Origin of the sequence: Duganella zoogloeoides, from assembly GCF_034479515.1 — a bacterium.
Taxonomy (GTDB): domain Bacteria; phylum Pseudomonadota; class Gammaproteobacteria; order Burkholderiales; family Burkholderiaceae_D; genus Rugamonas; species Rugamonas zoogloeoides.
On the sequence record NZ_CP140152.1, the window covers coordinates 3,495,362 to 3,726,047 of the forward strand.

182 protein-coding genes and 4 tRNA genes (2 of these 186 cut by a window edge) are annotated in these 230,686 nt (G+C 65.7%); 94 read left to right on the plus strand and 92 right to left on the minus strand.

What is annotated here, in order from left to right; translation table 11 throughout:
• The 8 genes from SR858_RS15415 to SR858_RS15450 all read left to right on the plus strand — a co-directional run.
• A protein-coding gene (locus tag SR858_RS15415; protein ID WP_019919891.1) for a TonB-dependent receptor crosses the window boundary here: on the plus strand, positions 1 to 1,923 show its 3' portion. 489 nt of this gene lie to the left of the window's left edge; the window shows 1,923 of its 2,412 coding nt (coding positions 490-2,412); its start codon lies beyond the left edge, outside the window; its stop codon occupies positions 1,921 to 1,923.
• Positions 1,924 to 1,951: 28 nt separating this feature from the next.
• Positions 1,952 to 2,989, plus strand: coding sequence for a LacI family DNA-binding transcriptional regulator (locus SR858_RS15420; protein ID WP_019919892.1), 1,038 nt, complete (start codon positions 1,952 to 1,954; stop codon positions 2,987 to 2,989).
• Positions 2,990 to 3,014: 25 nt separating this feature from the next.
• The gene (locus SR858_RS15425) at positions 3,015 to 3,788 is read left to right on the plus strand and encodes an SDR family NAD(P)-dependent oxidoreductase (protein ID WP_019919893.1); all 774 of its coding nucleotides are present in this window, start codon (positions 3,015 to 3,017) and stop codon (positions 3,786 to 3,788) included.
• Between the two features lie 13 nt (positions 3,789 to 3,801).
• Positions 3,802 to 5,805: a DUF4962 domain-containing protein gene (locus SR858_RS15430; RefSeq protein WP_019919894.1), complete on the plus strand. Its 2,004-nt coding sequence runs from the start codon at positions 3,802 to 3,804 to the stop codon at positions 5,803 to 5,805.
• A complete protein-coding gene (locus tag SR858_RS15435; protein ID WP_026636927.1) occupies positions 5,798 to 6,760 on the plus strand; it encodes a sugar kinase in 963 nt (320 codons plus the stop codon). The genes SR858_RS15430 and SR858_RS15435 overlap by 8 nt, the downstream gene beginning before the upstream one ends.
• 40 nt (positions 6,761 to 6,800) lie before the next feature.
• Positions 6,801 to 8,090 (plus strand): MFS transporter, encoded by a 1,290-nt coding sequence (locus SR858_RS15440; RefSeq protein WP_019919896.1) that lies wholly within the window; start codon positions 6,801 to 6,803, stop codon positions 8,088 to 8,090.
• Positions 8,087 to 8,848, plus strand: coding sequence for a GDSL-type esterase/lipase family protein (locus SR858_RS15445; protein ID WP_019919897.1), 762 nt, complete (start codon positions 8,087 to 8,089; stop codon positions 8,846 to 8,848). The genes SR858_RS15440 and SR858_RS15445 overlap by 4 nt, the downstream gene beginning before the upstream one ends.
• 102 nt (positions 8,849 to 8,950) lie before the next feature.
• Positions 8,951 to 9,844, plus strand: a complete 894-nt coding sequence (locus SR858_RS15450; protein ID WP_019919898.1) for an NAD-dependent epimerase/dehydratase family protein — start codon at positions 8,951 to 8,953, stop codon at positions 9,842 to 9,844.
• A 16-nt stretch (positions 9,845 to 9,860) separates the two neighbouring features.
• Here SR858_RS15450 and SR858_RS15455 read toward each other — a convergent pair whose 3' ends face one another.
• The 8 genes from SR858_RS15455 to SR858_RS15490 form a co-directional block, all read right to left on the minus strand.
• Positions 9,861 to 10,535, minus strand: a complete 675-nt coding sequence (locus tag SR858_RS15455) for a hypothetical protein (RefSeq protein ID WP_019919899.1) — start codon at positions 10,533 to 10,535, stop codon at positions 9,861 to 9,863.
• Between the two features lie 86 nt (positions 10,536 to 10,621).
• The gene (locus SR858_RS15460; RefSeq protein ID WP_026636929.1) at positions 10,622 to 11,161 is read right to left on the minus strand and encodes a GNAT family N-acetyltransferase; all 540 of its coding nucleotides are present in this window, start codon (positions 11,159 to 11,161) and stop codon (positions 10,622 to 10,624) included.
• A gap of 22 nt (positions 11,162 to 11,183) precedes the next feature.
• Complete coding sequence (locus SR858_RS15465) at positions 11,184 to 12,482, minus strand: DUF945 family protein (protein ID WP_019919901.1); 1,299 nt, start codon at positions 12,480 to 12,482, stop codon at positions 11,184 to 11,186.
• A 97-nt stretch (positions 12,483 to 12,579) separates the two neighbouring features.
• Complete coding sequence (locus SR858_RS15470; RefSeq protein WP_019919902.1) at positions 12,580 to 14,364, minus strand: DUF885 domain-containing protein; 1,785 nt, start codon at positions 14,362 to 14,364, stop codon at positions 12,580 to 12,582.
• Positions 14,365 to 14,371: 7 nt separating this feature from the next.
• Positions 14,372 to 16,555: an EAL domain-containing response regulator gene (locus SR858_RS15475; protein WP_019919903.1), complete on the minus strand. Its 2,184-nt coding sequence runs from the start codon at positions 16,553 to 16,555 to the stop codon at positions 14,372 to 14,374.
• 50 nt (positions 16,556 to 16,605) lie between these two features.
• Positions 16,606 to 18,816, minus strand: coding sequence for a sensor histidine kinase (locus SR858_RS15480; RefSeq protein ID WP_026636930.1), 2,211 nt, complete (start codon positions 18,814 to 18,816; stop codon positions 16,606 to 16,608).
• A gap of 86 nt (positions 18,817 to 18,902) precedes the next feature.
• Positions 18,903 to 20,558, minus strand: a complete 1,656-nt coding sequence (locus SR858_RS15485; protein WP_019919904.1) for a SulP family inorganic anion transporter — start codon at positions 20,556 to 20,558, stop codon at positions 18,903 to 18,905.
• Positions 20,559 to 20,667: 109 nt separating this feature from the next.
• On the minus strand, positions 20,668 to 21,252 hold the full coding sequence (locus SR858_RS15490; RefSeq protein WP_019919905.1) for a TetR/AcrR family transcriptional regulator: 585 nt from the start codon (positions 21,250 to 21,252) through the stop codon (positions 20,668 to 20,670).
• Positions 21,253 to 21,413: 161 nt separating this feature from the next.
• Here SR858_RS15490 and SR858_RS15495 point away from each other — a divergent pair, with 161 nt between their 5' ends.
• Both SR858_RS15495 and ku read left to right on the plus strand, forming a co-directional pair.
• Entirely contained in the window at positions 21,414 to 22,433 is a 1,020-nt protein-coding gene (locus SR858_RS15495) for an SDR family oxidoreductase (RefSeq protein ID WP_019919906.1), read from the plus strand.
• Between the two features lie 2 nt (positions 22,434 to 22,435).
• Entirely contained in the window at positions 22,436 to 23,407 is a 972-nt protein-coding gene (ku, locus tag SR858_RS15500; RefSeq protein WP_019919907.1) for a non-homologous end joining protein Ku, read from the plus strand.
• A 44-nt stretch (positions 23,408 to 23,451) separates the two neighbouring features.
• Here ku and ligD read toward each other — a convergent pair whose 3' ends face one another.
• Positions 23,452 to 26,115, minus strand: a complete 2,664-nt coding sequence (gene ligD, locus SR858_RS15505) for a DNA ligase D (RefSeq protein WP_019919908.1) — start codon at positions 26,113 to 26,115, stop codon at positions 23,452 to 23,454.
• A gap of 156 nt (positions 26,116 to 26,271) precedes the next feature.
• On the opposite strand from ligD, the gene SR858_RS15510 reads away from it, so the two are divergent.
• Positions 26,272 to 26,622 (plus strand): hypothetical protein, encoded by a 351-nt coding sequence (locus tag SR858_RS15510; RefSeq protein ID WP_019919910.1) that lies wholly within the window; start codon positions 26,272 to 26,274, stop codon positions 26,620 to 26,622.
• Positions 26,623 to 26,722: 100 nt separating this feature from the next.
• On the opposite strand, the gene SR858_RS15515 is transcribed toward SR858_RS15510, so the two are convergent.
• From SR858_RS15515 to SR858_RS15535, 5 genes are all read right to left on the minus strand, one after another.
• On the minus strand, positions 26,723 to 28,231 hold the full coding sequence (locus SR858_RS15515; RefSeq protein ID WP_019919911.1) for an efflux transporter outer membrane subunit: 1,509 nt from the start codon (positions 28,229 to 28,231) through the stop codon (positions 26,723 to 26,725).
• Position 28,232: 1 nt separating this feature from the next.
• Positions 28,233 to 31,427 carry an efflux RND transporter permease subunit gene (locus tag SR858_RS15520; protein WP_019919912.1) on the minus strand — a complete coding sequence of 1,065 codons (3,195 nt, stop codon included), beginning with the start codon at positions 31,425 to 31,427 and terminating at the stop codon, positions 28,233 to 28,235.
• A 5-nt stretch (positions 31,428 to 31,432) separates the two neighbouring features.
• On the minus strand, positions 31,433 to 32,683 hold the full coding sequence (locus SR858_RS15525) for an efflux RND transporter periplasmic adaptor subunit (protein WP_019919913.1): 1,251 nt from the start codon (positions 32,681 to 32,683) through the stop codon (positions 31,433 to 31,435).
• A 157-nt stretch (positions 32,684 to 32,840) separates the two neighbouring features.
• Positions 32,841 to 33,740 carry an alpha/beta hydrolase gene (locus SR858_RS15530; RefSeq protein ID WP_019919914.1) on the minus strand — a complete coding sequence of 300 codons (900 nt, stop codon included), beginning with the start codon at positions 33,738 to 33,740 and terminating at the stop codon, positions 32,841 to 32,843.
• Positions 33,737 to 33,946 (minus strand): hypothetical protein, encoded by a 210-nt coding sequence (locus tag SR858_RS15535; RefSeq protein ID WP_019919915.1) that lies wholly within the window; start codon positions 33,944 to 33,946, stop codon positions 33,737 to 33,739. Before SR858_RS15535 ends, SR858_RS15530 begins: the two co-directional genes overlap by 4 nt.
• Positions 33,947 to 34,093: 147 nt before the next feature.
• Here SR858_RS15535 and SR858_RS15540 point away from each other — a divergent pair, with 147 nt between their 5' ends.
• Positions 34,094 to 35,059 (plus strand): LysR family transcriptional regulator, encoded by a 966-nt coding sequence (locus SR858_RS15540; RefSeq protein WP_026636931.1) that lies wholly within the window; start codon positions 34,094 to 34,096, stop codon positions 35,057 to 35,059.
• On the plus strand, positions 35,056 to 36,030 hold the full coding sequence (locus SR858_RS15545) for a D-2-hydroxyacid dehydrogenase (protein ID WP_019919917.1): 975 nt from the start codon (positions 35,056 to 35,058) through the stop codon (positions 36,028 to 36,030). Before SR858_RS15540 ends, SR858_RS15545 begins: the two co-directional genes overlap by 4 nt.
• A gap of 70 nt (positions 36,031 to 36,100) precedes the next feature.
• On the opposite strand, the gene SR858_RS15550 is transcribed toward SR858_RS15545, so the two are convergent.
• Positions 36,101 to 36,328 carry a hypothetical protein gene (locus SR858_RS15550; protein WP_322533658.1) on the minus strand — a complete coding sequence of 76 codons (228 nt, stop codon included), beginning with the start codon at positions 36,326 to 36,328 and terminating at the stop codon, positions 36,101 to 36,103.
• A gap of 189 nt (positions 36,329 to 36,517) precedes the next feature.
• Between SR858_RS15550 and trbK the strand changes: the two genes are divergently transcribed.
• Positions 36,518 to 36,733, plus strand: coding sequence for an entry exclusion lipoprotein TrbK (gene trbK, locus SR858_RS15555; RefSeq protein ID WP_154819704.1), 216 nt, complete (start codon positions 36,518 to 36,520; stop codon positions 36,731 to 36,733).
• A 56-nt stretch (positions 36,734 to 36,789) separates the two neighbouring features.
• On the opposite strand, the gene SR858_RS15560 is transcribed toward trbK, so the two are convergent.
• The 5 genes from SR858_RS15560 to SR858_RS15580 form a co-directional block, all read right to left on the minus strand.
• Positions 36,790 to 36,866: transfer RNA gene (locus tag SR858_RS15560), tRNA-Arg, on the minus strand.
• Positions 36,867 to 36,994: 128 nt separating this feature from the next.
• Positions 36,995 to 37,071, minus strand: a tRNA-Arg gene (locus SR858_RS15565).
• A gap of 136 nt (positions 37,072 to 37,207) precedes the next feature.
• Positions 37,208 to 37,284, minus strand: a tRNA-Arg gene (locus tag SR858_RS15570).
• Positions 37,285 to 37,334: 50 nt separating this feature from the next.
• A tRNA-Arg gene (locus tag SR858_RS15575) sits at positions 37,335 to 37,411 on the minus strand.
• 227 nt (positions 37,412 to 37,638) lie between these two features.
• Positions 37,639 to 37,866: a hypothetical protein gene (locus SR858_RS15580; protein WP_026636932.1), complete on the minus strand. Its 228-nt coding sequence runs from the start codon at positions 37,864 to 37,866 to the stop codon at positions 37,639 to 37,641.
• Positions 37,867 to 38,101: 235 nt separating this feature from the next.
• Here SR858_RS15580 and SR858_RS15585 point away from each other — a divergent pair, with 235 nt between their 5' ends.
• The 3 genes from SR858_RS15585 to SR858_RS15595 all read left to right on the plus strand — a co-directional run bounded on the left by SR858_RS15585 (position 38,102) and on the right by SR858_RS15595 (position 42,547).
• Entirely contained in the window at positions 38,102 to 38,929 is an 828-nt protein-coding gene (locus tag SR858_RS15585) for a response regulator (RefSeq protein WP_019919921.1), read from the plus strand.
• Between the two features lie 160 nt (positions 38,930 to 39,089).
• A complete protein-coding gene (locus SR858_RS15590; protein ID WP_026636933.1) occupies positions 39,090 to 41,300 on the plus strand; it encodes an ATP-binding protein in 2,211 nt (736 codons plus the stop codon).
• Positions 41,301 to 41,572: 272 nt separating this feature from the next.
• The gene (locus SR858_RS15595) at positions 41,573 to 42,547 is read left to right on the plus strand and encodes a GGDEF domain-containing response regulator (protein WP_019919923.1); all 975 of its coding nucleotides are present in this window, start codon (positions 41,573 to 41,575) and stop codon (positions 42,545 to 42,547) included.
• Positions 42,548 to 42,648: 101 nt separating this feature from the next.
• On the opposite strand, the gene SR858_RS15600 is transcribed toward SR858_RS15595, so the two are convergent.
• Entirely contained in the window at positions 42,649 to 43,062 is a 414-nt protein-coding gene (locus tag SR858_RS15600) for a hypothetical protein (protein WP_019919924.1), read from the minus strand.
• Positions 43,063 to 43,243: 181 nt separating this feature from the next.
• Here SR858_RS15600 and SR858_RS15605 point away from each other — a divergent pair, with 181 nt between their 5' ends.
• Together SR858_RS15605 and SR858_RS15610 are read left to right on the plus strand one after the other, a co-directional pair.
• Positions 43,244 to 44,860 carry a response regulator gene (locus tag SR858_RS15605; protein WP_019919925.1) on the plus strand — a complete coding sequence of 539 codons (1,617 nt, stop codon included), beginning with the start codon at positions 43,244 to 43,246 and terminating at the stop codon, positions 44,858 to 44,860.
• 111 nt (positions 44,861 to 44,971) lie between these two features.
• Complete coding sequence (locus tag SR858_RS15610) at positions 44,972 to 45,700, plus strand: sensor histidine kinase (RefSeq protein WP_019919926.1); 729 nt, start codon at positions 44,972 to 44,974, stop codon at positions 45,698 to 45,700.
• Between the two features lie 53 nt (positions 45,701 to 45,753).
• Here the strand turns inward: SR858_RS15610 and SR858_RS15615 are convergent, their stop codons facing one another.
• Entirely contained in the window at positions 45,754 to 47,052 is a 1,299-nt protein-coding gene (locus SR858_RS15615) for an NAD(P)/FAD-dependent oxidoreductase (RefSeq protein ID WP_019919927.1), read from the minus strand.
• 134 nt (positions 47,053 to 47,186) lie between these two features.
• Here SR858_RS15615 and SR858_RS15620 point away from each other — a divergent pair, with 134 nt between their 5' ends.
• The 4 genes from SR858_RS15620 to SR858_RS15635 are packed head-to-tail and all read left to right on the plus strand — an operon-like array spanning position 47,187 to position 51,761.
• Positions 47,187 to 47,621 (plus strand): MarR family winged helix-turn-helix transcriptional regulator, encoded by a 435-nt coding sequence (locus SR858_RS15620; protein WP_019919928.1) that lies wholly within the window; start codon positions 47,187 to 47,189, stop codon positions 47,619 to 47,621.
• Positions 47,618 to 49,147: an MDR family MFS transporter gene (locus tag SR858_RS15625; protein ID WP_019919929.1), complete on the plus strand. Its 1,530-nt coding sequence runs from the start codon at positions 47,618 to 47,620 to the stop codon at positions 49,145 to 49,147. Before SR858_RS15620 ends, SR858_RS15625 begins: the two co-directional genes overlap by 4 nt.
• Before the next feature lie 22 nt (positions 49,148 to 49,169).
• Positions 49,170 to 50,594, plus strand: a complete 1,425-nt coding sequence (locus SR858_RS15630; RefSeq protein ID WP_322533659.1) for an efflux transporter outer membrane subunit — start codon at positions 49,170 to 49,172, stop codon at positions 50,592 to 50,594.
• A 15-nt stretch (positions 50,595 to 50,609) separates the two neighbouring features.
• On the plus strand, positions 50,610 to 51,761 hold the full coding sequence (locus tag SR858_RS15635; RefSeq protein WP_019919931.1) for an HlyD family secretion protein: 1,152 nt from the start codon (positions 50,610 to 50,612) through the stop codon (positions 51,759 to 51,761).
• A 90-nt stretch (positions 51,762 to 51,851) separates the two neighbouring features.
• Here the strand turns inward: SR858_RS15635 and SR858_RS15640 are convergent, their stop codons facing one another.
• Both SR858_RS15640 and SR858_RS15645 read right to left on the minus strand, forming a co-directional pair.
• Positions 51,852 to 53,426 (minus strand): hypothetical protein, encoded by a 1,575-nt coding sequence (locus SR858_RS15640; protein WP_019919932.1) that lies wholly within the window; start codon positions 53,424 to 53,426, stop codon positions 51,852 to 51,854.
• 70 nt (positions 53,427 to 53,496) lie between these two features.
• The gene (locus SR858_RS15645) at positions 53,497 to 53,985 is read right to left on the minus strand and encodes an Lrp/AsnC ligand binding domain-containing protein (protein ID WP_019919933.1); all 489 of its coding nucleotides are present in this window, start codon (positions 53,983 to 53,985) and stop codon (positions 53,497 to 53,499) included.
• A gap of 111 nt (positions 53,986 to 54,096) precedes the next feature.
• Here SR858_RS15645 and SR858_RS15650 point away from each other — a divergent pair, with 111 nt between their 5' ends.
• From SR858_RS15650 to SR858_RS15660, 3 genes are all read left to right on the plus strand, one after another.
• Positions 54,097 to 55,380: a D-amino acid dehydrogenase gene (locus tag SR858_RS15650; RefSeq protein WP_019919934.1), complete on the plus strand. Its 1,284-nt coding sequence runs from the start codon at positions 54,097 to 54,099 to the stop codon at positions 55,378 to 55,380.
• 114 nt (positions 55,381 to 55,494) lie between these two features.
• Complete coding sequence (locus tag SR858_RS15655; RefSeq protein ID WP_019919935.1) at positions 55,495 to 56,334, plus strand: HDOD domain-containing protein; 840 nt, start codon at positions 55,495 to 55,497, stop codon at positions 56,332 to 56,334.
• 2 nt (positions 56,335 to 56,336) lie between these two features.
• On the plus strand, positions 56,337 to 57,362 hold the full coding sequence (locus SR858_RS15660; RefSeq protein ID WP_019919936.1) for a transporter: 1,026 nt from the start codon (positions 56,337 to 56,339) through the stop codon (positions 57,360 to 57,362).
• Here the strand turns inward: SR858_RS15660 and SR858_RS15665 are convergent.
• Positions 57,310 to 57,861 (minus strand): hypothetical protein, encoded by a 552-nt coding sequence (locus tag SR858_RS15665; protein WP_019919937.1) that lies wholly within the window; start codon positions 57,859 to 57,861, stop codon positions 57,310 to 57,312. The two genes, SR858_RS15660 and SR858_RS15665, sit on opposite strands and share 53 nt — an antisense overlap.
• A gap of 114 nt (positions 57,862 to 57,975) precedes the next feature.
• Between SR858_RS15665 and SR858_RS15670 the strand changes: the two genes are divergently transcribed.
• From SR858_RS15670 to SR858_RS15740, 15 genes are all read left to right on the plus strand, one after another.
• Entirely contained in the window at positions 57,976 to 59,196 is a 1,221-nt protein-coding gene (locus SR858_RS15670) for an MFS transporter (protein WP_019919938.1), read from the plus strand.
• Entirely contained in the window at positions 59,193 to 59,819 is a 627-nt protein-coding gene (locus SR858_RS15675; RefSeq protein WP_019919939.1) for a helix-turn-helix transcriptional regulator, read from the plus strand. The genes SR858_RS15670 and SR858_RS15675 overlap by 4 nt, the downstream gene beginning before the upstream one ends.
• A gap of 168 nt (positions 59,820 to 59,987) precedes the next feature.
• Entirely contained in the window at positions 59,988 to 61,652 is a 1,665-nt protein-coding gene (locus SR858_RS15680; RefSeq protein WP_322533662.1) for a UDP-N-acetylglucosamine 4,6-dehydratase family protein, read from the plus strand.
• Between the two features lie 29 nt (positions 61,653 to 61,681).
• A complete protein-coding gene (locus tag SR858_RS15685; RefSeq protein ID WP_019919941.1) occupies positions 61,682 to 62,743 on the plus strand; it encodes a Gfo/Idh/MocA family protein in 1,062 nt (353 codons plus the stop codon).
• 10 nt (positions 62,744 to 62,753) lie between these two features.
• The gene (locus tag SR858_RS15690; protein WP_019919942.1) at positions 62,754 to 63,338 is read left to right on the plus strand and encodes an acyltransferase; all 585 of its coding nucleotides are present in this window, start codon (positions 62,754 to 62,756) and stop codon (positions 63,336 to 63,338) included.
• 14 nt (positions 63,339 to 63,352) lie between these two features.
• Positions 63,353 to 64,447 (plus strand): DegT/DnrJ/EryC1/StrS family aminotransferase, encoded by a 1,095-nt coding sequence (locus tag SR858_RS15695; protein WP_019919943.1) that lies wholly within the window; start codon positions 63,353 to 63,355, stop codon positions 64,445 to 64,447.
• Positions 64,448 to 64,460: 13 nt separating this feature from the next.
• Positions 64,461 to 65,921 carry a lipopolysaccharide biosynthesis protein gene (locus SR858_RS15700; RefSeq protein ID WP_019919944.1) on the plus strand — a complete coding sequence of 487 codons (1,461 nt, stop codon included), beginning with the start codon at positions 64,461 to 64,463 and terminating at the stop codon, positions 65,919 to 65,921.
• Positions 65,908 to 67,143: a hypothetical protein gene (locus tag SR858_RS15705; RefSeq protein WP_019919945.1), complete on the plus strand. Its 1,236-nt coding sequence runs from the start codon at positions 65,908 to 65,910 to the stop codon at positions 67,141 to 67,143. The genes SR858_RS15700 and SR858_RS15705 overlap by 14 nt, the downstream gene beginning before the upstream one ends.
• A gap of 1 nt (position 67,144) precedes the next feature.
• Entirely contained in the window at positions 67,145 to 68,257 is a 1,113-nt protein-coding gene (locus SR858_RS15710) for a glycosyltransferase family 4 protein (RefSeq protein WP_026636935.1), read from the plus strand.
• On the plus strand, positions 68,244 to 68,960 hold the full coding sequence (locus SR858_RS15715; protein WP_019919947.1) for a hypothetical protein: 717 nt from the start codon (positions 68,244 to 68,246) through the stop codon (positions 68,958 to 68,960). The genes SR858_RS15710 and SR858_RS15715 overlap by 14 nt, the downstream gene beginning before the upstream one ends.
• Positions 68,961 to 68,968: 8 nt before the next feature.
• Positions 68,969 to 69,688: a hypothetical protein gene (locus tag SR858_RS15720; RefSeq protein ID WP_019919948.1), complete on the plus strand. Its 720-nt coding sequence runs from the start codon at positions 68,969 to 68,971 to the stop codon at positions 69,686 to 69,688.
• Positions 69,685 to 70,494 carry a polysaccharide deacetylase family protein gene (locus SR858_RS15725; protein ID WP_019919949.1) on the plus strand — a complete coding sequence of 270 codons (810 nt, stop codon included), beginning with the start codon at positions 69,685 to 69,687 and terminating at the stop codon, positions 70,492 to 70,494. The genes SR858_RS15720 and SR858_RS15725 overlap by 4 nt, the downstream gene beginning before the upstream one ends.
• Positions 70,495 to 70,507: 13 nt before the next feature.
• On the plus strand, positions 70,508 to 71,809 hold the full coding sequence (locus SR858_RS15730; RefSeq protein ID WP_019919950.1) for a glycosyltransferase family 4 protein: 1,302 nt from the start codon (positions 70,508 to 70,510) through the stop codon (positions 71,807 to 71,809).
• A 96-nt stretch (positions 71,810 to 71,905) separates the two neighbouring features.
• Positions 71,906 to 73,069 (plus strand): DegT/DnrJ/EryC1/StrS family aminotransferase, encoded by a 1,164-nt coding sequence (locus tag SR858_RS15735; RefSeq protein ID WP_019919951.1) that lies wholly within the window; start codon positions 71,906 to 71,908, stop codon positions 73,067 to 73,069.
• Complete coding sequence (locus SR858_RS15740; protein WP_019919952.1) at positions 73,063 to 74,892, plus strand: sugar transferase; 1,830 nt, start codon at positions 73,063 to 73,065, stop codon at positions 74,890 to 74,892. The genes SR858_RS15735 and SR858_RS15740 overlap by 7 nt, the downstream gene beginning before the upstream one ends.
• 18 nt (positions 74,893 to 74,910) lie before the next feature.
• On the opposite strand, the gene SR858_RS15745 is transcribed toward SR858_RS15740, so the two are convergent.
• The 3 genes from SR858_RS15745 to SR858_RS15755 form a co-directional block, all read right to left on the minus strand.
• Positions 74,911 to 77,211, minus strand: a complete 2,301-nt coding sequence (locus tag SR858_RS15745; RefSeq protein WP_019919953.1) for a DUF1565 domain-containing protein — start codon at positions 77,209 to 77,211, stop codon at positions 74,911 to 74,913.
• A 208-nt stretch (positions 77,212 to 77,419) separates the two neighbouring features.
• The gene (locus tag SR858_RS15750) at positions 77,420 to 79,759 is read right to left on the minus strand and encodes a GNVR domain-containing protein (RefSeq protein WP_019919954.1); all 2,340 of its coding nucleotides are present in this window, start codon (positions 79,757 to 79,759) and stop codon (positions 77,420 to 77,422) included.
• Between the two features lie 9 nt (positions 79,760 to 79,768).
• On the minus strand, positions 79,769 to 81,148 hold the full coding sequence (locus SR858_RS15755; protein WP_084669776.1) for a polysaccharide biosynthesis/export family protein: 1,380 nt from the start codon (positions 81,146 to 81,148) through the stop codon (positions 79,769 to 79,771).
• A gap of 176 nt (positions 81,149 to 81,324) precedes the next feature.
• Here SR858_RS15755 and SR858_RS15760 point away from each other — a divergent pair, with 176 nt between their 5' ends.
• Together SR858_RS15760 and SR858_RS15765 are read left to right on the plus strand one after the other, a co-directional pair.
• On the plus strand, positions 81,325 to 83,502 hold the full coding sequence (locus SR858_RS15760) for a TonB-dependent siderophore receptor (RefSeq protein ID WP_084669777.1): 2,178 nt from the start codon (positions 81,325 to 81,327) through the stop codon (positions 83,500 to 83,502).
• A 134-nt stretch (positions 83,503 to 83,636) separates the two neighbouring features.
• Positions 83,637 to 83,801, plus strand: coding sequence for a hypothetical protein (locus tag SR858_RS15765; RefSeq protein ID WP_019919957.1), 165 nt, complete (start codon positions 83,637 to 83,639; stop codon positions 83,799 to 83,801).
• 7 nt (positions 83,802 to 83,808) lie between these two features.
• Here the strand turns inward: SR858_RS15765 and SR858_RS15770 are convergent, their stop codons facing one another.
• Positions 83,809 to 84,795 (minus strand): helix-turn-helix transcriptional regulator, encoded by a 987-nt coding sequence (locus SR858_RS15770; RefSeq protein ID WP_019919958.1) that lies wholly within the window; start codon positions 84,793 to 84,795, stop codon positions 83,809 to 83,811.
• A 132-nt stretch (positions 84,796 to 84,927) separates the two neighbouring features.
• Here SR858_RS15770 and SR858_RS15775 point away from each other — a divergent pair, with 132 nt between their 5' ends.
• Positions 84,928 to 85,494 carry a hypothetical protein gene (locus tag SR858_RS15775; RefSeq protein WP_019919959.1) on the plus strand — a complete coding sequence of 189 codons (567 nt, stop codon included), beginning with the start codon at positions 84,928 to 84,930 and terminating at the stop codon, positions 85,492 to 85,494.
• 46 nt (positions 85,495 to 85,540) lie between these two features.
• Here SR858_RS15775 and SR858_RS15780 read toward each other — a convergent pair whose 3' ends face one another.
• The gene (locus SR858_RS15780; RefSeq protein WP_019919960.1) at positions 85,541 to 86,461 is read right to left on the minus strand and encodes a LysR family transcriptional regulator; all 921 of its coding nucleotides are present in this window, start codon (positions 86,459 to 86,461) and stop codon (positions 85,541 to 85,543) included.
• Positions 86,462 to 86,568: 107 nt separating this feature from the next.
• Between SR858_RS15780 and SR858_RS15785 the strand changes: the two genes are divergently transcribed.
• The 8 genes from SR858_RS15785 to SR858_RS15820 all read left to right on the plus strand — a co-directional run bounded on the left by SR858_RS15785 (position 86,569) and on the right by SR858_RS15820 (position 95,960).
• The gene (locus SR858_RS15785) at positions 86,569 to 88,008 is read left to right on the plus strand and encodes an NAD-dependent succinate-semialdehyde dehydrogenase (RefSeq protein ID WP_019919961.1); all 1,440 of its coding nucleotides are present in this window, start codon (positions 86,569 to 86,571) and stop codon (positions 88,006 to 88,008) included.
• Positions 88,009 to 88,122: 114 nt separating this feature from the next.
• Positions 88,123 to 88,629 (plus strand): (2Fe-2S)-binding protein, encoded by a 507-nt coding sequence (locus SR858_RS15790; RefSeq protein WP_026636936.1) that lies wholly within the window; start codon positions 88,123 to 88,125, stop codon positions 88,627 to 88,629.
• Positions 88,626 to 90,830, plus strand: a complete 2,205-nt coding sequence (locus SR858_RS15795; RefSeq protein WP_019919963.1) for a xanthine dehydrogenase family protein molybdopterin-binding subunit — start codon at positions 88,626 to 88,628, stop codon at positions 90,828 to 90,830. Before SR858_RS15790 ends, SR858_RS15795 begins: the two co-directional genes overlap by 4 nt.
• A complete protein-coding gene (locus SR858_RS15800) occupies positions 90,827 to 92,131 on the plus strand; it encodes a c-type cytochrome (RefSeq protein WP_019919964.1) in 1,305 nt (434 codons plus the stop codon). The genes SR858_RS15795 and SR858_RS15800 overlap by 4 nt, the downstream gene beginning before the upstream one ends.
• 231 nt (positions 92,132 to 92,362) lie before the next feature.
• Positions 92,363 to 93,706: a cytochrome ubiquinol oxidase subunit I gene (locus SR858_RS15805; protein ID WP_019919965.1), complete on the plus strand. Its 1,344-nt coding sequence runs from the start codon at positions 92,363 to 92,365 to the stop codon at positions 93,704 to 93,706.
• Positions 93,706 to 94,728: a cytochrome d ubiquinol oxidase subunit II gene (cydB, locus tag SR858_RS15810; RefSeq protein ID WP_019919966.1), complete on the plus strand. Its 1,023-nt coding sequence runs from the start codon at positions 93,706 to 93,708 to the stop codon at positions 94,726 to 94,728. Before SR858_RS15805 ends, cydB (SR858_RS15810) begins: the two co-directional genes overlap by 1 nt.
• Positions 94,728 to 94,862: a DUF2474 domain-containing protein gene (locus SR858_RS15815; protein WP_154819705.1), complete on the plus strand. Its 135-nt coding sequence runs from the start codon at positions 94,728 to 94,730 to the stop codon at positions 94,860 to 94,862. The genes cydB (SR858_RS15810) and SR858_RS15815 overlap by 1 nt, the downstream gene beginning before the upstream one ends.
• Positions 94,863 to 94,979: 117 nt before the next feature.
• Positions 94,980 to 95,960, plus strand: a complete 981-nt coding sequence (locus tag SR858_RS15820; protein ID WP_019919968.1) for an NAD(P)H-quinone oxidoreductase — start codon at positions 94,980 to 94,982, stop codon at positions 95,958 to 95,960.
• Positions 95,961 to 96,007: 47 nt separating this feature from the next.
• On the opposite strand, the gene SR858_RS15825 is transcribed toward SR858_RS15820, so the two are convergent.
• The 3 genes from SR858_RS15825 to SR858_RS15835 all read right to left on the minus strand — a co-directional run bounded on the left by SR858_RS15825 (position 96,008) and on the right by SR858_RS15835 (position 102,582).
• Positions 96,008 to 96,622: a glutathione S-transferase family protein gene (locus SR858_RS15825; RefSeq protein ID WP_019919969.1), complete on the minus strand. Its 615-nt coding sequence runs from the start codon at positions 96,620 to 96,622 to the stop codon at positions 96,008 to 96,010.
• Between the two features lie 60 nt (positions 96,623 to 96,682).
• A complete protein-coding gene (locus tag SR858_RS15830; RefSeq protein WP_019919970.1) occupies positions 96,683 to 99,289 on the minus strand; it encodes a bifunctional diguanylate cyclase/phosphodiesterase in 2,607 nt (868 codons plus the stop codon).
• A gap of 296 nt (positions 99,290 to 99,585) precedes the next feature.
• On the minus strand, positions 99,586 to 102,582 hold the full coding sequence (locus SR858_RS15835; protein ID WP_020647634.1) for a PAS domain S-box protein: 2,997 nt from the start codon (positions 102,580 to 102,582) through the stop codon (positions 99,586 to 99,588).
• A gap of 168 nt (positions 102,583 to 102,750) precedes the next feature.
• Here SR858_RS15835 and fur point away from each other — a divergent pair, with 168 nt between their 5' ends.
• Entirely contained in the window at positions 102,751 to 103,203 is a 453-nt protein-coding gene (gene fur, locus SR858_RS15840) for a ferric iron uptake transcriptional regulator (protein WP_040377365.1), read from the plus strand.
• Positions 103,204 to 103,415: 212 nt separating this feature from the next.
• On the opposite strand, the gene SR858_RS15845 is transcribed toward fur, so the two are convergent.
• The gene (locus SR858_RS15845) at positions 103,416 to 105,383 is read right to left on the minus strand and encodes a putative bifunctional diguanylate cyclase/phosphodiesterase (RefSeq protein ID WP_019919972.1); all 1,968 of its coding nucleotides are present in this window, start codon (positions 105,381 to 105,383) and stop codon (positions 103,416 to 103,418) included.
• A 3-nt stretch (positions 105,384 to 105,386) separates the two neighbouring features.
• Positions 105,387 to 105,788 (minus strand): response regulator transcription factor, encoded by a 402-nt coding sequence (locus SR858_RS15850; protein ID WP_019919973.1) that lies wholly within the window; start codon positions 105,786 to 105,788, stop codon positions 105,387 to 105,389.
• A gap of 191 nt (positions 105,789 to 105,979) precedes the next feature.
• Between SR858_RS15850 and SR858_RS15855 the strand changes: the two genes are divergently transcribed.
• Together SR858_RS15855 and SR858_RS15860 are read left to right on the plus strand one after the other, a co-directional pair.
• On the plus strand, positions 105,980 to 106,177 hold the full coding sequence (locus tag SR858_RS15855; protein ID WP_154819707.1) for a hypothetical protein: 198 nt from the start codon (positions 105,980 to 105,982) through the stop codon (positions 106,175 to 106,177).
• 26 nt (positions 106,178 to 106,203) lie between these two features.
• Entirely contained in the window at positions 106,204 to 108,435 is a 2,232-nt protein-coding gene (locus SR858_RS15860) for a TonB-dependent receptor plug domain-containing protein (RefSeq protein ID WP_084669778.1), read from the plus strand.
• Positions 108,436 to 108,460: 25 nt separating this feature from the next.
• Here SR858_RS15860 and SR858_RS15865 read toward each other — a convergent pair whose 3' ends face one another.
• Both SR858_RS15865 and SR858_RS15870 read right to left on the minus strand, forming a co-directional pair.
• Positions 108,461 to 109,081, minus strand: a complete 621-nt coding sequence (locus tag SR858_RS15865; RefSeq protein ID WP_019919975.1) for a response regulator transcription factor — start codon at positions 109,079 to 109,081, stop codon at positions 108,461 to 108,463.
• On the minus strand, positions 109,078 to 110,535 hold the full coding sequence (locus SR858_RS15870) for a sensor histidine kinase (protein ID WP_019919976.1): 1,458 nt from the start codon (positions 110,533 to 110,535) through the stop codon (positions 109,078 to 109,080). The genes SR858_RS15865 and SR858_RS15870 overlap by 4 nt, the downstream gene beginning before the upstream one ends.
• A 179-nt stretch (positions 110,536 to 110,714) precedes the next feature.
• Here SR858_RS15870 and SR858_RS15875 point away from each other — a divergent pair, with 179 nt between their 5' ends.
• The 3 genes from SR858_RS15875 to SR858_RS15885 all read left to right on the plus strand — a co-directional run bounded on the left by SR858_RS15875 (position 110,715) and on the right by SR858_RS15885 (position 115,254).
• Positions 110,715 to 112,160: an aminotransferase-like domain-containing protein gene (locus SR858_RS15875; RefSeq protein ID WP_026636938.1), complete on the plus strand. Its 1,446-nt coding sequence runs from the start codon at positions 110,715 to 110,717 to the stop codon at positions 112,158 to 112,160.
• 104 nt (positions 112,161 to 112,264) lie between these two features.
• The gene (locus SR858_RS15880; RefSeq protein ID WP_019919978.1) at positions 112,265 to 113,908 is read left to right on the plus strand and encodes a methyl-accepting chemotaxis protein; all 1,644 of its coding nucleotides are present in this window, start codon (positions 112,265 to 112,267) and stop codon (positions 113,906 to 113,908) included.
• Positions 113,905 to 115,254: an EAL domain-containing response regulator gene (locus tag SR858_RS15885; RefSeq protein ID WP_019919979.1), complete on the plus strand. Its 1,350-nt coding sequence runs from the start codon at positions 113,905 to 113,907 to the stop codon at positions 115,252 to 115,254. Before SR858_RS15880 ends, SR858_RS15885 begins: the two co-directional genes overlap by 4 nt.
• A 4-nt stretch (positions 115,255 to 115,258) precedes the next feature.
• Here the strand turns inward: SR858_RS15885 and SR858_RS15890 are convergent, their stop codons facing one another.
• Together SR858_RS15890 and SR858_RS15895 are read right to left on the minus strand one after the other, a co-directional pair.
• Positions 115,259 to 117,628: an FdhF/YdeP family oxidoreductase gene (locus SR858_RS15890; RefSeq protein WP_019919980.1), complete on the minus strand. Its 2,370-nt coding sequence runs from the start codon at positions 117,626 to 117,628 to the stop codon at positions 115,259 to 115,261.
• A gap of 96 nt (positions 117,629 to 117,724) precedes the next feature.
• A complete protein-coding gene (locus SR858_RS15895; RefSeq protein WP_019919981.1) occupies positions 117,725 to 119,671 on the minus strand; it encodes a sensor domain-containing diguanylate cyclase in 1,947 nt (648 codons plus the stop codon).
• A gap of 229 nt (positions 119,672 to 119,900) precedes the next feature.
• On the opposite strand from SR858_RS15895, the gene SR858_RS15900 reads away from it, so the two are divergent.
• Genes SR858_RS15900 through SR858_RS15910 form a run of 3 tightly spaced genes read left to right on the plus strand, consistent with a single transcriptional unit; the run spans position 119,901 to position 123,903 of the window.
• Complete coding sequence (locus SR858_RS15900) at positions 119,901 to 121,202, plus strand: c-type cytochrome (RefSeq protein ID WP_019919982.1); 1,302 nt, start codon at positions 119,901 to 119,903, stop codon at positions 121,200 to 121,202.
• Entirely contained in the window at positions 121,199 to 121,675 is a 477-nt protein-coding gene (locus SR858_RS15905) for a (2Fe-2S)-binding protein (RefSeq protein ID WP_019919983.1), read from the plus strand. Before SR858_RS15900 ends, SR858_RS15905 begins: the two co-directional genes overlap by 4 nt.
• Positions 121,672 to 123,903, plus strand: a complete 2,232-nt coding sequence (locus SR858_RS15910; protein WP_019919984.1) for a xanthine dehydrogenase family protein molybdopterin-binding subunit — start codon at positions 121,672 to 121,674, stop codon at positions 123,901 to 123,903. The genes SR858_RS15905 and SR858_RS15910 overlap by 4 nt, the downstream gene beginning before the upstream one ends.
• Positions 123,904 to 123,937: 34 nt before the next feature.
• Here the strand turns inward: SR858_RS15910 and SR858_RS15915 are convergent, their stop codons facing one another.
• Both SR858_RS15915 and SR858_RS15920 read right to left on the minus strand, forming a co-directional pair.
• The gene (locus SR858_RS15915) at positions 123,938 to 124,831 is read right to left on the minus strand and encodes a LysR family transcriptional regulator (protein ID WP_019919985.1); all 894 of its coding nucleotides are present in this window, start codon (positions 124,829 to 124,831) and stop codon (positions 123,938 to 123,940) included.
• A gap of 3 nt (positions 124,832 to 124,834) precedes the next feature.
• A complete protein-coding gene (locus SR858_RS15920) occupies positions 124,835 to 125,929 on the minus strand; it encodes an alkene reductase (RefSeq protein ID WP_019919986.1) in 1,095 nt (364 codons plus the stop codon).
• Positions 125,930 to 126,136: 207 nt separating this feature from the next.
• Between SR858_RS15920 and SR858_RS15925 the strand changes: the two genes are divergently transcribed.
• The 5 genes from SR858_RS15925 to cphA all read left to right on the plus strand — a co-directional run bounded on the left by SR858_RS15925 (position 126,137) and on the right by cphA (position 137,803).
• Complete coding sequence (locus SR858_RS15925) at positions 126,137 to 130,534, plus strand: Lhr family helicase (protein ID WP_040377373.1); 4,398 nt, start codon at positions 126,137 to 126,139, stop codon at positions 130,532 to 130,534.
• 75 nt (positions 130,535 to 130,609) lie between these two features.
• Complete coding sequence (locus tag SR858_RS15930) at positions 130,610 to 132,682, plus strand: AsmA family protein (RefSeq protein WP_019919988.1); 2,073 nt, start codon at positions 130,610 to 130,612, stop codon at positions 132,680 to 132,682.
• Positions 132,683 to 132,804: 122 nt separating this feature from the next.
• Positions 132,805 to 134,277: an iron-containing redox enzyme family protein gene (locus tag SR858_RS15935; protein ID WP_026636939.1), complete on the plus strand. Its 1,473-nt coding sequence runs from the start codon at positions 132,805 to 132,807 to the stop codon at positions 134,275 to 134,277.
• Between the two features lie 32 nt (positions 134,278 to 134,309).
• A complete protein-coding gene (locus SR858_RS15940; protein ID WP_019919990.1) occupies positions 134,310 to 135,128 on the plus strand; it encodes a cyanophycinase in 819 nt (272 codons plus the stop codon).
• On the plus strand, positions 135,125 to 137,803 hold the full coding sequence (cphA, locus tag SR858_RS15945; protein WP_019919991.1) for a cyanophycin synthetase: 2,679 nt from the start codon (positions 135,125 to 135,127) through the stop codon (positions 137,801 to 137,803). The genes SR858_RS15940 and cphA overlap by 4 nt, the downstream gene beginning before the upstream one ends.
• Here the strand turns inward: cphA and SR858_RS15950 are convergent, their stop codons facing one another.
• The 5 genes from SR858_RS15950 to SR858_RS15970 form a co-directional block, all read right to left on the minus strand.
• Positions 137,804 to 140,188, minus strand: a complete 2,385-nt coding sequence (locus SR858_RS15950; protein WP_051120249.1) for a glycoside hydrolase family 127 protein — start codon at positions 140,186 to 140,188, stop codon at positions 137,804 to 137,806.
• A 107-nt stretch (positions 140,189 to 140,295) separates the two neighbouring features.
• Positions 140,296 to 141,642 carry a sigma-54-dependent transcriptional regulator gene (locus SR858_RS15955; protein ID WP_019919993.1) on the minus strand — a complete coding sequence of 449 codons (1,347 nt, stop codon included), beginning with the start codon at positions 141,640 to 141,642 and terminating at the stop codon, positions 140,296 to 140,298.
• Positions 141,635 to 143,479: a sensor histidine kinase gene (locus SR858_RS15960; protein ID WP_040377377.1), complete on the minus strand. Its 1,845-nt coding sequence runs from the start codon at positions 143,477 to 143,479 to the stop codon at positions 141,635 to 141,637. The genes SR858_RS15955 and SR858_RS15960 overlap by 8 nt, the downstream gene beginning before the upstream one ends.
• A gap of 64 nt (positions 143,480 to 143,543) precedes the next feature.
• Positions 143,544 to 144,548, minus strand: a complete 1,005-nt coding sequence (locus SR858_RS15965; protein ID WP_019919995.1) for a porin — start codon at positions 144,546 to 144,548, stop codon at positions 143,544 to 143,546.
• A 23-nt stretch (positions 144,549 to 144,571) separates the two neighbouring features.
• Positions 144,572 to 145,843, minus strand: coding sequence for a dicarboxylate/amino acid:cation symporter (locus SR858_RS15970; RefSeq protein ID WP_019919996.1), 1,272 nt, complete (start codon positions 145,841 to 145,843; stop codon positions 144,572 to 144,574).
• A gap of 284 nt (positions 145,844 to 146,127) precedes the next feature.
• Between SR858_RS15970 and SR858_RS15975 the strand changes: the two genes are divergently transcribed.
• Together SR858_RS15975 and SR858_RS15980 are read left to right on the plus strand one after the other, a co-directional pair.
• Positions 146,128 to 147,468: a TrkH family potassium uptake protein gene (locus SR858_RS15975; protein WP_026636941.1), complete on the plus strand. Its 1,341-nt coding sequence runs from the start codon at positions 146,128 to 146,130 to the stop codon at positions 147,466 to 147,468.
• Positions 147,458 to 148,153 (plus strand): potassium channel family protein, encoded by a 696-nt coding sequence (locus SR858_RS15980; protein ID WP_019919998.1) that lies wholly within the window; start codon positions 147,458 to 147,460, stop codon positions 148,151 to 148,153. Before SR858_RS15975 ends, SR858_RS15980 begins: the two co-directional genes overlap by 11 nt.
• 2 nt (positions 148,154 to 148,155) lie before the next feature.
• On the opposite strand, the gene SR858_RS15985 is transcribed toward SR858_RS15980, so the two are convergent.
• Positions 148,156 to 149,082 (minus strand): alpha/beta fold hydrolase, encoded by a 927-nt coding sequence (locus SR858_RS15985; RefSeq protein WP_019919999.1) that lies wholly within the window; start codon positions 149,080 to 149,082, stop codon positions 148,156 to 148,158.
• Positions 149,083 to 149,199: 117 nt separating this feature from the next.
• Here SR858_RS15985 and SR858_RS15990 point away from each other — a divergent pair, with 117 nt between their 5' ends.
• Positions 149,200 to 149,859 (plus strand): CGNR zinc finger domain-containing protein, encoded by a 660-nt coding sequence (locus tag SR858_RS15990; protein ID WP_019920000.1) that lies wholly within the window; start codon positions 149,200 to 149,202, stop codon positions 149,857 to 149,859.
• 12 nt (positions 149,860 to 149,871) lie between these two features.
• On the opposite strand, the gene SR858_RS15995 is transcribed toward SR858_RS15990, so the two are convergent.
• The 4 genes from SR858_RS15995 to SR858_RS16010 all read right to left on the minus strand — a co-directional run bounded on the left by SR858_RS15995 (position 149,872) and on the right by SR858_RS16010 (position 152,761).
• The gene (locus tag SR858_RS15995; protein WP_019920001.1) at positions 149,872 to 150,636 is read right to left on the minus strand and encodes a hypothetical protein; all 765 of its coding nucleotides are present in this window, start codon (positions 150,634 to 150,636) and stop codon (positions 149,872 to 149,874) included.
• A gap of 61 nt (positions 150,637 to 150,697) precedes the next feature.
• On the minus strand, positions 150,698 to 151,072 hold the full coding sequence (locus SR858_RS16000) for a lysozyme inhibitor LprI family protein (protein ID WP_051120250.1): 375 nt from the start codon (positions 151,070 to 151,072) through the stop codon (positions 150,698 to 150,700).
• A gap of 32 nt (positions 151,073 to 151,104) precedes the next feature.
• Positions 151,105 to 151,371 (minus strand): UBP-type zinc finger domain-containing protein, encoded by a 267-nt coding sequence (locus SR858_RS16005; protein WP_019920003.1) that lies wholly within the window; start codon positions 151,369 to 151,371, stop codon positions 151,105 to 151,107.
• A gap of 91 nt (positions 151,372 to 151,462) precedes the next feature.
• The gene (locus SR858_RS16010; protein ID WP_026636942.1) at positions 151,463 to 152,761 is read right to left on the minus strand and encodes a right-handed parallel beta-helix repeat-containing protein; all 1,299 of its coding nucleotides are present in this window, start codon (positions 152,759 to 152,761) and stop codon (positions 151,463 to 151,465) included.
• A 184-nt stretch (positions 152,762 to 152,945) separates the two neighbouring features.
• On the opposite strand from SR858_RS16010, the gene SR858_RS16015 reads away from it, so the two are divergent.
• The 3 genes from SR858_RS16015 to SR858_RS16025 are packed head-to-tail and all read left to right on the plus strand — an operon-like array spanning position 152,946 to position 155,247.
• A complete protein-coding gene (locus SR858_RS16015; RefSeq protein WP_019920005.1) occupies positions 152,946 to 153,242 on the plus strand; it encodes a DUF3649 domain-containing protein in 297 nt (98 codons plus the stop codon).
• Positions 153,239 to 154,879, plus strand: coding sequence for a PepSY-associated TM helix domain-containing protein (locus SR858_RS16020; protein ID WP_019920006.1), 1,641 nt, complete (start codon positions 153,239 to 153,241; stop codon positions 154,877 to 154,879). Before SR858_RS16015 ends, SR858_RS16020 begins: the two co-directional genes overlap by 4 nt.
• Positions 154,876 to 155,247, plus strand: a complete 372-nt coding sequence (locus SR858_RS16025; RefSeq protein ID WP_019920007.1) for a DUF3325 domain-containing protein — start codon at positions 154,876 to 154,878, stop codon at positions 155,245 to 155,247. Before SR858_RS16020 ends, SR858_RS16025 begins: the two co-directional genes overlap by 4 nt.
• A 26-nt stretch (positions 155,248 to 155,273) precedes the next feature.
• Here SR858_RS16025 and SR858_RS16030 read toward each other — a convergent pair whose 3' ends face one another.
• The 5 genes from SR858_RS16030 to SR858_RS16050 all read right to left on the minus strand — a co-directional run bounded on the left by SR858_RS16030 (position 155,274) and on the right by SR858_RS16050 (position 163,695).
• Positions 155,274 to 156,236 (minus strand): KpsF/GutQ family sugar-phosphate isomerase, encoded by a 963-nt coding sequence (locus SR858_RS16030; RefSeq protein WP_019920008.1) that lies wholly within the window; start codon positions 156,234 to 156,236, stop codon positions 155,274 to 155,276.
• A gap of 29 nt (positions 156,237 to 156,265) precedes the next feature.
• Positions 156,266 to 157,579: a 3-deoxy-manno-octulosonate cytidylyltransferase gene (gene kdsB, locus SR858_RS16035; protein ID WP_322533664.1), complete on the minus strand. Its 1,314-nt coding sequence runs from the start codon at positions 157,577 to 157,579 to the stop codon at positions 156,266 to 156,268.
• A 14-nt stretch (positions 157,580 to 157,593) separates the two neighbouring features.
• The gene (gene kdsA / locus SR858_RS16040; protein ID WP_019920010.1) at positions 157,594 to 158,439 is read right to left on the minus strand and encodes a 3-deoxy-8-phosphooctulonate synthase; all 846 of its coding nucleotides are present in this window, start codon (positions 158,437 to 158,439) and stop codon (positions 157,594 to 157,596) included.
• Positions 158,440 to 158,603: 164 nt separating this feature from the next.
• Positions 158,604 to 159,368, minus strand: a complete 765-nt coding sequence (locus tag SR858_RS16045; protein ID WP_019920011.1) for a substrate-binding periplasmic protein — start codon at positions 159,366 to 159,368, stop codon at positions 158,604 to 158,606.
• A gap of 22 nt (positions 159,369 to 159,390) precedes the next feature.
• Positions 159,391 to 163,695: an ATP-binding protein gene (locus SR858_RS16050; RefSeq protein WP_322533665.1), complete on the minus strand. Its 4,305-nt coding sequence runs from the start codon at positions 163,693 to 163,695 to the stop codon at positions 159,391 to 159,393.
• 242 nt (positions 163,696 to 163,937) lie between these two features.
• On the opposite strand from SR858_RS16050, the gene SR858_RS16055 reads away from it, so the two are divergent.
• The gene (locus SR858_RS16055; RefSeq protein WP_026636944.1) at positions 163,938 to 165,251 is read left to right on the plus strand and encodes a glucose/galactose MFS transporter; all 1,314 of its coding nucleotides are present in this window, start codon (positions 163,938 to 163,940) and stop codon (positions 165,249 to 165,251) included.
• A 93-nt stretch (positions 165,252 to 165,344) separates the two neighbouring features.
• Positions 165,345 to 165,866, plus strand: a complete 522-nt coding sequence (locus tag SR858_RS16060) for a hypothetical protein (protein WP_019920014.1) — start codon at positions 165,345 to 165,347, stop codon at positions 165,864 to 165,866.
• 23 nt (positions 165,867 to 165,889) lie between these two features.
• On the opposite strand, the gene SR858_RS16065 is transcribed toward SR858_RS16060, so the two are convergent.
• Both SR858_RS16065 and SR858_RS16070 read right to left on the minus strand, forming a co-directional pair.
• Complete coding sequence (locus SR858_RS16065) at positions 165,890 to 166,084, minus strand: hypothetical protein (RefSeq protein WP_026636945.1); 195 nt, start codon at positions 166,082 to 166,084, stop codon at positions 165,890 to 165,892.
• Positions 166,085 to 166,096: 12 nt separating this feature from the next.
• Positions 166,097 to 166,990 carry an SPFH domain-containing protein gene (locus SR858_RS16070; protein WP_019920016.1) on the minus strand — a complete coding sequence of 298 codons (894 nt, stop codon included), beginning with the start codon at positions 166,988 to 166,990 and terminating at the stop codon, positions 166,097 to 166,099.
• 251 nt (positions 166,991 to 167,241) lie between these two features.
• On the opposite strand from SR858_RS16070, the gene SR858_RS16075 reads away from it, so the two are divergent.
• Together SR858_RS16075 and SR858_RS16080 are read left to right on the plus strand one after the other, a co-directional pair.
• Positions 167,242 to 170,265, plus strand: coding sequence for an RICIN domain-containing protein (locus SR858_RS16075; protein ID WP_019920017.1), 3,024 nt, complete (start codon positions 167,242 to 167,244; stop codon positions 170,263 to 170,265).
• Between the two features lie 122 nt (positions 170,266 to 170,387).
• Positions 170,388 to 170,576, plus strand: a complete 189-nt coding sequence (locus tag SR858_RS16080; RefSeq protein WP_019920018.1) for a hypothetical protein — start codon at positions 170,388 to 170,390, stop codon at positions 170,574 to 170,576.
• A gap of 12 nt (positions 170,577 to 170,588) precedes the next feature.
• On the opposite strand, the gene SR858_RS16085 is transcribed toward SR858_RS16080, so the two are convergent.
• Positions 170,589 to 172,418: a glycoside hydrolase family 28 protein gene (locus SR858_RS16085; protein ID WP_019920019.1), complete on the minus strand. Its 1,830-nt coding sequence runs from the start codon at positions 172,416 to 172,418 to the stop codon at positions 170,589 to 170,591.
• A gap of 153 nt (positions 172,419 to 172,571) precedes the next feature.
• Positions 172,572 to 174,314, minus strand: a complete 1,743-nt coding sequence (locus SR858_RS16090; RefSeq protein WP_019920020.1) for a M14 family metallopeptidase — start codon at positions 174,312 to 174,314, stop codon at positions 172,572 to 172,574.
• A 68-nt stretch (positions 174,315 to 174,382) separates the two neighbouring features.
• Here SR858_RS16090 and SR858_RS16095 point away from each other — a divergent pair, with 68 nt between their 5' ends.
• Positions 174,383 to 174,751 (plus strand): Fur family transcriptional regulator, encoded by a 369-nt coding sequence (locus SR858_RS16095; RefSeq protein ID WP_019920021.1) that lies wholly within the window; start codon positions 174,383 to 174,385, stop codon positions 174,749 to 174,751.
• A gap of 1 nt (position 174,752) precedes the next feature.
• On the opposite strand, the gene SR858_RS16100 is transcribed toward SR858_RS16095, so the two are convergent.
• The gene (locus tag SR858_RS16100; protein ID WP_019920022.1) at positions 174,753 to 175,142 is read right to left on the minus strand and encodes a MerC domain-containing protein; all 390 of its coding nucleotides are present in this window, start codon (positions 175,140 to 175,142) and stop codon (positions 174,753 to 174,755) included.
• Entirely contained in the window at positions 175,142 to 177,229 is a 2,088-nt protein-coding gene (locus SR858_RS16105) for a TonB-dependent receptor domain-containing protein (RefSeq protein WP_019920023.1), read from the minus strand. Before SR858_RS16105 ends, SR858_RS16100 begins: the two co-directional genes overlap by 1 nt.
• An 88-nt stretch (positions 177,230 to 177,317) precedes the next feature.
• Between SR858_RS16105 and SR858_RS16110 the strand changes: the two genes are divergently transcribed.
• A complete protein-coding gene (locus SR858_RS16110; RefSeq protein ID WP_154819710.1) occupies positions 177,318 to 177,551 on the plus strand; it encodes a hypothetical protein in 234 nt (77 codons plus the stop codon).
• Here SR858_RS16110 and SR858_RS16115 read toward each other — a convergent pair.
• From SR858_RS16115 to cydD, 6 genes are all read right to left on the minus strand, one after another.
• Positions 177,548 to 177,802, minus strand: a complete 255-nt coding sequence (locus SR858_RS16115) for a hypothetical protein (protein WP_019920025.1) — start codon at positions 177,800 to 177,802, stop codon at positions 177,548 to 177,550. The genes SR858_RS16110 and SR858_RS16115 overlap by 4 nt on opposite strands.
• A 62-nt stretch (positions 177,803 to 177,864) precedes the next feature.
• Positions 177,865 to 177,975: a cytochrome bd-I oxidase subunit CydX gene (gene cydX / locus SR858_RS16120; RefSeq protein ID WP_026636946.1), complete on the minus strand. Its 111-nt coding sequence runs from the start codon at positions 177,973 to 177,975 to the stop codon at positions 177,865 to 177,867.
• 21 nt (positions 177,976 to 177,996) lie between these two features.
• Positions 177,997 to 179,151: a cytochrome d ubiquinol oxidase subunit II gene (gene cydB, locus SR858_RS16125; RefSeq protein WP_019920027.1), complete on the minus strand. Its 1,155-nt coding sequence runs from the start codon at positions 179,149 to 179,151 to the stop codon at positions 177,997 to 177,999.
• Positions 179,152 to 179,161: 10 nt separating this feature from the next.
• Positions 179,162 to 180,766, minus strand: a complete 1,605-nt coding sequence (locus SR858_RS16130) for a cytochrome ubiquinol oxidase subunit I (RefSeq protein ID WP_019920028.1) — start codon at positions 180,764 to 180,766, stop codon at positions 179,162 to 179,164.
• Between the two features lie 44 nt (positions 180,767 to 180,810).
• The gene (locus tag SR858_RS16135; protein WP_019920029.1) at positions 180,811 to 182,691 is read right to left on the minus strand and encodes an amino acid ABC transporter ATP-binding/permease protein; all 1,881 of its coding nucleotides are present in this window, start codon (positions 182,689 to 182,691) and stop codon (positions 180,811 to 180,813) included.
• Entirely contained in the window at positions 182,688 to 184,430 is a 1,743-nt protein-coding gene (cydD, locus tag SR858_RS16140) for a thiol reductant ABC exporter subunit CydD (RefSeq protein ID WP_019920030.1), read from the minus strand. Before cydD ends, SR858_RS16135 begins: the two co-directional genes overlap by 4 nt.
• Positions 184,431 to 184,543: 113 nt before the next feature.
• Between cydD and SR858_RS16145 the strand changes: the two genes are divergently transcribed.
• On the plus strand, positions 184,544 to 185,143 hold the full coding sequence (locus SR858_RS16145) for a GbsR/MarR family transcriptional regulator (protein ID WP_019920031.1): 600 nt from the start codon (positions 184,544 to 184,546) through the stop codon (positions 185,141 to 185,143).
• A 37-nt stretch (positions 185,144 to 185,180) separates the two neighbouring features.
• Here the strand turns inward: SR858_RS16145 and SR858_RS16150 are convergent, their stop codons facing one another.
• Together SR858_RS16150 and SR858_RS16155 are read right to left on the minus strand one after the other, a co-directional pair.
• The gene (locus SR858_RS16150; RefSeq protein WP_019920032.1) at positions 185,181 to 185,705 is read right to left on the minus strand and encodes a M23 family metallopeptidase; all 525 of its coding nucleotides are present in this window, start codon (positions 185,703 to 185,705) and stop codon (positions 185,181 to 185,183) included.
• 87 nt (positions 185,706 to 185,792) lie between these two features.
• Entirely contained in the window at positions 185,793 to 188,222 is a 2,430-nt protein-coding gene (locus tag SR858_RS16155; RefSeq protein ID WP_019920033.1) for a pectinesterase family protein, read from the minus strand.
• Positions 188,223 to 188,380: 158 nt separating this feature from the next.
• Here SR858_RS16155 and SR858_RS16160 point away from each other — a divergent pair, with 158 nt between their 5' ends.
• From SR858_RS16160 to SR858_RS16180, 5 genes are all read left to right on the plus strand, one after another.
• Positions 188,381 to 189,007 (plus strand): response regulator, encoded by a 627-nt coding sequence (locus SR858_RS16160; RefSeq protein ID WP_019920034.1) that lies wholly within the window; start codon positions 188,381 to 188,383, stop codon positions 189,005 to 189,007.
• Positions 189,004 to 189,363, plus strand: coding sequence for an Hpt domain-containing protein (locus SR858_RS16165; RefSeq protein WP_019920035.1), 360 nt, complete (start codon positions 189,004 to 189,006; stop codon positions 189,361 to 189,363). Before SR858_RS16160 ends, SR858_RS16165 begins: the two co-directional genes overlap by 4 nt.
• A 13-nt stretch (positions 189,364 to 189,376) precedes the next feature.
• Positions 189,377 to 191,578: a hybrid sensor histidine kinase/response regulator gene (locus SR858_RS16170; protein ID WP_019920036.1), complete on the plus strand. Its 2,202-nt coding sequence runs from the start codon at positions 189,377 to 189,379 to the stop codon at positions 191,576 to 191,578.
• A 96-nt stretch (positions 191,579 to 191,674) separates the two neighbouring features.
• A complete protein-coding gene (locus SR858_RS16175; RefSeq protein WP_019920037.1) occupies positions 191,675 to 192,901 on the plus strand; it encodes an HD-GYP domain-containing protein in 1,227 nt (408 codons plus the stop codon).
• Between the two features lie 57 nt (positions 192,902 to 192,958).
• Entirely contained in the window at positions 192,959 to 194,239 is a 1,281-nt protein-coding gene (locus SR858_RS16180) for an MFS transporter (RefSeq protein ID WP_019920038.1), read from the plus strand.
• Here SR858_RS16180 and SR858_RS16185 read toward each other — a convergent pair.
• From SR858_RS16185 to SR858_RS16195, 3 genes are read right to left on the minus strand one after another with little or no spacing between them, the layout of a single operon-like run.
• Positions 194,220 to 195,695 (minus strand): efflux transporter outer membrane subunit, encoded by a 1,476-nt coding sequence (locus SR858_RS16185; RefSeq protein ID WP_019920039.1) that lies wholly within the window; start codon positions 195,693 to 195,695, stop codon positions 194,220 to 194,222. The two genes, SR858_RS16180 and SR858_RS16185, sit on opposite strands and share 20 nt — an antisense overlap.
• Positions 195,692 to 198,766 (minus strand): efflux RND transporter permease subunit, encoded by a 3,075-nt coding sequence (locus SR858_RS16190; RefSeq protein ID WP_019920040.1) that lies wholly within the window; start codon positions 198,764 to 198,766, stop codon positions 195,692 to 195,694. Before SR858_RS16190 ends, SR858_RS16185 begins: the two co-directional genes overlap by 4 nt.
• Positions 198,759 to 199,940, minus strand: a complete 1,182-nt coding sequence (locus SR858_RS16195; RefSeq protein WP_019920041.1) for an efflux RND transporter periplasmic adaptor subunit — start codon at positions 199,938 to 199,940, stop codon at positions 198,759 to 198,761. The genes SR858_RS16190 and SR858_RS16195 overlap by 8 nt, the downstream gene beginning before the upstream one ends.
• A 122-nt stretch (positions 199,941 to 200,062) precedes the next feature.
• On the opposite strand from SR858_RS16195, the gene SR858_RS16200 reads away from it, so the two are divergent.
• From SR858_RS16200 to SR858_RS16210, 3 genes are read left to right on the plus strand one after another with little or no spacing between them, the layout of a single operon-like run.
• Positions 200,063 to 200,743, plus strand: coding sequence for a response regulator transcription factor (locus SR858_RS16200; RefSeq protein ID WP_019920042.1), 681 nt, complete (start codon positions 200,063 to 200,065; stop codon positions 200,741 to 200,743).
• Positions 200,736 to 202,133: a sensor histidine kinase gene (locus tag SR858_RS16205; protein ID WP_019920043.1), complete on the plus strand. Its 1,398-nt coding sequence runs from the start codon at positions 200,736 to 200,738 to the stop codon at positions 202,131 to 202,133. The genes SR858_RS16200 and SR858_RS16205 overlap by 8 nt, the downstream gene beginning before the upstream one ends.
• Complete coding sequence (locus SR858_RS16210; protein ID WP_019920044.1) at positions 202,130 to 203,542, plus strand: amidase; 1,413 nt, start codon at positions 202,130 to 202,132, stop codon at positions 203,540 to 203,542. The genes SR858_RS16205 and SR858_RS16210 overlap by 4 nt, the downstream gene beginning before the upstream one ends.
• Positions 203,543 to 203,551: 9 nt before the next feature.
• Here SR858_RS16210 and SR858_RS16215 read toward each other — a convergent pair whose 3' ends face one another.
• On the minus strand, positions 203,552 to 204,229 hold the full coding sequence (locus SR858_RS16215) for a hypothetical protein (RefSeq protein ID WP_019920045.1): 678 nt from the start codon (positions 204,227 to 204,229) through the stop codon (positions 203,552 to 203,554).
• A 139-nt stretch (positions 204,230 to 204,368) separates the two neighbouring features.
• Here SR858_RS16215 and SR858_RS16220 point away from each other — a divergent pair, with 139 nt between their 5' ends.
• Positions 204,369 to 205,565 carry an MFS transporter gene (locus SR858_RS16220; RefSeq protein ID WP_019920046.1) on the plus strand — a complete coding sequence of 399 codons (1,197 nt, stop codon included), beginning with the start codon at positions 204,369 to 204,371 and terminating at the stop codon, positions 205,563 to 205,565.
• Here the strand turns inward: SR858_RS16220 and SR858_RS16225 are convergent.
• Complete coding sequence (locus SR858_RS16225; RefSeq protein WP_040377397.1) at positions 205,541 to 207,346, minus strand: sensor domain-containing phosphodiesterase; 1,806 nt, start codon at positions 207,344 to 207,346, stop codon at positions 205,541 to 205,543. The genes SR858_RS16220 and SR858_RS16225 overlap by 25 nt on opposite strands.
• Positions 207,347 to 207,540: 194 nt before the next feature.
• Here SR858_RS16225 and SR858_RS16230 point away from each other — a divergent pair, with 194 nt between their 5' ends.
• The 3 genes from SR858_RS16230 (at position 207,541) to SR858_RS16240 (ending at position 210,015) form a co-directional block, all read left to right on the plus strand.
• The gene (locus SR858_RS16230) at positions 207,541 to 209,070 is read left to right on the plus strand and encodes a tetratricopeptide repeat protein (RefSeq protein ID WP_019920048.1); all 1,530 of its coding nucleotides are present in this window, start codon (positions 207,541 to 207,543) and stop codon (positions 209,068 to 209,070) included.
• 188 nt (positions 209,071 to 209,258) lie between these two features.
• Positions 209,259 to 209,576, plus strand: a complete 318-nt coding sequence (locus tag SR858_RS16235; protein WP_322533666.1) for a type II toxin-antitoxin system RelE/ParE family toxin — start codon at positions 209,259 to 209,261, stop codon at positions 209,574 to 209,576.
• A gap of 94 nt (positions 209,577 to 209,670) precedes the next feature.
• Complete coding sequence (locus SR858_RS16240) at positions 209,671 to 210,015, plus strand: XRE family transcriptional regulator (protein WP_019920050.1); 345 nt, start codon at positions 209,671 to 209,673, stop codon at positions 210,013 to 210,015.
• A 23-nt stretch (positions 210,016 to 210,038) separates the two neighbouring features.
• On the opposite strand, the gene SR858_RS16245 is transcribed toward SR858_RS16240, so the two are convergent.
• The 10 genes from SR858_RS16245 to SR858_RS16290 all read right to left on the minus strand — a co-directional run bounded on the left by SR858_RS16245 (position 210,039) and on the right by SR858_RS16290 (position 221,335).
• Complete coding sequence (locus tag SR858_RS16245) at positions 210,039 to 211,019, minus strand: fumarylacetoacetate hydrolase family protein (protein WP_019920051.1); 981 nt, start codon at positions 211,017 to 211,019, stop codon at positions 210,039 to 210,041.
• Complete coding sequence (locus tag SR858_RS16250) at positions 211,016 to 211,834, minus strand: cyclase family protein (protein WP_019920052.1); 819 nt, start codon at positions 211,832 to 211,834, stop codon at positions 211,016 to 211,018. The genes SR858_RS16245 and SR858_RS16250 overlap by 4 nt, the downstream gene beginning before the upstream one ends.
• Position 211,835: 1 nt before the next feature.
• Positions 211,836 to 212,789 carry a VOC family protein gene (locus SR858_RS16255; protein WP_019920053.1) on the minus strand — a complete coding sequence of 318 codons (954 nt, stop codon included), beginning with the start codon at positions 212,787 to 212,789 and terminating at the stop codon, positions 211,836 to 211,838.
• A gap of 15 nt (positions 212,790 to 212,804) precedes the next feature.
• Entirely contained in the window at positions 212,805 to 213,965 is a 1,161-nt protein-coding gene (locus SR858_RS16260; RefSeq protein WP_019920054.1) for an alpha/beta hydrolase family protein, read from the minus strand.
• An 8-nt stretch (positions 213,966 to 213,973) separates the two neighbouring features.
• Positions 213,974 to 216,196 carry a TonB-dependent receptor gene (locus SR858_RS16265; protein ID WP_019920055.1) on the minus strand — a complete coding sequence of 741 codons (2,223 nt, stop codon included), beginning with the start codon at positions 216,194 to 216,196 and terminating at the stop codon, positions 213,974 to 213,976.
• A 229-nt stretch (positions 216,197 to 216,425) separates the two neighbouring features.
• Positions 216,426 to 217,586, minus strand: coding sequence for a Gfo/Idh/MocA family protein (locus SR858_RS16270; protein WP_019920056.1), 1,161 nt, complete (start codon positions 217,584 to 217,586; stop codon positions 216,426 to 216,428).
• A gap of 18 nt (positions 217,587 to 217,604) precedes the next feature.
• Positions 217,605 to 218,672 carry a sugar phosphate isomerase/epimerase family protein gene (locus tag SR858_RS16275; RefSeq protein WP_019920057.1) on the minus strand — a complete coding sequence of 356 codons (1,068 nt, stop codon included), beginning with the start codon at positions 218,670 to 218,672 and terminating at the stop codon, positions 217,605 to 217,607.
• Between the two features lie 8 nt (positions 218,673 to 218,680).
• Positions 218,681 to 219,058 carry a C-glycoside deglycosidase beta subunit domain-containing protein gene (locus SR858_RS16280; RefSeq protein WP_019920058.1) on the minus strand — a complete coding sequence of 126 codons (378 nt, stop codon included), beginning with the start codon at positions 219,056 to 219,058 and terminating at the stop codon, positions 218,681 to 218,683.
• A 19-nt stretch (positions 219,059 to 219,077) separates the two neighbouring features.
• Entirely contained in the window at positions 219,078 to 220,067 is a 990-nt protein-coding gene (locus tag SR858_RS16285) for a sugar phosphate isomerase/epimerase family protein (protein WP_019920059.1), read from the minus strand.
• A gap of 29 nt (positions 220,068 to 220,096) precedes the next feature.
• On the minus strand, positions 220,097 to 221,335 hold the full coding sequence (locus SR858_RS16290) for an MFS transporter (RefSeq protein WP_084669780.1): 1,239 nt from the start codon (positions 221,333 to 221,335) through the stop codon (positions 220,097 to 220,099).
• Positions 221,336 to 221,532: 197 nt separating this feature from the next.
• Between SR858_RS16290 and SR858_RS16295 the strand changes: the two genes are divergently transcribed.
• From SR858_RS16295 to SR858_RS16305, 3 genes are read left to right on the plus strand one after another with little or no spacing between them, the layout of a single operon-like run.
• Positions 221,533 to 222,552: a LacI family DNA-binding transcriptional regulator gene (locus SR858_RS16295; protein ID WP_019920061.1), complete on the plus strand. Its 1,020-nt coding sequence runs from the start codon at positions 221,533 to 221,535 to the stop codon at positions 222,550 to 222,552.
• 15 nt (positions 222,553 to 222,567) lie between these two features.
• Positions 222,568 to 223,482 carry a LysR family transcriptional regulator gene (locus SR858_RS16300; protein ID WP_019920062.1) on the plus strand — a complete coding sequence of 305 codons (915 nt, stop codon included), beginning with the start codon at positions 222,568 to 222,570 and terminating at the stop codon, positions 223,480 to 223,482.
• Between the two features lie 26 nt (positions 223,483 to 223,508).
• Positions 223,509 to 224,972: an MFS transporter gene (locus SR858_RS16305; RefSeq protein ID WP_019920063.1), complete on the plus strand. Its 1,464-nt coding sequence runs from the start codon at positions 223,509 to 223,511 to the stop codon at positions 224,970 to 224,972.
• A 12-nt stretch (positions 224,973 to 224,984) separates the two neighbouring features.
• Here SR858_RS16305 and SR858_RS16310 read toward each other — a convergent pair whose 3' ends face one another.
• The 7 genes from SR858_RS16310 to SR858_RS16340 all read right to left on the minus strand — a co-directional run.
• The gene (locus SR858_RS16310) at positions 224,985 to 225,383 is read right to left on the minus strand and encodes a VOC family protein (protein WP_019920064.1); all 399 of its coding nucleotides are present in this window, start codon (positions 225,381 to 225,383) and stop codon (positions 224,985 to 224,987) included.
• 207 nt (positions 225,384 to 225,590) lie between these two features.
• Positions 225,591 to 226,067, minus strand: coding sequence for a hypothetical protein (locus tag SR858_RS16315; protein WP_019920065.1), 477 nt, complete (start codon positions 226,065 to 226,067; stop codon positions 225,591 to 225,593).
• Between the two features lie 132 nt (positions 226,068 to 226,199).
• On the minus strand, positions 226,200 to 227,174 hold the full coding sequence (locus SR858_RS16320) for a TIM barrel protein (RefSeq protein ID WP_084669781.1): 975 nt from the start codon (positions 227,172 to 227,174) through the stop codon (positions 226,200 to 226,202).
• On the minus strand, positions 227,171 to 227,944 hold the full coding sequence (locus SR858_RS16325; RefSeq protein WP_026636950.1) for a TIM barrel protein: 774 nt from the start codon (positions 227,942 to 227,944) through the stop codon (positions 227,171 to 227,173). Before SR858_RS16325 ends, SR858_RS16320 begins: the two co-directional genes overlap by 4 nt.
• A 1-nt stretch (position 227,945) precedes the next feature.
• Positions 227,946 to 229,184, minus strand: a complete 1,239-nt coding sequence (locus SR858_RS16330; protein ID WP_019920068.1) for an MFS transporter — start codon at positions 229,182 to 229,184, stop codon at positions 227,946 to 227,948.
• A gap of 18 nt (positions 229,185 to 229,202) precedes the next feature.
• Positions 229,203 to 230,171, minus strand: coding sequence for a sugar phosphate isomerase/epimerase family protein (locus SR858_RS16335; RefSeq protein WP_019920069.1), 969 nt, complete (start codon positions 230,169 to 230,171; stop codon positions 229,203 to 229,205).
• Positions 230,172 to 230,195: 24 nt separating this feature from the next.
• On the minus strand, positions 230,196 to 230,686 hold the 3' portion of the coding sequence (locus tag SR858_RS16340) for a sugar phosphate isomerase/epimerase family protein (RefSeq protein WP_154819712.1). It continues 472 nt past the right edge of the window; 491 of the gene's 963 nt are visible here — the last part of the coding sequence; the start codon falls outside the window, past its right edge; its stop codon occupies positions 230,196 to 230,198.

The window sequence follows — 230,686 nt, forward strand, 5'->3', positions numbered from 1 at the left end:
ATTGCCGGCGCGGTCGTGATCACGACCAAGCCCATCGGCGCGGGGCCGATGAAGGGCAAGCTGTCGCTGTTTCGCAGCAGCGACGACGAATACCGCGTGCAGACGTCCGTGAGCGGGCGCATGTCCGACACCGTCGGTGTGCGGGTATTCGCCAGCAAGACCAATTTCCCGGGCCTGCTCTACAACCTCACCACCGACAGCATGCAGAACGGCTCCGGCGGCAAGACTTTCTTCGCCAAGGTGCAGTGGCAGGTCACGCCGGACCTCGACGTGCAGCTCGCGCCGCGCTACGACCACGCGCTGCGCACCGGGAACACCGCTGCCATCAACTCGATCGGGCCGGGCGTGGGCTACCTGTACAACAAGAACTACAAGGCGCTGTCGAACACCGAGGTGCTGCGCGGGATTAACGTCTCGCAGTTCAACACCACCATCCGCAACGACTCGCCCACCGGGCTGGAAGCGACCGATCGCGGCATCGGCGTGCGCGTGAACTACCTGTTCCCCGACAGTTCACCGATGGCCGGCCACGCGCTGACGTCGATCACGTCGGTGGACAACAACAAGTCCAACGACTTCCGCGACAACGACAATATCGACCTGGTGTCCACGTTCTACCAGCTCGACCACTTCGGCAAACCGTCGGGCATCAACGAGTCGCCCGAGATCAACGGCACCATGGACACCAAGATGACCAGCCAGGAGTTCCGCCTGACGTCGCCGGACAGCGGCAATTTCCGCTACCTGGCCGGCCTGTGGATCGCCCGCACCAGCATCGACCGCACCTACCGGCGCGGCAATCCGTTCGTCAAGGAGACCAGCTGGACCAACTACGAGACGTCGTCGTCGGTGCTCAACCGCGCGCTGTACTTCAACGGCAGCTGGGACTTCATCCCGAAACACACGTTCACCGGCGGCGTGCGGCTCACGCGCGAATCGAACGACTACATGTTCCACACCATCGACAGCCTGCTGTCGTCGGCGCCGAACAACGTGCACACGGGCGAGAACTACTACAACGCGCCCAAGCACCACGAGAACTACGTGACCGGCAAACTCGGTTACGGCTACAAGCTCACGCCCAACACCATGGTGTACGGCACCGCATCGACCGGCACCAAGGGCGTGGCATACGACATGACCAGCGGCGCCAACAACGTCAACGTGTTCAAGCGCCTGCCGCTGGCGCCCGAGGAAGCCACCAGCTACGAAGCCGGCTTCAAGGCCAACCTGTGGAACAACCGCGCCACGCTCAACCTGGCCGTGTTCAAGACCCGATTCCGCGACTATCAAACGTCGGCCACCGAGCGCTTCTCGGACGGCAGCCAGGCCAGCGTGTTGTACAGCATTCCGAAGATCCAGACCCAGGGTTTCGAGGCCGACGCCACTGCGCTGATCACGCGCGAATTCCTGTTGTCGGCCAACCTGGCCTTCACCCGCGCCACGGTGGTGAACTGGCGCCAGGGTCCGTGCTACAGCGGCGCCAAGGACTGCACCGTGCCGAACGAACTGGTGCCGGGCGCGTTCCTGCGCGACGCCAGCGGCGGCCTGATGCCCAACTCGCCCAAGTGGAAAACCAACCTGGGCGGCGAGTACACGCTGCCGATCAAAAGCTTCAAGACCGCGATCAACGCCAACGTGCGCGCGCAGTCCAAAGTGCAGGGCGCGATCAGCCAGGACCCGAGCCTGAAACGGCCCGGCCATGCTATCGTTGACCTGGGCGCCTCGATCGCCGGCCGCGGTGGAAAATACAAGCTGTCGGTCGGTGTAAAAAACCTGTTCGACCACCACTACTCGGTGGGCAACGGCGGCACCTTCCTGAACTTCAAGCAGACGTCGGGCCCCGACATTCGCTCGTATGGCTGGCAACCTGCGCGCGACGCATTCCGCTATTACACCGCCCGGCTGGACGTCAATTTCTGACCAGCCGCTTACCAGAATCAAGGACACCATGAGCGAACCTAAAATTCAGGATGTGGCACGCCTGGCGGGGGTTTCCCCGTCGAGCATCTCGAATTTCCTCAACAACCGCATGGGGCAAATGCGGCCGGATACGCAAGCGAAGATCCAGCAGGCCATCGAGCAGCTGGGCTACCGGCCCAACAACGCCGCCCGCCAGCTCAAAACCGGCGTGGCGTCGATGGTCGGCCTGCTGGTGCCGTCGCTGGCCAACCAGTTCTTCGGCGCGCTGGCTTGCGCGGTGGAGGCGGCGGCCGCCCGCCACCACTGCCACGTGATGACCTTCAGTACCTTCCGCGATCCCGAGCGCGAACGCGCCGTGATGGCCGACCTGCTGGCGTATGGCGTCAAGGGCATCATCACCGGCTCGGCCCTGAGCGACACCGAACATCTGGAAGCGGTGACGTCGCGCTGCCCGGTGGTGGCGTTCGACATCAAGCGCGGCGACGAATCGCACCAGCGCATCGCCACCGTCTCGATGGACAACGCCGCCGCCACCACGCTGGCGGTCGAACACCTGGCCATGCTGGGCCACCGCGCCGTGGCGCTGGTGACGCCGCCGCCGTACACCCTGAATCGCCAGGAACGCATACGCGGCTTCCAGCAGGCCGCGGCCGCCGCCGGTGTCAAGGGAGAGCTGATCATCGCCGACGCCACCGACGGCCCCACCGACCTGCACGGCGACACCCGGCTGTTCGAACTCGGGCGCAGCGCAGCGTCTCGCATCGTGACGTCGTCGGCACGGCCCACGGCGGCCATAGCGATCAACGACATGATGGCCATCGGCGTGGGCGTGGGCCTGAAACAGCTGGGACGGCGCATCCCGGCCGATATCTCGCTGATCGGCATTGACGATATTTTCTTCTGCGCCGCGCACGACCCGCCACTGACCACGCTGCGCCAGCCGATCCAGGCCATGGCCGACGCCGCGCTGCAACGCATCCTGACGCCGGACGAACCGGCCGACGGCGCGCTGTTCGCGCCGGAGCTGATCGTCCGGTCATCCACCGCCACACCCCCGCAATCCTGAACCACCAACAAATACGGAGACAAGCATGGAAACCAAACAAAGCACTGAACTGCAAGGCAAAAAAGCCCTCGTCATGGGCGGCGCCTCGGGCATCGGCAAGGCCACGTCGCTGGCCCTGGCAGCGGCCGGCGCCGACGTGGTGCTCACCTACTGGAGCAGCGCCGAAGAAGCCGAACAGGTGGTCACGCAAATCCGCTCCCTGGGCCGCCAGGCCCACGCCATCCGCGCCGACGTTGCCGACGCCGACGTGGCCGAGCAGGTGTTTGCCCAGGCGGAAAGCGCGATCGGCGAGATCGACACCCTGTTTGCCAACATCGGCGGCCTGATCCAGCGCTGCCGCGTGGTGGACATGCCGCTGTCGCTGTGGAACGAGTCGATGAACCTCAACCTCACCAGCACCTTTCTGATCTGCCAGGCCGCGCTCAAGCGCATGGAGCCGCGCAAAGGCGGCACCATCGTCACCATGTCGTCGCTGGCCGCCTTCGACGGCGGCGGCCCCGGTTCGGCGCACTACGCGTCGTCCAAGGCTGCCGTGGCCACCTTTACCCGCGCGCTGGCCAAGGAAGTCGGCCCGCTGGGCATCCGCGTCAACGGCGTGGCGCCGGGCCTGATCGCCACCCGCTTCCACGACACCTTCAACACGCCTGCCAACCGCGCCGCCATTGCCGACCGCACCCCGGCCAAGCGCGAAGGACAACCGGCCGACGTGGCCAACGTGGTGGTGTTCCTGGCGTCGGACCGCGCCGCCTTCCTTGCCGGTGAAATCATCCAGGTCAACGGCGGCCTCGCCCTCTATTAATCCGGGAATCCCCATGAATCCATCGATCACACGACGCCGTTTCCTGGGCGCCGCAGCCCTGGCTTTGCCCGTTTTTTCGTCAAGCAGCCTGCTGGCGCAGGACGCGCGCGAAGCGCTTGGCCCCAGGCAGGGCAAGGCCAAGGGCGGCCCGCACCCGCTGCAGGCACTGATGCAGGCCCACCCGGCGCCGCTGCGCACCGAACTGCGCGGCGTCCATCCCCGCGTCTTCATCACCAGCGCCGGCCTGGCCGACCTCAAACAACGGGCTGCCACCACCCACAAGGCCGAGTGGCAGCAGGCGCTGTCCGGCCTGGTGGCCATGAAGCAGGACCCGGCGCCCTCGCCCGCGCAAAAGCGCCGCGCCCAGAACACGGTGGCCATCGGCATCGCCGGCGCCGCTATGGCCTACCGCATCGAGGGCGACGAGCGTTACCTGGCCGCTGCCCGCAAGTACATGGAAGCGGCGGTCAGCTATCCGGTATGGGGTTACACCTACAGCAAACCGAACGTGGACCTGGCTGCCGGCCACCTGCTCTACGGCCTGGGCATGGGCTACGATCTGCTGTTCGACGTGCTGACCGAAGACGAGCGCAAACGCTACCGCGACAAGCTGGCGCACCAGGCGCGCCTGCTGGCTGCGCACTTCGCGCCCAAGCCGGGCAAGACTTTTTCGTATAGCCAGAACCACTGCTTCATCCCGATTGCCGGCCTGGCCATCGCTGCGTACGCGATCTGGGACGAAGTGCCGGAAGCTGCCGCCTGGGCCGCGCAGTCGCGGGCGATCTTCTCGCGCGTGCTGGACGTGGCCTCGCCCGACGGCTATTTTTACGAAGGCGTGGAGTACTGGGTGTTCTCGATGCCGTGGATTATCCACGCGCTCGACGCCTTTGCGCACGCGGCCGGCGACGATCTGTACGACCACCCGGCGCTGCGCAAGGCCCACCTGTACATGGCCCATTCGCTCACGCCCAACGGCCAGGACATCTTCGACTTCGGTGACGCCTTCGAGGGCCCGCTCACCCGCTCGCGCCATGGCGATGAGGCGGCGCGCACCCACCCGAACGGCAAGCTGCATTCCAATTACAACCTGATCTACCGCCTGGCCGCGCGCTTCAAGAGTGCGGAGGCGCAGGGCGTGGCGGACTGGATGAAATCCCTCGGCCACGTATGCGCGGAGGACTTCTGGACCCTGCAATGGCGCGACGCGACCATCAAGCCCGCGCCAATCACCGCGCTGGCGCCGCATCACCACTTCGACGACCTGGGCACCGTGTACTGGCGCAGCGACTGGACCGACCGGGCCACCGCGTTCGCCTTCCGCGCCGGCCCGCCCGAAGGCCACCACGCGGCCACGCTGTTCGACAAGCTGCCCGACTGGCACTTGTCGATGGGCCACTCGCACCCGGACGCGGGCAGTTTTATCCTGTACGCTAACGGCACGTATTTATCGGGGCCGATGGGCTACGCCGGCATCCCGCGCAGCAACCTCAGTAACACGGTGCTGATCGACGGCCAGGGCCAGGCCAACGAGGGCCACGGCCACGACGCCTTTGCCGACTACCCATATGCGCGGCTCGACAGCATTCGCCTCACCACCGTCAACCTGGCCGCCGACCGCGCCGAAATCGTGGCCGACCTCACCGGCGCGTTCCGGCAGGAGCTGGGCGTGGACAAGCTGGAGCGCCGTTTTACTTACGAAGGCGGCGCCTGGACCACGACCGACCGCATGCGCGCAGCGCGCCCCGTCGTGCTGACGGCGCAAGTACACGGCGATACGACGATTGCCGCCGGCGGCCAGCAGCGCTACGTGGTGGCCGGCAAGCCGGCTGCACTGCAAGTGGACATCAAGACCGCCGGCGCCAGGGCAGTGATCGAAAAAGGCGTGGTCACGGCGGCCGGCCCGCCCGGCAACGTCGACAAGGGACCGCGCGAGGAGCGCGGCTCGGTGCTGCGCATCTCGATGCCGGCCGCGCGCGAAACGTCGATCGTCACCACCATGAGGCCAGTCAATGGATAAACGCACACCCGATGTTGTGACCGTGGGCGAGGCGATGGCGCTGTTCATCGCCCGCGAAGCCAAACCGCTGGCAGAAGTGCGCGACTTCGAGCGCGCCACCGCCGGCGCCGAACTCAATGTATCGGTGGGCCTGTCGCGGCTCGGTTTCCGCGTGGACTACGTTTCCGCGCTGGGCGACGACAGCCTGGGCGCCAACCTGCTCGCCTTCATGGATGCCGAAGGCATCGACCGCAGCCACGTGCGCATCGATGCGGCGCACCCCACCGGCTTCATGCTCAAGGCAATGAACGATGATGGCAGCGACCCGCAGGTGGAATACTTCCGGCGCGGCTCGGCGGCCAGCCGGCTGTCGCCAGCCGACCTGCGCGAACCCGATCCGTGGCAGCAGGCGCGCCTGCTGCACCTGACCGGCATCTCGGCGGCGCTGTCGGACGGCTGCCGCGAACTGGTGTTCGCCATGGCGCGCCAAGCCCGCGCGGCCGGCCGGCTGGTGACGTTCGACCCCAACCTGCGGCCGCGCCTGTGGCCTTCCGAAGCCGCGATGATCGCCACCATCAACGATCTCGCCAGCCTTGCCGACGTGGTGATGCCAGGGCTGTCGGAGGGCCGCCTGCTGACGGGCCGCAAAGACGCTGCCGGCATCGCCGACTTTTACCTGGGGCGCGGCGCGCAACAGGTGGTGGTCAAGCTGGGACCGGACGGCGCGTACTACGCCGATGGCGGCAATCGCGGCACGGTACCCGGCCAGCCGGTGGCCAAGGTGGTCGATACGGTGGGCGCCGGCGACGGCTTCGCGGTCGGGGTGCTGAGCGCCCTGCTCGACGGCTTGCCGCTGCCGCAAGCGGCCGCGCGCGGCAACGCCATCGGCGCGCGCCAGGTGCAGTTCCGCGGCGACTGCGACGGCCTGCCCACGCGCGAACAGCTGGCGGACGCCATGGCGCCGCCAATGCCGTAAGCCACCATCGCCCATAAATAAACCATAAGGAGACAAGGGCATGACAACCAAAAAAGGGCTGCGCTGGCTGGTGATCACACTGGTCGCCGCCGCCACCATCATCAATTACATCGACCGTTCGGCGCTGGCGGTGATGTGGCCGGGCATTGCCGCCGAACTGGGTCTGGACAAGCGCGACTACGCCAACATCATCACGGTGTTTTTGATCGGTTACGCGATCGGCCAGTCGCTGTTCGGTAAAATTTTCGACGCGCTCGGCACCCGCATCGGCTTCCTGCTGTCGATCGTGGTGTGGTCGGTGTCGATCGGCCTGCATTTTGTCGCGCGCAGCGCATTGTCGTTCGCGCTGTTCCGCGCCCTGCTTGGCATCGGCGAGGCCGGCAACTGGCCCGGCGCCACCAAGGCCATCGCCGAATGGTTTCCGGTGCGCGAACGGGCGCTGGGCCAGGGCATTTTTGGCGCCGGCGCCTCGGTCGGTTCGATCATCGCGCCGCCGCTGGTCGCCTTCCTGTATGCGTACGTGGGCTGGAAAACCACGTTCATCCTGATCGGCGCGCTCGGTTTCATCTGGATCGTGCCGTGGCTGATCGTGTATAAATCCGGCCCGGACTCGCACCCGTGGATCACCGCCGACGAGCGCGCGTACATTCTCGGCGGGCAAAAAACCACGCAGACCGTCGCGGACGAATACGTGCCCACCATGGGCGAGATGCTGCGCCACCGCCAGAGCTGGGGCGTGATTGCTGCGCGCTTTTTCATCGATCCCGTGTGGTGGCTGTTCGTGGGCTGGCTGCCGCTGTACCTGAACGAGAAATTCGGCTTCGACGTCAAGCAGATTGGCCTGTTCGGCTGGGTGCCGTACGTGGGCGCCGGCATCGGAGCGCTGGCCGGCGGCTGGTTCTGCGGTCGCCTGTTGCAGCGCGGCTGGTCGGTCAACCGGGCCCGCAAATTCGTCATCGCGCTTGGCTTGATCGTGATGTTCCCTGCCCTGCTGCTCACCACCGTGGCTGCCACGCCGCTGGCCGCCGTGCTGTCGATTGCCGTGATCCTGTTCGGCTTCCAGGCGGCGATCACCAACATCCAGACCCTGCCCAGCGACTTCTTCTCCGGCCGCACCGTCGGCTCGCTGGCAGGCGTCAGTGGCACGGCCGCCGTGCTGGGCGTGATCGGCTGCATGCAGCTGGTGCCGGTGCTCACGGCCGGTGGCAACTATACGCTGTTCTTTGTCCTCGGCGCCGCACTGGTCCCGCTGGTGTACCTGTCGATCTGGCTCGGCGGCGCCGTGGAGCCCGTGCGTCCCCATGCCGTTCAAGTAAAGGAAAACCCATGATGTCGTTGACTTCCCGCGCACTGCTGCTGTCGCTGGCATTGCTTACCGCCCCCGCGCTGGCGCAAACCAATCCGCGTGAAAGCGCATCCATCGCGTCGCCCAAGCAGGACGATGGCAAGTTCCTCAAAAAGCACGAGATCAACCTGGCCCGCGCAAAAAGCGGCCCGGTGGGCCTGCTGTTCCTGGGCGACTCGATCACCGACAACTGGCGCAAGGCGCCCGAGATCTGGGACAAGTACTACGGCAAGTACCAGCCGGCCAATTTCGGCATCGGCGGCGACCGCACCCAGCACGTGATCTGGCGCATCGAGCACGGTGAACTCGACGGCATTGCGCCCAAGGTCACGGTGCTGATGATCGGCACCAACAACAGTCTCGATTACAGCGCGGCCGATATCGCGGCGGCCAACCGCAAGATCGTCGATATGGTGCGCGCCAAACTGCCGGGCACCAAAGTGCTGTTGCTGGGCGTGTTTCCGCGCGGCCCGCGCGACCGCTTCGGCGGCCCGGTCACGCCGGCCTTTGTCGCGGAAGCGGCCAGGCGCATGGAAACCATCCGCGCCGTCAACCAGGAACTGGCGCGGATGGATGACGGCAAGACGGTGCGCTTCCTCGATATCACCGGCGTGTTCCTGGACAAGGACGGCAAGATTCCGGATGCCGTCATGCCCGACCAGTTGCATCCGAACGCTGCCGGCTACCAGTTGTGGGCCGATGCGATGGCGCCGCTGCTCGACGAGATGATGGCCACGCCGTAAGTGCATTGTTGCGCGGCAGTCAAAACAGCTTTGTGCGTGCGCACCTTGGTGCGCACGGCTATCGCTCCCATACTTGATCCTTCAATCAAACGGGAGCACGGCATGAAAGTATTTGTCACAGGCGCGGGAGGTTTTATCGGCGGTTCGATCGCAGCGGGGCTGGTCAAGGCCGGCCACCAGGTGGTGGGCCTGGTGCGCAACCCGGACCAGGTGGCCGAAGTGGCAAAGATCGGCGTGACCGGCATCATCGGCACGCTGGCCGACCACGACCTGCTGGTGGCGCAAGCACGCGCGGCGGATGCCGTCATCAACGCCGCCAGCAGCGACAACCGCGCGGCGGTTGAAGCGATCATCGAAGGGCTGGCCGGATCGGGCAAGCCGTTCCTGCACACCAGTGGTTCGAGCATCGTCGGCGACGCCTCCGGCGGCCTGGGTACCGACAAGATCTACTACGAAGACCGGCTGCCGGAACCCACGGCAGACAAGGCCGCGCGCGTGGCGATCGACAACCTGGTGCTGGCCGCTGCCGGCCAGGGCGTGCGTTCAGCCGTACTGTGCAACACCCTGATCTACGGCCACGGCGCGCTGCCGCGCGACAGCGTGCAGCTGCCCCGCCTGCTCAAGCAGGCAAAAAAGAGCGGCATCGTGCGCCACGTCGGTGCGGGCCTGAACATCTGGTCCAACGTCCATATCGACGACGTGGTGGACCTGTACTTGCTGGCACTGGAAAAGAGCCCGGCAGGCGCATTCTATTTCGTGGAAAGCGGCGAGGCATCGTTCCGCGACATGAGCGCGGCGATTGCCAGGGCGCTGGGCCTGGGTGAACCGCAGGACTGGCCGCTCGACGAGGCAAAAGAGGAATGGGGCTACGAGATGGCGTCGTACGGCCTCGGTTCCAACAGCCGCGTGCGCGGTAAAAAGGCGCGCGAACTGCTGGGATGGCAGCCGCACGGGCCGTCGGTGATGGACTGGATTGCGAACGATATGCTGCGCTAGGCGGTATCGCTCGGCATCAGCCGTTGAAGATGGCATTGAGCCTGGCGCACCAGCGCTGGGCGGCTGCTTCGCCCTGCATCGGGAACGTGAAGATCGGGTTCTTGACGTCGGCTGTCTCCAGCACCAGCTTGAAGTTCTTTTTATATTCGGTGTGGGACGTGCCGGCCTGCGGCATCGGCGTGCCCGGCACGTTCATGTAGGGTAAGCCGGTGTTCGTCACTGGCATGCCGGCTGCATTCACGTTGGGCATGATGTGCACGTCCATCCGGGTGCCGGTACCCCAGTCGTAATACCACCTCAGCACGTGGCTGAAATCGAGGATGCGGTATTCGCCCGACACGCGGTCGCAGAACGCGAATTTGCGGTGACTTTGATCGAAAGCCAGGAACGCCGGACTCGGTGCACCCAGCATATTATCGGGGTCGAGCGCCAGCGATTCGGTGGCATTGATATGCCGGACGAAGGCCGCGTTCTTGCCGGCAATGCCGACCAGGGTCTTGATGGCGAAGTAGCAGATGCCGGCGGCAATCGCAAACGTCACGAACACGCCGAAGGTCCGGTACCCGTCCAGGAACACGAAAATCAGCAGCATCATCAGCGCGAACAACGCGGAGAAGCCGGCAATAGGGATGGCAAATGCGCCCAGCAGGGCGATGCCGATTGTTTTCGAGAGATTGCGTGCAGTGGACATGGTGACCTGAGACAGTGAATTGATTGAAATTAATGCAATGCATAAATAATAACATTCAAGTCACGCACCAGGCAAACGTGTTTGCCTTATTCCGGCACCAGCGAAAACACGTGCGCATCCACCGCCCGGCCATCGATGCACAGCCGGTTGCGCGCCACGCGCTCGTCAAACGCACCGCATTTCGCCGCCACCGCCAGGCTGGCAGTATTGCCGACCGCGACCACGATCTCCACCCGGTGCAAGCCCAAGGCGCCAAACGCATGCGCGGCCAGCGCCTGCACGCTGCGCGTCGCCACGCCCTGCCTCTGGCGCGACTGCCGCACCCAGTAACCGAGGTTGCAAAACCGGTGCAGCGGGCGGATGTCGTTGAGACCCGCGCCGCCGAGAAAATCGCCCGTTGGTTCGCAAAAAATGCCGAACTCGAACGCGGTGCCCGCCGCCTCGCTGGCGCGGCACATGGCAAACCACTCCAGCGCATCGGCAGCGGTGTAGTCGCTGGCGCACCACGCCATCCACGGCGATACCGAAGGCACCGATTCCACCACGGCAGCAGCAAAGGCGGCGGCGTCGGTATCGGCGAACGGGCGCAGCACGAGGCCGGAGAAATGGATGTGAGAGTCTGTCATGGTGGGCCCGGATCGGTCGGTGTTACCTGGCCGGCACCGGCATCGGCGTCGACGGCATCGGCAGCTTGCCGTTCTTCAGGCCGAACATCGACGGCCCCTTGCCGTTCAGCGTGAGCACGCCGTTTTTCAGCTCGATCACCGTGCGCACCTCGTCCTTGTCCACGACCGCGAAGCCGGACTGGCGGATATCGGCCATCACCTTGTCGGCCATGTTCTGCTCCAAGGCAGCCATTTGCGCCGGGTTGGCGGCCTGCTCGGCGGGCGGCCTCGATTTGACTGCCTTGACGGCGCTGGCCCGTGAAAATTCTTCGATGATCACCACCGGCACCCGCACTTCCAGCCGCACCGCGAGCTTTTTCACGATCGCCGGCAGCGAGTTCAATTCGGCGTCGGTGGCCTTGGCAAAATCGATGCGGCCCTTGATCGAGGCGACCTGGCCGCGCCAGGCGGCGCTGATGTCGTCGATGACCACGCTCACACCACCCTTGAGCAGCGCCACGCCCAGCTCCTTGAACTTGCGCAGCATTACCTGGGTTTGCGCCGCCGGGGCCAGTTGCTGCAACTGCGGCGAGCTGGCGAACCGGGTGAAATCGGCCATCACCTGGCCGTCCATGCCCAGCACCCGGGTGGCGACGTTGATACGTTCGACCTGGTGCTCGCCCGCGCCGGCCGAGCGTATCGACAAACCGTACGCCAGGTCCACGGTCTTGCCGCGCCGTTGCATGTCGGTCTTGAACCGCAAGTCCTCCATCAGCAGCTTGCCGGCGGTGCCGTCTTCGACAGCGATACGGGCCACGCTCATGTTGACGTCGCCGTACCACAGGCCATCGCTGGCACGCGCCTGACTGCCCGCCAGGCGCAGGTCGGACAGCTGCAGGCGGCTGGCGACGCCCACATTCAGCGACGCCATCTCGCCCGTGTAGTTTATCTGGTTGCCGGCCGCGCTGGTGTCGCCCTTGAGGATGATATCGCTCCACGCGGCATGGCCTTGCTTGTCGGTATGGCTGCCGGCCTTGAGCATGCTCTGGTAATGCTTTCGCCCACGGCTGTCGGGCAGGCGCTGCAGTGCGAACGGTTTGTCGGTACCGAAGATCGCTTGCAGGCGCGGCCGCAATTGAGGTGAAAACGAGAACTTGTCGTAAGCGGCGATGCGCTTGTTGATGTTCGGCTCCGTGGCGTCGAGCACGCTCACTTCCCTGGCTGCCTCGGTGTAGACCTGGACAATTTCGGAAGGAGGTTCAGCCTTGTCCGGCTGCTGCGCCTGCGCGCCGAGACTGAAGAACAAGCTTGATACGGCGAGCGCAACGGATTTTTTGTACACGGGGATGCCTATGAAAACGGATGAAGTCGGATTATTCAAAAGAACAATATTACTTCATCCGCCGTGGTCAAAAATGCGCCAATTGTCACCGCTGGCGTTAATCCAGGCTTGGGTACGGGCTCTTGCCGCCTTCCTTGATGAACAGGTCGATCCGCGCTTCCAGCACCGGCAGCGGCACCGACCCCAGTTGCAGCACGGTGTCGTGGAAATGGCGGATATCGAACTTTTCGCCGAGCGCGGCTTCCGCCTTGCGGCGCGCCTTGATGATGCTCATTTGGCCCAGGTAGTACGACAGCGCCTGCCCCGGCCACGAGATGTAGCGATCGACCTCGGTTTCGATCTCGTGGTCCGACAGCGCGGTATTGGCGCGCAGGTAGTCCTGCGCCTGCTTGCGGGTCCAGCCCTTGCTGTGGATGCCGGTATCGACCACCAGCCGCGAAGCGCGCCACGCCTGGTAACTGAGCATGCCAAAGGTTTCGTACGGCGTCTCGTAAATGCCCATCTCGGCGCCGAGACGTTCCGTGTACAGCGCCCAGCCCTCGCCATAGGCCGAGATGTACGCGTTGCGGAACGACGGCCGGCCTTTCTGCTCCATCGCGACCGGCATCTGGAACGCGTGGCCCGGCGCCGATTCGTGCAGCGTCAGCGCCGGCATGCTGTACAGCGCGCGCGATGGCAGGTTGTAGGTGTTTACCAGGTATATGCCCGGACCGCCGCGGCCCGACGTGTAGAACGGCGCCTGGTCGGGCGGCACCGGGATGATGGCGAAGCGGCGGCGCGGCAGGTAGCCGAAGTACTGGGCCACCTTGCCGTCGAATTTCTTGGCGACCCAGGCCGAGCGCATCAACAGCTCTTCCGGGGTCTTGGCGTAGAAGCGCGGATCGGTGCGCAGGAAGTGCAAAAAGGCCGGCAAATCTCCCTCGAAGCCGGTCTGCTTGATCACGTCCTGCATCTCGGCGCGGATCTTGGCCATTTCCGCCACGCCGATCTGGTGAATCTCGTCGGCGGTCAGATTGGTGGTGGTGAATTCGACGATCTTCGACTGGTAATACGCTTTGCCGTCGGGGAGATTCTCGGCAGCCAGGTCTTCGCGCGCCTTGGGGACGTACTCGTCGCGCATGAAAGCGAGCAGCTTGACGAACGACGGCTGCACCGCCGTGGCGATGGCTTTGACACCCTGCGCCCGCAATTCGTCCTGCAGGGCCGCCGGCAGGGTGGCCGGCATGGTTTTGAACGGCTCATAGTAGATGCTGTCCTGCGGCGTTTTCGCGTCTGCCACCGAGGAAATCGACGAATCACGCCCCACCAGCGTCACCTTGGGCGGGGTGAAGCCGCGCGCCAGCCCGGCGCGCATGTTGACGACTTCCTCGTCGAAGTAGCGCGGCACATCGTTCAACTGGCGGACGTAGGCGCGGTATTCCTTCTCGGTGGTCATCGGGCGGCGCGCGGAATAGGCCAGGTTGGACCAGAACGCGGTATCGGCGTTGAGCGGCTTTTCGTATTCGCGGAAGGCGATGTCCGCCACCAGCGCGGCAATCTGCGCCTTGTACACCTGGTAGTTGATATGCTCTTCACCGGACAGGCTGGCCGGGTTGATGCCGTCCAGCTTTTTCAGCACGCCCTGCCAGTAGGCCAGCCGTTTGGCCTGGGTGGCGGCGTCGATGCGCGGCAGCGCGGCGGTTACCCCATTGTCGTCATCTTCGTCGCTTTCCTGCTTCTGCGTCTGGCGCCACTTCAGTTCTTCGGTGTAGATGGCCTTGAAGCGGGCGTCGGCCGGTCCGGGCCTGGCGGCCGCCTGGGCGTTCATCGACAATACCAGGCAGGCGCCGGCAACCACGCCGGCAATGGTGCTGAACTCGATGGTGCTGAACTTCTTGTGCATAAGGCTCCTAGACGTCAAACAGATTGCGCCGCTCGCGCAGCAATTCGGTAAACTCGCCGGCGCTGACCGGGCGGCTGAAAAAGTATCCCTGCATTTCGTCGCAGCCGCGCTCGGTCAGGAACTGTACCTGTTCGCGCGTTTCCACGCCCTCCGCGATCACCTGCATATTGAGGTTGTGCGCCAGCGAGATGACCGACAGCGCGATCGCCGCATCGTTGGCGCTGGTGGTGACGTCGTCGACGAACGACTTGTCGATCTTGAGGGTGTCGATCGGGAAGCGTTTGAGGTAGCCGAGGCTCGAATAACCGGTGCCGAAGTCGTCGAGCGAGATCGACACGCCGATGTCCTTGAGCCGGTGCAGCGCGGCCACCGCCTTGTCCGGGTCGCCCATCACGGTACCCTCGGTGATCTCCAGGCCCAGGCACGACGGCGCAATGCCAAAGTGGCGCAGCGTGCTTTCCACGTAAGGCACGGTGGCGTCGTTGGCAAACTGGCCGGCGGCCAGGTTGACCGACACCTTGACCTCGCCCAGGCCCTGGTCCTGCCAGGCGCGGATTTGTGCGCACACGCTTTCCAGCACCCAGTCGCCGATCGAATTGACCAGGCCATATTCCTCGGCCAGGGGAATGAAGCGGTTCGGCGGCACCCGGCCCAGCACGGCGTTATTCCAGCGCAGCAGCGCCTCGGCGCCTGCCAGCCGGCCGCTGCGCAGGCACATTTGCGGCTGATAGTGGACTTCGAATTCGTCGCGGGCGATGGCGCCGCGCAGTTGGCTCTGGATCGCCAGCTTGTCGCGGATCTCGGCGTCCATCCGCTCGGTGAAGAAGGCGTAGTTATCGCGACCGGTTTCCTTGGCGCGGTACAGCGCGGTGTCGGCGCTGCGTATCAGTTCGTCGAAGCTGTCGCCATCGGTGAGGCTGACGGCGATGCCGATGCTGGCGGTGACCGTGATCTGCTGGCCGTCGATGACCAGCTCTTTGCGCAAGCCGGCCAGGATTTTCTGCGCCAGCGCCATGGTGGCGCCCAGCTGGCTGTCGTCCTGTACCACGATCTGGAATTCGTCGCCGCCCTGGCGGGTGACGATGTCGCCCTCGCGCACGCTGTCGGTGAGGAAGTGCGACACCACCTGCAATGCCTTGTCGCCTACCTCGTGCCCATAGGAGTCGTTGATGCTGCGGAAGCGGTCGAGGTCGAGGCACATCACGGCGACGCAGCGGCCGTCGCGGCGGGCGCCGGCCAGCGACTGCTCGAAGCGCTGGCGCGCCAGCAGGCGGTTGGGCAGCCCGGTCAGTGCGTCGTGGTGGGACAGGAAGTCGATCAGGTGCTGCTCGGCCTTGCGCTCGGTGATATCGAGGAACAGCGCCACGTGGTTGGTGACCTCTCCCGCCGCATTGCGCAAGGTGGAGGCGCTGAGCAGGCCGGGATAGGTTTCCCCATTCTTGCGCCGCGCCAGCAGCTCGCCCGACCAGTGGCCGCTCTTGGCCATGGCCTGCACCACCACGCCCAGGTTGGCGGCATCCTGTTCACCGGCATGCAGCATGGTCACATTGCGGCCCAATACTTCTTCCCGCGTATAGCCGGAAATTTGCGTAAAGGCGGGATTGGTGGCGACGATGCGCGCCTCGGGATCGGTGACGACGATGGCGTCGCGGGTAGCCTCGATCACCTGGCTCGACAGGCGCATGAATTCCTCGTTGGCGCGGCGCTGCTCGATCTCGCGCGCCAGTTCGGCCGTGCGCTCGGCCACCCGCTGTTCGAGCGTGGCGCGCTCCTGCGCCAGCGCGTGCTGGGCGCGGCCCAGGCGTACGTGGGCGTCGGTGCGGGCCAGGATTTCCTCGGCCTGGAACGGCTTGGCGATAAAGTCCACCGCGCCCAGGGCGAAGCCGCGTACCTTGTCGTCGGTGTCATGCTGGGCCGAGAGGAAAATCACCGGCACCTGGCGCAGTTCCGGCGATTCTTTCAGGCGCCGGCACACTTCGAAGCCGTCGATGCCGGGCATGCGGATGTCGAGCAGGATCAGTTCAGGCGGGCGCGATTGCGCGGTCCACAAGGCCAGTTCGCCATTGGGCGCCTGCCGCACGGAGTAACCGGCGTCGGTCAGCAGGTCGCTGAGGAGCTTGAGCGAGGCCGGCGTGTCTTCCACGATCAGCACTTCACCCTTGGTGTGTTGTTCCGATAAGTCCCGGTGCATGAATACTCTCTATCGCGCCACAGCGTGTGATCCAAACGTCATCATATACCTCAACTGCCTTGTTCTCCAGCCTGGTCCAGCAGCGTGCACAGTTGCGGGTACTGGTGCAGCCGCACCATGTGCTCGATGCCGTCGACTACGGCATGCAGTTCGGGTGGCAGCGGTTCCAGCAGCAGCGCCACGCGGGCCAGGTTCAGTTCCTGCAATGCCGCCTTGAGCTGGGCGCGCAGGTCCGGCGCCAGCTGCGCCAGGTCGGTGGCGGCCAGCGGCACGGCGGTGCGCAGACCGGCGCCCTCGGGCGGCGCGGTCAGCAAGCGGCGCGCGCGCTGCATCTCCCGCGCGCTGATGCTGCCCGCCGCCGCCAGCTGCGCCGCGTCGGCCACCGGCGCGCAGATGGTGAACCGGAACGTGGCGCCGGCGCCACGCACCGACTGCACCGACAGCACGCCGCCCATCAGTTGCACGAATTCGCGCGAAATGGTCAGGCCCAGGCCCGTCCCCTCCTTGGCCCCCGGTCCTTCCGCCTGGATGAACGGCTCGAAAATGCGGGTCTGGTCGATAGGCGAAATACCGGGGCCGTCGTCGATCACGGCAAAAGCCAGTTCGCACTGGCCGCCGTCCACCGGCGTGCCGGCCACGCGCAGCGTGACATTGCCCTGGCCGGTGAATTTGACCGCGTTCGACATCAGGTTGAGCAGCACTTGCCGCAGCTTGGTGCCGTCCACCCGCGCCCCCGGTGGCAGGCCGGCGGCGTCCAGCGTCAATTGCACGCCGGTCTGGCCGGCGCGCATGCTCACCATGTCCATTACTTCCTGCAGCACGTCGTCGATGCGCACCGCCTCGGTTTGCAGCGTGGCGCGCCCGGCTTCGATGCGGGACAACTCGAGGATGGCGTTGATCAGCGTGAGCAGGTGTTCGCCGGAGCGGTGAATGATGGCGAGATTGCGCTTCTCTTCGGGCAGCATGTGCTTGGAATCGGCCATCAGGCGCGAAAAGCCGATCACGGAATTGAGCGGCGTGCGCAGCTCGTGGCTCATATTGGCCAGGAAAATGCTCTTGGCCTGGTTGGCTGCCTGCGCCTGGCGTACCGCCACCGACAGCGCGGTGGTGCGCTCGGTGACCAGGTCTTCCAGGTGGATGCGGTGGCGGCGCAGCTCCTGCTCCGCGGTTTTCTGCTCGGTGACGTCGTAGCACACGCCCACCATGCGCGCGGGGCTGCCGTCCGGGTCGCGGAAAATCACCGCCTCGCCGTGCAGGTAATGCAGCGAGCCGTCCGGCCACCGCACGCGGTATTCGCTGTCGAAGTCGCCGGCGCCCGCCAGCGCGCGCGTCAGCAGTTCGTGCAGCGGCACGGCGTCATCGGGATGCACCATCAGCATCCAGTTTTCGACCGCAGACAGGTGCGGCCCGGTGTGGCCATCGGCCAGCCCGTACAAGCGGTGCATCTGCTCGTCCCACACCATGCGGTCGGTATGGATATTCCAGTCCCAGATCCCGATCGAGGCCGCGCTGCTGGCGATCTGCAGCCGTTCCTCGCTGTCGTGCATGGCCTTGTAGCGGCTGTCCATCAATTGCACCATCTCGCGGATCGAGGCGTTGAGGGTGCTCAGCTCGCCGAAGAACCAGTCGCGCGGCGGCAACGCGCCCGGGTTCTGGCCGGCCTTGACGTTGGCGGCATAGCGTTCGATGGTGGTGATCGGCTTGAAGATCATGTGCGACAGCAGCAGGTACAGGCAGAACACCAGCGTCACGTCGAGCACGAAGATCATGCCGGCGATGGTATAGAGACGCTGGCGCAGCTGTTCGATCATCGCCTCTGGCGAGGCGTACACGGTAATGGCGCCGATCAGCTGCCCGGCGGCGACGATGTCGCGCCGTTCCGACAGCAGATCGGGGTTGTCGGGCAGGCGCGTGGTTTCGCGCAGCTGCCCCTGCTCATTGCGGGCAAGGATGAAGGCCTTGCCGCCGGTGGCCGGCGTCACCGCACCGGCATACAGGTCGCGGTTGCTCAAGCCGCTCTTGATGATGGTGGTGATCTGGTTGTCGTCGAAGTTCCAGGCCGGCAGGGCCACGGCGGCAGCCAGTTCGTCGGCGCTGTTGGCCAGGGTCTTGTGCAACTGCTCCCAGCGCTGCGCGCGTTCGAGCGAATAGAAATACAACGCGAAAGTGGCCAGCACCACGGTGACGACGGCGGTCAGCGTGACGCTGACGAAGGTGGCGATCGAAATTCGTCCCGCACGGCGGGCAAGTCGGTGCAGCATCGTTAGATTATCAGCGGGCCATCGGTGGGTGGATGTGAAACGTTGCCCTTGATCATATTGTCAATCCGCGCGGAAGTCCATGCGTATTATTGCTGGCCGGTCTGGATGTGGTCGCAGGCCATCGCCGTGCTGAGGAACAGTTTGCCGTTCAGGTCGCGCAGCAAGTCGCTGTGGCGCAGGCGGTCCATCACCGGCCCCTTCACCTCGGCCAGGTGCAGGCCGATCTTGCGCCGCTTGAGGCTCTGGTTCAGTTCCGCCAGTGCATAGAGGGCGGTGGTGTCGATCGAGCTGACCGCCGTCATCACCAGCAGCAGGTCACGCGCGCTCTGGTGGGTGCGCAATTCGCACTCGATCCGCTCGCTCACCGATTCCACGTTGCCGAAGAACAGATTGGCGTCGATGCGCAGGATCAGCAGCTCCGGCTGGGTGGCGGCCGGGTAGCGCTCGATATTGCGGAAATGCTCGCTGCCCGCGATGCGGCCCAGCACCGCGATATGCGGGCGGCTGGCGCGCCAGATCAAGGTGCCCATCGACAGCGCCACGCCCACGATCACGCCCGCCTCCACGCCCAGCGCCAGCACGCCCAGGCAGGTGGCGGCCCACGCCAGCACGTCGCTGCGGTCGTACGACCAGGCGGTGCGCACGATGCCCAGTTCCAGCATGCCCAATACGGCAACGATGATGGTGGCCGCCAGCACCGGCAGCGGCAGCAATGCCAGCCAGCCGGTGGGCGCCAGCAGCGCGCAGGCCAGCAACGCCGCCGTGATGAGGCTTGCCAGCGGAGTGTTGGCGCCGGCCGCGAAATTGACGGCGGAGCGCGACAGGCTGCCGGTGACGGGAAAACCGCCGGACAGCGCGCTGGCCACGTTGGCCGCACCGAGGCCTATCAGTTCATGGTTGCTGACCAGTTTTTCGTTGCGTTTCTGCGCCAGCGACTGCGCCGCCGACATCGACATCAGGAACACCATGAAGCCGATCAGCAGGCCCGGTTGCAGCAGCGCCGGCCAGTGCGCGCTGGACGTGGCGAGATTGAGCCCCGGCAGCCCGGCCGGCACCGTGCCGGTGGTGCGCACACCCAGGTTGTGCAGACCGGTCGTGGCCATCAGGGCGATCCCGCCCAGCACCACCAGCATCGGCGCGAGCTTGGCGCCGATGTCGGCCGCCGGCGGCGGCAGGCCGCAGGCGCGCAGCACACCGGCCAGGTACCGGCGCGCCAGCAGCAGCAACGCCAGCGAACCCACGCCCAGCAACGCGCTGGGCAGATGCACGTGCAGTTTCAATACGTCGGCGATGGGGACGCCCAGCAGGGTATGTACCTGGTCGAACGCGATCACGATGGCCGAGCCGACGGTGAAGCCGCTCATCACGGGACGCGAAAAGAAATTGGCAAGAAAGCCCATGCGCAGCAGGCCGCACAGCAGCAGAGTGGCGCCGGCCACCAGCGCCAGCTGCGCCGCCAGCACGGCAGCCAGGGTGGAACCGGGAGCGGCCAGCGGGCCGATGGCGGCGGCCGTCATCAGCGAGATGATCGCCATGGGGCCGACCGATTGCGTCATGCTGCTGCCGAACAGCGCATACACCACGGGCGGCATGATGCTGGCGTAGAGGCCGACCACCGGCGGCAGGCCGGCCACCATGGCGTAGGCCATGCCTTGCGGGATCATCATCATGGCCACGACCAGGCCGGCGCTGATATCGCCGGGCAGGAGCGCGCGCCGGTAGTGCTTCAACCAATGCAGCATGCTGGAGTTCGAAAAACGGGGAAAGCGACAGGGTACGCGATAGACCGGGGCCGGTCCAGCGTCAAATGCGTTTTCCGCATTTGTTAATGCGAAAAACGCATAAGCAGAATCAACTCGGGGCGCTTGCCGGTATTTGCGCGCGCACCGCTGCCAGGATTTCCTGCGACAGCGCCTCGTCATCGACTGCGCGGGCCAGTACCATTGCGCCCACCATGGCGGCGTAGGTGGCCAGTGCGTGCTGGCGAATGGCGGCGGCATCGCCCCCTTCACCTGCCAGGCATTTTTCCACCACCGCGACCTGCCCCGCCACCCCGACCGTCATCGCGCTGCGCACGGCCGGTCCCAGGCGCGCCACGTCCGGTCCCAGCGCGGCAATGGCGCAGCCGTTTTCGGGGTGGTCGCGGTGGCGGGTCGAAAGGTATTGCGTGGCGAGTTCGGACAGCCCCCCGGCCGGATCACTGGCAGTCTTTTCCTGCCAGCGCTGCACCGACCGCTGCAAGGCATGCGCCGTGGCCTCGGCCAGCAAGTCCTCTTTCGAGGCGAAGTGGCCATAAAAGCCGCCGTGCGTGAGGCCTGCGCCTTTCATCAGGTCGGCCACGCCGATGCCGTCGTAACCGTTCTGGCGAAACAGCCTGGCGGCGGTTTCCACGATGCGCTCGCGGTTGAGCGCCACTTGTTCCCTGCTGACTTTCATGCGCGGCCTCCCGTTCAAGATGCTTCGATTATACATGACGAAGATAATCTATAGGCCGACATGACCGGCGGCGCCGCGCAAATCCGGGCTTATGTGGCGAAACGCACCGTCAGCGTAAGGGACGGCGCCAATACTGGCAGTTCATTGCAATCGGAGGCAGCATGGACAACCAGCATAATCGAGGTAACCGCAGCGGTGGCAGCACCGGCACGGCCAGCCAGCAGCGCGAAATCCAGCAGCGCCAGGACCAGGCCGACCAGCAGAAAAAACAACGCTCGGGCGGCAGCCAGTCCGGCGAGCGCCAGGGACCGGTGCAAACCACCGACCACGACTACCCCGGCACGCCCCTGCCCGCGCAGCACCTGGCCAAGCCGGGGCTCGAGGCCCAGATGGAACTGCAACCGGAATTCATGGCGCCCGACTACCAGGGCAGCGGCAAGCTCGCAGGCATGGCCGCCATCATCACCGGCGGCGATTCGGGCATCGGCCGCGCCGTGGCGGTGCTGTATGCGCGTGAAGGCGCCGATGTCGCCATCGTCTACCTCGAGGAGGACCAGGACGCGATCGACACCAAGCGTTACGTGGAAGCGGAAGGCCGCAGCTGCCTCCTGATGCGCGGTGACGTGCGCGAGGCGCAATTCTGCCGCGAGGTGGCTGAACAGGTGCACAAGCGCTTCGGCCGCCTCGACATCCTGGTCAACAATGCCGCTTTCCAGGAGCATGCCGAGAAAATCACCGACCTCACCGAGGAACGGTTCGACATGACCATGAAGACCAATGTGTATGGCTACTTCCACATGGCCAAGGCGGTGGTGCCCTTCCTGAAAAAAGGCGGATCAATCATCAACACCGGTTCGGTCGTGGGCCTCAAGGGCTCCGCTCACCTGATCGACTACTCGACCACCAAGGGCGCGATCCACGCCTTTACCATGTCTCTGGCGTCGAACCTGCTGGAACTGGGCATCCGCGTCAATGCCGTGGCGCCCGGCCCGGTATGGACGCCGCTCAATCCGGCCGACCAGTCGCCCGACAAGATCACCGAATTCGGTGCGCAGGCCGACATGCGCCGTCCGGCCCAGCCGCAGGAGCTCTCGCCCGCTTACGTGTTCCTCGCTGCGCCTTCATGCGCGAGCTACATCACCGGCATCGTGCTGCCGGTAACCGGCTCGGTGGGGAGCTGACCGTGGCCGCCCGCGCATTGTGGAAAGGCGCCATCAGCTTCGGCCTGGTGCACATCCCGGTGGACCTGTACACAGCGGTGCAGGAGCACGACCTCGACCTGTCGATGCTGGACCGGCGCGATTTTTCCCCCGTGGGCTACAAGCGCTATAACAAGAAGAACGGCAAGGACGTCGATTGGGACGATATCGTCAAGGGCTACGAGTACGAGGGCGGCGAATACGTGGTGCTCTCCGACGAGGACCTCAAGCGCGCCAACGTGGAAGCCACGGGGACCATCGACATCCAGGCCTTTGTCGATGCGGCCGACGTGCCGCTCACCTATTACGAGCACCCCTATTATCTGGCGCCATCGAAAGGCGGCGCCAAGGTGTATGCGCTGCTGCGCGAAACCCTGCGCAAGGCTGGCAAGATCGGCATCGCCACGGTGGTGATCCGCACCAAGCAGCACCTGTGCGCGCTGGTGTGCATGGACGACAAGATCGTGCTCAACACGCTGCGCTTCGAGACCGAGATCCGCGACAGCGAAGACCTCAAGCTGCCACCCGCCACGCTCAAGGGCGCCGGCATCAGCGACAAGGAACTGAAAATGGCGCTGTCGCTGGTCGAGGGCATGACCGAGGAATGGAACCCGGCGCAGTACCACGACACGTACAAGGAAGACGTGATGGCACTGGTCAAGAAAAAGATCAAGGCCGGCCAGACCAAGACCCTGACCGCGCCTGAGCCGGAGCGCAAGGCGCCCAAGTCGTCGAACGTGGTGGACCTGGTGGCGTTGTTGCAGGACAGCCTGGGCAAACGGCCGGGCAAAGCGTCTGCCAAGGCCAGGCCGACTGCTGCGGACGAAGACGAGGCGGAAGAAAAGGCGCCGGCGCCGCGCAAGCGGGCAGCGGCCACCAAGTCGGCCCCTGCCAAAGCCAAGGCGGCGCCTCGCAAGCCCGCCGCCAAGTCATCGACTGCGCGCAAGGCGGCTTGATGCAATGGCTGGACGAGAGCAGTGCTCCCGTCCATGCCTTCACTTCACTTCTCCGGTTTAAAGTCGAGCATCTTCATCGCCGGGGCCAGTCCCTTGGCCGCCTTGGCATAGCCATCCCACGGCGCATTACCCACGTCCAGCCGCGTGTGCACGGTGGCTACCGTCCAGTGGTCGCCGCCGCGCAGCTCGCCCAGTTCCTCCCAGCTCACCGGCACCGAAATCCCCAGCCCGGGCCGCGCCCGGGCCGACCAGGCGCACGCGGTGGTGGAGCCGCGACCATTGCGCAGGTAGTCGATGAAAATCTTCCCTACCCGGTTGCTTGGCCCACTTTTGAGCACGAAGCGCTCGGGGATGTTGTGCGCCATGTGCGCGACGATTGCCTGCGAGAATGCCTTCACGTCATCCCAGCCATAACCGGGCTTGATTGGCACGACCACGTGCAGCCCCTTGCCGCCGCTGGTTTTTAAAAATGCCGGCAAGCCCAGGTGGTCGAGGAAGGCCTTCATCAGCATGGCAGCCTCCTGCACCTGTTTCCAATCGATGCCCTTGCCCGGGTCGAGATCGAACACCATGCGATTGGGCTTCTCATACGTGGTGGCGTTGGCGTTTTGCGTGTGCAGCTCCACCACGTTCCATTGCGCTGCCGACAGCAGGCCCTTTTGCGTCGCAACTTCCAGCATCGGCGCGTGCCCGGGATCGAGCGACTGCTTGAGGTTCCTGACCCCGTCCATCTTGTCGGTATCGGCGTGCTTCTGGAAAAACAGTTCGCCACCGACACCCGCCGGTGCGCGCACCAGCGAGACGGGACGGCCTTTCAAATGCGGCAGCATCAGCGCGCCAACCAGCGCGTAATAGCGTACTAGGTCGATCTTGGTGGCGCCGGTTTGCTTGTCGATCACGCGGTCCGGGTTGGTGACCTTGAGAGATGCGGGCAGCTTGCGCGCCACCATCGATTCAGTATCGGTATCCGTCACTGCTGGTTCCTCCTTCAAGTGCGCAGGCAACTCACGCACGATGGCCGTGGCCTGCTTGTCCGTGCGCAGCCCCTTGAACACTGCGTGCCGGATCGAGCCGGCGCTGGTCCATTCGCCGAACGCCACCTCCGCCACCAGCGTGGGCTTGAGCCAGTGCGCCTTGCGGTCGATCTCGCGGCTCGCTGCGAACGGGCTTTTTGCGACCGCCAGCTTGTCCATTTTCGCCTTCAGGTCGCGCAAGGCATCGCCATCGAAACCGCTGCCCACGTTGCCTGCATAGCGCAATGCACCATCGGCGTCGTAGGTGCCCAGCAGCAGCGAGCCGAAGCTGCTGCGCGCACCCTGCGGGTCGGTGTAGCCGCCGATGACGAACTCCTGGCGCTGGCCGCATTTGAGCTTGATCCAGCTGCCGCTGCGCCGCGCGGTGTAAGACGCATCGCGCCGCTTGCCGATGATGCCTTCGAGGCCCATGCTGCAGGCGGCAGCGATCATGTCCTCCGGCGCGGCGGCCAGCGCGGCGCTGTAGCGTACCGTGTCGTTGGGGCGTTGATCGAGCACCGCTTGCAGCTGCGCGCGGCGTTCCTCGAGCGGCGTGCCGCGCAGGTCGCGGCCATCGAGGTATGGCGCGTCGAACAGGAAGTAGACGATGTCGCCCGGCGCGTTGGCGTCAAAGGCATTTTGCAGCAGGCCGAAGTCGGGCCGGCCTGCGTCGTTGTGCACGACGATCTCGCCGTCGTACCACCCGGGCGGCAGCTTCATGCTGGTCAGCGCTTTTTGTAGCGGCTGCAGCTTGTGGGTCCAGTCGTTGCCGTTGCGGGTAATCAGGCGAATATCCTTGCCGTCAACGCGCGCCAGGATGCGGTAGCCGTCGAACTTGATCTCGAATAGCCAGTCCTGCGGATTTGACGGCGGGCCGTCCACCAGCGTGGCCAGTTGGGGCGACAGTTTTTCGGGCAGCGCGACTTTGGAGGGCGCCTTGGCCGCTTTTGCAGGTCTGGCTGCCGTTGCAGCCCTGGTGCCGTTCGCAGCTTGAGCAGCCTCGTTGGCGTCGTTGTCCTTGGCGGTCTTCGTGACCTTGACAGTCTTCGTCGCGTTGCTGGCCTTGGCCGCCTTTGTCGCTGCGGCGCCGGGACCGGTATTGGAAGCCTTCGCAGGTACCGGCGTCAACTTGCCCGCCCCCTCGGGCATCGGCAGCGCCTTCACGCTGTCGGGCATTTCGTCGATCACGGAAAATTCGGTGGCCGGCCGCGCATAATCATCCTTCTCCTTGATCAGCAGCCACGGCTCCTGCTTTTCGCCCTTGCCGCGCATGCGCACCAGCACCCAGCGGCCGCGCAGCTTGTGGCCGTGCAGCGTGAACTTGAGGTTGCCGGCGGCGAGGCCCTTGCGCGGGTCATCGAGTGGCCGCCAGCTGCCCTTGTCCCAGATGATCACTTTCCCGGCGCCATATTGCCTGGCCGGGATCGTGCCTTCGAAGTCGTTGTACGAAATCGGGTGGTCTTCCACGTGCACCGCCATGCGCTTGTCGTGGGTGTCGTAGCTGGGCCCCTTGGGCACGGCCCAGCTCATCATCACGCCGTCGAGTTCCAGGCGGAAGTCGTAATGGAGCCGGCTGGCCCAGTGTTTCTGGATCACGAACGCCAGGTGTTCACCGCCCTCGGCGCCGCCTTCGGCCGGTTCCGGGGTGATGGTGAAGTCGCGCTTGGACTTGTAGGTTTTGAGAGAGGCTGTCATGGCTCCAGCGTAGGCCGGACGCCGCGACCATTCCGTGCGATGGCGAACATGTAAGCGATTGTAAAGGCCGTCAACGACAGCGAATCGGGCCGCGTTTTACGCTCAGAGACACGGGAATAGTCCCGGGCCCTATCAACCGAAACGAGGAACTTCATCATGAAAAAACTTATCGCTACCGTGATCGCCGGCCTGTTCGCTACCGCAGCTTTCGCTCAAACGCCTGCCACCACCGCGGCTGCACCAGCTGCCGCCAAGGCCGAGGCGAAGGAAGCCAAGGCTGATGCCAAAGCCACCGCCAAGGAAACCAAGGCCCATATCAAGGCCGATGCCAAAGCCGCCAAGGCAGAAGCCGAAGCCAACAAGGACGTCGCCGTAGCGCAGGCCGATGCCAAAGCCGACAAGGCCGACGCTCACGCCAAGGCCCACAAAACCAAGGCCAAAGCCCACGAAAAAGCGGTGAAGGCCGATGCAGCGGTTACCCCTGCGCCGGTTACCCCAGCCAAGTAATTCAGCATCATTCACCCCCTGACCGGGGTTGGAGCTTGAAGTAAAAACGGACCCTTGCGGGTCCGTTTTTACGTTGAGACCTTCTCGGGTCCAACCTTCGTTACTGCTGCGCCACCGTCTGCGCGGTCGGGCTGTCCCAGCCGCCGCCCAGCGCCCGGATCAGCGCCACCGTGGTTACTGCGCGGTTGCCCCGCAGTTGCACCGCCGTGCGCTCCACCGCCGCCAGGTTGCGCTGCGCGTCGAGCAGGTCGATATAACTCGACCGGCCTGCCGCGTACAGTTTTTGCGCCAGGTCGGCCGAACGGCGCGCCGACACCAGCGCCGCTTCCATCTGCGCGGTTTGTCCCGCCAGGATGCGCAGGCCGGCCAGGTTGTCTTCCACCTCGGCGAAAGCGACGAGCACGCTCTGGCGATACGTGCCGACCGATTCTTCCAGCGCGCCTTCGCTGCGCGTGATGTTGGCCTTGTTGCGGCCACCGTCGATGATCGGCATCGACATCAGCGCCCCCAGCACCCACGAACGGCTGCTCCACTCGAACACATTCGAGAACGACTGCGCCGCCGCGCCGCCGCCGGTGGCGCTCAGGTTCAGCGCCGGGAACATGGCCGCACGGGCCACGCCGATGCGGGCGTTGGCCGCCTCCATGGTGCGCTGCGCGGCAGCGATGTCGGGACGGCGCTCGAGCAGCGACGACGGCAGGCCGGCCGGTACCACCGGCAGCAGCGCGGTATCGAGCAGCGGGCTGGCGCCGGCCGTGTAGCTGGCCGCCGGTTTGCCCAGCAGGACAGCCAGCGCATGCTCGGCCGTCACGCGCTGGCGTTGCAGCCCGATCGCTTCCGAACGCACGGTCGCCAGTTCGGTCCTGGCGCGCGACAGGTCGAATTCGCCGATGTCGCCGAGGTCGAAGCGGCGCTGGTTGACCTTCACATCCTCTTCCCGCGTCTGCACGGTGCGGGCCAGGGTTTCCAGTTCAGCGTCGGTGGCGCGCAGACGGAAATAGGTCTGGGCCACGTCGGCCTGCACCGACAGCAGCACCGAGCGGTAGGTCGCCTCGACCGAGGCGGCATCGTTACGGGCCGCCGCCACGTTGGACGACACGCGGCCGAACAGGTCGATCTCGTAGCTGGCCGACAGGTTGGCGCTGTACGCATTCCCCGGACGGACCGGTGTGCCGTCCGGCAGGCCGAGCGACGGCGCCGAAGCGCGCTGGCGCTGGCCGCCGACGTTGGCGCCCACTTGCGGAATGCGGTCCGCTTCGGCCACGCCGGCGATGGCACGGGCTTGCTTGACGCGGGCGGCCGCCACGGCCAGGTTGGCGTTGGCGCGGGTGGCTTCAGCGATCAGCTCATTCAAAGCGGTATCGTTAAAGGCCAGCCACCATTCGCCGCGCGGCTGCGCTTCGGCCGCTTGCGCCTGTTTCCAGGTGCTGCCGTCGGCAGCGGTCTGGATGTGGGTGGCCACTTCCGACGGCACCGGCGCCTGCGATTCCTTGAAGGCGGTCGGCACGTCGATGGCCGGTTGCTTGAACTCCGGTGCGGCGCATGCGGTCATCAGCAATGCGGCCAGCGCGGGAGCCACGCCTTTGGCGATCATCTGCAGCTTGTTCATATTAATGGGTCCCTTCCAGTTTTGGTGCGGTGACGGCGGGCTCGCCGGTCACCACGGTTTTGTTGCGTTCCAGCCTGACCGACAGTTTGCGCAGCATGACGTAGAACACGGGCGTCAGGAACAGGCCGAAGAAGGTCACGCCCAGCATGCCGGCAAACACCGCCACACCCATCGCATGACGCATTTCCGAACCGGCGCCGCTCGAGAACACCAGGGGCAGCACGCCCATGATGAAGGCGATCGACGTCATCAGGATCGGACGCAGACGCAGGCGGCACGATTCCAGCGCCGCTTCGACGATGGTGCGGCCGTGCAGTTCCAGTTCGCGGGCAAATTCCACGATCAGGATCGCGTTTTTCGAGGCCAGCCCCACCAGCACGAACAGCGCGATCTGGGTAAACACGTTGTTGTCGCCGGCGGTCAGTTTCACGCCGATCAGGGCGCACAGGATCGACATCGGCACGATCAGGATCACGGCCAGCGGCAGGGTCCAGCTTTCGTATTGGGCAGCCAGTACCAGGAATACCAGCAGCACGCACAGCGGGAACACGTACATCATGGTGTTACCGGACAGGATGTCCTGGTAAACCAGTTCGGTCCACTCGTACGAAATACCCTTCGGCAGCACTTCCTCGACGATCTTGGTCATCTCCGCCTGCGCTTCGCCCGACGATACGCCAGGGGCCGGTGCGCCGTTGATCTCGGCGGCGACGAAGGCGTTGTAACGCTGCACGCGGTCCGGGCCATAGCTGTCTTTCACGCGCATCAGCGACGACAGCGGGATCATTTCGCCACGGTCGTTGCGCACCTTGAGCTGGCCCATGTCTTCGGCGTGCGAACGGAACTGCTGGTCGGCCTGCACGCGCACCTGGTAGGTACGGCCAAACTGGTTGAAGTCGTTCACGTACAGCGAACCGAGGTTGATCTGCAAGGTCTGGTAAATCGTGTTGAGAGGCACACCGAGCTGCTTGGCTTTCACGCGATCGACGTCGGCGAACAATTGCGGCACGTTGATCTGGTAGCTCGAGAACACGCCAGCGAGTTTCGGGTTGGTCGCGGCCTTCGCTTGCACCGCCTGCACTGCTTTATACAGCGCGTCGTAACCAAGGTTGTCGCGGTCTTCCAGCATCAGCTTGAAGCCGCCGGTGGTACCGAGGCCGTTGACCGGCGGCGGCGGCAGCACCATCACGAACGCACCTTCGATGGCGCCCATGCGCTTGTTGATTTCGCCGGCGATGGCTTCGGCCGACTGCTCCTTGCCGGTGCGCTCATGGAAGTCGCTCAAGCCCACGAACACGATACCGGCGTTCGGCGCATTGGTGAAACCGTTGATCGACAGGCCCGGGAATGCGATCGAGTTGGCCACGCCAGGGATGTCCTTGGCGATGTCCGACATCTTGCGGATCACGGCGTCGGTACGGTCGAGCGAGGCAGCGTCAGGCAGTTGGGCAAAGCCGATCAGGTACTGCTTGTCCTGCGCCGGCACGAAGCCCGGCGGCACGACCTTGAACATCAAACCGGCAGCCACGGCCAGCACGGCATACACCACCAGCGAGCCGCCCTTGCGTTTCAGGACGCCGGTTACGCCTTTTTCATAGTTGTTCGACGCGCGGTTGAAGAAGCGGTTGAACCAGCCGAAGAAGCCGCCGAATACCTTGTCCATGCCACGGGTGACGATGTCTTTCGGGGCGTCGTGCGGTTTGAGCAGGGCTGCAGCCAGGGCCGGGGCCAGGGTCAGCGAGCTGAATGCCGAAATCACGGTGGAAATGGCGATGGTCAGCGCGAACTGCTTGTAGAACTGGCCGGACAGACCGGAAACGAAAGCGATCGGCACGAACACGGCGCACAGCACCAGGGCGATCGCAATGATCGGACCACTGACTTCTTTCATCGCCTGGATCGTCGCGTCGTGCGGCGACAGGCCGTCGTGGATGTTACGTTCCACGTTTTCCACCACCACGATCGCATCATCGACCACGATACCGATGGCCAGCACCAGGCCGAACAGCGACAGCGTATTGATCGAGAAGCCGAAGGCCAGCATCACCGCAAAGGTACCGACCACCGATACCGGCACGGCCAGCAGCGGAATGATCGAGGCGCGCCAGGTTTGCAGGAAGATGATCACCACCAGGGCCACCAGCACGATCGCTTCGATCAGCGTGTGGATCACCGACTTGATCGATTCGCGCACGAACTGGGTCGGGTCATAGACGATGTCGTAGGCGACGCCTTCCGGGAAGTCTTTCGACAGGCGTTCCATGGTGGAGCGCACGTCGGCCGACAGTTGCAGCGCATTGGCGTTCGGCGCTTCGAAAATCGGAATCGCGGCAGCCGACTTGTTGTTCAGCAGCGAGCGCAGTGCGTACGAGTTCGACCCCATCTCCAGGCGCGCCACGTCTTTGAGCAGCGTGACGGCGCCGTCGGCGCTGGCCTTGACGATGATGTTGCCGAATTCTTCTTCGCTTTGCAGGCGACCGTGTGTATTAACGGTGAGCTGGAAGTCCGCGCCCTTGCTCGGGCCCTGGCCGATCACACCGGCGGCGACCTGCACGTTCTGCTCGCGGATCGCATCGACGATGTCGCCGGCGGTCATGCCGCGCGCAGCGACTTTTTGCGGATCGAGCCACACACGCATGGCGTAGTCGCCAGAACCGAACAGCTGTACCTCGCCCATGCCGGGCAGGCGCGCCAGCTGGTCCTTGACGTTCAGCACCGCGTAGTTACGCAGGTACAGGTCGTCGTAGCGGCCATTGGGCGACAGCAGGTGGACCACCATGGTCAGATTGGGCGACGACTTGACGGTCGTCACGCCGATCTGGCGCACTTCTTCCGGCAGCCGTGGCAAGGCGCGCTGGACGCGGTTCTGCACTTGCGTTTCAGCCTGCTCGACGTTGGTGCCGATCTTGAAGGTGACGGTCAGCGCCAGGGCGCCGTCGGACGTGTTTTGCGAGGACATGTACAGCATGTTCTCGACGCCGTTGATCTGCTCTTCCAATGGCGCAGCCACGGTTTCGGCGATGATCTTGGGGTTGGCGCCCGGGTACTGCGCGCGCACCACCACCGATGGCGGCACCACGTCCGGGTACTCGGAGATCGGCAGCTTGAAGATCGAAATCAGGCCGGCAACGAAGATAATGATCGACAGAACGGCCGAGAAAATCGGCTTGTCGACAAAAAATCGGGAGATGTTCATTTTAATTATTCCTTGGTAGTGCCGGCTTTCGCATCAGCGACTGCGGCGACTTTTTCATCTTTTTTGGCTTCCGGCTGCGCGACATTGGCGGCCAGCGGATCGGCGTCCATCGCCACCATGGTCGGCGTGATCGGTGCGCCGGGGCGCACGCGCTGCAGGCCGTTGACGACGATCTTCTCGCCCGTCTTCAGGCCGGAGCGCACCACGCGCAGGCCATCGACTTGCGGGCCCAGCGTGACCGGACGGTACTCGGCCTTGTTGCCGGCGCCGACCACGAACACGAACTTGCGATTCTGGTCGGTGCTCACGGCGCGGTCGTTGATCAGCATGACGGGCTTGGCGCCGGTCGAACCGGCCAGTTGCACGCGGGCGAACAGGCCTGGCACCAAGGAACCATCGTCATTGGCCAGGCGGGCACGCATGCGCACCGAACCGCTGCGGGCATCGAGCTGGTTGTCGACGAATTCGAGCTTGCCTTCGTGCGGGAAACCTTCTTCGTTGGCCAGGCCGATACGCACCACGGCCGGCTGGCCCTTGTGGGCGGCAGCGCCCACGCGCAAATAGGTTTCTTCGTCGCCGTCGAACGAAGCGTAGATGTTTTCCAGCGAAACCACGGAGGTCAGCACGGCCGACGCATCGACCAGGTTGCCCAGCGTGATTTCCGCTTTCGACACGCGGCCGCTGATCGGCGACGTCACGCGGGTGTAATCGACATTGAGCTTGGCCGCTTCGTACTGGGCTTGCGCTGCGCGGGCATCGGCGTCGAGCTGCTTGAAGTTGGACGAGCGCTCGTCGAATTCGCGCTGGGCGATGGCCTTATCGGCCAGCAGCTTTTCGGCACGGTTCATTTCGAGTTTGGCCAGTTCGGCCTTGGCGCGCGCCGAACCGGCAGCCGCTTCGGCGCGGTTGGCTTCTGCCTGGAATGGACGGGCGTCGATCACGAACAGCACGTCGCCCTTTTTCACCTGGCTGCCGGGCTTGAAGTTGATCGCGGTAATAAAACCGGCCACGCGGGGACGGATCTGCACCTGCTCGATCGCTTCGAGGCGGCCCGAGAATTCCTGGGTTTCGGTCAGCGTCTTCTCAACCACCGCCGCGGCAGACACCGGCGGCCCACCTTGCGGCGCGCCCTGGGCCTGGGCATTCTTGCTGTTGGCTTCTTCGCAACCGGTGAGACCAATGGTGGCCAGGCCCGCCAGCGCCATGGCGGCGGCCAGCGGCCCAGCCAGAGCGGTCATTTGTTTAATGGTTTTCATTTTATATCCTTTTTGAATGAAAATTATTAATAGAAAGGGCGGCGCCGGGCGCAAGCACGGACGTAGCACGAAAAACAAGACAACAAGAGTCGGGCGCCCCGCCGGCAAGCCAGTGGGGACGTGAAGGGTACTAATCAGGTGTTAGACGTACGGGCAGCTATTCCTGTGACAACGGGGCCGCGTCGGCGCGGTCCAAACCGGCGATAAAGGTGGCGATCTCGCCGAGCGCGATGCATTTGCACGCGCACTCGTTGCGCTCTCCCGCTTCGGACTGCAGCGCGGGGGGCATGCGGATCACCGAGGTCTTGACGCCGTTGGCAATCAGCTTGGCGCCATACTGTTCGGCCTCGTCGCGCAGCGGATCGTCCTCGGCGGACAGGATCAGGGCGGGGGCCAGGTTTTTCAGGCGGCTCGATTGCAGCGGCGAAGCATACGGGTGGGTGCGGTCGGCGCAGTTCGGCAGGTAGCCGGCGTAGGCGGCGGCGCAGGCATCGGCCACTTCCAGCAGTTCCGGCGCCTGCTGCATTTCGCGCATCGAGCAGGTGGTCAGGCCAGGGTCGAGCATGGGCATGATCAGTATCTGGCCAGCCAGTGCGGGGCCGCCGCGGTCGCGCGACATCAGCGCGCACACCGCGGCCAGGTTGGCGCCCGCCTCGATGCCGCATACCAGCAGGCGCTTGCCGGTCCATGCCGTCTTGGCCTTGTTCTTCTTGGCCCAGTTCATTACCGCGTGGGCGTCTTCCACCGCTGCCGGGAACGCGCGAACGGTCGCCAGCGTGTAGCTCGAGGACAGCACGGCAACGTGCGGATTGTCGTCGGCCATATGGCGCAGGAAGATGTCGGCGCCATCGAGGTCGCCGCCCACGAAACCACCCGGGTGGAAGAACACCAGCAAAGTGTCGCGCTTGCCGGCATCGCGTTTACCGGTATCACCACTGGTGTACAGGCGCGCCGCCAGCGGGCCTTCGGCGCCGCCAACTTCCAGCGCCCGCACCTTGATGCGGTCGGACAGTTCGGGCAGGGGCTGATCTGCCGCCAGCTTCGTTTGCGCGCTCATCGGGTTACCGTCAGGGCGTCGCTGGCGACCAGCGAGGTGTCGGCACATGCCAGCACGTCGCCGCTGGCCACTTCGGTCAGGGCACGAACGCCTTGCACTTCGGCCTTGGCCGTCTGCATATAGGCATCGGTGGAGATGACGCCCGCCAGCACGACCGTGGTCAGCGCAACGGCGATCGTGGCAAAAATTCCATCCCGATTTTTCATGATTGATCCTTTCCTTCAACTGTGGCCTGCCGCCGGAATCATTTCTTTTTCTTTGTGCAGTACAGCAATCTTAAACATGTTCTACAATCCGATAAAGACGGCAAAACTGAATTGATTGTTCAAAATCCTGAACAATGAGGCGAACACATGAATAAACTACAAGCGATGGAAGTTTTTGTGGAAGTGGTCGACACCGGCGGCTTCACGCGCGCGGCCGACAATCTTCACCTGCCCAAGGCCACGGTCTCGACCCTGATAGCCGCGCTGGAGACGGCGCTGTCGGTCAAGCTGCTGCACCGGACCACCCGCCACGTGAGCGTCACCGCCGACGGCGCCGCTTATTATGAGCGCTGCCTGCGCATCCTGTCCGACGTGCGCGACGCCGAGGAATCGCTGTCGCGCACGCGCCTGAGCCCGAGCGGACGGTTGCGGGTGGACGTCCCCACCGGCCTGGCGTCGGACGTGCTGATCCCGGCCATGCCCGATTTTTTCACGCGCTATCCGGACATCCAGCTCGAGATGGGCTGCAGCGACCGCAGCGTGGACCTGATCGAGGAAGGCGTCGACTGCGCCGTGCGCGGAGGCCAGCTGGTCGATTCGAGCCTGATTGCGCGCCGGGTGGGCATGCTCAATTTTATTTCGTGCGCCGCGCCCGATTACCTGCGCCGCTACGGCGTGCCCACCCACCCGCAGCAGCTGCTGCAGCACCGGTGCGTCAATTATTTTTCGTCGCGCAGCGGTAAAATCCTCGAATGGGATTTTACCCGCGACGGCGAGCGGATACAGGTGGCCCTGCCCGGCCTGATCGCGGTCAACGACACCAATGCCTACATCGCCGCCGGCGTGGCAGGACTGGGCATCGTCCAGACCGCCGGCTTCGTGGTCGACGCCATGCTGGCCGATGGCCGCCTGGTCACCATTCTCGACGACTGGACCATCGACCCGCTGCCGGTGCACGTGGTGTACCCGCAAAACCGCCACCTGTCGGCCAAGGTGCGGGTGTTCGTGGAGTGGGTCGCCGAACTGTTTGCCAACCACCCGGGCATGCGCCTGCCGAAAGCGCCGCCGCCGGCGGCGCGCGCCGCGCCCTCACCACTGGAGTTAGCCGTATGACCTCTGTACCTGATGATCGACACCGCATTGTCTTCCTCGACCGCGACAGCGTCATCGCCAACGTGCGCAAGCCGTCGTTTGCGCACGCGTGGACCGAGTATCCGGCCACCAAAGCGGCCGATGCGGTCGCGCGCCTGCGCGACGCCCGCGCCACCATCGCCATCACCAACAAGGTGCCGCTGCGCGCGGACGCGCTGGACCAGCTGCCCGACCTGAAAATGATCGCGGTATCGGCCACCGGCACCGACATCATCGACCTGGCCGCGTGCCGCGCGCGCGGCATCACCGTCGCCAACATCCGCAACTACGCGGTCAACACGCTGCCCGAACACACCTTCGCGCTGATGCTGGCGCTGCGCCGGCAATTGGTGGCGTACCGCGCCGACATCGAGGCGGGCCTGTGGCAAAAGGCCGAGCAATTCTGCCTGTTCGGCCATCCGATCGCCGACCTGGCCGGCAGCCGCCTGGGCCTGGCCGGCTATGGCGCGTTGGGCAAATCGGTGGCAGCCATCGCGCGCGCGTTCGGCATGGAGGTCGTGGTGTTCAACCGTTCGCCGGTCGAGGACGAAGGTGTTGTGCAGGTATCGTGGGACGAGCTGCTGGAGACGTCCGATGTATTGAGCCTGCACCTGCCCTTGAACGACCAGACCCGCAACATGATCGGCGCGTCGGAGCTGGTGCGCATGAAGCGCAGCGCACTGTTGATCAACACCGCACGCGGCGGCCTGGTGGACGAACAGGCGCTGGCCGACGCGCTGCGCGCCGGCGTGATCGGCGGCGCCGGCTTCGACGTGCTGACGCAGGAACCGCCGCCAGCCGACAACCCGCTGCTCAATCTGCGCTTGCCGAATTTTATCCTCACGCCGCATTCGGCGTGGGCCAGCACGCAGGCGATGCAGGTGCTGGCGGACCAGTTGATTGACAACGTGGAGGCCTGGGTGGCGGGTGTGCCGCGTAACGTGGTAGCCTAGTCGCGGTTGGGTTCATCCAGGCAGGCGTGCGGCGGGGGCGTAGAGGCGTGATCTGCTCGATGCCGGTGACCTACACCGGTTGTACGGACTCCAATGCCACATCGCGATGCGGCACCGAACATTCATCGATTGCTTCGAGCCACTCGTTCCAGATAGCATGGTCAGCAGGAAGGCCATCGGCAAGCAATTGCATGCTGCCAAGAAGAATGCCGATATCCTCAGCCTGAGTTTGGGCGTAATACTTTTCCATAAAGTGAAACATCGCCCGATATGCCTGCTCTTGATGCATGGTTTTCATGTCATGCTCCATCAGTTCCTGCCGGGCCTGGCTGGTGAGGCCAGTCCGGTTTGCGGATCAATCCAGGATCGCTACGAAAAATGGGCGACTCGCTTGTGATCGATCGTTTTCACGAGAAAATGTGTGACACGGTTCCGGTAGACCTTTTGCCACACACGATATCATGCAGCCTTGATCAAAGGAGCAGCATTGAAAATCCAACCCAGTACGGTGATGACCTTGATTGCAGTGGTGCTGCTGTCGGCGTGGGCCTGGCGCCAGCTTGGCAAGACGCCGAAAGTGCCGGAGGCAACGGCTGCCAATTGTTCGCAGGAAGCGATCCGCGCGGTGGCGGATTCGATCGAGCGGTCCATCCTGTCGGGACGCTGCGCAAAGCAGGCGGCCCCGGCCAAACCCGAAAACTAAGGAATAAAGAAAAAAGGCCTGATGATCACTCATCAGGCCTTTCATCTTACGAATTTTGGTGCGGCTGGCAGGAATCGAACCCACGACCCCTTGGTTCGTAGCCAAGTACTCTATCCAGCTGAGCTACAGCCGCGAAAGACAACATTGTAACAGTGTCCGATGAAGCTGCCAAGAGAGGAAATTTTCATTTACTTTCAAGGGCTTACACTTAAAGAAAAAGGGCCTGATGATTGCTCATCAGGCCCTTCCACTTACGAATTTTGGTGCGGCTGGCAGGAATCGAACCCACGACCCCTTGGTTCGTAGCCAAGTACTCTATCCAGCTGAGCTACAGCCGCGAAAAACAACATTGTAACAGCGTTTCGACATCTGGTGAAGCTGCCGAGAGAGGAAATTTTCATTTACTTTCAGGCGCTTACACTTAAAGAAAAAGGGCCCGACGATCACTCATCAGGCCCTTCAACTTACGAATTTTGGTGCGGCTGGCAGGAATCGAACCCACGACCCCTTGGTTCGTAGCCAAGTACTCTATCCAGCTGAGCTACAGCCGCGTAAAACAAGATATTAACAGCGTTTTCTTGCCTGGTAAAACATGAATTTTTGGTGCGGCTGGCAGGAATCGAACCCACGACCCCTTGGTTCGTAGCCAAGTACTCTATCCAGCTGAGCTACAGCCGCCAAAATTTCATGTGCAACATTGTATCAGATAAACTTTATTTTGTAAAGTCCGACATTTCTATCGATTTGTTTGCCTGATGCACGAAACACCGAACAAACCCTGTACAAAAATCTCACCCTTACTTTGCTGCACTTCTCTCGTCCGGCATGCCGTTCGAAAGAAGCAGCATTATAGGGACGGTTTCCGCGCTTGTCCACCGGTAAATTGCAATCGCTTCACACACCATTCAAACGCCATACTCGGCTGCAGCCTTCGCCGTCCACAACGCTTCGTTGTAGGACGGATACGGCTGACCATAACAATCGATGGCGCCGCCGTCGCCGATGAACTTGATCCACCAGCCCTGCTCGTCCTCGATCAGGCCGATGTCGCCGGCTTTGCAAACTTGCAGCAACTGCTCGCCGGCGCCGAGCACGACGATCTTGACGCCCCGGTGTTTCACTATTGTCGTCATGATTCCTCCTGGTTAATGGCACGCGCGCCGTGCACTGCAACATGAGCAAAAAAGCATACCATTCACGCCACTTATCTCGATCATCATCAATAAAAATTTGCATTCGTTTGCGCGTTGCAGCATTATTGAGCTGTCTCCTCTATTCTCCTCCAAGGAAATAGATTTAGCCCGCTCCCGTAGCGGGCTTTTTTTTTACCGTGTACGATGCGTTCATCTTGTGAAGAGGTCAACTCGTATGTCATTTCCCGATTCGATCGCAGCGCCCGCCCCTGACTGGACGCGCACCGCCCTTGGCGATAATGCCAGCTGGCCAGCCAGTTTGCGGCTGACGGTCGATATTCTGCTCAATTCCCCGCTGCCCATGGTGCTGCAATGGAGCGAGCAGCAAATCATGGTCTATAACGATGCGTATGTCGAGCTGCTCGGCCTGCCGAGCCTGAGTGCGCCCGGCGGCCATGTGCCGCCGATGCAGCCGTCTGCATGGAGCTGGAATCCCGCGGCCATGGCCCATGCGCGCCAGGGCTACAGCGCCAGCTACCGGGGCCGCAACCTGCCAGTGTGGCGCGACCATGGGTTTACCCAGAAGCCGCTGGACCTGTACTACACCCCGGTGCGCGATGACAACAATATCGTGCAGGGCGTGCTGTGCGCACTGGCGCCGGCACAGTCGATGCCGGCAGCACAGTCCGCGCGCGCCCTGACGCTACTGGTGGTGGAAGACAATGCCGACGCCCGCTACCTGGTGTGCGAAACCCTGCGCGCGCTGGGGCACGAGGTGGAAGCGGCTGCCAGCGGCGAAGAGGCGCTGCCGCAACTGGCCAGCCAGCAGTTCGACGTGTTGTTCACCGATGTCAGCCTGCCCGGCATGTCGGGCGTGGACCTGGCGCGCCAGGCGCGCCGCGATCAACCGTCGCTGGAAGTGCTGTTCGCCTCAGGCTATGGCGACGAGCTGACCCGCCACCTGGAATTTCCCGCCCGGTCGTTGCAAAAACCCTACGATCTCGATGTGCTGCAAGACGCTTTGCAGCAGATTGTCCAAAGCGTGCAGGCCAAGGCAGCGTAAGCGCCACCAGCGATTCAACCGTGCGGAGGCGGGGCGAACTATCACGCTAGAATGGTCAATCCGTTAACTTTCCAGTGTTAGCTTTGCGCTTCTCGTCCGCCAGTTGGCTGACGGGACAGCGCCAGGCCTGCCGCTATCGATGATTTCTCCCAATGAGCCTGTGAGCGCCACTTCTGCCGTACCGGTGGAAGACGCTGCGCTCACCGATCCACAACGCGCGCTGGACGAACTGCGCAGCGCGCGCGAGTTGCTGCGTCAAAGCCGGCACGAGCTGCGCGCGCTGGCCGAGTCCATGCCGCAACTGGCGTGGATTGCGGAACAGGATGGCGCGATGATCTGGTACAACCAGCGCTGGTACGACTACACCGGCGCCACCCCGCAGGACATGGCCGGCGATGGCTGGCGCCGCGTGTATGCGCCCGACTGCGTGGCCGCGCTGGAACAACTGTGGCAACAATGCCGCGCCAGCGGCGAGGCGCTCGAGCTCGAAGTGCCGATCCGCAGTGCCAGCGGCGAATTCCGCTGGTTCCTGGTGCGCGCCAACGCCGTGCGCGATGCCGATGGCCAACTGGTGCGCTGGTTCGGCACCAGCACCGACGTCGACCAGGTCAAGCGCGCCCAGGAAGCCTTGCGCGAAGAAACCGCCGCACTCGAACTGGTCAACCGCACCGGCACCGCCCTCGCGGCGCGGCGCGACCTGCACCCGCTGCTGCAGGAACTGACCGACGCCGCCACCAGCATCAGCGGCGCGCGCTACGGCGCATTTTTCTATCAGGCCGACGACACCGGCGCTACCGTAATGCGTCACACCCTGTCCGCCGGCGCACCTGCCAGCTTTGGCGGTTTTTGCGCGGCGCGCGCCGAAGCCCTGCTCGCCGACGGACAACCTCTTGCCGCTCCTGCTGCCATCCGCAGTGTCGATTTACCGGCGGAAGCGGGCGACGAGCAGGCCAGCCCCAATCACGGCTTGCCGCCGGGTACGCCACTGGTGCGCAGCTACCTGGCCGTGCCGGTGGCGCTTGGCACGGGCACGGTGATCGGCTGTTTGTTCTTCGGTCATCCCGAGCCTGCCATGTTTACCGAGCGCACCGAACGGATTATCAGCGGCATTGCAGCCCAGGCTGCCATCGCCATCGACAACGCGCGCCTGTACGAAGCCACCCAGCAGGCAGCCGAAGAGCGCAAGCAGCTGCTCGACAGCGAGCGCGAAGCGCGTGCCGAAGCCGAACGCAACAGTCAAATGAAGGACGAATTCCTGGCCACGCTGTCGCACGAACTGCGCACCCCGCTCACGGCCATCCTGGGCTGGTCGCAGGTGTTGCGGCGCGGTACGCGGGACGAGGCCGACCTGCATCGCGGCCTGCAAACCATCGAGCGCAACGCCCGCGCCCAGGCGCAACTGATCGAAGACCTGCTCGACATGAGCAGCATCGCCTCCGGCAAGGTGCGGCTCGAACTGCTGCCGCTGTCGCCGTCGGCAATTGCCGGCGCCGCCATCGACACCGTGCGTCCGGCCGCCGAGGCCCGCAGGATCAACCTGATCACCGACTTCGACAGCGCAGCCGGCATGGTCTCCGGCGACGCCAGCCGCCTGCAGCAAATTATCTGGAACCTGCTGACCAACGCCATCAAGTTCACGCCGGAGGGCGGCACGGTAACGGTCGCCGTACGGCGCGAAGACAGCCAGGTTGCCATCGACGTGCGCGACACCGGCGCCGGCATTGCGACTGACTTCATCGGCCACGTGTTCGAACGCTTCCGCCAGGCCGATGCCACCACCACCCGCAAGCATGGCGGGCTGGGCCTGGGTTTGGCGATCGCCAAGCACCTGGTGGAGCAGCACGGCGGCACCATTGCCGCCCACAGCGATGGCCCTGGCCTGGGTTCGCGCTTCACCGTGCGTCTGCCGCGCCGGGCCGGCAAGAACGATGCGGCGCCCGAGCACGCATGTGCTGCGCCGCACGATCTGGCCGGTTTCCAGGTCCTGGTCGTGGACGATGACGATGATTCCCGCGAGTTGATCCGCCGTATCCTGCACGATTGCCACGCCGATGTGCTGACCGCCGCCAGCGCTGCCGAAGCACTGTTGCTGCTCGAACACCTGAGGCCGGGGCTGCTGCTTACCGACCTCGGCATGCCAGAGATGGACGGCTACGGTCTGCTCGAACGGGTGCGTGCGCTGGGCCCGGCGCACGGCGGCGACGTGCCGGCGATCGCGCTGACAGCGTTTGCACGCGCGGACGACCGCGTGAAGGCGTTATCAAGTGGTTTTTTCGCACATATTTCGAAACCGGTCGAGCCGGCGGAACTGATAGCCAAAGTCGCTTCCGCGCGGTCCGCACGAACCGGCGTCTCCACGCCCCCACTCTGAGCGAAGATGACATGCAATAAACATACGTAAATATTATTGCCACACGGCATTTTTCCCGCTCCTACTTTTAGACGCGGCAATGTCCTACAAGCAATCACACGCTTGCTTGCTACACTTGGAAAATCATGGAAAGCAGGTAGAATTGTTTCCATACAGAAATTAATCGCAGATGTGTGCGCCGCAGCACAGAGGTTTGCGATATTATCTAATTATTATGCATTTATTATGCGGCCGGGACCCCGCCGCTTAGATGAGACAGATTGAGAAAAAATATGCCGAGCCGTGACGATATTCTGCACGCCAAGATCCTGGTGGTAGATGACAGCGCCGACAATGTCGAGCTGATGTTGGAAATCCTGCGCGAAGCCGGTTACACCGACGTGTCCTCGACCATGCTGCCCGAGCAGGTATGCCCCATGCATCGCCAGCATTGTTACGACCTGATCCTGCTGGACCTGCAGATGCCCGGTTTGAACGGCTTCCAGGTCATGAAGGGTTTGAAAGAAATCGAGCAAGGCGGTTACCTGCCCGTGTTAGCGCTCACTGCACAGCCGAGCTTTAAGATCGCCGCGTTGGAAGCAGGCGCACGCGACTTTATCAGCAAGCCGTTCGACCTGCTCGAAGTACACAAGCGCATCCACAACATGCTCGAAGTGCGGCTGCTCTATAAAGAGCTGGCGCAGTACAGCAAGCAGCAGCAGGAACTGGCGCTGCACGATCCGCTTACCGGCCTGCCCAACCGCCGCCTGCTCGAAGACCGCATCGCCACCGTGCTGCAACACGCCACCCGCCAGCAGAACAAGGCAGCGGTCATGTACCTCGACCTCGACGGTTTCAAGCCCATCAACGACACCTACGGCCACGCGGCCGGCGACGAAATCCTCAAGCTGGTCGCGCAGCGCCTGGTCAGTTGCGCCCGCAAGGAAGATACGGTCGCCCGCGTGGGCGGCGACGAGTTCGTCATAGTGATGGGCAACATCTCGCACGTGGGCGATACCCAGGAACCCGCCAACAAGCTGATCGAATCGGTCTCGCAGCCGTATATCGTCAACGGCCATACGCTGCAACTGTCCACCAGTATCGGCATCGGGATTTTCCCGGACGACGCCGACGCGGTGGCTGCCGTGATCGCGGTGGCCGATGCCGCGCTGTACGAAGCCAAGCGCTCCGGCAAGAACCGCAGCTGCACGGCGCAAGCCCTGCGCAGCCAGTCTGCTGCCCAGCCGGTGCTGTCCACCACGGTCTAATCGATGTCAACGGGCCGCCTGCACGGCAGCCTGGTTAAATGAAAGCCGTCATTCCTTTGCAGGAATGACGGCTTTCAAGTTTTACGGCCAACGATGAACGGTTACGCTGCTGCCTTGTCTTTCGTTCCTGCCTTGCCTGCAGGCTTGGCGCTGCTGTGGCGATGATCATCCTTGGCGTCGACCATTTCGGGCGGTACTTCGATGCGCGTGATGCCAGCATCGACCGAGACCGGATCGCTGGCCGGAAAAGTCATTTCCAGGCCGTCGTCGAGCAGGGTTTCCTTGGCTTGTTCGGCCGGGGTGGCTTGCTCCAGGTCGGCCAGGGTGGTGATCGCTTGCGCCCATTTGACGAAGTCCATATTGGCCAGGTCGCGCACCGTGTGCACGTTGAACGCTTGCGCCAGCGCCTTGGCGTCCTTGGCGCTAATGCCGCGCAACGCGCTGACCGGCGCCGCCGCCAGTGCGCGGAAGCTCTGGCCCAGATATTCTTTGTCCACGACAGTATCGATATTCATGATGTGTTCCTTGAGTGGGTGGATACAGCTTGACTGTGCCAGCCCCAGCCCGACAGGTCTGTGCGGAAGCAAACATAGGGCCGCGCCCAGGTAGCAAGGTTCTATTGACTTTCAGTCTTTTGACATTCATACAAGCAATTGTTATGATCGTGCGGTCTCCCCCCCGCCGTCAGCAGACATCGTGCCCATTCCAGCCCAACCCAAGATCCTGGTCGTCAATGACGATGCCAACAGCCTGTTCGCGTTGACCAGCCTGCTTGGACTATGGGCCGAGCAGGAGTCCTACGAAGTAATGTCCGCGCGCTCGGGACAGGAGGCGCTGCGCCAGGTGCTGCTGCATGATTTCGCGGTCATCCTGCTCGATGTGAACATGCCCGGCATGGACGGCTTCGAGACCGCCGAGGCGATCCACGCGCGGGCGCGCTCGGCCGACATTCCCATCATCTTTATCACCGCCTTCCTGGCCGACGAACTCGACCGACTGAAGGCCTACCAGCACGGCGCTGTCGATTTCCTGTTCACGCCGGTGATCCCGCAAATTCTGTACGCCAAGATCTCGGTGTTCGTGGCGCTGGCGTCGAAAAACGAGGAACTGAAAAAGCAGGCGCGCGAACTGAGTTCGCGCAGCACCGAGCTGACCGCCTCGAACAAGCGCCTGCGGCGCGAAATCGAGGAGCGCCAGGTGGCCGAGCGCGAAAACCACGCCAAGGACGAATTCCTTGCCATGCTCGGCCACGAACTGCGCAATCCGCTCAGCGCCATCAGCAGCGCCGCCGCGCTGATCGGCTTGCCGGGCGTGAGCGTCGATGGCGTGCAGCGCGCCAAGAAAATCATTGAACGCCAGAGCCAGCACCTGGGCCGCATCGTCGATGACCTGCTCGACCTGTCGCGCGCCATGTCCGGCAAGATTCTGCTCGACCGCGCGCCGGTGGACCTGGCCGCGCTGGTGGCAGGCACGCTGGAAACCTTTCGCGCCACGGGCCGCAGCAACGGCTACGACCTGGCGCACGACCTGGCCGGCGGCTGGGTCGAGGGCGACGCTACCCGGCTCGAGCAAATCGCCAGCAACCTGATCGACAACGCCCTCAAGTACACCCCGAGCGGCGGCCGCATCGAGGTACGCACCTGGACCGAGAACGGCGAGGTCGTGCTCACCGTGCGTGACAATGGCGTCGGTATCGCGGCCGAGTTGCTGCCCCACGTGTTCGATGTATTCGTGCAAGGTTCGAGCACGCTCGACCGCTCGCAGGGCGGCCTCGGCATCGGCCTGTCGCTGGTGCGGCGCCTGGCCGAATTGCACGGCGGCGATATCGAGGCCGACAGCAAGGGCCCCGGCGCTGGCAGCGTGTTTATCTTGCGCCTGCCGCGCATCGAAGCGCCGGTGCCGCTGGCGGCAGCGGCGCCGCCGGCCGCCGATGGCAAGCCCACCCTGCTGCTGATCGAGGACAATGAAGACGGCCGCGAAATGATGACCATGATGCTCGGCTGCTATGGCTACCAGGTGCGCGCCGCCGAGGACGGCTTGCGCGGACTGGACGCGGTGCGCGAGTTCCGGCCCGACCTGGCGCTGGTCGATATCGGCCTGCCCGGCATCGACGGCTACGAGGTGGCGCGGCGCCTGCGGGCCGACCCGGACACGCGCCACATCAAGCTGGTCGCCCTCACCGGCTACGGCCTGGCGGAAGACCTGGCGCGCGTGATGGCAGCCGGCTTCGACCGCCACCTGGTCAAGCCGGTCGGCATTGAACAGTTGATGGAAACAATCGCCAGTTGCATGCGAGAACCGTTGAATTTGTAACCATGGGTAATTGATTTCCCAGCAGAGCGCCGTGTCGAGGAAAGCTCGGGTATGATCGGAAACGAGACTCCTTCTTTACAACTTACACCAAGTCTTTCCATACATACAGAGATGCCCATGTCCGTACCGGCCCCACAAGAACATCACGACGCCCAGCGCAGCGCCGACCTGAGCGAGTTGCTCGGTCATGTCCACACCTGCTGGGACAACGAGCGACGCTCGCTGTCGCGCCAGTTGCACGACAGCCTGGGCTCGTCACTGACGGCATTGACCATGCACCTGGGCTTGCTGATGCAAAAGCTGCCCGACGACCAGGCGCTGCAGGACCGCGCCGGCCACATGAAAAAGCTGCTGGGGCAAATCGTGGAAACCAACCGGCAAATGCAGATCAAGCTGTGGAACGACAAGCTCGAGTTTCTCGGCGTGCGCGTGGCGCTGGGCGAGCTGGTCGAGCAATTCGGCCAGCAGCACAATATCAGGGCCCGCAGCAGTTTGCCCGACGACGAGCTCGACTGCCCGCGCAGCCACGGCATCGTGCTGCTGCACACGCTGGAGGAAGCGCTGCGCAACATCGTCGCCCACGCCGGCGCCACCGAGGTGGACGTCATCGTGGACGACAATGAAGACGAAGTGATGATGACGGTGAAGGACAACGGCGTGGGGATCGCAGCCGGGAGTTCCGCGCCTGCGGGCGGCGCCGACCCCGTCAAGTTCGGTCTGCGCATGGCGCGCGAACGCGCCGCCTACCTGGGCGGCACCCTCACGCTGGCGCCCGGCCAGGCAGGCGGCGCCACCCTTACCATGATTTTGCCCAAGCCGGCCAGGGTTGAGAGTACCTGACGAAACTCCATCGCTGCGCCTTGCTCTGAAGGTGCGTCAGGTGCTCCTGGTTGCTAGTGCAGTTTCACCAGCGGAGTGCTGCGCTTGATCAGGAAGCGGGCCAGCGCCAGTACGCCGGTGCGCACCGTGCCCAGTACGGCCTTGTGATGCAGCAGGTGCAGGCTCACGTACATCAGGCGCGCGACAAAACCTTCCACGAACCAGCTCAAGCCCTTGAGCGAACCCATCAAACTACCGACCGACGTGGTCTGGCCGAACGATACCAGCGAACCGTAGTCCTTGTATTCGTAAGGCTTGGTTTGCGCCGGCTTGTTGTCGCGCTGGCGCAGGAAGGTCTCGAGCAGGTAGTCGGCCTGCTGGTGCGCGGCCTGGGCGCGCGGCGGCACCGGCTTGCCGTCCGCGCCGATACAGGCGGCACAGTCGCCCAGCGCGTAAATCCCTGCAAAACCCTTGACCTGCAAGTGCTGGTCCACGTCCAGCGCACCCGACTTCACCGTGGGCAGTCCCAGTTCCTTGAGGAAATCCGGCGCCTTGATGCCGGCCGCCCATACCACCAGCTGGGCCGGGTAGACGATGTCGCCGGCCGTCACGCCGTCGGCCGCGATCGCGGTCACGCGGGTATTGGTGACCACTGTCACAGCGCGCTGGTGCAGCAAGTTGAGCGCGGCGCTCGAGACTTTTTCCGGCAGCGGCGCCAGGATGCGCGGCGCGCCTTCGAGCAAGGTGATGCGGATATCGCGCTCGGCCTTCAGCTGGCCGAAGCCGTAGGTGGCATACACGCCGCTGGCCTCGCGCAATTCGGCCGCCAGCTCGACGCCGGTGGCGCCGCCGCCGATGATCACCACGTCCACGCCTGCCTCGACGTTGTGCTCTTTTTTCAGCGATGCCAGGGTCAGCAGCTTGAGCAACGTGAGGCGGAAGCGTTCCGCGTCCTCGGTGGCGTTGAGCGAGATCGTATGCTCGGCCGCGCCGGGCACGCCGAAATAATTGGAGGTGCTGCCCACTGCGATCACCAGCGAATCGAAGCTTACCTGGCGTTCGGGCAGCACGACTTCGTCGCGCTCGTCGCCGGCAGTGATGGCGCCGATGGTGATTGAACGCTGCGCGTGGTCGAGCGCCAGCATGGGGCCGTAGGCAAAGGTAAAGCCGTTATCGTGCGCCAGCATCTGGTACGACAGTCCTTCCTGGTGGACGTCGAGGGTGCCGGCAGCCACTTCGTGCAGCGACGGCTTCCAGATATGGTACAGGCGGCTATCGACCAGCATCACCGATCCCGGCATTTTGCGGCCCAGTTTGCATGCCAGCTCCAGGCCACCCGCGCCACCGCCCACGATCACAATTTTGCTATGCAAGTCTTTCTCCCGGTTTTTGCTCGATATATTTGACCCCATGATACCAAGGCTGGCGAAATCTTTCCGTCCGCCACCGAATGCACCAAAGCTGCTACAATAATCGTTCGGAACCTAACTATTAATTACCGAATCATATGTCCACTATCGAAGAGCGGTTCTCGGCCGCCCTGCATGGCAGCGCTCGCGCCTGGCGCCTCGCCGTCGACCGCCGCCTGCGCCACCTCGGCATCAGCCAGTCGAGCTGGATGGCGATTGCCCTCACCGCTAAGGAAAAGGAGCCGCCGTCGCAAACCCGGCTGGCCAACCGCGTGGGCGTGGAAGATCCGACCATGGTGGCCACCATCGACCGCCTGGTCAAAGCCGGCTACATGATCCGTACGCCGTCCGCGACCGACCGCCGCGTGAAGCTGCTCAGCCTGACGGAATCGGGCATGCAGGTATACCGCAGCGTCAAGCAGGAAGCCGACGCGGTGCGCGGCGAGTTGCTGGCCAAGACCGATCCGGCCGTGCTGGCCATCGTCACCGGCTTTCTCGAACAAATGCAAAGCGATATCGAGTCCGGCATATGAACGCAGTGGCTCCGCCCTTCCCCGACGCCGGCATCAACCGCACCATGATCACGGTGTCGATCATGCTGGCCACCATCATCCAGGCGCTCGACGGCACCATCGCCAACGTCGCCCTGCCCCATATGCAGGGCAGCCTGTCGGCCTCGCAGGACCAGATCACCTGGGTACTGACCTCCTTCATCGTCGCCACCGCGATTGCCACCCCGCTCACCGGCTGGCTGTGCGACCGCTTCGGCCAGAAGAATATCTTCCTCACTGCCGTCGCCGGCTTCACCATCGCCTCGGTGCTGTGCGGGCTGTCGATGAACCTGGGCGAGATCGTTGCCGCGCGCATGCTGCAAGGCGTGTTCGGTGCGGCGCTGGTGCCGCTGTCGCAGGCCACGCTGCTCGACATCAATCCGCGCGAAAAACATGGCTCGGCGATGGCGGTATGGGGCATGGGCGTGATGATCGGCCCGATCCTCGGCCCCACGCTGGGCGGCTGGCTCACCGATGCCTACAACTGGCGCTGGGTATTCTTCATCAACGTGCCGATCGGCGCGATGGCGTTCTACGGCATCTGGCGCTACATCGGCAAGACCACCGCACCGCGCAAGATGAAGTTCGACGCGTTCGGCTTCATCACGCTCAGCGTGGCCATCGGCGCCTTGCAGATGCTGCTCGACCGGGGCGAACAGAACGACTGGTTTGCTGCCACCGAAACCTGGATAGAAGCGATCGTGCTGGCGCTGGCGTTTATTTATTTTGCCGTGCACACGGCGATGCAGCCGCCCGGCAAATCGTTTTTCGACTACCGGCTGCTAAAGAACGCCAACTACGTCAGCGGCCTGCTGTTCATCTTCATCGTGGGCCTGGTGCTGTTCGCCACGCGCGCGCTCACGCCCACCATGCTGCAAAGCCTGATGGGCTACCCGGCCGCCATCGCCGGCCTGGTGACGGCGCCCAGCGGCATCGGCACCATGATTGCGATGCTGATCGTCGGCAAACTGGTGGGCCGGGTGGACCTGCGCCTGCTGCTGGGCGCCGGCTTTGCCATCACCGCCTTCTCGCTGTGGCAGATGACGCGCTACACGCTGGTACTGTCGCAAAGCGACATCATCTGGCCCGGCGTGATCCAGGGCCTGGGACTGGGACTGGTGTTCGTGCCCTTGTCCGCCGCCACGTTTGCCACGCTGTCGCCCGAGATGCGCGCCGAAGGCACGGCCATCTACAGCCTGATGCGCAATATCGGCAGCTCGATCGGCATCGCCCTCGTGCAAACGCTATTGGTGCGCAACACCCAGACCATGCATGCCACGCTGACCGAAAAAATCACCATCGCCAATCCGGCCGCGCTCGATGCCCTCGCAGCGCCCAACGGCGCCGCGCTGCTCAACAACGAAATCACCCGGCAGGCGTCGATGATCGCGTACGTGGACGACTTCTGGCTGATGCTGATCCTGACCTTGTGCGTACTGCCGCTGCTGCTGTTGATACGGCCAGCCGCGAGACACGAAGCACCGGCGGTGCACCCCGCCCACGATTGACACCTCGACCATGAACAACACCGTGAAAAAGTCTTTACTGAGCATGGCAGCGCTGCTGCTGGCCGGCTGCGCCGCGATTCCACCGGATGCGCACATACCCGTCAAACGCGACATCGCCAAAGCCGACCTGGCCGCCGACATCCACCTGGCGCGCGAAGGCTGGCCGCAGGCGCGCTGGTGGACAGCGTATGGCGACGAACAGTTGAACGCGCTGATCGAACAGGCGCTGCAGGGCGGCCCGAGCCTGGAAGTGGCGGCGGCGCGCATCGGCAGCGCGCGGTCGGAACTGTCGCGCAGCATGGCCGACACCGGCATCGACATCAGCGGCTACGCCAACGCCAACCGCCAGCGCTATTCCGGTACCGGCCTGTTCCCGGCGCCGATCGGCGGCGCGTACTTCACCACCGAGACGCTGCGGCTCGAAGCGCGCTACAACTTCGACTGGTGGGGCAAGCACCGCGCCCAGGTGGCCGCTACGGTTGGCGCGCTCAACGTGGACCGGGCCGCCTACGCCCAGGCCGAACAGGCGCTGGCCGCCGCCATCGCCCAAAGCTATTTCAGGCTGCAAGGCGATTTTGCGCGGCAGGACAACCTCGCGCAACTGACGGCCGTGCAGACCGCGCTGGCGCAGGACCGCACCCGCCGCATCGACAGCGGCCTGGCCAACGCCGATACCGGCCACGCGGCGCAGGCCGAACTGGCGCAACTGCGCAAGCAGGCGGCGCAGCTGAAGACCGATATCGGCGTCGAGCGCGAGGCGCTGCGCGCCTTGCTGGGCGCCGACCACACGGCGCTGGCCGACCTCAAGCCCGTGCCAACCAAAGCGGTGGCGCACACCCTGCCCGCGCGGCTCGGCATCGACCTGCTGGCGCGCCGGCCCGACTTGCAGGCCGCGCGCTGGCAGCTCGAAGCGTCGCTCGGCCGCATCGATGCCGCCAAGGCCGCGTTCTACCCGGACGTCAACCTGACCGGCTCGGTCGGCCTCGACACCATCAAGCTGGAAAACCTGCTGCAGGCGGCCAGCCGCACCGTGTACCTGGGTCCGACCCTGACGCTGCCGATTTTCGACAGCCGCCGGCTGGACGCCCAGCTCGACGCCACCCGCACCGCGCGCGACGAACGCATTGCCGAATACAACCAGGCCGTGGTGGAGGCGGTGCGCGAAGTGGCGCAGGATGCCTTGCAGGTGCAGGGCATCGAACAGCAGATCGCTGAACAGGCAGCCGGCAGCGCAGCGACCGGGGCGCAGCTGGCCTCAGTACAGAAGCGTTTCGAGCGCGGCCTGGCCGACAATGCCGGCGTATTGAATGCGCGGCTGGCCGTGCTGCGCGAACGCGACGCCGACCTGTACCTGCAGCAAGTGCAGCGCCTGGCCGAGGTGGCGCTGACCAATGCTTTGGGCGGCGGCTACCACGAGCAGGCGCCGCTGGCGACCGTATTGAAATAATCGACCGAGACCATCATGACCACCGAAATCAAGCCCAGCAATAACAAGAAGCGCAACACCGTCCTGGCCGGCATCACGCTGTTGTTCATCGCGGCCGGCGCCGCCTATGCCTTGTATTACCAGACCGTGCTATCGAAAATCCAGGAAACCGACAACGCCTACGTGGGCGGCAACCTGGTCAACCTGTCGTCGCAGGTGACCGGCAACGTCACCGAGATCCGCGCCGAAGAAACCCAGATGGTGCAAGCGGGCGCGCCGCTGGTCATGCTCGACGCGGCCGACGCCGACGTCGCGCTGGCGCAAGCCGACGCGAAACTGGGCGCCGCCGTTCGCCAGCAGCGCCAGCGCTACGCCGACGTGGCGCAATACGACGCCACCGTCGCCCTGCGCCGCCTGGAACTCAAGAGCGCCGAGGACGACCTGGCGCGGCGCCTGCCGCTGGCGGCCGACCACACGATTTCGGGCGAGGAAGTGGCGCACGCGCGCCAGGCCGTCAATAACGCTCGCGCCGCCGTGGCGGTGGCAGTGAAACAGGAACAGGCGGCGCAGGCGTCGGTGACCGGTGTCGATGTGCCGCACCACCCGGACGTGCTGGCGGCCAAGGCCGACTACCAGAGCGCCTGGCTGGCCGCACGCCGCAACACCATCGTCGCGCCAGTCTCCGGCTACATCGCCAAGCGCGCGGTCCAAGTGGGCGCACGCGCCACGCCGGGTACGGCGCTGCTGGCGATCGTGCCGCTGGACCAGTTGTGGGTGGACGCCAACTTCAAGGAATCGGAACTGCGCAACATCCGCGTGGGCCAGCCGGCATTGGTGGAAGCGGACATGTATGGCAGCAAGGTGGAATTCCACGGCAAGGTGGTGGGATTATCGGCCGGTACCGGCAGCGCCTTTTCGCTGCTGCCGGCGCAAAACGCCGGCGGCAACTGGATCAAGGTGGTGCAGCGCCTGCCGGTACGCATCGCCCTGGACGCCGCCGAGCTGCGCGCCCATCCGCTGCGCATCGGCCTCTCGACCACCGTCAAGGTGGACATCAGCAACACCGACGGCCCGGTACTGGGCGCCGCCATGCCGCAACAGGCGATCTACCAGACCGCCGCGCTGTCGCAACCGCTGCAACAGGCCACCACTGCCGCCGACACCATCATCCGCCGCAACCTGCATTAAACTTCGGGGTCAGTGCCGACATTCGGACACAGCCTCAGCTATTGCAAGTTGAGCTCGTGTCTAAATGTCGGCACTGACCCCGAAGTCGGGCTATTTGCGCAGTTCGGCGTCGAGCTGGGTGATCGCGGTTTGGGCCTGCGTGATCACGCGGTCGGCAATGCGCTGGCGCATGCCGGGCACGCGGCCGGCCGCTTCGGCTTCGAGCAGCAGCGGCATCAGCATCTGTTCGGCCGACTCGCGGAAGCCTTGCGCCACCAGGTCCAGTTGGGCGTTGAACGTGTGTTCGGCGCCTTGCAGCTGCTTGCGCAGTTCGGCCTCGAAGGCGGTGCGCTTGTCGCGGATTTCGGTGCGCTTGCGCTTGCCGGCGTCGGCAAACCATTTGAAGGCGCCCGCCAGCAGCACCGCGCCACCGACGAATGGCGCCGCCGGCGCCACTACCGGCAGTACCACGGCCGCGCCGATCAGGTAGGCGGCGGTGCCGGTGCCGGCGGCAGCCACCACGCCGCTCATCAAGGTCACATTGGCGGCCGTTTCGGCGCTGTTGGCCAGCCGCGTGCCGATGCGCAGGCGCGGCATCAGGCGGGCCAGCGTGGAATGGTGCTGGCGCTCGAACATCGACACCTGCCCCAGCCGCATGCCGGACTGGAACAGCCGCAAGTCCTCTTGCAGCAGGTGCACCGCCTGCTCCTTGCGCCGCACGATGCGGTCGAGCCGGCGCTCCATCTCCTGGCCAAACTGGTTGCGGCCGATGCTCTCCCACACCTCGTGCTCTTGCCACTTGTCGGTGGCCAGGCGGTCGGCGATGGCCAGTTCGATGGCGTTGCCGGCGTCGTGCACGGCGTCGTCGATTTCCTCGGTCAGCAGGCGCCGTTCGTAGGCGATGCGCTGCTCCACCAGCACCAGCCGCTGCATCACCTGGCTTTTCATTTCGTTGGCCGTGGTGACCAGGGTGGCGGCGATCGACTCGTCGAGTCCCATCTGCCGCGCCTGGTCCAGGTACGCGGCGATGTCTTGCAGGATGACCGTGGTGGTGCTGCTCACCAGCGTGTGCAATTGCGCGTGGTCGATGTCGCCCGCTTGATAGTTGCGCGCATGTTCGACCAGTACCGGCTGGCCGGCGCTGCGGCCGAAATCGGCCACCGCATCGGACAGCGACCGCCCACGCACCAGGCGCCGCGCCTGCTCGCCCAGGTTGGCCAGCAAGCCCTTCTCCTCGGCGGCCGGCAGGCGCTGGAAGTCCTCGGGCGCCAGGCGCACCGACAGGGCCTTGGCCAGCCGCTGGGCCAGCGACCGGGCGTCGCCGCCGTGCAGCGCCAGCAGCGGGACCGCCATGGCCAGCGCGTTTTCGCGCGCGGCCTGGTCGATCGGAGCGGCGCTGCGGGCCAGCGCCGCAAAAGCCCAGTCCACGTCGACGCCGGACTCGATGGCGTTGAGCACCAGCGCGGTAAAAACAGCCGACGACTTGCCGTCGCCGGCCAGCTCGGTGACGGCGGCAAACTGCGCCAGCGTGAGCTTGCCGTCGCGGCCGGCAATGGCGCCAACCGCGCGCGCGTAGGCGGAGCTGAAGCTCTGGTCGGCGGACAAGTGTTCGTCGAGGGACCGCACGTGGAGGGCGTCGGCGCTGCTGCCGGCGCTGGTGCTGGTGGGAGTACCGTGGATGTTCACACTTGCTCCGTCTGGTTGTATTTCATGGCCGCTATTTTAGCGGATGACGGCGGATCGGACATCGCGGACATCACGCACCGGTGGCCAGCGCCAGCGTCTCCTTGATCTCTTCCATCACCACGTAGCTTTTCGACTGCGCCGCGCCGGGCAAACTGAGCAGCATATCGCCGAGCAGCTTGCGGTACTCGGCCATCTCGTGGATGCGCGCCTTGATCAGGTAGTCGAAGTCGCCCGACACCAGGTGGCACTCCTGCACCTCGGGGATGCGAAGCACCTCGCGGCGGAACTGCTCGAACACCGGGCCCGATTTCTGGTTCAGCGTAATCTCGACAAACACCAGCAATTTGGCGCCCAGCGCCGGCGGGTCGATGCGCGCATGGTAGCCGGTGATGACGCCATCGCGCTCCATGCGTTTCACCCGCTCGATGGCGGGCGTGATCGACAGGCCCACCTGCTCGCTCAGGTCTTTCATCGAGATGCGCCCGTCCGCTTGCAGGATGTGCAGGATCTTGCGGTCGAGTTTGTCCAGGGTACGGACCGATTCCTTCTGTATTCGCATGAAATTCCGCTGAATTTATCGATTTTTACAGTAACAAAAGCTAGTGTTTCAAGCATACCATAGCGGATTATAGGGGCGCGCTGCGTCCATCCACAATATTCGGGGGTTCACATGCGCGTACTCATACTCGGCAGCGGCGTCATCGGCGTCACCAGCGCCTATTACCTGGCCCAGGCCGGCCACGACGTCACCGTGATCGACCGCCAGCCCGGCCCCGCGCTCGAAACCAGCTTTGCCAACGCCGGCCAGATCTCGCCCGGTTATGCGTCGCCGTGGGCCGCCCCCGGCATCCCGCTGAAAGCCGTCAAGTGGATGATGCAGCGCCATGCGCCGCTGTCGATCACGCCCGACGGCACCCTGTTCCAGCTGCAGTGGATGTGGCAGATGCTGCAAAACTGCACGCCCGAGCGCTACGCCGTCAACAAGGAGCGCATGGTGCGCCTGGCCGAGTACAGCCGCGACTGCTTCAAGGTGTTGCGCGCCGCCACCGGCATCGAATACGAAGGCCGCCAGCAAGGCACCACCCAGCTGTTCCGCACCCAGAAGCAGCTCGATGATGCGGCCAAGGATATCGCCGTTTTGCAGGAAACCGGCGTCCCGTACGAGCTGCTGGACCGCGCACAACTGGTCGGCGCCGAGCCGGGCCTCGACCAGACCAAGCTGGTCGGCGGCCTGCGCCTGCCCAACGACGAAACCGGCGACTGCCAGCTGTTTACCACGCGCCTCACCGCCATGGCGGAAGAGCTCGGCGTCAAATTCCGCTACAACATCGAGATCGATGCACTGATCAAGGCCGGCGACCAGATCCGCGGCGTGCAGACCGGCAGCGAGCTGCTGACCGCCGACTCGTACGTGGTGGCGCTGGGCGCCTATTCCACGCCGCTGCTCAAGGGCCTGCTGGACGTGCCGGTCTATCCGCTCAAGGGCTATTCGATCACGGTGCCGATCGTGAACGCCGAGGCCGCTCCCGTCTCGACCATCCTCGACGAGACCTACAAGATCGCGGTCACCCGTTTCGACGACCGCATCCGCGTCGGCGGCATGGCCGAGATCGCCGGCTTCGACAAGCGCCTCAATCCGCGCCGCCGCGAGACGCTGGAAATGGTCGTCAACGACCTGTTCCCCGGCGCGGGCGCCACCGCCGAAGCGAGCTTCTGGACCGGCCTGCGGCCGATGACGCCGGACGGCACGCCTATCGTCGGCCGCACCGGCCTGCGCAACCTGTACCTGAACACCGGCCACGGCACGCTGGGCTGGACCATGTCGTGCGGTTCGGCGCAGCTGCTGGCCGACATCATCTCGGCGCGCAAGCCGGCGATCCTGGCCGACGATCTGTCGGTGGCGCGGTATGGCGCGGCGCCCGCGGCGCGGCAGCCGCAACTGGCCAGCGCTTAACGATTATCTTTTAAACACCGGGACTGTCGCATCCCCGCCTCTATTCGTGAATCAGTGCCCGCGCAGCCCAACATGGCGTTGAGCTTGTGCGCCGGGCTGCGTATAATTTTGATCATGAATAAATTAGAAGCATTCGGCCACATTGCGGCCATGGCCATCCGCGGCGAACTGGTGTTCCCCACCAGCGTCAACGCCGCCCTGCGCGTGCAGCTTGCGCTCGACGATCCCGACTGCCCGATCGACAAGGCCATCAGCCTGGTGCTGGCCGAACCCACGCTGGCCGCGCGCACCGTCGCCATTTCCAACTCCGCCATGTTCGCGCGCGCCGGCGCGCCCGTCGTCACCAACGTGCGGGGCGCCATCATGCGCATCGGCTACCAGAACCTGTTCGCGCTGGCCGCCGCCATGGTGGTGCGCCAGTTCGGCAGCAAGCTGATCGACCCGGCGCTGCGCGTCAAGGCCGAAAAGCTGTGGGACCACACCATTGCCGTGGCCGCGCTGGCGCGCCTGATCGCGCGCGACGTCACCGGCGTCAACGAAGACACCGCGCTGTTCGCCGGCATCGTGCACGAAGTGGGCGGCTTCTACCTGCTCTCGCGCGCCGACGAATTCCCCGGCCTGCTCGAGGAAGACCCGGACAACTGGCACTCGGCCAGCGAAGAAATCATCACGCGCGAAGTGATGCGCAAGCTGTGCATTCCCGAGCCCGTGGCCGACGCCATCGAAGGGCTGCGCGACGCCTTCATGTCGATCCCGCCCGACACCTTGCAGGACACGCTGCTGCTGGCCAACCTGCTCACGCCGGTGCGCTCGCCGCTGCAGGAAGCCGAGCGCGAACTGCCGCCGCATTCCGAATCGGCCATCGACCTGTTCATCGACGCCGAGCGCCTGCAGGTGCTGCTCAAGCAGGCGCATGACAACGCCGCCGAGATGAGCGCCGCGCTGCTGGTGTGAGCATGCAGCAAGCGCCCCTGTCTTACGGCTCCGATGCGTCCGGCCTGGTGTGCGGCTACGTGTTCGGCCGCGCGCAGGAAGGCGTGGGCGTGCCGCTCAACGCCGACGAAGCGTGCGCCTGGCTGGACCACCGCGACCGGCATCCGTCGGAATTCATCTGGCTGCACTACAACCTGGCCAACACCGCCAGCGAGAAGTGGCTCAACGAGCACCTGTCGCTGCCCGAGGAATTTTACGAAAGCCTGCACGAAGGGCCGCGCTCCACCCGCATCGAGGTGGCAGACAACACGCTGATCGCCGTGGTCAACGACGTGCTGCACGATTTTTCGTTCGACCCGTCCGACATTTCCACCTTGTGGCTCAGCGTGGACCAGCAGGTGGTCATCAGCGCGCGCCGCAAGCCGCTGCGCGCGATCGACAGCCTGCGCAACGCCGTGCGCAATGGCGAACCGATCCGCTCGTCGGTGGAGCTGCTGATTCACCTGCTGCGCGACCAGGCCGACGCCCTGATCAAGATCGTGCGCCATGCGATCGCCACCGTCGATGGCATCGAAGACAATCTGCTCGCCGGCAAGCTCAACACCAAGCGCGCCAGCCTCGGTGAATTGCGGCGGGTACTGGTGCGCCTGCGCCGGCTGCTGGCGCCCGAACCGGCTGCGCTGTTCCGCCTGCTGCAACGGCCACCACGCTGGGTCGCCGAGATCGACGCCCAGGAACTGCGCCAGTCCACCGAGGAATTCTCGATGGTGCTGGCCGACATGGCCTCGCTGCAGGAGCGCATCAAGCTGATCCAGGAAGAGATCGCCGCGCTGGTCAACGAGGGCAACAACCACAGCCTGTTCGTGCTGACCATCGTCACCGTGCTGGCCCTGCCGATCAACATCATCGCCGGTTTGCTGGGCATGAACGTGGGCGGCATCCCGCTGGCCGACGCGCCGCACGGCTTCCTGGTGGTGGTGCTGATCGTGGCCAGCTTTACGGCAATCGCCGGCTGGCTCGCCTTCCGCCGCCAGCGCGATCTGCGGTAAGAGCCTCAGCGCGGTAGATGTAAAGCCGCTGCGCCCCCAGCAGCATGAACACCAATCCCATCACCAGCGCCACCAGGTTGTCGCGCCGGTAGCTGGCGCGCACGTCGGCCAGGCCGGTGACCTCCTTGCCACCGACCGACACGCCGTACGCCACGTGAAAGTCGCCGGGCAAAAAGCCGGGATGATTCACTTGGGCCGGATTGAAGCGCACCGTCACCGGGTACAGCTTCGTGGCCGACCGCAGCGCCGCGCGCAGGCGGCCATCGGCATCGCCCTTGACGTGCACGACGAACTGCTGCGGCGTGGTGCGGGCGGCAAAATACATGGCGCCGCGGCTGTCGTAGGTCCAGTCCACGCGGCCGGTCACGGCCTGCAATTGCGCCGCGCTTGGGAAGCGCAGTTCGAGCGCGATAAAGATGCCGATGATGCCGATACCGAGCAGCAGGAAAAACACCCCGCCGCGCCGGCCGCCGAACCAGTTACGCCACTTGCTGATCATGCTCCGTCGTGCTCCGGTCTGTAAGAAGAGCGCCATCATACCGCGCCGTCAGACGCCCAACCATTAATAAACATTTTCGTTTACTTATTGAGGCCCGGCCGTTACAGTAACGCCATGAAAAATTCCCTGCTCATCAGCAGCGCCTGCCTGCTGGCCCTGCTGTCCACCGTCGGCGCCGCGCTGCCGTATCCGATCCTCGCGCCCCTGTTTGCCGATGGCACCGCCAACGGCCTCAACACCTTCCTCGGCCTGCCGCCCAAGCTGCTGCTGGGCCTGGCATTGACGATCAACCCGCTGGGCCTCCTGATCGGCTCGGCCCTGCTCGGCCCCATGTCGGACCGCTACGGCCGCCGGCCGGTGCTGCTGGTGACCGCCGTTGGTGCGGCCATCGGCCATGCCATCACGGCGCTGGCCCTGGTGATCGAATCGTTCCCGCTGTTTATCGTGGCGCGCTTCATCACCGGCCTGCTGGAAGGTAACGGCTCGGTGGCGCGCGCCATGCTGGCCGACAAGCTTGAAGGCGATTTGCGACGCAAGGCGCTGTCGTGGCTGAACGGCGCGTTTTACATGGGCTGGCTGGTGGGGCCGCTGATGGCCGGCTTCACGCTGGGGTACGGCATCACCACGCCGTTCTGGATTGCCGTGGCGCTGTTGCTCGGTACCGCCGTGTTGGTGGCCAAGGCGCTGCCGCGCGAAGTGCCGTCGGCGGCCACCACGTCGTGGTGGCAGGTGGCGCGCCACCGCCATGCCTTGAATCTGCTGCGCGAGCCGGAGCTGCGCACGCTGTTCATCATCACGCTGGCGTACAGCTGCTGCGTGACCGGCTTCTACGAGTTCTATCCGCTGTGGCTGGTGGAAGTGCCGGGCTACGGTCCGCGCGGCATCGCCTGGGCCACGGCGGCGATGTGCGGCGTGATGACGGCCACCACCATTGTCGCCGGTGGCAAGTTCGCCGGAGAGCCGCTGCTGCGGGCGCGCGGCTTCGCGTATGCGACCGCCACGCTGATCGGCGTGCTGGCGGTCAGCAACGCCAACGTCGGCCTGGCCGCCATCGTGCTGTTCGGGATACCGCACGCCTTCCACAGCAGCATCGTGCCGCACTGGTGCGCGGAGCGCTTCGGCGCCCATGGCCAGGGCGCGGTGATGGGACTGATCTCCACCACGTTTTGTCTGGCCAATATCGTGATGGCGCTGATCGGCGCGGTGCTCACCCTGATCGACACGCGCTTGATCCTGCTGCTGTCCGCCGCGTTTGGCGCGTGGTCGGCGTGGCGGCTGCAACGCTGGCACTACAGCCTGCAACACGCGACGCCGGCAGCGGGAGCGCTGTCATGAACACCGCCGACCAGGCCCTTTTCCTGATCAAGACGCGCGGTCCGCAAACCGCGCAACAGCTGGCCGCGCTGCTCGACCTGACCTCGATGGGCGCGCGCCGCCAGCTCGAAGCGTGGCAAGAGAAGGGCATGCTTACCTACGAGGACGTGGCCGACAAACCGGGCCGGCCGTCGCGGCGCTGGCTGCTGACCGAAGCAGGCCACGCGCGCTTCCCCGACCGTCACGCCGACCTGACCGTGCAACTGATCGACCAGGTGCGCCAGCTGTTCGGCGACGCGGGGCTCGATAAACTGATCGCCTCGCGCGAACAGGCCAGCGAACAGCAGTACCGTCAGCACCTGGCCGGCGCCCGCGCCCTGCCCGACCGGGTGGCGGCGCTGGTGCAGGCGCGCTCGGTGGAAGGCTATATGGCGGAAGTGCAAACAGCCGACGACGGCGCCCTGCTGCTGATCGAAAACCACTGCCCGATCTGCGCGGCCGCCCGCCAGTGCCAGCAATTCTGCCGCTCGGAGCTGGACCTGTTCCAGCGCGTGCTGGGCAGCGATTGCTCGGTCGGGCGGGTGGAGCATATGCTCAACGGCGCCCGCCGCTGCGTGTACGTGATCAAGCCAGTCACCAAGTAACTTTAATTCCGGAAAATAATAGGAATAGGAAATTAGTTGTCAAGCCGCACGGACAAGCTCCGTGTCGCCGTTTGATGGGAGTCAAGTCCCAAAGTGCTGGTCAGCCGACAATCAATGCATCCCGAGCCGCCCACCCAGGCCTCGCATGCTTTTTGAAGGTACCGCACCATGTCCGTCTCCGTCCACCACCCAGCCTCTTCCGTCCGCCAGCTGTGTATGCGGCTGGCCGCCATCAACCGCAGCGGCAAGCGCCTGCTGATGTGCGTGGCCGATGGCGTGGCGTTGCCGCTGTGCCTGGTGCTGGCAATGATGGTGATCACTGGCGGCATGCCGCCGTGGCCTGCCGCCCTGCTGCTCACGGCGCTCAGCATATCGGCATTGACGATAGCGTCGCTGTACGGCGCCGCGCTGCGCCAGCTCGAGCAGCGCACGCTGATCCTGGCCGGCATGGCGCTGGGCGCCGCCGTGGTCGCGCTGTACCTGCTGACCAGGGATGGCGCGGTGGCGCGCATCCCCGGTCCGGTGCTGGCCATGTACTGGCCGCTGGCGATGTTGTACCTGATCGCCTCGCGCGCCGGCATGCGCGCACTGCTGCGGTCCTTGCTGCACCAGCAGGTGCCGCCGCCGACGGACGCCGCCAGCCGCCGCCTGCCCGACTTCGCCCCCGAGCAATTGCTGGGCCGCGCACCGGTGCAGCCCGACAGCGCGCTGTTCGCGCGCTGCGTGCGCGGCAAGAACGTGCTGGTCACCGGCGCGGGCGGCTCCATCGGCAGCGAGTTGTGCCGGCAAATCGCCGGCCTGGGGCCGCACTGCCTGCACCTGGTCGATCACAGCGAGTTCGCGCTTTACACCATTGCCCAGGAATTACGGGCGCGCTGGCCGCAACTGGTGCTGCATGCGCACCTGGGCTCCGTGTGCAGCGAACGCATGCTCGAGCGCGTGATGCACGGCGCGGCCATCCACACCATCTACCATGCGGCCGCCTACAAGCACGTGTCCATCGTCGAAACCAATATGGTGGAGGGACTGCGCAACAACGTTGTCGGCGCCCGCAATGTCGCTGCCGCCGCCACCCGCCACGGCGTGCACACCTGCGTGCTGGTGTCGTCCGACAAGGCGGTGCGGCCCAGCACCATCATGGGCGCCAGCAAGCGCCTGTCGGAGCTGGTGTTCCAGGCCGCGCAAGATGACGGCGCGGGCGTCACCACGTTCAGCATGGTCCGCTTTGGCAATGTGCTGGGATCATCGGGCTCGGTGGTGCCGCTGTTCCGCCAGCAGTTGCAGCAGGGCGGTCCGCTCACCATCACCGACGCCGCCATGGAGCGCTACTTCATGCTGATCCCCGAAGCCGCGCAACTGGTGATACAGGCCGGCGCCATGGCCGAAGGCGGCGAAGTATTCGTGCTCGACATGGGCGCGCCGCTGCGCATCGTCGATCTGGCGCGGCGCATGATCGCGCTGGCCGGTCTCACCGAGCGCACGCCGCGCAATCCGCAGGGCGACATCGACATCCGCTACGTGGGCCTGTGCCCCGGAGAAAAACTGCAGGAAGAACTGCTCACCGCCGACGGCGCCATCCCGAGCCGCCACCCGCGCATCCTGTGCATGAAGGAGCAGGCGCTGCCCGCCGCCCAGCTCGACCAGTACCTGGAGCTGCTGCTGGTTGCTTGCGCCAGCAACGACCGCTGGCTGATCGAAGCCATGCTCAAGACCATCATCAGCGAGTTCACGCCGCAAACCGGGGTGCGCGCCACCGACAGCGAGGCCGCACTCCGCCGCTTGCGTGTGCCCCCGCTGGCAGCCGTGCCACCGGTCGCCATCCACGCTTCCTGATTTTTTGTCCCCACCGCAAGGAGTAGCCCATGCGTCAATTCTGCCCTGCCGTCACCGACCGCAAGCTGCGCTTCGCGCTGGTCGGGTGCGGGCGCATCGCCCGCAACCATTTTGGCGCGCTGGCCCAGCATGCCGACCGCTGCGAGCTGGTGGCCGTGTGCGATGTCGATGCCACTGCGCTCGACCGCGCCGCCGCCGACACCGGCGCCGTCCCGTTCGACAACCTCGACCACATGCTCGAACGCAGCGACATCGACGCCTGCATCATCACCACGCCGTCCGGCCTGCACCCGGACCAGGCGGTACGGGTGGCGCGCGCCGGCCGCCACGTGATCACCGAAAAGCCGATGGCCACGCGCTGGGAAGACGCCAAGCGCATGGTGGGCGCCTGCGACGCGGCCGGCGTGCGCATGTTCGTGGTCAAGCAGAACCGCCGCAACGCCACATTGCAACTGCTCAAGCGCGCGGTGGACAACAAGCGGTTCGGCCGCATCTACATGGTCAACCTCAATGTGTTCTGGACCCGCCCGCAAAGCTATTACAACAGCGCGCCGTGGCGCGGCACCTGGGAGTTCGACGGCGGCGCCTTCATGAACCAGGCCAGCCACTACGTCGATTTGCTCGACTGGATCATCGGCCCGGTCGAGAGCCTGCAAGCGTACACCGCCACGCTGGCGCGCGATATCGAGGTGGAAGACACGGGCGTGATCAGCCTGCGCTGGCGCAACGGCGCCCTCGGCTCGATGAACGTCACCATGCTGGCCTACCCGCACAACCTCGAAGGCAGCATCACGGTGCTGGGCGAAACCGGCACCGCGCGCATCGGCGGCGTGGCCGTCAACGAGGTGCAGCAGTGGGACTTCGCGGTGCCCGACGCGGACGACGCCAAGGTGAAACAGGCCAGCTACGCAACCGCGTCGGTGTACGGCTTCGGCCACCCGCTTTATTACGACAACGTGATCGCCGTGCTGCGCGGCGAAGCGGAACCGGAAACCGACGGGCGCGAAGGCCTGAAATCGCTCGAAGTGCTGATCGCCGCGTACCGCTCGGCGCGCGATGGCCGCCGCGTGGCGCTGCCGCTCGACTACTAGGAGTTTTTCAATGGATAACCTTGTTCACGCCAGCGCGATTGTCGATGCCGGCGCGATGCTGGGCGAAGGCACCCGCATCTGGCACTTCAGCCACGTGTGCGGCGGCGCGCGCATCGGCGACCGCTGCTCGCTGGGCCAGAACGTCTTCATCGCCAGCGACGTCGTCATCGGCCACAACGTCAAGATCCAGAACAACGTCTCGGTGTATGACGCGGTGGTGCTCGAAGACGACGTGTTCTGCGGACCCAGCATGGTGTTTACCAATGTGCACAATCCGCGCGCGGCCGTGGTGCGCAAGCACGAGTACCGCCGCACCCTGGTGCGCCGGGGCGCATCGATCGGCGCCAACGCCACCGTGGTCTGCGGTGTGACCATCGGCGCGTACGCCATGATCGGCGCCGGCGCCGTGGTCACCCGCGACGTGCCCGATTTCGCGCTGATGGCCGGCGTGCCGGCGCGCCAGATCGGCTGGATCAGCCGCCACGGCGAACGCCTGGACTTGCCGCGCGGCGCCGACGGCCGGGCGCGCTGTCCGCATACCGGTGACGTGTACACGGTGGCGGGTGGCGCCTGCACCGTTCAACCTGCCGACTAAACCAGGAGAGATAAATGGAATTCACGGGCCTGAAACAGCAGTACGAACTGCTGCGCAACGACATCAACGCCGCCATCCAGCGCGTGCTCGACCACGGCCAGTACATCATGGGGCCTGAAGTGGCGCAGCTGGAGGCGGCGCTGGCGCAGTATTGCGGCGCGCGCCATTGCGTGACCGTGTCGTCGGGCACCGAGGCGCTGCTCATTTCCCTGATGGCGCTCGGTATCCAGCCTGGCGACGAGGTGATCACCACGCCGTTCTCGTTCATCGCCACCGCAGAGGCCATCGTGCTGGCCGGCGCGCGGCCCGTGTTTGTCGATGTCGAACGCGCCACCGGCAATCTCGATCCGGCCCGCATCGTCCGCCGCATCGGTGCGCGCACCCGCGCCATCATGCCCGTCTCGCTGTACGGCCAGCCGGCCGACATGGACGCCATCAACGGTATCGCCCGCCGCCACGGCCTGGCCGTGATCGAGGATGCCGCGCAAAGCTTCGGCGCCAGCTACGGTGGCCAAGGCAGCGGCCAGCGCAGCGGCAACCTGTCCACCATCGGCTGCACCAGCTTCTTCCCCAGCAAACCACTGGGCTGCTACGGCGACGGCGGCGCCATCTTCACCAGCGACGATGAACTGGCGCGGGCGATGCGCGAGATCCGCATCCACGGCCAGGCCGAGCGCTATCACCATACCCGCGTGGGCGTGGGCGGGCGCATGGATACCCTGCAATGCGCGGTGGTGCTGGCCAAGCTGCCCACTTTTGACGACGAAATCGCCGCGCGCCGCCGCGTGGCCGCCGCCTACGACCGCTGCTTTGGCAGCCGGGTGGAAACCCTGGGCGGCGCGGAAGCGAGTGCCTGGGCCCAGTACACCATCGTGCCCCCCAGCCGCGCACCGGTACAGGCCGCGCTCACGGCCGCCGGCATCCCCAGTGTGGTGCACTATCCGCAGGCGATCCACCAGCAGCCGGCCTACCTGCGCTACGACGACGCGGCCTGCCCGGTGGCCGAGCTGCTGGCGCAGCGGGTACTGAGCCTGCCAATGGGACCGCACCTGACCCAGTCCGACGTCGCCCGCGTGGCGGCCACCGTGCTGGCCGCGCTCGACGCCTGAGGTATGACAAATCATGGCCGCCCTGCCCACTTTCTGGAAGCACCTGCTCACGGTACTGGGCGGCTCGCTGGTGGCGCAGGCGCTGCCGATCGTGGCCGCGCCCCTGATCACGCGGCTGTGCACCCCGGGCGAACTGGGCGCGTTCAGCGTGTGGCTGGGCGTGGTGGCGATTGCCACCGTGGCGGCCACCCTGCGCATGGAGTTCGCCATGGTGGTCGATCCGGGCCGCATCCGCCAGCGGCTGTGCTTTGGCGTGGTGGCGTGGTCTTCCAGCTGGCTGGCGGTGGTGCTGACGGTAGCGCTGGTGGCGGCGCGGCTGCTGGACCTAGTCGCCATGTCATGGCCGGGCGTATTGACCCTGGGCCTGGCGGCATGGCTGACGGCCGGCATGCAGACCATGCTGGCCTACGCCGCCTCGCATAACGGCTTTGCGGCTGCCGCCAAGGCGCGGATCGTGGCGGCTGGCGGCGTCGCCGGGGCGCAGTTGGGGTTGCTGGCGTTACTGGCGGGTATGCCATGGGTAACGCTGCGCCTGGCTGGCGCCGGCGGGGATGCCTTGCTGGCCGGTCAATTGGTGGGCCTGGCTGCCGGTCTCCTGGCCGCGCGCCAGCTTCTGCACCTGCCACTACGGGGTGGCGGTTTAAGTACCCTCACTGGGCCGACTGACGTTGCCGCTGCCGCAAGCCCTGTCTCAGCTACATCCGCCGATGTCGAGCGCGCAGCCAATACCCTTGAGCGGCCCAGCAATGGCATCGCTCTAGCGTGGCTCACCCGCCTGCGTCGGCTTCGCCGTCAAGGCTGGGCCGCACTGCTGCCCACCACCCCGCAACGCCGCTACTTGCGCCACCACCGCGCGTTCTGGCGTTTTACGTTGCCATCGAGCCTGCTCAACGCGGCCGTGGGCCAGTTGCCGCTCCTGATCATCGGCGCGCGTCATGGCGTGATGGCGGCCGGGCTGTTCGCGCTCACCCAGCGCGTGCTGGCCGCACCAATTTCCCTGCTGGCCGCGTCGGTGCTGGAAGTGTTCAAGCGCGAGTCGGTGCGCCAGTACCAGGAGCACGGCGACTGCCGCCCCGCCTACCGCCATGCGCTGCGCGTGCTGCTGGCGCTGGGCGCGGTGCCCGCCCTGGTGCTGTGGGTGGCGTCGCCCGCCTTGTTTTCTTTCGTATTCGGCGCCGACTGGCGCGGCGCCGGCGAGCTGGCGCAGATCATGGCGCCGCTGTTTTTCCTCAATTTCGTCGCCGGCCCGCTCAGCTACGTGTTCTCGGTGGCAGGCCGGCAAAAGACCGAGCTGCTGTGGCAGGTGGCGCTGTTTGCCACCACCGTCGCTGCGTTTGCGGCGCCGCTGCCGCTGGCGCACAATGTGCTGGCCTACAGTATCGGCTATTCGCTGCTGTACCTGGTGTATCTGCACCTGTCGTACCGCTACGCGCTCAACCGCCCACCGGGCCGGAGGCTCCATGCTGCCGGCTGACGCCATCGCCTTCCCCGCGCCGCCGCTGGTGCAAGTCCATGCGGCCGGGCGCCGCACCGGACCGCTCGGCTTGCTCGGTCCCGCCTGGGCCGAACTGGCGTTCTGGCTGCTGTTTCCCGGCTTTTTCGCTTACCAGACCCTGCTTGGCCTGGGCCTGATCCGCGCCTACCTGGGCGGTTACTTCGCCTGGATTTCGCTGCTGATGTTCGCGCCCCTGCTGCTGTCATACCTGCTGCGCATGCGCGCCTGCGGCTGGCGCGTGCACCGGGTGGATGCCGCCTGGCTGGCGTTCCTGGCCTATTATGCAACCATCATCGTGCTGCACATGGGCCTGGCCGGCGGCGGCGCCACCAGCCACCACACCCTGGGGCTGCTGTACATGCTCCTGCTGTTCGTGATCTTCAAGACGCTGGACTTCGAATCCAAGCGCTTCCAGCTGACTTTGCTGGCCAGCCTGCTGGCGATGTCGGCGGTAGTGTTCGCGTACGCGGTCGATGGCGCTTTTTATCTTGCTGCGCTGGGCGCCGCGCGCGATCCCGAAAGCGTGGCCACGTACCAGGGCTTTTCACGCTCCTATTTGCTGCCCATGGTGGTGCTGCTGGCCTGCACCAGGCGCGCCTCGCTGCGCTGGGCGCTGTACGCGCTGGGCCTGTCCACGCTGTACATCAACACTGCGCGCAGCGAGTTCGGTGCGCTGCTGTTCCTGATCCCGCTGTTCGAGCTGCACGCAGCCCGTTCGCGCCTGGTCATGCTGATGCTGATGGCGGCCGCCATCATGCTGTTGCAGTTCAACCTCGATGCGCTGGTGGCAGCCGTGCCGGGCAACCGCACGCTGGAACTGCTCGATTTATCGCACTCCACGTCCGCCAGCGCGCGCCACGCGCTCACCGAGCAGGCGCTGCGCACCATCGCCGATCATCCGATCATGGGCGACTACGGCAGCTACCCGAGCGGCCGCTACGCCCACAACATCCTGTCGGCGTGGGTGGACCTGGGCCTGCTGGGGTTTGCCGCGCTGCTGGCGTTGCTGCTCTATCCGCTCACGCACCTGGCCATCCACGGTTACCTGCTGGGCGGTCGCACCAGCCGCGATCACCGCTACCTGCTGGCCTGGAGCCTGCTGGCCAGCACCTTGCTATTGTTATGCCTGTCGCATTTCTTCAGCGACATGCTGATTGGCGCCGCGCTGGGCGCCTATGCGCGGTACCGCGCGGGAGATTGACATGCTCAATATCGCCCACCTGACGTCCGCCCATCCGCGCCACGACGCCCGCATCTTCGGCAAGCAGTGCCGCACGCTGGCCGATCACGGCCACCGGGTCACGCTGGTGGTGGCCGATGGCCGCGGCGACGAGGACCGCCACGGCATCCACATCGTCGATGCCGGCGCCGCGCGAGGGCGGCTGCAACGGATGATATCGGCCACCAACCGCGTGTATCGCTGCGCGCTGGCGCTGGCGCCCGACGTGGTGCAGCTACACGACCCCGAGCTGCTGCCGGCCGGCCTGCTGCTGCAACGGCACGGCTGCAAGGTGATCTTCGATGCCCACGAGGACGTGCCGCGCCAGCTGCTGGGCAAACCCTACCTGCCGCCGTGGACCCGGCGCGTGCTGGCCGCCACTTACGCCCGCTTCGAACACCAGGCCTGCCGTCGGCTCGATGGCGTCATTACGGCCACGCCGTTCATCCGCGAACGGTTCGAGCGCATCAACCGCGCCACGGTGGACATCAACAATTTTCCGATGCCCGAGGAGTTCGGCGCCGACCTGGCCTGGGCCGACAAGCCGCTGCAGGTGTGCTACGCAGGCGGGCTGTCGGCGATACGCGGCATCGCCGAACTGGTACGCGCCTGCGAGCTGCTGCAAACCCCCGTGCGGCTGCAACTGGCCGGCGCTTTCAGCGAACCGGCACTGGCGGCACAGCTGCGCGCCCGCCCCGGCTGGCGCCACATCGACGCACTGGGCCAGCTGGCGCGCGGCGACGTGGCCGCACTGCTGGGCGCCTCGCGCGCGGGCCTGGTCACGCTGCACCCCACGCTTAACCACCTCGATGCGCTGCCAGTGAAAATGTTCGAGTACATGGCCGCCGGCATTCCCGTGATCGCGTCTGACTTCCCGCGCTGGCGCGCCATCGTGGAAGGAGACGGCGAAGGCGGCGCCTGTGGTCTGTGCGTCGATCCGGGCGATCCGCCGGCAATTGCCGCCGCCATCGACTACCTGGCCGGCCACCCGGACATCGCCCGCCGCATGGGCGACAACGGCCGGCGCGCAGTGCGCACCCGCTACAACTGGCGCAGCCAGTCCACCAAGCTGATCGACTTTTATGACCACCTCTGACACCTCCGGGCTCTGGCCGGCCGTGCTGGCGCGGCTGCGGCTGGTCGCCGACATCGTCCGCCTGCCGCGCGCCCGGCTGCGCTTCGACGCGTCGCTCAACCCCGACCTGATACGGCGCACCCACGCCAGCTTTACCATGCCGCACCCGCGCTACCGCATCGTGCGCAACAAGTCGCTGGGGGTGGCGCTGATCGACCTGCGCGCGTTCGCCAGCGGCGCCGATTACCTGCAGTCCGTGGCGCAGAAAGATCATGCCGGCTACCAGGCGCGCCGGGCCCGCGCGCGCGGCTACACGGTGGCCGAAATCGACCGCAACTCCTACATCGACGACATCCACCGCATCAATACCTCGCAGCGCGTGCGCCAGGGCCGGCCGATGGACCCGGCTTACGCCAACCGCACCGATCATTACGTGGCCGTGGACAGCTTCCGCTACTACGGCGTGCTCGATGGCGACGGCAAGCTGGTGGCCTATTGCGACCTGGGCATCTACGGCGACTTCGCCGCCACCGACCGCCTGCTGGGGATCAAGACCGACGGCGTGATGTACCTGCTGATGGCCGACATCGCCTGCCGCCTGATCGACGAACACCGCTACAACTACCTGATGTACGACACCTATCTGGGCGCCCTGCCCGGCCTGCGCGAATTCAAGCGCAAGCTCGGCTTCGCGCCGTACCGCATCCGCTACGCCATTGCATGAGGTTTACCATGATCGCCAAGCTCCCCCGACTGTTCAATTTCGCGCCCCTCGCGCGCGGCTGCCGGCTGGTGCTCGAAGTGGCGCGCCTGCCCGTCGCCACCCTGTGCTTCGACACCCGCTACCATCCCGAAGACGTGCGCGATACCCACCGCCAGTTCACGCGCCGGCATCCCCGCTACAAGGTGATCGGCCACAAGCAGCTGGGCGTGGCGCTGATCGATCTGCGGCGGCTGACCGAACCTGCGATGTACCCGGGCAGCGGCGCGGCCAGCTACGTGGGCAAGGCGCGCAAGCGCGGCTACCGCCTCGCGCAGATCGACCGCAACGACCACATCGACGCCATCCACGCCATCAACACCAGCATGCCGAGCCGCCAGGGCCGGCCGATGGACGCGCGCTACCAGGACAGGGCCGCGCATTACGAGCCGCTCTGCCACTACCGCTATTTCGGCGTGTTCGACAAGCGCGAGCAGCTGGTCGCCTACTGCAACATGGGCCGCTTCGGCAATTTCGCCGCGTTCGCCCAGCTGCTCGGCTACCGCAACAACGACGGCGTGATGCACCTGATGATTGCCGACATCGTCAGCCTGCTGCTGGCCGAAGCGCGTGCCGGCGCTGGCCCCGACTACCTGATGTACGACACTTTTTTCGGCGCGCAACCGGGCCTGCGCCAGTTCAAGACCATGCTCGGCTTCACGCCGTACCGCGTGCGCTACACGCTGCAATGAAAACCATCCTGAACCGGCTGTACGCCGACTACCTGATGCCGTGCCGGCTGCCGCACTACGACGCCCTGCTGGGGCAGGCGCGCGACCACGGTTACCGCCAGACCTCGGTGCGCGGCTGGCTGCACACGCTGCGCAATCCAAACCACAGTATCGGCAACGGCGCCAGCCAGCACCGGCCGGTGCAGCCGGTGCTGGTCCACCGCCACGACATCGACACCGATCTGGCCACGGCGCGCCGCATGTTCGAGATCGAGCAGCGCCACGGCGTGCGCGCCAGCTATTACTTCCGCCTGTCCACGCTGGACTTCGGCCTGATGCGCGCGATCGAGGACTACGGCAGCGAGGCCAGCTACCACTACGAGGAACTGGCCACTTACGCCAAGCGCACCCACCTGAAGCTGCCGGGCGAAGTGCGCGCGCGGCTGGACCAGATCCGCGCCGAATTCGAAGCCAACTTCCGGCGCATCGAGGCCACGCTGGGCCGCAAGCTGCACACGGTGGCCAGCCACGGCGACTTCGCCAACCGGCGCCTTGGCATCACCAATTGCGCGGTGCTCGACGACAGCGTGCTGCGCGCGCGCTGCGGCATCGACGCCGAATGCTACGACGCCGAATTGCTGTCCAGCTTTGACCTGTATATCAGCGACAAGCCGGCGCCGCGCTACTTCCACCCGGTGGCGCCGCAGGCGGCGCTGGGCAAGCACCGGCGCATCTGCCTGCTCACGCACCCGTCGCAATGGCACGCCGGCTGGGCCGCCAACAGCCACAAGAACCTGGTGCGCGCGCTCGACGCGTGGCGCTGGTAACCGAGGATCGCTCATGAACATCCTGCTGATCAACCACTATGCCGGCTCGACCCACCATGGCATGGAATACCGCCCCTACTACCTGGCGCGTGAATGGGTGCGCGCCGGCCACCGGGTGCGCATCGTGGCGGCCAGCGCCTCGCACCTGCGCGCGCGCGCGCCGCAGATGGATGGCCGCGCGGTACTGGACCAGCAAATCGACGGCATCGACTACCGCTGGCTGGCCGTGCCAGCTTACGACAGCAACGGCGCGCGGCGCGCGGCCAATATCGGCGCCTTCATTGCGCGCCTGTACCAGCAGTCGAAGCGGCTGGCGGCCGAGCGGCCCGACCTGGTGATCGCCTCGAGCACCTACCCGGCCGATATCTGGCCCGCGCGCGGCATCGCCCTGGCAGCCGGCGCCCGGTTGGTGTTCGAGGTACACGACCTGTGGCCGCTCTCGCCGATCGAACTCGGCGGCATGTCGCCGCGCCATCCGTTCATCCGGGTGATGCAGGCGGCCGAAGACTACGCCTGCCGCCACGCCGACACCGTGATTTCGATCCTGCCCCACGCGGGCGGCCACATGGCGGCGCACGGCATGGCGCCGCACAAGCTGCACGTGGTGCCCAACGGCGTGGTGCCGGCCGAATGGGAAGCAGCGCTGACGCCGCTGCCCGGACCGGTAGCCACGCTGCTTGCGCGCCTGCGCGCCCAGGGCCGCACGCTGATCGGCTACGCGGGCAGCCATGGCGCCGCCAACGCGCTCGACACGCTGCTCGACGCCGCCAGCCTGCTGCGCGGCCAGCCGCTGGCCTTTGTATTGGCCGGCGCCGGTCCGCACAAGCAGGAACTGCAACGGCGCGTGGACGTGGACGGCCTGCACCACGTGCACTTCCTCACGCCGCTGCCCAAGCCCTGCATGCCGGCGCTGCTGGGCAGTTTCGACATCGCCTACCTGGGCTGGCGGCGCCAACCGCTGTACCGCTACGGCATCTCACCCAACAAGCTGGGCGACTACCTGATGGCGGCGCGCCCCGTGATCCACGCGGTGGACGCGGCCAACGATACGGTGGCCGATGCCGGCTGCGGCCTGAGCATCGCCCCCGAAGACCCGGATGCACTGGCCGCCGCCATCACCCACATGGCCAGCCTGCCGCCGTCACAACGCCAAGAACTGGGCCAGCGCGGCGCCACCTACGCCCGCAGCTACCTCGATTACCGGTTGCTGGCGCAGCGCTACCTCGATGCCTGCTGTCGCGCCGGCCAGCCCAATGCTCGCACCGGGGTGCAGCAACACGCGATACCAGGCACCACCGGCCATAGCAGGCGATAACCCGCCGTCCCTTGGCTGCCCACCGATCATTCCGTCACGGCGGATCGCACCACAGCCGGAAATCCGCAGTCAGCATCCCGATCAAAGGAGACCACGATGACCACGCCCCCAGATGACTTTCTCCCCTTCGCCCTCCCCGACCTGGGCCATGAAGAAGCCGCCGCCGTGCTCGAGTGCCTGCAATCGGGCTGGATCACCAGCGGGCCGGTCAGCCGCCAGTTCGAGCAGGAGTTTGCCGCCTACCTGGGCGGTGGCGTGCACGCCATCGCGGTCAATTCCGCCACGGCCGGCTTGCACCTGGCGCTCGAAGCGTTCGGTATCGGTCCCGGCGACGAAGTGATCGTGCCCACCATGACCTTCACCGCCACCGCCGAAGTGGTGCGCTACCTGGGCGCCGATGCGGTGATCGTCGATGTCGATCCGCACACGCTGTGCTTGCAGCCCGAGGCCATCGCCGCCGCCATCACGTCCAACACGCGCGCCGTGATCCCGGTCCACTACGGCGGCCTGGCCTGCGACATCGACGCCATCGTGGCACTGGCGCACCGCCACGGGCTGCGCGTGATCGAGGACGCCGCCCACGCCTTTCCCACCACGCTGCGCGGGCGCCTCGTAGGCACGCTGGACAGCGATGCCGCCGTGTTCAGCTTCTACGCCAACAAGACCATGACCACCGGCGAAGGCGGCATGGTGGTGTGCCGCGACGCGGACATCGCGCGCCGGGTGCGGGTGATGCGCCTGCACGGCATCAGCGAAGACGCCTTCGACCGTTTCGTCTCGCGCCGGCCGGCCTGGTTTTACCAGGTGATCGCGCCCGGCTTCAAATACAACCTCACCGATATCGCCGCCGCCATCGGCCGCGCGCAGCTGCGCAAGATCGACGGCTTTCTGGCGCGCCGCCAGCAACTGGCGCGTCGCTACACCGAATGCCTGGCGGACCTGCCATTGACCCTGCCGCGCGATGCGCCGGCCGGCAGCCAGCACGCCTGGCACCTGTACCCGGTGCGCCTGACTGCCGACGCGCCACTGGCGCGCGACCGCCTGATCGAGCAGTTGTCGGAACAGGGCATCGGCACCAGCGTCCACTACATTCCGCTGCACCGCCAGCCGTACTGGCGCGACCGCTACGGGCTGCGCCCCGAGCAGTTTCCCCACGCCGAAGCCAGCTACCACGCGCAGCTGACGCTTCCCCTGTACACCGCCATGGCCGATGCCGGCCAGGCCCGCGTGATCGCCACCCTGACGGAGTTGCTATGCTAGCCAAACGCCTGTTCGATATCGCCGCTGCGCTGGCCGGCCTGCTGCTGCTGTCGCCATTGCTGTTGCTGGTGGCGGCCTGGATACGCTGCGACTCGCCGGGACCGGTGCTGTTTCGCCAACGCCGCGTGGGGCGAGACGGCGCGCCGTTCCAGATCCTCAAGTTCCGCACCATGGCCACTGGCGCGGAGCGCGACGGCCAGCTGTCGCTGGCCGACGACCGGCGCGCCACCAGGGCCGGGCGCTGGCTGCGGCGCCACAAGCTCGACGAACTGCCGCAACTGGTCAACGTGCTGCGCGGCGACATGAGCCTGGTGGGGCCGCGCCCCGAAGTGCCGCGCTACGTGGCCCACTATCCGCCAGCCGTACGCGCGGTCGTACTGTCGGTGGCGCCGGGCATTACCGACTGGGCCGCCCTTCGCTTTCGCAACGAGGGCGACATCCTGCGCCAGGCCGCTGACCCCGAACACGCCTATCTGCACCAGGTGCTGCCCGTAAAACTCAAATACTATGTGCGCTACGTGCAGCGCCGCAGCTTCGCCACCGACTTGCAGATTTTACTGTGCACGGTGGCCACCCTGCTGTTCGGCGCCCGCCGCAAGCGACCGCTGTTGCGTGTACTGCGCAGCAGCCGGCTGGCGCACAGTACACGCAACGGCGGACAGTCGGTGCTGATCGACTGGCTGCGCGGCCTGGCGGCCTTGCAGGTGGCGGCGGCCCACTTGCGCGCCCAGGTATTCCCCGGTCTGAGCACCGTGACGGATCCGCCCTTGTGGTACCAGGGGCTAGCGTTCATGACCGGCTTCGCGCACCAGGCGGTGCTGGTGTTTTTTGTGCTCAGCGGCTGGCTGGTGGGCGGCGTGTTCCTCGACCGCAGCCACGATGTGCCGCCGTCACGGGCGCTGCGCGACTATGCACTCGATCGTGCCACGCGGTTGTGGACCGTGCTGTTGCCGGCCTTTTTGCTGATGCTGGCACTGGCATGGGCCGGGGCGTTGCCGTGGGTCGATGCCAGCAAAGCCGCCGATACCGCTGTTGCCTCGGTTGCCGCAAACGTGGGTGCAGCGTGGTCGTTTTCCACGCTGCTGGGCAACCTGGTCGACTTGCAGACGCTGGTCGTGCCGCCTTTCGGCGAGAATTTTCCGCTCTGGAGTCTGGCCAACGAAACCTGGTATTACGTGCTGTTTCCGCTGCTGGTGATCGCAGCGCGCGCCGGCGCCGCCTGGCTGCGGCTCGCGTGCGCGGCGCTGGCACTTGCGGTGGCGGCGCTGCTGGGCGCGGCCATCACCGGCTACTTCCTGGTGTGGCTATTGGGTGTGGCGGCATCGCGCCTGCGTTTCGATTTCTCGGCAGTACAGCGCTGGCTGTGGCGCGGCGCGCTGCTGGTGGTCGCTGCGCTGCTGCGCCTTGGCGGACAGGATGGCGACTTCACCTTGTCCACCTTGGGACCGGACCTGTTGCTGGCGTTGCTGCTGGTCGTGTGCTTGTGCAGCGTGGGGCGTAGCCGTCCGGCAGCGGCGATGGCGCAGACCGGGGCTTTTCTGGCCGGCTTCTCGTTCACCCTGTACGTCGTGCATATTCCGTTGCAGCGCATGTTGTGGGCGTACCGCGATGGCGCGCTGCTGGCGCCGGGGGAACCGGCCAGCCTGGCGGTGTATGCCGCCATGCTGGCCGTGGTGCTGGCATTGGCGTATCTGTTTCACCTGCCGTTCGAAGCACAAACGGGCAGTCTGCGACGGCTGCTACGCCGGCGCTTGCCGGGCCTCGAAGACATCGATCGCGTCGTTGAAGCGCCGCCTGCACGGCGCTCCATCGACGCGGGGTGACGCACCGGCAGCTACTGCTTACTGATACGCACCGATGGTCACCGGGGCCGTGACCGGCTTGCCCTCGATGTCGGTCGCCGGCGCGTAGTCGGTCGTCCCCTTGCCCTTGGCCGGCGACGACGCGCGCACATGCAAGTCCGGCGTGCCGGTACGCGTGTAGCTGACGAATTGCGGATCGGCCGATACCGTACCGGTCGCCTTCAACCCGTTCTTCAGGCTGATGTTGTAGATGCTGTTCTGGTACACCAGGTTGTTGCGGTAAGTGTTGTGAGTACCGGTCGAGCCCTGCTCGGTGATGCCGTAGCGGTTGTCGTACACGATGTTGTTGACGACATGCGTGTAGTCGTTGGGCGCGCTGCGGTTGTAGAAGTCGCCCGCACCCACCACGATGCCGGTGCCGGAAGCGACCGCCGTGTTGTTGGCGATGATGACATTGGTCGCATCGTGCCACAGGTGGATCGCCGCTTCCGACACGCGGTACACCACATTGCCCACCACGCTGCCGGACGTGCTCACGTAGATGCCCTGGATGTACTTGCAATTGGCCGGACCGATATCGTGGACGAAGTTGTTGATGACGTCGCCCTTGATGCCCTTGTAGTACGAATCGACACCGATGGCCGAGGCGCCACTGCCGTTGCACGCCAGCGTGTTGGCGATGTGGTGCACGCGGTTGCCTCGAATCACGTCATATGAACCGCCCGTGTACAGCCCGCTGCGCCACACGGTACCGCCCTGCAGCTTGCTGCCATCGACTTCGAAGCCGATGATATCGACGTAGTTGCCACGATTGTCCCAGGCAATGTTATTGCTGGAATTGGCCGGCGGCACGATCTTGGCGCCCCACTTGGTGGTCGAATAGTAGTAGATGCGGCCGGCTGCCGTACCGCTGGTAGTGGTCTTGAAGCCGCCGGCGTAGGTGCCCGGCGCCACGTGCACGGTGGTGTTGGGCTTGGCCAGCGCGGACGCGCGGGCGATGGTGCGCAGCGGCGAGCCTTGCGCACCGGAGTTGCTGTCCGAGCCCGTGGTCGAGACGTACAGGTTGTTCGGCGTCGATGGCACCGGGTTGGGCGCCGGATTGGGATTCGGTGTCGGCGTCGGGGCGGCGCCGTTGAACTCGTAGGCGCCGATGTCGGGACCGGCGCCGGCCGGACGCGCTTTGCCGTTCAGGTCGGTAGGCGTGGCATCGGCGGCCGCGCCTTTGTCGATCGCGGGCGACGTCGCTTGCAGCTGGTAGTCGCCGCCACCGGTGCGCACGTAATTGACGAACTGCGGCGCCGCCGCGATGGTAGCCACCGCGACGCCCTTGATCAGCAAATACGGATAGGCCGTTTGTTGGTGCATCAGGTTGTTGGTGTATGTGTTGTTGCTGCCCACGTTGCCCTGCTCGACCACGCCGTACTGGGTGTCGACAACGATGTTGTTGGCCACCCGCGAATAATCGTTGACGCCGCTGGACACATAGGGATCGCCGCCGCCCACCACGATGCCAGTATGGGCGGCAAAGATGGTGTTATGGCTCACCGACACGCGCGCGGCATCGTGCCAGAGCTGCACCCCGGCCTGCGACACGCCGTAGATCAGGTTGTTCTTGACGTCGCTGTCGGCGCTGTTGACGAACACGCCGAACATGGTCTTGCAACCGGCCGCGCCGATGTCGTGGACCACGTTGGCCAGTACATCGTTGCTGGCGCCCTTGTAGTAGCTGTCGGCGCCGATGCCGCCGCCCGATGCGCACGCGCCCTGGCCCACGTGGTGCACATGGCTGTTGGTCACCGTGCCGAACGAGCCGGCAGTGTACAGGCCCACGGCCCAGCGCGTGCCGGCCTTGTGCGCACTGCCATCGACTTCGAAACCGTCGATATCGACATAGCTGCCCCGGTTGTCCCAGGCCACGGCATTGGCGGACGTGGCCGGCGGCACGATCTTCGCGCCCCACCTGGTATCGGACACGTAGCGGATGCGCGCCGTCGGCGTGCCGCTGGTGCTGGTGCGGAAGCCGCCTTCATAAACGCCGGGCGCCACGTGCACCACGGTGCCGGGCGTAGCCGCCTGGGCGGCGCGCGCAATGGTCTTGAACGGCTTGGCGCTGGTGCCGGGATTGCTGTCGGCGCCAGTGGTTGCCACGTACAACGCAGTGGCCGCAGCGTTATAGCTGGCGTCCGCTGCCGGTTCGTCCGACACCTGGGTGGTGGCAGCCAGCGTCATGCCGGGTGCCTGGCTGGCGCTATCGCTTTGGCCGCCGCCGCACGCGGCCAGCAGCACCATGCACGCGGTCGCGCCGGCGGTTTGAGACAGGTAGTTGACAGATAATTTCATCAGCCGTTCCTCGCTTTTTCAAAGTGAATGAGCGAGGTTTGATCGGCATCAAATTCTATAGTTCAATGCTTTCAGAAAAAAAGTTCTGACCAAGTTCTCTTCCAGCAGCGAGCGATACGCATGGGCAAGGGAAGACTCAGTAAATATGCGGCTTTCAGCCAGGAAGGGAGACGAAGTCGCGCACGAAAAAAAATTTTACGCTTTGACGTCAAACATCGTTGAATACCACGCCGCGCGGCGCGATGCCGGCGTGGTTGAGGCGCTCGACCGCAGCTCCCAACTGGACCTCGGTAGTGACACCAGCACGCGCCACCACGAACACGGAGCCGGCGCTGGCGCCCACCACCAGCGCGTCGGCGGCCGTCAGCACCGGTGGTGCCGTCACCAGCATCACGTCGTATCGTGTGCCGAGCCGCGCCAGTGCGTCGGTAAACAGTCCCGGCTGCAACAACTCGGCCTGGTGCGGAGCGGCGCCACCAGCAGCGATGAAGTCGAGCCGTGGCGCCACCTCGGCGCGCAGCGCCTGGTGAGGCTGCAACATGCCGGCCAGGCAATCGGCCAACCCGGCCGCGCGATCGAGGCCGAAGTGGTCGTGCAGCGTGCCGTCGCGCAGATCGGCATCGACCAGCAGCGTGCGCTGGCCGCCGGCCGCCAGCAGCAGCGCCAGGTTGACCGAGACAAAGGCCGCGCCGACATCGCGGGTGGGGCCCAGGCAGCACACGACATTGTTGCGGCTGTGCGGCAGCACGAATTGCAACGTGGCGCGGAAGGCGCGCAGGCTTTCAGCGGCGGCATCGTCAGGTACGGCTTGTGCCAGCAGATCCGTGGCTGGCAACTGCTGGTCGGCTTGGCGAGAGAGGCCACTTTTGCGCGCGCGCCGCGCGTGCCGGCGCAGCCGGTCCTGGCTGCGGCTGTGGGGTATGGTTGCGTGCACCGTGTTCGGTCCCAGCAGCGCCTCGATACGTTCGGCGGCGTCGATGCCACCGCGCACGGCGCGCCAGGCCAGCGCCAGCAGCGCGCCGAGGAACACGCCGCTCACCATGCCGAGCATCACGATCAGCGGCCGGTTGGGTTTCAGCGTGTTCTCGGGCGCTACCGGCATGTCCACCATGCGCACGGTACCGATGCTGCCCACCGCCATCAACCGCAGCTGCTGCGCCGTGTTGAGCAACTCGGTGTACAGGTTGGTGCTGACCTTGACGTCGCGCTCGAGCCGCACCTGCTCCTGCTCGATGCGGGGCAAGCGCTTGATGCGGGCTTCCAGCGCGGCGATCTCGCGGTCGTTCTCGCGCATTTGCTGCGCCACCGCCTGCAACACCGGGTGCTCGTCGGTGAAGCGACCCAGCAGCTCGGCACGCTTTTGCACCAGCGTGCTGCGCCGCGCCTGCGACGCCGCCAGCGTATCGAGCGCGATACGCACTTCCTGGGTCAGGTCGATGGTGTCGTGGCCGCTGCGAAAGCCGTTGTAGCTGGCCTCGGCCGCTTCCAGTTGCTGCTTGGCCACCGGCAACTGGCGATCAAGGAAGGCCAGCGTCTTTTGCGCCTCCTCGGTGCGGCGCGCCAGGTTTTGCCGCATGTATTCGCGGCCGATCTCGCTCAGCGTGGCATACACCTGCTGCGGATCGCTGCCCTGCAAGGTGACCGAAATAATGCCCGACAGCTTGCCCTGCTCGGAAATCTGCAACGCGCGCTGCACGCTCTCGAGCGCGGCCAGCCGCGACGTGCGGCGCAGCAGATAACGTGTGCCAGGCGCGCCGCGCAGCCGCGTGACCAGCAATTCCACCACGTCCGGCGGGCTTGCCTCAATTTTTCCTGCTGCTCTTGCCATGCCGGCCGAATCCGCCGCTATGGCCTCCACAGCCTCTATAGCGGCAGGTATTTCCCGCCGCGCCAGTTGCCCCACCCTGCCCTCGAGCAAGGTGCGGCCGGCGCTGTCAGCCAGGCGCCAGCGTTGGCCGCCGAGCGCGGTGATACGGAACTGGCGGCCGTACCACTGGCTGGGCACATCGAACACGGCAACGTCGATCTTTTCGCTCCCCCATGCATAACCGCCGCGCTCGAACAGACCGGGCACCGACAGCTGACCGCCCCGGCGCTGGGCGATCCACTCGCCGCCGAGCGGAAAATAGCGCGGCCGCGCGTGGATGTAGAGGCGCAGGGTATCGACTGCCGGCGCCACCACCAGCCGCGAGCGCAGCAGTTCCATCTCGGCGATCGCCGCCTTCTTGGTCTCGAACAGCGACGACACTTCGTTGAGAATGTTCTTCGAGGCGTTGGGCTGCTCTTCCTCCACGTGCAACAGCATATTGGCTTGATAGACGGGTGGCGCCACCAGCGCATAGCCCAGCGCCGCCAGCGTACACAGCGCGGTGACCGCCACGATCAGCCAGCGCCGTGCAGCCAGCGCACGGAACCAGGCGCGCCAGGCCAGCATGGTCGGATCGGGCGGTGCCGGCGACGCCGGGTGCTCGATCAGGCGGGCCGGCTGCGCCACGCCTGGCAGCGGGCGCAGCATGCGGGAAGTGTCGGCATCGCGTGGCGCATCCATGCGAGCCTCCTATGGCCTGGTCGTCACGCCGACGGCCGACGACAGTTCGCCCGGGAACAACTGGCTAATTGCCCGGTGCCAGTTGGTCAGCATGGAGGCCGCCACGTACACGACGTCGCGCGGCTGCAGCTCGAACTGCTCGGCCAGGGCCAGCGCGCTGGCCGACCGGGCGTCGAGCCGGAAGACCAGCGGCCCACGTGGCGCTGGAGGCGCCGCCGATGCGTCCGCGCCAGCCTTGACAAGCCCGTTTGGCCCGTTATGCCCGTTCTCCCCGTTATGCCCGTTCTCCCCGTTAAGCCCGTTAAGCTCGTTAAGCGAGCCCGGTGCACGAGTCATGTACGCAGTGTCGCCCTGCTGTGCGCGGCGCACCACGTACACCTGGCCGGCATCCGCGCTTTGCGGATTGAGTCCGCCGGCTTCGCCCAGCGCCTCGCCCAGGGTGAGGCGGCCGTCGTGCATGGTGAGCGCGCGCGGCGACAGTACTTCGCCCCCCACGAACACCTTGTTCTCGTCGCGCGGCGGCGCCCGAACCACGTCGCCGTCGGCCAGCATCATCGCGCCCGGATACCCGTGGTATGGCACCAGCCCTGACGGCCCGCCACGCATTGCCGCCACCAGGTCGATGCGGTACCGTCGTCCAGCGCGCTCGACCGTGATGCGGCTCTGGTCGGCCGTGGGCAGCAGGCCGCCGGCGCGGTTGAGCGCTTCGACCAGGGTCATCGGAATGTCGTTGATCGGCTGCGGGCCGGGCGTGCGCACCTGGCCATCAACATACACGCGCTGGCTGCGGTAGGCCATCACCGTGACCGTCACGCGCGGTGCGCGGAAGTAGCGCGCCAGCCGCTGTGCCAGGCTGTCGCGCGCCTCTTCGCGGGTCAGCCCGGCCAGCGGCACGGCGCCGGCAAACGGAAAGTGCAACTGCCCTTGCTGGTCGATGACGAAGGTGGCCGGCGGCGGGCCGATCTGACCGTCCAGGTTGTCGGACCGCGCCGGCAGGCCGGCGCCGGTCAGTTCCGGATGGTCCCACACCGTGATGGCCAGCACGTCGCCAACGCCGAGCCGGTACTGGCCACCGTTGCTTGCGCCAGGAGCCTGGAAAGCCCCACGACTGCCGGCTACCGGCCAGGTACGGCGATAGGCACCAGCACCAGCACCAGCCTCAGCCGTCGCCTCACCAGCGGAAACGGGTTGCGTGGAAGTGGGGGGCGTACCGGGGCCAGGAACAAGGACACCGCCGCCTCCGCCAGCATCGCGCAGTCGGCGCTGCTCGGCCAGCCACTGCGCCGTAATCGGGATCACTTCGGCATCGCCGGGCGCCGGCGCGCGGTGCGAGGTGCCGGCGCAGCCGGCCAGGCAAAACAACAATACTGCATACAGGAATTTCGCCATCGCCGCCTCCCGGACCAATGTCCAGCGTAGGGCGCGCGTCCCGCGACGACCTTGTGCAAGATCAAATGCGTCTGCGCGTCTGTTATGCACAACATGACTAACTATTAATATTGTTGTCCTATTGTGCCAGCCCTATAATGCGAATGATTCTTATTCATAATATTTCAGGAGCGTGCATGTCCCGTCCTTGTTTCAAGCGTCCCTTTCTTAAGCATCCTTTGCTGCTGGCATTGGCCTACGCCGGCCTGGCCTCGGCCCACGCCGACGGGGCCGGGAATGCCCTCGATGCAGCCGGTGCATCCGCCGAAGCCGAGCAAACCCAGTCAACCCGGCCAGCGCCACCAGCCGGCGCCGTGATGCCGGTGGTCACGGTCACCGCTGCCGCAGTCGACGCCTATTCCGCCCGCTCCAGCAAGTCCGCCAGCCGGCTCGACCTCACGCTGCGCGAAACGCCGCAGTCGGTGTCGGTGGTTACGCGCGCGTTGATGGACGATTTCCAGCTCACCACCATCAACGATGTCCTGGCCAGCACTACCGGCGTCACGGTCGAGAAAGTGGAAACCAGCCGCACCTACTTCACCGCGCGCGGCTTCGACATCGTCAACTTCCAGTACGACGGCGTGGGACTGCCGCAGGTCTTCGGCAACCTGCAGGGCGACATCGATACCGCGCTGTACGAGCGCATCGACATCGTGCGCGGCGCCAACGGCCTGATGACATCTACCGGCAATCCGTCCGCCACCGTCAACTTCATCCGCAAGCGCCCGAGCGCGCAAACCGCCGCCAGCGCCAGCGTAACGCTGGGCTCGTGGAATACGCGGCGCGTGGAAGGCGATGTCACAGCCAAGCTCAACGAGAGCGGCAGCGTCACCGGCCGCGCGGTGCTGGTCCACCAGGACGGCGAATCCTACCTCGACCGCTACGAGCCGAAACGCAACGTCGCGTACGCGGTAGTCGATGCCCGCCTCGGTGACGCCACCGTGCTCACCATGGGCCATACCTACGAAGCCGGCCGCAGCAAGGGTGTAATGTGGGGTGCGCTACCGTTGTATTACACCGACGGCACCCCCACCGACTACCCGCGCAGCACCAACACCGCCGCCGACTGGTCGCGCTGGGACACCACCAACCACAGCACCTTCGCTGAACTGAGCCACAACCTGGGCCAGGGCTGGCGCGTGCTGGCTACCGCCAACTACCTCACTGAAAAATCGGACTCCACGCTGCAATACGTGTACGGCACGCCGGACCGCACCACGGGGCTGGGCTTGCTGGCCTACCCGTCGAAGTACGCTTCCGACCATACCCAGAGCCTGGTCGATATGTCGGTGGACGGCAAATTCGCGCTGGGCGGGCGCGAGCACGACCTGAGTTTCGGCTACAACTGGTCGAAGTCGCGCCTGGTCGATCAGTCGCTGTATGGCCGTGGCATCGGCGACTCGCTGCCCGGCAATACCGCGTTCGACGGCAGTTTTCCGCTGCCGCCGTTCGATGCCGCGATCGACGGCAGCCGCTACGAAGACCGCCGCAACACCGTGTTCGCTGCCGCCCGCTTCAACCTGACCGACGACTGGAAACTGCTGGCCGGCGTCAACCACACCCGGGCGCGCGGCAACGGCCTCGCGTATGGCGTCAGCCGCGCCAAGTCGGCCACCAAGACCACGCCGTACGTGGGCGTGGTTTATGACATCAACCGCTCGCTGTCGGCTTACGCCAGCCACACGCAAATTTTCAATCCGCAAACTGAAACTGACGCCAGCGGCGCCACGCTCGATCCGATCGAAGGCAAGACCACCGAGGCCGGCCTGAAAAGCGCGCTGTTCGACGGCCGCCTCAACCTGTCGGGTGCAGTGTTCAAGACCAGGCAGGACAATACTGCGGAGACTGCGGGCCTTGTCGGCGGCAAGACCATCTACCGGGGCATCAATGCCGAGTCGCAAGGCGTGGAACTGGAAGCGTCGGGTGAGCTGGCGCGCGGCTGGCAAGCGACCGCTGGCGTAACCAGCCTGTCCATCCACGGCGACCAAGGGGAAAAGGCAAAACCCTACATCCCGCGCACCACTTTACGCGTCAACACCACGTATGCCCTGCCCGGCCTGCCGGCGCTCAAGGTCGGCGGTTCGCTGCGTTGGCAGAGCAAGTCCTCGGTGGACCAGGGCGGCGGCATCACTACCCGTCAATCGAGCTACGCGGTGCTGGGCCTGATGGCGCGCTACCAGTTTGATCGCCACCTGAGCCTGGCCGTCAACCTCAACAACGTCACCGACAAAAAGTACCTGACCAGCCTGTACTGGACCCAGAGTTACTATGCTGCACCGCGCAACGGCAGCGCCACGCTGACCTGGACTTATTGACGTTGTCGAAGCATCCGGCCTGAAAATACCAGCTATCCGATAAAACAGCTTCCCTTCCGCCCCGGTACGGCCTACTCTGAATGGTAGAAAGCGCCGGACGCTTGTGCGCACCGGCCATACCGAAGGAGACAATCATGGTCACGATCAAGATCGCTGCAATTATCGGCATGCTGCTGTTGGCAGCCATGCTCGTACAAGGCCTGGTGTTCGCGCCAGCCACCAAGGTAACGGCCGCAGAACAGACCCAGCACCAGCCTGCCATCGACCTCGACGGCATGCGGCGCGCGTTCCGCGCCTGACCTGCACTTACTCCCGCGCCGCCAGCAAGGTCCCCAGCAACGCCACGTTGTTAATGTCGAGCTTGTTGAAAATGGCCTTGATCTGGGTGCGGATGGTTTCCGGCGAGCGGTGCAGTTGGGTCGCCACTTCCTTGTGAGTCAGGCCGCCGGCCAGCAGGCGGGCGACCAGGAACTCGCGTTCGCTCAGCGTATCGACCGCTTCGGCCGCACGCGCTTTCAGGAACAACACGTCCTGCTCGCGGCTGCAATACAAGATCACCCGCTCGTGCATCAGCGTGCGCGGCCCCGTGCCGTCACCGACCAGTCGCGCCAGCAGCGCCGACGGCAACCGGCCCGGATCGTCGCGGCCCCAGGCGGACGCCACCAATGACTTGAAACGCTCGTCGGCGTGGTACAGCACGCCGCGCTGGTCGGCAATCGCCACCGACCATTTGGCCCGCACCACGTCGTGGCTGAGTCGGTCCAGGTGCACCAGGCGGTTGATCGCCAGCGCCTGCATCAGGTGCGGCGCCAGGCACGCCAGCAAATCCACTTCTGCCGGCTGGCAGCGCGCCTCCAGCCGCGCGCGGTACAGCGACACCCATTGCACGAAACGGGTGGCGGGATGGATGGACGACGTGATCAAAAAATTGCGATGGCCGAAATCGTTAAGGAACTGGCGCAAGCCGGCATTGTCGTCGCCGGGAAAATCGTCCACGCAAAAACCGATGGTCAGCGCCGGTTGCGCGGTCACCTGGACGGCGGCGGTGTCGCGGTGCTTGACCTTTTCGTAAGCCGCGAGCATGGCTGGCGACGAGTTGTGCAAGTGGATGCTGTGGATGTCGATGCCGTCCGCGTTCATGGTGGCCGTGCCCCACATCGATGAATCGAAGGCCAGCGTGGCTTTAAGCAAAGTGAGCGCAGCATCCTGAAATTGCTGCACCGGGCACTCCTGGGCCAGCCGGTAAAGCGCGAGCAACAGGCTGCTGTACTGGGGAAGTATATTGTTGCCCATAGGGAATCTAAAATGATCGGTATGACAAAAGAATACTCATTGCTCAAGATTAACCTATTTGGGTGAAGCGGACGCGGCCCGGCGGGCGCTAAGCTGGATTTACTTGCAATTTAGCGTAGCCGCGCCACACTCATGAACGTCCACACCACCGTCTCGCTCGTCGCTGCCAACCTGATGCTCGACCTGCCTGTCAGCGGCAACAGTGGCCGCCCCGACCGCCTGACCCGGATCGACATCCTGGCCGACCATGAAGATGCCCACGGGCCATGGGTGCGCAAGGTGTATGACAATGCTCCGGACGTGATCGAACGATGGCACGTGAGCTCGCGCGCAATGGGCACGACCAACCACGACGCCGCACGGGACTGGACGCTGCCGCGCCGGGTGGACACCATCCGCGCCGGCCTGGGCGCGATCTGGATGGGCGCCGGCGCCACCATCTATAAAGTGAGCGGCAACACCGTCACCATGTTTTCCCGCTTCAAGGGCACGGTCACAATGGACACTGCGTCCCTGCTCTGCCTGAGCAGCAACGACATCCTCGATGCCCGCCACGACGCTCCCCTCACCTCACCGCAGGCAGTTTCAATGACGGCCTCCGGCAGGTACTGCGCGGACGACCTCAACCAGGAGCTGTACACCCTCACCATCGCACCGGGGACGCTCAGGCATGCGGCGGTCAGGATTATTCCGTTGTAAAAGTGGCCAAGCTCGGGGGGAGCCCAAGTGATTTTTCTTTTGCAGGTCAAACCAACGCCCACACCGGCGGCTGGCCGATGGCCGCGCGCAGCGCATCGAGCAGCACCGTCACGCGCGCCGGCGGCCGGCGCAGCGCCCGCAACGCATGGATGCCGGTGGTGGCGCGCGGCTGCTGCGACCACTCGGGGAACAGCTGGCGCAAGTGGCCGGCCTTGATATCGGGCCCCACCACCCAGTCCGGCAAGTACGCAATCCCCATGCCCTCCTGCGCGGCCAGGCGCATCGCCTCGAAATCGTCGCAGGCGAATACCGGCTGACCGCCGCAGGCGCGCGCCGGGTGACCCAGCACGTCGGTCCAGCCCAGCAGGTCCGCGCCATGCAGCTTGTCGATCAGGCGATGGCAGCCGATGTCGTTGACTGCGGCCGGGGCGCCCGCGCGCTCCAGGTAGGCCGGGCTGGCGCACAGGATGCGGGTCTGGGTGGCCAGGCGGCTGGCGATCAGCGTGCTGTCGGCCAGGTCGCCGATGCGGATCACCAGGTCCAGGCGCTCGGCCACCGGGTCCGCCAGCCGTTCCGTCAAATCCAGTTCCAGCCGCAGGTCGGGATACTGGCTGGCCAGTTGCCCCATCACCGGCAGCACGTAGCGCTTGCCGAAGGTGGGAAAGCACGCCACCCGCAGAATGCCCGTCACCTCGCCCTTCATCGAAGCGAGTTCCTGCTGGGCGTCGGCCAGCGCGTCGAGGATCTGGCGCGCGCGTATCAGCAGCGCTTCGCCGGCATCGGTGAGCGTGAGCAGCCGAGTGGAGCGCAGGAACAGCGGCGACTCCAGGTGTTCTTCCAGCATGTCGATCTGGCGGCCGATGGACGACGGCGTGCGGCCGCGCCGGCGGCCCGCGCCGGAAAAACTGCCCTCGCGCGCGACATCGACGAACACGCCGAGAAATTCCGCGAATTTTTCTGATTGCATCTTTGCGTTCCTTGCATAGCTGTTGTGGGACGGCGCCCGCTTATCACGCACGCCGTCCGGTTTTACGCTTCTTCCCACGGCACTTCAACCCTACCAAGGAAAAAATCATGCGCACACCGCATTACGAACAACTCTCCCTGTTCATCGACGGCGCCTGGCTCGATGCGGGCAACCGCGACACCGCGCCCGTCATCAACCCCGCCAATGGCGCCATCCTGGGCCGCGTGCCGCTCGCCACCGCCGCCGACCTGGACCTGGCCTTGACTACCGCGCGCACCGCCTTCGACACCTGGCGCCACACCGTGCCGGCCGAACGCTCGCGCATCCTGCGCCAGGGAGCCACGCTGATGCGCGAGCGCACCGAGCACATCGCCACCCTGATGACGCTCGAGGAAGGCAAGCCGCTGGCCGAAAGCCGCGACGAAGTGCTGCGCGCAGCCGAATACTTTGAGTGGTTCGCCGAGGAGGCGCGCCGCATCGATGGCCGCGTGGTGCCGTCCAACCGTCCCGGCGTGCAGCAACTGGTCAAGCGCCAGGCGATCGGCCCCGTGGCCGCCTTCACGCCGTGGAACTTCCCGGCCATCACCCCGGCCCGCAAGCTGTCGGCTGCGCTGGCCGCCGGCTGCAGCGTGATCCTGAAACCGGGCGAGGAAAGCCCGGCCACCGCGCTGGCGCTGGCCCGCTGCCTGGACGACGCCGGCCTGCCCAAGGGCGTGCTGCAAGTGGTGTTCGGCGTGCCGGACATGGTGTCCGCCAGGCTGATCGCCTCGCCGGTGATCCGCAAGGTGGCGTTCACCGGCTCGGTGCCGGTGGGCCGGCTGCTGTCGGAACGGGCCGCCGCCGGCGTCAAGCCGATCACGCTGGAACTGGGCGGCCATGGTCCGGTGCTGGTGTTCGACGATGCCGATATCGAGGCCGCCGCCGTCGGCGGTGCGGCCAACCGCTTTCGCGGCACGGGCCAGATCTGCATCTCGTCCACCCGCTTCCTGGTCCAGCGCGGCGTGTATGACCAGTTTGTCGAACGCTTCGTCGCCGCCACCGGCGCGCTGGTGATCGGCGACGGCATGGCGTCGCAGACGCAGGTTGGCCCACTGGCCAATCCGCGTCAACTGGCCAAAATGGAGGCCCTGGTTGCGGACGCCGTCGAACAGGGCGCCACCGTGCTGGCCGGCGGCAAGCGCATCGACCGCCCCGGCTATTTTTTCGAACCGACCGTGCTGGCCAACGTGCCGATGACGGCGCGCATCATGCACGAAGAACCGTTCGGCCCGATCGCCGTGCTGCTGCCGTTCGACACGCTGGCCGACGGCCTGGCGGAAGCCAACCGCCTGCCCTACGCCCTGTCGGCATATGCGTTTACGACCGATGCCCGCACCGCGCTCGACGTGGGCGACGGCCTGGAAGCGGGCATGATCGGCATCAACCAGTACCGCATCGTCGCCACCGAACTGCCGTTCGGCGGCATGAAGGAAAGCGGCCATGGCTCCGAAGGCGGCGCCGAAGGAATCTCGCACTACCTGACAAATAAATTCATCAGCCAGGCCTAAACAGGATTTATGCAAAAGGCGCATAACGGCTTATCACCAACGGCCAGTTATCGCCTTGTCAAAACATTGTTACGCTCAAAAACGAATGGAACACCAACCTTGAGGAGCAGGACAATGGCGCAAACGCTAAGGGTGAACGGCCACGAACATGTCGTGGATGTCGAGGGCAGCACGCCGCTGCTGTGGGTGATACGCGACGTGATCGGCATGACCGGCACCAAGTTCAGCTGCGGCATCGCCCAGTGCGGCGCCTGCACCGTGCACCTGGACGGCAACCCGGTGCGCTCGTGCGTGCTGCCCGTGTCCAGCGTCGGCAACCGCGAGGTGACCACCATCGAAGCTATCGGCGCCACCGACAGCGGCAAGCGCATCCAGGATGCCTGGCTGGCGGTGGACGTGGTCCAATGCGGTTACTGCCAGTCGGGCCAGATCATGTCGGCTACCGCGCTGCTCAAGCGCACGCCCAACCCCACCGATGCCGATATCGACGCCGCCATGTCCGGCAATATCTGTCGCTGCGCCACCTACGTACGTATCCGCGCCGCCATCAGGCAGGCGGCCACCGGCAAGATCGTGGTCACGCAAGCCATTCCCGTCGCCGCGATCGGAGGCCGCAAATGAGCCACGTCATTGACACCGTTTCGACCGGGCGCCGCCAGTTGTTGAAGGCCGCCGGCCTGTCGGTGGCCTTCGTGTGGCTGGCCACGCCCAAGACCGCCCTCGGCGCGGTCACCCCGCACCGCCAGCCCGGCGACGCCAAGGCGGCGGCAGCCGACGGCGCGCCTGCGTTTGCCCCCAACGCCTTTGTGCGCATCGACGCCAGCGGCGCCATCCGCCTGGTGATGCCGATGGTGGAAATGGGCCAGGCCATCTACACCGGCTCGTGCATGCTGCTGGCCGAAGAACTGGACGTGGGCCTGGACCAGATCCAGGTCGAACACGCCCCCGCCAGCGACGAGCTGTATGGCATGAAGCTGCTCAAGGGCCAAATCACCGGCGGCTCCACCAGCACCCGCAGCACCTTCACCGAACTTCGCACGGCAGGCGCCATCGCCCGCACCCTGCTGGTATCGGCAGCCGCCGCGAAGTGGAAGGTGGCGCCCGGCGACTGCGTGGTGGAGCGTGGCGTGATCCGGCACCAGGCCAGCGGCAGGACGCTCACCTACGGCCAGGTGGCTGCCGCCGCCAACCGGTTGCCCGATCCCGGCGACGTCAAACTCAAGTCACCCGGCGAATTCCGCCTGATCGGCAAACCGATGGCGCGCCTCGATTCGGCCGACAAGGTGGCCGGTACCACAAAATTCGGCATCGACGTCAGCGTGCCCGGCATGCGGGTGGCGACAGTGAAGGCCTGCCCCACTTTCGGCGGCAAGCTGGTGAAGTTCGACGACCGCGCCACGCGGGCCGTACCCGGCGTGATCGATGTGCTGAGAATAGCCAACGCGGTGGCCGTGGTGGCCGTGCATTTCGGCGCGGCCAAACGTGGCATGGAGCTGCTCGACATCGAATGGGACCGGGGCGCCAATGCCAGGCTGACCACGCGCGACCTGCGCGCCGGCCTGGCTGCCAGCCAGGCCAGCGGCAAGGCCATCGTCGGGCGCGAATCAGGCACGCGCCCGCAAGGCGAATTGATCGAGGCAACCTACAAGCTGCCGATGCTGGCTCACGCCACTATGGAGCCGCTCAACGCCACCGTCCACCTCACCGCCAACCGCTGCGAGATCTGGGCCGGCACCCAGGTACCGACCCGGGTAGTCGCCAATGCCGCAAAAATTACCGGCCTGGCGGTGGAACAGGTGGTGCTGCACCCGCAATACCTGGGCGGCGGCTTCGGCCGCCGGCTCGAGAGCGACTACGTGGACCAGGCGGTGATGTTCGCCAAACTGGTCAAGTATCCGCTCAAGATCATCTGGACCCGCGAAGAAGACATCGGCCACGACATCGTGCGACCGATGTACCACGACGTGATTTCGGCGGTGGTGGACGCCAAGGGCATGCCGGTGTGGTACGGCGACCGCATTTGCAGCGCCACCGTGTTGGGCCGCTGGCGGCCGGGTGGCATGCGCCCGAACGGTCTCGATGGCGACGCCATCGAATGCGTGGCCGACATGCCCTATGCCATCCCCAACATGAAGGTGGAATGGGTGCGCCACGACATGCCGCCCGGTTTGCTGGTCGGCTGGTGGCGCGGCGTGGGCGCGCTGCACAACCTGTTCATCGTCGAGAGCTTTTTTGACGAACTGGCTCACCGCGCCAAGGTCGATCCGGTGGCATGGCGCCGCGCGCTGCTGCGCCACAATCCGCGTGCCACCGCAGTGCTGGACCTCGCCGCAGCCAAGATGGGCTGGGGCGCCGCCCTGCCCCCGCGCGTGGGCCGTGGCGTGGCGCTGGGCGAGCCATTCGGCAGCAAGGTATGCGCCATGGTAGAGGTGGAAGTCACGCCTGCCGGCGACGTGCGCCTGCGGCGCGCCGTGGTGGCGGTCGATTGCGGCATTCCCGTCAACACCGGCTCGATCGAAGCGCAGATCCAGGGCGGTCTGCTGTTCGGCCTGTCCGCCGCGCTGTTCAACGAAGTGACCATCGCCAACGGCGCCATCGAGCAAAGCAATTTCAATGACTATCGCATGATCAGGATGAACGAAACGCCCGATGTGGAAGTCCACATCGTCCACAACACCGAGGCGCCCGGCGGCATCGGCGAAGTGGGCACGGCCATTGCCGCTCCGGCACTGGCCAACGCAATCTTTGCGGCCACCGGCGTGCGCCTGCGCGAGCTGCCGATCCGCCGCGAGCTGCTGGCACAAAAAGGGAGCAAGGCATGAAACGCATCCTGATCCTGGCGCCCGTGTGCGCCGCCATCCTCGGTACGGCAGCATACTTCTACCTTACCCGTTCCGATCCCACCCCGGGCACGGCGCCGGTATTGGCCGGCGCGCCGGCGTCCGCGTCGAAAATCGTGCGCGGCGAATACCTGGCCAAGGCGGCCGATTGCGTGGCGTGCCACACCGTCTCCGGCGGCAAGCCGTTTGCCGGCGGCCTGCCGTTCAAGCTGCCGTTCGGCACCCTGTACTCGTCCAACATCACGGCCGATCAGAAGACCGGCATCGGCAACTACAGCGACGACGACTTCGTGCGTGCGCTGCACGACGGCGTGCGCCACGACGGCAAGCGGCTCTACCCGGCCTTCCCGTATACGTCGTATTCGCTGCTGAGCCGCGAGGATGCGCTGGCGATCAAGGCGTATTTATTCAGCCTGCCCACAGTCACGCAGGAGACGCCGACACCGGAGCTGGCGTTCCCGTTCAACCAGCGCTGGGCAATGGGCTTCTGGAACGCGGTGTTCTTCAAGAGCGAGCGTTTCAAGCCCGCACCCGACAAATCGGCGCAATGGAACAGCGGCGCCTACCTGGCGATCGCGCTGGCCCACTGCGCCGAGTGCCACACGCCGCGCAACATCGGCTTCGCGCTCGACCACCGCAATGAACTGAGCGGTGCCGTGGTCAACGGCTGGCAGGCGCCCAACATCACGCCCGACCCGGTCCACGGCATCGGCAAATGGACCGACGCCGAGTTGTACCAGTACCTGCGCGCCGGCCACGCACCGGGCCACGGCGCGGCCTCGGGACCGATGCGCGAAGCGGTGGAAAACAGCCTGCAATACCTGGACCCGGCCGATATACGCAACCTGGTCACCTACCTGCGCAGCGTGCCGCCACGCACCGGCGACAATCCGATCGTGGTCAATTCCAATCCGGACAGCGTGGCTGCGGCAGGCCCGTACGCACCGGCACCGGGCACCCCGGCCAACCTCAAAGACGGCCTGCGCCTGTTCGAAAGCAGCTGCGCCAGCTGCCATCAATGGAACGGCGCCGGCCCGCAATCGCAGTACGCCGCGCTGCTGGGCGCGCGCTCGGTGAACGATCCGTCAGGCCGCAACGTGGTGCAGATGATCCTGTCCGGCACCCGCGCCCAGATCGGCGGCGCGGAAGTGTTCATGCCGTCGTTCCGGGCGTCGTACACGGACGACGAGATCGCGCAGTTGAGCAACTACGTGATTTACCAGTTCGGGGGCAAGCAGGGCAAGGTGACGGCGGCGGATGTAGCGAAACATCGCCAGCAATAAGCACAACAACTCCGCGTCAAAGAACGGCGATGGGCCCTTGGCTACGTCGCCGTTCTTGTCTCTGCGGTGACGAAAACAAAAGTGAGAGACCGTTACATCCCTCCCGCGAGTGTCACCGCAATGCCGCTTTGGCGATGATGGAACTTCATCGTGCGGTCGAGCCTCCGGCAGGCTCGCCGCCCATTCCCACAACACACGGCGACACCGACACCTCGGCCCGGGAGAGTACACATGACAGGATTCACCGCCCTGGAGCTGGCCCGCATTCAGTTCGGGTTTACCATCTCCTTCCACATCATCTTCCCGGCGCTGTCGATCGGCCTGGCCAGTTACCTGACGGTGCTGGAGCTGTGCTGGCTGCGCACGCGGCGCGAAGTGTATCGTGACTTGTACCATTTCTGGCTGAAGATCTTCGCGGTCAACTTCGGCATCGGCGTGGTGTCCGGCATCGTGCTCGCCTACCAGTTCGGCACCAACTGGAGCTTCTTCTCGCAGTACGCGGGCGGCATTACCGGGCCGCTGCTGACCTACGAAGTGCTGACCGCCTTCTTCCTCGAAGCGGGCTTTCTTGGCGTGATGCTGTTCGGCTGGAACCGCGTGGGGCCCGGCCTGCATTGCTTTGCCAGCGCCATGGTGGCGATCGGCACCTTGATCTCCACCACCTGGATCCTGGCGTCGAACAGCTTCATGCAAACGCCGCAGGGTTATCGCGTGGAGCACGGCGTGCTGGTGCCCGACAGCTGGTTCGAGATCATCTTCAACCCGTCGTTCCCGTTCCGGCTGATGCACATGAGCGTCGGCGCCTTCCTCGCCACCGCGATGGTGGTGGCCGCTTGCGGCGCCTGGCACTTGCTGCGCAAGAACGATACGCCGGCTGTGCGCACCATGTTTTCGATGGCGATGTGGATGTTGCTGGTGACCGCGCCGTTGCAGGCGTTCCTCGGCGACGCCCACGGCATCAACACGCTGGAACACCAGCCAGCCAAGATCGCCGCCATCGAGGGACATTGGGAAAATCATGGCAACGATGCGCTGCCGCTGGTGGTCTTCGCGCTTCCCGACATGGACGGCGAAACCAACCGCTACCAGGTCGCGATTCCGCGCGTGGGTAGCTGGATACTCACCCATACGTGGGGCGGGCAGATCCGGGGCCTGAAGGACTTTCCCAAGGATGACCGGCCCAACGCCGCCATCATCTTCTTCACCTTCCGCGTGATGGTGGGACTGGGCATGGCAATGATCGCGCTGGCGGTGCTGGGCCTGTGGCTGCGCCACCGCCGGGCGCTGTACGGCGCGCAGTGGTTCCTGCGCCTGACCACCGTCATGGGGCCAGCCGGTTTGATCGCCATCCTGGCCGGCTGGTACACCACCGAGATCGGGCGCCAGCCCTGGATCGTCTATGGCCTGCTGCGCACGCGAGACGCCGTCACGCCGCACGCGGCGGCCACCGTGGCGCTGTCGCTCGGCCTGTTCATTCTGGTGTATGTGTTCGTGTTCGGCGTGGCCATCACGTATATCTTCCGCCTGCTGTCGGCGGCGCCCGATCAACTCAACCCGCATGGGAGCACACTGTAATGGGCATCGACTTGAGCAGTATTTGGGCAGTCATCATCTTCTTCGGCGTGTTCATGTACGTCGTCATGGATGGCTTTGACCTTGGCATCGGCATGCTGTTTCCATTTGTGCCCGACCGCCATGAGCGCGACGTGATGATGAACACGGTGGCGCCGGTATGGGACGGCAACGAGACCTGGCTGGTGCTCGGCGGCGCCGCGCTGTTTGCCGCCTTCCCGCGCGCTTATGCGATCGTGCTCTCGGCGCTGTACCTGCCGCTGATCTTCATGTTGCTGGGGTTGATCTTCCGCGGTGTGGCGTTCGAATTCCGCTTCAAGGCGCTCGACCACGAACGCCATGTCTGGGACAAGGCTTTTATCGGCGGCTCGGTGACGGCGGCATTCTTCCAGGGCGTGGCGCTGGGAACTTACGTGCAGGGCATTCCGCTGGTGGCCACTGCCAGCGGGCCGCAGTTCGCCGGCGGCGCCTTCCACTGGCTGCAACCGTTCGCGCTGATGTGCGGCGTGGGTGTGATGGTGGCCTACACCCTGCTGGGCTGCACCTGGCTGATCTTCCGCACCGAAGGCGGGCTGCAACGGCGCATGCTCGCCACCGCGCGGCCGCTGGCCTTGCTGCTGGTGCTGGCGATCGTGGCTGTCAGCATCTGGACGCCGCTGGCCGATGCCGACGTGGCGACGCGCTGGTTCACCTGGCCCGGCATGCTGTGGTTCGCGCCGGTGCCGATCCTGGTGGTGCTGGGCGTGGTGCTGCTGCTGCGATCACTGGCCGGCGAGACGCCGCATCACGGGCCTTTCATGGCGTCGCTGGGGCTGATCTTCCTTGGCTACACCGGGCTGGCGATCAGCATCTGGCCCAACATCGTGCCGCCCGCGCTGTCGATCTGGGCCGCCGCCTCGGCGCCGGCCAGCCAGGGTTTCGCGCTGGTGGGCACGCTGTTCATCCTGCCCTTCGTGCTCGGCTACTCGTGCTTCTCGTACTACGTCTTCCGGGGCAAGGTCAAACTCGGCGAGGGGTATCACTGATGAGCGCCCGACGCAGGAAGATGTGGCTCGGCCGCGTGGGCTGGCTGGTGGGGATCTGGGCGCTCAGCGTGGGTGCGCTCGGCATCGTGGCCGCGCTGCTGCACCTGGCGATGCGCACGGCCGGCATGCGCTAACGGTGGGCCGCCATTACTTGTGCGCGGTGTGCACAGCGGTTAGTCGGCAGGGGCAGATTATCAAACCGGTGGTTCGTCGTTAAGCTCGATTCACCTCTACTTTTTCAGGAACCCATCATGAAAGCCATCACCTTCGACAAATTCGGCGCCAGCGACGTCCTCACACTGGGCGACATGCCCGAACCGGTACTGCGTCCCGACGACCTGATCGTGCGCACCCACGCGGCCGGCGTCAACCGCGCCGACCTCACCCATCGGCGCGGCGGCTATGGCTGGCCCGACTTCGGCGACTCCACCATCATGGGCCTGGAGATCGCCGGCGAGGTGATTGCCGTCGGCGCCAACGTCAAGGACTTCAAGTTCGGCGACCGCGTGATGGGCATCGTCGGTGGCGGCGCGTATGCCGAAGTCTCGCGCATCGACCACCGCATGGCGATGCCGATTCCCGCAGGCCTCGACTACATCCAGGCAGCGGCAATCACTGAAGTCTTCGTCACCGCGCACGAAGCCCTGCTGCACCTGGGCAGGCTGGAAAAAGGCGAGACGGTGCTGATCCACGCCGGCGCCGGCGGCGTGGGCGGCGCGGCCGTGCAGCTGGCGCGCGCGGCCGGCGCTACCGTGATCACGACCGCGCAGGCAAGCGCCCATGACCTGGTGCGCCGCATGGGCGCACACCACGCCATCGACTACGAGCACGAAGACTTCGCGCAGGTGGTGGCAAAGCTGACCGACAATCGCGGCGTGGACGTGATCCTCGACTTCATCGGCGCGCCGTACTTCGAGCGCAACGTCAATGCGCTGAACTTCGGCGGGCGCCTGGTGCAGATCGGGATCATGGGCGGCATCGAGAACGCAAAAATCCCGCTCGACCGCCTGTTGTACCGCCACCTGCACATCATCGGCACGGTGATGAAGTCGCGCAGCCAGGAAGTCAAGCACGCCATGTCGCGCCGCTTCAAGGAACGCTGGCTGTCGCAGTTCGGCAAGGATGGCCTGACGCCGGTCATTGACAGCGTCTTCCCGCTGGCCCAGGCTGGCGCCGCGCAGCAGCGCATGGAAGATGGTCTGAATGTCGGGAAAATCGTGCTGACCATGTAGGCCCAACGACACGGGCGCGCACCGGAAGCCGACGGATCAGAGCAGCATCACCCCTCGGTTGCCGCCATCGCCTTCTGCCATGCCGGACGCGCTTCGATGGCGGCGGTGAACGCTTGCAGGCGCGGCCAGCGGCTTCCTTCGGGCTGTTTGACCGCAATGCCGACCGGGAAGCTGAGCATGATGTCGGCGCCGGTCAGGCTGTCGCCGATGAAGTAGCCCGATGGTTCGAGGATGCTTTCCAGGTAGTCGAAGTGGTTCGTCACTTCGCTGTCGATGCGGCCGTGCAGCGGCACGCCGCCGTCGCCCAGGCGCGAAACGTAAATGCGCAGCAGCAGCGGGATCATGGCCGAGCCTTCGGCGAAGTGCAGCAGTTGCAGGTGGCGCAGCGCGGCGGGCGTGCCGGGGGCCGGTTGCAATGCACCCTTGCCGTAGCGGTCCAGCAGGTACTGGACGATGGCGCCCGATTCCTCGATGAGCACACCGTCGTCTTCGAGCAGCGGCGATTTGCCCAGCGGGTGAATGGCCTTGAGTTCGGGCGGGGCGAAATTGGTGACGGCGTCGCGCTGGTAGCGTACCAGTTCATACGGCAGGCCCAGCTCTTCGAGCAGCCAGACGATACGCTGCGAGCGGCTTTTGTTGAGATGGTGTACGCGAATAGCCATGTATGTCTTCCTGTCTGCATAAACGTTGGAAAACGATTGTACAACAGCGGTTACGCCGGCTCAGGCTGCAATCAAATCGGCGGGATTGAGCATCAACGCCAGCCGCTCCGGCGGCAGCGGACGGCTGATCAAATAGCCCTGCAATTCGTCGCAGCCGTTCTCGGACAGGAAGCTGCGCTGCTGCTCGGTCTCCACGCCTTCGGCGATCACGCGCAGCTTCAGGCGGTGCGCCAGGCCGATGATGGAGCTGGCGATGGCCTCGTCGCCGTCGCTGCGGCCCAGGTCGCGCACGAAGGACTTGTCGATCTTGAGGGTACTGATCGGGAAGGACTTCAAGGCCGACAGGCTCGAATAGCCGGTGCCGAAATCGTCGATCGACAGGAACACGCCCATCGCCCGCAACTGCCCCATCTTTTCCACCGCCTGCGCCAGGTCGCGCATGATCACGCCCTCGGTCACTTCCAGTTCCAGCCAGCGCGGTTCCATGCCGCTGTCGGCCAGCGCGCGCGCGACGCGGTCCACCAGGCCCTGCTCCTCGAACTGGCGCGGCGAGACGTTGACGGAAATGCGCAGCGGCGCCAGGCCGGCATCCTGCCAGGCCTGGTTCTGGAAGCAGGCGGTGCGCAACACCCATTCGCCCAGCGCCACGATCATGCCGCTTTCCTCGGCCAGCGGGATGAAGCGATCGGGCCCGATCACGCCGCGCGCGGGATCGTCCCAGCGCACCAGCGCCTCGCAGCCGAAGATGCGGCCGCTGCGCATGTCCACCTTGGGCTGGAACATCAGGTGGAACTGCTGCAGGTCGAGGGCCACGCGCAGCCCTTCCATCAGGCGCAGCTTTTCCTCGATATTGACGTTCATCTCGCGGGTGTAGAACTGGTAGTTGTTCTTACCCAGGTCCTTGGCGCGGTACATGGCGGCGTCGGCGTGCATCAGCAAAGTTTCGGCATCGCTGCCGTCGTGCGGATAGACGGCCACGCCGATGCTGCAGCTGACCTGCACTTCCTGCCCGGCCACGCACATCGATTGCAGCACCGCGTGGCGCACGCGCTCGATCACGGCGGTCGCGCGCGACGACTGGTCGGCGCCCTCGGCATCGAGCATCAGCACGAATTCATCACCGCCGAAACGGCCCACCGTGTCGCCGGCGCGCACGCAGCCGGCCATGCGCTCGGCCACCACCTTGAGCAGTTCGTCGCCGGCGTTGTGGCCCAGGCCATCGTTGACCAGCTTGAAGCCATCGAGGTCGATAAAGGCGACCATCACGGAGCCGCCATCGGCCACCATCTGGTTCAGGCGCTCGGTGATGCAGATACGGTTGGGCAGCCCGGTGAGATTGTCGTGGTGGGCCAGGTGCAGCATGCGTTCCTCGGCCAGCTTGCGCTCGGTGATGTCGCGCACGATGGCGACGATGCCGCCTTCCACCGACACCACCTGCTTCTGCATCCAGCGCGGATAGCGCGGCTGGGTGGTATTTTCCCATTCGCGCTCGTGCACGCCGCCGTCCTCGCTGGCCTGCACCAGCGTCCGGAACATGCCGCCCTTGTGCGCTTCCGGGACCATTTCCAGCAGCGTCATCGAACAAAGTTCGGCGCGCGACATGCCGGTCATGCGCTCGGCGCGGGCATTGACGTCGATGAAGCGGAAGTCGGTGATGGCATTGGCGGCATCGCGCACTTCGCGCAGCACGAAGAAGGCGTCCAGGCTGGCGGCAGAAGCGGCGGCAAAGGTTTCGCGCGCACGGCGCACGCGGGTGCGGTTGCGCGCGCCCTGCCACGCCCAGATCCACAGCAGCGCGGTGCCCACGACCACGACCAGGCTGACCATGGCCATGACCCACAGCTTGTCGCGCGCTTCGCGCTCGAACGGCGCCATCTGCTCGCTCTCGTCCAGGCCCGTCACCACCCGCAGCGGCACCTGGTGCAGCTCGCGCGCGGCGGCAAAGCGCTTCACGCCGTCGTCCACATCGACACCGCCGGCGGGCAGTTGCTGGCCATACGACACCTGGTCGCCCACGCGCAGCGCGCGCACCACGTCGTCGGCGCCGACCAGCGCCAGCATGCCGCGTTCACCCAGCCGGCTGCGCTCGTAGTCGCTGGTGAAATAGGCGGGATCGGTTTCCAGCATGACGATGCCGGCGAAATTGCCACGGGCGTCGTCCAGCCGGCGCGTGAAATGCAGGTGGGCGTCGGACTTGACGGCGTCGCGCTGGGCGTGGCTGACAAAAATGCCGCCGCTGTCGCGCTGCTGGTGATACAGGAAGTAGGCCTGGTCCGCGACGGAGTGCGGTTGCGCGCGCGGATTGCTGGCCAACACCATGCCGTCGCGATCGGCCACGCTCACGGCAAACACCATGCTGGGGGGCAGCAGACCTTCGCGCGCGAGCTCGGTCAGCGCACCCGGCGAACCACTGCGTTCGACCGCGTACTTCATCACGCGCAGGGTCTGGTCGATGCTGTCCACGCTGCGCGCCACTTGCGCCTCGTAGGTGCCCAGCACCTCCCCCACCGTGTTGACAGCAGCGGCGCGGGCGCGCTCGCGGCCCTGCTCGATGTCGTGCCACGACAGCAGCCACAGTCCGGCCAGCAGCGCCAGCGCGAACAGCGGCAGCGAAATATAGGTATCGAGCCCGCGGCGCAGCCAGCGCGCAAACAGTTGAACGATCATGTGAGGCTCCTCGCCCATGCAACGGGCCGCCCGGCGAACGCGCACGGGCGGGCCCGGACGGGCGTCTGCACTAACTAAAAAATGGGGGGCAGGAAATTCGGACGGGCCGCATCAATGCGACCCTGCGCAACCAGCCGGAGCCGGGCGCGATAAGGTGTTACCAGCACTACCCAATGGCCAATTTCATGCCATACGGAAATATACCAAAGATTCTCACCAAAAACCACCAATTATTTGATAGAAATACACCAATAGTTACTTTGTATTACTAAATTAGCGGGGATATTGGCCCCTGGTCAGATGCGTGCCAGGGCTTCCACTAGCTGGTCGATGCTGAATGGCTTGAGCAGCAATTGCGCGCCATCGAGCATGGATCTCGGCGTCTGACCGCTGGCGAATATCACCCGCAGGCCTGGTCGCAACGCCAGCGCGCGCGCGGCCAGTACCTCGCCCGACAGGTCGGGCAGCGAGATATCGGTGAGCATGATGTCGAACTCGCCACCGTCCAGCGCGGCCAGGGCGCTGGAAGCGTCGCCGCAGGCGCTGACCTGGTGGCCCAGCAGTTCGAGCAGTTCGGCAGTTGTCTCGCGCAGTTCCGGTTCGTCCTCGACCAGCAGTATGCGGCGGCCGGCGTCCCGGCGGCCGGCGTCCCGGCGGCCGCCGTCCCGGCGGTCGGCGGCCGGCTGTCCTGCAGGCTGGCCGGGCACCGGATCAGGCGCCATCGTCGTCGTTGCAGGGATAGCCGCCATGTCGGTCGTATCCGCCGATGTATCGGCCGCGTCGCCAGCTTCCGCCAGTTCGGCATGTTCAGCCTGTTCAGCCATCTCCGGCGCCTCGACCACCTCCGCCCTGCGCGCGAGCTGGGCCAGCATTGCCGCTGCCGGCTGCGCCGCCAGTTGCGCCGCGTGCTGGCGGTTGGCCAGGACATGGCGCACCTTGCGCGCCAGCGCTTCGCGGGTGTAAGGCTTGCCCAGCAAGTCCACGCCGGCGTCGAGCCGGCCGCCGTGGACGATGGCGTTCTCGGTGTACCCGGACGTAAACAGCACGGCGATGCCAGGCAGGCGTTCGCGCGCCTTGCGCGCCAGATCGGGGCTGCGCAACGGGCCGGGCATCACCACGTCGGTAAACAGCAGATCGATCGGCATGCCGCTGTCGATGATGGACAGCGCGCTGGCGGCGTCGCTTGCCTTGAGCACCCGGTAACCGAGTTCGCCCAGCATTTCGACCACGGTGGCGCGCACGCCCTCGTCATCCTCGGCCACCAGGATGGTCTCCTGGCCGCCGACCACGGCACGCGTTTCCGGCGGCGCCGGGGCATCCTCGATGTCGGTGGAGCGCGGCAGGTACAGCTTGACCGTGGTGCCGCAACCGGGCTCGCTGTAGATCTGCACGTGGCCGCCGGACTGGCGCACGAAGCCATACACCATCGACAGTCCCAGGCCGCTGCCCTTGCCTTCCGGTTTGGTGGAAAAGAACGGGTCGAAGGCCTGCGCCATGATCTCGGGCGACATGCCGGCGCCGGTGTCACTGACGGCGATCATCACGTACTGGCCGGGAGACAGTTCCGGGTGGTTCCGTGCGTAGTGGTCGTCGAGCATGGCGTTGCCTACCTCGATGGTGAGCTTGCCCACGCCGTCCATGGCGTCGCGCGCGTTGATGCACAGGTTGAGCACAGCGTTTTCCACCTGGGCGGTATCGACCAGGGTGTTCCACAGGCCGCCCGAGATCACGGTTTCCACCTCGATTTCCTCGCCCAGGCTGCGCCGCAGCATGTCTTCCATGCCGGCGATGAAGCGGCCGATGCGCACCACGCGCGGATCGAGCGCCTGGCGCCGGCCGAACGCCAGCAGGTAGCTGGCCAGCTTGGCGCCACGGGTGACGCCGGCCAGCGCCTGCTCCACGCGGCGCTGGGCGCGCGGCATATCGGCCACATCGGCAGCCAGCAGTTGCAGGTTGCCGGAGATGACCTGCAACAGGTTGTTGAAGTCGTGCGCCACGCCGCCCGTCAGCTTGCCGATCGCTTCCATCTTCTGCGCCTGCTGCAATTTGAGCGACGTGCGGCGCATCTCTTCGGCGGCTGCCCGCTCGGCCGTCATGTCGCGGCCCACGGCGTGGATGAAGCCCTCGTCCGGCACGGCGGTCCAGGACAGGATGGCGTGGCCGCCACCCTTGCGCAGCGTGCGGTTCTCGAATTTGAAGGTACTGTGGCCCTGCGCCAGCGAGTCCATTTCGGCCAGCGACGACTGGGCGTCGTCCGGATGGATGATCTTGTGGATCGAGGTACCGATGATTTCCGCCTCGTCCCAGCCCAGCAGGCGGGTGAAGGCCGGATTGGCGGCGGTGATCCAGCCGTCTAGCGTGGTCACCAGCATGACGTCGGTGGCGTGGCGCCACATGCGGTCGCGCTCGGCCGTGCGTTCGGCCACTTGCAGCTGCAATTTGCTGGCGGTGGCTTTCTGGTCCTCGATATCGGTACTGGTACCCACCCAGCGCTGCACCACGCCGTTGTCGTCGATGATGGGCATGGCGCGCACGATGTGCCAGCGCCAGGCGCCGTCGGCGCGGCGGATCCGGTATTCGACCTCGAAATTCTGCGCGGTGGCGACCGAGGCGCGCCATGCTGCGGCCACCTTGGCGCTGTCGTCGGCGTGGACGATCGCGGTCCAGGCGTCACCCGTCAACTGACCCGGCTGGGTGCCGGAATAACGGTACACCTGCTCGTTGAACCAGTTGAGCGAGCCATCCGCATCGGCCGACCACACCTGGCTCGGAATTGCCTGGGCCAGGGTGCGGAAGGTATTTTCGCTGGCACGCAGCTGCTGCTCGGCGCGGATCTTGTCGGTGGTATCCACCACCACCACCAGCACCCCCCACGGCTTGCCCGCTTCGTCCAGGATCGGCGCGTAGTCGAGATTCATCCACACCTGCTCCGGTTTGCCGGAACGCAGCAGCGTCATTTCCTGGTCCTTGTACGCCAGCGTACCGCCGGCCAGCGCCACGCGGATCACGTAGTCGTTATGATCTGCCACCTCGGGCCACGACTCGCGCACGTTGGAGCCGAGCGACATCGGGTGGCGGCGGCCGGCAAATTCGGAATAGCCGTCGTTGTAGATCATCACGCCCTCGTCGCCCAGCAGCGCCACCATGGGCAGCGTGGAGCGCAACATGGTCGATACCGTGGTCTTGAGCGATTGCGACCAGGTGTCGATGGCGCCCAGCGCGGTACCGGCCCAGTCGTAGGAGGCGATGATCTGCGCGATATGGCCGCCGCCGTTGAGGAAGGGATAGTTCACGAGGTTACTGGCTTGTATGCGGTAAGGAACGAAGATCGACGATTATAGGACGTCGCCGCCCGAAAAAGGTGGCGCACAAGCCAATCGTACGTTGCAGAGAAAACAAATACCCGCTATAGTGCGAATAAGAATCATTATCATTTCTTAGGACTGTTGACGACCAACCGCATGGATATTCCACAAGAACTCCGTAAACTGGGCCTCAAGGCCACCCTGCCCCGCCTGCGCATCCTCCAATTGTTCCAGGAATCGAAGTCCAAGCACATGAATGCCGACGATGTCTATCGTCTGCTGCATGACGAGGGCATCGACATGGGGCTGGCTACCGTGTACCGGGTGCTGATGCAGTTTGCCGATGCCGGCATCCTGATCCGCCGCCATTTCGAGTCGGTGGCCTCGGTCTTCGAACTCAATGAAGGCGGCCACCACGACCACCTGATCTGCACCAACTGCGGCAAGATGGAGGAATTTCTCGACGCCGAAATCGAGCAGCGCCAGGAAGCCGTGGCCCGCGAACGCAACTTCGTGCTGCACGAGCACTCGCTGTCGCTGTACGGCTTTTGCGGCGACTGCGCCGAGACCCTCAAGCCCGGCATGGGTAAACGCTTCCGCCGCAACTGAGCGCCTGAAAAACCTCCATAGCGGCGTTGCAGCTCCTTGCCGTACTAGCATACTGTCTTCGTCGCTGCGCCTTGCTCTGGAGGTTTTTCAAACGCCCCGGCGGGCGTTGCAGCTCCTTGCCGTACTAGCGTACTGTCTTCGTCGCTGCGCCTTGCTCTGGAGGTTTTTCAAACGCCCCGGCGGGCGTTGCAGCCCCTTGCTCTGGAGGTTTCTTATGCGGCCTGCAGGTGCAGGCCGTTCTCGATAAAGCGCCGCGCCATCGCGGCGGGCAGTGGGCGGGCGTAGCAATAGCCCTGGATTTCGTCGCAGCGCCAGGCGGCCAGCATGGTGCGCTGCTGCTCCGTTTCCACGCCTTCCGCGATCACGGTCAGCCCCAGGCTGTGACCGAGGCTGATGGTGGCCTGGACGATAGTGCTTTGCTCGCTCACGGTGTGCATATTGCGCACGAACGACTGGTCGATCTTGAGCTTGTGGATCGGGAAGCGCGACAGGTAAGCCAGGCTCGAATAACCGGTGCCAAAATCGTCGATCGCCAGTTTCAACCCCAGGCCACGCAACCGGTGCAGCAGCGCGATCGCCATTTCGGCGTTTTCCACCATCACGCTCTCGGTGATTTCCAGCTCGATCGACGACGGTTCCACGCCGGTGGCGGCCAGCACGCCTTCCAGGTGCGCCAGGAAGCCCGGTGCGGCAAACTGGCGCGGCGAGATATTGATCGCCACCTGCACCGCCGCGCCGGTCTCGCGGTGCCATTCGGCGCCCTGGCGGCACGCTTCCTCGATCACCCATTTACCGATCGGCACGATCAGGCCTGATTCCTCGGCCATGGGAATGAAATCGGCCGGCGAGATCAGCTGCCCCATGCGGCGCCAGCGCAGCAGCGCCTCGAAGCCCATCAGGCGGCCGTCGCGCAGGCCTTGCTGCGGCTGGTAATGGAGTTCCAGTTCGTCGCGTTCGATGGCGTGGCGCAGCAGCGCTTCCATGTCCAGCCGTTCTCCGGTTTGCGCCGTCAGTTCCGGGCCATAGGTGACCAGGCTGTCGCCGCCGGCCTTGCGCGCCGCCTGCAATGCGGCGTCGGCATGGCGCAGCAGCGCCTGCGGCGACTGGCTGTGCAGCGGATAGCTGGCCGCGCCCAGGCTCAATGTGGTGAAAATCTCGTGGCCTTCGCAGTCGTAAGGATTGCGCACTTCCTCGCGCAGGCCGGCCAGCGCCAGCTCGAATTCCACGCTGTCGCAGCCCACCCGGTACCGGATGGCGAAATTGGCGCCGTCGAGGCGGAACACTTCGCCGCCGCTGCGCTCGGCCGCCACCCGCAATCTCGCCGCCAGTCCCACCATCACGCGGTCGCCGAAAGCGTGGCCGAAACCGCCGATAATGCGCGAAAAGCGGTCGATGGTGCCCAACACCACGGCGTGGCGGCCACTGCTCGCGGGCTGCGCGGCCAGGGTGTGCAGCCGGGCCTCGAAGGCACGCCGGTGCGGCAGGCCGGTGAGCGGATCGTGGCCGGCCAGGTGTTTGAGTTCGTCCTCGACCCGTACCCGGGCCCGGACGTGGTACAGCAGAAACAGGCCGGTAAGCACGGCCAGCACGTCGAAGATATGGATCAGCGCGGTGATCGAGGAAATGCTGCGGCCAGCCAGGGTGCCGTTGTCGTACAGCGCTTCCTGCACCCGCAGCTGCATCGCATCGACCTGCGTGCGCAGCGCCTTGACGTCGTCGTTCATCGTCACCAGCAACTGGCGTGCGGCGTCGGAGTGCGCATCGGCTTTAGCATCGGGATCGGCGCCCACCAGGCGCTCGAATTCCGGCGCCATGGCGACGATGCGCAGGGTCCCGTCGCGCAATACGCCCAGCTCCGGGCCATCGCCCAGGCTGGGCCGCAGTTGCCCCAGTGTGGAATCGAGTTCGCTGCGGCCCATGCGTTCCAGGAAGCGGAAGCGGTCCGGCGTAATCGACTCCGTATATCGTTTATCGAACGCCAGCTGGTACCGCAGCAGCGCGCTCTCGAAATCGCCGAGGTAGCGCAGCTGCGGAATGACCACGGTCAGCAGCGGCGTCTCGTTGCGGCGGATGGTGTTGGCGGTCCTCTCCATCGCTGCCGACAGCGCGAGGCTGGCAGCGATAACCAGCAGCAGCATGATGTATATGACACGGCGCGAACGGCTGGCGGAGGGTTGCATCGCTTACTCCAGTGGAGGGGTGGGTTCGGCGCCACTGGCCTGGCGCAGGCAGCGCAGCAGCGCATTGGCCTCGAATGGTTTGCTCAGAAAGCAGCTGGCGCCGCCCGACAACGCGCGCTTGCGCAGCGCCGCTTCCGGGAAGGCGGTCATCAGGATCAGCGGCATCGCACTGCCCTGCCGGCGCAGCTGCTCGAGCAGCTCGATGCCGCTCATGCCGGGCATTTGCAGATCGGTGATCACGCAGTGGTAGCCGCCCAGCGCTTCGTTGGCCAGCAGTGCGCCGGCCGAATCGTAGGCATGGGCCGAGTAGCCATAGGAGCGCAGCAGGCTGCGCAAGGCCACCCGCACCGACTCGTCGTCATCGACGATGGCGATATTGGAAAAATCTGGATCTGGTTGAAACACTAAGTACTCCCATGTTCGAACGGCGGCTAGCGGCCGTCCAGCGCATGGGAGAACAATACCGGTCCGGGCGGGATCCCGGAATCATACATGGGTATTAGGAGCGGAGGCATCTTGCAGGCAGCAGGCAAAGAGGCGCTATCGACTTTGGCGTGTTTTCAGATATACAATAATCATTTAACAGGATCATGTACATGAAAAATCTTTTCCTTCTTTGCGCAGTGGTTTTAGCTTCAACGCTTAGTTTTGCCTCCTTTGCTGACTCTGCGCCTGCTCCCGCGCCCTCTGACGAGGGCAAAAAATTTGATGCAAAAGCCTGTAAGAAGCGCTGCATGGAGGAACTGAACGAATCAGAAAAATGTGAGTTCATCTGCAATCGGGATAAGAAGTAAGTCTGGTCATATAACCCGGAGTTTTTTTGAGAAATCGTAATTTTTTAGCACTTAAGATAAAGTTGTCGGTCATTTTGGTCTCCACTTCCTGGTCAGTGTTTGCCAATACTAAAACGTTCACTTCAGAAAAATTGGAAACTGCAGATAGCACTCCAAAGCAAGTTGAAATTTTTGGATCAAAATCAGAAGTTGATGCACGTAGAGATTCGATTGCAGGAAAAATTATTATCGGGCGCAAGAGCATCGAGGAGAGCGGGGTAAGTACGGCGGCGGATCTGCTAAAGCGCCACCCTGCGGTCACGGTCTCCTCCAACGGAAAATTAGGTTTGATGGGCATGCCCGGACACACCCAGATTTTAATCGATGGGATTCCTGCGACAGGTGGGAAAGACCCGCTGGAACTCGATGTCGTGCACATCGAAAATATCGAAATAGTCAGGTCGGCAGTAGCGGAATTCGGACCGTTTGGTAGTGCGGGGACGATCAATATCGTTTCCCGGAAAATAAATCGACGAACGACGAATTCTTTGCGAAGTTCGATAGCAGGTGGACCACAAGGCTCGGGGGCGGATATCGCATGGTCAACCAGCATGTTCGAGACCGGTTCTCCGTATTCCTACGCGGCTCAGGTTTCCCTCGGCAAATCGCGACAGCACAAGTTTGAAAGCTCAAGCTTGTCAGCACAAGGTGGCGGGAATTTCATGACATTGGTGGAACGTAATGCGACGGATCGGCGCGAGGATGTACGAAAACTACTTGCTTCATCGACGTTTGCGTGGCAACGCGATACTGAGAACAAATTCAGCGTGGAACCTTCAGCATTTGTGATGTTGTCTGAATCGACAGCTAGCACTGCAAGTGCATGGCTTCCAACAGACAGGGGTCCAAGTGCATCGAGTGAGATTTCTCGGTCACCGCTGCACTCTTTCTCTCTGCCGCTAAAATGGGAACTAACGCTCCCCAAGCGTGCGGCGCTGACGCTAACGTTCTCTCCCACGCGTTTTTCTTATCGCAAGGACCTGGATCGAGAGGAAACGTTTGTTTCACTCCCGCCGCGCTCCCAACAAAACTTGCAAGGTTCTGATCGACGCACTGATGTACTCAGGGCCAATTACTCGCGCAGGCTGGAGCAACATGCGTTAAAGGCAGGGATAACCCAACTTCGCAACCGCGAGGACACCGAATATCGGAGTTTTCTCAATGGTTTGCCAGATGCCAGCCTAAATACCTTTGGTACGAGCAAGACGGGCACCGATGACAAAATCTCCATATTCGCGCAAGATGAATGGCGTTTCAGTAAGTTAATGAGCATCAATCTGGGCATCTCTGCCGAACGGCGCAAGCTGGATATGAATGAAGGAATTTTCAAGACCCGGATACGCTACTCTGTCATCTCTCCGTCTGCCAATATTACCTGGAGACAGACCACTGACGCCAAAGATCAAATTCGCCTTGGTATCGCTCGCACTTTCAATTCACCGTTCAATGACCAGCTCAGTGCGCGCCCGACCATTAACGTTTGGTCGCCGTGTCCCGCTGCAGGTCTGTGTGGTGCTAACACGCCTGACTTCGCCGATACGGTTGGTAATCCCGGCCTGAGGCCAGAGCGGGCCATTGGCTTGAATTTGTCATTTGAACACTATATCGGTGAGGACAGCGTCATCACCGTGGAATTATTTGATCGAGAGTTTAAGAATGCGATCGGAAAGCATCTGCAGCTGATGCCGGTGCCGTGGGCAGATAGTCCCCGCTATGTCATTCGCCCGGAGAACCTGGGCACTGCGTGGAGCCGCGGCATCGGGCTGGAAGCACAGATAAACACAGCGGAGGTATGGAAAGGCATGCCAAAGATTGAGGTGCGCGGCGCCGTAAGCTTTGCGATTTCGAGGATATCCCTGGTTCCTGGCCCTGACAACCGCGTCGCCGGACAGTCTCCCTGGACTGTCAAGCTGGGTACAGGGTATGGTTTTGCCGTTATTCCGCTGAAAATTGGCTTCGATATGAATTTATCGCCCGCCGTGTGGACCAGAAGCAGCGAAATCAAGAGAGATTACAAAAACCAGCGTTTTGATCTGGGCTTTGACGGTTCCTGGACCGTGGATCCCAAGACTAAACTGCGATTCAATATCGATCACTTGATCTCATCGAATCTCGACGGTTCCGAGCAACTGCTCGACGGCGATGGCACGATTCTGCTGCGCAGCGCCAGCCGTACTGTAGAGCCAAAAATCGGCTTGAAGCTTGAGCAAAGTTTTTGATGGAATCGCTTCAGTTAATTTGTACTCAGGCCAGCCCCAGCGCCTCGGCCATGCGTACCAGGTCGGCAAAGGTTTTCGCTTCCATCTTGCGCATGGCATTGCCGCGATGGATCTTGACCGTGATTTCGCTGGTGCCCACCTCGCCGGCGATCTGCTTGTTCATCAGGCCCCGGGCGGCCAGCGCCATGATTTCGCGTTCGCGCGGGGTGAGCGTAGCGTAGCGCGCGGTGACCGCGTGCAGCGCCTGGTCGCGGCTGCGGCGCGCGCTGTCCGCTTGCAGCGCCACGTTGATGGCGTCGAGCAGATCCTGGTCGCGGAACGGCTTGGCCAGGAAGTCGATGGCGCCCGCCTTCATGGCCCGCACCGACATCGGAATATCGCCATGCCCGGTCATGAAGATCACCGGCAGGGGCACGCCCTCGCGATTGAGGTCTGCCTGGAAATCGAGCCCGCTCACGCCCTGCAGGCGCACGTCGAGCAGCAGGCAGCTGGTCGCATCCTCGCGCGGTACGGCCAGGAACGCCGCCACCGACGGATAGGCGGCCACACGCATGCCCACGGAACGCAGCAGGCTGCCGATGGCGTCGCGCAGCAGCGCGTCGTCGTCCACCAGGTAGATCAGCGGTTCGATGTCAGCGGGATTCATGCAGCTTCCATGGCGGGTAAGGAAACCACGATGGTAGCACCGGCCGGGGTGTCGGACGCATGTTCGACGGCCCAGATGCGGCCACCGTGGGTTTCGATGATGGAGCGGCAGATCGGCAGGCCCATGCCCATGCCATCGGGCTTGGTGCTGTAGAAGGCTTCGAACAGGCGCGGCATCTCGGCGGGCGGGATGCCGGGACCGGTATCGGTCACGCCCAGCCACAGCGTGCCGTCGGCGCGGCGCTCGGTGCGCAGCGTGAGCACGGCCTGGCCGGACGGGCAACGGTGCATGGCCTGGATCGCGTTCATCAGCAGGTTGATGATCACCTGCTGCAGCTGTACGCGGTCGCCGTTGACCGGCGGCAGGCCGGCTTCCAGTTCGAGCACCAGCGCCACCCGGTGGTTGTTCAGTTCACGCCGCACCAGGTCCACGCTCTCCTCGGCCAGCAGGTTCAGGTCCAGTCCCAGGTGCTGCGGGTCGCTGCGGCGCGCCAGCGCGCGGATGCGCTTGATCACGCCGGTGGCGCGGGCGCTCGCTTCGAGAATGGCGTTGACGGTGTAGCGCGCTTCTTCCAGGTCCGGTTGCGGACGGTTCATCCAGCGCAGACACGCCTCGCCGTTGGTGGAGATGGCGGCCAGCGGCTGGTTCACTTCGTGCGCAATGGAGGCGGCCAGTTCGCCGAGCATGGTGACGCGGGTGGCGTGCTGCAGCTGCACCTGCGAGTTGTGCAAGGCCTGCTCCGACACCACGGCGGCGGTGACGTCGGTAATCGATCCGAGATATTCGCAGTCGCCATCGCGCGAAAACAGCGGTTCGGCCAGCACCTGCACATACTTGATAGACCCGTCGGCCATCACCAGGCGGTGGCGCAGATCGACGCTGCCAAGGCACTCGGTGCAACGGTCGAACGCCGCGCGCACCATCACGCGGTCGTCCGGCGCGGTGCGCGCCAGTATCAGGTCGATGGTGGGAGTGATGTCGGGCGCGTAGTCGAAAATGCGCGCGGCTTCGTCGGACCAGAACATGTCGCCGCCCGGGGTCTTGATGCTGAAACTGCCGGTTTTGCTGATGCGCTGGGAGCCGGCCAGGAAGGCCTGGCTGCGGCGCAGCGCCTTTTCGCGCGCCAGCAGCGCGTTGGTGGCTTCCTGGCCGCGCAGCACCAGGAAGGTGGCGATGCCGATGGCGGACATGCTGACCACCATACGCCCTACCGCCGCAACCGAAAACACGTCGAGGTGCGTCACCACGTACGACAGCGCAGTCGCCACCAGGCACGCGCCGCAGGTCCACAGCACGCCGCGCCGCTGCCACACGCTGGCCGACAGCAGCACCACCACCACGTACAGCACGGCGATGGCGACATCGAGCGGCGTGAAGGTATCGAGGATGAAAATCAGCAGCGTGCTGAGGATCAGCAGTGTGGAAAGCAGCGGTGTCCTGGCGTCCCGACGCATCGTCAACCTTGTCATTATCATAGTAATCCACGGGATTATAAGGTGTAACCAATGGTTTGCTCCCCTATACTTCGGTATAGGCAAAACGTCACCAAAAGCCCGCCGTTAGCAACCAAAGTATAATATCCGGTAACTTCCGGTTGGCATAAGCTGTGTTCATTGCCATCTCGGAGAATGCCTTGAAACTGTATGAGACGCTGGCGGCGGACATCGCCGGACAGATCGCCCAGGGCGTGATCCGCGAGGGCGAACGCATTCCCTCGGTGCGCCAGACCAGCCAGCACCACAACCTCAGCGTCTCCACCGTGATCCGCGCCTTCCTGCTGCTCGAGAGCCAGGGCGTGATCGAAAGCCGGCCGCAATCGGGCTACTTCGTGCGCCGTCGCCCGCCCGGCGCGGCGCTGCCCACGACCGCCCCGCTGCCGCCGGCGCCGGCCGAAGTGGCGCGCGCGCCGTCGCTCGACATCAGCGCGCTGGTCCTCACCACCCTGCGCTCGATCGACCAGGGCAGCGTGCCGTTCGGCTCCCCCTACCCCGATCCCGCGCTGTTCCCGTGGGCGCGCCTCAACCACTACGCCACCAGCATCGGGCGCCGCGGCGGCGGCCGCATGCCGTTGTCCGACCTCCCGCCCGGCAACCCGGAACTGATACGCCAGATCGCCCGCCGTCACCTGGACAACGGGCTGGCCGTCGATGTGTCCGACATCATCGTCACCGCCGGCGCCACCGAAGCGATCAACCTGTGCCTGCAAGCAGTGGCACGGCCGGGAGCGGCCATCGCGGTGGAAACGCCCACCTATTACGCGCTGCTGCAGGCAGTCAGAAGACTCGGTATGCGGGTGCTGGAAATTGCCACCGATCCGCAACGGGGCATCGACCTGGCGGCGCTGGAACGCGCCATCGAGACCGACGACGTGGCGGCGTGCGTGGTGATGCCCAACTTCCAGAACCCGCTGGGCTTCCGCATGCCGGAAGAATGCCAGCGCACGCTGGTGGACCTGCTGGCGCGGCACGATCTGCCGGTGATCGAGAACGATGTCTATCACGAGCTGTATTACGGCGACAGCCATCCGGCGAGCCTCAAGCACTTCGACACGCACGGCCTGGTCATGCACTGCAATTCGTTCTCCAAGAGCCTGACCAACGGCTGGCGCATCGGCTGGACCCTGCCCGGGCGCTGCCACGCGCAAGTGGAAAGGCTCAAGTTCCTCAACTCCCCCAGCATGCCGTCACTGCCGCAGTTGGCGATCGCCGAATACCTGCGCACCGACGGTTATGACTACCACCTGCGCCGGGTGCGCAAAACCCTGGCGCAGCAGGCCAGCATCATGGCAGCGGCCGTGCTGCGCTTTTTCCCCGACGGCACCAGCGTCTCGACACCCGCCGGCGGCTACCTGCTGTGGGTCGGCCTGCCCTTCGGCGTGCAGGCGCTGGAACTGTATGCGCGCGCACAGGAACGCGGCATCAGCCTGGCCGCCGGCGACATGTTCGCCGCCAGCGGCGCCTGGCGCCACCACATCCGCCTGAACTACAGCTACCCCTGGAACCCGGCCATGGAAGCGGCGGTGCGCACGCTGGGCCTGGTCGCGGGCGAGTTGATGGAGCCATTGCGCCGCAGCGGCTGACTTTTCGCACAACTGTACTCCCCCGCCATGGCGCGATCTGTAGCCATGGCGCGGCCGCGCGCGGCCCTATCCTGTAGCCTTCCACACCACCGCACAGGTCCCCCATGAAAACCTCCCGCATCAAGGTCGCCAACCTGCTCATGGCCGGCTTCGGCCTGATGTGCCTGCTGCTGGCCGCTGTCATCGCGCTGGCGCTGCAGGAGCAGGCCAAGCTCAATGCCGCCACTGCCGGCATGGCCGACGACCGCTGGCCCAAGATCGAACTGGCCACCGGCGTGCGCCTGAGGGTGACGGACATCGCGGTCTCGCTGCGCAACATCATGCTCAGCGACGACGCCGGCGTGCGCACGCAGGAGATCGACAACATCCACGGCTACCGGCGCGACATCGAAGCGGCCATCGCCCGGCTGGACCGCCGCGTGGTCACGCCGTCCGGGCGCGCCGCGCTGGCCCGGGTGCGCACCGCCTACGATGGCTACACGGCCGGCAAGGAGCGCCTGATCGCGCTCGAACAGGCGGACCGCAACGCCGAAGCCAACACCTTGCTCAACACCGAACTCAAAGCCATGCTGCAAGCGTGCCGCGCCGCGCTGGCGACCCAGATCGACAACGAGGTAGACCTGATGCGCCAGGCCCGCGCAGACGCGGCGCACGCCTACACCCGCAACCGCGCCACCATGCTGGGACTGGGCCTGGCGGCGCTGCTGCTCTCGGGCGCCGCCGCTGCGCTGATCATCATGCGCCTGCGCCGCGCCCTCGGTGGCGAACCTGACCAGGCCGCGCACACCGCCGCCCGCATTGCCGAGGGCGACCTGAGCGCCGCCATCGCGCTGCGCCCCGGCGACCAGGTGAGCATGCTGTACGAAATGGAGCGCATGCGTGCCAGCCTCGGAATGCTGGTGGCGCAGGTGCGCGCCGACACCGACCTGATTGCCGCCGCCTCCACCCAGATCGCCAGCGGCAATCTCGATCTGTCGGCGCGCACCGAGCAGCAGGCGGCCAGCCTGCAGGAGACGGCGGCGGCGATGGAACAGCTGACCGTCACCGTGCAACAGAACGCCGATCATGCGCGGCGCGCCAGCGACATGGCGCAACACGCGTCGCAAGCGGCCGGCAAGGGCGGCGCGGCGGTGGCAGCTGTGAGCGAGCGCATGGCGGCGATCCGCGCCTCGTCGGCGCAGATGGCCGACATCGTCGGCATCATCGACGCCCTCGCTTTCCAGACCAATATCCTCGCGCTCAACGCGGCGGTGGAGGCGGCGCGCGCCGGCGAACAGGGACGCGGCTTCGCGGTGGTGGCCGGCGAGGTGCGGCAACTGGCACACCGCTCGGCCGACGCCGCGCGCCAGGTCGGCACGCTGATCAAGGCCTCGGTGACGCAAGCCGATGCCGGCGGCGAGCAGGTGCGCGCCGCCGACGTGGCGATGCAGGACATCGTGACCGGCGTGGCGCGGGTAGCCGACCTGCTCGGCCAGATCCGCCACGCCAGCGCGGAGCAGCACCAGGGTATCGCCGCCTGTAGCGACGCCGTGGTGCAGATGGACCAGGGCACGCAGCAGAACGCCGCGCTGGTGGAGCGAGTCGCGGCCGCCGCGCAGTCGCTGCAGGAGCAGTCGGTGCGGCTGGCGCAGGCGGTGGGCCGCTTCCGCATCGCCGATCCGCGCCGGGCGCCCGCAACTGAACCGGCAACGTCGGCGGCAACGCCGGGGCTGCGGCTGGCGGGCCGGCTGCAACGGAGCGCGGCATGAGCCTCGCGCCCGGCCAGCCCTCGCTGCGGGTGGTCGTCATCGACGCCGACCGGCATGCCTGCGAGGATACCATTGCGTTATGCCGCCAATGCGGCGTACGCGTCAACGGTTGGGCACACGACGGCACGACCGGGCTGGAACTGGTCGAGTCGCTGCCGGCGGCGCCCGACCTGGTAATCCTCGACCTGCACCTGCCCGACATGGACGGCGCCGACCTGCTGCTGGCGCTGTCGATATTGGCGCCAGCCACCAGCGTGGTGATTTGCAGCGCCGTGTGCGAGCGAATCCAGGACGCGGCGCTCACATTGGCAATTGCGCTGGGCTTGCAGCCGCTGGGCATGGTACCCAAGCCGGCGCAGGCTCCGGCTCTACTGGCCACGCTCCGCGCATGCACCCGCGCCGGCCCCGCCAAGCAGCCACCGCCACGCCGGGAAGCACCGCCCACGCGGACGGTGCTGGCGGTGGATGCAGCGCAGGTGCAGGATGCCATCCGTAGCGGCCAGTTCAAGCTGCACTACCAGCCCAAGGTGGCGCTGCAAGGCACAAGCGCGCAGTTGCAAGGGGCGGAAGCGCTGCTGCGCTGGCGCCGGCCGGGCCAGGGCCTGCTGGCGCCGTGCGCCTTCCTGCCGCAGGTGGAGGCGGCTGGCATGATGGACCAGGTGACGATGGAAGTGGTGCGCCTGGCGCTGCGCGACTGGCAAGCCTGGAGCCGCGCCGGCCTGGCGCTGCCGCTGTCGATCAATCTGTCGCCGCTGTCATTGACCGACCCGCACCTGGCCAGTGAACTGATCGCCGCCGTCGCGCGCGCCTGCATCCCGCCCACTTACCTCACTTTCGAGATCGTCGAATATGCCGAGGTGGCCGACCTGGCCACGGCGCTGCGCATGCTGATCAAGCTGCGGCTACACGGCTTTGGTCTGTCGCTGGACGACTACGGTGCCGGCCATGCGTCGATGCTGCGGCTGGCGCGCTTTCCGTTCAGCGAACTGAAACTGGATCGCCAGCTGGTGCACGGGGCGTGGCAGCGCCCGCACGTCAGGCCGCTGCTGCGCCACGCAATTGCCACCGCGCGCGAGTTGGGGGTGACGTCGGTGGCGGAGGGTATCGAAACGGTGGAAGATATGACACTGCTGCGCGAACTCGGTTGCGACCAGGCGCAGGGCTACCTGGTGGCGCGGCCGATGCCGGCCGAGGCCATGCCCGGCTGGCACCTGGACCGGTTGCGCGCCAGCGCCCTTGCGCCGGCCTTGCGCCAGGAAGCAACGCAAGGCCGGGTATTGCAGCTGCGCCGCCCGGCCCCGTTCTCTGCGCCGGGCGGCGATCGGAAACGGTACCGCGGCTGGTGAAGACTCAGCGGCCGCCGCCGGCAGGCATGGCGCCCGGCGACAGCAGCACGGGAATCGATTTCGACGTGGGCGTGCCGGCGCCGTCGGCCACGCTGGCTAGCGGCACCAGGCCATTGGTCTCCGGGTAGTAGGCGCCCAGGCAGCCGCGCGGAATATCATAGGCCACCAGCATGAAGCCGTCGGCGCGGCGCACCGTTTCACGCTCGACCCCGTCATCGCCTTCCACCCACACGCTGCGCACATCGACCCAGTCGCCCGCTTTCATGCCCAGCATGTCGAGATCGGCCTGGTTGATGAAGATCACGCGGCGCATGCCGAACACGCCGCGATAGCGGTCGTCCAGCGCATAGATGGTGGTGTTGTACTGGTCGTGGGAACGGGTGGTCATCATCACCATCAGCTGGTCGCCATGGCGTTGGCGCGCCCGTGCAATCGGCGTATCGACCGCCACCGCGTGGGGAATGAAAGTGGCCTTGCCGCTGGCGGTGCGCCATTTCAGCTGGCGCGGTCCCACCGGCAGGTGGAAGCCGCCCGGCGCCGCGATACGCTCGTTGTAGTCGTGGAAGTCGTCGAACACCAGCGCGATATCGTCGCGGATGCGAGCATAGTCGTCGCGGTACGTGGCCCAGGCCAGGCTGTCGCGGCCCACGCCAGGACCAGAGCCCAGCGTGGCCTCGGCCATGCGCGCCACGATCGCCACTTCCGACAGCAGGTCCGGCGACGCCGGCTGGTTGATGCCATACGAGACGTGGACCATGCTCATCGAATCTTCCACCGTCACGCCTTGCGGCACACCCTGGCGTTCATCGATTTCGGTGCGACCCAGCGTGGGCAGGATCAGCGCTGCGCGCCCGTGCACCAGGTGGCTGCGATTGAGCTTGGTGGTGATGTTCACCGTCAGAGCGCACGAGCGCAGCGCTGCGTACGTCACCTCGGTGTCGGGCGTGGCGACGGCGAAATTGCCGCCCAGGCCCACGAACACTTTCACTTTTTGTGCAACCATGGCGGCGATGGTGGCTACCACGTCCAGGCCGTGGTGGCGCGGCTGGGCGAAGCCGAACACCTGTTCCATGCGGTCGAGGAAGGCGTCTGTCGGCCGCTCCTCGATGCCAACCGTGCGGTTGCCCTGCACATTGGAGTGGCCGCGCACCGGGCACAGGCCCGCGCCCAGGCGGCCGATATTGCCGCGCATGAGCATCAGGTTGGCCAGCATCTGGATGGTTGCCACGGAGTTCTTGTGCTGGGTGATGCCCATGCCCCAGGTGGCGATCACGCGCTCGCCTTTGGCGTACACCTGCGCCAGCTGTTCGATGGCGGCGCGGGGCACGCCCGATTCGGCCAGCAGCACGTCCCAGCTTTCGGCGCGCAGGTCGGCGGTAAAGGCATCGAAGCCGGTCGTATGCTCGGCGATGAAGGCCACGTCCAGCACCCGCGCGGCATTTGTAGCGACTGCCGCATCGTCGAGTTCCAGCACGCGCTTGGCCAGCGCCTTGATCAGCGCGAAGTCGCCGCCCACACGCGGCTGCAGGAACAGCGAGGCGATCGGGGTGCTCGACAGGGTGATCATTTCGACCGGGTCCTGCGGACTGGCGAAGCGTTCCAGGCCACGCTCGCGCAGCGGGTTGATCGATACGATGGTGGCGCCGCGCCGGGCGCAGTCGCGCGGTTCGCCCAGCATGCGCGGATGGTTGGTGGCGGGATTCTGGCCGAAGATCATGATCACGTCGGCATGTTCGAAATCCTCAAGCACCACCGTGCCCTTGCCCACGCCCACGGAGGCCGGCAGGCCCCGGCTGGTCGCCTCGTGGCACATATTGGAGCAGTCGGGAAAGTTGTTGGTGCCGTAGGCGCGGGCGAACAGCTGGTAAAGGAAGGCCGCCTCGTTGCTGGCGCGGCCCGACGTGTAGAACGCCGCCTGGTCGGGGTGCTCTAGCGCCTTGAGTTCGCGCGCCACCAGGGTGAACGCGTCGTCCCACGACACCGGCACGTAATGATCGGTGGCGGCGTCGTAGCGCATCGGCGCGGTCAGGCGGCCATGCTGTTCGAGTTCGTAGTCCGACTGCGCCAGCAGCTCGGTCACGCTGTAACGGCTGAACAAGTCGTTGGTCACGCGCTTGCTGGTGGCTTCCGCCGCCACCGCCTTGACGCCGTTCTCGCAGAATTCGAAGGTGGAGCTGTGTTCGCGGTCGGGCCAGGCGCAGCCGGGGCAATCGAAGCCGTCGGGCTGGTTCTGCGCAAACAGGGTGCCGTACTTGCCGGCGGCGACGCGCTCGCGCCACAGGTTGAGGGCCACGTATTTGAGCGCCCCCCACCCCGCCGCCGGATGGGTATACGGCTCGATCCGGCCCGCAGCTTCAGTGTGTTTGGTACCCATGTCGTCGATGCTCCTGTAAAAATCGGTGGTTCCAGCTTACCTGCCCGGGCGCCGCCATGGCCGATACAGTTCGCCTGCGCGGCGACAGGCACAGTGCTATGCTACCAGCTTGGCCGGATCGACGAACGGCATCGCAGTGTCGAAAAAGCGGAACGTGGCGCGGCCGGCCGCCTTGGCTTCGTACATCGCCATGTCGGCCTGGCGCAGCAGGTCGTTGATGGTGTGGTGCTCCTGGCAGAACAGCACCACGCCGATGCTGGGAGTGCTGAGCAGCTCGTGGCCGTCCAGCAGGTAGCAGCGGCTGAGCGCCTCCAGCACCTTGCCGGCCACCGAGGCCGCGTTGTCGAGCGCAGCCTGCTGCTGGGTGCCCAGGTCTTCGAGCAGGAGCACGAATTCGTCGCCGCCCAGGCGCGCCACGGTGTCGGTCTCGCGCGTGACTTCCTGCAGGCGGAAGGCCACCATCTCCAGCAGGCGGTCGCCCATGTCGTGGCCCATGGTGTCGTTAAGCGACTTGAAGTTGTCGAGATCGACGAACAGCACGGCGCCGTGGCTGGCGCTGCGCCCGGCCTTGGCAATGGCGTGGTGCAGGCGGTCGAGCAGCAGGCGGCGGTTGGGCAGGTTGGTCAGGCCGTCATAGAACGCCAGGTGGGCGATTTCCGCTTCCGCCAGCTTGCGGGCGCTGATGTCCATGCGGGTGCCCAGCATGCGCAGTGGTGTGCTGTCCGGCGCGCGGTCCACCACCCTGCCCCGGCTTTGCAGCCACACCCAGTGGCCGGCGCGGTGGCGCATGCGGTATTCGGCCTCGTACGAGCGGCTGCTGTCGGCCAGGTGCGCGGCCAGCGCGGCGTCCAGGCCCGGCATATCGTCGGCATGCACCAGCGGGCGCCAGTCGAGCAGCACGCGGTTCTGTTCTTCCAGCGTGTAGCCCAGCATGGCCGCCGAGCGCGCATCGACGCTGCGCACGTCGGCCACCATGTCCCACTCCCACAGGCCCAGGTTGGCGCCGTTCAGGGCCAGCTCCACTTTTTCGGCAGCGGCGGCCTGCTCGTCGGCGCGCAACCGCGCCAGGTCGTCGAGCGCCTGGCGGCGGCGGTGCACCAGCGCCAGCGTGCCGGTGGCGCACAGCGCGAACAGCAGCCAGGCCAGCGCGCTGGTCCAGGCCATGCTGCGCCAGCCCTGGGCGATCATGGCGGGATCGCGCCCCAGGCTCACTACCAGCGTGTGGTCCAGCCCCAGCCCGCCCATGAACATGGTGCGTTGAACCATCAGGCGCGGTGCGCCATGGGCATCCAGGCCGTCGAAGGCGGTGTCGGCGCGGCCGCTGCGCTGGTGGCGGCTGAAGAACGGATCGGGCAAGGTGAGCGCGCGGCGCATCGCCGCCGGATCGGCCGGCACGTACAGGATGCGCCGGCCGCTGTCCTCGATGATGGCGCTGTTCATGTCCGGCGCATACAGGGCCGAGCGCATCACGGCGTCGAAATATTCGGGGTTGAGGATGGCGATCACGGCGCCGTTGTTGGTGCCGTCGGCGTGCATCAGCGCCATCGACAGCTTGATGTTGAAGACGCCGGGCGTATTTTCGTAGGGCTGCGACAGGTAGAGGGTGTCGGCGTCGCGCATGGCGGCGACCTTGCTGGTGTAGTTGCTGTCGTCGAGGCGCACGTCGCGCAGGTCGTCGTCGGAGCTGACGATGGCGCCATGGCGGTCCACCACCAGCAGCGCGCGCACGCCGGGCATGGCGCGCTTGAGCGACTGCAGCAGCAGGCGGCGGCAATCGGCGGTGCACATGCCGTTGGCGCGGAAGGCGTCGCGCGTGCTGTCGAGCGCACTGCGCACGCCCTCGAACTGGCGGCTGAGGTTTTCGTCGATGATCAGGGTTTGCAGCCGCATGCGTTCGATGTTGGAGGCGATCAGCAGCGCGCGTTCGTTCCAGATGAAATAACCCATCATCAGCGCGCTCACCAGCAGCACGGAGCACAACACCAGCCATTCTGCTTTTACCGTGCGCAGCACGGGCAGCTTTTTATCGTTATGCACGAACATGTTCTCTCCTGGGGGACAAACAGCAGGACGGCGGCGCCGACCTGTAGCCAATATAGAGCGGTCCGGAAGTTGGCGAAATCGCACCTTGGTAATGCCGACTCATACTAAGGTTTAGCTTCAGGCATGTAAGCCCCGCGCGCCCATTCCAGCGCGGAATAGCAACTATTCCTTCAGGCAGGTTACAACTGCGCGTCGGCGTGGCACGATCCTGTTATCAATGGAGGAAGACATGAAACGCAAGACCAAATGGATAGTGGCCGGCGCGGTGCTGCTGGCCGGCTGCGCCGGCGCGGCCGCCTGGATGCTGGAGCCGGCGTTCGCGCCCATCGCGCCGCCGGCCGCTGCCAGCTTTGCCGCGCAGGCGGTGGCGCGCGGCGCGCGCGTGGTGGCCCAGGGCGACTGCATGGTGTGCCACACGGCGGCCGGCGGCCAGCCCTTTGCCGGCGGTCTGCCGCTCAAAACCCCGTTTGGCACCATCTACACCACCAACATCACGCCCGACGCCGGCACCGGCATCGGCAACTGGTCGGCCGCGGCGTTTACCCGCGCCCTGCGCCGGGGCGTGGCGCGCGACGGCCATCTGCTGTACCCGGCCTTCCCCTACATCCATTACACCCGCATGTCCAACCAGGACATCGAGGATGCCTATGCCTACCTGATGACACGCACGCCAGTGCAGGCCACGCCGCCTGCCAATGAGCTGATTTTCCCGCTCGGCTTCCGGCCGCTGCTGGCCGGCTGGAACCTGCTGTACCTGCATCCCGGCCCGGTACCGGCCGACAGCAACCGCAGCGAAATCTGGAACCGGGGCCGCTACCTGGTGGACGGCGCCGGCCACTGCGCCTCGTGCCACAGCGCGCTCGGTCCGATCGGCGGCGAACGCAGTCCCGCTTTCAGCGGCGGCAATATCGACGGCTGGGATGCGCCGGCGCTCACCGCCCTGCTGCAAGCGCCGCGTCCGTGGACCGAGCAGCAGCTGGCGCTGTACTTGCGCCACGGCTGGTCGCCCGAACACGGCGCGGCGGCCGGTCCGATGGCGCCGGTGGCGCACAGCCTGGCCACCACCCCGCCCGAAGATGCAGCAGCCATCGCCCACTACATCATGTCGCTGCAAAGCCCTGCTGCCACGCCGGCGGCAGCGGTCAGTCAACCCGCCGCCAACGATGCGGTCCTGGCGCCGGGCCGCGCCCTGTTCTCAGGCGCCTGCGCGGGCTGTCACACGACCGCCGCGCCGATGATGGCGGCCGGTGGCCGGCCATCGCTGGCCCTGAGCAGCGCGGTGGCCGGCGCCCGGCCCGATAACCTGATCCAGACCATCCTCAACGGCCTGCCATGGACCCATGCCGGGCAAACGAGCTACATGCCGCCGTTTGCCGGCACCCTGACCGATGCCCAGGTGGCCAGCATTGCCGTATATGTGCGCACTGAAATCGGCCAGCGCGCGCCGTGGCAGGACGACCAACGGCGCCCGCTCGACGCGCGCGCCATCAAACAACGCGTGACCGCCATCCGCAAGGAGAACCAGCAATGACCACCAGCCTTACCGTCAACGGCGTGCAGCACACGCTGGCCATCGATCCCTCCACACCGCTGCTGTACGCGCTGCGCAACCAGCTGGAACTGAACGGCGCCAAGTTCGGCTGCGGCCTGGGCCAGTGCGGCGCCTGCACCGTGCTGCTGGACGACCAGCCGGTGTTCGGCTGCCTGACGCCGGTCGCCGCGTGCGAAGGCCGCAAGGTGCGTACCATCGAAAGCCTGGGCACCCAGGCCAAACCCGGGGCCCTGCAGGCGGCGTTCATCAAGCACCAGGCCGCGCAGTGCGGCTATTGCATCGCCGGCATGGTGATGCGCGCCCAGGCCCTGCTGGAAAAGAATCCGCACCCGAGCGAAGCGCAGATCCGCGCCCACATGGAACCCAATCTTTGCCGTTGCGGCACCCACATGCGCATTCTTGGCGCGATCCGTGAAGTGGCGCAAAAACCTACCGCAGCGAGCCAGAAATGACGATAGCAGAACAACCGATCGACCCGCGCCGCCGCGCCGTGCTGCGTGCCGGCGCCCTGCTGGTGAGCTTCAGCCTGGTGCCTGCCGCGCGCGCGGAATTCAACGGCATGGGTGTGCCGCCCGTGACCAACCCCAAACTGCCGGGCAGCCTCAGTCGCATTCCGATGCTCGATGCCTGGATCCGCATCGCGCCGGACGGCAAGACCACCGTCTTTACCGGCAAGGTGGAACTGGGCACCGGCGTGCGCACCGCCCTGCTGCAGGTGGCGGCCGAGCAGCTGGACATGGCGCCGGCGGCCATCGATTTTGTCACCGCCGACACCGGCCGCACGCCCAACGAAGGTTTCACCGCCGGCAGCCACACCATGGCCGACAGCGGCACCGCGCTGCTGAACGCAGCGGCGCAGGTGCGCGCACTGGTCGTCCAGGGCGCCGCCGCCCAGTGGAAGCTCGACGCGGCCCTGCTCACCACCCGTAACGGCGTGGTCACCGCGCCGGACGGGCGCCATATGCACTACGGCGCAGCCGTGCGCGGCATCGACCTGCACCGGCCCGCACAGGAACAGTCGCCCCTGAAGGATCCGCGCAAATACACCGTGATCGGCGCGTCGCTGCCGCGCGTGGATATCCCCGCCAAGCTGACCGGCGGCGCCGCCTACGTGCAGGACATGCGCCCGCCCGGCATGGTCCACGCGCGCGTGGTGCGGCCGCCAGCGTACGGCGCCACCCTGCTGTCGGCCGACACGGCCAGCGTGGCCCGCATGGCCGGCGTGGTGAAAGTGGTCGTCGACGGCAATTACCTGGCCGTGGTGGCGCGCGACGAATGGCAGGCGGTGCTGGCCATGCGCGCCTTGAGCGCCAGCGCCAAGTGGCGGCCCGGCAAACCGCTGCCGGCGCAGGAAACCATCCACGCCACGCTGCGCGCCCTGCCCTCCCAGGACATCACCATTGCCGACCAGCGCGGCGCCACCGGCGCGGCCGTTACCACGCTGGCCCACCGCTATTCCAAGCAGTACGTGCTGCACGGGTCGATCGGCCCGTCGTGCGCGCTGGGCCACCTGGTCGAAGACAAGCTCACGATCTGGACCCATACCCAGGGCGTGTACCCGCTGCGCGCAGCACTGGCCGAACTGGTGGCGATGCCATTCGAATCGGTGCGCTGCATCCATACCGAAGGCTCGGGGTGCTACGGCCAGAACGGCGCCGACGACGTGGCGGCCGACGCCGCCCTGATCGCCCGCGCCCTGCCCGGCGTGCCGGTGCGGGTGCAACTGATGCGCGACCAGGAAAACCAGTGGGAGCCATACGCGCCGGCCATCAGCTCGCAATTGAGCGCGTCGCTCGACGCCAGCGGCAAGATCTGCGACTGGCAGTACGAACTATGGAGCGGCTCGCACAACGAGCGTCCCGGCAACGCCGGCAAACTGATCCCGGCCACGCTGCTGGCGCGCCCGTTCGTGCCCAGCCCCTCGGTGCCGATGCCGATGCCCGAGGGCGGCGGCGACCGCAATGCGATTCCGCTGTACGTGCTGCCGAAGTCGCGCGTGGTCAACCACTTCCTGCCGGTCACACCGCTGCGCACCTCGGCCATGCGCTCGCTGGGCGCCCACGTCAACCTGTTTGCCATCGAGAGCATGATGGATGAACTGGCGCTGGCTGCCCGTATCGACCCGGTGCAGTTCCGCCTGCGCCACCTGGACAACGAGCGCGCCCGCGCAGTGATCCAGAGCGCGGCCAGCAAGTTCGGCTGGGACAAGAGGAAAGCGCGCCCGGACCACGGTTTCGGCTTCGCCTTCGGCCAGTACAAGAACATCATGGGCTACGTCGCGATCGCGGTGGAAATCCGGCTCGATCGCAGCACCGGCGACGTGCGCATCGTGCGGGTGGTGGCGGCGGTCGATTGCGGCCAGATGGTCAGCCCGGACGGCATCCGCAACCAGATCGAGGGCGGCATCCTGCAATCGGCCAGCTGGACGCTGTACGAGCAGCTGCAGTTCGGCCCGCAGGGCATTGCCAGCGTGGACTGGGCCAGCTACCCGATCATGCGCTACTCGAACGTGCCGGACCAGGTGGACGTGGTGCTGATCGACCGCCCCGGCACGCCGCTGCTGGGCGTGGCCGAAGCGGCGCAGGGGCCGATGGCCGGCGCGCTGGGCAATGCCCTGGCCAACGCCACCGGCAAGCGCTGGCGCGACCTGCCGCTGGCAGGCCCGCACCTCAGGTCATAAGACGCGGCACTGCGCGGCCAGCGCGTGAAGGGGGTCAGCGCGCGGCCAGCGCACTTTCAACAAAGGCGGCCAGGGCGCGCGCCTTGGCGCTGGTCTTGCGGCCCGACGGGTACACCGCCCACAGGTCGACGGCGGGCAGGCGCCAGTCCGGCAGCAGGCGCACGACCTGGCCGCTTGCCAGTTCCGGCGCAAACATCCATTCGGTGGCCACGGCCACACCCATGTGCGCCAGCACGCCGGCGCGCACGCCCTCGGCTGCCGATACCAGCAGCCGCCCGCGCAACGCCACCGGCACGTGCTCGTCGCCGCGCACGAACATGCTGCCAGCGCCATTACCATTGCCGGGCCGGTCGTACACCACGGCCTGGTGATGCTGCAGTTCCGACGGGTGCGCAGGCGCACCGTAACGGTCGATGTATGCCGGGGTGGCCAGCAGCGCGCGCGGACCGCGCGCGAGCCGGCGCGCAGTCATGGCGGAATCCTTGAGGTGGCCCAGGCGCAGCGCAATGTCGGCGCCGCCTTCGATCAGGTCGGCATTGCGGTCGTCCAGCACCAGGTCGAGCGTGAGGTCGGGGTGGGTCTCGAGAAAGGCAGGCAAGTGCGGCATGATATGCAGCCGCGCGAACGTCACCGGCACATGCGCCACCAGGCGCCCGGACAGACTGGCGCCTACGCCCCGGGCGCCGGCTTCGGCGTCGTGGAAGGCGTCGAGCGCGCGGCGCGCGCCCTGGTAATAGGCCATCCCGGCCTCGGTGGGCGCGAGGCCGCGGCTGGAGCGCAGCAGCAGCTGCACGCCCAGTTCGGACTCCAGCTGCGCCACCGTCTTGGAAATGCTCGGCTGGCCGACATTGAGCTGGCGCGCGGCGGCGGAAAAAGTACCGGACTCCACTACCTGCACCAGCGTGCGCATGGCTTGCCAGCGGTCCATCACCTAGCCCAGCGCCGGGTAGTCGGTATAGCCGCGCGCCGTGCCGCCGTAGAACGAGTACGGATCCGGTTCATTGTACGGACCGCCCGCGGCAATGCGCGCGACCAGGTCGGGGTTGGCCACATAGGCGCGCCCGAACGCCACCATGTCCGCCTGGCCGCCGGCCAGCAGTTCCTGCGCCGCCGCCGGCGTCATGCCCGCATTGGCGATCACCACGCCGGTGTAGCTTGACCGGATGATGTCGAGGATTCTCGGCATGTCTGGCGTGCCGCCCCAGGCATTGGTGTCGGCGCCATGGATGTAGCCGATGCCGCAATCCTCGAGCAGGCGCGCCACTGCACCATACGTCTGCGCGGCATCGGGATCGGTGGCATTGTTATAGGCCGCGAAAGGCGAGATACGCACGCCCACGCGGTGGGCCGGCAGTACTTCCAGCACCGCCTCGACCACCAGGCGCAGGAAGCGCAGGCGGTTTTCCAGACTGCCGCCGAATTCGTCGGTACGGCGGTTGACCACGGGCGAGAGGAACTGCTGGATCAGGTAACCATTGGCCGCGTGGATCTCCACGCCATCCAGGCCGGCGCGCACCGCGTTGACCGCACCGGTGCGAAATTCCGCCACGGCGGCATAGACCTCCTCGGTGGTCATGGCGCGCGACGGCGACGCCGCGATGCGGGTGTAGGTGCCGTTGCGCAGCGCGCCATACACCTGCAGCAGGCCCAGGTCGTCGTTCACGCCCGACGGCGACAGCGGTTCGCGGCCCTGCAGCAGTGCATACGAGCTGGCCCGGCCGCTGTGCCACAGCTGCATGAAAATGCGGCCACCGGCAGCGTGCACCGCCTCGGTCACGCCGCGCCAGCCGGCCAACTGCGCCTCGTTGTAGATGCCGGGCGCCAGTTCGAACGCGGCCGAATTGGGCGAGACATTGGTCGCCTCTGTGATGATCAGGCCTGCCGTGGCGCGCTGGCCGTAATATATGGCGTTGAGCGCGCCCGGCACACCGTCGTCGCCGGAACGGGCGCGCGTGAGCGGCGCCATGGCGATGCGGCTGGTGAGGGCGAGATCGCCGAGTTGGATGGTGTCGTGCAGCTGTTTCATGGCGGTGGTCCGTAGTGGTTGGAGATGAGCCACTGTAGCCCGCCATCTGCCGGTTGATAATCCAGTCAGGCTCGGCAACACCTTTGCGTAATTCGCAACGGTGCGCAACGATGGATACCTGAACTACAATCGTGCAGTGCATGTGATTTTTTCATGCGCGCTGAAAGCATCATTGAGTTCGCCCGTTTCGCCCCCATCTTCGTGCCCATGACCCGACCCGCCCTCCACGACTGGCAAGACTTCCACCCCGCCGTTGCCGCGTGGTTTGGCGCGACCTTCCCCGCCGCCACCGAGGCCCAGCGCCGCGCCTGGCCGCTGATCCAGGCTGGCCGCCCCACCCTGATCGCCGCGCCCACCGGCTCGGGCAAAACGCTCACCGCCTTCCTCGCTGCCATCGATGCGCTGGTGCGCGAGAGCGGCGCCGGCCCGCTGCCCGATGTCACACGGGTGCTGTACGTTTCGCCGCTGAAGGCGTTGTCGAACGATATCCGCGTGAACCTGCTCGCGCCGCTGGAGGGCATAACCGCGCAGTTGCAGGCGATGGGACTGCCGCCGCACGGCATCCGCAGCGCCGTGCGCACCGGCGACACCACCCAGGCCGAACGCAATGCCATGCGCCGCCGCGCGCCGCACATCCTGGTATCCACGCCCGAATCGCTGTACGTCCTGCTCGGTTCCGACAGCGGCCGCGCCATGCTGGCCGGCGTGCGCACGGTGATCGTCGATGAAATCCACGCGGTAGCCGGCAGCAAACGTGGCAGCCACCTGTCGCTGAGCCTGGAGCGGCTCGAGGCCTTGTGCGAGACGCCGCCGGTGCGCATCGGCCTGTCGGCCACGCAAAAACCCTTGTCCACCGTGGCGCATTTCCTGGCCGGTACCGGCGCGGATTGCGCGGTGGTGGACGTGGGCCACGTGCGTGCGCGCGACCTGGGGCTGGAACTGCCGCCGGTGCCGCTGGAAGCGGTAATGCCCAACGAAGTGTGGGAGCGCGTGTACGACAAGCTGGCGGAACTGACCGTCCTGCACCGCACCACGCTGGTGTTCGTCAATACGCGGCGCATGGCCGAGCGCATGGCACGCCACCTGGCCGACCGCCTGGGCGGCGAACACGTGGCCGCACACCACGGCAGCCTGGCCAAGGAATACCGGCTCGATGCCGAGCAGCGCCTCAAGCGCGGCGATTTGCGGGTGCTGGTCGCTACTGCCTCGCTGGAACTGGGCATCGACATCGGCGACGTGGACCTCGTTTGCCAGATCGGCTCTCCGCGCAGCATTGCCGCCTTCCTGCAGCGCGTGGGCCGCTCGGGCCACCACGTGGGCGGGCTGCCCAAGGGACGGCTGTTTCCCACGTCGCGCGACGACCTGGTGGAATGCGCGGCGCTGCTCGACTGCGTGCGCCGCGACGAACTCGATATCCTGCATGTGCCGGTGGCGCCGCTCGATGTGCTGGCTCAGCACATCGTGGCCGAAGTGGCCAGCCGCGAATGGCGCGAGGACGACCTGTTCGCCCTGATGCGTCAGGCCTGGCCCTACGCCCCCCTGGTCCGCGACCGTTTCGACGCCGTGCTGCGCATGCTCTCGGAAGGCTACACCACGCGCCAGGGCGTGCGCGGCGCCTACCTGCACAGAGATACCGTGAGCGGCACCGTGCGCGGACGGCGCGGCGGCAAGCTCACCGCCGTCACCTCGGGCGGCACCATTCCCGACAATGCGGATTATTCGGTGCTGCTCGAACCGCAGGGCATCTCGATCGGCACCGTGCACGAGGACTTCGCGGTCGAAAGTCTGGCCGGCGACGTTTTCCAGCTCGGGAACACGTCGTACCGCATCCAGCGCATCGACGCCGGCAAGGTGCGGGTGGAAGACGCCCACGGCGCCGCGCCCAACATCCCGTTCTGGATCGGCGAGGCGCCGGGCCGCAGCGATGAGCTGTCGTTCGGCGTGGCGCGCCTGCGCGGCGAGATCTGCCGGCTGCTGGGCCGTGCCGAGGGCGAGTCCGGCGCAGCCGCATTGGAACGCGCCATCGACTGGCTGCACGAACACCTGGGGCTGAACGACGACGCCGCGCGCCAGATCGTCGATTATCTGGCCCGCGCCCGCTCCGCCCTGGGCGCACTGCCCACCCATGACACGCTGGTGATGGAGCGCTTTTTCGACGAGTCGGGCGGCATGCAGCTGGTGCTCCATACGCCGTACGGCAGCCGCATCAACCGCGCCTGGGGCCTCGCCTTGCGCAAGCGCTTCTGCCGCAATTTCAATTTCGAATTGCAGGCCGCCGCCACCGAAGACGCCATCGTGCTGTCGCTGTCCGAGAGCCACAGCTTCCCGCTCGACGAGGTATGGCGCTACCTGCGCGCCGCCACCGCCGAGCAGGTCCTGGTGCAGGCGCTGCTCGACGCGCCGCTGTTCAACGTGCGGTGGCGCTGGAACGCCACCACCGCGCTGGCCCTGCCGCGTTACGCCGGTGGACGCAAGGTCGCGCCACAGCTGCAAAGAATGAAAAGCGACGACCTGCTCGCTGCCGTGTTCCCCGACCAGGCGGCGTGCCTGGAAAATATCGTCGGCGAACGCGAACTGCCGAGCCACCCGCTGGTGGACCAGACGCTGGACGACTGCCTGCACGAAGCGATGGACAGCGAAGGCTGGCTGGCCCTGCTGCGGCGCATGGAGGCGGGCGAGGTACGGCTGCTGGCCCGCGACCTGCCGGCGCCGTCGCCGCTGGCGATGGAAATCCTCAACGCCCGCCCTTACGCCTTTCTGGACGACGCGCCGCTGGAAGAGCGCCGCACCCAGGCAGTGCTCAACCGCCGCTGGACCGACCCCGCCTCCACCGACGACCTGGGCGCGCTGGACGCTGGCGCCATCGAGGCGGTGGCACAGGAAGCGTGGCCCGATGTACGGAGCAGCGACGAGATGCACGAGGCGCTGGTCGCCCTGGCCGCCATTACGCAGGACGAGGCCAGCGCCAACGCCGGCTGGGCCGGCTGGCTGCAAACGCTGGTGGCCGGCGGACGCGCCACGCTGCTGGCCGATGGCGACACGCAGCTGTGGGTGGCGCTCGAACGGCTGGCCTGCCTGCAAGCGGCGTATCCGCATGCCTTGGCCACGCCGCTACTGGCGCCGCCACCGGCCCACCTTGACGACGAAGCGTGGACCCGCGACAGCGCGCTGGTGGAACTGCTGCGCGCGCGCCAGGGCGGCTTCGGCCCGCAAACCATCGCCGCCATCGCCGCCCCGCTGGGTTTGCATGCATCGACAGCGACCATCGCGCTCACCCGGCTGGAGAGCGAAGGCTACGTCATGCGCGGCCGCTTCACGCCCGGTGCGGAGGACGAGGAATGGGTGGAACGCCACCTGCTGGCGCGCATCCACCGCTACACCATCAAGCGGCTGCGGCGCGAGATCGAGCCGGTCGAGCGCCAGGACTTCATGCGCTTCCTGTTCGACTGGCAGCACCTGTCCGAGGGGAACCAGCTCAGTGGTCAGGACGCGCTGGCGCAGATCCTGGCGCAGCTCGAAGGCTACGAGGCGGCGGCAGGCGGCTGGGAAAGCGACCTGCTGGCCTTGCGCGTGGACGACTATTCGAACACCTGGCTCGACGACCTGTGCCGCGCCGGCAAGATCGTCTGGACCCGCGTGGGCGCCCCAGCTTCCGCCGCCGGCGGCCCGGTGCGCGGCACGCCGCTGGTGCTGCTGCCCCGCCGTCAACTGGCGCTGTGGCACGCGCTGCCGGCGGTGGCCGGCGAGATCACCGTATCGGCCCGCGCTGCGCGGGTGCTGGCTGCGCTGCGCAGCGAAGGCGCGATGTTCTTCGACGAACTGGCGCGCGACGCCCGCCTGCTCGGTGCGGAGCTGGAAACCGCGCTGGGCGAACTGGTGGCCACGGGCCTGGTCAATGCCGACAGCTATGCCGGCCTGCGCGCCATGCTGGCGCCGGCAGCCAGGCGCAACGCGCTCGATAAGCGCCGCCGGCGCGGCATGGTGGGCGCCGGGCCGGCGATGGAAGAAGCCGGCCGCTGGGCGCTGGTGCGCCGCACCGACGGCGTCACCATCGTCGAACGGCCCAGCGAGATAGCCGCCGCCGGCGATCCCGTGTCAGCCATCGCCGCGAAAAAGCCGGCGCCGCCGGCGCGCCGGCCACGCACCGATCCCGACACGCTCGAGCACATCGCCATGACCTTGTTGCGCCGTTACGGCGTGATGTTCTGGCGCCTGCTCGAGCGCGAGGCGTCGTGGATGCCGGCCTGGCGCGAACTGCTGCCCGTCTATCACCGGCTCGAAGCACGCGGCGACATCCGTGGCGGGCGCTTCGTGGCCGGACTGTCGGGGGAACAGTTCGCGCTGCCCGAAGCGATTCCGCTGCTGCGCGACATGCGGCGCCGTCCGCACGATGGCGCCTACGTGTGCCTGTCCGGCATCGATCCGCTCAACCTGTGCGGCACCCTGCTCCCCGGCGACAAGGTGCCGGCGCTGGCCGGCAACCGCATCCTGTTCCGCGACGGCCTGCCGGTGGCCATGCAAACCGGCAGCAAGCTGCGCTACATTGGCAACCCGGAACCGGTCGAACGCGAGCTGCTGCGCGCGCACCTGCTGACCAATAGTTAGCCTTGCGGCAACCAACCTTGCGCGTATGTGGTGAAGCGCACATTAATGGGGCGTTGCCAGGCCTACCATGAGGCCATGACAAAATCACGCCCACTCAATATTTTCCTTGCGATCGTCGGCTTCCTCGTGCTGCTGCTGGTGGCGGTCGTCATCTTCATCCTGACGTTCGACTGGAATCGCGCCAAGCCCTACATCAACAACAAGGTGTCGGAAAGTATCGGACGCGAGTTCGCCATCAAGGGCGATCTCAGCGTGCGCTTCAAGTGGAAGGAACCGAACGAAACCGGCTGGCGCCACTACGTGCCCAGGCCGCAGATCAACGCTGCCGACGTCCACATCGCCAACCCGGAATGGACCAAGGCCGGGCCGCAGCTGGTCAGCGTGGGCAACGTGGCGGCCGGCATCCACTTGCTGCCGCTGCTGCACAAGGAGGCGCACATCTCCGACCTGGCCGTGGAAAGACTGGCCGTGGCAGCAGAACGCCGCGCCGATGGCACCAATACCTGGACCTTCAAGGACAACGGCCCTTCCGAGTGGGAGGTCAATATCGACCGCGTGCAGCTGAGCGAGGGTACGGCGCGCTATATCGACCGTGGCATCGATCTCGATGTCAACGCCAAGGCGGAAACCTTGTCTGGTGACGAAGCGAAGATTTACGGCCTGCGCTTCATCCTGGGCGGCACCTACCGCGACGCCAAGATCGTCGGCGGCGGCAAGACCGGCAACGTACTTTCGCTGCAGCAGGACCACCTGAAGTTTCCGATCCAGGCCAATGCTGCCGCCGGCAAGAACAAGCTGGCCCTGGAAGGCGTGATCACCGATCCGCGTTCGCTGGCCGGCATCGACCTCAATATGTCGCTGGCCGGCGCCTCGATGGCCGACCTGTACACGATCACCGGCGTGCTGCTGCCGGCCACGCCGCCGTATGCCACCCGTGGCCGCCTGGTCGGCAAGAAAGCCGGCGCGGACTGGAACTGGGCCTATCGCAATTTCACCGGCACCGTGGGCGGCAGCGACCTCGAGGGCACGCTCGAATACAGCGTGCGCAAACCGCGGCCACTACTGACCGGCGCCGTGCAGTCGAAACAGCTGCGCCTTGAAGACCTGGGCCCTACCATCGGCGCCGACTCCAACGAAGACAAGGCGGCGCGCGGCCAGAAAAAAGTCCAGCCAAATGGCAAGGCCCTGCCGGTCGAGCAGTTCAACACCGAGAAATGGGACGCGCTCGATGCCGACGTCAAGTTCACCGGTAAAAAACTGGTACGCACGGCCGACATTCCATTTACCGACGTGGAAACCCACATCCGCATGAAGGACAAGGTGCTCACCCTCACGCCGCTCAACTTCGGCATGGCCGGCGGCACCGTCACATCCAACATCCGCCTCGATGGCCGCAACAACACCATCGATGCCCAGATGCGGGCGGCCGCGCGCCACCTGAAAATCAAGCAGCTGTTTCCCAAGCTGGAATCGATGCAGGCCAGCGTGGGTGAAGTCAACGCCGACGTGGCGCTCGCTGGCAAGGGCAATTCGGTATCGACCATGCTGGCCACGTCCGACGGTGAACTGGGCGCCACTGTCAGCGACGGCACGGTCAGCAAATTCATCCTCGAAGCGGCGGGCCTGAACGTGGCCAACCTGGTGTTCGTCAAACTGTTCGGCGACAAGCAGGTGGAGCTCAACTGCGGCGCCGGCGACTTCGTGGTGGAACGCGGCAATGCGCAAATCCGCCGCTTCGTGGTCGATACCGACGAAGCCGTGATCAATGTCACGGGTTCGGTCAACCTGGCCACCGAGCAGCTGGACCTCGACGTCAAGCCGCAGACCAAGGGCGCCCGCATCATCACGCTGCGCACGCCGCTGTACGCCAAGGGCACCTTTACCGACCCGAAAGTGGGACCGCATGTCGGCCCACTGGCGTTGAAAGGTGGCGCGGCCGTGGCACTGGCGTCCGTGGTCAATCCGCTGGCTGCGCTGCTGCCTTTGATTAACGTCAGCAAGGTGGAACCGGTCAATTGCGCTGCGGCGCTGGCCGACGCTACCCGCACCCGCAACCTGGCGCAATCGCCGTCCGCAACGCGTAACGTGCAGGCCAAGAAGCCGGTGCCCGATGCGCAGAATGTCACGCCGGTTCCCAGCAAAAAGTAAGTACTGATCCCCTGAGGCAATACGTGTAATCATCGTCTTACACAGCCTCAGGGGGAGCACCGATATCACGCCTTCCCCCCGCCCGGGATAATGCATCAAATAAACCAGTTTCCGGGCCTCCCATGCAAACCTCCCTCGCGCCATTGTTGTCTTCAGCGCCTTCGGCGTCCTCCACGCCATCGGCGAAAGAACTTTATTTTTTGCTTGAGCACGGCGCATTGACCGAGCACCGCGATACTGCCCGCGGCTATCTCGACCGCCAGCTGCAAGCGGCGCGCGCGCTGCAAGACGACGTGCCGGCCGACGTCACCGAGATGGGCGAGTGGATGCGCGCGCGCAGCGTGGCCGTCGGCCAGCAGTACCGCGACTATCTCGACGCCCGGCGCAGCGGCGCCCCGCGCCGCTACTTCGCCAGCAAATCCCACGCGATGTACTTCATCAAGGCGGTCGCACCAACCAAGTTGGTCGATGGCGCCTGGCTGTTTGCCTTGCTCGATCGCTGGGAAGACGCCGATTTCCGTCCACTGATTCAAACATACCTGGAAGAACTGGGCGACGGCATCGCCGAAAAAAACCACGTGGTCCTGTACAAGAAGCTGCTGGCCGGCCTCGAATGCGACCAGTGGCGCGGCCTCGACGACGACAAGTTCGTGCAGGGCGCGATCCAGCTGGCGCTGGCGGCGGACGCCGAACACTACCTGCCCGAAATCGTCGGCTACAACCTCGGTTACGAACAGCTGCCGCTGCACCTGTTGATCACGTCGTACGAACTCAACGAGCTGGGCATCGACCCCTATTACTTCACCCTGCACATCACGGTGGACAATGCGGGCACCGGCCACGCCCACAAGGCGCTGCAAGGCGTGCAGCAGTTGATGGCCAACGCCGCCGACCCGGCCGACTTCCAGCGCCGCATGCTCGACGGCTATCGCCTCAACGACCTGGGCGCGTGCACCACGTCGGTCATCAGCGAATTCGACCTGGAAGCGGAACTGGTGCAGATCATGCAGGAGAAAAGCGTGGTCGGCCAGAACATGCACTCCGATTACTGCCGCGTGGCGGGCCGCAGCATCAACGACTGGCTGGCCGAGCCCACGCAAATCCCGCACATGCTGCTGGAACTGGAAAACGCCGGCTGGATCAAGCGCGGCGAACCGGCCGAGAACAGCCGCTTCTGGAAACTGATCCAGAGCGAGCGCGCCGAGATGTTCGGAGTGTTCAGCGGCTATGAACAGCAGATTTTGCGCGACTGGATCGCCACGCCACGCACAGCGACAGCGCAAGCACCTGCCACGGGCGCGCGCGTGATCAGCTTCCGCGCCCGCCAGCGCGCCATGGAAACGCTGGGTGGCGGCGCGGTCACGCGCCCCAATGCCAACAAGCCGCGCGGCGTGATCCGCCACCATCCGGCGCGCGAAGCGGACCTCGATGCCGGCGATGGCGGCTCGGAACTGCGCCGCCTGGAACAGCGCCTGGCCGCCGCCGGCAGCAAGCCTGCGGCGATGACCATGCTGATCGACCTGATGTCGCCGGCACGCCACCACAGCGCCTCCGGCCTGATGGCCACCCGCATCTTCCGCCAACTGCTGGCGTGAGGATGGATACAAGCGTGAGTACAGGCCACCTGATGATCATAGGCGGAGGCGAAGACCGCACCGATGACAAGAATGTATTGACCCGCTTCGTCGAAATAGCCGGCGGCGCCGGACGCCGTCTCGTCGTCATCACCACCGCCAGCCGCGTACCTGACAAGGTATGGGAGATGTACGACACGGCGTTCGCCGACCTGGGCGTCGCCGCCCGCAAGCACCTGCATCTCGACTCGCGCGCCGATGCCAACAACCCCGCACTGGTCGCGGAAATCGAACAGGCCGACGGCATCTTCATGACCGGCGGCGACCAGAAGCGCCTGATGGCCATCATCGGCGGCACGCTGGCCGACGAGGCCATGCACCGCGCGTTGATCGAACGCGGCGCGGTGATTGCCGGCACCAGCGCTGGCGCGTCGGCCATGTCCAACCACATGCTTGCCGACGGCAAGACCGATCTGCATCCCGAAAAGGGCGCGGTGCACCTGGGTGCGGGCCTGGGGCTGGTCAACCGCGTGGTGATCGACCAGCATTTCTCGCAGCGCCACCGGCTCGCGCGGCTGCTCACCATCGTTGCCGCCAATCCGCACTTGCTCGGCATCGGCATCGATGAAGATACGGCGCTGATCGTCACGCCGGGTTCCGGTATCGAGGTGATCGGCGATGGCGCCGTCACCATTGCCGACGGCCGCGACACCATCACCAACATCGCCGACCTGCCGCAGCACGGTTGTCCGGAATTGATCGACGTCCGGCTGCACCTGCTGCCTTCCGGTTCGCGCTACAAGACTATCGAAGCCCCGGCGCCGCTCGCACATTTTATGCATATCGTCACCCATAGGAACACCCTGTCATGAACATCATCGAACAACGCGTGCTGCGTGGCCCCAATCTCTACAGCAGCGCGCGGTGCCTGCTCACCGTGATCGACCTGGCCGACTTGCAGGGCGTGAGCACCAGCGCCCTGCCCAACTTTAGCGCCGCGCTGCTGGAACTGATCCCCACCCTTGGCCAACATTATTCACCGCCCGGCAAGCCGGGCGGTTTCGTGCAGCGCCTGCAACAAGGCACCTACATGGCGCGCGTGGTCGAACACGTGGCGCTGGAACTGCAAACCCTGGCCGGCGCGCCGGTGGGATTCGGCCGTTCGACGCCGATCGCAGGACAACCGGGCCGCTACCGCGTCGTCTGCGGCTACCAGTTCGAGCAGGTGGCGCAGGAAGCCTTCGCCCTCGCGCTGGAGCTGGTGTCCGCGCTGGCCCGCGACCAGCCATTCGACCTGGAAGAACCGCTGGCCGAACTACGCGACCACGCCGAGCGCCGCGCTATCGGCACCAGCACCGCCGCCGTCATCGACGCTGCCACCCGGCGCGGTATTCCGAGCCTGCGCCTGACCGAAGAAGCCAACCTGTTCCAGCTGGGATGGGGCTCGCGCCAGAAGCGGCTGCAGGCCACCGTCACCGGCAATACGTCGCTGGTGGCGGCGAACATCGCCAGCGACAAGCAGCTGACCAAGACCCTGCTGGCCGAAGCCGGCGTGCCGGTACCGCGCGGGCGCCTGGTCACCGACGTGGAGCAGGCCCAGCGCGCAGCGCGCCGTATCGGTGTGCCGGTCACCATCAAGCCGCTCGACGCCAACCAGGGCAAGGGCGTGACCACCGTGTGCGTCACCGCGGACCAGATCGAAACCGCGTTCGAACACGCGCGCGGCTACAGCCGCCGCGTAATCGTGGAAAAATACCTCGAAGGTCACGACTACCGCGTGCTGGTCACCGGCGGCAAGGTGGCAGCCGCCTCGCGCCGCCGCCCGCCGGAAGTGACCGGCGACGGCGTCCGCACCATCGCCGAACTGGTGGCGCACGAAAACCTCAACCCGGCGCGCGGCGACGGCCATACCAATATTCTGACCAAAATGCGGCTCGACCAGATCGCCGAAGATTTGGTGAAAAAGCAAGGCTACACCTTCGACAGCGTACCGCCGGCGGGCATCGTGGTCGCCCTGCGCGGCAACGCCAACCTGTCCACCGGCGGCACGGCCGAGGATGCGACCGACCTGCTGCATCCGTCCACGCGCGAGATCTGCATCCGCGCCGCGCGCACCATCGGGCTCGATATCGCCGGCATCGACATCATCTGCCGCAACATCGGCGTGCCGCTCGATGAGCAGGATGGCGGCATCATCGAAGTGAACGCCGCGCCCGGCATCCGCATGCACCAGTACCCGAGCAGCGGCCAGCCGCGCGACGCCGGCGACGCCATCGTGGAAGCCATGTACGGCAAGGGGAATGGCCGCATCCCGGTCGTTGCCGTCACCGGCACCAATGGCAAGACCACCACCACCCTGCTGCTCGGTCATGCCGCACGCGTGGCCAGGCTGGGCACCGGCCTGACCACCACCGAAGGTGTGTTCATCAACGGCGTGCGCGTCGATCAGGGCGACTGCTCCGGCTACTGGTCGGCGCGCAAGGTGCTCACGTCCACGGAAGTGGACTTCGCGGTGCTGGAAACGGCGCGCGGCGGCATCCTCAAGCGCGGCCTGGCATTCGACCGCTGCGACGTGGGCGTGGTATTGAATGTGAGCGCCGACCACCTGGGCATGGACGGCGTGGAAACGCTGGACGATCTGGCTGAAGTCAAAGCCGTGGTGGCGCGCACCGCCAGCCGCGCGGTGGTGCTCAATGCGGAAGACCCGTATTGCGTGCGCATGGCGTCGCAGGTGGAGGAAGGCGTGGAAGTACTGTACTTCTCGCTCGATCCCGAACATCCGGTGCTGCTCACCCACCTGCAACAAGGTGGCCGCGCCACCTGGCTGCAGGGCGGCGTGCTGATGATCGGTCACGGCAGCCGCCACGAGGCGCTGGTCAGCACGGCGGCCATGCCGATGTCGGTGCAGGGCCACGCCATGTTCAACATCGCCAACGCGCTGGCGGCCACTGCGGCACTGATCGCCAGCGATTTCACGCTGCCCAGGATCGCCGAGGCGTTGACCACATTCGTGTCGGACAGCCATAACAACCCGCTGCGCGCGAATATCTACAGCATCGGCAAGGGCACGCTGGTGATCGATTACGCCCACAACCCGGCCGCCTACCGCGCGCTGGGCAAGATGGCCCGTTCATTGGCCGCGACTGGAACAGGCACCGCTGGCAAGGTGATCGGCGTGGTGACCGCCCCCGGCGACCGTCGCGACGCCGACCTGCGCGACATAGGCCGCAGCTGCGCGATCGACTTCAACGAACTGATCGTCTATCAGTCCAACCGGCGCGGCCGTGCAGATGGCCAGACCGGAGCCCTGATCGTGGAAGGCATCCGCCAGCAACTGAGCGGCGACGGCACGGCCGTGCAAATCGACGACGTGCAGCAGGCGCTGGCAGTGGCGATCGCCAAGTGCCAGCCGGGCGATGTGCTGGTGTTTTCGTCGCCCTCGACGCCGCACGTGCTGGTCGAAGCGCTGCGCCCGTTTTACCCGGAAAACGCCGCCATCATCGCGGCCGATCTGCAACCGGTACACAGCGAGTGCAACGACGCCTGATCACTCGGCCCGATACAGACGCACGCCGAACACCGGGCCGGCCGTGTGGCCCGGTTCCGGCTCGAAGCGCACGGTGATCGCCTGCTTGCCCTTCGTGAGGACTGGCGGCACCGGGTAGTCTTCATCGAAAAACACGCCGGCATGGCTGGCATCGAGCCTCACCCGCGCCACGCGCACGCCATCGACCAGGATATGAAAGTCGCGGTTGCGTTCCTCGCCCCAATAGCTGGCCTGCAGCACCAGCGGGCCGTCGCCGCACTTGAGGCGGAAGCTGAAATAGCCGCCGGTGCGGGCGTCGCGCCCCATGCGGCCGCGGTATGACACCGGGTATGAGATCTCCGATTGCAGGTCGTGGTCGCGCTCCGGCTGCATTTCGCCCAGGTGCATCACGTCCACCGACCGCGCCGCCAGCGCCTTCAATCTGGCCTCTTCCTTGCGGAATGCTGCTTCAGAGTCAGCCCACTGCGGTTCCGTGTAGGCGTTGAAGTACACGGCCGCACGGCGCTCGTACTGCGAAAAGAACGGCCTGAATGTCATGTCGCCGGGCCGGCCGCTGCCCACGCTACGGTAGGTGGCGCTCTTGCTGTCCACCGGCTTGAAGGCACCGAGAATGTCGGCGCCCACCAGCGCTGGCGCCAGGCCGTCGAACGGCTGCTCCGACGGCCCCAGGTCCGCTGCCAGCACCATCGGCCCGCGCAACAGCGCTTGCACCTGCCCGTTGCCGGCCGCCGCTTCCAGGCGCAATTCGAGTGGCAGCGACAGCCGCACCTTGTCTCCCGCTTTCCAGCGCCGACGCAGCAGCAAATAGCCATGGCCGCGCGCGGCATGGTACGGTTTGCCGTTGACCAGCAGCGTGTGGTTGGCGGCCCATGCCGGCAGGCGCAGCGCCAGCGTGGTGGCGCGCGGCGCGGCGATGCGCTCGATCGCGATGTCGATGTCGCCTTCGTACGGGTAGCGCGTGGTCATCTGGAGGGTGGCCGCCGCCTGGCGCCAGTGCACCCTGGACGGGATGTACAGGTTGACGAACAGGGTGTCGCCGTTTTCCCAGTAGATGGAGTCGCCGTGCTTGGCGTGGCTCTCCATGCCGGACAGCACGCAGCACCAGAAGTCGTTTTCCTCGCTTGAATATTCGCGCGCCACGCCGGACATCAATGGCGTCATGTACGTGAACATGCCGGTGCGCGGATTCTGGTGCGCCAGGATGTGATTGAGGTGGGTGCGCTCGTAGTAATCGAAGTAGGCGGCGTGCGGCGCCCAGCCAAACAGCTGGCGCGTCATCTTGAGCATGTTGTAGCTGCAGCAGGCCTCGCAGGTCTGTTCGGTGATGTGGGCGGCGATGGTGTCGGGCGCGGAAAAATATTCGCGGTCGCCGTGGCCGCCGATCACGTAGCTGTGGTGCTGCGTTACGCGCTGCCAGAAAAAGCGCGTGGTTTCGGCGTAGCCGGGATTCGGATCGACCTCGTGCAGGCGCGCAAGGCCCAGCAGCTTGGGGATCTGGGTGTTGGCGTGCAGGTTGGCCAGTTCGTCGCGTCCGCGCGCCAGCGGTTCCAGCGCCTTCCTGTGATACAGCCGGTGGGCCAGCGCCAGCCAGCGGCGGTCGTGCGTACGCGCATACAGTTCGGCAAAACTCTCGTTGATGCCGCCGTGTTCGCAGGCCAGCACCTGCTGCAACTGGTCGTCGTCGAGCGCGGCGCAGACGGTAGCGAGGTAGCCGGCCAGCCCGATGGCGACTTGCAGGGCCTGCGTGTTGCCGGTGTAAGTGTGGGCGTCGAACAGGCCGGCGAACACCTTGTGCCAGTTATACAGCGGCACCCAGCAGCCATTGAGATCGAACCCCGCCGAGCGGATCTCGCCGCGCATGATCTCGGGGAAGATCTCCTTGCCATCGACCACGGTGCCGTCCTTGCGCTTGCGCATGAAGCCGCCGATATAGCCGTCGCCCTGCGCCTGCTGCACGCGCGCCAGTTCGGCCACGATGTAATCGATGCGCGGCTTGAATGCCGCATCCCCGGTCTGCGCATGCATCAGCGCCAGCGCGGACAGGTAGTGGCCCAGCCCTTCACCGGCGATGGTGTCCGACTCCCAGCCGCCGTAGATGGCGCCCTTGACCGGCAGACCGGCGAACTTGTGATAGTTGTGCAGGAAGCGGTCGGCGCTCAAGCGCAGCAGGTAAGCCTGGTTGGCGAGCACCGCGTCCGCATACACCGATGGCAGCAACCGCACCGCCGACAGCGGCACGGCGCGCGCCGAACCGGGAATCGCGGCCGATGGCTCACCTGTACTTGCCGCCCGTGCGACGGTTTTGGCGCCCCACCCGGCCAGTCCGAGGCTGGCAGCGCCCTTCAATAACAGGCGGCGGTGGCGAAACGGAACGGGTACGTGCATGGCTGGTCCTCGAACAGGGAATCAGCCCGTAATTTACCGCGCCGCCTGCGCTCTCGTCTTGCATGGCCGGCGCGCAAACGATGACGAATTGTGCACAATGGCCTGCTTTACGGGTTCTTGTACTCGTCCGACGTCAAGCCGTACTTCTGCATCTTGTAATACAGGGTCTGCTTCGGCACGCCCAGCGCCACGCTCACCTCCGTCACGCTGCCACCCGCCTTGCGCAACTCCTGCTCGATGACCGCCCGCTCGAATCCGCCCACCTGGTCCGCCAGCGGCACCGGCGCCAGGTTTTTCACCGACAACAGGCCGTCCGCACCGCTCGACAGGCCCAATGCGTACCGCTCGGCGATATTGCGCAGTTCACGCACATTGCCGGGCCAGTCGTGCGCCATCAGCGACTGCATCAGCGGTCCCGGCACCGGCGGCACCACGCGCTGGTAGCGGGCGGCCGCGCCCAGCAGGAAGTGCTCGAACAGCAGCGGGATGTCCTCGCGCCGTTCGCGCAGCGGCGGCAGGTTCAGCACGATCAGGTTCAGGCGGTAGTACAAATCGCTGCGGAACTTCTGCTGGTCCGACCATTCCTTCAAATCGACCTTCGACGCGGCGATCACGCGCAGATCGACCGGTACCGGCGTGTTGGAGCCGAGCCGCTCCACGACCCGCTCCTGCAGCACCCGCAGCAGCTTGACCTGTAACGGCATGGCCAGGCTTTCGATCTCGTCGAGGAACAGCGAGCCGCCGTCGGCATGTTCGATCTTGCCGATCTGGCGCTTGGCCGCGCCGGTAAACGATCCCTGCTCGTGGCCGAACACTTCGCTCTCGAAGATATTCTCGGGGATGGCGCCGCAGTTGAGGGCGACGAAGTGCCTGTTCTGGCGGCGGCTGTACTGGTGCAGGCAGCGCGCGACCATCTCCTTGCCGGTACCGGTTTCGCCGTAGATCAGCACATCGGCCGGTGCGTCGGCCAGGTCCAGGATCAGGCGCCGCAGGTCGCGCATGGCCGGTGAATCGCCCAGCAGCGTCGCGTCGATGCCCTCGCCATGCTCGATGCGGTGGCGCAGCGCTGCCACCTCCAGGACCAGGCGCCGGGTTTCCAGCGCCCGCTGCACCACGTCCACCAGCTGCTCGGACGAATATGGCTTGGCGATGAAATCGTAGGCGCCGTCGCGCATGGCATTGACCGCCATGTTGATGTCGCCGTGCCCGGTGACCAGGATCACCGGCAACTGGGCGTCGATGGCGTGCACCGCCGCCATCAGATCGAGCCCGCTCATGCCGGGCAGGCGCACATCGGTCACCACCACGCCCGCAAAACCCTGGGTAATCTGCGCCAGTGCGTTTTCGGCCGCGTGAAAGTCCGTCACTTGCAGCCCGGCCAGGTCCAGCGCCTGGGCGCTGCCGGCGCGCACGCTGGCGTCGTCTTCAACCAATAAAATTTTCATATCATGCATTGTTTGTCTCCCGCTCCGCCAAAGGCAGCTCAATGATAAACCGGGCGCCACCCGCCGGCGCGGTTTCCACGCGCAGCAGGCCGCCGAATTCACGTACGATCTGCTCGGAGATCGCCAGCCCCAGGCCCAGGCCCTGCCCTTGCGGTTTTGTCGTAAAAAATGGTTCGAACAGGTGGGCGCGGATGTCTGCCGGCACCCCGGGGCCGCTGTCGGCCACGCCGATCATCACCCGCTCGTCGGTGCGCTCCACCGTCACGGTCAGCTGGCGCACCTCGCTGCCCTGCATGGCGTCGAGCGCGTTGGTAAACAGGTTGACCAGCACCTGTTCCAGGCGATTGCCGTCGCACAGCGCGTGGACGTCGTGGTCCCGCATCGACATGCGGAAATTGATGCGCTCCAGCTCCACCCGCCGCTCGACCAGGAACAGTGCACCCGTAATCGCAGCAGCCACCGGCACCGCCTGTAAGCCGGCGTCGGTCTTGCGGGCGAACTGGCGCAACTGCCCGGTGATCAGGCCCATGCGCGCCACCAGTTGCGAGATGGTGGCCAGGTTGGCGCTGGCCTCGGGCAGGCGTCCGCGTTCGATCAGCACGCGCGCGTTGTCGGCCATGGTGCGCAGCGCGGTCAGGGGCTGGTTCAGTTCATGGGTCATCCCTGCCGACATCTGGCCCAGCACCGCCATTTTGGCAGCCTGGATCAGCTCCGACTGCGCCTGGCGCAGTTGCTGCTCGGCCTTGCGCCGCACCAGGTTTTCTGCGGACAGGTTCTCGGTCATCTGCTGCAGGCTGGCGGTGCGCTCGGCCACCATGGTTTCCAGGTCGTCGTAGGCGCGCTGCAAATCCTCGCGCGCGCGCAGGCGCTGGCGGCCAAGGCGGCGGCGCTGGCGCGCATACAGCACCAGCATGGCCAGCAGCGCCTGCGACAGGCAGGCAAAAACCAGGGCGCTGCGTGCGCTGGCCTCGGCCGGTCCCAGGTCGGAAAAATACACGAACTGCCAGTCGCGCGCACCGATGTGCAGCGACTGGCGCAGCATGCGGCCGCTGCCCGGCGCGCCGTCCACGGCCACGATGCTGGTACCGGCTTCCGTGTTCGCGTTCGCGTCGAGCGGGCGCAGTTCGCGGTAGCCGATCTGCCTGAGCGAGTGCGAGTGGAACTGGCGCGAGCGTTCGAGCTCGCGCCGTACCTCGGGCGCCAGCGGGGCCAACGTGCCGTATTTCCATTCGGGGACGGAACTCAGGATGGCAACGCCGTTGGCGTCGGCCAGCAGCACGCGATCGCGGCCCTGCACCCAGGACGCTTCCAGCTTTTCGATATTGACCTTGAGCGCGGCCACACCGAGCATATGGCCTTCGCGGTAGATGCCGTGGGCGAAAAAATAACCGGGTTCGCGGCTGGTGGTGCCTACGCCATAGAAGCCGCCCGGCTTGCCGTTGAGCGCATCGCGCACGTAAGGGCGGAAGGCGACATTGTCGCCGACAAAACTGTCGGCTGCGCGCCAGTTGCTGGCCGCCTGGGTAATGCCCTGCAAATTGACGATGTAGATGGTGGTGGCGCGCGACAGCTTGTTGACGCTCTCGAGGTAGGTGTTGACCTCGCGCCGCAGCCCGTCGTCGCGCTGGTCGGCGAGCAGCGCGATCACGTCCTTGTTGAGCTCCAGGGTGCCGGGCAGGAAGTCGTACTTCAACAGCAGGTTTTCCAGGCCCAGCGCATAGCCTTGCAGGCGCTGGGCGCCGGCTTCGCGCAAGCGCTCGATGGCCGCGTGCTCGGCCCAGCGGCCGGCGACGACGGCCAGCGCCAGGCCGGCCGCCAGCAGCAGCGCGAACGTCAAAAATCGCATCCAGGACGTTTTCTGCGCTGCCGGCATGGATCCCTTTGATTAAACCAGTTTAATAAGACCGCTATTAAAACACATGACGCACGCCCAGGTTGAAGCCGCCGGTGCCGGTACCGTTGTCGGTGGCATTGCCAACGTGGAAAACGGCGCCATTGCGGTTGCTGATATGCGCATACGCGGTGTACACGTCGGTGCGGCGCGACAGGTTGTGCGTGTAGCCGATGGCCAGTTGGCGCGCGTCCTGGCTCAGCGTGGACTGGTCGCGGTGAAAGATGGCGGATGCGAGCCATTTTCCCTGCCCCATGGTCACGGTGGCGCCGATCAGCGCGTCGTTGCTGGCGCGCTGCAACAGGTCCTGGTTGTGCGACAGCGATGCGTGGGTGGTGACGCTGCCCACGCGGTAGCGCGCGGCCAGCATGGTGGAACGGCTGCGCGCAGTGGCCAGTGCATTGTCGCGTTGATGGTGGACCAGCACCAGGTTCAAGGGCAACGACTCCGGCCCGGTGTAGCTGACGGCTGCGCCCACGGTACGGCTTTTTGCCGTGTCGCCCGGTACTTCACCGAAGCCGTACAGCACGTCGGCCGAGAAGCCGTTGACGCGCGGCGTCGTGTACTCCACCGAGTTGTCCACGCGCGAGGTGGTGGCAACCATGTTCATGGCGTTACCGGCCAGGCCGACCACGAACGGATCGGCGACATCGCGCAGCGCCTTGTAATACGGCGAGTACTGGCGGCCGGCGCTGATCGATCCCAGCGTGGTGCTCGACAAGGCCACGTAAGCCTGGCGGCCGAACAGCAGGCCGCCCTGGCCGGCGGCGCCGGTATCGATACTGTGACCGTTCTCCAGCTGGAACGACGCCGTCAGGCCGCCGCCCAAGTCTTCCTTGCCCTTGAAGCCTATGCGCGAAGCCGAGGCCACGCCGCTGCCGAGTGCCTGCACATTGCCGGCCGGGCCGCCGCGTTCGAGCACCAGGCCGGCGTCGGCGACGCCGTAGATGGTGACCGAGGATTGGGCGGTGGCGGTGGATGCAGCCGCAGCGAGGGCCAGTGCGATGGCGAACTGTTGTTTCATGTTGTCTCCGGTGTTTTTATGTTTTATGCGGCGTGCTTGATTGCTTCGACCTGCTCCGGGCGCTCTTCATCGAGCGCGCCTTCCCACTTGGCGACCACCGCGGTGGCCACGGCGTTACCGACCGCGTTGGTGGCCGAACGGCCCATGTCGAGGAACTGGTCGATGCCCATCAACAGCAGCAAGCCCGCTTCCGGAATGTTGAACTGGTTCAGGGTGGCGGCAATCACTACCAGCGACGCGCGCGGCACGCCGGCGATGCCTTTCGAGGTGATCATCAGCACCAGCAGCATGGTGATCTGGGTGCCGAGCGACATGTCGATGCCATAGGCCTGGGTGATGAACAGCACGGCAAAGGTGCAGTACATCATCGAGCCATCGAGGTTGAACGAATACCCCATCGGCATGACGAAGCTGTAGATCTTGCGGTGCACGCCGAACTGCTCGAGCGCGGTCAGCATCTTCGGATACGCCGCTTCCGAACTGGCCGTGGAAAACGCCAGCAGGAACGGTTCGCGGATCAGCACCAGCAGGCGGAAGATGCGCTTGCCGATGAAGGCGTAGCCGCCGAGCACCAGCAGCGCCCACAGGCACACCAGTCCCAGGTAAAAGCCGCCCATGAACTTGGCGAAAGTGAGCAGGATGCCCAGGCCGTTGGTGGTGACCACCGACGCCATCGCCGCGAATACAGCCAGCGGCGCCAGGTTCATGATGGTGCCGGTAATGCGCAGCATGACTTGCGCCAGCTGGTCGATGGCGGACGTCAGCTTCGACGCCGACTCGCCCAGCGCGCTCAGGGCGCTGCCGAAGAACAGCGAGAATACCAGCACTTGCAGGATCTCGTTATTGGCCATCGCCTCGATCGGCGACTTGGGCACCAGGTGGCTGACGAAATCCTTGAGCGTGAACGCGGCGGTTTTCAGGCCGGTGGTGGCATCGACCGGCGGCAGCGGCAGGCCAAGATGGGTACCCAGTTGCAGGAAGTTCGACAACACCATGCCCAGCGTGAGCGACAGCAGCGACGCCACCACGAACCAGCCCATGGCCTTGACGCCGATGCGGCTGGCCGCCTTGCCGTCACCGAGGTGGGCGATGCCGACCGTCAGGGTGGAAAACACCAGCAGCGCGATCACCATCTTGATGAGGCGGAGGAACACATCGGTGACGATGGAGATGTGGGACGCGATCTGGGCGCTCAGCTGTTTATCGGTGATCGCTTCGTGGCAACCGTAACCCACCGCGACCCCGAGCACCATCGCGACCAGGATGTACAGGGTTAATGGACGTTTCTTTTTCATGTATTCCTCCAAGTTTTAGTCCCAGGGTCGGCGCCCGGGGTATGGGGGAATAGCAATCGTTATGCCAGCTATTAAGAAACGATATGAGTCCTGCAAGCCTTTGAATTCAAACAAATTTTCTTAAAGAAACATAGCTCTGGCAATGGAATGTGAGCAGAAATCGGTAGAGCTATGCCAGCCCCATGTATGAAAATTTGGACACCCTCCAGGGTCGGCTTCAATCCGTTATCAAGTCCCGGTTCTCGGTATAATCGGCGCCCCACCACCAATCCTCCCTGATCCCCATGAGAACAGTGCTGCACCCTGCGCGCGCGGTAGCCCTCGGCTTCCTGGCTGGGATCGTCGTTGGCACGCTGGTGCTGATGCTGCCGGCAGCGCGCTCGGGGCCCGATGGCGCGCCGGTGCTGGTGGCGTTTTTCACCGCCGTCTCGGCGGTGTGCGTGACCGGCATGGCGGTGGTCGATACCGGCACCTACTGGTCGGGCTTCGGTCAGGGCATGATCATGTTGCTGTTCCAGTGCGGCGGCTTCGGCATGATGACCGCCGCCACCCTGCTTGGCCTGCTGGTCAACGGTTCGCTGCGCCTGCGCACCAAGCTGATGACGCAGATGGAAACCCGTACCCTCGGCCTGGGCGATGTCGCAGCCGTGGCGCGGCTGGTGCTGGTGGTGACGTTTGCTTCCGAGTTGATCATCGCGGCCGTGCTGACGCTGCGCCTGCGCTACGGCTACGACCTGCCCTGGGGCGAGGCCGCGTGGAGCGGCGCATTCCATGCCGTCTCGGCGTTCACCAACGCCGGCTTTTCGATCCACGCCGACAGCATGGTGCGCTACGCCGGCGATGCGCTGGTGCTGCTGCCGATGATGCTGGCCATCGTGGTGGGCGGCGTGGGCTTTCCGGTACTGCACGACATTCGAAACCGCTGGCGCTGGGGTGTTCACGGTCGACGCCACTGGTCGCTGCACACCAAGCTGACGCTGGCCGGCACCGCGCTGCTGCTGGTCGGTGGCATGGTGGCGATCCTGCTGGCCGAATGGCACAACGCCCGCACGCTCGGCGGCCTGTCGGTGCCCGATAAATTGCTGGGCGCCTCGTTCATGTCGGTGGCGGCGCGCACGGCCGGCTTCAATGCGGTCGATATCGGCGCCCTCACCCAGGAATCGCTGGCGCTGCACTATTTTCTGATGTTCATCGGCGGCGGCAGCGCCGGCACGGCCGGTGGCGTCAAGGTGGGCACGGTGGCGATCCTGGTGCTGCTGGTGCTGGCCGAGGTGCGCGGCCACTCGGATACCGAAGCGTTCGGCCGGCGCATCGGCGCTGCCGCCCAGCGCCAGGCGATCACCGTGGTGGTGATGGGCAGCGCGGTCGTGGTGGCGGGCACCATGGTGCTGCTGGCGGTCACCGACTTTCCGACCGATCAGATCATTTTCGAGGTAATCTCGGCCTTCGGCAGCGCGGGCCTGAGCACCGGCATCACGCCGCAGCTTCCCGCTTCCGGCCAGTTGCTGCTCACGCTCCTGATGTACCTGGGACGGGTGGGCACCATCACGCTGGCCGCGTCGCTGGTGCTGGGCGGGCGCCGCATGCCTTATCGTTACGCAGAGGAGCATCCAATTGTTGGGTAAGATCTTTTCAGAGCAGTTCTCGTTTTCCAGCGGCGACAGCGTGGTTGTCATCGGCCTGGGACGCTTCGGCGGTTCGGTGGCCGAGTCGCTGATGCGCATGGGCCACGACGTCATGGGCATCGACCGCGACGCCGACCTGGTGCAGCTGTGGGCCGACAAGCTCACCCACGCCGTGCAGGCCGACACCACCAACGCCAGCGTGCTGCGCCAGCTGGGCGTGGCCGAGTTTTCGCACGCCATCGTCGGCATCGGCGCCGACCTGGCCAGCAGCCTGATGTCGCTGATGGTGCTGACCGAACTCGGTATCAAGGACATCTGGGTCAAGGCGCTCACGCCCGAACACGGCCAGATCGCCCAGCGCATCGGCGCCCACCACGTGGTGTATCCCGAAGTGGACATGGGCGAGCGCGTGGCGCACCTGATCACGGGCCGGATGATGGATTTTATCGAGTTCGACGACGGCTTTGCCATCGCCAAGCTGCGCGCCCCCGTCCTCACCCACAACAAGACCCTGGCGGACGCCCACGTGCGCTCGCGCTTTGGCGTGACCATCGTCGGCGTCAAGCGCGCCGGCCAAGACTTCCAGCACGCGCTGCCGGAAACACTGGTGCGGCCCGGCGACATCCTGGTGGTGTCGGGCGCCACCCACAAGATCGAGGAATTCGCCAGCAGCAAGCAACGCTAGCGTTACCTGACCGCCGCGCCGTCCAGGAACTCCAGCATCGCCGCGCCGATTTCCGCGCCGTGGGTCTCGATGGCGAAGTGGCCGGTGTCGAGGAACCGCACTTGCGCCTTCGGGTTATCGCGCTTGAAGGCCTCGGCGCCGGCCGGCACGAAGAACGGATCGTTCTGGCCCCAGATGGCCAGCAGGGGCGGTTGCTGGCGGCGGAAAAATTCGTGCAGCTTCGCGTACTGCCGGATGTTCTGGCCGTAGTCCAGCAGCAAATCCATCTGCACTTCCACGCCGATACGTTCGATCGCGGCATGCGCCAGTTGCCAGGTTTCGGGCGCGATCAGCGTGGTGTCGCGCACGCCTTCGGTGTACTGCCACCGGGTCATGTCCAGCGTATTGAAGCGGCGCAGCGCCTCGCGGTTGGCCGCCGTGGGCGCGGCCCAGGCGCGGCGCATGTCGGCCCAGCCGGCGCTCAATCCCTCTTCGTAACCGTTGCCGTTCTGGCTGACGATGGCGGTGATCTTGTGCGGATTATCGACCGCCAGGCGCCAGCCCACCGGCGCGCCGTAGTCGAACACGTACAGGGCGTAGCGGTCGATGCCCTTGGCCACCGTGAAGGCGTCGATCACCCTGGCGAGATTGTCGAAGGTGTAGTCGAACGCGGTGCCTGGCAATACGTTGGTCTGGCCGAAGCCCGGCAGGTCCGGCGCCACCACGTGGTATTTATGCGCCAGTTGCGGGATCAGGTTGCGGAACATGTAAGACGAGGCGCCGAAGCCGTGCAGCAGCAGTACCGTGGGCTTGTCAGCAGGACCGGCTTCGCGATAGAACACGTTGACGCCCTGGACTTCCAGCGACTGGTGATGCACGGCGGGTGGCGCCGCTTGGGCGGATAAGGCTGTAGCCATGATGGCGGCAGCGGCGTTGGCGGACGTGGTCATGATAGTTCTCCGGTTGGGATGGGTTTTATAACCTGTATAATTGCTTTAAGAAGGTTACTTGGATCGAGTATGGCGCGGCCAGAGTAACCTGTCAACTGTATTTTTAAAGGTTATTAAATGAAACCGACGACGACAACCGACGAAGCGCCGCTGCTGGGCGACCATCTGGCGCTCGATTTGCTCAACACCGAGGCGCGCAGCGACGGCGCGGTAGTGGACTATTGGCGTAGCGGCGACGCTGTGCGCGCGTGGCTGGCGCGACAAGGCATCGCAGCAGCGCAGCCGGCAGGCGGGCAGGCAGATGGTCAGGCAGAGAGTCAGCGAGGTGAGCAGGCGAGTGGGGAAGCCGGGGGCGCAGCGCTGCTGGCGCGGGCGCTGGCCTTGCGCACGCTGGCGCGGCGGCTGATCGCGGGACGCAAAACCGCTGAAGAAGGCAGCGCTCCTCTTGCCGACGAGACAGATATCGCAGCGCTCAACGACTACCTGCACGCCTACCTCGGCGCCCCGCACCTGGCGCGCGGCGAGGACGGCAAGCTGGCCCTCACCCGTACCGCGCGCGGCGACGCGGTAGCTTCGCTACTGGGCCCGGTGGCCGAAGCGGTGGCGCAGTTGCTGGTGGAAGGCGATTTCACGCTGGTGCGGCAGTGCGAACATCCCGACTGCATCCTGTGGTTTTACGACCGCACCAAGTCGCACAAGCGCCGCTGGTGCAGCATGGCCTCGTGCGGCAACCGCTACAAGGCGGCGCAGTTCAGGAAAAAGAACAGCGCGGCGTGATGCCGCGCTGCCTCACAGCTGCTGCGCCGCGATCTTGACCGCGCTGCGCACGGTATACGGAAATTGCGTGCCAATGCGCTGGTCCATGATGGCGATGCCCAGTCCTGCCTCCGCATCGCTGGCGCGCGGTGCGTAGTCCAGCAAGCGCTGCTTCATCTGGTGCGCGCCGGTTTCCACCAGCAGCATCGCTGCCAAGCAGCGCGCGGTGGCGTTGGCCTTGTCATCTTCCACGAACGTCATCAGGCGCTCGGCCTTGTCGCGATGATCGCTGACCAGCAAGGCGCGCAGCGCCGACATTTGCACGTGCATGTCCGGCTTGGAGAGAAACCGTTCGACCGTCTCCGCAGGCAGTGGATGATCAAGGAACCCGGCCGTCTCCAGCGCGGCATGCTGCTGGAAAAAGCCGTCGAGGCTTTCGAGCGTGCTGTCACTTTCGATACTCGCGGCCGGCTTGGCAAGGGTGGCGTCGATCCACGCGACCACCTTCGGATCGCAGGTGCGGTCACCATGCAAGGCCTGGAAGATGCAGCGCTGCGAAGTCTCATACAGTTGTGCATCGACCACGGCCTGATGGGCGCTGAAGCGATACGTGGCCAGCACCTTGCCATTTTTATGGAACGCGGCGAAGCCCGCCGATGGGGTGGCGATAGCCCAGCCGCCGGCGACGCGCTTGAGGTAAAAGTAAGCCTGGGTGCCCTCTCGCAAGGTAAATTCCGGCGTCTGGTTGCCGGTGCTGCTGCTTACCTGCAGCGCGTAGAACGATACCAATTCGACCATCGGCCCGGTATCTTCGCCGGCGATCTGCCTGATGCGCTTGAGCGTGAGCGCCTGCTAGCAACTAGCGGTCGCCCTGCAACATCTCGAGTTCCTTAGCACGGGTCTCGGCCCGATTTTGCAGGCAGCCCAAATACATCACGGTGCGGATGGTGCCGGTGCCGTACAGCGCCTGAACGGTATTGCAGTCGGCTTCGCGATACTTGATCCACAAGCGCTGGGCGGCGACGAACTGGGTGCGCACCTTGCGCTCGGTGACGGTCTTGAGCACGCGCTGGTACGTGGCGTTGAGATTGGCCTCGGCTGCTTTTTGCGTGCGCGCCGCGCATTCGTTCATGTCGGGCGTGCTGACGGCGTTGGCGCAGTCGAGCGCTTGGGCGCTGGCACCGCCCAGCCCGAGGGCCATGGTGAGAACTAGCGTAAACAATGGTTTGGGCATGTAGCTCCTGTCAGACAAGGTCGGATCGAAGGTCAGATCGGGTCGAACATTTCCTCGTCAATATAGCACCAGCCCCAGGTCTCGCCGCGCTCCTTTGAGCGCATGATCGGGTGGCCGGTGGCCTCGAAATGCCGGGTGGCGTGGCGGTTTTTCGACTGGTCGCAGCAACCGGTGTGGCCGCAGGTCAGGCACACCCGCAGGTGCACCCAGGTGTCGCCCATTTTCATGCACTCTTCGCAGCCGCTGGTATTGGCGGCATGCGTGTGGATCTGGTTGAAGTGTTGGCAGCCGTCGCTCATGTCGTGTCTCCGCTGGTGAGTAAACACCAGTCTAGCGCAAGACCGCCCGCTTGCCCCCCTGCCGTATGGCGGGGATGGGCGGCCCGGGGCCTTACTGCTTCTCGAACGCGCCAAGGTCCGGCGCGGCGCCCAGGAACGGCAGGTTGACGTCGCCGCCCTTGTCGATCAAGTCGCTGCCGGTGCGCAGGCGGTACGCGCGCAGCACCGGCAGGCTGCCGTCGGCCTGGCGCGGCGCATCCCAGCCGGTGGCGGAGACGTCGTCGAAGTCGGCGTCGGACACCGTGACCGGCAGGTTCCACGAGTTGTAGCGCATATTGGTGCCGTCGATATTGCGCGACTGCTGGCCCTTGTACGAGATATTGTTGCGCAGCGTGCCGAAGTTGACCGGCGTGCCGTCGGCCGAGATGCCCAGCATGTCGTAGTTGTAGCCGTTGTCAAACGACGTGTTGTTGAAGAAGTCCAGCGCCAGCGGATGATGGTTGGCGTAGAAACCGGCCGCCTTGTTCTTGAATGCCACCGAGAAGCGCACCGTGTGCTTTACCCCGTTCGATACATAGGCGCCGCCGTAGCCGCCGGCCTTGATGCCGTTGCCGTTACCGGCCTGCAGCGGCGTGGTGGTGCCGGGCAGGTAGCCGTGCGACCAGGCCCACGAGTTCTCGATGACCACCGGCGAAAACGCGTTGATCAGGTCGAAGCCGTCGTCGGTGTTGGCCCAGGCGCGGCAGCCGCGGAACACATTGCCCGGGTTGTTGGCCTTGATGTGGGCGCCGAAGCCGTCGGCGCTCTGGCCCGCGCCGTTGGACGTGTACGGATCGTAGTTGTGGTGCGAGTCGCTGTTGAGCACCAGGTTGTAGCTGCCGTTCTGGATGAACAGGCCCGGTCCCATATTGTGGTGCAGGTCGAGCTGCTCGAAGGTGTTGCGGCTGCCGTTCACCCAGATGCCCCACGATTCGTGATTGAGGCGGTTGCCCGGCTGCTGCGGCGCGCCCGTCACTTCCAGCCCCTTCAAATGCAGCCAGCTGCCGGTGACATTGAAGCCCTTGACCCGGCAGTCGTCTTTCATCGCCGAGAAGTCGAACACCGGCTTTTCGCCCGGGTAGGCCCAGTAGCGGATCGGCCGCCCTTCGGCGCCGCTCTTGTCGAGCGTGATGGCGTTGACGATGGCGGTGCGGCTGGCGCAGCTTTCCACGCCGGCGGTGTAGGCATAGCGGCCGCCGCGCAGGTACACCGTATCGCCGGGCTGGGCCTGGGTTTGCGCGCGCGCGATGGTGGCGAACGGCGCGGCCTGAGTGCCGGCGTTGCTGTTGTTGCCATTGGGCGCGACGTAATACGTGGCGGAGAAGGCCGGTGCAGACGCCAGGGCAAGCAGCAAGGGAGCGAATATTTTCATGGGTCTCTTCATGTAGTTTTATGGTCCATTGATTATAGTCACAGCTCAAACCATGGCATACGCCGGCCAAAAAAATCACGTTCGTGAGCCAATCGCGGCAACTACTTCCTCATTGACAACACTGCAATAATGAACGAGAATTATTCGCATTTAGCGCTTCAAGCGTGCATCTGAAGGAAGTTGTATGGCCCCTACCATTCGTTACCGTGCGGGCGTGTTGTCGCGCACTGTTGCCGCCATCGCCGGCGGCTATGGCTTGTCCGCGCTGGTCGCCGCCGCCCTCGCCCTCACCCTGCCCACCACCCGCGCCGAAGCGGCAATGACCGGTACCCTGACCGCCTTCGTGGTGTATCCGGTGGCGGTGATGTGGGTGTTCGCCTGCGCCAGCGCGCTGCGCGCCTGGACCGGCCTGCTCCTCGCGTCGCTGCTGCCCGGCGCCGTGGTGCTGGCAATGGGCGCCTTCACCGGAGGTGCGGCATGAAGGAAGGATTGCGCCAGTCGATGGCATGGCTGCACACCTGGACCGGCCTCTTGGCCGGCTGGATCCTGTTCCTGGTGTTCTGCACCGGTACCGCCTCGTACTACAAGGACGAGATCACGCTGTGGATGAAGCCCGAAGTTCATCAGTCGATGGCGCGCCAGGTGGCGCCAGCCGCTGCCACCGCCAATGCCGTGGCCTTCCTGGAGCAGCGTGCCCCCAAAAGCGACCGCTGGATCATCACCCTGCCCAGCGAGCGCGAACCGACCTTGCGCACCATGTGGGCGCCGCCGCCTGCCGACCCGGCCAGGCAGGGCGAGCAGCGTCCGCGCCGCGCGCGCTTCGGCAATGCCACGCTCGATCCGGCCACCGGCGAGGAACTGGCGGCAGCGCGCGCCACGCGTGGCGGGGAGTTCCTGTACCGGATGCACTTCGACCTGCACTACATGCCGGTGATCTGGTCGCGCTGGATCGTCGGCATCTGCGCCATGTTCATGCTGGTGGCCATCCTGTCGGGCATCGTCACGCACAAGCGCATTTTCAAGGATTTCTTCACGTTCCGGCCGGCCAAGGGCCAGCGCTCCTGGCTCGATGCCCACAACGCCAGCGCCGTGCTGGCCCTGCCCTACCACCTGATGATCACGTACACCGGCATCGTCACGTTGATATTCATGTATATGCCGTGGGGCGTGAAGGCCGTGTACCAGGACGAACGCGACAAGTTCTTCACCGAACTGCGCCAGGAAGTGGCCATCGATCCCAAGGCCTCGCGCGTGCCGGCCGCGCTCACGCCCCTGCAACCGCTGCTGGCGCAGGCGACGGCCGCCTGGGGCGAAGGCGACGTGGGGCGCATCGTTGTCAGCCATCCCAAACAGACCAATGCCGCGGTGGCGTTGTATCGCCGCGACGGCAAGCAGATGTCGGTGGACCAGCCGGCCATGGTGTTCGATGGCGTCTCCGGCGTACTGGTCTCGCCACCGGAACCGGCCGCCGCGCCAGCCGCGCAGACCCAGGGCGTGATGATCGGCCTGCACGCGGCGCGCTTTTCCAGTGCCGCGCTGCGGGCGCTGTTCTTTGTCGCCGGCCTGGCCGGTTGCGCGATGGTGGCGACAGGCCTGATACTGTGGGCCGTAAAAGAACGCCAGAAATACGCCAAGGCGCTGGCCAAGGGTGGACGAGTCGGGTTCGGCCTGCGCCTGGTCGATGGCCTGAACCTGGGCGCCATTGCCGGCGTGCCGATCGCGATTGCCGCCTACTTCTGGTCCAACCGCCTGCTGCCGGTGGGCCTGGCCGAGCGGCCGGCCATGGAAGCGGCATGGTTCTTCGGCGCCTGGGGTACGGCAGCGGTGCTGGCAATGGCCCGGCCCTCGCGGCGCATGTGGCAAATATTGCTGGCCGTCGGTGGCGTGTTGTTTGCCGGTCTGCCGCTACTCAATCTATTGACTACCGGGTCGCACCTTGGTTATAGCCTGTCGCACGGCTTGCTGCAGATCGCCGGTTTCGACCTGGTGGTACTGGTGATTGGAATCGGATTGTTATTTGCAGCTAAACGGATGGGTAATTCACGAATGAATAAAGTAAATAAAGTCAACAAAGTTAATGACCCGGCACCGGTGCTGGCGAGTGGAGGCGCAGCATGAGCGCGCTGGCCAACGGCTTGCTGATCTACGCGGCGCTGGCTGCCGCGCTGGCCGGTTTTGCCGGGCTGAGCCTGGCAATGGACCGGCACTGGGAAGCGTTGTACGGTCGTGGCTCCTCGCCGGGCGACAAGACGCGCTGGTTGCAGGCGTGCGGCACGGCCGGATTGCTGCTGTCGCTGGCCGCGTCGCTGGCGCTCAAGGGCGCCACCCAGGGGTGGGTCATGTGGCTGGGCGCGCTGACTGCCGGCGCGGTCGTCGTGGTGCTGACCCTGACATACCACGCGCGGCGCCTGATTCCCCTTGCCAAGGCCGCAGCAGTATCGGCAGTCGTTGCGGCCATAGCAGGACAGGCTGTGCACGCCTTGTAAAAACGCTGATTGCCGGTCGAGGGTCTTTACACGACCGGCTTGTCAGGAACGACATCGTGGATCTGCAGCACGCCAACCACTGCACCGGCCTGGTTCTTGACGACCAGCGCGTTGATCCTGGCGGCGCGCAGGCGCGCTTCCGCATCGGAGAAGCGCTCGTCCGGCGCCGCCAGCTTCGGCTCGGACGACATGATGTGCCGGGCCGCGATCTCGCGGTAGTCGGCGGCGGAATCGAACGCGCGGCGGACATCGCCATCGGTGATAATGCCCAGCAAATCACCGTCTTGCATCACCAGTACCAGGCCCAGGCGGCCACGGTTGATTTCGTGTACCACGTCGCGGAACGACGCATCGGGATGGCACACCGGCAGATTGTCCTTGTGCATGACGTCGGCCACGCGGGTGAGCAAACGACGGCCCAGGCTGCCACCGGGGTGGAAACGGGCGAAGTCTTCAGGCTGGAAATTGCACTTCGACGAGAGCACCACGGCCAGCGCATCGCCCATCACCAGGGTGGCGGTGGTGGAGCTGGTCGGCGCCAGGTTGTTATTGCACGCCTCCCGCTCGACCGACACGTCCAGTACCGCGTGGGCATGCCGGCCCAGGGTGGAATCGCGGCGGCCGGTCATGGCGATGATCCGGTTTTCCTGGTGCTGCAGGAAAGGCAGGATGCGCACCAGCTCCTCGGTCTCCCCACTATTGGAAATCATCACCACCACGTCTTGCGGACCGATCATGCCCAGGTCGCCGTGGAAGGCTTCGGCCGGATGCACGAAGAAGGCCGGGGTGCCGGTAGAGGCCATGGTGGCGGCAATCTTCTTGCCGATCAGGCCGGATTTTCCCATCCCCACCAGCACCACGCGTCCCTCGCGGGCCAGGACAATGTCCACAGCGGCGTCGAAATCGGCGCCGATGCGGTCAGCCATGGCCGACAACGCATCGATTTGCATCGCCACCACCTGGCGGGCCTGGGTAATTGACTCACTCATTACTACATCCATTTCAAAAACCAAAAAAATTACTGGGCCACGCCCGCCATCACCGTGGCAAAGCCCTCGGCTGAACCGAACACGTGTTCCTTGCCCTGCGCTACCAGGATCGCGTCGGCCAACTCGCGGAACGCACCCTTGCCGCCCGCCGTTGCCAGCACGGCGCTGGCGCGGCGCTGCACGTACACGGGAGCATCGGCCACCGCGTACGACAGGCCACAGGCGGCAAACGCTGGCAGATCGATGCTGTCGTCGCCAATGCAGACGGTTTCGTGCACGGCGACGCCCGCCTGCTCCATCAGCGTGCGGCAGGCGCCGTGCTTGTCTTTGACGCCGAACTGGTACAGGGTAATGCCAAGGTCGGCCACGCGCTTGCGCAGCGTGGGCGAATCACGGCCCGACAACACCGCCACGCGCACGCCGTTTTCTTCCAGCAGGCGCATGCCGAGGCCGTCGCGCACGTGGAAGCGCTTCAGGCATTCGCCGGTGGCATCGTAATAAATGCCGCCGTCGGTCAGCACGCCATCGACATCGGTGATCACGAGCTTGATACCGGCCAGGGAAGGCAATGGCGCTGGCGCCGCTGCAACAGCAGCCGCGCCGGTCTCCCCTGCCATCAATGCGCGCACGCGCACCAGGCACTCGGGCGTATCGACGCCGGGGCCGGTCGGCTCCACCTCGAACGCGCGGATGCGCAAGCCGGCTGCCAATAGACGCAGTTGCTCCAGTTTTTCCACCTGTTCCAGCATCGCCGGCGGCAGGCTCGAGTAAGCAGCCAGCACATCGCGGCGATAGCCATACACACCGACATGCTTGAGATAGCGCGCCGGTGCGTCATCGCGGGCGAATGGAATCTTGGCGCGGCTGAAATACAGCGCATCGCCATTGCCGGCCAGGACCGTCTTGACCGTGTTCGGGTTATCTGCTTCATCGGCGTCGATCGGGTGGCACAGGGTGCCGACCTGGACCGAGCTATCGGCCCACATGCCACGGGCCAGCATGGCGATATCGCCGGGGCGCACCATCGGCTCGTCGCCCTGCAGGTTGATGTAGATTTCGGCCTCGACCGACTGCATGACCTCGGCCAGGCGATCCGTACCGGACGGATGGTCGGGCGAGGTCATCACGCAGCGGCCGCCGAAGGCGCGCGCGGCCGCCGCCACGCGTTCATCGTCGGTGGCGATCACCACCGCATGCACGCCCGGCACTTCGAGTGCGCGTTCATACACGTGCTGCACCATGGGCTTGCCGAGAATGTCGGCCAGCGGCTTGCCAGGCAAGCGCGTGGAACCGTAACGGGCCGGGATAACGATGGCCAGGCGCTGGGTGGTGATATCGTTCACGCTGCGATTCTCCATCAAGCGATATTGAGCGCCGGGAACGACTTCACCAGGTCGTCGAGCGACTTCAGCTGCGACAGGAACGGTTCCAGCTTATCGAGCGGCAAGGCGCTTGGGCCGTCGCATAGAGCGTGGTCCGGATCGGGATGCGCTTCCAGGAACAGGCCGGCGATACCCACGGCAATGCCGGCACGCGCCAGGTCGGCCACTTGCTGGCGGCGGCCACCGGAAGCGGCGCCACCCGGATCGCGTTGCTGCAGCGCGTGGGTGACGTCGAAGATGATCGGCAGGTCGTTGCACGTTTTCTTCATCACGCCAAAGCCCAGCATGTCCACGACCAGGTTGTCGTAGCCGAGGCAGGTGCCGCGATCGCACAGGATCAGCTGTTCGTTGCCCGCTTCCTTGAATTTCTCGACGATGTTGGCCATCTGGCCAGGGCTGAGGAACTGCGGCTTCTTGATATTGATGACCTTGCCAGTCTTGGCCAGCGCCACCACCAGGTCGGTCTGGCGCGCCAGGAAGGCCGGCAGTTGCAGCACATCGACCACCTCCGCGACCAGCGGCGCCTGGAATGGCTCGTGCACGTCGGTAATCACCGGCACGCCGAAGGCCGCCTTGACATCCTGGAAGATGCGCATGCCCTCTTCCAGGCCAGGACCGCGATACGAATGGATCGACGAACGGTTGGCTTTGTCGAAGCTGGCCTTGAACACGTAAGGGATGCCCAGCTTTTGCGTCACGCGCACATATTCTTCGCATGCACGCATGGCAAGATCGCGCGATTCGAGCACATTGATGCCGCCAAACAGCACGAAGCTACCGGTGTTGCTGACATTGATACCGTTCACATTGACATTGGCCATACGAATTCCATTCCACTTAAATAAATACAATTGATAACAGCCGCCACCCCGGCCTGGCCGGGTGCGGAAAATTCATTCTTGTCGCCAGGCGCGTCTGCGTCGCCACTCGATACCGCAGGATAATTTAAGATTATAAATTCAAACCACCGATTGCCATGAGCCGTTCAGCGCGTATATTTGTCGCGTATCCTGCGCAGCGAGCCGTCCTTGCGCATGTTGCCGAGGGTCTGGTCGAACGCCGTGACCACCTCCGGCGCGACCGTATTGCGGTTGAAGATCAGGTAACTCTGGGTCGTTTCGATCGGCGGACCGGTCACTTTCGCCTTGTCCAGCGCGTTCAGGCGCTTGAGTACTGCGGCGCCCATCACCCGGCTGCTCACCAGGGCATCCATGCGCCCGGCCAGCAACTTGCGGAAGTTGGCTTCGTACGTCTGCGCCACTTCCAGGCGATTGAACATGCCGCGGGCCGCAGCGCCATCGAAAATGGCGCCATACGACACCTTGTTGACCACGCCCAGGCGCACGTCGGCCAGCTCGCTGACGTTGCCCTGGAACGCCATGCGCGAGCCGGCGCGCACGAAGATCACGAAATCCTGGGTCAGCAGCGGTTCGCGCGGGAACAGGTATTTCTGCTCGCGCTCATCGTTCTTCTTGATGGTGAAAAAACCGTCCGCGCGCGGCGTGTCGATCAGCGACAGGCTGCGCGCCAGCGGATAGAACTGCACGTCGATGGGCTGGTCCATGCGCGCGAAGATGGTGGTCACCAATTCCACCATCATGCCCGTCGGCGGCTGCCCCGGCCGCACTTCCATGAATGGCGGGTAATCGAAACTTACCAGTACCAGCGGACCTTCCCGCGCCGGCGCCGCCGGCAGCACCGCCACTCCGAGCAGAACACCTAGCAGCACGTGGACGAACAGGCGTTTCATCGCGCTCCCCCTTTGGTCCGTATCAGGTCCCGACCCGGCCGGCGAGATCGGCCATCAGCCGCACGATTTCATCGAAGCTCACCGGCTTGGTCAGGTGATGGTCGAAGCCGGCAGCGCCGGACTTGAGGCGGTCGGCATCGGTGCCCCACCCGGTCAGCGCCACCAGCACCACGCCTGCCAGCCCCGGTTGCGCGCGCAGCGCGCGCGCCACGTCGTACCCGTTCATGCCGGGCAGGCCGATGTCGAGGAACACCACCTGCGGCAGGAAGCTTTGCGCACGGCCCACGGCGTCGATGCCGTCGTGCACCGTGGCCACGGTGTGCCCCTTGATCTCGAACAGCGCCGACAGCGTTTCGGCGGCATCGACATTGTCGTCCACCACCAGCACGCGCAGGCTGGTGTTCGAGGCGGCATCGACCCGCTGTGGCGCCGGCGGTGCGAGCGTTGCAGCCGGCGGCGTTTGCGCCGCCAGCAGCGACTGCATGGCCGGCAGCATCACCGGCAGGTGCAAGGTGAAGGTGCTGCCCAGTCCGGCGCCAGCGCTGTGCGCGCTCACCTTGCCGCCGTGCAGCTCGGTCAGGCGCCGCACCAGGTTCAGGCCGATGCCGAGGCCACCCTGCGCCTGCGCCTCGCTGCCCGGCACCTGGGTAAACATGTCGAATACGCTGCCCAGCGCGTCGGCCGGAATGCCCACGCCGTTGTCGCTCACGCTGACCGTCAGTTCGCCGTCGGCGACGGCTGCGCGCAGCTCGATGGCGCCGTATTCGGGCGTGTACTTGGCGGCGTTGTTGAGCAGGTTGCCGATCACCTGGGCGATGCGCTGGGCGTCGAGCCACAGCGGCAGCGGGTTGTCCGAGACCGAAATTTTCAGACGGTGGTGGCGGACGTCGATCAGCGGCGTGCTCAGTTCCACGGCGTTGCGCACGATCGTGTTCAGGTCGGCCGGGCCGAACACCAGCACTTCCTTGCCGCGCGCAATGCGCGCCAGGTCCAGCAAATCGTCCACCAGGTGCACCAGGTGGCCCACCTGCCGCTCCATCATGGCGCGGATGCGTTCGATTTCCTCGTGCGCCAGCTGCTGGGCGCGCATCATTTCCAGGCCGCTGCGGATCGGCGCCAGCGGGTTGCGCAGCTCGTGCGCCAGCGTGACCAGGAATTCGCGTTGCGCCTGGTTGGCCTGCGACAGTTCGCCGGCCTTGCTGCGCAGCTCGGACTCGCCGCTCTTCTGGTCGGTGACGTCGAGCGTCACGCCGTCGAAGTGGATCATGCCGCCCTGCTCGTCGTGCTGCGACCAGGCGATCATGCGGATCCAGCGCGGCGTGGTTTGCCCCGGCGCCGGGGCCACCCGGAATTCCGCTTCGTAGCCCTCCCCTTCCACCATCGCGCGCTGGAACTCGTCTTCCAGGCGCGCCCGGTCCTCGGGATGGACGCGCTGGTAGAACTGCGAGACCGGCACCAGGCCGTCGGCCGGCAGCGCGAACTGGGTGCGCAACTGGGCGTTGGCCTGCATGGTCGATAGCGGCGAATCGGCGTACCACACGCCGATGCCGCTGGCGCGCGTGACATTGGCAAAGCGGTCCTGCAATATGCGCCGCTCGTGGACGTCGATCACGGTGCCGATATAGCCGAGCAGCCGGCCGTCGTGGCCGAAGCGCGGCGCGCCGGCGTCGATCACCCAGCGGTAGCCGCCCACGCGGTCGCGCAGCCGGTAATCGATCGAGAACGACCGATTGCGGTCGCACGCGGCGGTGTAGGCGTGGGCCACGGCCGCCGCGTCGTCCGGGTGGATCAGTTCCATCCAGCCGCGCCCCAGGTCCTGCTCCAGCGAGCGCCCGGTGTAGTCGGACCAGCGCTGGCTCAGGAACGTGCATTGATGGTATTCGTCGGTGGTCCAGAACATGGCCGGCGACGCATTGACCAGCGAGCGGAAATATTCTTCGCGTTCGCGCAGCGTCAGCGTGGCCTGCTGGCGTTCGCGCGCCTGCTCGATGTGGTTGCGCACGCGCGCCAGCAATTCGTTGGCGGAAAACGGCTTGACCAGGTAATCGTCGGCGCCCGCCTCCAGGCCCTCGAGGCGGGCTTCCTCGCCGGCGCGGGCCGACAGCAGGATCACCGGCACGTGGCGGATATCCTCGTCGGCACGGATGGTCTTGAGCAGCGCGAAGCCATCGAGGCGCGGCATCATGACGTCGCTGAGCAGCAGGTCAGGCGGGTTGCGCCGCACGGTGTCGAGCGCATCCTGGCCGTCGGCGCAGGTCTCCACCGTGAATTCGCGTTCGAGCAGCGAGCGTACGTAGCCGCGCATGTCCTGGTTGTCGTCGGCGACCAGGATGCGCGGGCGTTGCAGCGGCGGCAGGACGACCGTGACCGCCGTCGCGGCAGGCGCGGCGCCTGCTGGCGTGCCTGCTTCGGCGCCTGGCTCCACGCCCGGCTCCACGCCTGTTTCCAAGCCTGGTTCCGCGCTGGCGTCGGGCAGGGCGCTGTCGGGCAGCCAGCGCAGCGCCTCCTCGACGAACGCCGAGCCCATGCGCTCGCCGGTGGAACTGTCCGAACGCGCCACCACGTACTGCGCCGGCAGGTGGCTTGATCCGAACGGTATCTCCACCGTGAACGTGGTGCCCTCGCCCAGCGTGCTCTCGGCGGCAATGGCGCCGCCGTGCAGGCGCACCAGTTCCTGGATCAGGGCCAGGCCGATGCCGGTGCCCTCGTAGCTGCGGCCCTGCACGCCCTCCACGCGGTGAAACCGCTCGAAGATGCGCGGCAGTTCCGCCGCCGGGATGCCGGCGCCGGTATCGCGCACGGTCAACCGCGCGCCGGTCTTGGTTTGTTCCAGCCGCACCGCCACGCCGCCGTGCATGGTGAATTTGAACGCGTTCGACAACAGGTTGAACACGATCTTTTCCCACATGTCGAGATCGATGAACACGGGTTCGGACAGCGGCGCCGTCTCCACCCGGTATGCCAGGCCCGCCTTGTCCATGGCTGCCTCGAACACGCTGGCCAGGTTGGCCGTCAGTTGCGCCAGGTCCACCGGCGCGAACCGCGCCTGTACCCGCCCCGCCTCGATGCGCGAAAAGTCCAGCAGCGAATTGACCAGCTTTAACAGGCGCAGCGCGTTGCGGTTGGTGAGGTCGATGCGCTCGCGCTGGCGCGGCGACAACGGCTCCGCGGTATCGGCCAGCGCGTCTTCCAGCGGGCCCAGGATCAGCGTGAGCGGCGTGCGGAATTCGTGCGAGACGTTGGAGAAGAACGCGGTTTTGGCCTTGTCGATTTCCGCCAGCGCGGCAGCACGCCTTTGCTCCTGCTCGTAGGCCAGCACATTACCGATGGCAGTGTTGAAGGCGCCGCGCAGCAGTTCGTAGAAATTCAGGTAGGCGGCGTCCAGCGCGCGGCGGGCGCTCACGCCGGCCACCAGGAAGCCGTACGGGCGTTCCTGCCCGGCCACCGTCAGCGGCAGCACCATCGCGGTGTGCGGCGCCTCTTCATATGGCGCGCAGTCGAAGGCGCCGAAGCGCGCGGCCAGGTCTTCCATCCGGTAACTGCCGCCGGCCGCCAGCGCGGCGGCGAAGTCCCAGCCGCCATGGCTGTGCAGCGCCGCTTCGGCCGGCGCCAACACGCTGCTGTCGGGCAGGCCCACCTGGCTGCGCAAGGTGAGCGTCTGGCCGTTGCCGTCCAGCTGGTAAAGCAGCATGAACGGCACATCCATCGCCAGCGTATCGCTGTCATAGACCATCAAGCGCGCCAGTTCGTCGCCGGTGCGCGCCAGGGCGATATGGCCGGTAAGGTCGCGCAGGTTCTGGGTGCGGCGCGCGTCCAGCACCGCCGCCGTGCCTTCGCTGATCGGGTGGAAGATGCCGCCGACGTGGCCCGATTCGGCACGGATGGGCGAGAACGAAAACGTCATGAACGCTTCTTCCATGTACCCGTAGCGGTCGAGGAACATGCGCTGGTCGCGGATATATACGCCCTCACCGGCGTGGGCGCGATCGAAGGCGTCGCCGACGACCGGCAGCGCGGTGGCCCAGCAGATCTTGAACGGCTCGCCCATCGACTGCGGGTGCTTGGCGCCGCAGATCGGCCGGTAGGCGTCGTTGTAGATCTGCACATCCTCGGGGCCCCAGGCCACCAGCATCGGGAAGGTGGACGACAGGCACAGGCTGACGGAAGTGCGCAGGCTTTGCGGCCAGCCCGCAACGGGACCGAGCGGCGTGGTGGACCAGTCCATCGACCGTATCAACTCGCCCATGTCGCCACCGCCGGCCAACCATCCCAGATCGTCGGTCATTGCCTGCCCGGCCACCTGCGCCATCGCTCCCTGCTGCTCCATCCATCCCCCGGTAGTGCCCACATCCGGCGGCAATTCCGCCGGTGGTGAAGTATAACTGTTTCTTTAGGCATAGCCGAAAACCGCCGTGCGGTACCGTGGTTTTAATGCAGAGCGGCAATAATCCGTTTCGGTGATACCTGTCATCACCATTTCGATATAGAGGAATTCTATTTAGTTATTGGTGTTATACCCGCTTTGCCCCTAAGATTGCGATCCAGGCAAGTCTATAAAAAGGATACAAAGTGGCGGCACCAACACCTTCGAGCAGCACCGCGATCAGCGCATCGCACGCAAATACGGCAAAATCGGCGATGTACCTGCTGACCAGCCTGTTCTTCACCTGGGGCTTCATCACCGTTATCAACAACACCCTGCTGCCGCACTTGCGCAGCGTGTTCGAGTTGAACTACACCCAAACCACGCTGATCGAATCGGTCTGGTTCATCGCCTATTTCTTTGCCTCGATCCCGTCCGCGCGGCTGATCGAGCGCGTGGGCTACAAGAAATCGCTGGTCACCGGCCTGGTCATCATGGCCGTCGGCGCGCTGATGATGATCCCTGCCGCCCACCTGCCGTCGTATGCGGTCACGCTGTTCGCGCTGTTTGTCATTGCCTGCGGCATCACGCTGCTGCAAGTGGCGGCCAATCCGTACGTCGCGGTGGTCGGTCCTGCCAGCTCGGCATCGGCCCGCCTGAACCTGGTGCAAGCCTTCAACTCGCTCGGGACCATGCTGGCGCCGCTGTTCGGCGGCTACCTGATCCTGGGCCGTTCCAACTCGGGCACGGCATCCGCCGACCAGGTACTGACCCAGGCCGAGCGCCTGGCCGACGCCCGCGCCGTGGAACTGCCGTACCTGATCGTGGCCGGCGTGCTGATCATCCTGGCCATCGTGATCGCCCGCTTCCCGCTGCCGGAAATCGGCGCGTCGACCAACCGCGAAGCCGCCAAGGCCGCGCGCAAGACCCACTCGCTGTGGAAACACCGCAACCTGGTGTTCGGGATCCCGGCCATTTTTATCTACCTGATCGCCGAAATCGGCGTGGCCAACCTGTTCATCAACTTCGTCTCGCAGCCGGACATCGGCAATGTCAACCACGAAAAAGCGTCGCACTACCTGATCATCCTGTGGGGCGGCATGATGGTGGGCCGCTTCGCCGGCAGCGTGCTGATGCGTAAATTCACGGCCGAAAGCGTGCTGGCCGGTTGCAGCATCGGCGCGGCGATCGTGATGACGATCGCCACCTTCAGCGGCGGTTCGCTGGCGATGTGGGCGCTGATTTCGGTGGGCCTGTTCCACTCGGTGATGTTCCCGACCATCTTCACGCTGGGCATCAAGGGCCTGGGCCCGATGACCGAAGAAGGTTCCGGCCTGATGATCATGGCAATTGCCGGCGGTGCGCTGGTGGTGGTGCAAGGCATGCTGGCCGACCATTTCGGTCTGCAGCAATCGTTCCTGCTGACCGTGGCCTGCGAAATCTACGTGCTGTTCTACGCACTGTGGGGCGCCAAGGCAACCAACGCCTTCCCGGAAGAGCCGGTGGCCGACACCAAATAATCAGTTCGCTGATACGACCAAACCCCGGTGCGCCGGGGTTTTTCTTTTGCTGCTACAGTGCCGCGCTCCCCCTTCGAACAGGAGATCGCCAAGATGATTTTCCCATCGCGCGCCGCCTTGCTGCCACTGTTGGCGCTGGGCGCGTGCTCCAGCAGCATGCATCCGCTCGAAGCGCACCTGGACTTGCTGCGACCGGAATCGATCACCTCGGTTGCCGGGCTCGATTATCCGGCAGGCACATTGCTGTGCCCGCTGACGCCCTATCAAAACAGCGTGGCGGCAGCGGCGCCCGAGGCGCAGCGCATCAACGCCTTCATGGGGCGCCAACAGTATCTTGGTGAGGAGGGCACCTGGTCGCTGGTGATCATCCAGCCCGGCACCACGGGCGATGACGGCATCGAACACCTGCTGCTGCGCAGGAGTACATTTGACGTGATCAATTCGCGCGAAAGCCTCGGCAAGCTGGTGGAAAAGGTGCCGGCGGACTTCGAAGTGCTCGATTGCGTTCCCGTGGAACATGCCAGCGTGCTGACCACGCGTTCGCGGGCGTCGCAGCGAAAAGTTATCAGCTTCGGGCGCCGGCACGGCCCCATGCGCCAGGCCGGCCAAGGTTAATCGCGCCCATGGCGGAAGATCCGTTACTGCTCCGGCTCCCGGTCAGCATGCGCGTCAATTTCTTTGGGCTTGATACCGCGCCGCGCCAGCCCCTCGCGCAGCAGGAATTCGATTTCCGCGTTCACGCTGCGCAGGTCGCGCGCGGCCAGCCGTTGCAACTCGTCCCAGAGTGCCGGGTCGATGCGCAACGGGTAAGCTTTTTTTCCGGGACTTGCCATGCTGGGCGGCCGCTAGTTGTACAAGGTGCCGGTGTTGATGATGGGCTGGGTTTCCTTGTCCGAGCACAGTACCACCAGCAGATTGCTGACCATGGCCGCCTTGCGCTCATCGTCGAGTTCCACGATGCCGCGTTCCGACAGCCCTTTTAAAGCCGCTTCCACCATGCTCACGGCGCCATGGACGATCTTGGCGCGGGCGCTGATGATCGCCTCGGCCTGCTGGCGGCGCAGCATGACCTGGGCAATCTCGGCGGCGTAGGCCAGGTGCGTGAGCTTGGCATCCACCACTTCCACACCGGCCGCCTCGAAGCGCGCCTGCAGCTCGCACTTGAGGGCATCGGCCACCACGTCCATGCCGCCGCGCAGCGTGGTTTCGTTGGCGGACAAGTCTTCACCCTCGTCGTACGCATACTGCGATGCCAGGTGGCGCAGCGCGGCTTCGGCCTGGATCGCCACATAGCGTTCGAAATCATCGACCTCGAACACGGCCTGGGCGGTATCGCGTACGCGCCACACGATGGCGGCGCTGATCTCGACCGGGTTGCCGCGCTTGTCGTTGACCTTGAGCGTGGGCGCGTTGAAATTGCGCGCCCTTAGCGACAGGCGGCGCTTGACGTAGAGCGGAAACGCCCAGCGCAAGCCTTCGCTGCGGTCGGTGCCGATGTACTTGCCGAACAGGGTGAGGATGGCGCTCTCGTTGGGCTGCAACATGAACAGGCCGGCCAGGCAAAACGCTCCCGCCAGCGCCAGCACGACTGCGGCAAAGAGCGTGATCATGTTGCCGGCGTCCATCCCGCTCCGGAACACGTAGACCGCGGCAAGCAGCAGCACTACCCCGGCCGCAGCCGCCAGGTAGCCGTTGGTTGATGAGAACGCTTTTTCGCGGCGGGTAGCTGCTCCATTCATGTTCGATTACTCCTCAGGTGAGACATCAAAGTGATATCACTTTAGGATCATGCTGCCAGATTGTCAAGCACACCGTGTCGCTCGCCCGTCACTTTGCAGTTTCCCTCAATCAATGTCTTATCTATACTATTGGTCACCGGTATGCACTGCCGCTGCCGGCAAACTTGACTGACAGGAGCTGAGACACGATGAGCAAAGAAAGCGCCTCCGGGCCCTCGAGCAGTAACGTTGAAAACAACCCAGTAACCCAAGTGCTGCCCGAGAGTGACCCGGCAGCGGGCAAACCGGACCAGGACAGCGGCAGCGGTGAAGGCAAAGCTGGTGACAATGCTGAAGTCAAGCCAGATACCTCGCCTGACGCCACAGCCGAACCGGAACTCAAGCCAGAGCCCAGGGCCGAGGACAAAGCCGAGGACAAATCTGCCGCCGTCATCGCAGTGCAAGCCAAGACCTCGGCCACACCCGAGAACAAGTCCCTCGAGGAAGAAGAACTCGAACTCAGCAAGCAAGAGAAAAAGGAACGCCTCGCCGAACGCAAGAAGGAACTCGAACAGCGCGAAAAAGAAGCCAAGGACCGCCGTTCGGAATTGATCAAGGCCGTACGCTTTTCAGCCCCGGCAATCGACAAGGCGCTGGTGGACAAATTTGAAGCGCTCGGCATCGAGAGCCACGCATTTGCCGCCAAGGATGTGGCCAGGCTCATGACCAATGACGCCAAGCTGCAGGAAAAGGTGCTCGACTTTTTCGATCTCACCCTCGCCCAGCGCGAAGATCTGCTCGACCGGATCGGCTACTACAAGGGCATCGTCATCGATCACAGTTCCGCCAACCCGGTGGAGACCGGATTCCGCGAAGTGCTGCAAAGGACGCGCGTCGCGAGCAAACTGAGCAAGAACGTCGGCAACCTGGTCACCAGCATCCTCTATCGCAAGCCGAATTTTTCGGGTTACCACGAGAATTTCTACACGTCGTCCGAGTCTTTGCACCAGGTGCAAAAAAATGGCGTAACCGACATCAAGTCTTCGCTCAGCGTCGCCGGAGGCAAGGCAGCGTCGGTCGGCGTCGGAGTGTCGGGCTCGTCCCACGAGTCCAACAGCTCGAACAGCGGCACGGTCAAGAAAAAGCTGTACATCACGGCCAACTATTTTCTGCCCAAGATCGAGCTGTCGTTCGACGATACCTTCCCCTGCGCCAGCGATGAATTCGAGGCTGCCTGCGAAGAAGCGCTGGCCACCTCGACGGCAGAAAGCCGCTTCGAGGGACTGGTTGCCGTGCTCGGAAAATTCGGACAATTTGTCGCCACCCAGACGCTGGTCGGTGGCCGCCTGTTTGCCACCAACGTCAAGGAATTTTCCGGCAACGAATCGCAGGAAGAGATGGTCCAGCGCTACGCCGCGCGCATCAAGGTCGCAGCGGAAAGCGTGACGGCGTCTTTCGAATCCGACACCAGCTTTGAGAAAAGCAGCCAGTCGAACGACCGTGAGAAGGGCCGCAATGAACAACAGTCGGCGACCATCCATGCCGTGGGCGGCGAAGGCGCCGTGGTGGAACAGGCCGGCCGCTGGGCCGAGTCGCTGTACGACTACCGGCGCTGGGCGGCGGTGCAGCGCGAAAACCTGGTCCCGAGTATCGACCTGCTCAACAAGAAATTGCGCGCGCGCGTGTGGGATGCACTGGGCACCTTCGCGGTAAAAAACACCGCGCTGCACCTGGTGGGCGAATACAAGGCCTATTTCCTGTTCTACGGCCGCTACGACGTCGAAATCGGCCAACTGACCCGGCACGATACCGTCATCCTGAAGAACAAGGGTAGCGAGCGTTGCCTGGCCGTGCACGGCGAGACCCCGCTCAGCGGGGGCGTGATCGGCAAGCCGTTCGAATGGAGCCAGCAGTTGCTGTGGCGGATCACCCCAAACGGCAATATCGTCAGCACCATCCCGGTCAGCAGCGGTTTCCCGGGACGCAGGCACGCGGTCGATTTCGCGCTGACCGTGGTCGGTAAAGTGCCTGAAAAAGACGCTGCGCGGCCACCGAGCCTGGCCGTTGAATTGCGTGAATTGGGCAGCGGCGCCAACCAGCTGTGGGATTTCACGGGACGCGGCGAACTGCGCAATGCCGCTTTCGGCGCCGGCTACGCACTCAGCATGCCGCTCGATAACACGCCCTCGCTCAAGCTGGTGGGCGATGGCAAGGATGATACGACCATCTGGAGCGTGCGGGAAGCGGCGCCCGAAGACATCGCCAAAATGGAGGCCCATAAAGCCTACGGCAAACTGGTCCATCCGTCCGGGCTGGTACTCGCCATCGACGGCTACGAGGACAGCGCCAACACGTTTGCCTTGACCGACCGGCGCCGCGTGTTGCTGCAACCGGACAATGGTGGCAAGCACCAGTTGTGGCACGTGCGCAGCGACGGCGTGATCATCTCGGCCTTGAGCATCGGCTCGAACAACTCGTCCATGACGACCGATGTCTATCTGGCCCAAGCCGACGACAAACAGGTATACGCCCAGGGTGAACGCATCGCGGCACAAGTGTTCAAGACTGACGACAAGGGCCGGGCGCATATCGCCGACGCTGCCCAAAAGCCCTTGTATGCCGGTGCGGTGGTGGTCAAACCCGCCTCCGGTCAACGCGTGACGGCAGTGCCGGCGCCGGACAACGCGTTGACTTTCACCCTGTTGCCAGCCGATGCCCGCCCGATCACCTACTCCACCGGCACGGCGGTCAAGTCGGCCGGCTGCTATCGTTTGAAGACCGTCGACAAGCGCGAACTCAAGATCGACGGTTATCTGACCGGCATCGAGTTCGTGCTCGAGGAGCGCAATCCTGGCAGGCTGTTCAAGATCGATGAATATTTCCGCATGCGCATGCGCCTGTCGGTCGTGCGCAAGACCGGCGCCACCAAGATAGAGCTGAAGGATGAGCCTGACAACGACACCGACCGCGATTTCGTGTCTGATGCCGATGGTCATAGCGACATCCGTGTCGATGAGCGCTTCCTGCTGCTGCCGGAAGGTCCGATTTACTCGCTGCGCCTGCATACCGGCGGCAAGCAGCGGCTCGCGTTCGAGTATCGCCTGGTGGAAAACGGCCCGTGGATCGGCCTGTCCGATTCGAACGATGCGACCCAGCCGTTGAATGTCAATCTGCTCACCGTGGGTTCCGCGCTGGACGCCGCCGCCAGCGGTACCCGGGTCGTTGGCGTGGCGCTCGAATACGATGCCAGCGCGCAGTTCCTGCGGCCGAAACTGCTGCGTAAGCTGCTGAGCTAATTGGTCGTCAAGCCGGGATTCTTGATTTGCATCAAGGAAACCGGCTTTATATCGATGGGACAATGCGTGCCGTGCAAGACCTCTTATCCGCGCGCACGCGCACCTGGCGACAAGGACCACCGATGGCAAAATATTTCAGCCGGCTGTTCGGCAACGACGACTACCGCATCCACGTGATGCAGGACGATGCCCCGCACCCGATCCGGCGCCACCTGCAACCAGCACGCCGCGACGAGCTGGTGCAAGCATTATTCGGCACCGGACCGGCGCGCAGCGTCAAACGCAAGCGCGCCAGCCGGGCCGGCCGCTGACAATCAACGCCGTCAGGCGTCTATCTTCTTGTTGATCGCCTTGCCGGCGATTTTCACGTTGGTGAGCACCAGGTTTTTCACGTTATAGGCAAACCACGGCTGCTCCGCGTTGCGCGGGGTGCCGAAGTCGCAATTGGTGATGGTGATGTTGTCGAGAGGGAGCGTGGGCTTGCCGGCCGGTCCGTTGTAGGTGCCGGCCACCGGTCCCAGGATCACGAACGCCTGGAAGCACGAGTGCTTGCCGGTCGGCGTTTGCACATCGGAGACGCGCAGGTTCGAGATGTGCACGTCGGAGACCTCGGGCGGGCGGATACGCACGCTCTCGTCCACCGGCGTGTAGTCGCAATCGATGGTGATCACGCCGCCGGCCGTGGTGTGCGGCACCGCCGGCAGCTTGGTTCCCGGCAGTTGGCTATAGGTCCGGCCTATGGTGGCCACGCCATTGGGCAGCGTGCAGTCGCGCACGTAGAAGTGGCGCAGGAAGCCGCCACGGTTCATATTGGTCTTCATGCGGATGGCGGTATTGAGGCCCGACGTCTGCCAGTACTTGTTGCGGAACTCGAGGCGCTGCGCATACACATGCTCGATGCCGCCGGCCATCTCGCTGCCCAGCGTCATGCCGCCATGGCCGCTGTTCATCACGCAGTCCTGCACCAGCACATTGCGGGTGGGGCCGAACTGGATGTCGCGGTTGCGGCCCGCCTTGATGGCAATGCAGTCGTCGCCCGCGTTGAACTCGCAGTGTTCCACGAACACCGTGTCGCAGGCTTCGGGGTCGAAACCGTCGCTGTTCGGGCCCTGGCTCTCCATGCGCACCTTGCGGATATGGACATTGCGGCAGTTGACCGGGTGGTGCTGCCAGAACGGCGTGGCGGTCACCATGTAACCCTGCATCAGCACATCAGTGCAGCCGATGAATTCGATCATGCTCGGACGCAGGTAGTGGCCCACGCCGAACACGCGCTTGGCCACCGGCACACCGGCTTCCGACAGCGCCGGCAGGTAGCGCACGTCGGCGCGGAAGCTCTGGCGCGTGGCTTCGATCATCTCGCGGTCATGCGCCGGCAGGCTGGGCGCGACCTCGCTCATCGACTTGGGATTGCGCTCGTTGACGGCGATCTCGGTCTGCACACTGCCCTTGTTGTGGCGGCCCTTCCAGTCCCACCAGCAGCCCTCGCCGTTCTCGAACGGCACGCCGCCCTGGCCGTTCAATACGCTGGTCCAGTCCTCGCCGGTGAGAGCGATATTGGTCTGGCCGTAGGCGTACACCAGCGGCGAATAGTTGAGCACGTCGTTGCCCTGCCAGCGCGAAATCGACAGCTTGCCATTCGGACCGCAATCGATGTCGCCGTACTTGGCAAAGTCGGCCGGGTTGGCGCTGAAATAGACGTGGGCGCCCGCTGCCAGGTACACGTGCACATTCGAGCGCAGCACGATCGGACCGGCCACATACCAGTCGCCTTTCGGGATCACCACGCGCCCGCCACCGGCCTTGTGGCAGGCGGCAATCGCCGCGGTAATGGCGGGATAGGCGTCGGGCGAACCGCGCACCGGCGACGGCACGTCGGCTTTTTCGGTGTAGCGGATGGTGGCGTTGACCTTGGCCGTCTGGCACGGTTTGGCGCCGAAGGCGGTGATGACGAAATCTTCGTCGCGGAATTTGAGCGGCTTGGCGAACTTCTGTTCGATGTCGCGCGCGCGCTGCCAGGGGTCGGCAGCGGCTGTTTTATCGTCGGCGCTGGCCGACGTGTGCAACAGCGCCGCCGGCACGCTGGCCGCCGCCACCATGCCTGCGCCGCTGCTCATCAATACGCGGCGTTTTTGATCGATCTCCACCTTCATGGTCTGGTCTCCGTGGTTAGATAGTTGCCCGGATTGTTCCGGATCTGGCACTGCGGGACCATTCTAGCAAGGTTTCAAGGTGGTTAGACCACTTTATATCTGGTCTAACCACCTTGGTGTAGTCAAACAATCGCAGCGGTGATCAATTACCGCTCAACGCTCCATCAGCACCGGGTAAGTCCAGCGCGCGCGATCGAGATACGGCGAGCGCGCCAGCCACCAGCGCAGGCGCGCCTGCGGATCGCCGGCCAGCGCGGCGTCGGCCGCCAGCGCTGCGGCAAAGCTGGCGCGCAGGGCCGGATCGGCCGCCATCATGCGGTCCGCCATGGGCGCCAGCAAGTGGCGCGGCAATTGCGATTCGAGCGGCAGGGCGTTATCGAAATGGCCGGTGGCCAGGAACGAGTCGTCGCTCTCCGGTTCCAGCAGCGCCGCCGCCAGCAAATGAAATGGCTGATCGCGCGGAATGCGCACCGAACCGGCCGGCAGCGTCCACTGCTTTTGCGCGCGCAGCATACCGGCGCGGTCCTTGCCGCTGGCCAGTTGCACGGTCTCGAGCAGCAGCGTTCGCGGCGCTTTCAATTCCTCCATCACGATGCCGTGGCGGCGCAGCGCCGCGATCATGCCCTGCTGTTCGGCGCCGAGCCACCACGCCGCCGGCAGCGCCACCTCTCCGGTCGAGCGCACGCCGAAGACCGGCATGGCGATATCGATCGGCTCACCGGTCCAGCGCCGCTCACGCACGCCGGATGCCGGCGACAGGTACGAGTCATAACGATAGCCCTTGAAGGTTTTGACTTCGAGCGGCGCGGTCTCCTTCTCCCAGCGCACCATCAACTGCGCCGGGCGCGCAGCGCGGTCGCGCGCCTTGGCGGCGGCAATGCCCTGCCCTTCGCGCGCCACGGTCTTGAGCGACTGTTCGAGCAGCACATAGGTGCCGAGCACCCGGCGTTTATAGGGCTTCATGGCGTGGTTTTCGACCAGCACCGTGGGAATGCCGACAAAATCGCCATAGCCGGTCGAATAGCGCGGCCCTTCGGCGCTGATGCGCAGCCCCTTCTCGGGCGCATCTTCGTCCACCCAGCTCGGATAGATGTCGGGCGTGTGGCCCTGCGCGGTGAGCGCCGCGTTGACGTCGGCGTGATAGGCGGTCATCAGCCAGTCTGCGGTCGCGCGCGAGCGCGCATAGGTGCCCCAGCCGGCAAAGGTATATGTCACGTCGTACTGGTAGTCGATGCCATCGCTCACGTGCACGTCGATGTACAGCGCCGGATCGAAGGTTTGCAGCAGCTTGACCACGGCGGCAATCTCGGGCGACTGCAAGCGCGCGTAATCGCGGTTGAGGTCAAGTCCCTGGCCGTTGGTGCGCGCGCCCTTGGTGTCCGGGCCGTGCTGGTGCGGACGGCCGATGTCGCTGGCGTTTTCATGGCCATCGACATTGAGGATGGGGATGAACACCAGGTCCACCGCGTCAAGCAGGTCGTCGCGGCCGCGCAGGGCGATATCGCGCAGCAGCATCAGGCCCGCATCCTTGCCGTCGATCTCGCCCGAGTGGATGCCGGCCTGGATCACCACCACCGGTTTTTTGGCGCCAGGCTTCCTGGCCAGCACGTACACCAGGTCGCGCCCCTGCAGGCTCTTGCCGAAGGTGTGCAGCGACAGCAGCTTCGACGTTCCCGCCAGCGTGCGCAGGTAGTCCAGCGTTTGCGCATGGCTGGGAGAAGAACGAAAATCGGAACGCTCGGCCGGCGTGGCCAGGCGGTCGGCGGCCGGCACGATCAGCTGCTCGCTCTTGCCGTTCCACGGCGCGGCGGGCGGCAGAACTTGTGGTGCTGGTGCGGCGGATGTTGGGGCGCTTGCATACAGCGAAGTAATGAAAAACAGCGATCGAAACAACATGTGAAGGTTCCCGGTTATATAATGAAGACCTGTCCGGGCCGTCGTCCGGCGCCGAGGAACAGAATCGAATGGAACGAAATACCCGCCAGCGCACCGCCATCCACCAGTGCATCACCGCCGCAGGGCGCCCGCTCGCGCCGCAGGAAATTCTCGAGCACGCGCAGCAGGCCGTGCCGGGCATCGGCATGGCCACCATCTACCGCAATATCAAATCGCTGCTGGAGTCGGGCGAGATCGCCGCCGTGTCGCTGCCCACCGGCGGCGACCGTTACGAAGTGGCCGGCCACGGTCACCACCACCATTTTCACTGCCGCGCGTGCGACAAGGTGTTCGAGGTGCATGCATGCCCCGGCGACATGCAGAAGCTGGCGCCCAAGGGCTTCCAGCTCGAGTCGCACGAGCTGACCCTGTACGGCCTGTGCGACCAGTGCAAATAAATTAATCGGTCGCGCAGCTCTTGCAATTGCCGTGGTTGCGGCGATGCGCGACGATCAGCAGCAGGCTGCTGCCAATGGCCAGTGCAGTCTCCCAGGCCTGGCCGAACAGCGGCCCCACCACGTACACCGCCACGATAAACGCTGCCAGGCCGGCAGCGCCCAGCAGCAGCGCCACCGGTTCGCGGTGCTTGATAAAGCCCGGCAGCAGCGCCACGATCACCGGTATCGTCACGCCCAGCACCAGCAGCGAGTGCACGGAATCATGCTCATGGCCCAGGCCCAGCATGGGAAACGCCGCCAGCAGGAACGGCATCGCCACGCAATGCGCCAGGCAGATGCCCGATGCGGTCATGCCCGCGTAGTCGCCCCACCGGATCAGGTATTTCATCATCAGAACGACACGCGCACGCCGGCGGTGACATTCCGGCCCGGAAGCGGCGCCGCGTTCTTGATGAACGAGGTGTGGCTGTACGCCAGTTCGTTGGTCAGGTTGTTCAGGCGCGCATAGATCTGCGCCGGCATGCCGCCGAGGCGCAGCGTGTAATGCGTGCCCACGTTGAGCATGTTGTAGCCGGGCGTGGCGCCTTCGAAGCCGGCGACCTTGTCCTGCTTGTTCACGCGGTAGAACTCCACCTGGCCGTGCAGTTGGCCCAGGTTGCCATCGACGCGGGCGCCCAGGCGCGCGGCCGGAATGCGCGGCAGGTTGCGGTCGCCGCCGGCGCCGTCGAAGCGCGCACGCACATAGTCGCCGAACACGGTGGCCTCGAACGCTGGCGAGAACTTGTGTTTCACTTCGCCTTCCAGGCCGGTGAAGGTGGCGTCGCGCTGGGCGTATTCGATCAGCTGGAAGCCTTCGAAGTTGTCCAGCGTGCGGGCGTAGATATAGTTATCGACCTTGTTGTGGAAGGCGCTCAGCGAGAACGTGGTGGCGCCGGCATACTTGCGCAGCGTGAGATCGACGTTGTTCGAGGTCTCCTTGTCCAGGTCCTGGTTGCCGATCTCGTAGGTGCTGGTCGCCATGTGCACGCCATTGGCATACAGTTCCTCGGCGGTAGGCAAACGGTGCGCGCGCGACAGCGACGCGCGCAGAGAATACTCGGGCGCAAACTTCCACACCGCGCCCACGGCGACCGACGTGCCGCTAACATCGTGATCGCGCAAGCCGGCCTGGTTGACGGTGATGTCCTGCCACTCGTGGCGGGCGCCCGCTTCGAAGCGCCAGTCGGCCAGCTTGTATTCCTCGGTGACGTACACGGCGTTTTTCCTGGTGATGGTCGCCGGCACGTAGGCTTCCTCGCCGTCGGCGACGAAATCGCGCTTGGTCGTTTGCACGCCCACCACGCCGCGCCAGCCGCCCAGCGGTGCGTGTTCCGCTTCCACGCGTACGTCGTGCGCCTTGTTGCGGAAGCTGGTCGCCACTTCGGCGCCTTCCAGTTCGTCGTGCTGGTAGTCGGTGAGCGAGGCGCGCAGGCGCACCTTGGTGATGCCGGCCACCGGCGCGCGGTATTCGCCGCGCACGTCCCAGCGGTTGCTGTCGAGTTTTACGGTCGGCACGGCACCTTCCTCGTGCTCGTGGTCGTGATCGTGGCCTTCTTCCTCTTCATGCTCGCCGCAATGCAGGGTGGCGCCATGCGGGTGGCAGCCTTCGAATTCGTGGCTGTGGCCCGGAATGCCGTAGCTGGTGCGCTCCTTGGTGTAGGCCAGGCCCAGGTAGCCGTTGGCGCCGATCCACGACAGACCCACGCTGCCGGTGTCGGTGTCCTTGAAGCTGCCATCGACGGTGCGGCCTTCGCTCCATCCCTTGCCGACCTTGTAGGCATCGGCTTCGCGCTTGACGCCTTCGGCGTGAAAGGCAAAGCTGCCGGCGCCGCCGGTCACTTCGAATGCACCCGCCTTTTCACGGGCGACCGAGTTGGCGCGCAGTTCGGCGCTGCCTTCCAGGCCGTTGACTGGAATCGCGGTCGGAATCTTGCGGTCGATGATGTTGATGGTGCCGCCCACCGCACCGCCGCCATAGGCCAGCGCCGACGGGCCGCGCAGCACTTCGATGCGCTCGGCCAGCATCGGCTCGAACGCCACCGCGTGATCGGGGCTGATGGTGGAGGCATCCTGGATTTCCGCGCCGTCCGACAGGATTTTGACGCGCGGGCCGTCCATGCCCCGGATGATCGGGCGGCTGGCGCCGGCGCCGAACTGGCTCGAAGAAATGCCGGGCTGGCGGTTGAGGGTCTCGCCCAGGGTCGATTCGCGCACGCGCACCAGCTCATTACCGCCGATGGACGTCACCGGCGTGATCATGTCGTCGCCCACCACGCCCAGCGCGCTGGCCGAGACGATCACGGTCGGCACCGACTCCGGATCGGCCGCCAGACGGCTTTCGGCCTGGACCTGGGTTTGGGCGTGGGCCAGCGGGAAATGGCTCAATGCCAGCGTGATGGCCAGGGCGATCGGGGTGCGGTTGCTGCGAAAAACGGACATGGGAAGTTCCTTATCGATGCTTGATAGTCGGTAATGATAAGTCATTATCATTAAACACTCAAGCGTTACGTGTCTCCCGTACGTCGATATGGTCCGCCGGCCAGCGCGACTCGAACAGCGTGCCGCCCAGGGCAGACGGCCGGCACGCCGCCTGACCGCCGTGCGCCTTGGCGATGGCGCCCGCTACCGCCAGCCGCTGCCGCCGCTCTCGCGCGAACGCGAGCGCGATTGTTCGCCGCGCTGGAATGCCTCGCACACGTGCAGCACCAGTTCCGGCGCAATGCCGGGTCCCTCGTCCGCCACCTGCAAGGTGCAGGGCTAGTTCGGTGCGGGCGGTGGATTGCGCACCTGCTCCAGCAGCGCCAGCGCCGCCTGTTCGGCCGCACCTTCGGCCTCGGCTTCGGTGCCGAACACCTGGTCGGCCGCCACGCGCTGACGCCCATGAATCACATTCATGTGCATGGGCGTGGCGGACGGCGCCGAGATGGCGACAAACGCGCCCCACTGGTCGCTCCCCTCCAGCGGCTCGGCCATGTATTCGACCTGGTACTCATCGATGGTTTTGATCGGCATAACAGACCTCCAGAAAATTGAAGGGCCAATATAACCGCAGTATTACCCAGCGTGGCGCGCGCCTAATGTGGCACGCCCTCGGCATCGTCCTCCGCCATCTCGTACCACATCGCATTCAACACTCCAAACATCGCTGCCAGCGGCAGCCCCAGAATCCAGGCGAAATACCACATGATTGACTCCTTTATCGACAATTAATAAGCATGGCCGCGATGGTCGGCAATCGCCTCGCCATCGACCTTGCCCCACAAGACCTTGTACACCCAGCTGGTGTAGGCCACGATCAGGGGAATGAACACGCTCGACACCACCAGCATGATGAACAGCGTCAGGTGGCTCGACGACGAATCCCATACCGTCAGGCTGGCGCGCGGATCGAGTGACGACGGCAGGATGAACGGGAACATGGCCGCACCCACGCCCAGGATGATGCCGGCAATCGCCGCGCCGGAAGCGAGCAGCGCCAGGCCGCCGCGCCGCGCGCGCAGCAGCGCCAGCGCCAGCAGCGGCGCGGCCAGGCCCAGTACCGGTGCGACGCAGGTCCACGGATGGTTTTCGAAGTTGGCGAACCAGGCGCCGGTCGCTGCCTGCGCGGTCTTGAACAGCGGGTTCGACGGACCTTCGGTAGCGATGGCGCTGGTGATGCGGTAGCCATCGACCGCCTGCCACAGCGCCACGCCGGCTGCGGCGTACAGCACCACGGTAGCCACTGCCGCCACACTGCCGTAACGGCGCGCACGGTCGGCGACCGCGCCGTCGGTTTTCAGTTGCAGCCACGCCGCACCGTGCATCACCAGCATGGCCACCGACACCAGGCCGCACAGCAATGCGAAGGGATTGAGCAGGCCGAGGAAGGTGCCTTCGTACAGGATGTGCATGTCGTAGGCGAAGCGGAACGGCACGCCCAGCAGCACGTTACCGACAGCCACGCCGAAGATCAGGGCCGGCACCACGCCGGAGAAGAACAGCACCCAGTCCCAGCGAGCGCGCCAGCGCGGGTCTTCGCGCTTGCTGCGGAATTTGAAGGCGACCGGGCGCAGGATCAGTCCCGTCAGGATCACGAACATGGCCAGGTAGAAGCCCGAGAACGACACCGCATACAACTGCGGCCACGCGGCGAAGATGGCGCCGCCGCCCAGGATCAGCCATACCTGGTTGCCCTCCCAGACCGGGCCGATGCTGTTGATGATGACGCGCCTTTCCAGGTCGGTCTTGCCGGCGAACGGCAGCAGGATGCCGGTGCCCAGGTCGAAGCCATCGGTGACGGCAAAGCCGATCAGCAGCACGCCAAGCAGTACCCACCACACCAGGCGCAGGGTTTCGTAAGACAGTAATTCATGCAGGATCATGATGTGCTCCTCAAGCGGATTGGGGTTGGTTGACCGATGGCGCGGCCAGCGAGCGCCCCTTCGGTGCTGCTGGCACGACGGCCACGGTGAATTCCTCCGGGCCCTTGCGGATCGCCTTGAGCATCAGCTTCATTTCGATCACCAGCAGCACGGTATAGATCGCGGCAAAGCCGGCAATCGTCGCCAGCAGCGTCGCCACACCCAGGTGCGACACGGCCATGGCAGTGGGCAGCACGCCTTCGATCACCCACGGCTGGCGTCCCAGTTCGGCGACGATCCAGCCAGCTTCGGCGGCCACCCACGGCAGCGGAATCGCCAGTACCGCCACTTTCAGCAGCCAGCGGTGCTGGTCGAGCGTGCGGCGCACCGACAGCACGAAGAAGGTCGCGGTCAGGGCGATGAAGAAGATGCCCAGGCCTACCATCACGCGGAAGGACCAGAACAGCGGCGCCACGGGCGGTACGGTGTCGAGCGCGGCCTGGTGGATCTGCGCAGGCGTGGCCAGTCTTGGATCATCGACATAGCGCTTGAGCAGCAAGGCATAGCCAAGCGCCTGGCCCTTCTCTTCGAACACCGCTTGCGCTGCGGCGGGTACCGGGCTGCCCGGCGCCACGGCGCGGATGGTTTGCAGCGCATCGTAGGCGACAATGCCGTCGCGGATGGTGTCCTCGCCCTTGCGCACCAGCTGGGCGATGCCGGGAATTTCGGTGTTCAGTGAACGGGTGCCGATCAGGCCCATCACCATCGGGATGTGCAGCGCATAATGCGTCTCGCGCGCCTGCTGGTCGGGGAAGCCGAAGGCAGTAAAGGCGGCCGGCGCCGGCTCGGTTTCCCACATGGCTTCGATGGCGGCCAGTTTCATTTTTTGATGTTCCGACGACTGGTAGCCGCTCTCGTCGCCGAGTACCGCCACCGACAGCGAAGCGGCCAGGCCGAACGCTGCGGCCACCGTCATCGAACGCTTGGCCAGCGCCACGTGGCGGCCCTTGAGCAGGTACCACGCCGAGATCCCCAGCACGAAGATGGCGGCCACCGTGTAGCCGGCCGACACCGTGTGCACGAACTTGGCCTGCGCCACCGGATTGGTGAGCACGGCGCCGAAGTCGGTCACTTCCATGCGCATGGTTTGCGGATTGAGCGCGGCGCCGACCGGGTTCTGCATCCAGCCGTTGGCGATCAGGATCCACAGCGCCGACAGATTGGAGCCCAGTGCGACCAGCCACGTCACCACCAGGTGCGCGCGTTTTGACAGCTTGTCCCAGCCGAAGAAGAACAGGCCGACAAAGGTCGCTTCTAGGAAGAAGGCCATCAGGCCCTCGATGGCCAGCGGCGCGCCGAAGATGTCGCCCACATAGTGGCTGTAGTAGCTCCAGTTCATCCCGAACTGGAATTCCATGACGATGCCGGTGGCCACGCCCATGGCGAAGTTGATGCCGAACAGGATGCCCCAGAACTTGACCATGTCGCGCCAGATGGTGCGGCCGGTCATGACGTACACGGTCTCCATGATGGCAAGAATGATGGACAGGCCGATGGTGAGCGGCACGAACAAAAAGTGGTACAGCGCAGTGAGCGCGAACTGCAGCCTGGATAAGGCGACGATATCGAAGTCCATGATGTTTCCCTGGTTATTACAATTTACAATAGTTGATGGCTGATTCAGTCCTGCCGCAGCGCAGCCAGCGCGGCGTCGAAATCCTGCGTTCCCCGCCGCACATCGAACGCAATGCGGCCGTTGCGCACGCCCACCAGCCGGTCGGCCAGCGCTGCCTCGCGCCGCAGGTGGGTGGCGATGATCACGGTCTGCCCTTCAGCGCGCGCGTGCTGGTCCAGTCCATGCAGCACGTCGCGGGCAGTGGCGGCGTCCAGCGCCTCGGTTGCTTCATCGAGCAGCCACACGCGCGACGGGTGCAGCAGCAACCGCGCCAGCGCCAGCCGGCGCGCCTGGCCGCCCGACAGTCCCAGCCCGCCTTCGCCGAGCATGGTGTCCAGCCCCTTGCCGAAGGCGCGCACTTGCGCATCGAGCCCCGCCGCTTGCAGCGCGTGCCACAGGCGGTCGTCGCCGGCGTCGGGCGCGGCCAGGCGCAGGTTGTCGCGCACGGTATCCTGGAACAGTTCCGTGCGCTGGGTGAACAGGCAGGCTTGGGCTGCGTGCACGCTGCCGTCCAGTGGCGCGATCTCGCCGGCCATCAGCGCCAGCAAGGTCGATTTGCCGGCCCCGCTGGGGCCTACCAGCGCTACCCGTTCGCCGGGTGCGATGCGCAGGTCGATGGCGTGGACCACCGGCGTGCGGCCCGACTGCGCGGCCGATACCTGCTCGAAGACGATGGCGGCGCCGGTGCTGGCATTGCCAGCGGTGTTGATGTCGATAGGGCCAGCGACGTTGGCATCGATTGGCTTGGTCGATACCGTATCGGCGGTGCTCGCTGTCGTGGTGGTGGCGGCCGCAGTCGCGGCGGCGGCCACGTTGGTCTCGGGCGAGGTGGTGGCGGAAGTAACTACACTACCGGTCGCGGCGGCACCTTCAGCGACAATCACGTTGGCGGTCGCACCGGCCGGCGCCAGGCCCTGCTCCAGCCTGGGCCCCAGCCGTTTCATTGCGAGCCACAACCGCCCTGCTTCCAGCGCGCCGCGCCGCAGGCCGGCGAACGGTTCCATGGCGGCGAGCGCGATCAGGATCGCCAGCGCTGCCAGCGGCACCGGCATGGCGCGGTACTCGACCAGCGCGGCGGCGGCCAGCAACACCGCAGCCAGCGTGGCGCTGCCGGCAATGCCGAACGCAGCACCGGCGCAGGTGTCGCGCTGCATCAAGGCCAGGTCGGCGCGGGCCAGCGCGCGGTCGGTGCGGGACAGGGCCTGGCACTGGGCGTTCAGGCGTCCGGCCATGGCCAGTTCGGTCTGGCCGGCCACCAGGTCGATGGCGCGGGCGCGCAGCGCTTCCACGGCGCGCGAGCGGGCCACACCGGGACGGATCGCGCTTTTCAACAGCAGCAAGGTGATCGCGCCGCCGCACACCAGCAGCCACAGGCCGAGCACCACGCCCAGTTGCCACTGCATGAATGCGACCACCACGCCGGCCAGCGCGGCCGCGCACAACGCGGTGGCAGCCGGCACCAGCAGGCGCAGGTACAGCGACTCCAGCGCATCGATGTCGGCAGTGAGACGGAACAGCAGTTTCGAGGGACTGCGCAGCAGGCGGCTGGCGGCATCGGGCAGCGACCAGCCCCGGAACAGCCGTACGCGCAGCTCGGCCAGCGCACCGAAGGTGGCGTCGTGCGTGACCAGCCGCTCGGCGTAGCGGGTGCCGGTACGGCCCAGCGCCAGCAGGCGGATCCCGGCCGATGGCGCGAACACGTCGAACATGAAGGCGGTCGAAGCACTCATGCCGGCGATGGCGGTAGCGGTGATGAACCATCCGGACAGACCGAGCAAGGCCATGCCGCCCAGCGTGGTCAATGCCGCCAGCACAGCGCCGAGCAGCAGGCGTTTCGGTTCGGCCAGCAGCAACTGGCGCAGTGCGGCATGCGATGCAGCGTTCATGCGATGCTCCTTTGTGGCGTGATGCGCACGGACAGGTCGATGGCGCGGTGCAGGCGCGCGGCCAGCACCGGGTCATGGGTGGCGACCAGCATGGTCTTGCCCCTGGCAAGCGCCAGCAGCGCATCGGTCACCCGGGTGGCGGTTTCGCTGTCTAGGTGCGCGGTCGGTTCGTCCACCAGCAGCAAGTCGGCGTGCGGCCACACGGCAACCCGGGCCAGTGCCAATCTCACGGCCTCGCCGCCGGACAGGCCGTGGCCGCCGTCGCCCAACATCACTTCCGGCCGTGCTTGCGCCACGGCGCCCAGGCCGGCCAGGTGCAGCGCGCCGGTCACGGCCTGCCCGGCTTCCACCGGACGGCCAAGGGTGATGTTGTCCGCCACCGGGGCGGTGAAGACATGCGGGCGTTGGCCCATCCAGGCCATGCGCCGGCGCAACGTGGGGGCGCTGGCGTGATCGAGGATGGTACCGCCGACGCGGATTTCGCCAGCTTGCGCTGGCAGCAGCCCCGCCATCAGCGCCAGCAAGGTGGTTTTGCCAACGCCGCTCGCGCCCAGCAGCGCCACGTGTTCGCCTGGGCGCACGGTGAAGGAGAAGTCATCAAACAGCGGTTGCTCGCCGGCGTGAGCGAAGTGCAGATTGCGGACGTCGACCACAGGTGGCATCCTTGAGGGAGCAGCTTCGGTGGCTTCAGCAACAGCCACGCCAGCGCCAACGACGGCAGTGCCAGCACCGCCCCCGGCGGACAAACCGAGACCATCACCGGCGCCGACCAGCATCACACCACCTGCCGCCAGGTCGCGCAAGCCGGCCAGTCCCGCCTCGCCGGCCGCCTTGTCGTGCCAGACGGCGGCCAGTTCGCGCAGCGGCTCGAAAAAGGCCGGCGCCAGCAGCAGGATGAACAGGCCCTGGGCCAGCGTCAGTCGTGTGTCCCAGGCGCCAAAATCGAGGGTGCCCAGCAACGAGAAGCCGATATACACGGCCACCATCGCCACGCCCAGCGCCGAAAACAGCTCCAGCACGGCGGAAGACAGGAATGCGATGCGCAGCACGGCCATGGTGCGGCGGCGCAGCGACTGCGCGGTGTCGCCCAGGCGGGTGGCGGTGGCGTCCACGGCGCCCAGCGCGCGCAAGGTTGCCAGGCCGCGCAGGCGGTCGAGCAGGAAGGCATTCATGCCACCCAGCTCCACCATGTGGGCGCGGCTGGCCGCTTGCGCGCCCATGCCCACCAGCGCCATGAAGACCGGGATCAGGGGCGCCGCTACCAGCAGCACCAGCGCAGCGATCCACGACAGCGGCGCGATGGCCGCCACGATGGCCAGCGGCGCCAGCACGGATTTCCACCGCGCCGGCTGGAAGCGCACCAGGTAAGGCACTACGGCTTCGGCCTGCTCGGCCAGCACGCTGGCCGCTTGCCCCGACCGGGCGCGATCGCGGTCCAGCGGCGAACGGTGCGCCAGCGCGGCCACCGCGTGCGCCCGCAGCGCCGACAAGTGGCTGCGCGCCGCCGCATACATGGCGCGCGCCCCCCAGGCCTCGGCCAGTGCGCGCAGCACGCCCAGCGCCAGCACGGCCGCCGCCGGCAGCAACGCCGCACGCCATCCGGCACCTTCTACCATGCCCTGCACCGCCCAGGCCAGCAACGCCGCCTGCGGCAACCACACCAGGGCGGCGGCGCCCTGCACCAGCGCGGGCAGGCGGGGAACGGCAAATACCGGCAGTGAAACGCTTGCGGAAGACATGGCAACAACATCCTGTAATTACTGAGTTTTCAGAAATTCTTGTAAATTCGATTTTTAGTATAATACGCCGGAACGATGATGTACATCAATTTTTATAGCCGGAGACGTCCACCATGCCGAATACGCCAGCCACGCCGACACCGAACAACTTCCAGATGACACCGCTGGCCCAGGGCTTCATCAGCCACTTCGGCGAGATGGGCAGCCGTTGGGGTTTCAACCGCACGGTGGGACAGGTATATGCGCTGCTGTTCGTGTCCGAGCAGCCGCTGCACGCGGACGAAATCGCCGAGCACCTGACGTTCTCGCGCTCGAACGTGAGCATCGGCCTGAAGGAATTGCAGGGATGGGGGCTGATACGGCAGACGCGCCTGCCGGGCGACCGGCGCGAGTATTTTTCATCGCTGGGCGATGTCTGGCAGATTTTCAAGGTGGTGGCGGCCGAACGGCGCCGGCGCGAGGTAGCGCCGACGTTGACGGTGCTGCGCGAATCGCTGATGGCGCCAGCCGGCGAACCGGGCGACCGCTACGCCCAGCAGCGCATGCGCGAGATGTACGAACTGGTGGACCTGGCCAACACCTGGTTCGAAGAGATGCAGCACCTGTCGCCCGAATCGCTGGCGCAGCTGATGAAGATGGGCGCCAAGGTGCAAAAGCTCCTCAGCACCAAGGACCGCCTGTTGGGCGGAAAAAGCAAGGCTAGCCAGGACTGAGCGGTTTGCTCGTACTGGTCACGCCATCTGGGTCAAGTCAGTTCCTTTTGCCAGGTCCAGTCGGTTCCGCACGCAGCAGCGGATACGGATTGATTGCGCCGCCCATGTCATAGACGCCGTAATGCAGGTGCGGCGGCGTGCCCTTGGCATTGCCGGTATCGCCAACGTAGCCCAGCACCCTGCCCGGCTCGATGCGCATGCCCGCTGCCACGTCAGCGTAGCGATCGAGGTGGGCGTAATAATGGCGCTGGCCGCCCGGCCCCATTACCCACACCACCTGGCCGCCGAGACGGTTGGTGCCGACTCGCACGACGATGCCCTCGGTGGCCGACAACACCGGCGTGCCGCGTTTGGCGAAAATGTCGATGCCCTCGTGCTTGCGCCCCTCGCTGCGCGCACCGCCCCAGGTGTCGCGCAAGGCGCGCGGCTTGACGCCTTCGACCGGTACCGGCAACGTGGTAGGCTTGTCCATCGCTGCCAGGCGCATGGTGTACATGGCGCGTTCGATGCCTGGTCCGAGTAAGACGTAGCCCACGATGAGGACGACGGCAATCACCAGCATACGTAGAAAAATCCGAACAGCCCTCATGTTTGCGCTTTGCTTCGATCAAATCCGGATGTTACCTCTTTCGCTAGACCGCATCGTTTTCTATTCGGGGCGCCATCCCCTGCCCCCGCCAAACCCCGCAAAAAATTCCGCCCGCGTCGTGTAAGCCGCCCTGGCCTCCTGCGCATCGAGCACCCGGCCAAACTGGCGCGCGCTGGTGTCCAGCGGTCGGCCTTCAAGGTCCATGCTGCCGTACTCGCGCCAGCCGGCGGTGGCTGTCGCCCGGGCCGGGTTGGGCGCCGGCTGCCTGGCGTTCGGTCCGGCCCAGCCGACCGGCGCGATATGCGGCCCCATGCGGCAGTTGATGAACGCCACGTGGTCCCAGGTGGCGGCGTAACCGGGACTGCGGGCCAGCCAGGTGGCGCCGGCCGGGACGTCGTTGCCGGTGGGACCGGGGCCGTGGGTCAGTCGGCTGTTGACGAACATGAAGCCCTTGTCCTGCGCGGAAACGGTGCGCGCCTGCAGCAGGTAGCCGCCGCTCTTGCCATTGCCGCTATCGCCGACGGTGCGCAGTTCGCTGTCCTCGAACAGCGCAGCGCGGTTGTTGCCCCAGATGTAATCCACATTGCCGGCGATGAGCGAGCGGTAGAACCACGAATAACCGCGCACCTGCACCGTATCCTGCTCGCTGAACAGGCTGGCGTTTTTGACGATCAGGCGCCCCTCGCTGTTGAAGAACAGCGCCTCGGCCTGGCCGCCGGTGGGCGCGGCGCGCAAGGCGCTGTTGCGCAGCGTGAGGCCATCGATGGTGACCATGTCCGCATCCTCGATCAGCAACACCGCGCGCCCGCCGGTGATGCCGGGCGCACGCGCCTCCTGCGCCGTACCGGAGCCGGGGTTGACGCCGTCGCTGTTGACGGCGTCGATTACCACGCCGTCGCGGCTCTGGCCGCGCAGGGTGAGATTGTCCTTGCCGCGCAGGTAGAGCAGTTCCTGGTAGCGGCCGTCGCGGATGGTGACCGTGACCGGCGCCGTGCGCGCGGTGTGCTGCATGGCGTAATTGAGCGCGCCCTGCACCGTGCGGAAGTCCGCTGCACCGTCGTCGTCCACCACCAGCGCCTGGGCGCCCGGCGGCAAGGCGGCGCGGGTGTGAAAAGTCCAGCCCTGCTGCTGCGTCACTCCGGCAAACGCCGCGCCGCCGATGGCGCCAACCAGCACGCCCTCATCGACCGTTACCCGGTACTGCTCTCCCGGCGCCAGTTTGGCACTGTGCAGGTGGATGATGGCATCGCGCCCGTCGATGGCCACCGGCTGCCACCGCACCGCGCGCCGCAGCGGCTGGCCGGCGTAGCCGAGCAAATCGGCCTCGCCCCCGGCGCGGACGGTGTCCACCAGCGCGCCGTCCCGCACGCGGTACACGCGGATGGCGCCACCGGACTCTCCCGGCACCGGCGCCTGGTCGAAGCGCAGCCGCAGCGGCGTATCGTATGGCACGTCGCGTTCGCCGATAGCCGGCAGCACCGCGCCTGCCAGTTTGACATCGGACCGGCGCGCGGGGCTGGCGGCGGCAACCCGCACTTCCAGCACCGACTGCACATTGGGGTTGTCCGGGCTGGCGAGGGTGACAGTGGTGACGCCGGCCACACGCGGCGCCAGCACCAGCGCGCCATCGGCCACCGTTGCAGCCACCAGCGCCGGCTGCGCGACACTGGCCGTAAAGCGTATCGTTTGTGCGCCGTTCGCAGGTGCGGACATGGCGGCGTCCTGCAGCGCGCTCGGCGTGAGGTAGCCCGGCACGGCCAGAGACGTGTTGGCGCTGGCCGTGCCGTTGCCACTGGCGTTGGAACCGGCATCGGCAGCAGCCACGATGCGATACGGTCCCAGCGCGCTCACCGCCAGCGACACCGGCGCATCCCCCACCGACAACTGCACCCGCTGCGGCGCGCGCGCCAGCGCCAGGCGCGCCGGCTTGTCGGTGGCGGCGCCGGTTGCCGGCACGTTCATCTCGAACGGCGCGCCCTGCGCCACCACGCCGTAGCCGCCCGCCTGCGCCAGGCCGCCGTCGATCACGCTGGTGATGCGTTCGCCGTCGAGGTAGGCGGTGAGGCTGTTGCCGGCCATTTCGAGCCGCACCGTGTAAAAACGCGCATCGCTGGCAGCCGCACGGTTGAACTGCTTGAGGCGCGCAAGGCGGCCGTCCTGCATGCGCACGATCTCGATCTGCATGCGTCCCTTGGCATCCTGCCAGGCCAGGCCGGCGCCGTACCAGTTGTCGGCATCCTGGTAGCGGCCCACCACGTAGCCGCGGCCATCGGCGCCGGCAGCGGGCAATGGCCGCAACCGCGCCTCCACGTACGCGTCGGCATCGGATTTTCCCACAATGCGCACCGGCGCATCGGCGTCGATCCGCAGCGGCGCCCTGGTTTCAAGGGGCGCCGCTGCATGCGCCGACGGGCGATCGCCGGCAACATCGGGGGCCTGGGCGGCAACGGGCGCCAGCGCGGCCAGCGCCAGCAGAGCGGTCAAGGACATCGGGTCTCCAGGTTAAACGTTTTATCGGCCGTTCATTCTAACCCATGCGTCACCCGCTGCGCCTTGCCGGCATCGCGCCAAAAAATCCACAAATTCATTGATTAAAATGATTTTTACCGATAATCTCGAATTTCCTTGATTGCTGGTAGTTGCTTGTAATGAAATCTGTAACTGAAAACGACGAAGTCTGCACCACCCAGCGCGCCGCCGAAATCCTCGGCGTGTCGGTGTCCTCGGTCCAGCAACTGGTCGAATCGGGCGCCATCGACGCCTGGAAAACCCGGGGCGGCCATCGCCGCATTCCGATGACGGCGGTACTGGCCTACAAGGGCCATGCAGGTGCGCAGACACCAGCCGCGCCTACCACACCGCCGCCCCGCCAGCCGGGCCGCGAACAGGCGACCATCCTCGTGGTGGAAGACAACCCGATGCAGCGCACCTTGTACCGGAAGCACCTAAGTGCCTGGAATCTGCCAGCGCAACTGGTCTTCTGCGAAAACGGCTACCAGGCCTTGCTGGAGGTGGCGCGCCGCCAGCCCGACATCGTCGTCACCGACATCGTCATGGACGGCATCGACGGCTACGAACTGCTGAACACCATCGTCAACGACCCGCAACTGCGGCCCATGCACATCGCCATCGTCTCGGCGCTGGGCGAGGCCGATCTCGACGCGCGCGGCGGCCTGCCGCCGGGCGTGGTCTTCTTCAGCAAGCCGGTCAACTACGACGAGTTGCGCGGCTACCTGCGCGCCGGCTGTGCCCAGTTCATGCGGGCCGCAAAATGAGTCCTTACCGTTACCAGAGCATCGACCCCACCGTGCTGATGGAAGCGGCCGGCGACCACGGTACGTTCATCACGCTGTCGCATACCTTCCTCGAACATGCGCCGGGGTTGTTCGCCCGCCTGGAACAGGCGTTCGTTCGGCGCGACCATGCCGCCATCGCCGCCAGCAGCCACGCGCTCAAGGGCATGGCGATGCTGATCGGGGCGAACGAACTGTCGAGCCAATTGCAACGCCACGAGTCGGCCGCGCGCCAGGGCTGCGCACTCGATGCGGCGCAGGCGGAGCTGTCGCCGCTGCTCGCGCTGGTGATGCGCGAAGTCACCCAGAGCATCGTGCGCGCGGTGCCGCAGCACTGAGGCAAGGCCTGCCATGATCATTGCCAGGCGCCGCTGGACCGCCCTCACCGCGCGCCGCACCACCGTCATCGTGTGCGTGGTGCTGCTGGCCATGCTGGGCGCCACCACGGCGCTGGTAAGCTGGCGCCTGTATGTCCACGAAATTGCCGACTGGCGCGATGAACTGGACAACCTCACCCTGGTACTGGCCGAGAACACCGCCCAGACCATGACCTCCACCTACCAGGTGCTCGACAGCATAGACGCGCTGGTGGCGGACGCCGCCCACACGGCCGGCCCGTCGCCGGCCGCGCGCCGTGCAGCCTTCGGCAGCGCCCGCATGCACCAGGCGCTGCGCGACCGCATGAGCGTATCGCCGCAGATCGGCGTGGCCACCATCATCGCCGCCAACGGCGACGTGATCAACTTCACCCGCAGCCACCCGGCGCCGGCCATCAACCTGGCCGACCGCGACTACTTCATGCACCACGTGCAGAACGACTCGCCCAAGCCGTTTCTCTCCATCCCGGTGCGCAACAAGGGCAACCAGACCTGGACCTTTTATGTGAGCCGGCGCCTGAACGACGATGCCGGCCGTTTCGCCGGCGTGATCCTGGTGGGCGTGTCGTGCGATTTCTTCGGCGAGTTTTTCCGCAACGTCAGCCTGGGCGAGCATGCCGCCATCTCGCTGTACCGCAGCGACTTCACGCTGCTGGCGCGCTGGCCCGTGCGCGAGGCCATGATGGGCAAGCGCAACTTGGGCGGCGCCACGTACGATGTCATCACCGCCGGCAAGCGGCACGATGTAGTGCTCACCAGCAGCCCGCGCGTGGCCGACGGCATGCGCAAGGTGACCCGCATGGGCGCCGTGCGCGTGGTGCGCGATTACCCCCTGATCATCAACGCCACCATCACCGACGACCTGCTGCTGGCGGGCTGGCGCGACAACCTGCGCATGCTGGGCGCGGTGGTCCTGCCCAGCATGATCGCGGTACTGGTGGCCTTTGTGCTGATGGCCTTCCTGCTCAAGCGCCGCGAGGAAGATGCGCGCCAGGCACTGGCCCTCAAGGCCGACGCCGACGCCGCCAACGCCGCCAAATCGCGCTTCCTGGCCATGACCAGCCACGAAATCCGCACGCCGATGAACGGCATCATCGGCATGAGCGAATTGATGCTCGATACCCGGCTCGACGCCACCCAGCGCACCTACGCCGGCAATGTGCACCAGGCCGCGCTGGAACTGCTCCACATCATCAACGACGTGCTCGATTTTTCCAAGGTCGAAGCGGGCCACATGCAGCTCGAACGGCAAACCTACGCGCCGGCCCAGCTGATCGACCAGGTGCTGGCACTGCACCGCGCCAGCGCCGAACGCAAGCAGCTGCGCATCACCGTCGATGTGGACAGCCTGCCGGGCCTCGTGGAAGGCGATCCGGCGCGGATGCGCCAGGTGCTGGGCAATCTGCTCAACAACGCCATCAAGTTCACCCCGGCGGGCACCATCGGCATCGGCTTCCAGGCCATCGCACCGGCCGCCGGCGCGCAGGCCGGGCAGTGGCGGCTGCGCTACACGGTCACCGACAGCGGCATCGGCATCTGCCCGCAGGCGCAGTTGCACCTGTTCGAGCCGTTCCGCCAGGCCGACAGCAGCATCGGCAACCGCTATGGCGGCACGGGCCTGGGCCTGGCCATCTGCAAGCACCTGGTGGAACTGATGGGCGGCACCATCCACTGCACCAGCGCGCCGGACCAGGGTTCCTGCTTCAGCTTCGAACTGCCGGCGCGGCTGGCGCCAGAGCCTGCGGCCGGCAGCGAACCCGTACCGGCCCCGGACTCCGCATCCGTGCCGGCGGCGGCAGGCCATGCGCTGCTGGTGGAAGACACGGAAATGAACCGCCAGCTTGCGCGCATCCTGCTGCGCAAGCTCGGCTGGACGGCCGACGAAGTGCACGATGGCCAGCAGGCGCTCGAGGCGCTGGCCACGCGGCGCTACGACCTGGTGCTGATGGACTGCATGATGCCGGTGATGGACGGCTACGAAGCGTGCCGGCGCCTGCGCGCGCGGGAAGCGGCCAACGGCTGGCCGCGCACGCCGGTCATCGCGCTCACCGCCAACGCCATCGACGGCGACCGCGCCCGCTGCCTGGAAGCCGGCGCCGATGGCTATCTGACCAAACCCTTCACTGCTACGGCATTTGCCGAGGCCATTCGTCGCTGCACCATTACGGATGCGTAACATTCTCACCAAAAATCACTAAACAATTATGTATCCCCAAGGAAAATTAGCGTATATTTGACACAATCATTGAATATAACGATTTTACCAATTTACATGCTGAAGAAAATTACCATCGAACAGCTTGCCCTCGGCATGCACGTCCACGCCGTGTGCGGCTCCTGGTTCGACAATCCCTTCTGGAGCAATTCGTTCACCATTGAATCCTTGCTCGACCTGGCCAAGCTGCAGGGTGGCCGCGTGCGCCAGGTCTGGATCGACACCAGCAAGGGCGCCGATGTGACTGCCCCCTTACCCGTTCCCCTGGCAGCGCCAGCGCCGACGGCATCGTCGCCCCCCGCCGCACATGAAGCGCCTCCGGCGCCAGCGCGCCCCGAACGCCCCACCAGCGGCACCGCCGACGAACTGGCGCGCGCCGCGCGCATCATCGCCCAGTCGCGCCGCGCGCTGACCACCATGTTCGGCGACATCCGCATGGGCCGCCTGATCGACGTGGGCCAGGCCACGCCGCTGGTGGACGATATCTCGGCCTCGGTGCTGCGCAATACCGGTGCGCTCATCAGCCTGGTGCGCCTGAAGCAGGCCGACGACTATACCTATCTGCACTCGGTGGCCGTGTGCGCGATGATGGTGGCGCTGGCGCGCCAGTTGGGCCTGGACGAAGACGAGGTACACCAATGCGGCATGGCCGGCCTGCTGCACGACGTCGGCAAGATGGCGGTGCCGGTTGCGGTCCTCAACAAGCCGGGCAAGCTGACGGACGACGAATTCTCCAGCGTCAAGCAGCATCCGCTGGCCGGCCACGCGCTGCTGCTCAAGTCGGGCAATGTGCACCCGGTGGCGCTGGACGTGTGCCTGCACCACCACGAACGGGTGGACGGCGCCGGCTATCCGCACGGGCTGCGCGGCGATCAACTGAGCCTGCATGCGCGCATGGGCGCGATCTGCGACATCTACGACGCCATCACCTCCAACCGTCCGTACAAGGCCGGTTGGAGCCCGGCCGTGTCGCTGCGGCGCATGGCCGAATGGACCCGCAGCGGCCACCTCGACGCCCAGGTGTTCGCCGCCTTCGTCAAGTGCATCGGCATCTACCCGCTGGGCACCCTGGTGCGGCTGCGTTCCGAGCGCCTGGCGGTGGTGGTCGATAACAGCCGCTCGCTGCTGGCGCCCGTGGTGCGGGTGTTTTTCTCGATCCGCAAGGACATGCACATCCCGCCCATAACGCTGGACCTGATGCACGACCAGGGCACCGAAGGCATCGCCGGCTACGAAGAACCGGACACCTGGAACCTGGGCGACCTGTCCCATTTCTGGACCTGAGCCGATTCCGTCTAGAATGGCGCTACTGTTCAACCAACAATAGCGAGACACTTTTCGATGCCGGACATCTCTCAGGCAAGCGCGCGCCCGCTGGGCCGCCAGGACTACAAGACACTGTCGCTGGCCGCCCTCGGCGGCGCGCTGGAATTCTACGACTTCATCATCTTCGTGTTTTTCGCCACCACCATCGGCGCCCTGTTCTTCCCGCCCGATATGCCGGACTGGATGCGGCTGTTCCAGACCTTCGGCATTTTCGCCGCCGGCTACGTGGTCCGCCCGCTCGGCGGCATGGTGATGGCCCACTTCGGCGATCTGCTGGGCCGCAAAAAAATGTTCAACCTGTCGATCCTGCTAATGGCCGTGCCCACGCTGCTGATCGGTCTTTTGCCCACGTACGCCAGCATCGGCCTGGCCGCCCCGCTGCTATTGCTGCTGCTGCGCGTGGCGCAGGGCGCGGCGGTGGGCGGCGAAGTGCCGGGCGCCTGGGTGTTCGTGTCCGAGCACGTGCCGGCGCGCCATATCGGCTACGCGTGCGGCACGCTCACGGCAGGCCTCACCATGGGCATCCTGCTCGGCTCATTGATGGCCACCGGGATCAACAGCGTGTTCACGCCGCAGCAGGTGCTCGATTACGGCTGGCGCCTGCCCTTCGTGCTGGGCGGCGTGTTCGGCCTGGGCGCGATGTACCTGCGCCGCTGGCTGCACGAGACGCCCGTCTTCACCGAACTGAAACAGCGCAAGGCGCTGGCCGCCGAACTGCCGCTCAAGGCCGTGCTGCGCGAGCATCGTAGCGCGGTGGTGCTGTCGATGCTGCTCACCTGGATGCTGTCGGCCGCCATCGTGGTCGTGATCCTGATGACGCCCACCCTGCTGCAAAAGGGCTATGGCTTCGATGCCCGCACCGCGCTCATGGCCAACACGGCCGCCACCCTGTGCCTGGCCGTGGGCTGCGTGGTGGCCGGCGTGCTGGCCGACCGCCTGGGCGCGCGCCGCATGCTGATCGGCGGCGCGCTGCTGCTGGCCGTTTGCACCTACGTGTTTTACACCACGGTGAAGGTGCGCCCCGACCTGCTGCTGCCGCTGTATGCGCTGCTGGGCTTTGCGGTCGGCGTGGTGGGCGTGGTGCCGAGCGTGATGGTGCGGGCGTTCCCCGCGCCGGTGCGCTTCTCCGGCCTGTCGTTCTCGTACAACCTGGCCTACGCCGTGTTCGGCGGCCTCACCCCGGTGATGGTCACGCTGATGCTCAAGGTGCAGCCGCTGGCCCCGGCCTGGTACGTGATGGCGCTGTGCGCGGTGGGCATCGCCACCGCGTTGTTCGTCAGGGACGGCCAGCGCTAGCGACCTGGAGATCATCGGTCCAGCCGCCGCCCAGCGCCTGGAACAGCGCCACCGTGTCCGCGTACCGCGCGGCGCGGGCGGCGATCAACGCCACGCTGGCCTGCTGCCACGACTGCTGCGCCAGCAGCACCGCCGGGTAGGCCAGCGCCCCCAGTTGCCACTGGCGCTGGGCGATGCCGAGACTGCGGCGCGCGGCCTGCTCGGCGGCGTCCGCACTGCGCAGCGCGCGCGCATCGGCATCTACCGCGTGCAGCGCGTCGGCCACGTTCTGGAAAGCGGTGAGCACCACGCTGCGATACTGGAACGACGCCTGGGTGTACGCCGCCTCCGCCGCGCGCTGCTGGTGCCGCAAGGCGCCGCCCTTGAACAGCGGCTGCACCAGGTCCGCGCCGATGCTCCAGAACCCCGCCCCCGATTTGAACAGCGTGCCGGCATCGAGCGCCGAACCGCCCAGCGTGGCGGTCAAGGCGATATTGGGCAGGCGCGCGGCCCTGGCCACGCCCACCTGGGCGCTGGCCGCGTGCAGCTGCGCTTCGGCGGCGCGGATGTCGGGCCGGTGTTCCACCAGACGCGCCGGCACGCTCACCGGCAGCGTGCCGGCCAGGGCCAGGCTGTCGAAGTCCAGCACAGCGGCGCCGGGGCCGTCGGCCGGCATGCGCCCGCCCAGCACCGCCAGCAGGTTGCGCTGCAGGGCCACCTGCTTTTCCAGCGGCGGCACGCCGGCCTCCACCTGCGCCAGCGCCGCCTCCTGCGCCGCCACGTCGGCGCCGCCAACCTGGCCGGCGCGCTGCATGGCGCGTGTGGCATCGAGCTGGCGCCGGGCCAGGTCCGCCAGCTCGCGCGTGACGCCGAGCTGGGCGCGCAGCGCCGCCTCGCTGATGGCGGCCAGCACCACGTTGGCCGCCAGCGTCAGGCGCGCGGCATCGCCCTGGTAGCGCGCCACGTCCACCTGGGCGCCGGCCGCCTCCACCTGCCGCCGCACGCCTCCGAACACGTCGGGCGAGTACCCCACGTTCAGTTGCGCCGTGTGCAGCGAATACAGGTTGGCGCCAGCAGCCGTGGGGCTCGACAGCGTATCGGCGACGCGCTGGCGCGTGGGCGATACGTGCAGCGTGGCGTCCGGCCACCACAGTCCTTGCTGGGCGGCGGCGTTTTCGCGCGCGGCCTGCAACGCCGCCTGCGCGGCCTGCAAGTCCGGGTTGGCGGCCAATGCTGCTGCCACCAGCGCATTGAGCGGTTCCGAGCCGAAGCTGGTCCACCAGCGCCCCGGCACCTCCTGGCCTGCCGCCAGTCTTTGAGTATGCTCGGGCTGCGCGGCTTCGCCGTCGAGTACTTGCGCCGTGTAGCGCTGCACCGTGGGTGCGGCCGGGGCGACGAAGTCGGGACCGGCGGCGCAGCCGGCGATCAGCATGGCCAGCGCGATGGCGACCAGTTGGGCAGCAATCACTTTTTTCATGCGGCTTCCTTTTTCATACGTTGTTCGATCAGGTAATACAGGGCCGGCAGCAGCACCAGCGTCAGCGCGGTGGCGGTCACCAGGCCGCCCACCACCACGGTGGCCAGCGGGCGCTGGACGTCGCTGCCCAGGCCATGGGCCAGCGCCGCCGGCACCAGGCCCAGCGCGGCCACGGTGGCGGTGGTGAGCACCGGGCGCACCCGCTCGCTGGCGCCCTTGATCACGGCTGCGCGCAGGTCGTCCGGCAGCAGCACGCGCCAGCGGTTGAGATTCGATAACATCACCACCGCGTTGAGCACCGCCACGCCGAACAGCGCGATAAAGCCCACCGCCGACGACACATTCAAGGTCATGCCGCGAAATTGCAGCGCCACCAGGCCACCCAGCAGCGAGAGCGGCACCACCAGCAGGATCAACCCCGGCTGGCGCAGGTTGCCGAAGGCCGAGAACAGCATCACGAACATCAGCGCCAGCACCGCCGGCACGATCACCGCCAGGCGCGCCTCGGCGCGCTGCTGGTTCTCGAACTGCCCGCCCCACGTAACCTGGTAGCGCGCATGGTCGTACGGAATCTCGCGCGCGATGCGGCCCTGCGCCTCGGCCAGAAACGACGACAGGTCGCGGCCGCGCAGATTGGTGCGCACGGTCAGGTGGCGGCGGTTCATCTCGCGGGTGATGGTGGTCTCGCCCTGCGCCATGCCGATATGGGCCACTTGCGACAACGCCACGTGAGCGCCATTGGGGCTGGTCAGCACCAGGTTGCCGATCGCCTGCGGATCGCTGCGGGCGGCGCCTGCAAAGCGTGCGGCCACGTCGTAGCTGCGGTCGCCCACGTACACCTGCGCCACCGGGCTGCCGCCGATGCCGGTCTGGATCAGCGCCATCACGTCGGCCACGTTGATACCCAGGCGCGCGGCGGCAGCGCGGTCCACATCGATGCGCAACTGCGGCAGCGGCGGCTCCTGGTCGATGATCACGTCCTGCGCACCGGGCACGGTGCGCAGCAGCTGTTCCACGGCGCCGGCCAGCTTGCGGGTCTGCTGGAAGTCGTCGCCATACACCTTGACCACCAGGTCGCTGTGGGCGCCGGCCAGCTTGTCGAGCACACCGTCAATCATCGGCTGCGAGAAGCCGACGTCGGTGCCGGGCAGATCGCGGTAACGCGCAGCCAGCCGATCGACCAGGTCCTGCTTGGCCATGCCGAACGGCCACTGGTCATAAGGCTTGAGCGTGACCGCGCACTCGATGTGCGATGGCGTGAACGGATCGGTGCCCTCGTCGTTGCGGCCCAGTTGCGTGACCACGTGCGCCACCTGCGGCTCCTTGAGGGTAGCGTCGCGCAGGGCGTCCGCCATGCGGGTGGCCTTGTCCAGCGATATTCCCGGCGGCAGCGTCACTTGCAGCCAGATTGAGCCTTCGTCGAGCGCCGGCAGGAAGTCCCGGCCGACGGCGCCGCCCAACAGCACCACTGCCGCCAGCGTGGCGCCGGCCAGCGCCAGCACCAGACGGGATTTGCCGACCAGCCGTTGCAGCAGCGCTTCGTAGCGCGGCATCAGCCATCCCAGTAGCGGATTATGGAAAATCTTGCGCGGCTTGCGAAAGGCCCAGTGGGCCAGGCCCGGGATCACCATCATCGTCATCAGCAAGGCGCCCAGCAAGGCAAATCCTACCGCGAACGCCATCGGCGAGAACAGCTTGTACTCGATGCGCTGGAACGCGAACAGCGGCAGGTACGCCACCATGATCACCAGCATGCCAAACAGCGTGGGCTTCATCACCTGGCTGGTGGCGGCCAGCGCTTCGCCCTCGTCCAGCAGTCCTTCCGGCTGCTCTTCGCGCCGGCGCAGGATCGCCTCCAGCACGAAGATGGCGCCATCGACAATGATGCCGAAGTCGATCGCGCCCAGCGACAGCAGGTTGGCGGGCACCTTGAAGTGGTGCATCAGGATGAAGGCCGTCATCAGCGATACGGGAATGGCGGCGGCCGCGATCAGCGCTGCGCGCACGCTGCCCAGGAACAGCACCAGCACCAAGGTGACCAGCACCACGCCTTCGATCAGCGTTTTGCCGACCGTGTGCACGGTCGCTTCCACCAGCGAACTGCGGTCCATGTACTCCACCACTTTCACATCCTTGGGCAGCAGGTGGTCGTTCAGGTCGGCCACTGCTTCGTGCACGCCGGCGATCACGCGCGACGGGTTCTGGTTTTTCAACAGCAGCACGATGCCCGAGACGGTATCCGACACATGGTCCTTGCCCAGGATGCCGTGGCGTTCCTGCTGGCCCAGCGTGACCGTGCCCAGGTCCTTGATCAGCACCGGCACGCCGCCCTTTTGCGCCACCACGATATTGCCCAGGTCGTCGAGGCTGCGGATCAGGCCCACGCCGCGCACGACCATGCCCTGCTCGCCGCGCGTGAGAATGCTGCCGCCGGCGTTGGCGTTGTTGGCCGATATCGCTGCGGTAATCTGTGCCAGCGACAGGCTGTACTTGCTCAACCTGGCCGGATCGAATTCGATCAGGAACTGGGTGGTCACGCCGCCAAAATTCGTCACATCGACCACGCCGGACGCCTGCTTCAGGCGCGGCACTACGGTCCAGCGCTGCAATTCGGACAGCTCGCGCAGGCTGCGCGACTTCGACTCCAGCGTGTAGCGGTAAATCTCGCCGATCGGCGACGTCAGCGGATCGAGCGACGGCTGGGCGCCGTACGGCAGCGCGACGCCGGCAATGCGCTCCTGCAGGCGCTGGCGCGACCAGTAGTCTTCGGCGCCGTCCTCGAACACCACGGTGATCAGGGACAGCCCGAAGGTGGACTTCGAGCGCATCACGTGCATGCCGGGCGTGCCCATGATTTCGCGCTCGAGCGGTATCGTGATCTGCTGCTCGACCTCCTCGGCGGCCAGGCCGTTGACCTGGGTGACCACTTGCGACGTGGTGTCGGCGATATCGGGATAGGCTTCGAGCGGCAGTTCGGTCCAGCACCAGGCGCCATACAGGGTGGCGAGCAGGAAAATCAGCGCGACGATGCCGCGCTTTTTGAAACACAGGTGGACGATGCGGTCAATCATCGAGCAGCACTCCATCCTTGACCACGATGCGCGCGCCGGCAGCCAGGCCGGACAGCACTTCAACGTTGTCGCCCACCTGCGTGCCCAGCGTCACCTCGCGCGCCGTGAAACGCCACGGCGCCGTTTCCACGAACACCCGGCTGGCAAAGCCGCCCTGCACCACGGCAGTCAACGGCACCAGGATGGCCGGGCGGGTGCGCGCACTCAGGGTCGCCGTGGCGAACATGCCGGGTTTTAACCTGCCGTCGCGATTCTCGAACGGCACCCGCAGCTTGACGGTGCGGGTATCGGGATCGAGCATCTCGCCCACGTAGCGCACGGCGCCCTGCAACGGTTCGGGATAGGCATCGAGGCGGATATGAGCCGCCTGGCCGACGTACACCTGGGCCAGGTCCTTTTCCTGGGCATTGATGGCCACGAAGACGTGAGACAGGTCGGCGACCGTCATCAACGGCGCGGTGGCGTCGTTCCAGTACATGCCGCGCGCGGCGGACAGTTCCACCACGCGGCCGGCGATCGGGGCGCGCACCGCCAGTGTGCCGCCTTTCACGTCGCCGCCATGCGGAACGCCGCTCTGGCGCAGCCTGGCGGCGGCGCGCGCAGCCTCGCTGGCCGCCTGCGCGTAGTCGCTCTGCGCCTGTTCCAGGTCGCCCCGTGCAGTCAGTTGCTCGTGGTCGAGCGCCTGCTGGCGTTGCAGGCTGCTCGCTGCCAGCGTCAGTGCCGCCTGGGCGCGCGCGGCATCGGCGCCGGCCTGGGCCAGGTCGGGGGCGTCGATCACGAACAGGATGTCGCCAGCTGTTACCGCGTCGCCCAGTTGCTTCTCCAGGCGTACCACGCGCCCCGCCATCGGCGTGGTGATTTTCACCAGGCGCGCGGGATCGGCTTCCACCGTTGCCGGCAACACGAACGGCGCGGCCAGGCTTTGCGACTGAACTGGCGCCACGACCAGCGTGCGGCGCAGCGGCGAGGCCGCCGGCACGACGATGGCGTCGGCTTCGCGCACCAGTTCGGGCGCAGGGGTTGCCGGCGCGGCGGCATTGGCGGTCTGCATCGCGTGCATGCCATGCGCGCCCCAGGCGATCAGGCCCACGGCAACCAGCCCGGCCAGCAGGAACGGGCCCGGGATGAAACGGGACCAGCGGCGGTCCACGGAGGTGTGTTTGGTATTTTTCATGATGGTTCTCCCTGAAGCTACGGCCGCCATGGTACGAATTTATGCTGCACTGCATCCTGAATACTTCTTCAGGATTTTTTCCCACGCGCGCTGCTATACTCGGGTTCCAGTCGAGGGCCCCCATGCACATCCTGTTGGTAGAAGACGATCACAAAGCGGCGCGGCTGCTGGCGCGCGGCCTGGAGGAAGAAGGCTTCCGGGTGCAGGTCGCGCACGGCGCTCACGAAGCGACCACGCCGGCCGGCTTCGACCTGGCCATCCTCGACTGGATGATGCCGGGGAAGGACGGCGTGACCCTGTGCGCGCAATGGCGGCAAGCCGGCCACGAGTTGCCGGTGCTGATGCTCACCGCGCGCGACGCCGTGGCCGACCGCATCACCGGCCTTAATACCGGCGCCGACGACTACCTGACCAAACCGTTCGTGTTCGAGGAACTGCTGGCGCGGGTGCGCGCGCTGCTGCGCCGCTTCGACCGCGCGCAGCCGGCCGTGCTGAAAGTGGCCGACCTGGCGCTCGATGCGCGCACCCGCACGGCCACCCGCGCCGGCGCCAGCTTCGCCCTCACGGCCAAGGAATATGCCCTGCTCGACCTGCTGATGCGCCATGCCGGCGCCGTCGTCACCCGCCTGCAACTGGCCGAGCAGGTATGGCACGCGGACCTGATCGCCATCGACAACCTGATCGACGTCCACATCAAGAACCTGCGCCGCAAGGTCGATACGCCCGGCGCCGTGCCGCTGATCGAGACCGTGCGCGGGCGCGGCTTCCGGCTGGCCTCGCAGGCGGACATTGGCGATGCTTAGCCTGCGCCAGCGCCTGATCGCGGTGCACCTGCTGGCGATCCTGGCCGCCGTGGGCGCCACGGCGGGCGCCGGCTGGTGGGTGCTGTCGCAATCGGTCAACCGCCAGCTCGACACTGCGCTGCTGGCACTGGCCGAAGCCGAGGCGGCGATGCTCACCGACGGCGGCGCCGCCGTCATCCGCGTACACGAAGCGCCGCAAGGCAGCGCCCCGCCCTCGCTCACGCGGCTCGACCGGCTGGTGCAGATCATCGACAAGCAGGGCTGGATACTGGCGCGCAGCAGCAACCTGGGCACCGAGGATTTGCCGGCGTCGTCCCAGCTGCTCGAGCAACTGGCGGCCGGACGCACCGTGTTCGAGACCCTGCCCGACACCAGCGAGGAGCCGCTGCGCATGGTATCCGTGCCCGCACGCGTCAAAGGCCAGCTGTACGCGGTACAGGTGGCCGGCTCGCTCGACGACGCCAACAGCACGCTGCGCTCGGCCGCGCTGCTGTTTGCCGCCATGGCGGTGGCGCTGATGGCGGCGCTGGGCTGGGCCGGCGCGCGGCTGTCGCGCAAGCTGTTCGTCGCGATCGAGAATATCGTCGAACAGGCCGGCCGCATCGAAGACAACCACCTGGACCGGCGCCTGCCGCACCCGGGCGGCGACGATGAAATCGGCCACCTGGTCACCACGCTCAATGCCATGCTGGAGCGGATCGAAGGTGCGTTCGAGACCCAGCGCCGCTTCACCGCCGACGCCTCGCACGAACTGCGCTCGCCGCTGTCGCGCCTGCGCGCGGAAATCGAAATCACGCTGCGCCGCCCGCGCGAGAGCGGCGATTACGTGGCCGCGCTGCGTTCGTGCCTGGAAGAAGTCGAGCGCCTGACCACGCTGGTGGAGGAACTGCTGATGCTGGCGCGGATCGACGCCGGCCAGGAGCGCGGTCCCGGCCAGCCGGTGGCGTTGACGGCACTGGTGCGCGACACCATCGCCCGCATGGAAGCGCCGGCGCGCGAGCATGGCATCGCCCTGTCGTACGCGGGCGCCGTGGCCGACCACATGCAGGTGGACCAGGCTGCGCTGGGGCTGGTGCTGCGCAACCTGCTGGAAAACGCGCTGAAGTTTTCGCCGCCGGGGGGGCGCATCGAGATCGGCCTGGAACGTCAAGAAGGCGCCGTGCTGTTGACGGTGGCCGACCAGGGCCCGGGCATTGCCGCCGCCGAACTGCCATACGTGTTCGAACGCTTTTTCCGCGGCACCGGCGCGCGCGCCAGCGAAGTGGGCGGCGTGGGCCTGGGCCTGGCGCTGTCGCAATCGATCATGCGCGCCGGCGGCGGCGCCATCACGGCCGCCAACCGCCCCGGCGGCGGCGCGCTGTTTACCGTACAACTACAAGAGACAACATGACCCCATCGCACCGATCACCCGACGCCGTCACCCTGCTCGAACAATTGCGCGCGGGCGCCCTCACCGCCGAACAACTGGTGGGCCAGCACCTGCACACGCTGGCGCACGAGCAGCCGCGCCTGAACGCCGCCACCGGCATTTTCCACGATGCGGCGCTGGCCGAAGCGCGCCGGCTCGATTGCGAGGGCGACCGGTCGCTGCCGCTGTTCGGCCTGCCGTGCAGCGTGAAGGAGACCTTCGGCCTGGCCGGCCAGCAGGTCACGGCCGGCTCGCAGCGGATGGCGCCCGAACACCATGCGCAGGACGCCGAGATCGTGCGGCGGTTGAAGGCTGCCGGTGCGGTGGTGATCGCCCGCAGCAATGTGCCGGAACTGGCGATGACGGCCGAATCGACCAATCCCCGCTACGGCCGCACCAATAACCCGCTGGCGCCGGACCGGGTGGCGGGCGGCTCGAGCGGCGGCGAGGGCGCGCTGGTGGGGTCCGGCAGTTCGGTGTTCGGCGTGGGGTCGGACATCCTCGGATCGATCCGGATACCGGCCGCGTTCTGCGGCGTGGTGGGCTTCAAGCCGCATTCGGCGGCGGTCGATGACACCGGCACGTGGCCCACGGTGACCGGCAACACCCGCACCTGGCTGGGCCTGGGGCCGCTCACGCGCAGCGTGCGCGACGCCCGGCTGGTGTACAACGTGATCGCCCGGCGGCCGCTGGGGGCGGGCCGCAAAGCAGGCGGCGATTCCGGTGGCCGGCTGGTGGTGCCGGGCGGCTTTCCGATGACGATACAGGATGCCTGCATCGGCCAGGCGCTGGCGGCAGCGAGAAGCGCGCTGGTGGGCAGTGGCTACCGCGAGCAAGCGCAGGATTTTTCGCAAGTGCGCCACCTGTTCCTGCAAATCCCGAAAGTGATCCTCGACGACTTTTACGATACCTGGATCCGGCTGCTGTCCACGCCGGGCGCGGCGCCCTTCTCTCCGTGGCGCGAACTGGCAGCGCAACTGCTGCGCCGTCCCACCATCGACGACGGCCTGTTGACGTGGATGCTGATCGCGCCGCTGATGAAGCCACGTCGCCAGTCCACGGTGGCGCGCATCGCCGAAGAATACGCCAGCGCGCGGGCCCGCTACCACGCCATGCTGGGCGTTGACGGCGTGATGGTCCTGCCCACGCTGGGATTGCTGGCGCCGCCCCACGGCAAGATGAACCGGCAATCGCTCAAACCCGGCGTCAACGGCCTGTTTACCGCCCATACCATGGGCAACTACCTGGACCTGCCGGCCATCGCAGTCCCGGCCTGGAAGTACCGCGATGCCGTCACCGGCCTGGTGCCCAGCGTCTCGCTGCTGTGCGCGCCGGGGGCGGAAGCGCGCCTGTTCGACGCCGCCGGGACCGTCGAAGCCGCCCTCAACTGAACTGCGCGGTCAACCTGACGCCGCAGCTTTCTCTTTTTTGACGTCGGCTTCGGCCATGGACTGGGCGAAGCGCAGCGCTTTCCGGACCTTGTCGACCAGGTCTGCGTCGCGCTGGCTGTCCTGGGCGGTGCGGCGGTGGTCGTGGTGTTTGAACGGATCGTTGGCCTCGGCATCGGCTGCCTGTTGCTGGTCGGCGTAGGCGGCGCGCCCTTCGGCGTGGTCGGCATCGGCCGGCGCTGCTGGTGCTGGTGCTGGTGCCGGTGGTACCGAGGGTGTGGCAGGCGCCGACGGCGCGGCGATCTCGCCCCCCGATTCCGCTGCCGCGCCATCGCCGGAACGCAGCACGGCGGCAGCTTCCTTGAGCTGGTTGGCCAGTTGCTTGAGTTCCTGCAGCGCGCCCCTGGCGCCGCTGCTGCCGAACAGGGCCAGCAGGTGCACCAGTTCCTCGATGCGCTTCTTGATCATCTCGATGCGTTCGCGCGCGGCCGCCTTGGCCGCCTGCGCCGACGACGTGCGCAGCGCGCGGATCACGGCGGCGCGTTCGCGGGCCTGGTCGGCCTGCTTCTGTTTGAGCTTGGCCATCGCCTCCAGCGACTGCGCCTGCAGGCGGCTGGCGGTATCGCCTCCCGGCGTGGGCGGCTCGGCGCGGGCGGCGCGGGTGGGACTATACAGCGGTGAGGACAACATGGCGTGCTCCGGTGCAGGCGAATGATCGGTACCGGTAACAGGCGACTGCGGCAGGAATTAGTTAAATGTTACATCCTGCTTGACCTCAACATAAGTTGAGGTTTTATAGTGCACCCATCGCTTTCATCGAGATGTCCGCATGCATTCCACCCAGACCATTGTCCCCGCCACCACCCTCACCACGCCGGTACTGCTGCTGATGGCGGTCGCCACCGGCCTGTGCGCCGGCAGTAATTACTTCAACCAGCCGCTGCTGCATTCGATTGCCGTGGCGCTGGACGTGAGCGACGCCACCGCCGCGCTCACGGTCACCGTGTCGCAGCTGGCGTACGCGCTGGGCCTGCTGCTGTTCGTACCGCTCGGCGACATGCTGGAACGGCGCAGCCTGGCCAGCGGCCTGATGCTGCTGGCTGCCGCCGGCCTGTTCATCAGCGGCTATGCCGGCAGTTTCGCCATGCTGGTGGCGGGCACCGTGATGACGGGGCTGTTCTCGGTGGCCGCGCAAACCCTGGTGCCGATGGCGGCCACGCTGTCCGAACCGCAGCGCAGCGGCCGCGCCGTGGGTCTCGTGATGAGCGGCCTGCTCAGCGGCATCCTGCTGGCGCGCAGCGCGGCGGGGCTGCTGTCGGACCTGGGCGGCTGGCACACCGTGTACCGGGCGGCGGGCTGCCTGATGGTGCTGCTGGCGCTGGCGCTGTGGCACGCGCTGCCCGCTTCGCGCAATCCGGTCGCGCTGCGCTACGGACAGGTACTCCGCTCGCTCGTGGCGCTCGCGGCGCACCATCCGCGCCTGCGCAGCCGGACCTTGCTCGGGGCGCTGACCTTTGCCTCGGTGAGCGTGCTGCTGTCGTCCACCACGCTGCTGCTCTCGGGTCCAGGCTTCGCACTTGGCGACAGCCAGATCGGCCTGGTCGGCCTGCTGGGCGTGGCCGGCGCCATGATGGCCAGCGTGGCCGGGCGCCTGAACGACAGGGGCTGGGGCCTTGCCACCTCGGCCGGCTGCCTGCTGCTGTTGCTGGTGAGCTGGGGCGCGCTGCGCCTTGGCCTGGCCAGCCTGCCGTGGATCTTGCTGGGCACCCTGCTGATCGACATCGCCCTGGCGGGCATCCACATCAGCAACCAGGGCGTGATTTACCAGCTCGACCCCGGCGCCCGGTCGCGCATCAACGCGGTGTACATGACCGGCTATTTCGCCGGCGCGGCAACCGGTTCGGCGCTGGGATCGCTGGCCTGGCGCCTGGGCGGCTGGAACGGCGTGTGCGTGGCCGGCGCAGTCCTGGCACTGACCAGCGCCGCCGCGCTGCGGTACGACTACGAGCTGGCGCGCAAGCGCTGAGCGGCGGGCGCCAGCCAGTCGGTCAGCTGTGCGGCGGGCATGGGGCGGGCAATCCAGTACCCCTGCCCCTCGTCGCATCCCCAGCTGGCCAGGAGCTCGTACGCTTGCGCCGTCTCGATCCCTTCGGCCACCACGCGATGGCCGAACTCGTGGCCGAGCCGTATCATGGCGCACAGGATGGTCACGTCGTGCATGTCGGAGGGCAGCGTGCGGACGAACGATTGATCGAGCTTGAGAGTGGTGGCAGGTATCTGTTTGAGGTAGCTGAAGTTGCTGTGGCCGGTGCCGAAATCGTCGATGGCGATCTGCAGCCCCAGCGCGCGCAGGCGGCGCAGCTGCACGCCGACAGATACCGGATCGTCGGCCACGGCGCTTTCGGTGAATTCGATCTCGATCAGCGCCGGATCGACGCGGATCTGCCCCAGCAGGCGGTCGAGCAGGTCGGCACATGCGGCGGTGGCCAGGTCCAGCGCCGAGACGTTGAGCGACACGGTCAGGCGCAAGCCGGCGCCGTGCCAGATTTCCGCCTGCGCCAGCGCCGCACGCACCACCCATGCCGTGATGTCGCCGATGAGGGCAGTCTTTTCGGCCAGCGGAATGAACTCGGCGGGACTGATGGCCCCAAGCTCGGGATGGTTCCAGCGCAGCAGTGCTTCGACGCCGGTGCACACGCCATCGGCCAGGTCGATGCGCGGCTGGTAATGCAGCTGCAACTGGCCCTCTGCGGCCAGCGCGCCGGGGATGGCCGCGAGGATGCGGAACGCGCGTTGCTGCGCGGCGTCCAGTTGCGGGTGATAGATCGCCCAGGGACGGTGAGCAGCGCGCGCGTGGGCCAGCGCGGCACCCAACACGCGCGCGGTATCGGCCATCGGCGTGGCGTCGGACATGGCCAGCGCTACGGCACCCAGCGTGACGGCCGGTGCATGCGGTATGCCCTGGTACTCGCACGGCTCGGCAAGCTGCGCCTGCAGCGCGCGCAACTGCTCCTCGAGCGCCGCCTCGTGCTCGGCGGCCAGCACGCAGGCCATCACCGTGGTGTCGATCCGGTACGCGGGCGCCGGGCCGAGTGCGTGCGCCAGGCGCCGCGCCGCAGCTTGCAGGAAGCCGTCGGCGTGATCGGCGCCGAACGCCGACTGCATCTGCTGCAGGTAAACCGGACCGCAGACGTCCACGGCCACCGCGAACAGGTGGCGGCCATCATCGGGCGCATCGTTGATCCACAACCCCACGTCTTCGAGGAAGCGGGTGCGATTGGGCAACTGGGTAAGCGCATCGGCATAGCCGATGCTGCGCAGGGTTTCGATGCGCATCATGGCCAGTCGGGCGAAATGGCGCAACTGGGTCACCTGCCGCGCATCGAAGGCGGTGCGCGGCGCGGCATCGAGCACGCAGAAGGTTCCCAGGCACAGGCCCTCTTTTGTGATCAAGGGCGCGCCGGCATAAAACCGCAGTCCGGGCGCCCCGGTCACCAGCGGATTGTCGACAAAGCGCGCATCGAGCAGCGTGTCGAGCACGATCAGCGGTTCGACGCTATGAAGCGCGTAGGCGCAAAATGCCTGCGAGCGCGGCGTTTCGCGCACCGCCATGCCGATGCGCGACTTGAACCATTGGCGGCCATCGTCCACCAGCGAAATGAGCGCCATCGAGGTGTCGAAAACATGGGTGGCAAGCAAGGTCATCTGGTCGAACGCCGGGTCGGTCGGCGTGTCGAGCAGGCACAGCTCACGCAGGGCGGCAAGGCGCTCGTTTTCGCTGCGCAATAAGGGAGGAGAAAATGTCATGGTATGAAAACTCGGACGATCGTCCATTGTAACCCAACGCTTGCTAAATTTCCTGCTAACAATATAAAGATATTTTTTACAACATACGGCACTGGCACGTGGTCAGGCTGCTGATTGTTTCCTGAGAACATGCAGCCAAAGCCACGGGAAAGCGTTATATTTAGTTTTCCGATAACAAATACAATGGAGATATCATGTTGCCAGCCATGCGGGTGATGGGCAGTCCTTTCAAGTTACTGGGTCTGCTGTTAGCCCTGCAATCCGCAGTTCTGTGTTCACCCGCAGGTGCGCAGCAGGCGGCGCAGGCTGCCGGAGAGACTGCCACCCGGCCGGAAGTGATCGTGACCGGCAAGCGCAAGTTGCAGGATCCGACCGAGTTCATCGCTGCCGACAGTCGCGTGCTGGGCCGCAAGTTCGCGTCGTCGTGCGCTTTCATGTCCGGCTACGACGCCAAGGATGACGATCTCGTCATCGACTACATCATGAGCTTCCATGGCATCTCCAACGACATCAATACCATCCGCGACGTGGCGCCGATGGGCGATGCTTCCGGCAAAAACACCATGGGCGACGACTTCGTCGAGAAGCCGTCCGGCTCCGACTTCGGCACCGGCGCGACGCAGGCCCCGGACGCCATGACGCCGTCGGTGCAGTGCTCGAATACCGACCGCCGCTTCGCCGCCGGCCGCAACAGCATCGCGCGCAAGGACAAGACGCTGAACCTGGCCCTGGACGCCTACGACAAGGGCGACTACGTGGAAGCAATGGCGCAGTTCAAGCAGAACTACAGCAAGCTGGGCAACGATTTCTCGGCGTTGATGCTGGGCCGCATGTACCTCGAAGGCAAGGGCACCGCCGTCGATAACAAGCAGGCCCTCTACTGGCTCGACAAGTCCGTCAACCAGCGCTTCGGACCGAACGACCGCATGCGCTTCGACCCGAAACATCCGCAACTGATGAACACGCGCGCCGAAGCGGCGATGACGCTGGCCAAGGTGTACATGGTAGGCTCCGGCATGAAGCGCGATCCACGCAAGGCCCTCGAATTCTATGAAGTGGCGGCCGACTCCGGCTACACACCGGCCACTGCCATGCTGGGCAGCGCCTACCTGTCCGGCTTTGCTGGCCAGAAAGATGTCAACAAGGGCATCAAGTACCTGAAGGAAGCCGGCGAAGCGGGCTATGCACCGGCCCTGTTCCAGCTCGGCAAAGCCTATTACGAAGGGAACGAGGTACCCAAGGACCTGAAAATGGCGGGCGCCTACTTCACCGCCGGCGCCAAGGAAGGCCACCCGGGCGCGCAACTGGCGGCCGCCCGCATGTACGACTTCGGCGAAAGCGTGGCGCCCGATCCCAAGCGCGCCCTGGTCTATTACAGGGAAGCCGCCATCAAGGGCGTGCCGGCGGCGCAAAACGCACTGGGCACCTATTTCTACAAGGGCGAAGTGGTGGGGCAGAACCTGGAAACCGCGCGCAAGCTGTTCAACGCCGCCGCCATGCAGGCGCAGCCCGACGCCATGTACAACCTGGCCATCATGACCCGTAATGGCGAAGGCGGCGCCAAGGACCTGTCGATGGCCTACGTCTGGTTCAGCCTGGCCAAGCAGGCGCGCTACCCGGAAGCCGACGCGGCGCTGGCCGACGTGAAGCCACAGCTGTCGCAGGCGGAACTGGCCAGGGCAGACGCATTGCTCAAGCCCGGTTCCGGTACGAAAACCAGGTAGCGCTCTCTGCTGCTGCGGCGGTGCCGTTGTCCGACGGCCCGCCGCCCACTCTCCTCTCCCTCCCGCTATCGCAACAAGTCCGGCTGACGCCGGAACCTTGTCGGCACTGTCGCGTCAAAACAATCGGGGCCGCAATTTGCGGCCAAATGAAAAAATCACCTTGACGTGATATCAGTGGGAGATGATAATTGAAAAATACTGAATGGAAGGTGACGTTCCACGACGATTTCGTTGCAGAATTCAAGCGATACTCTCCCGACGTTCAGGATGAATTATTGGCTTCGGCAATTATCGTCAGAACGCTGGGTCCTGCAGCCGATCGGCCGCACGTGGGAACACTGCACAACCCCAGGCACCCGAACATGAAAGAGCTGCGGTTCAAGGCCAACAACGGCGCGGAAATCTGGCGCGCGATCTTTGCTTCGACCCGGTCCAGCAAGCGGTCATATTGGTTGCCGCAGACAAGCAGGGCATCAATCAGGAAAAGTTTTACAAAGGCTTGCTGAAAATTGCCAACGCCCGCTACGACCGGCACCTGGGAACGCTCAGGCAAGTTACTGGGGCCGGGGCCAAGCTGGTCAACTATTTCAGGAGGTAACCATGACTACCGATCTCAACGACATTCTCGACGACCTGTCGCCGCAGCGGCAGGCCAACATTGCTGCGCTGGCCGAGAAAAAAATCCAGGAAACCCTGGCCAGCGCCAGCACGCTGTCCGAATTTCGCAAAGCGATGGGCAAAACCCAGGCCGAAGTGGCCAGGGAGCTTGGCATCAACCAGAATGCCGTCTCCCAGCTGGAGCAACGCTCGGATACCTATGTTTCAACCTTGCGCCGATTCCTGAAGTCGCTCGACCTGACGCTGGAAATGTCGGTCGTCAACAAAAACGGCGTGCGCATCGACCTGCCCAATTTTCTCAAAACCGATACCGAATCCCCGCACTGACCTAGCGGTTGCCGGTGCCCGCCCTACCCGGCCCGCACTACGCGCTGGTCGATCACGCCGAACGGCCGCCCGCCCCGAGTGTCGGTGGCGGCCATGCGCACGCGGTCGCCGAAGTGCATGAACGGCGTGTGCGCTTCGCCGCGGTCAATCATCTCGAGCACGCGGCGCTCGGAAATGCAGGCGCTGCCCGCCTCGCGCGACCGGTTCGATACCGTGCCCGAACCGATCACGGTGCCGGGCGACAGCTTGCGCGTGCGGGCGGCGTGGGCCACCAGCTGGCCGAAGCTGAAATTCATCTCGCCGCCGTGGGGGCGGCCGAACGGCGTATCGTTCAGGTGCACTTCCAGGTTCAGTTGCACCCGGCCGTCGCGCCAGTTCTCGCCCAGTTCGTCGGGCGTGATGGCCAGCGGCGCAAAGCTGGTCGATGGCTTGGCTTGCAGGAAGCCGAAGCCGCTTTTCATTTCGCGCGGACCCAGCGCGCGCAGGCTCCAGTCGTTGAGCTGCACCAGCAGCCGGATGCGCTGGTGCGCCGCTTCCGCCGTCACGCCCATCGGCACCGCGTCCACCACCACGCCGAACTCGCCCTCGAAATCGATGCCCAGGCGTTCGTCGGGCAGCGGCACGGGATCGCGCGCGCCGAGAAAGTCGTCGGAAGCGCCCTGGTACATCACGGGGATGGTGTCGAAGTCCGGGATCGGCGGCGTATTGAACGCCTGCTCCATCAGCCGGCCGTGGTGCAGAAAGGCCGAGGCGTCGCACCACTGGTAGCTGCGCGGCAGCGGTGCGCCGCAAGCATGGGGATCGAACGAGAACGTGGCCGGATAAGTACCGTCGTTGAGGCGGTCGGACAGTGCCTGCAAGGCCGGCGCGACCTGGTCCCAGCGTTGCAGGGCCGTGAGCATATTGGGCGCCACCAGGCTGGCGTCGAGCGCGCGGGTGGCGTCGCGCGAGACCAGCAACAGGCGCCCGTCCGGGTCTTCGCAGCGCAGCGAGGCGAACTTCATGCCGCGCTCCTGGGCAATGCCAGCAGCGCATCGTCGACGATGGCCACCGCCCGGGTCCAGCCGGCCGAACCGCGCCGCACCTTGTGCGGGAAGCAGCTCACGTAAAAGCCGTGGGCCGGCAAGGCTTCCAGGTTGTGCAGCTTTTCCAGGTGACAGTAGCCGATGTCGCGGCCGGCCTTGTGGCCTTCCCAGATCAGCGCCTTGTTGCCCGTCTCCGCGATTTTTTGCGCCGTGTACGAAAACGGCGCGTCCCAGCTCCAGGCGTCGGTGCCGGTCAGGCGCACGCCGCGCTCGAGCAGGTACATGGTGGCCTCGTAGCCCATGCCGCAGCCGGCCGCGATGTAGTCGTTGTTGCCGTAGCGGCTGCCGGCGCGGGTGTTGACCATCACGATATCGAGTGGCTGCAGATCGTGGCCGATGCGTGCCAGCTCCGCTGCCACGTCGGCGGCCGTGGCCACGTAGCCGTCCGGGAAGTGGCGAAAATCGAGTTTCACGCCGGGCTGAAAACACCATTCCAGCGGCACCTCGTCAATCGTGATCGACGCCTTTTTTTCGCCCGTCCTGGCATCCATGGTCGAGTGGAAGTGATACGGCGCGTCGAGGTGGGTGCCGCAGTGCGTGGTCATGGTGACCCACTCCACCGCTGCCGCTTCGCCGTCCGGGTAATCCTCGGCAGTGGTGCCGGGGATCATGGCGATGAATTCGTGCAGCGTGTCGGCGTGTTTCTGGTACGTGATCTTCGGCGCCAGCGGCGGCGGGTCGGACAGCACCTCGTTTTCCAGGAAGATCGACAGGTCGATGAATTGGCGGCCCATGTCACACCCCCTTCACGACTGGTGGCCCGCCCTTGCCCGGCGGCGGTCCGCCCGGCGCCCACTTGTCGCGCGACTGGAACAGGAACAGCTGCGAGGCGTCCGCGCTCATCGGCGCCTGGCGCGCCACCCACTCGTCGTCGTGCAGGTCCATGTCGGCGTCGTATTCCACGTGGCAGCCCAGCGGGCTGTTGAAGTACCAGAACCAGTTCGATCCCATCTTGTGGCGGCCCGGCCCCCAGAACGACTGATAGCCCTTGTTGACGAAGCGCGTCCCTGCCAGCATCACCTCGGTGGGGCCGCCCATGTGGAAGGTGAAGTGCTCGCAGCCCTTCATGAACGGCGGGGTCTGGATCAGGAACAGCGTGTGGTGGTCGTCGGTGCCGGCCGGTTTCAAAAACGGCCCGGCGCCCAGCAGCCGGTCAGTGCAGCGAAAGCCGAGGCGACCGGTGTAGAACGCCTCCGCCTTGGCTGCGTCGGGCACGAAATAGACCACGTGCGACAGCGTGCGCGGTCGGGCTTCGGCCTGTTCGTTTACGGCCGGGATATTGAGCGGCCGGCGCACGCTGGCGCCCGGCGCGTTGACCGCTTCGGCACGCAAGTCGAGCGCACGGCGCGCGGTCAGCTGGAAGCCCAGCAAGAAGCCCATGTCGTCGAGCGCCTCGATGCTGCCGTCGGCCAGCTGTTTCACTTCGCGGTCGGTGCGCAGTTCGGCGGCAATGGCCGCCAAGGTAGCTTGGTCGGCCACGCCGTAAATGGTTTTGCGCAGCATGCTGCCGGTGCCCAGTGCCGGCGGCAGGTGCGTCGCATCCGCTGCGGCGATGGTAATGGCCGTGCCGTCGAGCGCTTCGAAGCGGCCGGCGCCGATTGGTTCGAGGCCGTAATCGGCCAGATACTGGGTGCAGGCGGCGACATCATCGACGCCGAAAACCAGGCCTTCGAGTCCGGTAATGTTCATGGTGATTCCTTCAGGTTAAAGTACGGTGCGGCCGCGCAGGGTTTCGGCCACCCAGTCGGCGATGTAGGCGCCGGCGTTGGCCGAGTTGTCAAAGCTCGAGTGCTGCACGCCGCCCTCGCGCGCGGTGAATACCTTGAGCTCGCGCCGGGGGCTGTTGACCAGCTGTTCGTACGTGCGCTCGGCCCAGGCCAGCGGGATCTGCGAGTCTTTCTCGCCGTGGGTGACCAGGAACGGCACGCGGATGCGATCGAGCACGCCATCGAGGTGGACGTTCTCGGCGATGCGCATGAAGTCGTCCATGTCTTTTGCCCCCCACACCCAGCGCACGTGCTCCCAGTAATGCGGCACCGGGAAGCTGCCCTCTTTCGCCAGGCGTTTCTTCTGTACGTCGCGCCAATCGTGGTTGGCGCCCCACACCACGCCGCAGGCGAAGCGCGGCTCGAAGGCGACCGCGCGCGGGCAGTAATAGCCGCCCAGCGATACGCCCTCCATGCCGATGCGCCGCGGATCGACGTCGGCGCGGGTTTCCAGCCAATCGACCACCTTGCCGGCCCAGCGTTCGCTGTCGTACACCGCCGTCATGCCGTGCAGGCGCAGCGCCTCGCCGGTACCCGGCTGATCGACCACCAGGGACGACACGCCGCGCTGCGCCAGCCAGCGTGGCAGGCCGACGCGGTATTTCATCTCCTTGGTCGAATCGAGGCCGTTGACCTGCACCAGCAGCGGCGTCGGTCCCGTCACATGTTCGGCGCGCACGTACAGCGCCGACAGCACGCCGCCGTCGTAGGGAATCTCGACGCGCTGACAGTTTTCGCCGGCCAGCGCGATGCCCTTGGCGAACACGTCGAGGAAGCGCTGGTACAACGCCGCGCGGCCGGGCGCGCCGTGCGCCTGCAGGCGTTCCGCCGTGAGGTAGTAGATGGCGGCGCGCGAGCACTTGTCGCCGGCCGAGATCAGGCGGCCGCGCTGCTCGTCCTCCCCGGCCAGGTCGCACAGCTTGTCGGCCATGCGCGCCCAGCTTTCGCGGAAGGCGCGCGTACCCTCTGCATCGGGCTGACGCGCGGCGTCTTGCAGCGGCGCGCACATTTCCTCGATCTCGCCGATGCGCGCGCCCATTTCGATGGCCAGGTCGACCGACAGGTTCCAGACGTAATTGGTGGGGAAGTATTTGAACATGGCAGTGATTAAAAATTGTAGGCCGCGCGGATGCCGTAGGTGCGCGGATCGCTGATGAAGAAGGAGCCCGGCACGCGGCTTTCGATCTTGACCATGTCTTCGATGTTCTTGACGAACAGCTGCACGTTCCAGTTGCCGGCCGCGCTTTCATAACCGATCGAGGCATCGGACTTGTGATAGCTGGGCTGGCGGTAGCGGATGTTTTCGGTCGGGTCGCTGATGTAGTACGACGTCGAATGGCGGGTGCCGATGGTGGCCGCGATCTCGCCGCCGCTCTCGAGCGAAAACTTGTGGGTGTAACCGAGACCGATGGTGGACGTCGGCGCACGGTCGAGCTTCTGGCCCGAAAAATCGATGGTCGGCGAGACGATGTAGCGTTTGAACTTGGCGTCGGTGGCAGCCCAGTTGGCGCGCAACATGCCGTCCTGGCCCACGCGCAGCTTGCCTTCGATTTCCACGCCGTTGACGGTGGAGTTGGCGGCATTGGTGGTGAACGAATGGCAGGTGGCCGGATCGTTGGTGCGGCAGGTGGTCACCGTCAGCTGCTGGTCCTTGTAATTGTAGTGGAACACATTGGCCGACAATTGCATGTTGTTTTCGAAGAAGCGGCCTTTCAGGCCCGCTTCGTAGGAACGCAGGGTCTCGGGGCGGTACACGCCGGTGTCGGCTTCGGCGTTGAAGCCGCCGGCCTTGTAGCCGGTGGAGACGTTCGCGTACAACATCAGGTTGGCGCGCAGGTCGTGGTCCACGCCCACCTTGAAGCTGGTATTGCTGAAGCGGACATCTTCGGCGTAGGCCTTGCTGCTGGTGGTGGCCGGCGGCACGGCCGCTTCGCCGCTGAGCGGATCGTAGCCGGACTTGCGGTCCTTGGTGTGGCGCACGCCGACGGTCAGGCGGGTGTCCGGGCGCAGCGCATACGTGGCCTGGCCGAAGACGGCTTGCGACTTGTTGTTGAGCGTGGCCAGGAACGGCAGCACGATATTGAAGCTGCCGAACGGCGCGGTGACGTAGGTGGTGTAGGCAGCGCGGCGGAAGATGTCTTCGTCGAACTTGTAGGCGCCCACCACCCAGCGCAGCGGACCGTCGCCGGTGGAATTCAAACGCAGCTCGTGCGAGATGGCCTTGCTGTCGCCCACGTTCAGGGTGGTGAACGGGAAGCCGAAGTACACGCCGTTGTTCAACTGGTCGAGCTTGAGCTTCATCTGCGCCAGCTGGTAGGTCAATTCGGTGGCGCCCAGGCTGGTCTTGAATTCGCCGCGCAGCGAGTCGGCGCGGTTGTCGCGGTGCGAGCCGGCGTCCTGCTTGAACGGCCAGGCAGCCGTGCGCTGGGTATCGGTGCCACGGTCCACGTACACCGGGTTCTGGATATGGTTGCCCCGGCCCGGCGCCGTGAATGGCAGCGTGCCGACCAGGGTGCCGGTAAAGAAGTTCGTGATCGGCACCGGCGAGGCCGCGCCGCCGCCGATCTCGTTGCGCTCCGCCGTCAGCAGCAGGCTGGTAGTCGGCGTGAATTTGCCCAGCAGGTGCACGCGCGCCGACTTGTCGTCCTGGCTCTCGAGCGGGATCGTGTTTGGGCCTGGCAGCAGATAAGTGTCGTGCTTGTTGCCGTTGAGGGCGGCGCGCATGGCCCAGGTGTCGCCCAGCGGCACATTGAGCACGGCGTCGTAGCGGCGGGTGCCGTAGTTGCCCAGCTCCACGCCAACCTTGCCTTCGAGCTTGCGGGTCGGCTTGTTGGTGATCAGGTTGATCGCGCCGGCGGTGGCATTGCGGCCGTAGAGCGTGCCTTGCGGGCCGCGCAGCACTTCGATGCGATCGAGGTCGAAGAACGCGGCAGCCTGCGCTTCGTAGCGCGGCACGTAGGCGCCATCGACGTGGAAGGCAGCCGACGGATCGCCTTTCTCGGTCATATCGAGGCTGGTCACGCCACGGATCGACACTTGCAGCATCCCGCTTTCCTGGGCGATTTCCACGCCGGGCAGGCTCTCGGCCAGCGCGCGCGGATCGACTGTGCCGGCGTTCTTGAGGTCTTCGCCGGACAGCACCGACAGCGCCAGCGGCGTCTTGCTGGCCGGCTGGGCGATCTTTTGCGCGGTGATGATCACTTCGGCGATGCCGCCTTCCGGCTTCGGTCGCGCCTCGTCGGCCATGGCAGTGGTGGCAGTGGCAGCGGTGGATATGACGCCAGCGGCAAGCAGCGCCTTGGCGATCGATGTCAGCTTGGGGTTGTGCATGAATGTCTCCTGTGGATGGCGCGGCACTTCTGGGGATGCCGCTTTGTTTTATTGGTGCCGTTTATGTGCGGGCAAAAAAATGATATGCGCTTACCCGTGCTTTCCCATAGCCGATAGTTTGGATAGCATCCATTCACGAAGCGGATAGACGAACAAAAATCCACGCGAAAAAAAGCCCCGCGAGCGCGAGGCCGGCAGGGCGAAGATGGTGCGCCTTGGCAGGACGTCGCTAGGAGAGCATAGGCGTCCACGCACCACCGCAGCAAGACGATGCCTGTACGGTTTCGATAAACAGCACGCCGCGCAAGCCGTCGGCAATGGTCGGGAAATGCGCGGCGCCGGGATCGCCGCCGCTTCTGCGCGCCAGCAGGTGGCTGGCGATTTCCGAATACAGCGCGGCAAAGGCGTCGATATACCCTTCCGGGTGGCCGGACGGGATGCGGCTCACGCGCGCACCCGCCGCGTTCATGGCGGTGCTGCCGCGCGTGATGATGCGCGTGGGTTCGCCCAACGGGGTCCAGCGCAATTCGTTCGGCTGCTGCTGCGCCCACTCGATACCGCCCGCGCTGCCGAACACGCGGATGCGCAACTCATTGGCATGGCCCGGCGCCACCTGGCTGGCCCACAGCATGCCGCGCGCGCCGCCCGCATACCGCAGCAGCACCTGCACGTTGTCGTCGATAATCCGCCCCGGCACGAAGGAAGTCAGTTCCGCCGCCAGCGCCTCGACCGGCGCGCCGACGATGGTGTCCGCCAGTTGCCAGGCGTGGGAGCCGATGTCGCCGATCGCGCCGCCACCGGCCTTGGCCGGGTCGGTGCGCCACGCCGCCTGCTTTTGCCCGCTCTGTTCCAGCGGCGCGGCCAGCCAATCCTGCGCATACTCCACCTGCACCACGCGGATGGTACCGAGCTGCCCTTCGCGCACCATCTGCTGCGCGTGGCGCACCAGCGGATACGCCGAGTAGTTGTGGGTGACGGCGAAAATCAGGCCGCGCTCCTGCGCCAGTGCCGCCAGCATGCGGGCATCGGCACTGTTGGTGGTGACCGGCTTGTCGCAGATGACGTGGATGCCCGCTTCCAGGAACACCTTGGCAACCGGCGCGTGCAGGTGGTTTGGGGTCACGATGCTCACCGCCTCGATGCCGTCCGGGCGCGCGCTCTCGGCGCGTGCCATCTGCTCGTAGTTGTCGTAGGTACGCGCCGGATCGAGCCCCAGCGCCAGGCCGGAACGGCGCGCCGCTGCGGCACTCGACGACAGCGCGCCGGCCACCAGTTCGTAGCGGTCGTCGAGCCGCGCCGCGTGGCGGTGCACGGCGCCGATAAAGGCGCCCTCGCCGCCGCCCACCATGCCCAGCCGCACGCGGCCGGGAAAAATCGCTGCTTGTTCCATCATGGCTCCCTGTATTCGCTACGCTGCCCGGGCGATGCCCAGCATGCGCAGGTTGCGGCCCGCATCGGTTGCGCTGCCGGCGAAATCGTCGAACGCCTTGTCGGTGACGCGGATGATGTGGTCGCGAATGAACGCCACGCCTTCGGCCGCGCCCTGCTCCGGATGCTTGAGGCAGCACTCCCATTCCAGCACCGCCCAGCCCTCGAAGCCGTACTGCGCAAACTTCGAAAAGATGGCCTTGAAGTCCACCTGGCCGTCACCGAGCGACCGGAACCGCCCGGCGCGGTCCACCCACGGCTGGTAGCCGGAGTACACGCCCTGTCGCGCATCGGGACGGAACTCGGCATCCTTGACGTGCATGACCTTGATGCGATCATGGTAGCGGTCGATGAAACCCAGGTAGTCGAGCTGCTGCAACAGGAAGTGCGACGGATCGTAGGCGATCGCCAGGCGCGGGTGGTGGTTCACGCGCTCCAGCAGCATCTCGAAGGTGGCGCCGTCGAACAGGTCTTCGCCCGGATGCAGCTCGAAGGCCAGATCGACGCCGGCCTCGCCGTAGGCGTCGAGGATCGGCGTCCAGCGCCGCGCCAGCTCGTCGAAGGCCGACTCGATCAGCCCTGCCGGGCGCTGCGGCCATGGATAGACGAACGGCCACGCCAGCGCACCGGAAAAGCTGATCGACGCCGTCAAACCGAGGTTGGCGGACGCCTTGGCCGCCAGCAGCATCTGCTGCACCGCCCACTGCTGGCGCGCCGCCGGATTGCCGCGCAGCGCGGCCGGGGCGAAGCCGTCGAACGCTTCGTCGTAGGCCGGATGCACGGCCACCAGCTGGCCCTGCAAGTGGGTGCTCAGTTCCGTGATGGCCACGCCGTTGGCGCGGGCGATGCCGGCCATCTCGTCGCAATAGGTCTTGCTTTGCGCCGCCAGCGCCAGGTCGAACAATCGGGCGTCGTTGGTGGGCACCTGCACGCCCTGGTAACCGAGGTCGCCGGCCCACCTGGTGATGGCATGCCAGCTGTTGAAAGGCGAGGCTTCGCCGGCAAACTGCGCCAGGAAAATCGCCGGTCCCTTGATGGTGGTGGCCATGCTGTTCCTCACGCCGTGATGGTGGTGTCGATGGTGCAGGTGGTGACGGGGCTCCACGGCAGGTACGAAATGCGCAGCTGCACCGCCGCCGTTACCGTGTGCGCGCCGGCGGACAGGCCGCCCGGCTGCAGCACCGATACCTCGGCCACTTCGCCGAATTCCCAGCGCTCGTCGTAGGTGGCTTCCACTTCGTCGAGGGTGCGGGTTTTGCCGCGCACGGTGAAACGCACGTTCTCGCGCGGCACCTTCACGCCGTCCACGGTCAGCGCGATGTCTTCGACGGCGGAGAGGATCTGGCCGCGATAGTACGGCAGGCGCGCGCCCAGTTGCCAGCCGTCGGCCGTATTTTTGACGCTGCCCGGATAAATGATGTGTTGATCGTACATGGTCGGTCTCCTGTTTTGTTTAAGCTTCGCCCAGCAGGCGCTTGAACATTTCCTGCTGACGGCGTACCTGTTCGCGGCCATCGACTTCGAAGGCATCCTCGATATGGCGCTGGCCTTCGTACTCGCTCGACAGGTGGCCGTCGTAGCCGCCTTCGATCAGCACCGCGATGATTTCGTCGTACGGAATCGATGGTTCCTTGCCGCTGTCGTCGATCTCGTAGAACTTGGCGTGGATGTTGAAAATCCACGGCATGAACTCGAGCAGGCGGCGCGGATTGCTCCAGATATTGTGGCGCAGCGATTCGGCCATTTGCAGGTCCACCGGGTTGGCGCCCATCTTGCGCACGTCCATCAGCACGTAGTCTGGCAGCACCCGCGCCTGGTGTGCTTCGAGGATGTAGTCCACCACCTTGGGCGTGGCGCCCAGGCGCAGGAAGCGGTCGCGGAACACCGGCGGGTAATTCTTGATGTACATGCCCATGTCGGGCACATAGCCCACGTGGTTGGAGCCGGTGGCGCGCGTCAGTTCGGTGTAGCGCAGGATCCACGGGTGGTCGAAGTGGAACGGCGAATGCACCTCGATGCCCATGCGCACGTCGAGCTCCTCGGCCAGCGGCACGCAGGCCACCACCACCTCGGGCGGCGTGTTGACGATGACGCGCACGTTGCGGCAGCCGATGGCCTTGGCAAAGCGCAGGTCGCGCTGCAGCGACGCCACCATCTCCCCGTGATTGAGCTTGCGGTCTTTATAGAGCTTCACGTCCAGGAACATGTCGTGGCACTGGGCGTAGGCGCCGTGGCGCTCGAGCGACGCGAACCAGCCGGCGATCTGCTCGGGCGGCACGTTGGGAAAACCGGTGAACGATTGTTCGCTCACGACTTCGATGCCGTTGGCGCCCAGGCTGGCGGCGTGGGCGATGCAGTCGTCGAGCGTCATCTTGCGCAGGAAGGTCTCGTACTGGTAGCTGTAGAGCGATACGCCGCGCTTGATGTTGTGTTGTGGTGTCATGGTGAACCTCGAAGTCTGAAAAGTGAAGGTCATGCTGCTGCGTTGGAAGCGGGAGGCACGCGTGGCCGCAGCCGCAGCAGGCAGGCGATCAGTGCGCACACGGCGGCGATGATGCCGAAGGCGACAAACGCGCCCTGCAGGTTGCCGGTCCAGCCGCGCATGGCGTTGACCACGGCCGGCGACAGGAACTGCGCCACGAAGAACGAGCTCGCCCACCAGCCCATGCCACGGCCGCGGTGCTCGAACGAGAATTTGCTCTGGGCCCAGGCGATCAATGCCGGCACGATGATGCCGTTGGCCAGCTGCTGGACAAAGGCAAAAGCCAGCGCCACCTTGTAGTCGGGCGCCATGCCGATGCCACCCAAGCCGATGGCATAGCACACGAACACCAGGAAAATCTGCGCGCCGGCGCCGAAGCGCGTGGTGAACTTGAACACGATCGCGCCGAGCGGCACGCCGATGCTGGGAATGGCCATGCTCAAGCCGATCGACTTGGGATCGACCACGCCCAGCTCCTTGAGCAGCAGCGAGAAGTTGATCACCTGGACGTAGTAGATGGTGGACAGCACGACCGTCACGCCGCAGACCAGCAGGCCGATCAGGTACGGGAACGGCGTGGCGGCGACCGGCGCGCCGGTGGACGTCACCGGCTTCTTGCGCGGCTCAGGCTCGAACAGGTAAGCCAGGCTGGCGAGGAAGATCGGGATGGCCACCGCGTACACCAGGAACGGGTACTGCCAGCCCTGCGCGGCCAGGAAGCCGGAACAGGCGATGGTAACGGTACCCAGCATCGAGCCCACCACGCCCTGTATCATCAGCCAGCGGTGGCGGTCCTTTTCTTCGTAGTAGTCGGCCAGCAGCGTGTTGACCACCGTGAGCACGCCGGCTTCGCCGATGCCGATCACCACGCGCCCGGCCACCACGGCCCAGAAATTATCGATCAGGAAGGGCATCAGGCCGCCCAGGCCATACAGCGCCATGGCCCACAGCAACAGCCGGCGGCGCCCGAAACGGTCCGCAATCGCGCCGGCGGCCGGGGCGAACAGCGCGATACAGGCGCTGGGCGCCGTGATCAGCAGAGGCACCATCAGCTTGGCATTGGGCACGTCCGAAAAGTGTGCGAGCAGCGTGGGCAAGGTGGGCGCCAGGGCGATGATCGCCATCACCGGCAGGAAGCCGGAGAACACCAGTATCCAGCCCTGGCGCCAGTCCGCCTGTCGTCGCGCCGGCTGCACGGCGCTGCCCTCCATGGGAAATTCACTACGCATTGCCTGTCTCCTTTTTTTATGGTGGCCTTGAAAGCCAGAAATGATGATAGCGCTTTCCCGGCATGCGCCCAATCAAAAAACACCACGGAGGCACGCATTCTGTGGATATGTCGTATCCATATCTTCAATAGCTCGATAGCGCCACCTGGGCCACGTTTTCCGCTATATTGGGAAAACTTTTCCCTGCCTTGCATACCATGTCCGCCAAATCCAAAGTACTCCCCGTCCCCAAGCTGGCCTCGATCTCGGCTGTTGCCAGCGCGGCCGGCGTGTCGATCGCCACCGTCTCGCGGGTACTCAATGGCACCAAGGCAGTCAACGCCGACACGCGGGCACGGGTGGAGGCGGCAGTCGAGGCGCTGGGCTACCGCACCAATGCGCTGGCGCGCAGCCTGATGCGCGGCGAAACTCGTTTGCTGCTGGTGCTGGTGCCGGACTTCGCCAACCCGTATTTCGCGGAAATCATCAAGGGCGTGGAGTCGGTCACGCGCCAGCGCGGCTACGGCCTGGTGATCGCCGAGGCCTCGCAGACACTGTCGCGCCACAGTGCGGAACTCGATTCGCTGTACAACAAGCTGGCCGACGGCGTGATCAGCCTGGCGCGCTACGCCGACCTCAAGCCGCTGCTCGGGGAGATTCCCGACCTGCCGTGGGTGGCCTGCTCCGAACACGTGGGCGACAGCGAGGTACCCAGCGTGAGCATCGACCACCGGCAAGCCGCCATCGACGCGGTGCAGTACCTGATCAACCGTGGCCACCAGCGCATTGCGCTGCTGAGCGCCAGCGAAGACTATATGTGGGCGCGCCAGCGCCACGACGGCTACGAATACGCGCTGCGCCGCGCCAACCTGCCGGTGGAGCCGCAACTGGTGCGCATCGCCCGCGGCACCGACTACGTGCACGGCATGGAAGCGGCTGGCGCGCTGCTGGCGCTCGAAGCGCCGCCCACCGCCGTCTTCGCGGTGGCCGACACGCTGGCCATCGGCGCCATCAAGGCCTTCCGCCGCGTGGGCCGGCGCGTGCCCGAGGACGTGGCGGTGATGGGCTTCGACGATATCCCGGTGGCGCAGGTGTTCGAACCGGCGCTTACCACCATCGCCCAGCCGGTGCGCGAACTCGGCGCGGCGGCGGCCGAACTGCTGCTCAAGCGCCTGGCCGGCGAACCGGCCGAATCGCTGATCCTGCAACACGCGCTGATCGTGCGCGCCTCGGCCTGACCTCGCGGAGACCCCATGCGTTTCAATAAACTCGACCTGAACCTGCTGGTGGCGCTCAACGCGCTGCTGGCCGAGCGCAATATCAGCCGCGCGGCGGAAAAGATTTTCCTCAGCCAGCCGGCCACCAGCAGCGCACTGGCGCGCCTGCGCGCCTACTTCAACGACGAGCTGCTGGTGCCGTCCGGGCGGCAGCTGATCCTGACGCCGCGCGCCAAGGAGCTGGTGGAGCCGGTGCGCGAAATCCTCATGCGCATCGACACCACCATCGCCGCCCAGCCGCTGTTCGATCCCGCCACCGAGACCCGCACCTTTACCCTGCTGGTATCCGACTACACCACGGCGGTGCTGATCCCGCCGCTGCTCGAAGCGCTGTACCGCGAAGCGCCCGGCATGCGCATCCGCCTGCGCGACCAGACCGACCGCCCCGCCGAGGTGCTGGAACAGGGCGAAGCCGACTTCCTGGTGATCCCGTCGCAGTACCTGGCCAAGGAACACCCGTCGGCCGCGCTGTTCGAGGAAGACTACCTGTGCGTGACCTGGGAGGGCAACACGCGCGTGCGCGACCGCCTCACCTTTGACGACTACCTGGCCTGCGGCCACGTGATCGCCACCTTCATCAACACCCACACCAACCCGCTGGCCACGTTCGACGGCTGGTTCATGGAAAGCTTCGACGTAAAGCGCCGGGTGGAGGTGACGGTGCCGAGCATGAGCGCCCTGCCCGCACTGGTGGTCGGCACCGACCGCATCGCCACCGTCCATCGCCGTCTCGCCGAGCGCGCGCGAGAGAGCCTGCCGGTCAAGCTGTGGGAACCGCCGCCGCGCATTCCGCGCCTGGTGCAGATGCTGCAATGGCATAAGCACCGCACCAACGATCCGGCCATCGCCTGGATCCGCGACAAGATCATCAACGCCGCCACGCTCGTCTAATCAACTTTACAATTCGGGAATCACCTATGCATCCTGCCGTCAAAGGTTCGGAGGGCAGCGCTTTTGCTGCCGCCGCCTCGTTTTCGCCGCGCCGCCGCACCCTGGCCCTGATCGCCGTGGCGCTGGCCTTCGTGATGGACCTGCTGGACACCACCATCATCAACGTCGCCATCCCCTCGATCGGCGAAACACTGGGCGCCGACAAGGCCGCGCTGGAATGGATCATCGCCGGCTATGCCACCGCGTTCGCGGTGCTGCTGATCGTGGGCGGCCGCCTGGGCGACAGCTTCGGCTACCGCCGCATGTTCCTGATCGGGATCGTGCTGTTCACCATTACCTCGATGGCGTGCGGGCTGGCGCCCGATGCGCTGTCGCTGCAACTGGCGCGCGTGGCGCAGGGCGTCAGTGCGGCGCTGATGGTGCCGCAGGTGATGGCGCTGGTGCAGGTGATGTACCCGCCCGACCAGCGCTACAAGGTGTACACGATCTTCGGCTTCCTGGGCGGCTTTTCGGCCGCGCTGGGTCCCATCGTGGGCGGGTTGCTGATCGACGCCAACTGGTTCGGCCTGGGCTGGCGCCTGACATTCCTGATCAACCTGCCCATCGGCCTGTTCAGCATTGCCGCCGGCATCGCGCTGCTGCCGGCGGGACGCGGCGTCAATGCCGCGCCGGTGGACCTGACCGGCGCGGCATTGACGGTGGCCGTGCTGTTCGCGGTGCTCGCACCGCTGATCGAAGGCCCGTCGCGCGGCTGGCCGGTGGGCCTGATGGTGCTGCTGGCGGCCGCGCTGCCGCTGGCCTGGGCCACCGTGAAATACCTGCGCTGGCGCCAGGCCGCGCGCGGCGATGCGCTGGTGCCGCTGGACCTGTTCAAGCTGCGCAAGGTAAACCTGGGCCTGCTGTGCACCCTGTGCATCAACCCGGTGCTGCCCGGCTACCTCTTGGTGATGACGTTCGTGCTGCAAACGGGTATCGGCTTGAGCGCCTCGCAGATGGCGTATGCGTGCGCGCCGATTGCCGTGGGCGCAATGGGCGGCATCACCCTGATCGGCCCGCGCCTGCACCGCCTGCTGGGCGTGCGCGTGATGCTGGTCGGCGTGTCCGTCACCGCCGCCAGCCTGTGCCTGGCCGCGTGGTCGGTGCACGGCGGCGTGCTGCTGCACTGGCCTTTGGCGCTGGCGCAGCTGGGCATGGGACTGGGGATGGGCTTGTGCGGTCCGCAGCTCTCGAACGCCACGCTGCAGGATGTGCCGATGTCGGAAGCGGGCGTGGCCGCCGGCATGTTCACCGCCGTGCAGCAGATTGCCGCCGCTTTCGGCGTGGCGCTGGGCGGGCTGCTGTTCTTCCACGGCGTGCAAATGGACACTGCCGACGCGCTGCGTTATGCCGGTGCGTACTTGCAAGTGCTGCCGCTGTTTTTGGGGCTGCTGGTGGTGGCGGTGATCGGAACGCTGCGGCTGGCGACGGTGATGCCGATGCCGGCCCGATAACGGAGCATCGGTTCAGGCTTCCTCCGCCACCCACACCAGGTTCCACAAATGGCCATCGAGGTCCTCGAAACCCTGGTCGTACATGAAGCCATGGTCTTCCGGCGGGTGCGGCGTGCGGCCGCCGGCGGCAACGGCTTTGGCGATCAGGGTATCGACTTCTTCGCGGCTGTCGCAGCTCAGGCAGATCACGACTTCGTTAGCCTGCTTCGCCTGTGCGACCGGCTTGCCGATCAACGATTCAAAAAATGGCTCGGTCGTCAGCATGGCCTGGATGGTGTCACCGACGATGTTCATGAACACCGCGTTTTCGCCGCTGAAACGGTCACTGAAGATAAAACCGAGCGCAGCGAAGAACGCTTTGGACCGGGCCAGGTCTTGCACCGGCAGGTTGAGGATGATCTGGTTTTTCATGGCGGATCCCTGGGCAAGGTGGAAGGGGAATTGGGTGCACCGTTCGACACAGCATAGCATGTTCAAAATTGCCTGCTAATGCAGAAAAAGGCCGCGATGTGGCCAAGGACGGGGTACCCGTCAACGCGGTCAACCCCGGCTTTACCAGAACCGGGGTGACCGAAGACATGCTCAAGAACGCTCCTGTGGACTTGCTTATTTTCCCTTTTATTTGGCGGGCATCCTGGAAAGTGCACTGTTCAGCGCTGCGGAAACATATGCGGTTAAAACAGGTGCACTCATGCGCTGCATGCTGTCGCCCACGACTGCCTGCTTTTCGCTTAACTTGCCAAAATACCTGGAATTGCGCCCTTCCGATGCAAGTGAATTCAGCTCTTCGGACGTAAAGTTTTGAGCATAAGCCTTGGCCAGGTTGTCGTTCCATTGCCCCTGGAATTGCGGCGCATGATAGTCCAGCTCTTTCGATACCAGCCTTTCAGCTCCCAGCATTCCCATGCCGCTGACAAGGATGGCGAAGGTCTGGGTTTTCCGTGCCGTCGCCAGTCCCAGCGTTTTCAAGTTGCTGCCGACGTTTTGGCGTAAAACGAACTCGGTTGCGGCTGCATTGGCTGGCTGTGCAATCGCCGCTGGCGACAGGCCCGAAACGACAATGAGGAATATCGAGATCCTGAGTAGTGCTTGCATAGAGGTTCGTTGGAGATGTTGAACGAGAACGGATGGCCTTACAGGTCCAGTGTAAGGCTTTGTTACTCTAAAGACAAGGATATTGCGGATGCGCATCGTGCGCAGCTGCACCAGCCTGCCACTGTGAATCCGCTACACGTCAATAATATCCACGCACTTGCGCAACATTGCCACCTTGTCCTGCCCCGCCGACGGCGTCCACTCATGGCTCACGAAACCGGTAAATCCCGCATCGGCGATCGTCGTCGCCAGGTGCCGGTAATTCAGCTCCTGGGTCTCGTCGATCTCGTGCCGGCCCGGCACACCGCCGGTGTGGAAGTGGCCGATCAGCGGCATGTGCTGGCGCAGGAAGTTGGTGAGGTTGCCGTCCATGAGTTGGGCGTGGTACAGGTCCACCAGCAGCTTCACTGACGGCGAGCCCACCTGCGTTACCACGTCCAGCCCCCACGGCAGGTGGTCGAACATGCTGCCCGGCGGCGCGGGCGGGCCGCCGGTGTGGCCGGTGTTGATGTTCTCCATCACCAGCAGCACCTTGCGCGCTTCGGCGTGCGGCGCCACGCGGCGCAGGAAGCCAATCGCATTGCGCTTGCCCTCGTCGTAGCCGATGGCACCGCGTTCGCCGCAGGTGACGATGATGCTCGGGATGCCGTTGGCGGCCGCCGCGTCGATGCGTTCGCGCAGCGCTGCTTCGAAACCGCCGTCGCGGTCAGGCGTGCCGATGGCGTTCCAGCCGGTCGGGCCGGCCGGCGCACGGCCGGGGCGTGAGATGCCGCCGCCGTAATCGACGCGCAGCAGCGACACCATCAAGCCGTGCTGGCGTATCAACGGCCAGTCGGCCGGGTCGCTGGCGAAGTCGAGTCCCTCGATGCCCAGCGCGGCCGCCATGCGGCAGGTCTCGTCCATGGTGGCGCCGAACAGGTGCGGCGTAATGCCCTGCCGCAGCCGCCTGCGCGGCGTACCCGACGCTGCCATCACCGGCATCCGTGCCTGCGCCTGACCCATGGCCGGGGCGCTGACCGCCGCCGTGGAAGCAGCCACAGCCGCCAGCGCTCCCACCGCGCCAAGCACGCGCCGGCGCATTGGTGAACCGAGTCGTCCGGACGTCATGCCGCCAGCCCCAAAGTACGCCTGGTCAATGCCAGCGATTCCCCGGCGCCCACGGTCGGGAAGTATTCAAGGCCGATCTCGCCCTGGTACCCCTTCGCCTTCAGCACCCGCATGACACTGGCCCAGTCGATACCGCCCGTACCCGGCTCGTGGCGGCCATCGGTGTCGGCCACCTGGACGTGGCCGATGTACGGCATGCGCTCGCCAATGGCCTGTTCCAGGTCTTCGCCCGTTTGCGCCGAGTGAAATACGTCCGCCAGCAGGCGCAACGCCGGGCTATCCACGGCAGCGACGATATCGAGGCCACGGCCGATGGTATCGACGAACATGCGCTGGCCGCCCACCACCATGTACACCGGCTCGAGCCACAGCATCGTGCCCGCCGCCTGCGCCATGGCTGCGGCGCGCTTGAGCACCGCCACCACGGCGTCGAACTGCTGCTGCACCGGCACGTCGGCGCGGGTAAAGCCGGAGGCCAGCACCATGGCGGCGCCGTTCAATTGACGCGCGACCGGAATCGCGTCGGCCACGGCTGCGAGCACCTGTTCGTGGTCGGCAGGATCGGCCAGGCTGCGGCGCGGCTCCACGCAGAAGCTGCGCACGCGCACGCCGGTGGCGTCGGCGGCGCGGGCGATGGCTTCGATCGGCTTTTCGCGCCACAGGTGGAATTCGACGCCGGTGACGCCGGCTTTGTGGGCGGCGTGGATGCGGGCCGGCAGGTCGTCGCCGGCTTCCGTGAACATCCATTCGATACAAGCTGCAAATTTCATCTCAATGATCCTTGGTATGGTTGAAGACCAGGACGACGGCAACGATCAGGCACAGGACGCCGATCACTGCCACGCTGGCCAGGAAACTGGGGGTGAACACACCGATCAGCGAGACCAGCGGCGGGCTGAGAAACTGCCCGAGGAAAAAGGCGCCGCCCCACAGGCCCATGCCGCGCCCGCGATGCTCGAAACCGTAATGCAGCAGCGCCCACGTCACCAGTGACGGCAGCAGCAAGCCGCCACCGACCTGTCCCAGCGCGTCGAGCGGCAACCCGAGCGCCAGGTTGGGCGCCAGCGCCACGCCGATATAGCTGACGCCATAAAACGCCAGGCAGGTAGCCAGCAGCATGCGCACCGACACCCCGGTCAGGCGCTTGAACAGGTAACCACCCAGCACCGTGCCGAGGCTGGCCACCGTGGCCAGCACGCTGATACGCTCCGGCGACGCCACGCCCATGTCGTTGAAGATGCGGCCGTGCTGCACCGCCTGCACGAAGAACACCAGCGAGAACAGCACCGTCACGCCGCACACCAGCACGGTGGCGCGCCACGGGAACGGCGTGGCCGCCACGCCCGCTGCCGCCCGGGTATCGGCGGTGGAGCGCTGCGGCTCGCGGCAAAACGCCAGCGCCAGCGCGCACACCACGAAGCCGGCCAGGTACAGCAGGAACGGATAGCGCCAGTGCATGCCGGCCAAAAAGCCGCCCGACAGCAGGATGGCCGAACCGATCAAGGGAGCGAACATGTTCTGGTAGCCGAGCCACTTCTGCCGCTGCCCGCCCTCGAAGTAGTCGCCCATCAGCGCATTGCCCACGGTGAGGATGGCCGCTTCGGCCAGGCCCACCACCACCCGGCTGGCGACGATCAGCCACAGGTTGTCGAACAACATGGGGGCCAGGCCCAATAGCGAAAACGCCATCAACGCCACCAGCAGCAGCTTGCGCCGCCCCCAGCGGTCGGCAATCGCGCCGGCAAAGCCCGAGAACAGCGCCACGCACAGGGATGGCACCGTGATAATCATCGGCACCAGCAGTTCGAAATGCGGCACCGACGAGAACTGCCGGAACAGCTGCGGCAGGCCCGGCACCAGCGCGGCCAGCGCCAGGGTGGGCATGCTCATGACGGCCATCAGCGCGATACCTTGCGCGGCGCCGCCCGGGCGCGCGCGCGGTGCGCCGGTGAGGGCCGGATCGGTGGCAATGGAGGCGCCTGCGGGGCCTCCGGTCTGGATCGGATTCACGGTGCGTCCTTTCTGCGCTTAGCGCACGTGGCGATCCAGTACGTTCTGCTTGTACCAGCTGTTGAGCATCATGCCGGTGGCGATCGGCTCCGGCCCCTTGTCGCTTTCGACGATGATCCAGCCGGCGTAACCGAGTTCGCCCATCGCCGCCAGCAGCGCCGGGAAGTCCACCAGACCGGTACCCATCTCGCCGAACCAGCGCGGGATTTCGCGTTCGCCGCCGGCCGCGATCAGCGCCCGCTCGGCGTTGGGCAACTGGTACTCGCCCAGCGTGTCGATCGCCAGCGCATCCTTGAAGTGGAAGTGCAGCACCCGTAGGTGGAAGCGGCGGTACAGCGCCACCACGTCGTGGCCGGCGATGGTCAGTTCCGCCGTGTCGAACGCCAGTCCCACGGTGGCCGCATCGCACAGCGCCAGCAGCTGCTCGATTTCGTCGGCCGTGCGCAGTGCCGACAGCGCGTCGATGTGCAGCACGGTTTTCAGCCCCAGTGCCGCCGCCATGGCGCCGACCTGGTTCCAGCACTCGGCCGCTGCCGCCATTCGCTCGGCGTTCAAGGCGCCCTCCTTCCAGAACGACGGGAACGGCCGCACCACCAGCAATTCGCCGCCCAGTTGCGCCAGCATGGTGGCGTGGATTTTCGCCTGCGCGACGATGCGCGCATGGTCGGCGGGCTGGGTGCTCGACAGGCCGAAGTGCAGCTCCTCAAAGCTCATCAGGGTCGAATCGAAGAACGTGCTGACCACGCGCGTGATGCCCCAGTCGCGCAGCTTGAGGCGGAAGTGCTCGGGCGAGCCGAAGTTGATGTCGATGTTTTCCGGGCGCCCGATCGGGTCCCAGCGGCCGCTGCCGGCATTGAGTTCCACGGCCGAGAAGCCGCAGGCGGCGGTCACCTTCAGTGCGCGTTCGATTTCTTCCAGGCGCGCGAAGCTGGTGAAGCCGGCTTTCCACTGGTTGACGGCGTAGCCCCATTTGATCTGTTGTGTCATGTTGTTCCTCGCTTAGCGGTAAATTCAGGCGTAGATTTTTTTCAGGACGTGCTGGATGTACCACGCCGACAGCGCCGTGCTTTCCGGGTAGTTGCCCCCTCCCACATCGGCCTTGTCGTGCTCCACGCCCACCCAGCCTTCGTAGCCGCACTCCTTCATGGCCTTGAGCATGGCCGGGAAGTCCACCAGGCCGCCCGGTACGCCCATCTCGTGGAACCAGCGCGGCGTGGTGGGCGCCATCACTTCGGCGTCGGGCTTGCGGCGGTAGTCGCCGGTCAGGTCCACGTCGAGCGTGTCCTTCATGTGGAAGCCGCCGCAGCGGTCGTGCAGTTTCAGGTACAGGTCCACCGGATCGACGCCGGCGATCACGTGCTGCGCGGTGTCGCAGTAGAAGAACACATAGCGCGGGTCGGTGTATTCGTAGAACTTGCGCAGCTCCTCGGCGCTGCGGATACCGCAAAAGAACTCGTGGTGGCAGCAGGTTTTCACGCCGTATTCGAGCGTCATCTTGCCCA

Bases quoted from the DNA above. Each gene is read 5' to 3' on its own strand.
- SR858_RS15420 (WP_019919892.1), top strand. From the start codon at position 1,952: ATGAGCGAACCTAAAATTCAGGATGTGGCACGCCTGGCGGGGGTTTCC.
- SR858_RS15425 (WP_019919893.1), top strand. From the start codon at position 3,015: ATGGAAACCAAACAAAGCACTGAACTGCAAGGCAAAAAAGCCCTCGTC.
- SR858_RS15430 (WP_019919894.1), top strand. From the start codon at position 3,802: ATGAATCCATCGATCACACGACGCCGTTTCCTGGGCGCCGCAGCCCTG.
- SR858_RS15435 (WP_026636927.1), top strand. From the start codon at position 5,798: ATGGATAAACGCACACCCGATGTTGTGACCGTGGGCGAGGCGATGGCG.
- SR858_RS15440 (WP_019919896.1), top strand. From the start codon at position 6,801: ATGACAACCAAAAAAGGGCTGCGCTGGCTGGTGATCACACTGGTCGCC.
- SR858_RS15445 (WP_019919897.1), top strand. From the start codon at position 8,087: ATGATGTCGTTGACTTCCCGCGCACTGCTGCTGTCGCTGGCATTGCTT.
- SR858_RS15450 (WP_019919898.1), top strand. From the start codon at position 8,951: ATGAAAGTATTTGTCACAGGCGCGGGAGGTTTTATCGGCGGTTCGATC.
- SR858_RS15455 (WP_019919899.1), bottom strand. From the start codon at position 10,535: ATGTCCACTGCACGCAATCTCTCGAAAACAATCGGCATCGCCCTGCTG.
- SR858_RS15460 (WP_026636929.1), bottom strand. From the start codon at position 11,161: ATGACAGACTCTCACATCCATTTCTCCGGCCTCGTGCTGCGCCCGTTC.
- SR858_RS15470 (WP_019919902.1), bottom strand. From the start codon at position 14,364: ATGCACAAGAAGTTCAGCACCATCGAGTTCAGCACCATTGCCGGCGTG.
- SR858_RS15475 (WP_019919903.1), bottom strand. From the start codon at position 16,555: ATGCACCGGGACTTATCGGAACAACACACCAAGGGTGAAGTGCTGATC.
- SR858_RS15480 (WP_026636930.1), bottom strand. From the start codon at position 18,816: ATGCTGCACCGACTTGCCCGCCGTGCGGGACGAATTTCGATCGCCACC.
- SR858_RS15485 (WP_019919904.1), bottom strand. From the start codon at position 20,558: ATGCTGCATTGGTTGAAGCACTACCGGCGCGCGCTCCTGCCCGGCGAT.
- SR858_RS15490 (WP_019919905.1), bottom strand. From the start codon at position 21,252: ATGAAAGTCAGCAGGGAACAAGTGGCGCTCAACCGCGAGCGCATCGTG.
- SR858_RS15495 (WP_019919906.1), top strand. From the start codon at position 21,414: ATGGACAACCAGCATAATCGAGGTAACCGCAGCGGTGGCAGCACCGGC.
- ligD (WP_019919908.1), bottom strand. From the start codon at position 26,115: ATGACAGCCTCTCTCAAAACCTACAAGTCCAAGCGCGACTTCACCATC.
- SR858_RS15510 (WP_019919910.1), top strand. From the start codon at position 26,272: ATGAAAAAACTTATCGCTACCGTGATCGCCGGCCTGTTCGCTACCGCA.
- SR858_RS15515 (WP_019919911.1), bottom strand. From the start codon at position 28,231: ATGAACAAGCTGCAGATGATCGCCAAAGGCGTGGCTCCCGCGCTGGCC.
- SR858_RS15520 (WP_019919912.1), bottom strand. From the start codon at position 31,427: ATGAACATCTCCCGATTTTTTGTCGACAAGCCGATTTTCTCGGCCGTT.
- SR858_RS15525 (WP_019919913.1), bottom strand. From the start codon at position 32,683: ATGAAAACCATTAAACAAATGACCGCTCTGGCTGGGCCGCTGGCCGCC.
- SR858_RS15530 (WP_019919914.1), bottom strand. From the start codon at position 33,740: ATGAGCGCGCAAACGAAGCTGGCGGCAGATCAGCCCCTGCCCGAACTG.
- SR858_RS15535 (WP_019919915.1), bottom strand. From the start codon at position 33,946: ATGAAAAATCGGGATGGAATTTTTGCCACGATCGCCGTTGCGCTGACC.
- SR858_RS15540 (WP_026636931.1), top strand. From the start codon at position 34,094: ATGAATAAACTACAAGCGATGGAAGTTTTTGTGGAAGTGGTCGACACC.
- SR858_RS15545 (WP_019919917.1), top strand. From the start codon at position 35,056: ATGACCTCTGTACCTGATGATCGACACCGCATTGTCTTCCTCGACCGC.
- SR858_RS15550 (WP_322533658.1), bottom strand. From the start codon at position 36,328: ATGAAAACCATGCATCAAGAGCAGGCATATCGGGCGATGTTTCACTTT.
- SR858_RS15580 (WP_026636932.1), bottom strand. From the start codon at position 37,866: ATGACGACAATAGTGAAACACCGGGGCGTCAAGATCGTCGTGCTCGGC.
- SR858_RS15585 (WP_019919921.1), top strand. From the start codon at position 38,102: ATGTCATTTCCCGATTCGATCGCAGCGCCCGCCCCTGACTGGACGCGC.
- SR858_RS15595 (WP_019919923.1), top strand. From the start codon at position 41,573: ATGCCGAGCCGTGACGATATTCTGCACGCCAAGATCCTGGTGGTAGAT.
- SR858_RS15600 (WP_019919924.1), bottom strand. From the start codon at position 43,062: ATGAATATCGATACTGTCGTGGACAAAGAATATCTGGGCCAGAGCTTC.
- SR858_RS15610 (WP_019919926.1), top strand. From the start codon at position 44,972: ATGCCCATGTCCGTACCGGCCCCACAAGAACATCACGACGCCCAGCGC.
- SR858_RS15620 (WP_019919928.1), top strand. From the start codon at position 47,187: ATGTCCACTATCGAAGAGCGGTTCTCGGCCGCCCTGCATGGCAGCGCT.
- SR858_RS15625 (WP_019919929.1), top strand. From the start codon at position 47,618: ATGAACGCAGTGGCTCCGCCCTTCCCCGACGCCGGCATCAACCGCACC.
- SR858_RS15635 (WP_019919931.1), top strand. From the start codon at position 50,610: ATGACCACCGAAATCAAGCCCAGCAATAACAAGAAGCGCAACACCGTC.
- SR858_RS15645 (WP_019919933.1), bottom strand. From the start codon at position 53,985: ATGCGAATACAGAAGGAATCGGTCCGTACCCTGGACAAACTCGACCGC.
- SR858_RS15650 (WP_019919934.1), top strand. From the start codon at position 54,097: ATGCGCGTACTCATACTCGGCAGCGGCGTCATCGGCGTCACCAGCGCC.
- SR858_RS15655 (WP_019919935.1), top strand. From the start codon at position 55,495: ATGAATAAATTAGAAGCATTCGGCCACATTGCGGCCATGGCCATCCGC.
- SR858_RS15660 (WP_019919936.1), top strand. From the start codon at position 56,337: ATGCAGCAAGCGCCCCTGTCTTACGGCTCCGATGCGTCCGGCCTGGTG.
- SR858_RS15665 (WP_019919937.1), bottom strand. From the start codon at position 57,861: ATGATCAGCAAGTGGCGTAACTGGTTCGGCGGCCGGCGCGGCGGGGTG.
- SR858_RS15670 (WP_019919938.1), top strand. From the start codon at position 57,976: ATGAAAAATTCCCTGCTCATCAGCAGCGCCTGCCTGCTGGCCCTGCTG.
- SR858_RS15675 (WP_019919939.1), top strand. From the start codon at position 59,193: ATGAACACCGCCGACCAGGCCCTTTTCCTGATCAAGACGCGCGGTCCG.
- SR858_RS15680 (WP_322533662.1), top strand. From the start codon at position 59,988: ATGTCCGTCTCCGTCCACCACCCAGCCTCTTCCGTCCGCCAGCTGTGT.
- SR858_RS15685 (WP_019919941.1), top strand. From the start codon at position 61,682: ATGCGTCAATTCTGCCCTGCCGTCACCGACCGCAAGCTGCGCTTCGCG.
- SR858_RS15690 (WP_019919942.1), top strand. From the start codon at position 62,754: ATGGATAACCTTGTTCACGCCAGCGCGATTGTCGATGCCGGCGCGATG.
- SR858_RS15695 (WP_019919943.1), top strand. From the start codon at position 63,353: ATGGAATTCACGGGCCTGAAACAGCAGTACGAACTGCTGCGCAACGAC.
- SR858_RS15700 (WP_019919944.1), top strand. From the start codon at position 64,461: ATGGCCGCCCTGCCCACTTTCTGGAAGCACCTGCTCACGGTACTGGGC.
- SR858_RS15705 (WP_019919945.1), top strand. From the start codon at position 65,908: ATGCTGCCGGCTGACGCCATCGCCTTCCCCGCGCCGCCGCTGGTGCAA.
- SR858_RS15710 (WP_026636935.1), top strand. From the start codon at position 67,145: ATGCTCAATATCGCCCACCTGACGTCCGCCCATCCGCGCCACGACGCC.
- SR858_RS15715 (WP_019919947.1), top strand. From the start codon at position 68,244: ATGACCACCTCTGACACCTCCGGGCTCTGGCCGGCCGTGCTGGCGCGG.
- SR858_RS15720 (WP_019919948.1), top strand. From the start codon at position 68,969: ATGATCGCCAAGCTCCCCCGACTGTTCAATTTCGCGCCCCTCGCGCGC.
- SR858_RS15725 (WP_019919949.1), top strand. From the start codon at position 69,685: ATGAAAACCATCCTGAACCGGCTGTACGCCGACTACCTGATGCCGTGC.
- SR858_RS15730 (WP_019919950.1), top strand. From the start codon at position 70,508: ATGAACATCCTGCTGATCAACCACTATGCCGGCTCGACCCACCATGGC.
- SR858_RS15735 (WP_019919951.1), top strand. From the start codon at position 71,906: ATGACCACGCCCCCAGATGACTTTCTCCCCTTCGCCCTCCCCGACCTG.
- SR858_RS15740 (WP_019919952.1), top strand. From the start codon at position 73,063: ATGCTAGCCAAACGCCTGTTCGATATCGCCGCTGCGCTGGCCGGCCTG.
- SR858_RS15745 (WP_019919953.1), bottom strand. From the start codon at position 77,211: ATGAAATTATCTGTCAACTACCTGTCTCAAACCGCCGGCGCGACCGCG.
- SR858_RS15750 (WP_019919954.1), bottom strand. From the start codon at position 79,759: ATGGATGCGCCACGCGATGCCGACACTTCCCGCATGCTGCGCCCGCTG.
- SR858_RS15755 (WP_084669776.1), bottom strand. From the start codon at position 81,148: ATGGCGAAATTCCTGTATGCAGTATTGTTGTTTTGCCTGGCCGGCTGC.
- SR858_RS15760 (WP_084669777.1), top strand. From the start codon at position 81,325: ATGTCCCGTCCTTGTTTCAAGCGTCCCTTTCTTAAGCATCCTTTGCTG.
- SR858_RS15765 (WP_019919957.1), top strand. From the start codon at position 83,637: ATGGTCACGATCAAGATCGCTGCAATTATCGGCATGCTGCTGTTGGCA.
- SR858_RS15770 (WP_019919958.1), bottom strand. From the start codon at position 84,795: ATGGGCAACAATATACTTCCCCAGTACAGCAGCCTGTTGCTCGCGCTT.
- SR858_RS15775 (WP_019919959.1), top strand. From the start codon at position 84,928: ATGAACGTCCACACCACCGTCTCGCTCGTCGCTGCCAACCTGATGCTC.
- SR858_RS15780 (WP_019919960.1), bottom strand. From the start codon at position 86,461: ATGCAATCAGAAAAATTCGCGGAATTTCTCGGCGTGTTCGTCGATGTC.
- SR858_RS15785 (WP_019919961.1), top strand. From the start codon at position 86,569: ATGCGCACACCGCATTACGAACAACTCTCCCTGTTCATCGACGGCGCC.
- SR858_RS15790 (WP_026636936.1), top strand. From the start codon at position 88,123: ATGGCGCAAACGCTAAGGGTGAACGGCCACGAACATGTCGTGGATGTC.
- SR858_RS15795 (WP_019919963.1), top strand. From the start codon at position 88,626: ATGAGCCACGTCATTGACACCGTTTCGACCGGGCGCCGCCAGTTGTTG.
- SR858_RS15800 (WP_019919964.1), top strand. From the start codon at position 90,827: ATGAAACGCATCCTGATCCTGGCGCCCGTGTGCGCCGCCATCCTCGGT.
- SR858_RS15805 (WP_019919965.1), top strand. From the start codon at position 92,363: ATGACAGGATTCACCGCCCTGGAGCTGGCCCGCATTCAGTTCGGGTTT.
- cydB (WP_019919966.1), top strand. From the start codon at position 93,706: ATGGGCATCGACTTGAGCAGTATTTGGGCAGTCATCATCTTCTTCGGC.
- SR858_RS15815 (WP_154819705.1), top strand. From the start codon at position 94,728: ATGAGCGCCCGACGCAGGAAGATGTGGCTCGGCCGCGTGGGCTGGCTG.
- SR858_RS15820 (WP_019919968.1), top strand. From the start codon at position 94,980: ATGAAAGCCATCACCTTCGACAAATTCGGCGCCAGCGACGTCCTCACA.
- SR858_RS15825 (WP_019919969.1), bottom strand. From the start codon at position 96,622: ATGGCTATTCGCGTACACCATCTCAACAAAAGCCGCTCGCAGCGTATC.
- SR858_RS15830 (WP_019919970.1), bottom strand. From the start codon at position 99,289: ATGATCGTTCAACTGTTTGCGCGCTGGCTGCGCCGCGGGCTCGATACC.
- fur (WP_040377365.1), top strand. From the start codon at position 102,751: ATGGATATTCCACAAGAACTCCGTAAACTGGGCCTCAAGGCCACCCTG.
- SR858_RS15845 (WP_019919972.1), bottom strand. From the start codon at position 105,383: ATGCAACCCTCCGCCAGCCGTTCGCGCCGTGTCATATACATCATGCTG.
- SR858_RS15855 (WP_154819707.1), top strand. From the start codon at position 105,980: ATGAAAAATCTTTTCCTTCTTTGCGCAGTGGTTTTAGCTTCAACGCTT.
- SR858_RS15865 (WP_019919975.1), bottom strand. From the start codon at position 109,081: ATGAATCCCGCTGACATCGAACCGCTGATCTACCTGGTGGACGACGAC.
- SR858_RS15870 (WP_019919976.1), bottom strand. From the start codon at position 110,535: ATGCGTCGGGACGCCAGGACACCGCTGCTTTCCACACTGCTGATCCTC.
- SR858_RS15880 (WP_019919978.1), top strand. From the start codon at position 112,265: ATGAAAACCTCCCGCATCAAGGTCGCCAACCTGCTCATGGCCGGCTTC.
- SR858_RS15885 (WP_019919979.1), top strand. From the start codon at position 113,905: ATGAGCCTCGCGCCCGGCCAGCCCTCGCTGCGGGTGGTCGTCATCGAC.
- SR858_RS15890 (WP_019919980.1), bottom strand. From the start codon at position 117,628: ATGGGTACCAAACACACTGAAGCTGCGGGCCGGATCGAGCCGTATACC.
- SR858_RS15895 (WP_019919981.1), bottom strand. From the start codon at position 119,671: ATGTTCGTGCATAACGATAAAAAGCTGCCCGTGCTGCGCACGGTAAAA.
- SR858_RS15900 (WP_019919982.1), top strand. From the start codon at position 119,901: ATGAAACGCAAGACCAAATGGATAGTGGCCGGCGCGGTGCTGCTGGCC.
- SR858_RS15905 (WP_019919983.1), top strand. From the start codon at position 121,199: ATGACCACCAGCCTTACCGTCAACGGCGTGCAGCACACGCTGGCCATC.
- SR858_RS15910 (WP_019919984.1), top strand. From the start codon at position 121,672: ATGACGATAGCAGAACAACCGATCGACCCGCGCCGCCGCGCCGTGCTG.
- SR858_RS15915 (WP_019919985.1), bottom strand. From the start codon at position 124,831: ATGGACCGCTGGCAAGCCATGCGCACGCTGGTGCAGGTAGTGGAGTCC.
- SR858_RS15920 (WP_019919986.1), bottom strand. From the start codon at position 125,929: ATGAAACAGCTGCACGACACCATCCAACTCGGCGATCTCGCCCTCACC.
- SR858_RS15925 (WP_040377373.1), top strand. From the start codon at position 126,137: ATGACCCGACCCGCCCTCCACGACTGGCAAGACTTCCACCCCGCCGTT.
- SR858_RS15930 (WP_019919988.1), top strand. From the start codon at position 130,610: ATGACAAAATCACGCCCACTCAATATTTTCCTTGCGATCGTCGGCTTC.
- SR858_RS15935 (WP_026636939.1), top strand. From the start codon at position 132,805: ATGCAAACCTCCCTCGCGCCATTGTTGTCTTCAGCGCCTTCGGCGTCC.
- SR858_RS15940 (WP_019919990.1), top strand. From the start codon at position 134,310: ATGATCATAGGCGGAGGCGAAGACCGCACCGATGACAAGAATGTATTG.
- cphA (WP_019919991.1), top strand. From the start codon at position 135,125: ATGAACATCATCGAACAACGCGTGCTGCGTGGCCCCAATCTCTACAGC.
- SR858_RS15950 (WP_051120249.1), bottom strand. From the start codon at position 140,188: ATGCACGTACCCGTTCCGTTTCGCCACCGCCGCCTGTTATTGAAGGGC.
- SR858_RS15955 (WP_019919993.1), bottom strand. From the start codon at position 141,642: ATGCATGATATGAAAATTTTATTGGTTGAAGACGACGCCAGCGTGCGC.
- SR858_RS15960 (WP_040377377.1), bottom strand. From the start codon at position 143,479: ATGCGATTTTTGACGTTCGCGCTGCTGCTGGCGGCCGGCCTGGCGCTG.
- SR858_RS15965 (WP_019919995.1), bottom strand. From the start codon at position 144,548: ATGAAACAACAGTTCGCCATCGCACTGGCCCTCGCTGCGGCTGCATCC.
- SR858_RS15970 (WP_019919996.1), bottom strand. From the start codon at position 145,843: ATGAAAAAGAAACGTCCATTAACCCTGTACATCCTGGTCGCGATGGTG.
- SR858_RS15975 (WP_026636941.1), top strand. From the start codon at position 146,128: ATGAGAACAGTGCTGCACCCTGCGCGCGCGGTAGCCCTCGGCTTCCTG.
- SR858_RS15985 (WP_019919999.1), bottom strand. From the start codon at position 149,082: ATGACCACGTCCGCCAACGCCGCTGCCGCCATCATGGCTACAGCCTTA.
- SR858_RS15990 (WP_019920000.1), top strand. From the start codon at position 149,200: ATGAAACCGACGACGACAACCGACGAAGCGCCGCTGCTGGGCGACCAT.
- SR858_RS15995 (WP_019920001.1), bottom strand. From the start codon at position 150,636: ATGGTCGAATTGGTATCGTTCTACGCGCTGCAGGTAAGCAGCAGCACC.
- SR858_RS16000 (WP_051120250.1), bottom strand. From the start codon at position 151,072: ATGCCCAAACCATTGTTTACGCTAGTTCTCACCATGGCCCTCGGGCTG.
- SR858_RS16005 (WP_019920003.1), bottom strand. From the start codon at position 151,371: ATGAGCGACGGCTGCCAACACTTCAACCAGATCCACACGCATGCCGCC.
- SR858_RS16010 (WP_026636942.1), bottom strand. From the start codon at position 152,761: ATGAAAATATTCGCTCCCTTGCTGCTTGCCCTGGCGTCTGCACCGGCC.
- SR858_RS16015 (WP_019920005.1), top strand. From the start codon at position 152,946: ATGGCCCCTACCATTCGTTACCGTGCGGGCGTGTTGTCGCGCACTGTT.
- SR858_RS16020 (WP_019920006.1), top strand. From the start codon at position 153,239: ATGAAGGAAGGATTGCGCCAGTCGATGGCATGGCTGCACACCTGGACC.
- SR858_RS16025 (WP_019920007.1), top strand. From the start codon at position 154,876: ATGAGCGCGCTGGCCAACGGCTTGCTGATCTACGCGGCGCTGGCTGCC.
- SR858_RS16030 (WP_019920008.1), bottom strand. From the start codon at position 156,236: ATGAGTGAGTCAATTACCCAGGCCCGCCAGGTGGTGGCGATGCAAATC.
- kdsA (WP_019920010.1), bottom strand. From the start codon at position 158,439: ATGGCCAATGTCAATGTGAACGGTATCAATGTCAGCAACACCGGTAGC.
- SR858_RS16045 (WP_019920011.1), bottom strand. From the start codon at position 159,368: ATGAAACGCCTGTTCGTCCACGTGCTGCTAGGTGTTCTGCTCGGAGTG.
- SR858_RS16050 (WP_322533665.1), bottom strand. From the start codon at position 163,695: ATGGAGCAGCAGGGAGCGATGGCGCAGGTGGCCGGGCAGGCAATGACC.
- SR858_RS16060 (WP_019920014.1), top strand. From the start codon at position 165,345: ATGATTTTCCCATCGCGCGCCGCCTTGCTGCCACTGTTGGCGCTGGGC.
- SR858_RS16065 (WP_026636945.1), bottom strand. From the start codon at position 166,084: ATGGCAAGTCCCGGAAAAAAAGCTTACCCGTTGCGCATCGACCCGGCA.
- SR858_RS16070 (WP_019920016.1), bottom strand. From the start codon at position 166,990: ATGAATGGAGCAGCTACCCGCCGCGAAAAAGCGTTCTCATCAACCAAC.
- SR858_RS16080 (WP_019920018.1), top strand. From the start codon at position 170,388: ATGGCAAAATATTTCAGCCGGCTGTTCGGCAACGACGACTACCGCATC.
- SR858_RS16085 (WP_019920019.1), bottom strand. From the start codon at position 172,418: ATGAAGGTGGAGATCGATCAAAAACGCCGCGTATTGATGAGCAGCGGC.
- SR858_RS16090 (WP_019920020.1), bottom strand. From the start codon at position 174,314: ATGTTGTTTCGATCGCTGTTTTTCATTACTTCGCTGTATGCAAGCGCC.
- SR858_RS16095 (WP_019920021.1), top strand. From the start codon at position 174,383: ATGGAACGAAATACCCGCCAGCGCACCGCCATCCACCAGTGCATCACC.
- SR858_RS16100 (WP_019920022.1), bottom strand. From the start codon at position 175,142: ATGATGAAATACCTGATCCGGTGGGGCGACTACGCGGGCATGACCGCA.
- SR858_RS16105 (WP_019920023.1), bottom strand. From the start codon at position 177,229: ATGTCCGTTTTTCGCAGCAACCGCACCCCGATCGCCCTGGCCATCACG.
- SR858_RS16110 (WP_154819710.1), top strand. From the start codon at position 177,318: ATGGTCCGCCGGCCAGCGCGACTCGAACAGCGTGCCGCCCAGGGCAGA.
- SR858_RS16115 (WP_019920025.1), bottom strand. From the start codon at position 177,802: ATGCCGATCAAAACCATCGATGAGTACCAGGTCGAATACATGGCCGAG.
- cydX (WP_026636946.1), bottom strand. From the start codon at position 177,975: ATGTGGTATTTCGCCTGGATTCTGGGGCTGCCGCTGGCAGCGATGTTT.
- cydB (WP_019920027.1), bottom strand. From the start codon at position 179,151: ATGATCCTGCATGAATTACTGTCTTACGAAACCCTGCGCCTGGTGTGG.
- SR858_RS16130 (WP_019920028.1), bottom strand. From the start codon at position 180,766: ATGGACTTCGATATCGTCGCCTTATCCAGGCTGCAGTTCGCGCTCACT.
- SR858_RS16135 (WP_019920029.1), bottom strand. From the start codon at position 182,691: ATGAACGCTGCATCGCATGCCGCACTGCGCCAGTTGCTGCTGGCCGAA.
- cydD (WP_019920030.1), bottom strand. From the start codon at position 184,430: ATGTCTTCCGCAAGCGTTTCACTGCCGGTATTTGCCGTTCCCCGCCTG.
- SR858_RS16145 (WP_019920031.1), top strand. From the start codon at position 184,544: ATGCCGAATACGCCAGCCACGCCGACACCGAACAACTTCCAGATGACA.
- SR858_RS16150 (WP_019920032.1), bottom strand. From the start codon at position 185,705: ATGCTGGTGATTGCCGTCGTCCTCATCGTGGGCTACGTCTTACTCGGA.
- SR858_RS16155 (WP_019920033.1), bottom strand. From the start codon at position 188,222: ATGTCCTTGACCGCTCTGCTGGCGCTGGCCGCGCTGGCGCCCGTTGCC.
- SR858_RS16160 (WP_019920034.1), top strand. From the start codon at position 188,381: ATGAAATCTGTAACTGAAAACGACGAAGTCTGCACCACCCAGCGCGCC.
- SR858_RS16165 (WP_019920035.1), top strand. From the start codon at position 189,004: ATGAGTCCTTACCGTTACCAGAGCATCGACCCCACCGTGCTGATGGAA.
- SR858_RS16170 (WP_019920036.1), top strand. From the start codon at position 189,377: ATGATCATTGCCAGGCGCCGCTGGACCGCCCTCACCGCGCGCCGCACC.
- SR858_RS16175 (WP_019920037.1), top strand. From the start codon at position 191,675: ATGCTGAAGAAAATTACCATCGAACAGCTTGCCCTCGGCATGCACGTC.
- SR858_RS16180 (WP_019920038.1), top strand. From the start codon at position 192,959: ATGCCGGACATCTCTCAGGCAAGCGCGCGCCCGCTGGGCCGCCAGGAC.
- SR858_RS16185 (WP_019920039.1), bottom strand. From the start codon at position 195,695: ATGAAAAAAGTGATTGCTGCCCAACTGGTCGCCATCGCGCTGGCCATG.
- SR858_RS16190 (WP_019920040.1), bottom strand. From the start codon at position 198,766: ATGATTGACCGCATCGTCCACCTGTGTTTCAAAAAGCGCGGCATCGTC.
- SR858_RS16195 (WP_019920041.1), bottom strand. From the start codon at position 199,940: ATGAAAAATACCAAACACACCTCCGTGGACCGCCGCTGGTCCCGTTTC.
- SR858_RS16200 (WP_019920042.1), top strand. From the start codon at position 200,063: ATGCACATCCTGTTGGTAGAAGACGATCACAAAGCGGCGCGGCTGCTG.
- SR858_RS16205 (WP_019920043.1), top strand. From the start codon at position 200,736: ATGCTTAGCCTGCGCCAGCGCCTGATCGCGGTGCACCTGCTGGCGATC.
- SR858_RS16210 (WP_019920044.1), top strand. From the start codon at position 202,130: ATGACCCCATCGCACCGATCACCCGACGCCGTCACCCTGCTCGAACAA.
- SR858_RS16215 (WP_019920045.1), bottom strand. From the start codon at position 204,229: ATGTTGTCCTCACCGCTGTATAGTCCCACCCGCGCCGCCCGCGCCGAG.
- SR858_RS16220 (WP_019920046.1), top strand. From the start codon at position 204,369: ATGCATTCCACCCAGACCATTGTCCCCGCCACCACCCTCACCACGCCG.
- SR858_RS16225 (WP_040377397.1), bottom strand. From the start codon at position 207,346: ATGACATTTTCTCCTCCCTTATTGCGCAGCGAAAACGAGCGCCTTGCC.
- SR858_RS16230 (WP_019920048.1), top strand. From the start codon at position 207,541: ATGTTGCCAGCCATGCGGGTGATGGGCAGTCCTTTCAAGTTACTGGGT.
- SR858_RS16240 (WP_019920050.1), top strand. From the start codon at position 209,671: ATGACTACCGATCTCAACGACATTCTCGACGACCTGTCGCCGCAGCGG.
- SR858_RS16245 (WP_019920051.1), bottom strand. From the start codon at position 211,019: ATGAAGTTCGCCTCGCTGCGCTGCGAAGACCCGGACGGGCGCCTGTTG.
- SR858_RS16250 (WP_019920052.1), bottom strand. From the start codon at position 211,834: ATGGGCCGCCAATTCATCGACCTGTCGATCTTCCTGGAAAACGAGGTG.
- SR858_RS16255 (WP_019920053.1), bottom strand. From the start codon at position 212,789: ATGAACATTACCGGACTCGAAGGCCTGGTTTTCGGCGTCGATGATGTC.
- SR858_RS16260 (WP_019920054.1), bottom strand. From the start codon at position 213,965: ATGTTCAAATACTTCCCCACCAATTACGTCTGGAACCTGTCGGTCGAC.
- SR858_RS16265 (WP_019920055.1), bottom strand. From the start codon at position 216,196: ATGCACAACCCCAAGCTGACATCGATCGCCAAGGCGCTGCTTGCCGCT.
- SR858_RS16270 (WP_019920056.1), bottom strand. From the start codon at position 217,586: ATGGAACAAGCAGCGATTTTTCCCGGCCGCGTGCGGCTGGGCATGGTG.
- SR858_RS16275 (WP_019920057.1), bottom strand. From the start codon at position 218,672: ATGGCCACCACCATCAAGGGACCGGCGATTTTCCTGGCGCAGTTTGCC.
- SR858_RS16280 (WP_019920058.1), bottom strand. From the start codon at position 219,058: ATGTACGATCAACACATCATTTATCCGGGCAGCGTCAAAAATACGGCC.
- SR858_RS16285 (WP_019920059.1), bottom strand. From the start codon at position 220,067: ATGACACCACAACACAACATCAAGCGCGGCGTATCGCTCTACAGCTAC.
- SR858_RS16290 (WP_084669780.1), bottom strand. From the start codon at position 221,335: ATGCGTAGTGAATTTCCCATGGAGGGCAGCGCCGTGCAGCCGGCGCGA.
- SR858_RS16295 (WP_019920061.1), top strand. From the start codon at position 221,533: ATGTCCGCCAAATCCAAAGTACTCCCCGTCCCCAAGCTGGCCTCGATC.
- SR858_RS16300 (WP_019920062.1), top strand. From the start codon at position 222,568: ATGCGTTTCAATAAACTCGACCTGAACCTGCTGGTGGCGCTCAACGCG.
- SR858_RS16305 (WP_019920063.1), top strand. From the start codon at position 223,509: ATGCATCCTGCCGTCAAAGGTTCGGAGGGCAGCGCTTTTGCTGCCGCC.
- SR858_RS16310 (WP_019920064.1), bottom strand. From the start codon at position 225,383: ATGAAAAACCAGATCATCCTCAACCTGCCGGTGCAAGACCTGGCCCGG.
- SR858_RS16315 (WP_019920065.1), bottom strand. From the start codon at position 226,067: ATGCAAGCACTACTCAGGATCTCGATATTCCTCATTGTCGTTTCGGGC.
- SR858_RS16320 (WP_084669781.1), bottom strand. From the start codon at position 227,174: ATGACGTCCGGACGACTCGGTTCACCAATGCGCCGGCGCGTGCTTGGC.
- SR858_RS16325 (WP_026636950.1), bottom strand. From the start codon at position 227,944: ATGAAATTTGCAGCTTGTATCGAATGGATGTTCACGGAAGCCGGCGAC.
- SR858_RS16335 (WP_019920069.1), bottom strand. From the start codon at position 230,171: ATGACACAACAGATCAAATGGGGCTACGCCGTCAACCAGTGGAAAGCC.